Source organism: Microcoleus sp. AT3-D2 (assembly GCF_036705715.1).
Lineage (GTDB): Bacteria > Cyanobacteriota > Cyanobacteriia > Cyanobacteriales > Microcoleaceae > Microcoleus.
Window position 1 is genome coordinate 1 of the sequence record NZ_JAUBVE010000003.1, and the last position, 162,186, is coordinate 162,186.

Sequence of the window (162,186 nt, forward strand, 5' to 3'; positions counted from 1 at the left end):
TTTGGGTTCAGATTGCACTCACTTTTTTCGCTTCTGTGATTTATTGCGTAAGCGTTGCTTGCCGTAGGCGTCGCATCTCTCTTTAAAAACTGTCCGGAGTATTGATAAATCTCAAATGGTATGAGTTGGGGAGAAAGTGACTTCATCCCGATCACTAAGTAGATGAACTGCGAAAAATATAAGTAGTCAAAAGCGAGTGAAATGAAGCAATCCCAGAGGTTGTGATCCGTTTACATTTTGTTAGATTGTCAAGTTTTTGCGTGTCGCTCTACTTAATCGCCAATGACGAATTATTGAGGACTTACGCACTCCCAAACAAACCAACCGTTTCATTTAACTATTATGGATGGGTTCAAGGCCGTGTACGTTCCTCGAACAAACCAGGCGTCTGGAAACCCTTGTCTCCCGGAGCATTACTAATCACTAATAAACTGGGTTCAATAGGACGATTTCTTAACTGTCACACCTTATGAATCCATACCTAAACAACCTACCCCAAATCTCCACTACCTTGCATGATTGAGGTACAGCAAGTATTTGTGGGAAAAAACAGGTTTATCGCAACCCTTGGCCTGCACTTTTACTCATAACTAATGAACCGGGATTAATAGGACGCTCACTTAACTGTCACAGCTTATTCCTCCAGACCTAAAACACCTACCCACAATCAAAACAACATTCCACCAAGGCATCGCTATGTATTCTTTCGCAGGTTTTGGTGCCGCCACAGGCATATTTTTGCTGCTAGTTTTTGCCATTCTGCAATGGCTGCACGTGTCCGCCGGCAGTTTTATTGATTGGGTAATTGCCATTGCTATTTTTGAATGGCTGTTGCTGATAGTTACAGTTCCCTGGAATATCCATTTTGAAGCTAAAGAAGTTTTAGCGCAAGCCGCAGAATCGACTAAAAAAAACATTGCTGTCGATCAGGAACAAGTCAAATACGTTACTGTATTAGTTAGCCGATCGCTCTTTGTGGCGATCGCACTTCACCTGTTTAGCGCGATCGCACTTTACGGCCTAGCCGCCGCAGGAATTAGTGTTATTGGCTATCTCAGTTCCGGTGCTGCACTGCTGTTAACTGTACTGCGTCCAGCTATCCGAGGTTATCAGTATTTAGCCCAGCGGCTGACAAATATCCGCCGCCAATTTTTGCACCCCCGTGAAGATATTGTCGAACTCCGCAGCCGCTTTGCAAACTTAGAATCTACAGTTAGAGATTTGAGCAATCAATTAAGTTCAGACAATCCGAATTCGTGGGTGGCTGTCCAAAATCGGGAACGGGAAGCTATCAGAAGAGAATTAACTACGGTATCGGCATCTCTACAATCTTTGCAAGCGACAAATCAGGCAGAACACACTAAACTGAGAAGAGATGCAGAAAGTGCGATCGCCCAACTCACCGATGACGGACAATTTCTCAACCACGTCCGCGAAATCATCCGCTTCTTTAAAGAATCGTAAAGTCAGTTGATAGTTGACTGTTGACTGTTGACAGTTGTCTGTTGACTGTTGACTGTTGACTGTTGTCATTAGTTACCAATGCCCGATGCCCGATGCCCAATTCCCAATTCCCAATCTTTAGATAGATGCCAAATAGTCGCATATAGTTAATTTTTAAATAAAAACAGAATTTTCTCACTCTTCAGGAAGACTAAATAAAGGTATTTTCCCTCACAGCAATTTTTCGCAAACTATAACCAAAGATAGTTTGTGAATGAGCTAGCTTTGGCTTAATATTTAAACATAAGCCAAAGACCTTTTTGAAAAGATAACTCAGGAATAAATCATGACTAATCGCCAACCAATACCCCCCAAAAAAGAAGTTAGCAAATCAACACCCGCCGACGAACAAATCGAAGCCGATATGGAAGCCCCCCACTACGACAGGGGCATTACTCCTGCGGAGACAGCAGCGCGGCAAGAACGCGAAGGCGCTAACTTCATGCACACAACCACCGAAGGGAAGCAGAAAAGTGCAAAAACTGATGACCAAACCGATAACGAAAGCATTCACACCACAGATGGTTATACAGTAGACAAAGAAGGTCTGGTTAACAATTACGCGGTCGAACCGGAAATGTACATCAACGAACCCGGCGATTTGAGAGCAAAAGAAGAAGCCGAAGCCGCAGAACGCGCTCGAATTCTCGCAGAAGTCAAAGATAAAAAAGGCGAGGAAGGAAAACTGACAATGGATGCAGACACCCGCGGCAAAGGGCCGGGCATTATCTAGATTGTGTGGTTGGTAGTTGCATTTGGGCGCGGGAGGTTGCAACGGCAAAGCAAAGGGGCGGGTTTTTATAGTTCCGGCAGTTATCGCTCGATGTTTCCCGTACAACCCGCCCCTATTTTGCTTTGCACATCTGTTTTGTGAGTTGAGAGGTTACATGGTACACCTCTCAATTACCGTATCAATCGGCAAGTTTTCAGACCCAGCTCAAAAACGCCTTAAAATTCCTCAAGCTTTAACATTTTCCCTCAGCCAATTAAACTTAGCCTCAGCTAGCGCCAAATTTTCCAGGACGTTAGGATTGATATCCTCTCGTTCAAATTCTGGTTTATCTAATTCAATATTGCGACCGTATTCTATATGTCTGATCGTACCGCGCATCCTGTCTGCCAGACACAGTGAAATTCCATAATAAAACCGGGAAGCAAAGCCCATATCGTTTTGAAGTTTGATTACTAACTGCCGCCTAGGAATTGCCAGCAAGTGAGTTTCTTCGATCGCCTTTACCGTTGCCAAAGGAGGGCGAGCGTCAATGAAAGAGACTTCTCCCACCAGTTCTCCGCTGGCTATTTTAGCGAGTTCTCTAGTCCGCTCAGCCTCGATTAAAACACTCAAACTCCCATTCAAAACAATGTAGAGCGCATCTATCTGTCTCCCTTCATGGATCAAAATCCCGCCCGGATCTAGAACTTCCTTTTTGCCTTTTTGGACGATCCAGTTGATATCGTCATTATTTAACTGGCTCAAAATAAAAAGTGCTTTTTTTCTGCTGCTGTCGGCCATAAGTTTTAGCTCTCGATCGCTTCTTCTTTATATAAAATTTAGATGGCGCGCGATCGCAACTTCTTCCGAAGCAGTCCTCGCTCAATACAGTTTTTTTTACCCTGCCTAACTTCTTCGCACAACCCATATCGGGCAGGCTTTGCCAATAGCAGATGAATCACGCTGAATCATGATCTCTCAATACTAGCATTTGTTAAACAATCTTTTTTAACTCGATCGACCTCAAAAAACTCATGTAAAATTCGCGTCTCAAAAGCAATTGAGTTGACCCGGCCAGCTTTGGTGCGGGATGGGGCGCGGCAGACAATGCTCCGCGCCCAGTCTTGCTCACTAAATCGATCGCAAATCAGGATAGCCCGCCAACATATCGTCAGCAGTCAGAGTGTCCCCGTTCGCTTGAGGAGTCCACAGCACCTCAACCGCCAGCAACTGCTCGCTCGATACTCCCCCAATCTGGCGCAAAGCTTGGCGCAAATCTTCAGAGTTTTTCACTGCTGGCAATTGCAATTTGCCTTGAGTACCGACAATCACCGTCACCACAATAAATTCCCCAGGATCTGAATTCAAATCAGAAGCAACCAGCGCCCCATTTTCCTGCAAACCTGGCAGGATATTGCTGCTCCCTGCTTGCCGGAGCTGATTGTTATAATTCGAGAGCGTTTCTTCAGTAAATTTACTGCGTTCTGCCAAAGAAAGTTGATTAAACTTAGCTTCGGCTGCTTCCAAGCGAGTTTGCACAGATTCAGCGCCCGCGTAAACCCAGTATTCAGGATGCCGCAGCAGGGCCAGAGTAGATTCTTGCAGCACTTGAGCACGACCTGTCGCTGTATCAGTATCCGCTTTTTGCGCTAAGGAGTCGAGTTCGGCTTGCAAACCGCGGGCCTCTGCTAGCAAACCAACTTGCAAGCGGGCGACAGATACGGTGGTAGTGGCGGCGCTGTTGCCGAGTTCGTCAGTTCCGCCCCCGGCGCGGCGGAAGCTTTGGACGAGGAAATTAGCGATCGAAATAAAAATCAAAATCGAGAATAGGCCACCAAACCCGCCCCCAAAGCCAAAAAACGGCAGCAAGAACGGGAAACCAAAGCCACCTCCGAAGCCACCGCCCGGATAGTAGCCTCCTCCCGACGGTGCGTAAGTGCGACTAGGAGACGAGTAACTGCGCGCCGGAGATCTAAAAGATCCGCCCCCGATGCGTCCTCCGCTGCGGGCAGCCAGAGCTCCATCAGCGTTACCGAGGGCTAGCGTCAGTACCAGACCGATCGCAAATAGTGATTTCAAAAGCGGTTTCATCTTTGAAATTAGTTGCTTGTACATAAGACCGTTACTATTCGATACATTTATAATTTACAGTCTATCCTCGCTTCTGGGCAGCCTGGTTATAGGTATGAAGCCAGCGAGATATCCGTACCAACCGATCTAAAGCACCCAAGAGAGCTCAGTCTGCTTTCCCAGCATCAAAGCTTTTACAGAAGTTTACCTAGGTAGGGGGCGATCGGCAAACAATAAGCTCTAGACTTGTGACATACTCCCACACTCCCCGAAGAGTGAGTGAGGGCTTCTCAGGGACTCCTCTATGAGGACATTGACTGAGCTTTAAGACCGTGTGCCCCACGGTTCTTGATATTGATAGCCGCATTCCAATCTCTACACAAACTGACATGACATACCGGGCAATTGTGTATTCGTTGGGACAGTGGCTTTTTTACTTTGTGAGCACAACTGGAACACTCTTGACTGGTGCCATTTGGATTTACAGCTATTACTTTTAAACCAGCATTTTCGGCTTTGTTTGTCAGTATGTTTATAAACTGTCCCCAGCCAGCATCGTTTATACTTTTAGCCACTCGTGTTTTAGCTAGTCCTTTAATATTCAGTTTCTCAACAGCCACCACGTCATATTTATTTAGAAGTGTTTTTGCTGTTTTGAAGTGAAAGTCTTTGCGAGTATCAGCTACTTTTTTATGCTGATTTCCCAGTTGATTGATTGCCTTTTTTCGGCGATTAGAACCTTTTTTTGTACGGGAAACTTTGCGTTGTGCTGACTTTAGCTTGCGTTCAGCTTTGCGTAGGAACTTAGGTGCGCCAATCCTCTCATTATCTGACGTGACAATAAAATCAATCAACCCTAGGTCAATGCCTACAATATTGTTTGCCTCAAAATCAGGTTTGATTGTTGGAACTGTTTGGTCATCAAGACTCAGGGTTACATAGTAGCCGTCTGACTTTTTCGTAACAGAGACAGTCTTGATTTCAAACCCATCAGGTGTCTGACGATGAACAATTACCTTTACGATCCCAATTTTAGACAGCGTAATTTTATTTCCAACAAAGTGATGCTGCTTGAATTGTGGATATGTAAAAGTTTTGTATTGCCCTTTGGCTTTAAATCTAGGTCTACCTGATTTTTTACCCTGGGAGTCATCCTTTAACCATTTATCAAAAGCTAACTCGACCTTTTTAGGGACTTCTTGTAACACCTGAGAATGAATGCCTTTATACCAAGGTCTATCAACTTTTAGTTGAGTCAACGTTGCTTGCTGGCTCAACCTATTAGGCTTATTTTTCAACTCAGGAATATGACAAATAACAAGCGAACATCTGTCAATAGAGCAACGATTTTGCTCATACCAATCAAACCTTTGAGCAAGCTGATAATTGTATTGACCACGCAGCATATCTAATGTGTTGTCAATAATGCTTGATTGCTCTTTAGTCGGTTTTAGTCGGTATTGATAAGATGTTCTCACGCTGTTTTTTCAAGAGATTAAATTAGTGTTACTATTTTAGTATACACCTATTTAGCTAAAAGTGCCAAGGGGAAGAAGATCGCGTTCATCTACTCTTTCAAGATCATCCAGACGTGGAACTGAGTAAGCTGGTAAATAATCTGAAGTCAGTTTCTTCTAGAAAACTTCGCCAATAATTTGCGGAACACGAGCGAAAAGTTTTACTGGAAGGATGTATTCTGGAGTGGTTCTTATTTGGTCTCAAGCTGTGGGGGGGTAACGGTATCTACGCTTCGCAAATATATAGAAGCACAAGATTCTCCCACTGAAGCCACTGTATAATGGTGAGTTGACGACAACATCCGATTCCTCCGTGCTTCGCACATCAGGAACCGGATGGTCGTCAACTCACCCGAATTCATCACAACACTATCGCTGTCGCGGTAAGTGTGAGAGTTCTCCTGTTCTAGTTAAGACAAAGCCACCAGTCCCGATTACCGGACTTGACCTCACATTAAAAAAACATTATGTTTCCAACTCACCGCCCCCGCCGCCTCCGCAACCATCCCCAACTCCGCCGGATGGTACGCGAAAATATCTTGACAACCAGCGATTTAATTTATCCCCTATTTGCCGTACCGGGGGAAGCTTTTGCTAAAGAAGTCACATCGATGCCGGGAGTTTACCAGCTATCGGTAGACAAAATAGTAGAAGAAGCAAAAGAAGTCTACGACCTCGGCATTCCGGCTATTATTTTATTCGGCATTCCCGCAGATAAAGACACAGACGCAACAGGTGCTTGGCACGACTGCGGCATCGTCCAAAAAGCGACTGAAGCAGTTAAAAAAGCCGTACCAGATTTAATCGTCATGGTCGATACTTGTCTGTGCGAATATACTAATCACGGTCACTGTGGCTATTTGGAAGTCGGAGATTTAAGCGGCCGCGTCTTGAACGATCCGACACTAGAATTGCTCAAGAAAACCGCAGTGGCTCAAGCTAAAGCCGGTGCCGATATTATCGCACCTTCGGGAATGATGGACGGTTTTGTCGGAGCAATTCGCGAAGGATTGGACTCTGCTGGATTTGAAGATATTCCCATCATGTCTTACGCGGCAAAATACGCCTCAGCTTATTATGGCCCGTTCCGGGATGCGGCCGATTCTGCTCCGCAATTTGGCGATCGGCGCACCTATCAAATGGATCCGGGAAACGGCCGCGAAGCTCTTAAAGAAATTGCTCTCGACATTGCCGAAGGCGCAGATATGCTCATGGTTAAACCCGCTTTAGCTTACATGGACATCATCTGGCGCGTGAAGGAAGCAACTAACCTGCCAGTTGCTGCTTACAACGTTTCTGGAGAATATGCGATGGTGAAAGCCGCCGCCCTCAACGGTTGGATAGATGAAGAAAGAGTAGTGATGGAAACTTTGACAGGATTCAAGCGTGCTGGTACTGATTTGATTTTGACTTATCACGCCAAAGACGCCGCCCGCTGGCTGCAAAACTGATTCACTTGATTTGAGATTAGAGATTAAAGAATTGACTCCACAGCACAATCTTCGGGTATTTTCGTGGAGTCAATACCTCTCTGGATAGGTAATTTTTGAGCAATTAGGCAACACACAAGCTATCACTTACGCTTACCGATAAACGACACCTCGAAAACGGGTTTTTACAGTTTCGGTGGGCTGTAACGAAATAGACGTGAGAAAAAACCAGGTTTCTCTGTAGACAAACTCCAAACCCCTAAAAAATCAGTCATTCCCCATCTAAAATCTGAAATCTAAAGTCTCAAATGGTATGAGTTATAAGTTGGGAATTTTGAGTCAAAGACTTTTTGACAAAATTTACCCCAAAAAGTATTAATAATCACCGAAATTAGTTAAAAAATATGTATAACTAAAAATAGTTTTGTAAATGGGGAACTAAATCCTTGATTGTTCCCACGCAAAATTAACTATACCCGCTAAGACAGTAAAAGTAACACAGTTTAGATACAACTTGAAGGCAGATTGAGCATGACATCAACGACTAGGGATTCCAGTCACATTCAATTTTGTATAGGTCGCGATCGCGCAGACATCGCACAGATCCAAGAACTATTTAAAGCCGCCGCCTTTTGGGCGAGGGAACGCAAGATAGAAGATTGGGAAATTGCGATCGCCAACAGCGAACCAGTTGTTACAGTTTGGGACGGCTCACGGGCGATCGGCTTTGCCAGAGCCACCTCAGATGGCATCTATCGAGCTACCATCTGGGATGTCGCCATTCACCCGGATTACCAAGGTGCAGGACTCGGCCGCAAATTAGTGCAAACCGTCTTGAGTCACCCTCGGATGTGCCGAGTAGAGCGAGTTTACCTGATGACAACTTACAAACAAAGCTTCTACGAGCGCATCGGTTTTCAGCCAAACGCTAGCACCACAATGGTACTTGAAAATCAGCTTCTCGAAGAGAATCTCGAATTAGAAGTTAGCAACGGCGAATTGCTAACTGCTAATTGTTAAATAATCACAAGATGGGCATCAAAATCTATAATATGTAGGGTGCGTCAGGGCGCACCTTACTCCCTATAAATAATTTCCTTCTTTCATCTTCCCTTTTCCATCTTCCCGCCCTCAGTTAAATCAGTTAAATCCCTTGCCCTCTTCCCCACTGCGTTACATCCCGTACATTGCTCGTGGCCGAACTTTCTTCATCAGAAAGTTGCCAAAGGAATAGAACACTGAGTCCGGTTAAAATTGCACTCTTCGGACTCAGAAGGTACAGCCAGAACCTCCAACTTTCCGCTCATCAAACTTAAAAGAGTCTGATTCATCAATAACTTCATTCCAGAAGACACCTGAGAATTATCGCTACTCTTGGTAACATCACACTCCAAATCGTGCTTCAGCAAATCCCAAGACTCGCTCCAAGCACTCACTGAACGCTGATCGTCCACCCAAATGTGAACGTATCCAGATTCCGGCGAAGCATGGGCAGACACAGAAATACTCCCCTCTTCCATCTGAGCAACAGCAGTATCTACCAAATTGACTAAAACTTGCCTAAACCTCGGCAAATCTGCCAATACATAAATCCCCGGATCTGGCGGCAATATCTCCAAACGAATGCCGCGATTAGCAGCTTGCAAGTAAGTTAAATCATCAACCTCGTCAAAAACTTTAGCTAACTGAATCGGCTCAATATCCATCGTTTCAGTGCCGTGTTCAGTTTTAGCAACAGAGATAATTTCATCTATTAATTTCACCAGCTTGAGTGCCGCGACGTGAGCTTGCTCGACAAACTCTCGTTCCTCAGCAGGATCGTCGCACAAATCCGAGAGAATTAATTGCAGCGTACCAATCATAGTGCTCAGGGGCGATCGCAACTCGTGAGAAGTCCGAGCCAAAAAACCCGCCTTAAATTGGCTCATCTCCGAGGCCATCTGATAAGCCAATTGAGTTTGCTTAAGTTGGTCGGAAAGGGCATCAAACTTCTCTAAGTGAATTTCTTGCGGAGGTGGCGGCACTTTGGGTGCAGGTTCGGGCTGTTGCGAGCTTTTTTGCCGGCGGCGCCAAATCAAACTGCTTCCCAAACCCAGCCCCAGTCCCATACCTAAATATATAAATTCGCTCCAGCCGATCGGCGCCATATTGCTTTGCCTTGGAGTTTAGCTTTTAGCATTCTAACTCGATCGCGCCTTGTCGCAATATTTCCCAATGGCTGCCACTCCATTTAGCAACAGTGGAAGGCAAACTCGAAGCTGTTGCCGCTGTTGCTAATTCAGAAGGCACTAATGTCAAGACTTCGGGAAACACAGCCTCAATTTCTGCCACCGACTCCAGAGGCGGCTGACCGGATAAATTAGCGCTGGTAGTCGCCAAAGGGCCTGTCTGATCTAGAATTTTGAGCGCAAGGGGAAAGTTAGGCACTCGTACTCCGATTGTAGTCCGATCGATGGGATTGAGAGCCGCCGGAACTTTTGGCGAAGCCGGCAGCACTAAAGTTAACGCCCCCGGCCAATAGGATTCGGCTACTTGCTGCCACAATTTTAACTCTGCTGGACTTCCCTGCACGTAAGGCCACAAAGCCCTCGCCGATGCCGCCATCAAAATCAGCGGTTTGTCTTGACTGCGGCGTTTAGCTGCAAAAATCAACTCCGAGCGATCGGGACGCGCAGCCAAAGCGGGTACAGTATCTGTAGGAAAACTGACGATATGATTGCCAGAAATTGCCGCTTGAATCAAGGAGTCGATCGAAACTTGTGTCATGCCATTTTAGATTTTAGATTTTAGATTTGAGAAGTACGACATATTCTTGAAACCTAACGTCGATACGCTAAGGCAAACCGATCGATTCCTGCTAAATCAGCAAATATCTGAACTTCACGGTAACTCCCGTGACTTTGCAGCATATCAGCTACCGCCGTTTCTTGTCCCGACATCATCTCAACCAAGAAAACTCCCCCGGATTCTAAATAATCGGGAGCCGTTTCTACCAAATGCCGGATGCACTCTAACCCGTCAAAACCGCCGTCTAAGGCCAGATGAGGTTCGTGCTTCAAAACTTCCGGTTGCAGAGTCAGTACCGTGCTGCTGGGAATGTAAGGGGGGTTAGAGACCATGCCGCTAACGCGACCTTTAAGAAAGGTTAGCGGTTCCCACCACGAACCTTGATAAAAATTAATTCGCGATGCAAAACCCAAATTCTCAGCATTCAGTCGAGCCACTGCCAAAGCTTCCGAACTGCAATCTACTGCATAAACCCTAGTATTTGTCAACGCAGAAGCCAAGCCGATCGCGATCGCCCCGCTGCCCGTCCCCAAATCCACCCAATGCGATTTTGGATTGACACCATAGCTTTTAACAGCTTCTACAGCCAAATCGATCAGCAATTCCGTTTCTGGACGCGGAATTAGCACCGCCGGCGTTACTTTGAGCGAAAAATGCCGCCAATGTGCAACTCCGGTTAAATACTGCACCGGCACCCGTTCCTGCAAGCGCCGCTGCCACAATTGAGCCAGCTCAGATAAAGACAACTTTAATTTTATTTTTGGCAAATCTTTAAACGACTCCAAACGCAGAGCCAACCTATCCAAACCAGCCAGCTCTTGCAGCAGCCAGTCGATTTCTGCTAGAGGAATGTCAGAGGCGAGCGCCTCGGTTTTAGCTTGATTCATCCACTGCCAAACCTCTAAACCAGAAACAAACATAAGGCTTTATAATAATTGCTAATTGCTAATTGCTAATTCGTAAATAGTAGGTTGAGTCGAGAAACCCAACCTACTAATTAATGACTGATAACTGATGACTAATGACTGATGACTGCTGACTAACTATTAGCGAGCCGGTCGAGCTGGAGCCGGAGAGGCTGGAGCCGGCCGAGCTGGAGCCACCTGTGGATTTTGGCCCGCACCGGCAGGTTGGAGCGATCGCACAAATTCCAGCGACTCCCGCGACGGAATCAAAATCATTTGGGTCAAAAACGGGTCGTTCTCAGTACGCAAAGCTTCCAAAACGCTCTCCAAGTTCACCACCTCAATCTTAATTGTGGCTGTCACGTTCGGCTGCTGCTGCTTAAAACGATCGACCATACCCTGTAAATCCTCCTTGTTAAAAAACAAGGGAATCACCTCTTGCTGACCCCGCTGAATCGTCAAATAACCATTTTCGGCGCCGCCTCTTGCCAAAAACAGAGGTACACCGTTGAACTCATTAACTTGTTGACCAGTCTGCTGAAGTACAGTTTTAGCCGACTGCACCTGCTGTGGAGCCGGAACGAAAGCAAATTGCACTTCCTCCGGCTTGCCTTTATTTGCTTGAGTGAGCTGATAAATTTCGCCCAGGGATACTGGCATCACGCGCACCGTTGCCGCCAACTGAGGATTTCTGGTTTTCAGTTGATCGACAAAAGCTTGAGCGTCTTTCTGGCTGATGAAAATTCCCGCCACGGAAGCATTACCAGTTTGACCCTCACCCTGCTTGGGAACAGAAGCGATCAGGGGCGCACCCTGAGCGTCTGTAATCGTAAATACCGGCACCGAGCGCAATTTTTCCAAAATTTGCGGCTCCGGCAGTGCCAGTGCAGACATATTGCCAATTGGAGAGGAGCCCAGTAGAGTGCTGCCGACAATTCCCAATATTGCGCCCAAACGAACTAATGATTTCATGTTTTTTCCATCAGGAGCGATCCTGAAACACATTAACGCAAAGACTGGCGACTTAACACGATCGGCAAAAACTGCCTCAATTTGTTTTCATTTTGACGAAATGTAAACATCAGAGACAGTTATGCTTCAATCTATTATTTAACATTGTGCGATCGGGATGACAGGATTTGAACCTGCGACATCCTGCTCCCAAAGCAGGCGCGCTACCAAGCTGCGCTACATCCCGGTGCTATAGTTAGCTAACCTCTAACCATTAATACACAAAACCGCTGGCTTGTCAAGCTTTATTAAATATTTAGCTCTAGATGCAGCTCAGGCGAAGTTTTTTTCAGGTTGTGAGGTTTGACCCCACCCCAAAATGGATACAAGCCCCCGACTCCTATTGTGAGATTCTGACAATTTTAGACCCTAGTTCAAGCTCCCAGATTCATCTGTGGAATAAATCTCACATCTCAAATAGTTCGACTGAGCGCGACTCGACGGCGATACTGAGCGCTCGCCGATCGTCTGATCACTCGCCGAATGTCTCACCGCAGTGTCAAATCTCAAATCGGCTGACAATACTTGCACAGCTTCATAACGGCCCTGATGGCGAGATACATCCGCGCGTAACTGACCGCAGGGCACAGGTGCATTCGGTGTTGGCAGCGTCAATATTGTGTTGTATATCCTCAACAAATCAACGCCGACCTGCACCTCGCTAATCAGGATACCAAAACATACCTTTAATTCCCTCTGGATCGGACATAAAGCCCAAATTGCGGTAAAAATCCACCACTTGAGGGTCAGCAAATAAGGTAATGTTGCTGATATCTTCACTGCGGAGTTTTTTTATGATGTATTTCATCAGCGCCTTGCCCATGCCTTTGCCCTGGTAGTCGGGATGAACTACCACATCCCAAAGCGTGGCATTAAAAGCATGGTCTGAAGTCGCTCTGGCGAAACCCACCAGCCGTCGCTGGCTGCCCCGCATCTCCCACATAGAGACGACTAGGAAGCTGTGCTGAATAGCTTTTTTGACTTTACGCAGGGGACGGCGGGACCAACCCACTGCATTACAAAGTTCTTCGAGTTCGTAGAGGTCAATGTCCCGATCGCAACTGAAAAAGATGCGAGCGTTGCCGCTGGCGGGTTTGCGAAACGTTGGGGAAAGCGGATCGCCTAACCCAACAGCCACATCTTCCTCAAAATCCGCTGTTTGGGGTACAGAGGCAGACTCAGAACTACTAAATAAGTTTTTCCAAAAACCCATGCAGGCGCGGTTAAGGTAGTAGAAGTTGGACGACGAGAAAGAGAACCAGACAGATAAACCCACTCCGATCGGCGTAGGAGCAATTGCCGGTAGCCTCTTGAGGAACAGTTTACGGTACACTCATCTTACGCCGAAAACAGGGATTTGTCGTCCAACATTGAGTCTGCGCTTTTTTGATTCTGTCAAGTCTGGTAGAACTGTTCTGCTAGCCAGTGCCCGGACAACCCGCTTTTAAGGTAAAATTTGTTGCCGAACCAGGACAGAGGCATTTTGGGAAATGCTTCTTTTGAGTGCCGCCGATCGCGCCGGAACTTATAGCCTTGGTAGGAAATACCACTGGAATGGCGCAACGGTGACATTCTCGTGATAAGTTCTCAGACAGATTTGACTTTTGCTTTTAGTGAGGAGACGGGCACAATTTAAGTCGAATCGTCGAATCGAAAATCCCATTGCCATAAGGCATGGAAGAGTCAATACCAGTATATCTCCCGCACCTTCTCCTCAATTATGGCTTCGGGTTTAAAACCATCTACACTAGAACTTCTCAAGCGCTTTAACCGAGCGTTTCCGCAGTTTTATGAGCAATTTGTCAGCAGCGAAATCCAGTTGCAAAACCTCAAATTAGCTTACCAGCTTTACAAAACTCGGCAAGCAGTCATCGAAATCCGAGCCGAAGGTAACAAAAGTGCCCTGCATTTTGCTTACCGGAACCAGTCTTTTCTATTGAGCGATATTTTTGGAGTGCTCGCAGCCTATGGACTGACGATTCACAGTCTGAGTCTGTACGGTCAAATTTACCCGCCGATGCTGGTATTTATCAAATTGGTCGTATCTCGCGGTGGCAAGGTACTGGCAGATAAAACAGCAGAAAACGTCTGTAGAGCCGTTCGAGAGGCATTGGCGGGGCATTTTGAGGTTGAAGAGATGTTGGCGGTGGAATTTAATTTAGACGCGGGTTTGGAAGATGTGGCAACCGAATTCTACGTCGATCCAGTTTTCCACTTGCCAGCTTTGCTGATTGAAGCAGATAATCAACCTGGACTTTTTTACAAAGTTATGTATGCCATCTGGCAAGAGGATTTGTTGGTAGTAAATGCTAATTTGCTGGTTTGGCGGGGGCGAACTCGCCTGATTCTCTACTTGTTGGGGCCCAATGAAAGTTTAATTCCCGAGTATCTGGGGCAGAAAATCGCTGAGGGGGTGCGACAAAGATTGCTGGGCGAGCGGTTTTAGGGCAAGCTGCCGATGCTCCCTAAATAACTAGATTTCTATAAGTAGACATTAGTTTGCAGAAGTTTTCCAGTGAGATAGGATAAAAAGCTCGGCAACATTGTTCGTACAAACGAGTGTAGATAGCGGTTCTCATAAACATGGGACACGCCGAAACGATGTTGTCAAGCTTTTTAAGTTTTACAGCGCCTACTTACTTAAATAAGCTCGCGGGACTACAGGCAAAAGTCAAAAATATCCGAAAAAATTCGCTTATAAAATTACGTATCACCTCGCCCAAAACTAAGGATAGCTAACGCTAGCTATAGAATTAACAGATTCAATAATTGTTGAATGGTAACAATTTACTTTATTCAATCATTGAATGTAGGAGGTAGTAATGTAATTTGTAACTCGCCTACAAGAAAATCTAATTTGACACTGAAATACCCAGGGTTTATGACTCTCAACTCTGCTAAATATGGGGAAATTATTGGCGCAAAAAGCCCTTAAAAAATCGCGTTAATTTATGTTTCAATTGCGCTCATACAGCAGAGCGTCAATTTAAGACCGCGCGCTGCTGCAGGAAGTAAGCGGTAAATCGATAAAGTTGAGTCTTTTTGGCTTACTTATAGCGCTTCTTGGGTAGATGAGGTAAACAATTCAACTGAAAAAGCTTGATAACACAGGGTTTCGGCGTACTCCCTCTTTCTGAGAAAGGCTATACATAGGTTTACATAGGTCTTATGGAGCGGGTAGGATAAAAGTATGGCAACAATCGACATCCTAGGGGTTCGGCACGCTTACGATTTGACGGCTCCGACTGCAACTTCCCCGGTTCTGGTATTTGTCCACGGCTGGCTGTTAAGCCGCCACTACTGGCAACCTTTGACCGATCGCTTGGCATCAAACTATCAGTGCCTTACCTACGATTTGCGGGGGTTTGGCGATTCTCAATCGGACGCAGGCGACGATCGCCCATGTTCCGAACCGCTAAATTCATGCTATACTCCCGTCGCTTACGCTCGCGATTTGGAACTTTTACTCGAAAAACTCGATATATCTTCTGCTTGGCTGGTGGGACACTCTCTGGGCGGTACGATCGCTCTATGGGGAGCCAGCAAATTGTCCGATCGCGTTAAAGGCGTGATCTGCATCAATGCAGGGGGCGGCATCTATCTTAAGGAAGAATTCGAGCGGTTTCGATCGGTCGGCAAGCAGCTAGTGACAATGCGTCCCGGCTGGCTGCCTCGCTTGCCCTTAGCAGATTACGTGTTTGCCCGCGATTCTGTAGCCCGCTCGATCGGCAGATCGTGGGGAAGGCAGCGCTTAATAGATTTCGTGGGAGCTCATCCAGAGGCAGCTTTGGGGGCTTTGTTGGACTCCACCACAGAAGCGGAGATTCACCTCTTGCCACAAATTGTGTCCCAACTCAAGCAGCCTGTTTATTTTATTGCCGGTACTAAAGACAAAATTATGGAACCAAAATACGTGCTGCATTTGGCTAGCTTTCACTGGATGTTCCAAGGTTGTGGCGAGAATGTCCTTCAGCTTCCCGATTGTGGCCATTTGGCAATGGTGGAACAGCCGGATGCAGTGGCGAGTTACCTGCAAAATATTCTTAAAGAACACACTTAAAGGGCATTTGCTAAAGCGAAACCGAGGAATAGGGAATTGGGCAGATCTCCGGTTCGGGGAAGCGAAGCTTCCCAAATAGAAAGTTACACGTTAAAAGTTAAAACATTTTTCCCTGTTCATTGCCTCAACATCGAACCGTAAAATCACGTACACAATCCGTAAAATCTCGTACACAATCTGTTGCTGAACTCACCGAAGCCTAAATCTGTTATCTTAAATAGATAACTCTGCCCGATCGCCCTTAAGGACAGAGCTTCTGACTCGATAGTGGCAAATTGTCTGAATACTAATTCTGCTTAAATATCTGTGCGCGTTAACCTCACCGATCGGCAACAACACATCCTTTGGGCAACGGTTCGCCACTACATAGCTACAGCGGAACCCGTTGGCTCAAAAGCTTTGGCTGATGAATTCAACCTCAGCGTCAGCCCAGCTACAATTCGCAATGCGATGGGGACTCTTGAAAAAGCTGGACTGCTTTATCAGCCCCACACTTCGGCAGGACGAGTCCCCTCTGACTCCGGCTACCGAATTTACGTAGACCAGTTGATTCAGCCCTCTGATACGCTGGCCCGCAAGGTGGAACAGGTACTAGACCAGCTCAATTGGTCGGACGGCCGCATGGACGCGGCACTCCGTGGCGCTGCTCAAATCCTGGCAACTATCAGCGGTTACATAGCCATGATCACCATACCGCAAACCAATATGGCTTGCTTGCGCCACTTGCAACTGGTGCAGCTAGAGCCGGGAAAGGTGATGCTGATCGTGGTGACGGATGCTTACGAAACTCAGTCGGTTTTGGTGCAGTTGCCGAGGGACGCAGAAGGTAACACGCCTGATGTCGAAATCGTCGATCGCCAGTTGCAGATTTTGTCGAATTTTTTGAACAGCAAGCTGCGGGGACGATCGCTCTCGGAACTCTCGGCTGTAGACTGGAGCGAGTTAGACCGGGACTTTGAGCTGTACGCTGAGTGGATGGGAACCATGCTGACTGCTTTGAGCAGCCGCCAAAGCAATCCAACCTACACGCGGATTTTGATCGGCGGTTTGGCAGAAGCGCTGCGCTTGCCTGAGTTTTCGCAGTTACAGCAAGTTCAAACCCTGGTGCAATTGCTCGAACAAGAGCAGGAACTGCTTTGGCCTTTGATTTTTGAATCGCCGGAGTTGGAGACGCCAGGGAAGCGGGTAACGGTGCGTATTGGTTCGGAAAATTCCTTAGAACCAATTCGTGGCTGTACTCTGATTTCTTCGACTTACCGCCGGGGATCAGTGCCGGTGGGTAGTGTTGGGGTTTTGGGGCCGACGCGGATGGTTTACGAAAATGCGATCGCGGTTGTGGAAGCTGCAGCGGATTATTTGTCAGAAGCTATTGGCGGAAATCGAGTTAGTTTTCCTGATGGCGATCGAGGGCGATCAGATAATCCCTTGTTAGATGCACCCTAATTTGATAGCCCTAAGCTTAACTGGCTTGGGGTTTTATTGTCTGTGGATGTACTCACAACCTTTAAAAACAGGGTTTGGTGACAAAAAACCTAGGCTTTTATCCTACATTCCACACCCTGGGGTATTATAAGCATAATTACGCAGAAAACTATATCTCCAAAGTAACAAATTATGCCTTTAAAAAGTTATTTAACCGTCAATATACGGTAATATAGTATAATTTATAGTTTTATTGCTGGATCAAAATAAGTAAAAACCGATAGTGACAGTTGAGGGTGCGGAATGTGGGTTTGATACTCTTTTTGGGGTAAGAAACTAAAGCTTCGCGCTTGACAAGAAAGTTTCGTAAACAACCCTGTTTCTCCGTCCATGAGCGGCTCGGAAAGTGGTAGGGGTTAGGGGCGATCGACCTTCCAGGGATCGAGAGAAAGATATGGCGATGGCGAGCGATCGGGCATTGACAGAAAGTGGTCGCGGAGCGTTAGTCCAACGGCGGGTTTAGCAGCCCAACTGACGAGTTTTGTTGCCAACCGGGTGGGCGGCTAAACCCGCTCTAGGGATAGCGGCTACGACCAATGAATAGATGAGGCGCGTACCCTGGGATCGTCGATTCCCAAGGCAGCAGAATGTCAAAATATTAAGACATTTTAGAGAGTTCGTCAAAAACAACTAAAAAAGATTAGTGTGGATAGGAAAGCAATATTTCTTTTGGGAATAGCCCGGGTTAGACAATTGCAAATAACTTGCAGTGAATTTGGCTTGATTGCTACTCCATAAAAAATTTAACCGCTGAGTTAAGATCGAAACGGAATTTAGGGAATTTTCTTTTAGCATTCAATGAAATCGACTGATAAAACTAAGAATACCTTTGCGATAACAACGCCTCTGTATTATGTAAACGATTTACCTCACGTTGGCAGCGCTTATACGACTATGGCTGCGGATGCCCTAGCCCGATTTGAGAGGCTGCGGGGCAAATCTGTTTTGCTGGTTACGGGGACGGACGAACACGGGCAGAAAATTCAGCGGACAGCCGAGAGTTTGGGACGATCGCCCCAAGCTCACTGCGATTCAGTGGTTCCGGCGTTTGAGGCGCTGTGGGAGCAACTCGACATCCAGTACGATCGCTTCATCCGCACAACTTCGCGGCGTCACGAGTACATTGTCAAAGAATTTTTCCAGCGCGTCTGGAACTCCGGTGACATCTACTTGAACCAGCAACAAGGCTGGTACTGCGTCTCCTGTGAAGAATTTAAGGATGAACGGGAATTGTTGCCGGGAAATCGGTGTTCTGTCCACACCAGCAAGGAAGTTGAGTGGCGCGACGAGGAAAATTACTTTTTTCGCCTGTCGCGGTATCAAGACCAACTGCTGGCATTGTACGCAGAACGTCCCGACTTCATCGCGCCGGAAAGCCGACGCAACGAAGTGCTCAGTTTCGTCAACTCTGGACTGCAAGACTTTTCGATTTCTAGAGTGAATCTGGCATGGGGTCTGCCAATGCCAGTTGACCCCAGTCACAGCATCTACGTCTGGTTTGACGCTTTGCTGGGATACGTCACCGCCTTGCTAGATCCGGACAGCGACCCGATGTTGGAGAATGCTTTATCTAAATGGTGGCCGGTTGACTTGCACTTGATCGGCAAAGATATTCTTCGCTTCCACGCAGTTTACTGGCCGGCAATGCTGATGTCAGCGAATCTACTGGTGCCGGGTCGCGTTTTCGCACATGGGTTTTTGACCAAAGACGGCAAAAAAATGGGGAAAACGGAGGGTAATACTTTAAACCCTGTTGAATTGGTCAACAAATACGGCGCTGATGCAGTACGTTACTATTTCCTCAAAGAAATTGAGTTCGGAGAGGACGGCGATTTTAACGAAACTCGGTTTATCAATATATTGAATGCTGAGCTAGCAAATGATTTGGGAAATTTGCTGAATCGTACCCTAAACATGGCTCGCAAATATTGCGGTGGCTCCGTACCGAATGTGTTGGCAGAAAACATTGACGGCGACAACCTTCTCAAGGCTATGAGCCGGGATTTGGGCGAGCAAGTAGCGAGTTTTTACGAAGACTTGGCTTTTAGCAAGGCTTGCGAAGCCGTGCTTGCATTAGTTCGAGCCGGGAACAAGTTTATTGACGTGCAAGCGCCTTGGAGTTTGTACAAGCAGGGACAGATCGAAAGTGTTGAACAAGTGCTATATTCTGTTCTGGAATCTGTTAGACTAGCATCTTACCTTTTATCGCCGATTATTCCGAATATCAGCAATGCTATCTATCAGCAGCTAGGTTTTTCAATTGACTTTAACGATCGGGTTACAGTTAACAGTTTAGCGAATTTTGCAGCTCATGCTGCCTGGGGCGCTTTGCCGGCAAACCAAACTCTGGGGGAACCCCAACCTGTTTTTAAGCGGATCGAACTGCTGTAAACAGTACCTTCATAGTTGGCAGCCAGCGCTCTGGGTGTTATGACAGACTACGAATTAGCAGTTATTTCCTTACCAATCTTTCATAAAAATTGAGGCATAACAATCATGTTGAATAGAATAGAAAGCAATGACCTTTTTACGCCGGAACAGGTGCTAGAAAATCGGGGCCGAGTAGCAATTTTTATTGACGGGTCTAACCTTTTTTACGCGGCTTTGCAGTTAGGAATTGAGATTGATTACACTAAGCTGCTGTGCCGTTTAACTGCGGGCTCGCGGCTGCTGCGCTCTTTCTTCTACACGGGTGTCGATCGCACTAACGAGAAACAGCAGGGGTTTTTGTTGTGGATGCGCCGCAACGGCTACCGCGTGATTTCTAAGGATTTGGTACAGTTGCCAGATGGTTCTAAGAAGGCGAATTTGGATGTAGAAATCGCTGTGGATATGATGGCCTTAGTGGGGTCTTACGACACGGCGGTTTTGGTGAGCGGTGACGGCGATTTGGCTTATGCTGTAGACGCTGTGAGCTATCGCGGTGTGCGGGTTGAGGTGGTGAGTTTGCGATCGATGACGAGCGACAGTTTGATTAATGTAGCCGATCGCTATATCGATTTGGAGATGATTAAGGACGACATCCAAAAAACATCTCGCCCTAATTATGCTTACCGCCCTTTGTCGGGTCTGAGCTTGATGGAGGAACACGACGACAGATAGGGATTTGGTAATGGGTAATTGGTAACGGGGAATGGGTGATGGTTAATGGGTTGAATCATTGAGAATTAGAAGTTAAAAATTTAGACCAAGTATGACACATTTTTAATTTTTGATTAATTGTTTTTCAAGACCCAATTATCAATTACCCATTACCCATTACCCATTACCCATTACCAATTCCCAATAACCAATGATTAATCTAAAATCCCAAATTCCCAATTTTAAATCCCCAAAATTGATGGTGCTATTTTTAGCAGCACTGATTTTGGGGATTGGTGCTTGTGCGGTTCCGCAAGAGACTCAAAAGAACAAATTAGCTGAGGATCTCAAAACTGCTCAACAGTCAAACAGCACTTTAACTTTGAACAAAGTAACCCTAGAACAAGCAAACGAAAAGGGCGAGACGTTCTGGAAAGTAAACTCGCAAAATGCCGTTTACAGCAAAGACAAAAAGATAGTTAACGTTCAGAAACCCGTGGGCAAATTGTTTCAGGACGGCAAAGAAATTTACGACATTCAGGGAGAAACGGGGCAGGTATTTCAGGAAGGAAATCAGGTTTTTCTCAAAGGTAACATAGTCGCTACTGACCTGAAAAATGGAGTGGTCTTACGCGGAAATGAGTTGGAGTGGCGGCCCAAGGAAGATGTTTTAGTTGTCCGCAACAATTTGACGGGAGAGAACAAACAGGTGACGGCTTCAGCGAAGGAAGCGCGGGTTTTCAGCAGGGCTAAGAGGATGGAGTTATTCGGTTCGGTGGTGGCGAATGTTAAAGATCCGGCTTTGCAATTGCGAACCGAGCACTTAGTGTGGTTTGTGGAGCAACAAAAGGTAAACAGCGACCAACCGACTCAAATTGACAGATACAAAGATAAAATAGTAACAGACAGCGGTTTTGCCGACCAAGTAGATGTAGACTTAAAAACCAAGATTGCGACGCTGACAAAAAACGCTCAGTTGATGCCATCAGACCCGCCGCTGCAAATAGAAAGCAGTTTGATGAGTTGGAATTTTCCGGCGCAATCTGTGGTGTCGCCTGGGCCTGTGAAGGTTTTTCACCGCGTGGAAAAGGTGACGATGACTGGGGATACGGGTCGGGGAGATTTAGATAAAAAAGTTTTTTATTTGACTGGAAATGTGGTAGGAATTGGGGAAAAACGTCAAGCTCAATTAAATACCGATCGCGTAACGTGGTATTTAACTAATCAGACTTTTGATGCAGAAGGAAATGTGGTTTACAAGCAACTAAATCCGGTGTTTAATTTGACTGGCCCGAGGGCGGCGGGAGAGTTAAAAAATCAAACTGTGATTGTCAAAGGCGACGGTGGCGGGGGCCAAGTGGTTACGGAATTTGTACCGGACGAGTACAAAGGAACTTTGGGACAGCAATAATTGCGATCGCAGATGCGGGCAGATGAACACCCATAAACGCAAATCTAATTAAGATTAGATTGAGCAAGCAGGGGTTGGGATGACAACAAATTTACAAACAATTTTAGAAAGGCTTGATGAACCTATCTTAATTGACTGATTAAGTTGGAGAGAGTTTAATGCTGTTGAAAGGCATATCTCGCCTCCGGGGGGGTGCGGCTGTCGTTTTTAGATGGGGTGTGGGAGATTAGACTTATGCCTGGAAGAAAAAACGAAACTGCCAAACAGCGGATTTCAACGCTATCTCGCTCAGCCCCCTATGTTTCCGGCGATCGCCCGTGCAGCCAAATCTTTTTAAGCTTCGCATCTGATTCAACCTGAACTAATGGCACTGTTGAGTTTTGGGTTGATTTAGGCACTATGCACTCTACAGTATTAGGACTTACGCATATATCCCCCAAACGCCTTGACCAGGGGCTTTTAAGTAGCTCCCGGGAGCGGTTCCGCCTTTTTGAAGCGGTTTCTCCCGGGAGCTGTTCCCCCTTTTTAAAGGTTGCTCTGGGGTCAGGATGGTTGTGGATTTCAGACCGTATAATGTGTAAGTCCTGAATATAATTGTATGCTTAGATCACTTCATATTGAGGTCAAGACCTACAAGTAAAAGGAGGTGTACTCAATATAGAGGGAATCAAGAATTTCCCTAGAGCTGACTTTAAAGGATCAAGGGTGAGCGACTGTTGTTATTGATACAATCCAAATACTAAAATGACTCCGCCATGACACTAATCGCAAGTGAGGACGAAGTTGCAAAAAGCCCTCAAAAAATCCCGCTGCGCCTTGTCTTAGTCGTACCATTCGTCCTGCAAATCTTTGCCGCTGTGGGGCTGACAGGTTGGCTCTCGCTACGCAACGGTAAAACTGCCGTCAACAACGTTACTACCCAATTACGAACGGAGGTAGTCGCCCGCATCAATCAACAATTAAACACTTACTTGGAAACGCCCCATTTGGTCAATGCCATCAGCGTCGATGCCATTCGCCGCTTTGGATTATGGAATCCAGACAATATGAGTTCGATGAGAAGCTACTTCTACTGGCAGCTCAAGCAATTTTCCACTGTTAGTTACATCAGTTTTGGAGGGGAAAAAAAAGAATACGCCGGTGCTGGATATAAGGATGATGGCAGTGTGGTTATTGAAATAACCGATCGCTCTACTAATTTTCTCAATACTATCGTCAAGGTAGATAGAGAGGGCAACCCGACTCAGTTTAAGGAAACCCACCCAGACTACGATCCCCGCATTCGACCCTGGTATCAAGCTGCAAAAGTTGCAGGCAAACCCCAATGGAATAAAATTTATCAATATTATATTCAACCTAGCCTAGGAATCTCCGCTAGCCAACCTGTTTACGATAAAAATGGCATTTTTAGAGGAGTTGTAAGTACCGATCTATTTCTCTCAAAAATCAGCGACTTTCTCCAAAATTTAAAAATTGGTAGATCGGGGAGGACTTTCATCATCGAACGATCGGGCTTGCTAGTGGCTTCTTCCACTGCCGAGAAGCCATTTATCAAGAGCAACAATCGTCAAAAAACGCAACGATTAAAAGCGATTCAAAGCAGTGTACCGTTGATCAAGGGTACAGCGCAACATTTAATAGAACGCTTTGGTAACTTTACCGAAATTGACAGCAACCAGCAACTAGACTTCATGCTAGATGGTCAGCGGGAATTCGTGCAAGTATCATCATTCCAAGATGGTCGAGGTCTTGATTGGCTGATTGTTGTAGTCGTTCCAGAAGCCGACTTTATGGAGCAAATCAATGCCAATACGCGCAGCACTATCCTACTCTGCGTTTTAGCGTTAGTGCTAGCGACGTTGTTAGGAATCCTCGCCTCTCACTGGATTACCCATCCTATATTTGTTTTGAGTAAAGCGAGTAGAGCGATCGCTAGCGGTCAATTAAACCAAAAAGTAGACGTAAATGGGATAGATGAACTGGGAGTTCTCGCTCAATCTTTTAACCAAATGGCACAGCAATTGCGCGAGTCTTTTGCTGCTTTAGAAAAGACCAACTCAGATCTAGAAAATCGAGTAGAAGAACGAACAAGTGAGCTAAAAGAGGCAAAAATTGCCGCTGATACTGCTAACCATGCCAAGAGCGAATTCCTCGCCAACATGAGCCATGAACTCCGCACACCCCTGAACGGAATTCTAGGATACTCTCAAATTATGGAACGCGATAAAACTACCACTCCTAAACAAAAAGATTCTATCCACATTATTCACCAGTGTGGTTCGCACTTACTCACGCTGATTAACGATATTTTAGACATTTCTAAAATTGAAGCCCGTAAAATGGAACTTTACAGTTCAAATTTTAATTTTTCTTCTTTTTTGATCGGGGTTTTGGAAATGTGCCGCATCCGAGCTGAACAAAAAGAAATTACGTTTAATTATCAAGTCTTAAATCAACTTCCTAACGCTGTCAATGCTGATGAAAAACGACTGCGCCAAGTTTTGATTAACCTTTTGGGCAATGCTATTAAATTTACAGAAAAAGGTGGTGTTATTTTTAAGGTAGGCGTAATAGGTGAGGGGGAAGACTCCGACCAATCACAACTTACTAAAATTCGTTTCCATATCCAAGATACGGGGATTGGAATGACACCAGAACAGTTAGAAAAAATATTTTTACCGTTTGAACAAGTCGGAAATAGCCAGCAGAAGGCAGAAGGCACTGGGTTGGGATTAGCGATCGCACAGAAAATTGTTCAAATGATGGGAGGCGAAATAAAAGTCGAAAGTATACTCGGTCAAGGCAGCATTTTTTCCTTTGATTTAGAGTTGACTCAATCATCTGAATTTATTGAGCAACATTCGCTAAATAATTCAATTAATTTAACGGGTTTTAAAGGAAATAAAAATAAAATTTTATTAGTAGACGATCGATTTGAAAATCGAGGTTTTATTAGAAATTTTTTAGAACCACTAGGTTTTAAAATCATGGAAGCTTGTAATGGACAAGAGGGTTTAAATAAAGCCATTGATTTTAAACCAGATCTGATTATCACAGACTTAGTGATGCCAGTAATGGATGGATTTGAAATGTCACGGCGCTTCCGAAAGTCATCAGAGTTTAAGGATGTAATATTGATAGCATCCAGCGCCAGCGTGTTTAACTTCGATCGGCAAAATAGCCACGAAGCAGGTTGTAACGAGTTCCTGTCAAAGCCTATCGAAGTAGACGAATTGCTGGAAGTATTAAAGAATTACTTGCAACTCGAATGGATTTACGACCAACCTGCGGATGTGGCGAACTTACAGCCGGAAGGTTTCACTGATTTATTAAACGTTCAGAGTGGTGAGCTTGTGATACCGCCATCAGCAGAGCTGGTAGCGTTGTTTAATGCAGCTCGGATCGGCGATATTGAAGTGATTGAGCAGGAAGCCAATAGACTCAAGCAGATAGACGGCAACTATCTACCCTTTGCTAATAAAATCTTGCAATTTGCTAAAAATTTTGAAGAAAAAGAACTACTAGCTTTTGTAAAAAAACATTTGGGCTAATAAAATGGTTAACCAAAAAGACAATGTAATTTTAATTGTTGACGATAACCCGAATAACCTAAAACTTCTGTTCGATTTTTTGAGGGAGTCAGGCTTCAAGGTTTTAGTAGCTAAGGATGGGGAAAGTGCTATTGAGAAGTTACAAGAAGTTTCGCCAAATATCATATTGTTAGATGTGATGATGCCGGGGATAGATGGGTTTGAAACCTGCTACCGCTTAAAAGCATCGGTGGCAACGAAAGATATCCCTGTGATTTTTATGACAGCTCTTACCGATCGCGTGGATAAGGTTAAAGGTCTGTCAATGGGGGCAGTAGATTATATCACTAAACCCTTTCAGCAAGAGGAAGTCCTAGCCCGCGTGCAACTACACCTGAGACTGCGAAATTTGACCAAGACGTTGGAAGAGCAAAATGTGCTTCTCAAAGAGGAAATTGAAGCGCGAAAAGAGGCGGAAGTGGCCTTGCAGAAACTCACTTCTGAGTTAGAGGAACGGGTGGCTTCTCAAACGGCTGAACTTAGACAAGCCTGCAACGAGCTTCAACAGGCTCAAGTTCAGTTGTTGGAAAGAGAAGAAAAATTAGGACATGATGCTTTTCACGACGCGCTAACGGAGTTGCCTAACCGCGCTTGGTTTATGAATCGGCTGCAACAGGCGATCGACTTGTCGTACAAACGTGAAGATTATCTATATGCGGTGCTATTTATTGACCTAGATCGCTTTAAAGTAGTGAATGATAGCCTCGGGCATTTGGTTGGGGATCAATTACTAAAAAGCATTGCTCGTCAACTTCAAGTTTGTTTACGCCATACAGATGCAGTTGCGCGGTTTGGAGGAGATGAATTTGTGATATTGCTGGAAGATATTAAAGATATTGATGAACCAAACAGGGTGGCTGAACGCATCCAAAATCAATTAAGGCAGCCGTTTAATTTGAATGATTATGAAGTATTTACCGAGATCAGCATTGGCATTATTGTTAGCACAATGGGTTACGATCGCCCAGAAGACGTGCTCAGAGATGCGGATATAGCAATGTATTATGCTAAAGCTCAAGGCAGAGGGCGTTACGAAGTTTTCGATCCAGCGATGCAAACTGTGGCGATGACGCGCTTGCAGTTGGAGAACGACTTGAGAAGGGCGATCGCGCTACAAGAATTTTGCGTTCACTACCAGCCAATTGTCTCCCTTTCTACGGGGCAACTGAGTGGCTTTGAAGCTTTGGTACGCTGGCATCACGCATCTGGCACGATCTACCCGCCTGCCGAGTTTATCCCTGTGGCTGAAGAAACTGGTTTGATCAATGAACTGGGGTGGTGGGTTTTGCAGGAAGCTTGTCACCAGATCAGTATTTGGCAGCAACAGTTTCCCCAAACACCTCCCTTGGCGATTAATGTCAATCTTTCCCCCGTGCAGCTCAAGCAAGTAAACCTAGTCAATCGAATTGAGGAGATTTTGCAGCAGACTGGCTTTCCAAGTTACTGTTTAAAATTAGAGATTACTGAAAGTTGCATTTTAGAAACAGTATCCAGGGAAGAAAAGATGTTGAAGCAGCTAAAAGCTCTAGGCATTCTGTTGTGTATCGATGACTTTGGCACGGGCTATTCTTCTTTAAGCCGCTTACACGAGTTTCCCATTGATACCTTAAAGATTGACCGCTCTTTTGTGAGCCGCATAGGGTTAGACAACAGCGGCGTAGAAATTATCCAGACAATTGTGACGCTGGCTCGCAGCCGAGGTATGGATATTGTGGCAGAAGGCATAGAAACGCCAACACAGCTACAGAAACTGCGAGAGTTGGGGTGTGAGTTGGGGCAAGGATATTTATTTTCTAGGCCTGTAGACAGCGAAAAGGCAACCGAACTATTAGGCTTAAAAGTAGGGCTAGCAAGCTGGCCTGACATCTAGTTTGCCTCGATAAATTTTAGGAAACTCTTGTGGGATAGGCTCAAAAGCCTACTCTCATCATCATGCGAACTCAATTCTGCTGGGAATTAATAGTTAGTTTGGGTGGGATTTTTGGTATTTTATGAATTTATAAAATTTACGTCATGCCGGAACGTTAATTTTTAGGAATTCCTAGCGGGTTTATGCTCAGTAACACAGAATTTCCGATATTTTGATTCACTATTGTCTCGGACGATCGACTTTGAGTCGCACTCTTGCAGTGGATGCTGCCCCTTGGGGGGTGCGGAATCGGGGATTGCGAATTTGGTATCAAAAACTCTCTAACGCCACACTCGCCTTAAATTCAACACAAATCCTGGCAATACGTCTTCCCCGGATAACTCGGCAGGATTGATTAATATTTCTACTTCTACTTGTTGTCGATAAATCTCTACCTGCCGGTTTTGCGGGTCAATCAACCAGCCCAATCTTGCGCCGTTGTCGATGTATTCCCGCATCTTAGTTTGAAGGGTGGAGAGACTATCAGATGCCGAGCGCAATTCTACTACAAAGTCTGGACACAGGGGAACGAAGCCTTGGCGCTGTTTTGGAGTTAGTGCCTCCCAGCGAGTTCGACTCACCCAGGAAGCGTCGGGAGAACGGCGAGCACCATTGGGGAGGATGAATCCAGTAGAAGAGTCAAAACCTTCTCCTAAATCCTCGTGTGCTTCGCACCAGCGATCAACTTGCCCGCTGATGCTGAGATTGCGGCTGCCTGATTCTCCTCCTGTGGGTGGATTCACTATTAATTCTCCTGCGGCGGTTCTCTCTAATCTCAAGTCGGGATTTGCCAATGCTAGGGCCTCGAATTGCTCGCTACTGACAACAATCCCGATCGCGTTTGGCAATTCTATAGATATGGTTTCTGGTTCAGTAAATATTTGTACCATATTCAATTCCAGTTTTTTTTAGATTGAACTCGGCAACAAAAAAAAGTTAAAGGACTCTCGCACGGGGTGGGGCGGGTTTAGGAGATTGTGTGTTTTAGGCAATTATGATCGGTGAACCCGCCCCTACAATTTTTTGACAATCGTGCAATATGTTTGACGCTTTCTACAACTGTCCGAAACCTTTTTTAGGCTTATCTTTTTTCTTTTTCTTCTTCTGCTGGGCACCCATATAGCCACGGGAACCGGGCTGCATTCCGGGGCCGCCCATTCCTGGCATTCCGGGCATTCCGGGTAATCCTCCCATTCCTGTAAAGTTGCCTTGACTCATTTGCTGCATCATAGTACGCATTTTCTGAAAATCGCTAACCAGTTTAGTTACGTCGTTTTCAGCGTAGCCTGCGCCTTTGCCGATGCGGCGGCGGCGGGATGGAGAACTTGCTAAAAGTTCGGGATTGCGGCGTTCTTCAACTGTCATCGAATTAATCATGGCTTCGGTGCGTTTTAGCTGCACTTCTCCCTGCCGCATTTGTTCGTCTGAAAGTTTGTTCATCCCCGGAATCATTTTCATGATGCCGCCGAGGGAACCCATATTTTTTAACAGTCTGGTTTGTTTGAGAAAGTCGGTAAAGTCAAACTTTGCCGTGAGCATTTTCTCTTGCATTTTTTCGGCATCGGCGATGTCGAATTCTTCTTGCGCTTTTTCTACTAGCGTCAAGACATCGCCCATGCCGAGTATTCTCGATGCCATGCGATCGGGATAAAATGGTTGCAATGCTTCCACTTTTTCGCCGACGCCGACAAATTTAATCGGCGCGCCGGATATTTGCCGCACGGATAAGGCTGCACCGCCGCGGCTGTCACCGTCTAATTTGGTTAAGATTGCGCCGGTAATGCCGATTTGTTCGTGAAAGGTGCGGGTTAAATTGGCTGCTTCTTGGCCGGTCATGGCATCAACAACTAACAGCGTTTCGTGGGGTTGTACTGTTTGTTTGATGCGGCCCAATTCTGCCATCATGTCTTGGTCGATTTGCAGGCGGCCTGCTGTATCGACGATGATGGTATCGATGCCAATTTGTTTGCCGTGTTCGATGCCTTGGCGGGCTATTTCTACGGGGTCAATGTCTTTGCCTAATTCAAATACTGGTACGTCGATTTGTTTGCCGAGTGTCAGCAATTGGTCGATCGCGGCTGGTCGATAAATGTCGGTTGCGACTAGCAGTGCGGTACGATTTTGTTTGCGGAGGTGCAGCGCTAGTTTGGCGGTAGCTGTGGTTTTCCCGGTTCCTTGCAAACCTGCCATCAGGATCACTGTGGGCCCGGAGTCTGCGGTGGCGAGAGGTACGTTGGTTTCCCCCATGACGCGCACGAGTTCGTCGTGGACGATTTTAATGAATTGTTGATCGGGACGGACGCCTGAAACGACTTCTGCGCCTTGTGCTTTTGCCGCTACCTCTGAGATGAAGTTTTTGACGACTTGGAGGTTGACATCGGCTTCCAGGAGGGCGCGGCGGACTTCTTTGAGGGCGTCTTGAATGTTGGACTCGGAGATTTTATTCTGTCCGCGCAGTTTTTTCCAGGTGGATTCGAGTCGATCGGCAAGGGCTTCAAACATAGGGCATTGTTGGCTAGTCAGTCTTTTTAATTTTAAAGCTAAATGGGGCTGTTTGGATGCAAGTTTTGGGAAAAGTTGGATGTTTTTATTTTTTAACCGCTGATGAACACGGATTAACGCGCTATGAGTTGGGATCTTTTGTTATATACTTACTGTCTATTAGTGATAATAATGCCTGCAATGATTAACAACGTACTAAAGAGATGAACTAAGGCGATCGGTTCATTGAGAATAAGCCACGCAGCAAGACCGCTAAAGACTGGAATCATGTAGTAAATTAAAGCTGTGCGGGAAGGGCCAATTAGGGCGATCGCCTGATTCCATGCGAGATAGGCCACTACTGAAGAAAGCACTCCAACGTAGAGCAATGCCCTCACGATGGCTGGATTAAAGACAACAGGATGATAAATCCAACATTCAAGGGCATATAAGGGTACTAAGAATAATAGCCCTAAACTAAAAGTACATAAGCTAAAGGTTGTGATGTGCATGGCCGATGGCTTGCGTTTGACTAACATGGTGTAGCCAGCGAAGATTATGGCAGCCAATAGCATATAAATATCGCCAATGGCGAAAGAAATATTGAGTAATTTTTCTAAAGAACCTCCTGCGAGCAAAAGTATAACGCCGCTGACTGTGATCGCAATTCCCGCGAACCGCGTCAGAAATATAATTTCTCCATAAAAAATTCTAGACATTAGTACGATAAAAATAGGGGAAGAAGCAGCGATTAATGACAAGTTTGTGGCCTGTGTTGTGTGACCTGCAATATAGATTAATGTGTTAAAAGCAGTCACGCCTAAAAACCCCGATACAGCCAAGTATGGCAGATGTTTTTGTACCAATTTCCAGTCTGCGATTGTGGTTTTGATAGCGAATGGTGTCAGAGTTACAACAGCGATCGTCCATCGCCAAAAGGCTAGTCCTACGGGTAGAATATCTTGATTAAAAGCTCTGGCAACAATGAAGTTACCCGCCCATATTAAAGTAGCAACTACTGCTAAAAAATAACCCATTAGTATGAGATATTTAGGCTGTGATTTACCTAACTTCTCGCTACTTTTATAATTTTTATTATTCTTCATTATCATTTATGATATCGTTTGGAACTCGCTCGGTATTCGATCGACCTCCAGTATACCTAGCTCATCTGCCAGTGTTAAAACTTCGGCAATATCCATTTTAAGAATTCTGCAAAGTACGGTTGCCTATAGATAGATTGCCCGCTATCTGTAGGGACACGGCAGTACCGTGTCCTACGCAAAACTGCCGTGTCTCGTACCCGGAACTAACTCTATAGCCCGTCTAATTCCCTACAAATAACTAAGCCAAAAACTGGAATTGAGAACCGTTAACTGCCAAAGCAAACGGACTTGCTTGTTCAAATGCACCGATAAGTTCAAAGTTGTCCGTGTTTAAAACTATCCCCACAACTTGTCCGGTAATTATGTTTTCAATTACCATGTCGTTGATAATTCCGTCGTTATCGTAAGCAATCAAATTGTCGTCTTCAAAGAAAAGGTCTAACTCTGTTAAACCCTCCGTCAAACCGATACGATCGCCCTCGTCAAAGTTAAAATCGGTAACGACATCTGCTCCATTTATACCAAATGCTTCATCGTTGCTTCTGAGGACGAATATGTCACCACCGAGGCCTCCCGTAAGCACGTCAACTCCCCGATCGCCCACCAAGAAATCGTCGCCCTCATTGCCGTCTAAATCGTCGTCTCCTTGCCCTCCCCGCAGGATATCGTTCCCGAACCCTCCGAAGATAAGGTCATTTCCGGCGTCGCCCCTAACTACGTCGTTGCCATCATTTCCATCCAGGAGATCGTCTTCTTTACCGCCGTAAATTATGTCATTTCCGCCGCCACCACCGATAATATCATTGCCGTTATTTCCTAACAGCCGTTCGTTGGAATCCGACGAACCTCCTATAGTATCGTTGCCGTCGAGTCCCCAAACTCCCCAGGGAAAAGACGACAAATTTCCATTCCCTACGTTAATCTCATCGGGTGTAGCGAATGCCAAAAGACGTGGGCCGCCGCCAGCAAATACAGGAAATCCCGTCACATCGCCAATGAGATTGTTAACCGTTAAAGCCATAACTATGTCCTTTCAAAAATCCTGTTAGCTATATTATATATGTTAATTCTTGCATTGCCAAATAGCAAGTTATATTGGAATTTTGGTCGCAAATATCCTGGCTAAGTTAGTGACAAGCAACCTGCTTGCCAATTATTAATTACCAATTACCAATTACCAATTACCAGGGCTGTGATTCATTCAACCCAAACTTGCTATATATCTCGCCTCAGAGTCAAATAGCATTAGTTGCTGACACTATCCGCTACTGTTTACCGCTTATAATGGGTGTTACCCTCCAGGCGGTAAACACGTTAATATCACCTATAACGTCGAGACTGAGAGGTTGTTTGTGAATAAAAGTAAAAGTCCCTGGGCCCATCGTCCGAGAAAAAACCCAGTTTCCGATACCCATACACAAACTTTACAAACAGGATATAAGCTCTTTACAAAGCCATAATCGCCGATCGCTGACATTTTTTGGCAAAATCCACTGCTTTCAGGTGTTTTACTCATGTCTACTCCTAAATCGTCTTCCCATCAAAACAACAACTCCGTAAAATCACTGCCAGCGACAGATATCGTCCCAACAAAGCAAGACAGTAAGAATCTGCCCAGCGAACCAAGTATAGAACAGCTACTGGAAGCTTTGGCGGGCCAAGTACCCAGTCAATCTTCTGAAATTGAACCCTTGAAAACGTGGAAACAAGATTTACAGCGATTGTTTCAATTTCTCGGCGATCGCCGCGTTTTAATCGCAGTAATGCAACCGGGAACTTTTGCCCTGCGGTACGCTAACGCAGCATTTTGCCGCTTGGCCGGTTGGGAGGAAACGTCCTTGGCAACTCAATCTATCAACGGTTTGTTTGCAGAAACCGACATCACTCTGCTGGAACTGTTCGAGGATTGGGGCGGCAAAACAGCAGAACAATTGTACCGCCGCCATCTTTTGCACTGGGTATTTAAGCAATATTATCAAATTGACATCGACGGTTTGCGGGTGCTAGAAGAACCTGTCACTGCGAGTGTAAAAAACCCCAAACACCGAGAACCCAGATTTATAGAATTTTGGCTGGGTTCGGAACAGTTAAAAACTACTCGAATCGACTCAAAAATAGATGAATTCGCGGATATTTCTTTAAGATTAATGCCTGTTGCGGAACGGGAAGCTTGGCTGATGCAGCCGAATCAACTGGAAAATTTAGCCGATCGATTGCAGTTGGATAATTACCGCGTAGAAGGCTTGCTGTTGCTAGAAGGTTTTGATGTCACCGTGCAGGAGCAAATTCGCCGACTGACTCAGTTATTGATCGATCAAGATTCGATGCTGCGGCCAGACAAATTTGAGAAAATTGATCGGTGTTTGCGATCGCTTTTTAATGCTGACGGCACTTTGCTGCTGCGGCCCGACGGCGAACAGGTACAGCTATTAGTTGCAAAAGACGGCCAACATTTGCAGCCAATTCTTTATTCAATGAATTCTTTAGAAGCTTCTCACTTTTTGAAGGCCACAGCAGCAAATCAAGTTTGGAACGTGCCAGACTTGCGTAGGGAGTGCGAAACCGAGTGCGATCGAACTTTGCGGAGAATGGGAACTCGATCGATGCTGCTGGTGCCCCTGGTAGTCAAATCCGTCACCCGCGAGGGGTGCGGGCAGCGGATTTTGGGAGTTGTGGGGCTGTTGTGCGATCGGCCAAACCACTTCAACGGCATTGACACTCAACACGCCCAAGAACTCATTCCCGCCTTCATTGCAGCCCTGCGGCAAGCCATCCAAGAACGGTTTACCCACATTCACAACATCCACCCCGCAGTCGAATGGCGGTTCGCCCAAGAAGCAGAAAGGCGAAGTTGGGGACTACCTGCTGAAACAATCGTATTTGCTGATGTTCATCCGCTGTACGGAATTTCGGACATTCGCGGTTCTAGCGACGAAAGAAACCGAGCCATTCAAACTGATTTGCTCGAACAATTCCGCTTAGGTTTAGTCATAGCTGATGCTGTTTGCGAAACACAAATTACCCACCTCGGCGAGCAACTGCGGCTCGACTTGCTCGACTACATCCAGCATTTAAAACAAAAAGTAACAGTCGATATGGAGGTGCGAGCCGCCGAGTATTTAAACGAGCATTTAGAAGTATATTTTGACTATTTTGTGCAGTGCGGGCCCAAGGTTCAGGAAGCTGTTGAAGCTTACCAAGCAGCCTGTGAAAATGAACACAACTGCGTTTACAGCGATCGCAACCGCTACGACCAAATGCTAAATCTAATCAGCACCAAACTCCAAGAAACCTGGACCCGCTGGCAAGAACAAATGCAGCAAATTCTCCCCCACTACTGCGACATCGAATGCACCGACGGCATCGATCACATGATTTATGTAGGAAAATCGATCGACCCCAAATTTAGCGAGTTTCATCTGCACAGTTTGCGGTACGAACAACTGCGAGCAATTTGCGACTGCGGTCGCACAATTTTTCGCTTGCAATCCGAGTCTCAAATCAACATGGAACTCGCACATTTAGTATTAGTGCAGAATACAACGATCGACATTTTTCACAACGAAAATACCGAAAAAATGTTTGATGTCAAAGGCACTCGCGACATCCGCTATGAACTTGTCAAAAAGCGGATCGAAAAAGCCGTTGACAAAGACGCACAAGAGCGAATTACGCAGTCAGGGATGTTGACTGTCGTTTATTCCACGGAGGAAGAGTGGGAAGAATATCAGCAATACTTGCGCTACTTGTCTCGCGAAGGTTGGGTAGAGCCAAAAGTTCAGACTGGCATGGTAGAATCACAACAAGGAGTCAGCGGTTTAAAATTCGCCCGCGTGCGTATTTTGCCTGAACCGGAATCTATTTCTACTATCTGTGAAGTTACGGTAGTCAGCGATTGATAACCCGTTCAATTGCCTGTTTTAGGCCCAGTGCGATCGCTCCCATCTCCGGCTGTTTTAGGCCCAGTGCGATCGCTCCCATGCCTCTGAAAAACTGTGGAGCGAAAGCATTCGGGACTCACACAAGACCAATATTACATTTAAAATGTTGGTTGACACCAACGATCAAGCGCACATTTTCACTTAGTGTATATTCCGTGTGATTGGGAATCGCCCAATACACGATCGGAATCACACAAAATCTAGATTAAGTAGTGTTAATCTAATCCTAATTAGCTCCTGTAATTTATAACTTAAGTGATGTTAACCTTATCAGAATACCAAATAACTTCTACTCTGCACGAAGGCGTGGAAACAACAATCTATCGCGGACAAACATCGACAGACGCGCCCCCAGTAATTCTGAAAGTCCTCAAAGCTGAATATCCCACCCTCGAAGCCATTACAAGGCTCAAACACGAATATCAAATCCGCCAAAACTTAGACAGCCAACAAATCGTCAAAGCAATCAGTCTCGAAACATTTGACCACCGATTAGGAATCGTTTTAGAAGACTTTGGCGGCGAATCCCTCGCCAAACTGCTGGAAAGAGAAACCTTGAGCCTGCAAGCAAATTTAAACATCGCCATCCAAATAGTCAAAGCCTTACAATACCTGCATTTTCAGCACATTATTCACAAAGACATTAAACCCAGCAACATCATAATTAACTCGGAAACAAAACAAGTAAAACTCACAGACTTCGGCATTGCTACAAAACTCAACAAAGAAAACCCACAATTTAACAATCCCAACTCAGTCGAAGGCACATTAGCCTATATGTCACCCGAACAAACCGGGAGAATGAACCGCACCCTCGACTACCGCACAGACTTTTATTCCTTTGGTATCACATTATATGAAATGCTGACAGGCAAATTGCCTTTCCCCAGCAAAGACCCCTTAGAAATAGTTTATAGCCACATCGCAGTTCAAGCAATATATCCCCATCAAATCAACTCAGAAATACCTGTCGCCATCTCAGAGATAGTGATGAAATTGATGGCAAAAAATGCCGAAGATAGATATCAAAGTGCGGCCGGATTGTTAGCAGACTTAGAAATTTCTTTGCATCAGTTAGAAACTACCGGACAAATTGCCGACTTCATCCCCGGACGCTTAGATATTCTCAGCCAATTGTTAATCCCCCAAAAATTGTATGGTAGAGAACAACAAGTCAACGAACTATTAGCAGCATTTGAACGTGTAGGGGCGGGTTCACCCAAATCTTTGCAACCCAACCTAAATACAGAAAAACCCGCCCGCCCCAATGCAGAAACCCTTTCAGTCGCATCTTTTCCACCAAACCAAAACACAGAAAAATTCGCCCATTGCCAAAGCGAACTAATGCTAGTATCAGGCTACTCAGGCATCGGTAAATCAGCCGTAGTCAACGAAGTTAGCAAACCCATTACCCGGTCAAAAGGTTACTTCATCAGCGGCAAATTTGACCAACTAAAACGCAACATTCCTTATGCCTCATTAATCCAAGCATTTAACTCCTTGCTGCGACAATTGCTAACAGAAAGTGTACTTTCATTAGAAATATGGCGCACTAAAATTTTAACAGCAGTGGGAACAGACGGCCAAGTAATTGCCGACGTAATTCCAAAAGTTGAATTTATCATCGGCAAACAGCCAGAAGTCCCAGAACTCGCCCCTGTAGAATCCCAAAATCGCTTCAATCGGGTATTCAAAGAATTTATTCGCGTTTTCGCCCAAAAAGAACACCCCCTAGTTATCTTTTTAGACGATTTGCAGTGGGCAGATTCAGCAACATTAAAGTTAATGCAAATACTGATAACTGACCCTGACCAAGAATATTTGTTGCTAATCGGTGCCTATCGAGACAATGAAGTTAGTCCGACCCACCCCTTAATTCAGACTGTAGAAGAAATTGAAAAAACTGGTACAATAGTCAACAATATCGTGTTGCAACCGCTGGATTTAGCAAATGTGACGGAATTAGTCACTGAAACACTTAACAGTAGCACAGAAAAAGTAAGCAGCCTAGCAGACTTAATCTGGAATAAAACGGGCGGGAATCCTTTTTTCTTGACGCAATTACTCCAAGCACTTTATCAAGACTCTCTTTTAAGATTTGACTTTAATCCCATTCCAAATGAGGGAATTCAAAGTGGCTGGTATTGGAGTATAGATGAAATCCAAGCCATTGGAATCACCGATAAAAGTGTGGTGGAACTGGTAGCTTCTCGCATTGAAAAGCTGCCCGCACCCACGCAAGAAGTCTTGAAGCTAGCAGCTTGCGTGGGAGATAAATTTGCTCTAGATGTGCTGTCACTTGTTAGCGAAAAGTCAGCTAATACTACAGCAACTGAACTTTATTCAGCTTTGCAATCAGGGTTGATTCTGCCATTGAGCGATGCTTATCGCATTCCTTTAGTTTTCGATCGAGCCGAATCAATCAATCTCAAGTTAGACACTTCGCGGATTAGTTACAGATTTTTGCACGATCGCGTTCAGCAAGCCGCCTATTCGCTAATTCCCGCAGACCAAAAGCAATCTACCCATTTAAAAATCGGTCAATTACTGTTAAACAATACTCCAGCAGACAAGCTAGAAGAAAACATCTTTGATATCGTCAATCAATTGAATGTCGGAATTGACACGATTAGCCAACAGTCAGAAAAAACTCAGTTGGCACAATTAAATTTAACGGCTGGACGCAAGGCAAAAGCCGCGAGTGCTTATGAAGCTGCTGTTAGGTATTTGCGGGTGGCTATGGAATTATTGCCAGCGGATTGTTGGCAAAGTCAGTATGAATTAACATTAGCAATTTACGAGTCAACAGCAGAAGCTGAATACTTAAACATCAACTATGAAAATTCAAAAAAACTGGTCGATATCGTACTGCAAAACGCTAATAATTTACTGGAAAAAATGAATGTTTATGAACTTCAAATTCAGTCTTACAATGCTCAAATTAGACTTGTAGAAGCACTAAATACAGGACTGGAAGTGCTGAAACTGTTAGGCATTTCTTTTCCTCAAAACCCCAACGCGCTAAATATTGTGGCGGGACTGATGAAGACAAAACTGAGCTTGGGATTGAAACGAATTGAGGATTTAGCTAACTTGCCAGAAATGACAGATCCCAATCAACAAGCAGCCATGCGGATTTTATCAGGGATTATCAGCACTGCTGTTCAGGGAAAACCCCGCCTGGTACCACTGCTGGCATTTAGGATGGTCAAGCTGTGCATTAAATATGGCAATTCACCTTATGCAAGTATTGCCTACCTTTATTATGGCGTAGTTATGTGCCGGCTAGGGGACATTAGTTTGGCATACCAATGCGGTCAACTGGCCATTAGGATGTTAGACAAATCTCCATCCCGTTCAATGAAAAGTAGAGTTTATACACTCTTGGGTTGTTTTATTCTACACTGGAAAACCGAACTTTACTCAGGATTAAGCGTTCTCAAGGAAGGTTTTCAAACTGGGATGGAAACTGGAGAATTGGAATATGCGAGTTATTGTATAGGTCAATATTGCTTCAAAAAAATGTCGATAGGAGAGCCTCTAGATTTGGTGGAGCAGGAGACTGGTAAATATATGAAACTAATGCAGCAATCTCAACTAGAAATGGCTGTACAGTATCTAAGTATAGGCAGCCAGACAACCCTCAATTTGCGCGGTCAAGCTGTCGAACCCTGCCATTTAGTTGGTGAGAGCTTTAATGAAGTCAAAACGCTCCCCGTTTTAATAGAATCTAAAAACTTTTTTTTAGTGAGTTTGGTTTATCATGCCAAAACTCAGCTTGATTTTGTCTTCAGGAACTACGCGGAAGCCTTAGAGAATTCAAGGTTATTTGAGAAATATGAAGAAGCCGTAGCCGGATTTTATGTAGTTTCCCTGAATAATTTTTACTCTTCTATAAGTCTTCTCGCTTTGTATCCCCAAGCTGAGAAAGGGGAACAAAAGCAATATCTGAAAAAAGTGCTGCGAAACCAAAAGAAGATGAAAAAATGGGCAGTTGATGCTCCGATGAATTATCAACACAAATACGACTTGGTAGCAGCGGAAACAGCGCGAGTGTTGGGGCAAAATACCGAAGCAATGGAATTGTACGATCGCGCAATTGATGGAGCTGCCAAAAACGGTTACATTCAAGAGGAAGCATTAGCCTATGAATTAGCCGGAGAATTTTATCAAGCTTTGGGTAAAGAGATAGTTTCTCAAGCATATCTGACTAAAGCCTATTATGGATATATCCATTGGGGAGCCACAGCTAAAGTTAAGCACTTGGAATCAACACATCCTTTCTTAGCAGCACAGACGCGCACAATTCAAACCTCAACCCTCGATGTCACCCGCACGGCTACGGGAAATACTACCAGTAGTAGTTTAGGCGATTTCTTAGACTTAGCTACTTTTATTAAGTCGGCGCAAGCCATTAACGGTGAAATTGTTCTCGAAAAATTGTTGACCAAATTAATCAAAATTATTTTAGAAAATGCGGCAGCTCAAAAAGTAGTGCTGCTGCTGCTGAAAAACGATATCCTCTGCATAGAAGCTACTGGAACTCATGCGGAGGATACAGTCACACTTTTACCGTCTATTCCCGTAGAAAATCGTCAAGATGTACCCCTTTCTGTGATTAATTACGTACACCGCAGTCAAAAGCATCTGGTTTTAGACAATGCGACTATCGCCGAACCTTTTAAGGTAGATACCTACATTCAAAAATATCAACCAAAATCAATTCTCTGTTTGCCGATTATTTATCAATATCAGCGGCGCGGAATAATTTATTTAGAAAATGCTTTGACAGTAGGAGCTTTTACAGCAGAGAGAGTAGAAGTATTCAAAGTGTTAATTTCTCAAGTTGCTATTGCTGTAGAAAATGCTGGGTTGTACTCGCGGGAGAAAGAAAAATCTCAACAGTTAGAAAAATCTTTCAATGAATTGCAACAGGCGCAACTGCAACTCATTCAAAGCGAAAAAATGTCGGCTCTCGGTAACTTGATTGCAGGGGTTGCTCACGAAATTAACAATCCGCTGGGTTTTATTGCGGGGAATATTGATGCTGCTGCTGAAGCAAGCTTAGATTTGATCGATCACTTGCAACTTTACCAAGAAAAATTTCCTAATCCGGGAGATGAGTTAGAAGATAAAGCATCGGAGATTGATTTAGAATATTTGATGGAAGATTTGCCAAAAATGCTTTTATCTATGAAATCCGGTACAGAGCGCATTCGCAATATTAGCACGTCTTTGCGGACTTTTTCCCGCGCTGACAGTGCGAATAAAGTGTCAGCAAATATTCATGAGGGCATCGACAGCACTTTGATGATTTTACAGTATCGCCTAAAAGCTAAAGATACTCGCCCCGCGATTAAAATTATCAAAGAATACGGAGATATCCCGCCAGTTAAATGTTATTTTGGGCAACTGAATCAGGTATTTATGAATTTGCTGGCAAATGCGATCGAGTGTTTTGACGAATCCAATCAGGGCCGCACTTACGCTGAAATTAAAGCTTTACCGAATACGATCGCCATTATCACTCAAGTCTCCGAGGATAGCAACAGCGTGGTGATTACCATCAAAGATAACGGTCAAGGAATGTCATCTGAGGTCAAGTCGAAAATATTTGACCATTTATTTACTACCAAAGGAGTAGGAAAAGGTACTGGTTTGGGGTTGTCTATCAGCAGGCAAATTGTGGAAGAAACCCACGGCGGTAAACTAACTTGCGAATCGGTGCTGGGAGAAGGTTCGGAATTTGCGATCGCCCTTCCCGTGAATTAAGATTATGGAACTATGGGGTGTTTTAAAACCCGGAGATCCCCCCTAACCCCCCTTCATAAGTGGGGGACAAGAGTATGCTCAAAGTCAACCCCTACTCCCCTTTTTAAGGGGGATTTAGGGGGAGCGAGACTCGGATAAAAACACCACAACACATATATGAAAATTTGTCAATGCCTAATTATTTCTGAAAAAGTCTGCTGTTCACAGTCTACATTCGACAGTATGCAGTTACATTATTAGCTAAATGTAATAACTATATTTGATAGGAGTTTTTCGAGTGAACGCTGCCGAACAAGCCAAAAATATAGAAGTTGCCAGCAAAATTGCTGCGGTTGTTAATTTATTCAAGTCCGAATTCCCGGATGCAAAAGTCGATTTGAAACCTTGGATGAATGACCAGGATACCAGAGAACTTGTAGATCCAGATTCGATCGACATTGGCTTCCATTTTCCCGGTAGAAGTCGCTTGCTACAAAGCCGCAGTATTTTGATTCAAATCCGATTTTACCAAGATCCGGTGGAAGGATATCGGCGGGCGATCGGAGTTGAGGCCGCCGGTTACGATCATAGCGGTCAGCAGTGGCACTTTTCTACTGTGGAAAATTGGAATTTTCTCGGCCTAACGGAACCTGCAGTGGAGTCGGCGCAAAAACTCAAAGACTTTTGCCAGCAGATATTCGATTTGTTTAATCAGTCATTCAGCGATTGAAATCGCTTCTTGTCGAACGAAGTCCACTCCAAGCGGACTAAGAAATAAGCTGGATTTGGTATTAGTCCTGATTATCGCAATTGTCGATCGACTTACAGCCAACTGGATAAACAGATTTGTAAGTAGTCGATCGCTTGCCAAACAAAGTATAGCGGTTATCGCGGACTTGTTCGTAAACGCGATCGCCCATCCACTTCATCCCCGGCATTGCCCGGTAAGCAGCCACAAACACCTCGCCAGCAGGAAGTATCCGCCCGATTTCCTCCGCCGCATCGCTGCCCTGCCAGCGCCGTTCCGGGGTGTTATCATCTATCAAAATCATCCCCATTTCGCAGTCTTCAGACGTAATCCCAAAGCGATTTAATTGCTCTAAATCTTGCATGGAAATATACTCAAAATTCTGGCCTTTATCTAAATTTTCTAGTAACTGCACCAAGGTAACGCAGAGATTGCAATTGCCGTCGTAAATTACGTTATATTTCATTAGTTGACTGTTGACTGTTGACTGTTGACTGTTGGCTGTTGACTACTGACTACTGACTACTGACTATTCCCCACAGGAATCTCGATCGCAAATTCCGTGCCTTGACCCGGTGCGGAATGGCATTTAAGCTGCCCGCCGTGTTTTTCCACCACAATTTGATAGCTAATCGACAGCCCCAAACCAGTACCTTTACCAGGTTCTTTCGTAGTAAAAAACGGATCGAATAACCTTTCGTGAACATCTATCGGAATCCCCGGCCCGTTGTCAGCAATCCGAATCACAATATGAGAAGGATGCCGAATCGAATCATCAGAAACAGTAGAATCTGCTTGCATCAAAGCATCCTGTTCATATTTTACATCCGTACAAATCCGCAGCGTCGGGGAAGGACAATAAGGAATAGGCGCCTGTTCCCCCTCCGCCCACTGTCCAGTCTCCATCGCCTCTTCCAAAGCATCAATTGCATTGCCAATAATATTCATAAAAACCTGATTCAACTGTCCTGCATAACACTGTACGCGGGGCAAATTGCCGAACTCTTTAAGCAGCACAATTTTTGGATGTCCTGCCGTTTCTTTCAACCTGTGTTGCAAAATCAACAAAGTGCTTTCAATCCCTTCGTGAATATCCACCTGCTTTTGTTCGGCTTCATCTAATCGGGAAAAGTTCTTCAGTGACAGCACAATTTGGCGAATTCGCTCTGCTCCCATTTTCATCGAATTTAAGAGGTTCGGCAAATCTTTGAGCAGAAAATTCAAATCGATATCATCTATCTCTTGTTGAATAATCGGTGTTGGGTGCGGGTATTCTTGCTGGTAAAGTTGCAGCATTTTTAGCAAGTCTTTAAAGTAATCGTCAGCGTGCATGACGTTGCCGTAAATAAAGCTAACGGGATTGTTGATTTCGTGAGCAACTCCAGCGACTAATTGCCCCAAACTTACCATTTTTTCATTTTGAACCATCATGCTTTGAGTTTTATGCACGTCCCGCAGGGCTTTTGCCAATTCTTGATTTTTAGTCCTCAATTGACTTTCGGAAAGCTGCACCGCTTCTTCGGCGTGTTTGCGATTGGTAATATCTTTGCGAATTGCTACATATTGATGGGGTTCTCCGCTGGTATTTAAGCAAGGTACAATCGTAGTATCCAACCAGAATAATGTGCCGTCTTTAGCTTGATTTTTCATTTCTCCCCGCCAAACCTTTCCCTGGCGGATGGTTGACCAAAGCTGCTTGAAAAAATCTGCTGGGTGATAGCCAGAATTGACAAGTCTGTGGGTTTTGCCGATCAGTTCTTCTCGGGAATATTTAAATTGTTCGCAAAATTGATCGTTGACATAGGTAATGGCTCCGAATTCGTCGGTATTCGAGACAATTGCCGATTGATCCAAAGCAAATTTTTCAAATTCCAACTCTTTGAGAGTTTGGCGCAATTCTGCTTCTGCTTGTTTGCGATCGCTAATATCAGTAATCATCCGCAAAACCCCGGAAAATTGGCCCTCACCGTCGAACATTGGCGTCGCCGACACGATCGCCCACAAGTGAGATCCGTCTTTGCGAGTAAACTTAAAATCGTGGCGTTCACGAAGGCCTTGCCGCCTGCGCTGGACATAACTTTCAGCTATTTCCCTAGACTCGCAGTCGATAAACTCAAATAGCGATCGCCCCAGCATTTCCTCCACAGTATAACCCAGCATTTCGGCCATCCGAGAGTTAGCAAAAGTCGTGATGCTTTCGCTGTCAAACATCCAAACACCCTCCGAAGCCGTCTCGACAATGCAGCGGTAATAATTCTCCCTCTCCCTGAGTGTTTCCTCTGCTTGCTTGCGATCCGTAATATCAGTTTGCACCGCAATAAAACCTTCGAGTTCCCCATTTTCTTGATAAATGGGGGCGATCGAAAGCGCCACCCAATAACCCTTTCCATCCTTTTTGTAATTGTAAATTTCCTGATTAAACGGCACGCCTGCAGCCAAAGCCGATCGTAGTTGAGCAATAGTTAGCGGGTCTGTTTCAGGGCCTTGCAGTACATCACCCGGTTTTTTTCCCTGCATTTCTGCCAGCACATAACCACTAATCCGAGTAAATCCTTCATTCACCCATTCAATGCAGCCTTGAGCATCAGTAATAATCACACCATTTTGCGTTTTTTGAGCCACAATAGCCAACCGCGACAATTCGGTTTCATTTTTTTTGCTTTCCGTAATATCTTCAGCAATACCCAGAATGTACTTAGGCGCGCCCGAATCGTCAAACAAAGGAACTTTTTTCGTGTGCAAAATCCGCTTTCCCCGGTGCGGAAGTTCGATAGTTTGTTCGGGCAAATCGACGCCTTTTCTCGTTGCCAGCACTTCTAAATCTTGTGCTTGCAAGTAATTGGCATGATCTGACTCCAACAAGTCAGCAGCATTGTTGAAAATCACTTCATCCCTGGAATAGCCAAACAATTCTTCGCTAGCAGTATTCCAATAAATAAATTTTTGCTCAACAGCATCTTTAATAAAGACGCTAATCGGCAGATTTTGCAGTACCGCATTCAGAAAATCTTGAGTGTTTCGCAAGTTTTCCTCAGCTCGCTTTCGTTCCGTAATATCCAAAATTACTCCGTCGAGATAGACAACCCGACACAGAGAATTTGCGATCGGCGAAACCGGCGAAACCGGCGAAACCACAGCTGACAACAAGCCCTCAATTTGCCCTTGTCCCTCTTGTTTTCCTCTAGCCTCTTCCGCCTCGCAGCAAACAGCTTTGCCTTTTTCGTAAACCCAGCTAATTTCGCCATCAGCCCGGACAATCCGGTATTCAAGGATGTACGAAGTTCTGGTTGCTACACTTTTTTTGACAGTAGCATCCACATTTTTGCGGTCTTGAGGATGGATAATGCTGGAAAAAGAACGGACGCAATCGTTGATAAAATCAGAAGAGGGATAGCCTGATATTTCTTGAACAGCCTCGCTCAAAAACGCCATTGTCCGTGTTAATTCCTCGTCGTCCGTATACTCGCAGGTACAGCGGTAGACAGCACCGGGAATATTAGCTACTAAATTTTTATATCGTTCTTCGCTTTTTAACAAAGATGAGCCGTCTTCGTTATTGTGATCGCCGTTTTTAAATGTCGAAGAATTGGAAGAAATTTGCATGGTTTTTTTTCACTTGTGAGTGCGGGGGCAAGTGTTAGCGTAGATGACCCTATAAAAAGTGAATTTAATGTGCGAAATAATTCGTTATAAACTAATATAGTACAAAATTAGTTCTGCGAACATTCAGAAAATTTGAGGGCGGGTAATAGGTAAAGCTAATCAAGGCTATAGCAATTCTAAATGAGTCGTAAAATTTTTACCCCACCCCAACCCTCCCCGAACCCGCGGGGAGGGAGTAAGAAATTCACAAATGATGCCAGGATTGCTATAGAAATTAGAAAACAGTTCGGAAACGCATTATCTAACGAATTTAATGGATTTAACGGATTTAACGGATGGATGTTGAGGTTCGAGGGAAACAGAGAAGATTTTCCCACCCCACTCTCCCACTCCCACTCCCCCACTCTCCCCCTTCCCCACTCCCTCACTCTCGTTAGAATAAGATAAGTTTCCTTGCTACCGTGAGCCCCTCAAACAAAACACCATGACTCAACAACAACCCCGGATTTGCATTCTCGGCGGAGGCTTCGGCGGACTCTACACAGCCCTGCGCTTGAGTCAGTTACCCTTCTCCAAAACCGAAAAACCCGAAATAGTTCTCGTTGACCGTCGCGATCGATTTTTGTTCGTTCCCCTGCTGTACGAACTCCTGACCGGCGAACTCCAAACCTGGGAAATTGCCCCGCCGTTTGCCGAACTCTTGGAAAACACAGGCGTGCGCTTTTGTCAAGGTACTGTCTCCGGCATCGATGTGGAGGAAAAGCGAGTGCAGTTGCACGACGGGCCAGAAATTCCGTGCGATCGCCTGGTTTTAGCTTTAGGTGGCGAAACCCCCCTAGATATGGTTAAGGGTGCGGTTGAATATGCTTACTCGTTTCGCACTCTCGACGACGCCTACCGCTTAGAAGAAAGACTGCGGTTTTTAGAAGGCAGCAACACCGACAAAATTCGGGTGGCGATCGTCGGCGCCGGTTATTCAGGAGTAGAATTAGCTTGTAAATTAGCCGATCGACTCGGAGAAAAAGGTCGCGTGCGGTTAGTTGAGCAAAGCGACATGATTCTGCGGACATCACCGGAGTTTAACCGTGAAGCCGCCACCCAAGCTTTAGAAAAACGGAAAGTGTGGATCGACTTAGAAACAGAAGTAGAGGCGATCGAAGCGGACACAATATCCTTACTTTACAAAGGACAATTAGATGTTCTCCCCGTAGACATAGTGCTGTGGACAGTAGGAACTCAAGTTAGTCAAGCAGTGCGATCGCTACCCCTCAAACAAAACCGCCGCGGTCAATTAACAGTCAATCCGACAATGCAAGTTATCGACCATCCAGACATATTTGCCTTGGGAGACTTAGCTGAATGTCACGATGCAACTGGTCAAAAAGTCCCCGGAACAGCCCAAACAGCATTCCAGCAAGCTGACTACACCGCCTGGAACATTTGGGCCTCCCTCACCGACCGTCCATTACTTCCTTTCCGCTATCAGCCGCTAGGAGAAATGATGACATTAGGAATTGACAACGCCACCATGGCAGGTTTAGGAATTAAACTCGACGGACAACTAGCCCACATTGCTCGCCGCTTAGCTTATCTCTATCGGATGCCAACATTTGATCATCAACTAAAAGTTGGTTTTAATTGGATTAGTAAACCGATTCAGGATTTGCTTAAAAGTTAGTTGATTGTAGACTGTTAACTGTTGACAGTTGACGGTTTATTATTGATTGTAGGACTTATGAGGGCGGTTCCGAAACCGGGTTTTTCACGAAAATACTTCACTACTACGGGCATATTTGGTAAAAACCTGGTTTTTTCTGTCGGAGTGTAGATTCAGAGAATATTAGGCACGAGAAAAAATGCAAAATTCCACATTTCAACAGCAAAAAACAGAACTTCCACCATTGATAGAGCGGGAAATTCTGTTCGGAAACCCCGAAAAAACTAGCCCCAAACTTTCACCCGACGGCAAGTATATTGCCTACATTGCACCAGATGAACACAACGTCTTGCAAGTGCAATTGCGTACCGTCGATCAAGCAGACGATCGCCAACTGACAGCAGATAAAAAACGCGGCATCCGCATCTTTTTCTGGACTTACAGCGGCGAAGAACTCATTTATCAGCAAGATATTGATGGTGATGAAAACTGGCATTTATATTTAGTCAATATCCAGTCAAATCTGGTTCGCGACTTGACACCATTTCAAGGCGTTCGAGCTCATCCGATCGCCCTTGACCGCAACTTCCCTAATGAAATTTTAGTGGAAATGAACATCAGCGATCGCCGCAAACACGATGTTTACCGCATCAACCTCCAAAACGGTGCCGTTGAACTCGACACCGACAACCCAGGTAACATCATGGGTTGGACTTGGATTGCTGACGCCCAATTTCAAGTGCGGGCTGCCACAGCCACCCATGCCGACGGCAGTACAGAATTGCTATTTCGAGAAACTGCGGATAAGTCTTGGGAAAGCTTGCGACGCTGGGGCCCCGACGACGAAGGCGGTGCCGTCATGTTCTCAGAAAACGGCAAAATTCTTTACATCATCGGCAATCACGATGCTAACGCCAAACGTTCGATCGCACTCGACTTGGAAACCAAACAAGAAACTGATATCGCCTCTGATCCAGAATACGATGTCGGCGATATTTTGATACACCCGACCAAGCGAGAGATTCAAGCAGTTTCCTTCTACAAAGACAAGCAAGAGTGGCAAATTTTAGATCAAAGCATAGCAGAGGATTTTGAGGCGATCGGCAAATTCCGCCCCGGCGAATTCTCCATCACTAGCCGCAACCTCGCCGATACCACTTGGCTAGTCGCTTACATGACAGACGACGGCCCAGTTTACTACTATGTGTACGATCGCGCCTCCAAAACCTTCACCTTTCTGTTCAGCAACAAACCCAAACTCGAAGGGCTACCGCTATCATCAATGGAACCCATTTCTTACACCGCAAGAGATGGTTTAACCATTCACGGCTACCTGACAAAACCGATTGGTGTCTCAACACCCGTACCGACAGTCTTGCTAGTTCACGGCGGCCCCTGGGCACGCGATACCTGGGGTTACGATCCACAAGCCCAATGGTTGGCAAACCGAGGTTACGCCGTTTTGCAAATCAATTTTCGCGGTTCCACCGGCTACGGCAAAGCGTTTCTCAATGCCGGCAATCGCGAATGGGCGGCTAAAATGCACGACGACTTGCTAGATGGGGTTAATTGGCTGGTAGAAACAGGAATTTCCCAACCAGATAAAATTGCGATTATGGGCGGTTCTTACGGTGGTTATGCTGCCTTAGCGGGATTGACTTTTAGTCCCGATGTTTTTGCCTGCGCCGTCGATATTGTCGGGCCAAGCAATTTGATTACACTGCTGCAAACTATTCCCCCTTACTGGGAACCGAGAAAAGCAAGTCTGTATCACCGCGTCGGCAATTTGGAAACAGAACCAGAGTTTCTCAAATCGATCTCACCTTTATTTTTTGTCGATCGCATTCAGAAACCTTTACTCATCGCCCAAGGTGCTAACGACCCGCGAGTTAAAGTAGCAGAAAGCGAGCAAGTTGTCAATGCCATGAAACAAGCCGGCAAACCTGTAGAATACGTGCTTTATACAGACGAAGGACACGGATTTGCGCGGCCAGAAAATCGCCTGCACTTTTATGCGATCGCCGAAGAATTCCTAGCCAAATATTTAGGAGGCAGATTTGAACCTGCGGGCAACATTGCCAATCATTCTGGTATGGTGAATCCGCAAACAACAGTTGACAGTTGACAGTTGACAGTTGACAGTTGACAGTTGACAGTTGATAGTTGACAGTTGATAGTTGACAGTTGACTGACTAATAATTAATAACCATTAACCAATGACCAAAGTATTTTTTTTAGATGCCGCTGGCACACTATTTGACGTGCGCGGCAGCGTCGGCGAAGTGTACCAAAAATTAGCCAATAGTTTTGGAGTAACTGTTGACAGTGAACAATTAAATGCAGGATTTTTCCAAAGCTTCGTTGACTCAAATCCGATGGCATTTCCCGGAAGAGAATTAGCCAAAATTCCCCAGCTAGAATTTGAATGGTGGCAAGCAGTTTGCGCGAACGCTTTTCAAAGAGCAGGCGTTTTTAATCAATTTTCAGACTTTCCCAAATTCTTTGTGGAACTATACGCTCATTTTGCCACCGCCGAACCTTGGTTCGTCTATCCCGACGTATTCCCAGCATTAAATAAGTGGCAGCAACAAGGAATTGAATTAGCAGTAGTATCGAATTTCGATTCCCGAATTTATGCAGTATTAAAAGCACTAAACTTAGCGGAATATTTCACATCAGTGACAATTTCTACCGAAGTTGGTGCAGCAAAACCAGACTCTCAAATTTTTACCGCAGCATTGCAAAAGCACAACTGCACTGCCGAGAATGTTTTGCATATTGGCGACAGCTTCAAGGCTGATTATTGTGGTGCTAAAAATGCGGGACTAAACGCAATTTGGTTGAATCGTCAACAGGAAAAAATAGATTCACGAAAGTTGAATTTAACTGATTCTCAAAAAGTAGAAGAGTTTCCTAGTCTGGATTTTATATAAGTCAGGATTTATTCACTCGGACAAAGAAACTTGGTTTTTTACCTAATATGCGGGTTGCAAAGAAGTGTTTTTGTGAAAAGCTCCGGTTTCTGGGCCCCCATGCTAAGTCCTATAAATATGATTTTTATGAGGTCAAGGTTATGATTTTTATGAATTGACTTTGAGAGCTATTTATTGAATAATATGGATAATTTAACCAGAGAGAGCGCAGAGGGCGCAGAGGAAGAGAAGAGAGGGGTGATTTATATATCTAACTTTTAACTGGAAAGAACTTTATGGAACCTCGACTTACTCAAACTCAATTAGCACAGGTGATCGCTGAGATCGACAAGTTATCGCAGCAGCGCGAGTTAGAATTGGCCCCAGATCAGGTAAGAGAAATTTTACGAGAGTTGAATCTTCCTGATGAGCTTTTAGAAGATGCGATCGCCCAAATGCGCCGTCGCGAAGCCCTAGAAAAACAGCAGCGACGCAACCGTTGGATCGCGATCGCCTCGACAGTTGTTGTCATTTCTGCGATCGGTATAGGCGTGCTGTTCGGGCAAAATCAGCAGCAGCAAACTGCTCAAATTGTCGCAGGAGAAGACAGGATTGCACTATCGAAAAAAGGTGGTGACAGCCTCACTCAAGTCAACCGTCAAATCAACCCCCGCATCTACTACCAGGTGACGTTGAAAAATGCTCCGATCGGCAATCAGTTGTCTCTGCAATGCGATTGGATTAATCCTAGCGGTGACATTGTGCATCAGGGCAGGTATCAAACTCGCACGATCGATACTGCGGTTTGGAATACGCACTGCTTTTACGATCTCGGATCTGCTGCAGCCCCAGGCAAATGGGAAGTTCGGATGTCCCTGGATGGGCGCGTGATCAGCAGTGAACCTTTCACGGTGAAATAGATGGGTGCGATCGACAAACCTTCACATTTTATCGGCTATTGGGGACTGGACGATTCCCTACGGGATAGCTTCGCTTCACGCACAAAAACGCTCAGCCGTTTAGTCCCAGATTACTTCATCCGACAGGGCAAATTATCAGAATGGGCGATCGCCTCTGCATCTGTACTCACTGCTGACACAGTGACGTTGAATGCTTGCGGGCGATTTGGGCTAACCGATTTACCGGGAGATGCTTGGGCGGCGGTAGAAGCGAAAAAGCTAAGGCTGGGGCGCGATCCGTTTGGGCGAGTGCCGCTTTACTGGATGCAGTTGGGAGAAACGATTTGGTTTTCGACGCAAATGCAATTGCTGCTACCGCTGATTGCTTCCCCTCAAATTAGCCCGATCGCCCTACACAGTTATGCTTGTTTTTCCTACGTGCCCACGCCGTTAACGCCGATCGAGCAAATTGCATCCGTAGCAGCCGGAAGCGAGATGATTTGGGAAATCGCCGATGTTAACGATCTGCCGAAAGTACGCGCGGCGAAGCTATCCCGTAGGGAATCGCTGCCATCGGCTTGGCAAGAAGCACCCCAACTACTGCGGAGTGAGGATGAGGCGATCGCACAATTGCAAGCGCTGTTGCAACAGGCGATTGATCGACAAGTGGCCGATTTGCCGATCGACGAACCCGTGGGCGTTTTACTCTCCGGTGGCATCGATTCTTCCCTGGTGACGGCGCTGCTAGTGAAAGCAGGCTTGCAAGTGCGCGCCTATGCCCTCGATTTTGGTGTCGAAGCCTATTCCGAACTGCCCTACGCCCAACAGGTGGCGGACTTTTTCCAGATTCCGCTGATCCGAGTGGCGGCGACGGGCGATGCAGTGTTGCGCGCGATCGGGCCAACCGCCAAAGCCCTCGATTTACCCTATGGAGATGGCACAACAGCCCCGCTGTTTTTGCTCAAACAGGCGGCGGCGCAAGACGTGCGGGTGGTGTTCAACGGCGAGAATGGCGATCAGCTATTTGCCGGATGGACAAACAAGCCTTTGATTGCCAACGGAGTTTACAGTGCAGAACATCCTGCCGGAAAAGAAACCTTTGAACAGCAGTATTTGCGGACGTTTCAGCGATTTTATGGTTATGAAAAACAGATTTTTTCGCCAGAAATGCTTGATCGCATCCAGTCTCACGATTTGAGTGTTTACCTGCAAGACGCGATCGATCCCGAAACCTGTCCTTCACTGCTAGCGAGGCTGCGGCGCGCTTCGCTGATGCTCAAAGGTGCCCAAAATATTCAGCCGAGGGCAACCGCATTGGCGTTTGCTTGCGGTTTGTGGGTGCGATCGCCCTTTTGCGACCCCGACCTCACAGCATGGACGTTTCAACTCCCTGGCGAGCTGCTACTGCAAGGTGCGTGCGAAAAATACATCCTCAAAAAAGCCTCCGAACGCTGGCTGCCACCGGAAATTATCTGGCGGGAAAAGCGCGGGATGGGTGTGCCGTTGAAGGTTTGGTATTACCGCGAATTTTGGGCTGCGATCGGCGATCGCCTGAATCCGAATCTGTTGCGATCGCAAAATTGCTGGCAGCCCCATTTGGCCGACTCGATGTTATCGGGACAACTCGGAGTTGCAATGCGCGATCGCTATATTGGCAATAATCTCTGGCTGCTGCTGATGTGGCAGGCATGGCGAACCGAGGTTTTAGGCGAAATTCCGGTTAAGCGATCGCTCGATCATGTGTTTTGGTTGCCACCTGCGATCGGGCAGCGCATTTGGAAATATCGAAGGAGGTTGACTGTTGACTGTTGACTGTTATTCACTCAATTTTACAATCTTCCTTCTTTATTCTTCCTTTTTCCTTTTTCCTTCTTCCTTCTCCCTTCTCCCTTCTTCCTTCTTCCTTCTTCCTTCTTCCTTCTTTTATATGACTGAATCTTTGCTACAAAATGAAACCAAAACACATTCGCCGCCGTTCTCCGAAGCAATGGCGGAGAGACTTTTGTCAACTTATGGTTCGCCCTTATATGTGTATCAGGCCGATATCCTCAATCAGACCCTTGAGCATATTACGCGATCGATCGACTATCCGCACGTTCAGTTTCATTTTGCTAGCGTCACCAACGGCAATATTGCTCTGTTGCAATTGATTCAGCAAGCTGGTTGGGGGCTACACGCGAATACACCGGGGGATGTTTTTTTGGGGCTGAAAGCGGGTTTTACGGGCGATCGCATTGTCTACACGGGCAGTAACCTCAACCGGGCGGATATTCAGCAATTGATTGAATGGAAGATCGAGCGATTTAACTTCGATAGTCTGTCGCAACTCCAGGATTTTTGCGAATATTCCGGCAGTCAACCGCGATCAATCCGTGCCGAAATTGGACTGCGCCTCAACTCACCGGAATTGACAGGAGACAGTCGCATTGGAGTGCGTCCCGCCGAATTCGAGAAAGCAAACGAAATCGCGCAGCAGCAGGGGTTGAGGATTACCGGATTGCATTTTTATCGGGGGACAGGAACGAACGCCACGAGTGCTTTTACGCAGGCGATCGATCGCCTAATTGCGATCGCCCAACAGTTGCCAGATTGGCGAACCCTTGATTTTGGCGGTGGTTTTGGCTATCCCTATCGAGGCGGTGCGGTGTTTGACTGGCGGGAGTTTGGTGCGGCGATTACTGAACGATTGAGTGCGCTATCTCGCCCGATCGAGTTGGTGATTGAACCGGGACGATCGGCGATCGCAGGTTGTGGCGTTTTGCTTGCGAAAGTTGTGTCGGTGAAGTGGTTGGGCGTGAGGCAAATTGTCGGCGTGGATACGACTGTATCAAATCTATCGGTGCCTGCGGTGCACGGGGGCTATCGGGCGATCGCGACTTGGGAAACCGACGATGTATCGCGACACGAAACGGATATTTGCGGCAACACAACTTATTCGCGGGATTATTTGGGGCGCAACTGTTGGCTACCCAAACTCAAAATTGGAGATGCGATCGCGATTTTGGATAGCGGGGCTTACGGCTATGCGATGTCTTCGCATTTTCTGCACCGCCCCCGCCCTGCTGAGGTGTTGATTGATGCTACGGGCGATCGATTAATTCGACAGCGAGAAGACTATTCCATTTTGTTAAACGGGCAAATCTTTTAAACCGAACTATTCATCTCTCTCTTCTCTTCCTCTGTGCCCTCTGCGGCCTCTGCGGTAAAATCATTCCGAAACAACCGCCAACGATATAAATCCATTAAATTAATCAGGAGTAACCGAAATGGGAATGAAATGCGTCCAGTGTAACACCGACAACATTTTGAGAGATCGTACCAGGAACTCAGGTCGTTGCAAACAGTGCAACCATCTGTTTGTGTTTGAACCCACTACCGTCACCGATCAAAGATTCGCATTCACCGATCCGTTTTTTAAGAAGGCGATCGAAGATATTTCCAGCCAAAATATGTTATTCTTCACGCTCAAACAGTTTTTGTATTTTATTGACAAAAGGCTTAAATATCGTGCTTCAATTGGCAAATGGAGTTGGCTTGGTTTATACTTATTTTTCCCCGTTTTGGGAGCGATTTTCGTCTGGATTTTTATTAGTAATATGCTTCAAGATCCGCCGCAATTAGCAGTTTTTATTTTATTCATTTTTTACAATGTTTTGTGGATTGGGCAACTTTTTAAAAATAGCAACTCTTCTCAGCAAGGTATTCACAGCAGAAAAAATAATGCTAAAAATCTACAAATTTTAGGGATAATTATTTTAGTGATAGGTGTTCCCTTCAGTCTGATTATTAATTCTTTTACCGGGTATATCACAGTCTGTTTCCTAGGGCTATTTTCCTTGTGGCTCGGCACCTCACAAAAACGTCGTCAACAGGAAATTCGTGAAGTATTTCTCGTCAATGCAGCGCAGAGCGATGAATGGCTACAACGCTGGCAAAGGGTGAACGGAACGTTAGAAAAACTGCTGTCGGCTCCTCGTCAAAACGCTTTACCCGCCGCCATCGATCCCGAAATCACCGCCTACAGTTTCGATCGCGCAATTATCTGTGACAGTGACGAAATAGCTCAATTCCTCATTGCCAACAACGTCCATTTTGAAAACAACTGCGCGATTCTTAGTATTAGTGGCTATCCCCAAAGCATCTTCAGTACCGTGATTGAAATGCTGCGGCGTAATACCGATTTAAAAGTCTATGCACTGCACAATGCGAGCCCTGCTGGAGTTGGCTTGGTACATCAACTGCGAACCAGTCCAAACTGGTTTGGCAATCAAGCGGTGACGATTTTTGATTTGGGAATTTCTCCCCGTCAAATCTTAGCAACCCGCGATATGTTTGTGCAGCAATCTCAAACAGTCGCACAAACCGCCCGTCAATTACCCGACACAGTGAGGCAAGGTTTAACAGCCGAAGAACTAGCATGGCTGGATGCAGGGAATTTTGTGGAATTGGAATCGTTTACCCCACAGCGGTTGTTGCGCGTGGTGAATTATGGACTTGCTCAGAGTGGCGATCCGCAGACCAATGACGGCTTAATATTAGTGGATAATGCTGTCGGGTATGGTGGTGGCTATGTGTTTGTCTCCGATAGTTTCGGTTAGGGCGTGTTTTCAAGATTTTTTTAGACTTATTAATAATAACCTTAAAAAGTCTTGAAACTTAGTCTGAATAAGATTTTTAGCGCTCTTTAGTTAAAATCATAAAAAGCTTATCTGTGTAATGGCTTCAGCGATTTTAAAAGGAGGAGCAAAAAAGCTGAGATTAACTTGGTGAGTAAAGGTTTCAGATTTTTAAATTTCCCCCCACGGGGGGAAGTTTAGTTTAAATTGTGTGAAATTTGCCTTTAACCCGCTCTCGTCTGGTTTTGTTTGTGTAGGCGCGGTTTCTAACCACCCGGACTTGTAACGTAGTGAACTTTTTTAAGTCGTATACTCCGCATTAATCTTCACGTAGTCGTAACTCAAATCGCATCCCCAAGCTTTAGCAAAACCGCTGCCATTCCCGACACTAATCTGAATTAAAACCGTATCAGCCTTCAAATATTCTCCCTCCGCAGCCGCTTTCATATAATTACTTGCAGCAGCGCGATCGAACTCTTTAGGTTGTCCGTTTTCCATCATCAAAAAATCCCCCAATTGAATCCGCAAATTCTCTTGATCGAAAGGTACACCAGCGCGCCCAGCCGCCGCCGCAATTCTGCCCCAATTCGGATCGCGTCCGAAAATAGCAGCTTTCACCAAAGAAGAACCGACAATTGTTTTGGCAATTTTACTCGCAGAAACTTCATCCAGCGCGCCGCTAACTTGCACTTCTACCAAACAAGTTGCACCTTCGCCGTCACGGGCGATCGCCTTTGCTAAATGCACGCAAACTTCTGTCAGCATCGCCTCTAATTTTTCAGCATCTGCCCCCATTTCCGTAATTGCCGGTGTGCGGGATTGACCATTCGCCAAAGCAATTAGCGAATCGTTGGTGCTGGTATCGCCGTCAACAGTAATTTGATTGAAACTTCTGTTAGCCGCCCGACTCAGCATTTCTTGCCACAAATGCGATGACACTGCTGCATCGCAAGTTACAAATGCCAGCATTGTTGCCATATTTGGGTGAATCATTCCCGAACCTTTGCAAATGCCGCCGATGCGGACGGGTCGATCGCCAAACATGGTTTCCAGGGCGATCGTTTTCGGCACTAAATCAGTCGTACAAATAGCTTTAGCCGCCGCATCGGAACCAGTTTCCGATGCCTCAGCAACTAATCGGGGAATTCCCGCCCTCAGCGGTTCCATTTTTATCCGCTGTCCGATGACGCCAGTGGAGGCCAAAAGAATAGATTCTGGAGGAATATTCAGCGCTTCTCCCAACAAGTTGGCACTTTCGAGGGCATCTGCCAAACCTTGTTCGCCAGTAGCAGCATTAGCTTGTCCCGCATTGCACAAAATTGCTTTCGCGCTGGGTTTAGCTTGCAAACGCTGGCGGCAGTAGTCCACACAAGCGGCCCGGACTGTTGATGTCGTGAAGACTCCGGCGGCGATCGCGTCCACCTCTGACAAAATTAAACTTAAATCCGGCAAGCCTGAAGGCTTCAAACCCGCTGTAATTCCCGATGCTCTATACCCTCTGGGTGCTGTAACTCCGCCGTCAATTTCTTTCCAGTCCGACATCATGACCTCCCTAGTAGCCTTCAATCTGCTGAAAGGGGATTATACCATTTTAGATTTTAGATTTTAGATTTTAGATTTTAGACTTCGGCGTGAGCGATCGGTCAAACGATTTTAGATTTTAGATTTTAGATTTTAGATTCTTTTGAACCCAATTTCCCATTCCTAATTCCCAATTCCCAATTCCCAATTCCCCATAAAACTAATCGCGGCTTCCAATCTAGAGTTAGAACTCAAGAAGAAGTCGCGACGGTTTTGTAATTGACATTATTAATTTTTAGCTGGCAAACAACAAACTCGATTCAACTATCTCGCCGTTGAAAAAAGGAGTTATTTGCGATCGATACTCGCTGGAGAACCAGCATCTAAACCAACTTCAGCAGCCACACGGCTCAGCATGGATTCCTGACGGTTTTTAACGACGTGTTGATGGCGCATCATCAGGTTGCGGGCTTGTTCTTGAGTTGACATAACTGATTTCTCCAAATTATAGGTAATAACTTCGTAGGCAATTGTCGAAATTGAGCTTGCCCTAGCTCATAGTGGCGTTGCTGCGATCGTAACTGGCTTGAAAGCTGGGCTGCGGTTTGCCTTGAATGTGACCCCAGTAGTGCGTATCTTCCATCCCGACTTCGGTGGCGGTGCGGTTGAGCATGGATTGCTGGCGGTTCTTCACCAGTTGGTGGTGGCGCATCATCAGAGAGCGAGCTTGATTTTCGGTAGACATATGCGGTTCCTCCGTATTCTTTAAATTAATGTTGGGCTTGTTTTTTCTTCTCTTCTATCACTATAACAGACAATTCTGTATCTAAAGCTACCAAATCAAAATTGTCACAAAACTTTACAATTGGGCTATGGGGCGAGAATCTCGATCGAGGTTGCAGGGAGTGCGATCGGGCTTTGGCTAGTGGATTCAGGCCCAACATCAAGCAGCAGGTGGCAAAATTTGACCATATTCCTCTTCTAAGATCCACATTTTGGCGGCTACGTAATTGCCAAGGGCAAAAATAACTTTATAGTTGGGTTCAGAGTTATAGATGCAGAATTTTGCCTCTCAAGAAAGTCGAATTTGCCTTAGTTAACAGTAAATTTAATAAGTAGCTAATCACAATTAGATTTACAATGATTAAGCAGCTATGCTCAAGCATAGTCAAGTTTTTTGTAGTCAACTAGATAATAGATTTGGGCTAAGTGAATCGCCCTCGCCATCCTCAAAAAGCGAGCTTTCTTTGTTGATAAAAATAGATTAAGCCCCAGCAGCCTCGCCAAAAAAAAGAGCGATCGTCCTCCCTTAGAAAAACAATCGCCCATTCACCTATAATTTCAATTAACATCAAGTCCCGCCCTTCAGAAACTATCCTGTACCCACAATTCCAGATATCCCCCTAGCCTCTTTTTCAGGAGGATGCCAGGGGGAGCGAAAGGCTCTGACGTTAGTTTTTCAAGTTGTGTATACAGCGTAGCCCTTAAGAAAGGCGTGCCGGGGAATAAGCGGCCCTAATCGTCAAACAGTAGACTGCTACTACATAAAACGTTAAGTTGACACGATCGCTACTCGGCGACTTCAGCTTCCGCTTCCGCTTCAGGTGCATCGGGCACATCTTGCTTGATCGTCAAATAGCGAATCACTTCTTCGCTCAGACGCATCGCACGCTCCAGGGTAAAAATTGCAGCGCCCGGAGCTGTATAGTTCATTTGAACGTATACTCCGTCCCGGTGCTTGCCGATTTCGTAAGCCAAACGGCGCTTGCCGCGGTGCTGAGTTTCGATGTTTTCAGCACCTTGATCGCGCAAAATAGTTTGATATTTAGCGATCGCCTGGTCTGTCATTTCTTCACCCAAATCAGGGCGCAGAATGTACATAGTTTCGTAAATAAACGGTTTCATGGCAATAATCCCCTTATGGACAACAAGGCTTCTCACGAAGCAAGGACTTATCATCATATCCCAACAATGAACAATCTCAAAACTAAAAAATCAAATTCCCCAAACCACACTCCCTCGCGGTTGAGCACCCTGTGGACGTACAGCATCATGAGCGCGATCGCACTTTTAATGCTGTTTCCCCTGCTGTGGCTTCTGAGTACCTCCCTCAAATCCCCCACCGAAAACATCTTTCAATTTCCCCCGCAACTGTGGCCACAACAGCCAACCCTCGAAAACTTCATCAAAGTTTGGCAAACCAACCCCTTCGGCCGCTACCTGTTCAACAGCACCCTAATTGCCGGCCTCACAGTTAGCATCAACGTCCTCTTTTGCGCCCTCGCCGCTTACCCCTTAGCCCGACTCAAATTTCGCGGCCGCGAAGCCATTTTAATCACAATCATTTCCACAATCATGATTCCTTTCCAAATAGTCATGATTCCCCTATATATATTGACAGTACAACTCGGACTAAAAAATAGTTATTTAGGCGTAATCTTTCCCGGACTAGCCTCAGCCTTCGGCATATTTTTATTACGACAAGCATTTCTAGCAGTCCCCAAAGAACTAGAAGAAGCCGCCCGCATCGACGGCTGCAGCGAATTAGGCATTTGGTGGCACGTCATGATTCCGGCAATTAAGCCAGCTTTAGTCACCCTAGGAATTTTCGTATTTATCGGTTCTTGGAGCGACTTTCTGTGGCCACTGCTAGTTTTAGACAGACCGGAATATTACACTTTACCTTTAGGGGTAGCCAATTTAGCCGGGACATTTTCTTTAGATTGGCGTTTAGTTGCGGCGGGTTCGATTATTTCTATTGTTCCAGTTTTAGGACTCTTTTTGGTCTTGCAAAAATACATTGTGCCAACAGAAACTGCTGCTGGAGTCAAGGGATAGAATCAAGATAAACAATCGGCATTTATCCGCGTTCATCTGCGGTTAAAAATTAAAATCTTTTGAACTCACAACTCACAAAATTTATTTGTGATGTAGGAACGGCCAGAAATCCGCTGGATTGTTGACCGCGCTACGGTTGTAGATACTATCATCGCTTTTGCAAATGCGATCGATGCCGAAGACTGGCAAAAATTGCGATCGCACCTAGCTGGCGAAAGAGATATCGACTCTTCGGAATTTTGAGGAATCAAACAACCTGTGTTAATTGTCAGCGACAATCCTGAATTGCATGGCACGTTGCGGGGCAAATCGCAATTAAATCTCATTCACAACTGAAATGCGAACAGATTTTTCATAACTAAAAATTTCCGCCTACCTGGGAGTGAAAACTGCACTAGGGTAAGCAATCCGCTTGTGATTGAACTGTTCCCAAACTCGCACAAAAATCTCCGCAATTAGAGACATATCCTCCCGCGTTAAATCCGAATCAATCAACTGATTATCCTGCCAGCGAGCCCTCAAAATCTTATTAACCATACTCAAAGCCTCTTCATGAGTAGCATCCTTGAGCGATCGCAAAGCAGCCTCGCAAGAATCCGCCAGCATCAAAATCCCGGTTTCCCGCGATTGCGGAATCGGCCCATCGTAGCGAAAATCTTCCTCCCTCACTTGGCGACTTGCGATTGTTAACTTTGAATTATCCGCCTCTGACAAAACCAGCTTTAAATCTTCTATTTCTTTTGCAGCAATTTGCTGCGCTTGGTGGTAGAAGTAAGCAATTAACATTGTACCTTGGTGTTCGGGAATAAACGCCTGAATTGCCTTCGGCAATCGATGCTTTCGCGCCATCACCAAACCCTCGGTAACGTGCTTTTTAATAATCTCCGCGCTCGCCCAAGGGTCATTAATTTCATCGTGTTTGTTAGCCCCGCCCATTTGATTTTCACAAAATCCGAGCGGGTCGTGCATTTTTCCAATATCGTGGTATAATGTCCCAGTTCTGACCAGCTCAACATTGCAGCCGAGTTCCCGGGCCGCAGCCTCCGCCAAACTCGCCACAAACAGCGTGTGCTGAAAAGTCCCCGGAGCCTCGGCAGCCAGCCTCTTCAACAGCGGGCGGTTGGGATTGGCAAGTTCCGCCAGCCGGATAGGCGTAATCAAGTCAAAAACGTGTTCCAAATAAGGGCTGATGCCGAGCGCCACAACGCTCCAAGCCAAACCGGCCAAACTTTGCGCGCCCACGGTACCGAGCACGACGTACCAAATCGCACCGACAGCCGCGCTGGCAATCAAAGTCCCCACCAGATAAACCGTGCCCTGAGTCAAGCCGACAGCCACGCCCAAAAGAGCCAATTCCTCGCGCGATCGCAGCCTCCCGGCCATAAAACCGCCCAGCAATCCGCCCGCCCCGCTAGCCACCAAATGAATCAAGTCCACATTTAAGCCAACGGGTAGCAGCGCCGACAGCAGCCCCACCACACTCACTCCCACTGCCGAACCGTAGAAGCCGCCCGCTAAAATCCCGATCGCCGGCAAACTGGTCCAAGGCAGCCCCAAACTCACTAGCACCGGCGCGCTCAAAGTCAGCAGCAGCAATAGCAAATGATCTCTGCGGCGCAAGCGGTAGTGCCTTTCCACCAGCAGTACGATCGCAATTGCCCCCGCGACCAAACAAACAAAACCCGTCAGCCCCAGCCAATTCACCCCCCGCCGGCTTAAACCAAAATAGTCCAGCAACACGAAATCTTGCTGCGAGATCTCTTGTCCTTGTGCAACAATTATCTCGCTCTGATCTACTGCGATCATCACCGGTTTCACCTTTTGCGCCGCTAATTCAGCTAGCTGTTTGGTTTCCTCGCGATCTCTCACCAGATTTGGCTGCAAAATCGCTGTTAAACCCTCCACGGCCAAACCTTGGGACTCTAACGGCACTTCATCAGCCACTTGCAGGTTCACGGCTTCTTTCAAAATCTCTTTGGGCAACCCCTGCGGGATACCTTGAGCCACCATCCTTTTTGCCGCCCGACTCATACCGGTTTGGGTTTTCTGCCAAGCTGCATCCGACCAATCAAACAGCGAAGTATCGTAAATCTGGGGCAGCCCCAAAACCGACGGTTTTCCCAGCGCCTCCACAGCATTGAGATAGCGCTGGCGAGCAGAGGAAATACTGTCTGTCAGGCTTTGAAAGTCTGCTGCCCGGACCGATCGGCTGTAAGCTTGCAGTTGAGCGATAGCATCTTGCTGAGACTTGTTATCTGTTGCCGCAGCAATTGCGGGGGAATCCAAACTCAATCGCTCGGAAGTTGCACTTTTGTCCCCCGCTTGCGCCAAAATCCAGCGCCACTCCCACTCAGGACAGCTCCGCAAGTAAACCTGAACAGCAAGTGAGAGCGCCGAGGACTTCGCAAACGGAAACGGGCCTACCGCATCCCGTAGATCGCTCCCATGCTGCAAAAATTGTTGCAATTCTTGATAAATTTGTCGATTGACCGCAGGATCTAGCATTAATATCGCTACAGCCCCGATCCGCGCTGCTTTCCGCTGTTCTTCAGTAGTTTTGTAATCCGGGACGCTAGCAGTAGCAGGAGCCTTAATCGTCTGAGGAGCTTTCGTCCCCACATCCAGTTTCGGCTGGTTGTAGAAGCGGTGGCCCAGAGTGCTGCTTAGGGAAACTACCGCTACCAGCGCCAACATAGGGGAACGAGCTTGATTTTTGAGGCTTGATTTGGAGGTTTTACTTGTAAATTTAGTAGTAAAAGTCTCGGGAAGAAGCCATTTCTGGCGCGACAAACGGCTCAGGAGAGGCCCGCCAGCGCGTGAGGTATCTGCTTTGCTGCTGCCATTTTGCACTTTAGCAATGTGTTGGCGCCGTGAGCGCGCAGCCCCTAGCTGCTCAATCTGCCGCATCAATGAGGAGAGCGTATTCATTTGTGTCGAAGATATATCACTGTTATCCAGCAGCTTTGTCAGAATTTCTGACTAGGCATCTTGATTGATTTTATCTGAACTACCCTGGCTGAATATTCAACCCCCCAGACTGCTTTGCCTGACTATGACCAGAAGTTGGCTTTCCTGACGGTGGCCAACCACGCAAGCAGCTTCTTTCATTCCCTTGTCCATCTTGAACAGAACTGGCGCGCGAGGGTTAAAAACCCCGTTTCTCCGTAGATTCTTCGTTTCCCAACCCCATCTTCTCGTTGAAAGCCGGTTTTTTGTGGCAGGCGCGTCCGATTTAATTTTTCACTTTTTAATCTTTAATTGTCGCTCTCCTTCCACTTTGGCTTTTGACTTGTTAATTGCTAATTTCTGGTTTCCCCTTACCGTTAAAAGCTCCCACCTTTATATTTTACGAGGTCTAATGACATAAGGTGCAGCCACCGATCGGGCTAGCGCTGCGGAATCCAGTCCGGCATCGGGTCTGTAAACTCCTGCCCAAACAGCAAACAGGTTATTTGCTAACTCTACAATTTTTGCATCGCTGCCCGTTCCCCAGAGCGAGGGTTCTCGGCCCTCGGCTAGCTGCTGCGAATTAACCTCAGCCGAAGATACCTGTCGCCATTCTACAGGAATCCCACCAACGCCGTTATAGGCTCCAGACAAAGCTCCCGTCAAAGCGCAGGTTATTTGTCCGGCTATGCCACAGCGGGCGGCCCGCACCACTGACAAGCGCAAGTCTTCTGGGGTGTTCAAAAAGCAGTAGAAAGCTAAGGCAATAGGAATGAAATTTCCTGGGTTGACAATTGACTCCCTTTGTAATTTTTTCTCACCTTTGCTCTGTCTTTCTCGCAAAGCTGTGGCGCTTTTGCACAGATGAGTGGCGGCTGTTTCTAAATCGGCTCCCTTTTCTAGTAGTATTTGCACTTGCAGCAGCTGCTCTGTTAAGGCATTATCGGTTTTTAGGTAGGCAAGTGTTTGCTCGATCGCTGTCGCTGGGTCAAGTTTTTCTTTAAGAGATCGGGCGATCGTATATGCTACTGCTAAAATTGCTGTTTCCCATTCTGGCTGGTTTTCGTTGTGCCAAACCTCTATCGCCAGCATGATTTTTTCTCGCAGCTTGGCTTTATTTTCGTGAAAAAACATCGCCGATGGCAGCGCAGCAACGGCAGCTTCACCAGGGTTAAGCAGGGTTTGAAACTCACTGTTGCGGGGATGGTAGATTTCCGACTTGGCAAATGCTTGCCAAGTATCGCGCCAATCTTTTAAATCTAAACCCCTACACCGAATTAAACTTTGAGCACACGCTACCGCAAGTCTCCCGCATTCGGATGAGTCTTTGCCACTTGGGATTTTACTGTTGACAGAATTCAACGCCAATGTTGCCCCTCTTAGGGTCAATTGTTGGTGTTTCGTCAGTTGTAAAATCGGCTGCAACTCTTCTGTTTCGGGGGGAATACCCACGAGTTGCCTCTGGTATTGCAGGCCTATAGAGTCTCCTAAAACTGCCCCCAAGATGGTTCCTTGAAACTTGCTCAACAGGGAATGCCGCATTTGAATTTAACTCAAGTTGTTAGTAATTGGTAATTTAGAATTTTTCCTGGTTTGCTTCTTTGCCTAACTCTTGTGATTAATTTGAATTCCACCCAAACATATAAGGGCTGGTTTTCCATCTAAAACCTGCCCTCATCCGATCGCTACAATCGGTAATTTTTTAATTTTTAATCAGGTAACTAACTAGAGCTTGCAGCCCCAGCCGATAACTTTCTGAGCCAAAACCGCTGATTTGCCCGATCGCCACCGCTGCTATAAACGAGTGGTGCCGAAAAGCTTCCCGCCGGTAAATATTGCTCAGATGAACTTCTACCGCAGGAATACTCACCGCGGCGATCGCGTCTCTAATTGCCACACTCGTATGAGTATAAGCTCCAGCATTAATCAATAAGCCTTGGTGCTGGCCTAACATCGAGTGAATTGCATCCACCAACACCCCTTCATGATTCGACTGCTGAATAGAGACTTGCACCTGGAGGGCTTGCGCTTCTTGTTCTAGCAACTTGTTGATATCATTTAAAGTCGCAGAACCATAAACTCCAGGTTCTCGCTGACCCAATAGGTTCAGATTAGGGCCGTGAAGTACCAGGATATTTAACAATTTTTAAAATTCCAGCGCAACAAAAATTATGAGAATTTTGACTTGGAATTTAGAACCAGTCTTCAACCTCAAAGCTCAAAGCTCAAACTTCCAATCCAGTCCCGACTATCGGCGATTTCTCGGTTGGTTGACAGGAATACGAATCGGTTCGAGTTCCGGTTGAGCTTCAGGATTCAGCAATCCTTCTATCAGCTTGCGAACCCATTCTTTAATTTGTTCCAGCACCTTTTCAATGTTTTCCATTGAACGGATAGCTCCTTTTTTTATAGTCTAGATTGCTAAACCGACGGCTAAATATCTGAAAATAAGCAAGCACGACTTTGAAACCAAAGGTCAAACTTGCTTTCTCGCTTGCTAGTTGTTTTGAGCAAAGGAGAGAGTCAGTATATTGGCCAATCAGTCCTATCTTATTATCATAACGAATCTTTACAGATAATCAAGAGGTAAAAGGAAAATTGCCGAATTATATCGGAGTATAGAGTGTTAAATAAAGCTTAAGCTTGCGCCTGACTATTGACAATTGACAAATCGTAGGATTTTTTTCTACGCTTTTGCCAACAATAATTTACGCCGGAGTTGATCGAGCGCCGTACAGCTACTCAGATTCCGAATCCAATCGCGGCCTCTGGCATCACCAAAGCGGTATTCAAAACTTTCTACGTCGCCATTGGGGCCCGCTAAACCGACATAAACCAGTCCGACAGGTTTAGCATCTGTGCCGCCTCCGGGCCCGGCGATGCCTGTAAGGCTCAATCCCCAATTTGTATTGAGGCTGGAGCGAACTCCCGCAGCCATTTGTTTTGCCACTTGGTGGCTGACAGCCCCAAACTCGGCTAAATCTTGCGGATTAACACCTAATAATCCTTCCTTAACCCGATTGTCGTAAGAAATAATCCCGCCTAAAAAGTAGCTCGAACTGCCGGGAATACCAGTCAGCATCGCCCCCAATCCACCTCCGGTGCAGGATTCAGCCACGCTAAGAGTTTGCCCCGCATCGAGCAACAATTGGCCCACAGTCGAAGCGAGGGTATCGCTATCAGCACCGTAACAGTCTAAGCCGGCAATTTGCCGCAATTGTTGTTCGATCGGCTCAATCAAATTTTTAGCAGCCACGGACGACTCCGCGCGGGCCGAAATCCGCAGTTTGACTTCGCCGTGATTGGCGTAGGGAGCCACAGTAGGATTAGTTAAATTCAGAAAACTATCTACTTTTTCGGCTAATGCCGACTCAGCAATTCCCCAAAATTTCAATGTGCGGCTGTAAATAGTGGCGCTGCACCAGCCGCCATTTTTCAGGTAAGGAACGGCGGTTTCTTGCCACATCAAGTGCAATTCCGCCGGTACGCCGGGAAATGTCATTACTGTCACGTTAGAAACTGGCTGCCATATAATGCCCGGTGCCGAACCGCTGCGGTTCGGCAGAATGTCCGCAGTTTCTGGAATTAAAGCTTGTTTGCGGTTGCTGGGACTCATGGTGCGTCCCCGCTGAGCATATTTGTATTCGATATCTGCAATAATTTCCGGCTTTTCGATGAGGGGAACCCCAAAAAAATCGGCGATCGTTTCGACTGTCAGATCGTCTGGTGTGGGGCCCAAGCCTCCGGTGAAGAGCAAAAGCTGCGATCGACTGACGGCGATTTCTAACACTTGTTTGATACGTTCTGGATTGTCCCCCACCACTGTTTGATAGTAGTGAGGGATTCCCAGACTCGCTAATTCTTTGGCTAAGAACTGGGCATTGCTATTAAGAATATCGCCTAACAGCAATTCAGTGCCAACACAAATAATTTCAGCAACCATTCCATTTTAGATTTTAGATTTTGGATTTTAGATTTGGTAATTGGGAATTGGGCATTGGGCATTGGGAATTGGGCATTGGGCATTAGTTATTAGAACAAACAACAAACAATTAACCATTGACTAATGACTAATGACTAATGACTATCGAGCGTGTCTCCAAACTTTCCAGCTAGCATATCCCAGCAAACTTGTTGCACCCATAGCGTAAATTACGCCGCTGGGAAGCGAAAAAGCTAGGGCTAAACTTCCCACCCACAGTGTCAGTGAGTAAATAAATAAAACCGCAAATCGATGGGATAGTCCGGCTTCTAGAAGTCGGTGGTGGAGATGGCGCTTGTCAGCAATAAACGGTGACTTGCCGTTGCGAAGTCGATCAAGAATCACCGCCGACATATCTAAAATCGGTACAGCTAAAATTAAATATGGCAGCAACACAGAAGTAACAGCCGTAGTTTTAACTAACCCAATTACTCCCACTCCAGCGAGAGTAAACCCGATAAAATAAGCCCCGCCATCTCCCATAAAGATTTGAGCCGGATTGAAGTTGTAGCGCAGAAATCCCAAGGCCCCGCCAGCTAAAGCCGCTGCAATCAGGGCCGCCGCCGGTTGCTGCATCGCCAGACTGACAATCAGCATCACAACTGCTGCAATCCCTGAAACTCCGGCAGCTAAACCGTCCAAACCGTCAATCCAGTTGATGGCGTTAGCCATGCCGACGAGCCAAATCACGGTAATTGGCAAGCTCAGCCAGCCAATATTAGTAAGTCCCAAGGAGGGAACTGTCAGAAACTCAATTTGTACGCCTGCCATCCAAACGATGCTGGATACGCCAATTTGCATGAGCAAGCGTTTTAAGGCCGAGAGTGAAAATAGGTCGTCTGCTAAACCGATGAGGAAGAATCCGATGCCGCCGAGGGTGACTCCCCAAATTTCGTATTCGTCTTTGGGATTGAGAACTTGTCCGTTAGCATCGATGAAGCCTCCTGAGAGCCAGACAAATAAGAGGGCAGTGATAGTGCCGAGAAAGATGGACACTCCTCCCAGGCGCACCATAGGGCGCTTGTGGACTTTTCGCTCGCCTGGTCGATCGACTCGCCCGCTTTTGAGACCAATTTTTTTGACTATTGGCGTACTCCAGAGGACGACGATCGCAGAAACCAGAAAAGCGAGTATGTGGTACAGATACTGGTACGGCATCTGAAATCAATTTTAAATAGTGCGGGGCAATTAGGCTGTCAGGCAGAGTCTACTACATTTCAGATGGCTTATAACAAGGAAACATCTTGAAGAGCGACTGGGGGTTTGGGAGTCGGAGATTTGCCGCAATGGCAGTTGCCCTGGGGCGAATTGTCAGGTTTTTCATTTCTAACTCTCGAATTAACGATTTGAAATATCGACTCTTTCGCGAGCTAAAAAGTCGATATTTGGCGAGCGGGCCCAGCCCTAGCGGTATCTTTCGCAACCTACAAATACCGTTAGTCAAACCAGCCCCGCCCGACAAATATCTTTAGTAAAAACCGTATTGGCGATCGATATTTTTGGTGAAAACTGCTTGTCAATATCGCTACCGGCAACTCTCAATCTTTTCCTGCTCTTTTACCCTTTTACCCGTACACTTCCAACTACCAATTCCCCATTGCCGATCAGGAAAATTAAGCTAATGCCGGCACTTTCAAGTACAAGTGAGGATATAAGGGGAAGCGATCGCATAGTGCTGCTACTCGACGCAGGCAGTCGGCTGCGACGCTTTCATCATCGGGATTTAGCAGGCGATCGGCAATAATATTGCCAATCTCGGTAAATTCTGCTGTTCCCATTCCCCTGGTGGTCATTGCCGGCGAACCGAGTCTCAAACCGCTGGTGACAAAGGGCGATGCCGGATCGAAAGGCACGGTATTTTTATTAGCAGTAATATTCACACCGCTGACTAATTGGTCCGCTTGCTTCCCTGTCATGTTTACCGATCGCAAATCAACTAGCATTAAGTGATTGTCCGTGCCGCCGGAAACGAGTTTTAAACCCCGCTGCTGCAACTGTGTCGCTAAAGCGCGTGCATTTTCAATTACTTGACCGGAATAAGTTTTAAATTCAGGCTTTAATGCTTCGCCGAAAGCTACTGCTTTGCCCGCAATGACGTGTTCTAAGGGGCCACCTTGAGTGCCGGGGAAAACTGCTTTGTCAAACTTTTTACCTAATTCCGGGTCATTAGTCATAATCAAGCCACCACGGGGGCCGCGCAGGGTTTTGTGAGTGGTGGTGGTGACTGCGTGACAGTGAGGGAGGGGGTTGGGGTGGTGCCCTGTGGCGACTAACCCGGCGATGTGGGCGATGTCGGCGAGCAGGTAGGCTCCGATTTCGTCGGCGATCGCTCTAAACTTCTCAAAGTCAATAATTCGCGAATATGCTGAATAGCCACAAATTAGCAATTTCGGTCGGTTTTCTTTGGCACTGGCCAAAATTTCGTCGTAGTCGAGCTGTTCTGTTTCTTGGCTGACGCCGTAGTGAAAAGCTTTGAACCATTTGCCGGATACGTTGACCGGCGAACCGTGGGTCAAGTGTCCGCCGTGGGACAAATCCATGCCCATAATTCCGTCTCCGGGTTCCAGCAAGCTCAAAAATACTGCAAAGTTGGCTTGAGCGCCGGAGTGGGGCTGGACGTTGGCGTGAGCTGCTCCAAATAGCTGTTTGGCGCGGTCGATCGCGATTTGCTCGATGCCGTCAATAAATTCGCAGCCGCCGTAGTACCGTTTCGCTGGCAGTCCTTCGGCGTATTTATTGGTCAGCACTGAGCCTTGAGCTGCCATTACCGCTGCGGAGGTAAAGTTTTCGCTGGCGATGAGTTCTAGGTGGTCTCGCTGCCGCTGCAGCTCTTGCCCGATTAAATCGGCAATGAGCGGATCGGTTTTGGAAAGGAATTCTAAGTTAGTGTCCGTCACAATAATCAACCTCTTGACAATTTTGGGATTGGGAATTGGGGATCTTATACCGTACTACGGATTTCGCACGATTGACATAAATATTACGTTGTGTTCAGGTTAAGCCGTTTGTCCCCAACTCCTGACATACAATGAAATTACTGGTGTGAAACCTGTCGGAGGTATCAAATGTTAGTCATTTTAATGGAAAATCAGATGCTTGCCCCTCAGTGTGTTTGCCAAAGTTGTTTGCTGGCAGATCGCACGGGCCAACCGCGCTGGAGCGGTGGAGAGCTTCGCTGTGGCCATCCAGTTGCTAAACCTACGGAAAATTTGCCCGATCGGTACGAGTGTCAAATGGGCTTCGTCATTGCCAATATTAAATAAGAAAGCCTGCCGTTGGTAGTTGAGGCTGCTCCCCGCTGAGTGAAAAGCAAGTTCCGGCAGAGTCGAAACACAAACCCTGCTGCTGCGTTATCCTGAGTTTAATGGAATTAATAGTTAATCGATCGACTCAGGAGAGTTCATTATGACTTGGCGCGGATCTACAACTGTTCCAGACCGGATTTTTGCTTCTTTGCCTTATTTGCTCCCGCTGATTGACGGGCTGTGGTTTGGCAGGTTTCTGTTTACACAGTTTCCTGTCCTGCAACTGTTGTTGATACCGCTAGCTCCCTTGATGCAAATTTATAGTTTGCCATTAGCTAGCCTGATTATCTTCTTTGCCCTGTATTTAGGAGTAGTTAGAAACGAAAACATCAGTCACTTCATTCGTTTTAATGCGATGCAGGCAATTCTTTTAGACATTGTTTTGATGCTGTGCCGTCTGGTTTTGCCGATTTTTGATGGTCCCCAAGTCGCATTTATTGCGGAAACTCTGTATAACATGGTGTTTTTGGGCGCTTTTGCTGCATTTGTCTATGCAGTCGTGCAGTCGCTCTTGGGACGCTATGCAGAGATTCCTCCGCTTTCGGATGCTGTTTATATGCAGGTTCGTTAGTCAATTGGCAGTTGACAGTTGACAGTTGTCAGTTGACAGTTGGCAGTTGGCAGTTGTTAGTTGGTTATTATGTGTTGGTTCTAATGCCCAATGCCCAATGCCCAATGCCCAATGCCCAATGCCCAAAAACTAATAACCAATAACTACTGTATTTTCAAGACTGCCGATGCCTTCAATTTCAATGCGGACTCGATCGCCTATTTGTAGCGGCCCTACTCCTTGCGGCGTTCCAGTCAGTATCACATCGCCGGGAATTAGGGTCATTATTTGACTGATGTAGGAGACGAGAAAGTCTGGCGAAAATACCATGCGATCGATCTGGGATGACTGTACCGGTCGCTCGCTCTCATTGACAAAAGTCTGCAACTGTGCAGCAGGACTCAGTTCGCGGACAATCCAAGGCCCCAAGGGACAAAATGTATCGAACCCTTTGGCCCTGGCCCACTGGTTGTCCCGCTTTTGCAAATCTCTGGCTGTTACGTCATTGGCGATCGTATAGCCCCAAATTTTGCTGTGTGCTTGTTCGGGAGTGCAGTTGGTACAATGTTCGCCAATTACCAAGGCTAATTCTCCCTCGTAGTCTACCCTTTCCGACTGCTGCGGATAGCGAATCGCTGCACCTGCGGGGATGACAGCACTCGGAGGCTTGAAAAACAGCAGGGGTTCTTCCGGTACTGGGGTGCCCATCTCGGCGGCGTGATCGACATAATTTTTGCCTACGGCTACAATTTTTGAGGGAGAGCACGGGGCGAGAATTTGGTAAGTATCTGGTGAAAGTTCCAAATCGGTTGGTTGTCCTTTTAACCAGGGAGGTGCATCAAATACTTGAACGCTGTGGCTGAGTTGCAGTAAACCGTAATGGATGTGTCCTTGTGTTGTTTTTACTCGAACGTAGCGCTGGGCCATACTATTTTAGATTTTAGATTTTAGATTTTAGATTCTAGATTCTAGATTAAGAGGATATAGGCATAATTGCGGAAAATTAATTTGTTTATGCCCGTTTAAGATTTTCGCTGTGCACTTTTGCAACCGCTTTCTGTACAAATGCCGTGCAGCGGTAGATCCCAGGAGTCAAATGGTAGTTGGGCGAGCAAGGAAAATTCAAAGATAATGCCGATCGCAATTTTTGATTCCCACTCAGCTAAACTGAGCATTCTGTCGTAATAGCCGCCGCCGTAGCCCAAGCGATAGCCGCGAACATCGCAGCCTACTGCGGGTACGAGCATTAAATCTACTTCTGAGTGGTCTATTTTAGGAGCATCGGGCAGGGGTTCGAGTATGCCATAAGCTCCAGTATGTAAAGCATCTCCGGGCTGCCAGATGTGCCAGGATAGCTCTTTGCCGACACAGCGGGGAAATCCCCATTTTTTAGGGGTGGGAATGGTATTTGTGGGACAGGCGTCTTGCCTGTCTCCAGAATTGAGCAGGCAAGATGCCTCCTCCACACAAGATGTAAATAGGGGACTTAAATCTGGTTCTTGGCGACTACTGAAGTAGGCGAGGATTGTTTTTGCTTGGGTGAATAGGGGTGAGTTTTGCAGGCGGTTGCAGAGTCTCGCGCTCTTTTGTCTCCATTCTTGTGCTGATAGGGATTTGCGAGTGTTGAGGAGCGATTTTCTTAATTCTGTTTTAGTTAATGAAGGTTCAGCAGTATTCATATCTCATATTAAATCATCGCTGCGGGTAGGGACAGGGCATTGCCGTCTCCCTAGAGATAGCGGGGCTAATTAACTGGATTTGATATTAAATATTGTCTCACCACAGGACAAACGCTGAATAGCGTTTCATTCTCCTGTTCTTCTATTTCAACTAACGATCGCCTCCCCAAAGATTGCAGCCCGTTGAATAAGTCGGAGGGCGATAAATCGGCATCTTGTAGCAATTGCTCTATTGAAACTGAATTTGCTTCGCGGCTGAGGCGGCAGATGAGGTTTTGCTCTAATTCTGACAAACGATTTATCTGCGGGTGCAATGTTGCTGCCAATTCTTCCCCTAAAAACAGCATATCATATTTCAAAAATTCTGCAACCCTACCTCGGAATATTTCTTGAATAGTGGTGGCGACTATTTTCAACCACAATGGATTACCTCGGTAGGTGTTAATTAGGTTTTCCCATTTTTCGGGATTGAGTAAACTTTTTTGTCTGAAAATTTCGGCTGCTGCTGCACCTATGCCTTTGAGCTGTAAGCTGCGAACTGGTAATTTTTCTCCTTTTAACGCGGTAATTTCTCTGGGTGGTTCCCAACTGTTGAGGATTAAACAACTGTTGTGGGTTGTTTCTCCGATTAGTCTGAAGAGGATGCTGTAATTTTCGCATTCTGGGCGGTAATTTCCTGCTAAGTGTCCGCTGCTGAGAATGGTTTGCACCTCGTCGAGGATAATAAGACAGCGGTTTTTTCGCAGAAATTCCATTAACAGGGAAAGTCGATCGGGGATGCTGCTAGGGAGTTCGATTTCTGGTTTATTTAAGAGAAATTCTAGGAGATTTTTTAGGGTAGTTTCTAAGGGTGGGGAGTGGCGGAGACTTCGCCAGATGACGTATTCAAAGTTATGCTGATTTTTTTGGATGAGGTGGAGGGAAAGTGCGGTTTTGCCAATACCGCTAATTCCTAATATTGCTGCGAGGGTGCACTTTTCTTGGACGATCCATTTTTCCAGGGTGGCGAGTTCGGATGTGCGATCGCACAATAATGAAATATGAGGTGCGTCTGCTAAGTCTAGTCGGGTTTGGGGTTTGGATGTGTCTGATGTGGGGGTTGAGGGCGATCGGGTTTTGGGCATTTCTGAAGCTTGGGTATCTGTACAAACATTGACGTTACCAATGTGTAGAAAATCATTCCCAAAATTTGATGATACGATGAATAATTGCCGTCTCTCAAGTGCCGCTCGTAAATTCGATGGAGTAACTTCTTCACCTAAGACAGTTGATAAACGCTTCCATAATTTTGAAGCTACATTCCTGACGTGACCTTCGCTACAATGCGATGCTTCTGCGATTTGAGAGTATTTTTGACCTTCCCATACACCTCCCAGGATAGCTTCTTGCAGATCCTCCAAATGTTCTCCCGTGTTAGCGAAAACCAGGTCATCGGCAAATCTCAAGACTTCTTTAACGTCCATCGGTGAGTTAAGTTTAGGGGTTTGGCCTATTATACCTGCTATTTTCTGACATTTTCTGACACGGATGACAACATTTGACTTTTTTTGACAGTTAGCGTCAGGTACAACTACTTACATTTTCTGACGTTTTCTGACTGGACATCACTATAAATATAATGATATTATCCAAAGATAAGCGAGAACTTTCCGCTAATAAAATATAGCAAAACATTGGAGTGTTAAGCTCATGGCTAACGAACCCAAAAAAGAACCAAAGCTGAAATGTCCCCTGTCGCAAGAACAAAAGGAGACAGTCAAAGAGGTTGCTGATGTCATTGATAAGCATAGAAGAATTGTGAGAAAAATTACGGGTTAAAGCTAATAAATAGTTGTTTTTTTGGCTTCGTATCGATATGAGAAATGATTTGAGTGGGTTGGAAATAATCCGACTATTTTTTGAACTGCTTTTTCAGCTAGTTGACTCAGAGTATTGATTTATCGTAGGTATTTGACCCTAAAAGGAAATAAGCATGGATGCACTCGTAGCAGCAATCACACAAATTTTAGATTACATTCACACCCAAGGCCCAGACGCGATCGCGCAGCTAACGGGACTACTCGAAGCTCTCAATGTCGGAGCTGTTTCTGTTGCGGCTCTGTTTGGCTTGGTTACTAGCGTACCCGCTGTTGTTGAAATTATTAGCCAGTTGATAGCTTTAATCAGTTCAGGTGCGGGTGTTACTGAAATAGCGACGGCGATCGGCTCCTTGGCAGGCTCACTGGGATTATCTATTGAGGCTGTCATCCATATCTTACAAATGATCGGCGCTTTCTTGCTGGCCTTTTAAATATATCAAAAGCGATCGCCCTTCCTTAACTGAGGTGCGATCGCCCCTTCTCCCTCCCTTCAAATCGAATAACGATCGCTCTCATTATTTTCTCACTTCTTGATATAAACCTTCAGAAGATTCTGCTATTTTAGGCAGATTGCCATCCTTAATAGCTTTCACCAAATCTTGGCGGAGTGCTTCTAAAAAACCGCAATCATTGCCGATATCTGATTCTTCATCCTCATCCAACTCTTCATCATTCAGACGTTCTTTGTATGCCTCGATCCGAAACTCAATAGCTTCAATAATAAACTGTAGATCCTTAAAAGATAAAATCATCTCAACCTCCTTTTTAACTTTTCTAATCTATTCAAAATATGCTAACCCAGCCACCTTCCAAGCTGCCCATGTTTGAAAACGTTAACTCACTTTGTTAAAAGATGCACCTGTCAGTCGAAGAGCCTCTTTGTATTGCTCTATCGGCATTGTGTAACTCGGTTTCCACAGCCAATGATCGTTGTGGTCATTAACTAAATCGAGTTCGCCTAGAATGTAAGTCCCCCCATCTAACTTCCACCAGTTTTTTCCGCTTCTTTGAGTGGCAAATGTCGAAATCCCACCTCCTAAAGTAGCATCCACCCAAACTTGACCATTTTCTTCATAGGTAGCAACATCTTTGTTTGGCCGGACATTATCCATTCTAGCTGAATTAGCGTTGCCCTGTCGATATAGATTGAGCGGTGTTTTTGCCATGCTTTGAGCGAAAATTTTCAGCTATGTATAATTGACCGCAATTTGCGATCGCCATCACTCTTTTCCCTAAATTAAAGTGCGATCGCCCTCATTTTATTGACTCAAACTATTTCCGAGGCTAAAAGCCTACCATCAACTCGCTCATATTCATCTTCCACTAGCCACGAGTGAGCCTCATCGTAACTTGAACTTAAAAACAGCGGTTTATAATTCGCCGAGGGCTCGTAAATACCACACTTACTATTTTTGCCACCCACTAACATCAGAATCCGAGGCGGGAAAACAATCGGATCTACCCACAACTCGATAAATTCCCAATCATTGATATGTTCGACGAGGTTTTGTGCGGGGGATAATATGGTAATTATCGGTTCCTTTGATGATTTTAATTTCTGCGTAATACAGCGGAATGCGACTGCCGTCGGCTCTGATTTGATAACCTATAAGATAATCAAAGTATAACCCGTAGCGATCGTAGTCATCGATTTCATCCTCAATCCCTGTAAGCTCTCCTCTATCTATAATAGCTTGTATCGCTAAATCCATTGTGGCTCTGTCATTAAATACATGAGCTTTTCCTTCTTTTCTCAGCAGTCTTTCTACCTGTGGCGTTTCTGGAAGATGTTTGTCAAATAAACTGGTTCTTGGGTCTGGTGTTAGTTCGCGGTTAATGCCACTCATTAACTAATCATATAGGATACTTGCAATTCAGTTTACCATCACCTTACATCAAGAGCGATCGCCCTGACTTGAATTGAGGAGCGATCGCCCTACAGTCAAAAAAGGGCGATCGCTCTCATTTTGTCGTTGCTTAATCAGGGTATGAAAAAAATAAGTTGAAAATCCCCAAGCTTTGTCAATACTGGTTTCTATGACTGGCATATTTAGCTTTTCATACCCTAAACAGCAACCCCTCTTATTCCTACTGACTACTGACAACTGACTAATGACTTCATTTACTGTACTTGAGAGCCGTGGGCGCGGGGGTCGGAGCTACTTGTTTTCACAGGCCCTGTGGGGGGAGTAAAATTAGAAACTTGACCGCCAGCTTGGGCGTGTGGCAGAGGTTTTCCTGCAATTAAAGCTTCTAAGTTAGCTTCCATAATACTGCGCGGCATTTCGCCCATCGTTTCCGCAACGGCGCTGCCTTTATCGTTCAAATAGACAAAGTGCGGAATGCCATCTACTCGATATTTGGTGATTTCTGGCAGCCATTTGTCATTGTCTACATTCAGCATCACAAAATTCATCGGTTCGGCGTATTTCTGTTTTATTTCGCTCAGATCTTTAGCCATTGCCTGACAGCTACCGCACCAATTAGCATAAAATTCCATGAGTGTCGGTTTGCCATTTACCAAAGCTGTTTCTAATGGCGTTGAAGCTTTTGCCATGTCGGTGAGACTGCTTGACGGCGTTTGGGTTTGCAGCCCGAAGAAGATCGATATTGAAAGGGCGATCGCGGTTAACACGATCAATAAGTTTCTGAGGCGCGTGGCGACTTTTGTTTCGGGATTTTTGGCGGCGGGGGCAACAGTTGACTTGGGGGAATTCTGGGTCATAAAATATATTGCAGTTTTATTTCGATGTTTGTATTTTAAATAATAAATTCAGATTATACCACATTTTGAGATAATCAGACCAATCTCATAAAAATTTTTGAAGAGGCCAGAATTAGGCCAAGTGCGCTAAAACATAAGATAACAAAGATTGTTTATAAATTACCGAGGACTTGCAGGGTGAAAAAACGGGTAACACTGACGTTTCCCCAACGATCAATCCAAATGCCTGTCACCTATCGACTGGCAAAGGATTTTAATGTTGCCGCCAACATTATCCGTGCTCAGGTGGCTCCCAATCAAGTGGGCAAGCTGGTGCTAGAGTTATCAGGGGACATCGACCAACTAGAAGCGGCGATCGACTGGATGCGATCGCAAAACATCGGCGTTTCCCTAGCCAGTCGGGAAATACTCATAGACGAAGATATCTGCGTTCACTGCGGTTTATGTACGGGGGTTTGCCCGACAGAAGCCTTGACCCTTGACCCAGAAAGCTTTAAACTAAGTTTTGCTCGATCGCGGTGTATCGTTTGCGAGCAGTGCATCCCTACCTGTCCGGTGCAAGCTATTTCTACTAACCTCTAGCCCCTGTAAAAACTCCTCTGGATCATGATCTTTTTTTTGCAGGATTCTCCTAATTGTGCCATTGGATGAAAAAAAACTCTTGGGTTTCCCTAACTCTACTTTTTGTTACTTATTTCACTTTTGGCTGGAAATTATCTGAGTTTGATGTTCCCCCGCACCTGACTTGGTTTCTAGCCATAGCTTCAATTTTAGTGTTGGCTGCCGCCTTGTCGTTCCCGTTGAGCAACACAAAATCCTTAATTATGGGGTTATTTTCGAGTGATCTGGGTGCTTTTATTTCTATTATTGTAGGAGCTTTTGTGGCAGTAGTAGTTATTGCTTGGATGCACCTTTTTGCTACTTGTTTAGTCTTGATTTCAGCCGGAGCTTTGGCAAGACTCGATATTCAAATGTCGGGTTGGAAAAATTGGCGGGCTTTTGCGGTATTAGCTACCATTTCTTTAACTGGTGTGGGGTTGGGCGGAGCGATCGAGTTTTGGTCAAGGACAGGCAGGCTCGTATTCTCTTAATGAGGAACGGGAAATTCATCCAACCAAATTCTATAACTCGCAACGGATATTTAGCCGAAAACTATCAGATCGCCCATCAATAAATACAGCTTATTTTTTTTCAATCCTCCACCCCCGGATTAATTCCCCGTTCCGTACCTTAATCATAGCAGTTTTCAAGCCGGGTGAGGTACAGCATCTCAATTGCCGATTCCCCGTTGCGCGTTACTAATTCCCAATTACTAATTACCCATTACCACTTACCGACAAACCTGGAGTATAACTGAAAACCCCTAGGGCAGTATTGAACTGTAGCGACTGTTTCTCAAAATGTTATTGCCAAGAGGCCGCAAGTCCCGCAGCCAAAAACTTATCGCAATAAAAAAGCAGCTTGAGAGAGCTGCTCGTCAGAATGCATGAGGTATTGTTTTTAGAATAGAGCAGGTTGAATTTGATCGGTGCTGGGTTACATTTTTTGATACCGGAAAATTGATGAGTGAATGGACGATCGTAAAATCGTCACATAGGAGGGTAGCATTGATGCTAAATTTCCCGACAATCAAGTTAGCGTTTAACTGTCCTTGCGCCCTACAGCCCTTCAGCGGTGGGGCCATTTTATTTTTAGGGAGAACTCAATAGCCGACTTTAACGCATCAGATGAGTCTGCCATTAGTTCTTGTATAAAATCTCCGCATTGCCACATCCTCATAATTAGAAAAGTTACGCCTCACATCCAGTCAAACCCGGTGGATTGCAAAATATTCGGTGGTTAAACGGACACACTTAGACAAAAACCAGTATTTTCACCGAAGTCATACCATTTTAGATTTTAGATTTTAGATTTTAGATTGGGGGAATGACTGATGAAGCTGGTGGTTTGGAGCTTGCGTAGGGTTGCATTATTTTTGGGAACTAATACCAAAAGTCCTCAGAAACCTGTTATTTTATGACAAACCCGGTTTCTGAGTGTATTAATTGAGATCGGGCCCGGTTTCTGGTTTAATAACTTTTTGGATTTCCTCGATCGCCCTAGTCGCCACTGCTTCAGGTCTTTCACCCACACCAGCAGAGACTCGGACATCTGCTTGAGTGTAGAAACGCTCTCGCTCTTTCAAAAGACTTTGCAGCTTAGATTTGATCTCGCCCTCCTGCAGTAAGGGTCGAGCTGTGTCCGAACGCAGTCGATCGTACAATTGATCTACAGGCACATCCAGCCAAACCACTACACCGTAGTGCAAGTAACCCCAATTCATCGATCGCGTCACAATACCGCCGCCCGTAGCCACGACCGAATTTTGATACGCAGACAACTCCCCAAGCACTTTACTTTCTAGTTCCCGAAAAGCCTCTTCCCCTTCTCGATCGAAAATCTCAGCAATTGACTGATTAGCAACTCGAACAATTAGTTCATCAGTATCAAAAAAACGGTATTTTAATTTTCTTGCCAAAATCCGCCCCACCGTTGTTTTTCCCGCACCCATCATCCCGACAAGATAGATATTTACTCCCCTCAACCCATCCACTGCCAAATCCTCCGATATTTTTCTATTTTTTCAGGTTAATCGATCCGCTACTGGGGCTATCCTCGTCATCAAACTCATCACCCTCATCCAATCCCCAATCATCCTCTGCTTCTGCCATAGGATTTATTGGTGGTTCATCAGCGGGTTTAGGAATTTCCCCTCCCGGAGGAACCAGCACTCGATACTCCGCATCGTATACAGACTCAGTTTGCCCCACCCCAGACTGGCTCGGATCTCGATAGCCGTAAGAGTATACTGAGCCCGCCCAAGACTTGCTTTTCGGTTCCTGCTGAGCTTCGTAAGCCCTCGGATTTGCCGGTGGAACATCATTTACCTGCGGTTGATCGGGAAAATCGCGATCGTCCCCCCAATCGTCATCACCCCCTTGAGAGCCGGATTTTGAGCCATCTGAGACCCAATCATCCTCATCGTCTGCCGCTTGATAAGTCCCTGATGGAGCGTAATTCTTCCCCCCATCAGGGTTCGGAGTTTCTTGCAGGAAAGTCCGGGTACTGTAATCCGCCGACGTGCCGCCCTCAGTTCGGTAGGAAGCAGCAGCCTGAGTTTGGCTATTTTCCCTATTTAGATCGGGGTCAATTTCCAGCTTTCTAGGAGGGGGAGGCGGCGTGTAAGGCGTTCTCATGTCCTCTGGGAAAGTATCGGGACTGCTGCGACTGTCGCGGCCGGTGCGGTCTCGCCTTGGAGATAGATAATTTGAAAAAGCGAGCAAACCAGAAATCAATAAAGATGTGATAGCTCCCACCGCCATGCTCAGCAGAATCCAGATAGATAAAGGCAAAGCGGGCGATCGAACTCCCAAAAACACCAGCGATAATGCCGGCTCCACATTTTGCAGGGCAAAAATAGTTAGCCCTACCACAATCACAAGCAAAAAAACAGGACGCATATCAAAATTTAATTTGTAATTTGTAAATCATTAATAACTAATAACTAATGACTAATGACTAATGACTAATTATTACTCTTCTTCCTTCCAGCGTTTTAGAGGAACGCAATCAATCCCCAACTGGTCTAAAGCGCGAGCCACCACAAAGTCTACCAAATCTTCAATAGTTTGCGGATTGTGATACCAAGCAGGAATCGCTGGTACAATTCTAGCTCCAGCTTCCGCCAAGGTAGTCAAATTCCGCAGGTGAATCAAGCTAAAAGGCGTTTCGCGAGGCACGAGTACCAATTTCCGCCCTTCCTTGAGCTGAACGTCGGCCGCTCTTTCGAGCAAATCCGAACTCAAGCCAGCCGCCAACTTGCCTAGTGTACTCATGCTACAGGGAATAATCATCATCCCTTGGGTACGAAAGGAGCCACTAGCAATATTAGCACCGACATCTTGCCAGGGATGGCATCGGAGTTTACCCATGGTGGTTACTCCTGCTTGTTCCCGCCAGAATTCCTCTTGTAGCGTCGGTTCTGCGGGCATTCGAGTGTTCTGTTCGCTTTGCCAAACCATGTAAGTAGATTTCGATGCTACCAGTTCGATCGCGCGATCGGCTTCCAACAAATATTTCAATGTTCGCACCGCATAAATCAGTCCCGATGCTCCAGTAACTCCTACGATTAGGGGGTAGTTATTCGTCATTAGTTATTTGTTAGTTGTGGGTTGACTGTTGACTGTTGACTGTTGTTAGTAATTAGTTGTTATATCAAATTTGTTAGCATCAGAATTCTTCCTATATCTCTTTTCGACCTCTGCGTGAATCAGCGTCAATCCATTGTTATCTGCGGTTAATACATTCTCTTTTTTTCACCGCAGATATAGGCAAATTAACACAGATTCACGCAGATAAGTTATATGAATTCTGGTTGCACCGTCCGTGATTGTTGACTGTTGGCTGGATTTGACGCCCGACGATGCTATCGGATTTGATATTAGTCCTTAATTATTAATTGATGATTGCTGAGTATAGTTTCCCGCCCACTTCTTAATACTTAGTTGCCAGACAATGACAACTAAGTATTGAGAAAAGCCAACTGTCAACCGTCAACTGTCAACTGTCAACTGTCAACAAATTATTCATCATCATCAAAAGCTTGGCTGCCGCCACCAACTGCAACTAAATCAATTTGCTGGCGGTAGTAGTCAACACTTTTGACTTGAACTTCTACCCGATCGCCCAAACGGTACTGATTGCGGTTTTTGCGGCCCACCAGAGTTTGCTGGCGCGATCGATATTCGTACCAGTCATCCTTGAGCGAAGAAACGTGTACCAATCCCTCAACTCGCAGGATGTCGCTCTCCGGCGGCCGCACCTCTATTTCCACAAAGAAACCGTAAGACTGCACACCTGTAATCAAACCCTGGAAAGTTTGCCCGGTGCGTTCTTTCATCAATCCGGTTTTCTTCAATCCCTGCAAATCGCTTTCGGCATCCTCAGCAACTCTTTCGCGTTCGGTTAGGTGTACTACTACCGATGCAAACTCAGTCTCAAATTCGTGGTGCAAATCTGGGGGGAGAACATTCCAAGTAATTTGACCGTGACAGGAAGAATGGTGCAAGTCAACTTTTTCCTTAGCCCGTGTTGTGCGGCTGCTGCGGCCTTGCTCGAACACCGCTTGCAACACCCGCAGCACCAGCAAATCGGCGTAGCGGGAAAGCGGCGAAGTGCAGCGCGTGTAACCCTCTGACAGCCCCAAACCGAAGTGTGGCTTGGGAGTGGTGCTGTAAACAGCGGGCTTCATGGTGTCTTCAAGCAGGTAGGTGAGAACTCTTTCCGACTTCAGGCCGGCAAACTGCTGGGTAAATCGCTGAAAGTCCAAGGGCAAAACTTCTTCTTCGGTTTCGAGATACAGTTCGCCTCCGAGGTTGTTGGAGAGTTTGATGAACTCTTGAATGTCTGCCGGGTCTGGCATCGGTTGGACGCGGTAAATTGCTGGGACTCCCAAGGCTTGCAGGTGGGTGGCGACAGCTTGGTTGGCGAGTACGACTAACTCGGAGACAGCCGACTGAGCGGGGGGAGCCGTTGCAAAAGCTCCTAATTCGCCTTCGTCGTCGAAGTGAGAGTTAGCGTCGGGCAAATTTAGTTCAAAAGCTCCTCGCTTGAGCCTTGTCTGTCTGGCAGCCTGTGAGGCGGCACCGAGTTGATCTAGGAAAGGACGGAGGGCGGAGGATAAAGGGTGCTCTTCGGCATCGCCTGGTTCGAGAATTGCTTGAGCTTGCTCGTAGGTGAGGTGGTAGTCAATTTGAATGACGCTGGCTTGAATCTCGTATTCTAGGAGTTCTCCTGATTCATCTAGGGTGAGCAGTATGCTGAAGGTCAGCCGTTCGCTGTCAGGCAGCAGGGAGCAGCGCTCGTTGAGGGTTTCTGGCAGTACGGCGATGATTTTTTCTCCCAGATGGGCGGCGGTGCCTCGCTTGCGGGCTTCGCGGTCGATCGGGGTTTCTGGCTGCACGTACTCGGCGGCGTCGCTGATGTGGATTCCTATTTGCCAGCGGCCGGGCTTCAGGGTTTCGATCGACAAAGCGCGTTCCACTGGCGGATCGGAGAGGAAGGATGTCGGGTCAAACTCGTTTTCGCCTCCTCCTTCGGAGAGATTTTCCTCCGGGGCTTGAGGAGCATTGTTTTCGCTGTTGCTTGTTCCCGGTTCGTTTTTGCTGAAGCTAACAGTCAGAATGTTACGCAAATCTAGGCGTTTTTTGATGTCGGTTTTTTTGACTTTGCTCGGCAAATTTTCGGCTGCTTTGATGACGGCGGCGGGGAACGATCGCGGCAAGTCGTGTTTGCAGCATACGATGTCGAGGTCGTCAGCGGCTTCGGCGTCGGAACCGAGTACCTGTACTACTTTGCCGACTGGGCGATGGGTGCCGAGGGGGTAGCGTTTGACTTCGACGTGTACTAGGTGGTCGATCGCCTCTTGGAGATTTGTGCCATTTGCGAGCAAGTCTAGTTCAAACAACAGGCGATCGTCCAGGGGGATTGCTCTGTAGCTGACGCGGCCGGTAGGGGTGGCGGTTTGCTTGACTCGCGCTAGTACCGAGGGGTTGGCGCGTTCGAGGATGAGCATGACTTCGCCTTCGGGCGATCGGCGGCGGCTACCTTCTTTGATGATTTTGACTAAGACTCGATCGCCATTCCAAGCTGTCGAGAGGTGACTTTCCCGCACATAAACGTCTTCTGAACCTTCGGCGTCTTGAATTGCAAAGCAAAATCCTTTGCTCGAACAGCGCAGTTTTGCTTCTACTACGTCGTCTTCAGCTACTCGGCGATAGCGGCCTTTGTCTTTGACTAATATGCCAATTTTCTCTAGAGCTTCTAATGCGATTTGAAGTTTGAGTTGACTGGTGGCGTCGTTGCAGTCGAGTTTTTTCTCCAATGCTTTAGGAGCCACTAATTTGTCTTCTGTAAAATTTGCCAGCAGTGCAGCGATAGAAAATTCCATGTAGCGATCGATCCTCTTGTTTCCAGCAATTAGTCTAAATTTTGGCGAAATCAGCCGCACCCCCTCGGGCCCTCGTAGTGCCTGCTTCCCAACAAATGCGCGGATTAATAGGTGGAGACGCGAGCACAGCCACCTTGTTTCATCGCGAGGTTTTTTTGAGATTCTCTCCCGACACCGGCTTGGTGCTAATTGTCTGCTGTCTGTCTTGAACTGACTGCTGACGGTGCAGACAACTGTCCCGCACGCTATTCCCCAATACAATTTTTTAGCGTTGGTTTGTTTGCTTTTAGGTCAGCAGCGCCGAGCACTTCGCGAATTAGAAAGCCCCTGTCGGTTCTTAAAAGATGGCTCGATACTGAAAGCGACGGCTTGAGTCGAGGATGAGCCGATGGACGGAGGGAGAGGGATAAAATTTGCATTTCTTCCTTCTGCCTTATTCCTTCTGCCTTGTTCCTTCTTCCTTTTGAAGTGCCTCTTGCTTCTTGCTTTAGCAAAGAATTTACCGGATCTTTAAGGCACAATTGCTAGTAGCTCGCTGCTGCGATGCCCCTGTTTTTTTGCACGCGATCGGCCCTTGCGGACAGAGGTGCAACGAGCGGGTCGGGAGCAATCTGTGCTGTAGAAAGTGCAAGGTACACAAAACCGGAGACTTTTACTACTTTTGCTTAGTTGCTGTGCCATCTCCTATAGGTAGAAATGACGCCCGGTGCTTGTTAGCTTAAACTGCCGGATGTGGGAGGGGGTTTAGTGGCGTGAAAGGTTGCGCGGATGACTCACCTTTAATTTATTGTATGTTGAATATGTGCTTTCAGAAAATTGTTTTCTCAGGGCTGTACTACACTTAAGTCATAAGCCCCTTCTGGTTTCGGGGTCAAAAAATTATGTTTGCTGAATTTCGCGCCCTTTATCCCGCTGGACAGTTAATTTGTGAGTTGCTGACTGTTCATCACGGTAAGTTTGTTGTTCGCTGTCTGGTTCAGGTTGACGGCAAAACTCTTGCTACGGCTATGTCGGCTGCTGAGTCTGTTGAGGATGCTGAAGACCGCGCCCGGTTGCGAGCGATCGCTGTCCTTGGATCTGCTGCGCCCGATCGTGCGATCGCGACTGTTGATCCGGCTCCGGTTGCTCCGGTTGCTCCGGTTGCTTCGGTTGCTGCTGTTCCCCCTCCTCCTGCCGTTTCCCCGGCTGCTGCTGTTCCCCCTCCCCCTCCTCCTGCGGTTCCGGTTCCTGTTGGGCCGACAAGTGTTCCTCTTCCGGTTCTAGAAATGCCTGTTGCTGACAAATTGCCGGAAACAGATCAAAGCAATTTTGTCAAGACTGAAGCGAAATTAAATGAAGAGCCGATCGCACCTGTACCGGAACCGTTGCCGCCAACGGTCGATCGGACGGAGGCTACTGGGTTTGTACCAAAGCAGTTAGACTCGGACGCTTGGCTTTCTTCTAGCTACGGCGAACCGATCACGGAACTGGAGATGCCGACTTCTAGCCAAAGTGAACTGCTACAGGGTGCGGCTGAAGTCAGGGAATTGCAACCGATCGCAGTGGGAATCCCCAGCGATGCGATCGAGGATAATTCTGATACGATCGCCCAAATAGACGCCATCCTCAAACGCCTGCAATGGAAGAAAAAACAGGAAAGCGACTGTCTCGAACAAAATTACGGCAAGTCGTCTCAGAGAGAGCTTTCTACGGAAGAGTTGGTAGATTTCCTCGAATATCTGGAAATCTACAGCAGAACCACTGAGGAAATCAAGCGGTTGGGCTGGACAGCCAACCAAGGAAAAGATTATCTCAAACAAGGTTATGGCAAAGAAGCGCGCCATTTCTTAAATCAAGTAGAATTGCTCGACTTCCTGCAATATCTCGAATCTTTGCCCTAGTAATTATGTAGGTTTCTAGGTGTGATGTTTTTGGAGAAAAAGCTACATATAGCAGTTTTCAATTGTATAAAATACAGTAAGGACTTAACTATGACGCCGTATCAGGCGCCCCACGATCTGTAATTCACTCCACTGAAAACTGCTATATGACTGTTAAAAATTAAAAATCAAAAATGAAGAATATTTCCTCATTTTTGATTTTTAATTTTTCATTTAGACGACAGCGGCGATCGGGCGGCTGGCGGAAGGACGGCGATCGATCACTTGATCTACTAATCCGTAGTCCTTTGCTTCTTCAGCGGACATGAAGAAATCCCGTTCGGTATCTTCTTCAATGCGAGAAAGCGGCTGACCGGTATGGTTGGCAAGATGTTCGTTCAGGCGGCGTTTGTGGTACAAAATCTCTTTGGCCTGAATTTCAATATCGGTTGCTTGTCCTTGAGCTCCGCCTAGAGGTTGGTGGATCATAATCCGGGAGTGAGGCAAACTCATCCGCTTGCCTTTAGCGCCGGCACTCAACAGAAAAGCGCCCATGCTGGCTGCCAAACCGAGACAAATAGTGCAAATGTCGGGGCGGATGTGGTTCATCGTGTCAAAAATGCCCATACCTGCTGTTACCGAACCCCCTGGGGAGTTGATATAGAGGTAAATATCTTTCTCCGGGTCTTCGGCGTCTAAAAATAGCAATTGGGCAACGATCAGGTTAGCCAAGTCTGAGTCAACCTGTTGGCCCAAGAAGACGATGCGATCGCGCAGGAGTCGCGAGTAAATGTCAAAGGCGCGTTCGCCGCGACCGGATTGTTCTATAACTGTTGGGATCATTGACGCCTGCCTGCCTATTACGTATCTTTTTTTAATTTTAGCGATTAGGGCTCAGTTATAGTTAGCGATCGGTGGCGGGCGATCGAGAAATCGGCAAAATCCTTTAGCTGGGCGGGGTTGGGGCGTTAATTTGTGGAAATTGTGGCGGGGGTGCGATCGGATTTCCGATCCCGCAGGCGATCGATGTTGAGGAAGCGGACATCAATAAACGTTAAATGTTGTTATGTGGCGATCGTATCATTGCCAGAACTCAAATCGCTCGATCGCGGCTGACACTAGGAAAATGGTCTAGAAACTCCGCAGGGCGAATCACGAACTTCGAGACAATCAAGCACAGTCTTCATCGGGACGCGAGTGCCGATTAACACAAGATTTCCCCCTAAAATATCGGGGTCGCTATGAAAGATAGTAGCTGCGTATTGCAAAGAAAAGATTGTGACATCAAGACAATCTTCTTCACTCCAGGTATCACTTTGCTCGAACGATATGTTAGTTTCCATCGCTAAATCCCCACTGGAATTCCATCGCATGAATTTTTTCTATCAAAGCTGAAACTTTAATCGGTGAATTATCAGGTATGGCAGTATTCAGGACTGATATCGTTTCCGGTTGTATCGGAATGATTTAACCGCAGAGGGCGCAGAGAACGCAGAGGGAGAGAATACAGAGATGAATACAGGACGATGCTACCGGATTTGATATGACGTACTCCGACTAAAGAAACCTGGTTTTTTACCGAATTTGTGGGCTGTAATGCGTCTTCTCGTAAAAAGCCCGGTTTCTGGCCCCCTACCTCAGTCCTGCTTCTCAAATTTTAATCAGCAAACCACGGCGATACATTCCATACAAAATTAACCACCAAAATAATACCGCTGTCACGGCAAATGCTAGAGAACCATTCAGCGGTCCCGCCCAAGGCACAAACCAGTTTTCATAAATCCAAGTGTAGGTTGTTGGAGCATTTGCACCAGTACCGATATGAGTTTTCAAAAGGATTCTGGCGACTATACCGGAAGCCACAAATAGGAAAATAGCATTCAATCCCATGATTTCAAACGGTCTCCCCCATTTCCAATTTCGCACTTCAATTGTTTCGTAGCAAGCTGCTAGCAATAGCAAGGCCCAACCAGCAGTAAAAACTACATAAGAACTTGTCCAAAGTTGTTTGTTGATCGGAAATAAAAATCCCCACAAGTGTCCGATTACCACGCAACTGAGGCCGCAGATTGCTAAGTTGATACTGGTGCGGGTTTTGATTTGCTGTACTCGCAGCCATTCTCCGGTAAAGTAGCCTGTGAGGACTGTGACAACTGCGGGTAAGGTACTCAACAATCCTTCTGGATCGAAGGGGCCGCCTTTGTACAGGTGTTGGCTACCGAGAATTAGCCGATCGACATATCCTCCTAGATTCCCTTCTGGCGTGAGTTCGCCGGCAGTGTACCCCCCTACAGCAAATACGGTTAGTGCGCCCCAATAGCCCAAAAGTACGGCAACAGCGAGCAGTTTTTGATTGCGGGGGGAAAGGTTGAGAATGGCGATCGCACTGATAAAGTAAGCTAAGCCGATGCGCTGCAATACTCCCATGATGCGGATTTTACCGAAGTTTTCCACTGGGGCGTTGTTGAGAAGTACGTCAAGGGCGATCGAAGATGTATTTAGCAGCAATCCTAATATAAATAGAATCGCGGCGCGGCGCGCAATTCGCCAGTAAATATTTGAAGAAGGAAGAAGGAAGAAGGAAGAAGGAAGAGGGTTTTTGCCGGATTCAGATTTTTCCTTTGTTTGTGTGATTTTTGAGGTTTCTATTCCGGTTTTTGGATAATTTTGAAGATATTTAGACAGCGAGAAAGACATCGCGCAGCCAACGATGAACAGGAAAAAGGGAAATACTAAGTCTGTCGGCGTACAGCCGTGCCATTCTGCGTGTTCTAGTGGCGGATACACCTGTTCCCAACTGCCGGGGTTGTTGACTAAAATCATGGAGGCGATCGCAATTCCGCGAAAAACATCAAGAGATTTGAAGCGCATAAATTAAGTTATTTGTTCACTGTTCACTGTTCACTGTTCACTATCTTAGGTGATGCCCATTTCCTAATTCTTTTCGGCCCAATGCCCAATGCCCAATGCCCAATGCCCAATGCCCCATGCCCCATGCCCCATGCCCTATTCCCTATATCTCTATTCCTTCCAGAGTCATAATGACTGCATTTTTCATCAACATATCGCAGCGTTCTGCATAAAAAGATGCTGCCTTATCATACTTGTTGATTTGCAAAACGCGCAGAAACATTTGCCTTGCTTGCGCGAATTGCTGCTGGTAGTGAAAAAAAATTCCCTGTTCAAAATAAGTTTGAGTTTGTGCTTTTAGTTCGATCATTGTAGGGGAGTCGCCATCGTAAATTTCAAATACAGCAACAGGTGTTTGTTTTCCTTTTACTTGAACGCGATCGAGAAACCGACACTTGTAATGTTGAGGATCGTCTATCCGGCAAAGGGTTTGGACGCTAGCTACAATAGCAACTCCATAAAGCTTTGTCAATCCTTCCACGCGGGAAGCTAAATTAACCGCATCAGAAATCACCGTACTTTCCATTCGTTCCGCTTCGCCAATCGTACCTAACATTAAAGTCCCCGTATGCAAACCAATCCCTATCGAAATAGGTTGATAGCCACTGTTTTGCCTGTGTCTGTTATAAATTTTCACTTGATGCTGCATCTCAATTGCTGCTTGCACAGCATCTTCAGCCCTGTTAGGAAACAAAGCCATAATCCCGTCACCAATATATTTATCTATAAAACCGTTGTACTCGCGGATAACTGGGCCAACTCGGCTTAAGTAAGAGTTAAGAAATTCAAAGTTTTCTCGGGGAGACATACTTTCTGACAGACTTGTAAATGAGCGAATGTCGGCAAACATAATCGTCATTTCTGCTTGTACAGAGTCTCCTAGTCTGGCATCAACGATGCTTTCTCTTTTGAGAAACTTTAAAAATTCACGGGGTACAAAACGGGCTGATGCGGCTGCAATTTTTTCGAGTTCGCTTTTGCTGGACTCGATTTGATTGAGCGATCTAAATGCTCTCAGTGCTGTGACAACTGTGGTAAATAATTTTTTGTTAGTAAGTTCTGTTTTGGTTTTATAATCATTGATATCGTAGCTGACAATTACTACATCTTCTGGTACTTGTCCGGGCTGTCCAGTGCGTAAAATAATTCGCACAATTTGATTATTTAAAATATCGCGGATGTATTTAACTACTTCCAAGCCTGCTTCTTCTGTTTCCATAACTACATCGAGTAAAATCAATGCTATGTCGTAGTTATTTTGAATTATTTCTTTAGCTTCTTTTCCTGAGTAAGCGCTGATAAATGTTATACTCTTACCTTCAAATTTAAAATCGTTTAAGGCTAGTTTAGTAATATTATGAATTTCTATTTCATCATCTACAATTAAGATTTTCCAACTTTCTTCTAGCGGTTTTTCTTCCGCCTCCTCTTCCTCGGCAAATATTAATTCATCGTCCCCCGCCACGATTAATTCGTCATCGCCTGCAGCCAACAGGTTTTTACTAGCTTCTGACATATATCGTTCTCCTATATAAAACTTATATCCATGTTGGCGGTCTAATAACTAACTGCTCATTTTAGCGGGAAATTCAATCATAAATCTTGTTCCTTTATTTACTTGACTTGTGCAGCTAATTGTGCCTTTTAGTTTTTGAGTAACAAGGTTATAAATAATGTGCAGTCCCAATCCCGTGCCTCCCTGACCTCTTTTGGTGGTAAAAAACGGTTCAAAAATTTTACTGAGATTTTCTGGATCAATTCCTTTGCCGTTATCGGCATATTCAAATATTAGCCGATCGCCCTCTAGTTTGAAATCAAAAGCCAGAACTCCTGCGTCTTCTCCATCGTAGGCGTGAATTAGGGAATTCAACACTAGATTTGTCACAATTTGACACACTACGCCGGGGTAACTGTCCACGACTATATTTTCATCACACTTAATCTCTATTTTGTGCTTAGTTCTTTTTAGTTTGGCGGTTAAGGATGTCAAAATTTCCTCTAGATAGTTTTCAACATTAAACGTGCGTTTTAACTCGCTCGACTGATCTACAGCTACTTCTTTAAAACTGTGAATCAAGTCGGCTGCCCGCGTGAGGTTAGATAAGATCATATTACTGCTTTGCACGGCGGTATCCAGAAACTTTTCTAACTCAGAACGTTTTATTTGGCCGTTACTGTAAACCTCAAAAAACTTTGTGGCTTTTTCAGCAAGCAAGGAGGCGGCGGTGATGCCGATGCCGATGGGAGTATTGATTTCGTGGGCAACACCTGCAACCAACCCTCCGAGGGCAGCCATTTTTTCCGATTCTACCAGTTTATTTTGAGCCGATTTTAAGTCTTCTAAAGTTTGGGAGAGCTCGGAGGTACGCTGCTGTACTAAATTTTCGAGATTCTGATTGAATTGGTGCAAGTTGGCGTAAAGTTGGGCATTTTTGATGGAGATAGAAATTTGAGAAGACAGCAGTTTTAATATTTCTAACCTGTCTTGTGTAAAAGCGCCTGTAGTCAGATTGTTTTCTAAATATAGAATGCCAGTGAGTTGGCCTTGATTAATTAACGGAGTGCAAAGAATTGATTTAGGTTGAACTGCCATTATATAGGGTGTGCGAGTAAATTGTCCTTCGCGGCTGGCATCGTTTAAAACTATACTTTCCTGGGTGCGGGCGACGTAATTCACAACTGCAACTGCCAGCAAAGTTACTTCTCGATCTTCGGCTACAAAATCTATCGGAATTGATTGCATGACAGCAACGCGATCGACATCTACAGATCCTGATGCTTCAATCACCCATTTACCCTCTTTTTCTAGTATTAAAAAGCCTCTTTGCCCCCCGGCATTTTCAATAACAATTTTCATCATTTTTGCCAGCAGTTTGTCTAGAACTATTTCCCCGGCTAAGGTTTGCGATGCTTTAACTGCTGTGGTCAAGTCTAGCACGCCTGCACTGTCCTTCGTAGTGGAAGCGCTGCTGGTAGATTTGTGAGTTTCAATATTAGTTGAAATCGAGCTTGAAGTTAGCAAATGCGAGTATTTCGATTCTAAATGCGCTGCTTTGGCTGTTGCTCCCCAGCGCTGATAGCAATAACGCGCTTCTGTCAAGTAAGTTTTAGAATTTTTTTCTCGTCCTATCGATAGATAAAATGCTCCCGCCAATTCTGCTGCTATTGCTTGTACTTGTATGTATCCGTTTTCTTGGGCTCCTTCAATTGCGCGATCGTAATATTCCATTGCTCTCACCACATTGCCCAAAACACGCGCTTTTTCTGCCGTAAGTAAGTCGCATTTGTGCTGAAGATTCATAGGCGCAAAAAACGCTTTTTGTTGCAATTTTTTCCGGTTACTGACAGCGTAAAAAATATGCTCTTCTTGTTCCTCATTTATGGCAGATGGATAGGCTGCTAGGCGGGCTAGAGAATCGTAAAACTGGTAGTCGGAAACATTAATAAAGCCTGCAACTCCGTCTAAATATACTTCGGCTTGCGCTGCATTTTCTAGCGCTGTAGCGGTATCTCCAAATAAATACGCTAGTATTAATTTTTGCAAATAAAAGTGCTGTAATCCCACCCGATCGTTAGCTTTCAACAGCAGCGACAACAATTTTTCTTCGCTGTATGCTTCACCTAATACAAGGTGTGGACTTTCCAATTTTCCCATCAGTTGCAAAATAGTTTGCCGATATATTTGATTCCAAGTCAATACAGTTTCTTGTTTGAGTTGAAACAGCAAATGGTTGTAACTTACCATTCTCCGTTCCAGTTGTGGCAATTCTTGACCGATGAAATACAAAGACTGACAAATATTTACCGCTGCATATCCAACACATTCTAAATCCCCATTTTCTAGCGCGCTTTGATAAGCCTCCTCTAATAGTGGCAAAGATTCTTTAACGTGATGCTTGCCGTTCATCAAAATAAATGCTACTAAATTAAGCGTTTTGCTTTTGAATTCTAACGCATTTAATTTATCGCTCAAAGTTAAAGCTAATTTACCGAAGAGATCGCCCGATTCAATATCTCTAACTATTCCTTTTAAAATTGCTCCGTAATTAGCATAACCAAAGGCAGAAAAAGTAGAGTTTCCGTAATTAATAGATAAATTCACTTGCTCGCACACAATCAGCGGCAACAGCACAGGTTCAACTATAAATGTAGCTGACAACATACTGGAAAGCACGCGCATAGTTGCTAATTTGTGCGGATTTGTCATAATCGGCAAGTTAATTAAATCTTCTATTTGTTTGTCGGTTAAATAAGCTGCTGTTTTAACCAGTGCTTGCTGAATGTGGAGGGGAATCGGCGATTCTGGAAAGTTGATTCCTAACATTTTTAGTGCTTCCAGACCAATTTTTACCGATTCTTGGAGTTTTGTTTGCATCGCACAAGCTATGATTTTGATTTCAAACACTTTGATTTTATCTAGTTCATTTTTTGCGTGTTGCAGGACAATTGTCGCCCATTTTTCCATTGGTTCAAAGTCGGTATTGAGGTAAGCAGCTTCTGCTGCTGACTCGTAGAGTGCAAGAGTCAAGTCGTAGTCAGTTTGCCAACTTTCGGGGGGCAGCAGTTCAATACCTGCGGTTAAATATTTCAGGGCAAGTTCGTAAGCCGCACTTGCTTTTGCTTTGCGGCCTGCAATTAAATTTAATTGGCATAATTGAAATTGTTCTAATTGGCTGCTGAGGATTTTTTTTGCTGAATTTAGTTGGTTTACTGTATCGAAAATATGCTCTTCTAATTGCTCTGGCGGTGCATTTTGTAGTAAAAAATTGCCTATTTTTAGATGAATTTCTTGTTTTTGATTATCGGATATTAAAGCATAAGCTGCTTGCTGAACTCGCTCATGCAAAAATTTGTAAGTTGCGCTCAAAACATCAGCCACTGGTAGGGAAAATTCATCGGTAAAGTCTCTAGATATTGTGTCGGTTACTTCTGTGCTTGCTGCTAGTGCGATCGGAATTTTGTAGGCGTTATTCACGAGCAAAATCAGACCGGACTGAAGTGCCTCACTGAGGTCTGTTGCTGCGGACGCCAGAGGTTTTTCGGCGAGTGTTGAGAGAATTTTTAAATCAAATTTGTTCCCGATACAAGCGGCTAATTTAAGCAGTTCTTGAGTATTCTCTGAAAGTTTCTGAATATTATCTATCATTAATTCTACAACATTGTCAGTTATTCCCATTTCTTGTATTTGTTCGATATCCCACTGCCACTCGCCTGTGACATGGCATTTTTTCACAATTGGCTCTGAGATTGGTTGCGCTAAGCCCGACAGGTTAGGTTTAGCTAGCTCGACCACATTATTCGAGGGTGAAAGTTTAAATTGAATCAAACTTTTTGAGTAAAGAAATTTTATTAATTGTGTTAAAAAGAATGGATTTCCAGCGGTTTTTCGCAACAGCAATTCTGCTAAACTTAGGGATTTTTCGGGGGCGCAGTTCAAAGTATCGGCAACGAATTGGTTGACGCTGCTTATATCTAAAGGCGAAAGGGCGATCGCCCTTACAGTGCCACCTGCTTTTTTAATGGCTTCGGCGGTCAGCATTAGGGGATGATTTGCATCTACTTCCTGCTCTCTATAAGCTCCAATTATTAATAAATATTGAGTTTCCAGGTCAGTTGCTAGCAGTTCTATTAACTTGAGAGATGCTGAATCGACCCACTGCAAGTCGTCCAGGAAAATTACTAGTGGGTGTTCTTTTTGAGCAAAGACGCGGATGAAGTTTTGAAATACTAAATTCAAGCGATTTTGAGATTCATTTGCTCCTAAATCTGGGACGGGGGGCTGCGGCCCGACAATTAGTTCTACTTCGGGAATAGCTTCAATAATTACTTGGCAGTTGCCGCCGAGTGCTTTTAAAATTTTTTCTTTCCAAACATGAATTTCTGCAGCATTTTCTGTGAAAATTTGCCGCAACAAATCTTGAAAAGCTTGGAGCAAAAAAGCGTAGGGAATATCGCGCTTAAATTGCTCAAATTTGCTGTCAATAAAATACCCGTTTTCCCGCCGACTCGGCTTGTAAACTTCATATACTAACGACGATTTGCCCACACCTGCATAACCAGAAATCAGTACGATTTCTGTATTGCCCCGCCTCATCCGCTGGAAGATACTGAGAAGCATATTAACTTCTACTTCTCGCCCGTAAAATTTTTGGGAAATTTGCAGGTGACTTGACTGATCTTGCTCGCCGAGGCTTATGTGGGAAATTGCGCCTGTAGTTTGCAGTTGATCGAGACAATTTTCCAAGTCATACAAAAGTCCGAAAGCACTTTGATACCTGTCTTCTGCTGTTTTTGCTAAGAGTTTTATGACGATGTCGGAAACGACTTGAGGAATCTCCTTGGTTCCTACTTGATTGATTCTGCCTTCGATGCTTCTGCTTTCTACTTTTTGCTTTCTGTTTTCCCAAGGAGAAACGGGCGTTTTGGCAATATGGCAGTGTACTAATTCCATGGGATCGATCGCCTGAAAAGGCAATTCGCCACAAAGCATCTCATAAAAGGTGACGCCTAAAGAATAAAAATCGGTGCGGTAGTCGATCGCCCGATTCATGCGTCCCGTTTGTTCAGGAGACATATAGGCGAGAGTGCCTTCGAGTAAATGGGGATGGCTGGGGGCGGGGTTTTCGCCCGGTAGCAGGGAGGCGATCGCAAAATCAGCAATCTTGACATCTCCTGTCTCGATATTGACAATAATATTGCTGGGTTTAATATCCTTATGGATGATGTGGTGTTCGTGGAGTTGCCCAAGAGTTTCTGCTAGTTTGATGCCAATATGCAGAAATTGTTGTAACTCTAGCTGGTTGTTGCTGAGAAAGTCTTTTAGGGAAATCCCACCAAAATCTTCTAAAACTAAAACCGGAAAGTGATTGTATGTTTCTATTTTGTAAAGCTTGACTATTCCGGGGATATTCAAATTTTTAAGAATTTCGGATTCGTGCAGCAGTTGGGATATTTGCGCTGGGCTAGGGTATGGCGGCGTGAGAGTTTTGAGGATAACGGGTTTTTGTTCCTCAAGCTGCAGACCTCGATAAATAACTGTGTGAGGGTTTGTATAAAGTTCTCCGTCAATGCGGTATCCCGGAATAGAAATCATGATAGTTAGGGGTAATTTCAAAGATGCGGCTATACAATTTTAGATTTTAGATTTTAGATTTTAGATTGGGAATGATTGATGATATGAGGGTTTGGATCGCGGGCTTAGAGTTGCATTCTTTTTGGTCACAAGTATTATTAAGTAAGTGAAAATACACATCGTCGGTCGAGTGCGGTTTTTACGGCAGTAAACTGGCTACTATTATATAGCTTAGCTAAATCCATCCCTAAAGAGTCCTCCTAGATACTTTTTTTGTCGCTTATTTAGTTATCTATATTTTAGTCTTCAAAAAATCAGAAGTCGCACTTTGCTATCCCGCCAGTGCCAAAATAAACGGGTGCGTGCAAATCAACAGCTAAAATCTAAAAAAATCATGCAGAATATAACTGCCTCAAATCCAGCTAATGCGACCGATCGCGCTTTTGGCACCGCAGACATTCAATTGCTGGTAGTGGATATAGACGGCACGATCGCAGGTTTGTCAAATACCATCCGAGAACCAGTCAAGCAGGCAATTTTGGCTGCCGAGTCACGGGGAGTGAAAGTAGCCGTCGCTACGGGCAGGATGTACCGCTCAGCTTTGCGTTTTCACCGCGACATCGGCTCAACATTGCCACTGATTTGCTACCAGGGTGCATGGATTCAAGATCACGCTACTCAAAAACGGCTGCGACACTTGCCGCTGTCGAAAAAAACTGCTCTGCAACTGTTAGATTATTTTGAAGAAGCGCATTTGCGATCGCTCCTTTCGATCCATTTCTACATTGACGACCAACTTTACGTGCCGGAAATTACCGCAGCTACCCGAATTTATGCCGAACGATCGGGCATTGAACCAATTGTGATTAAAGATTTGCGGCGAGATATTCCGGGGGAACCGACGAAAGTTTTGGCTTTGTGCGAGAATCCAGGGGTACTCGACGGCTTGCTCAGCAGTATGCGGCAGCGCTACACGCCTGCGGAGCTTTATTTGACTCAATCGGTTGCTACTTTTTTTGAAGCTACGCATCCTTCGGCGAATAAGGGAGATGCCGTGCAGTATTTAGCGGAGGAACTTTTGGGTTTGCAGGCGGCGAATGTGATGGCGATCGGCGACAATTTTAATGATGTAGAAATGATTGCCTACGCGGGCGTAGGGGTGGCGATGGGCAATGCTCCTGATGGGGTGAAGGCTGCTGCTGATTGGGTGGCGCCGGATGTGGAGGAAGATGGGGTGGCGGCTGCGATCGAACAATTTGTTTTGGGCGATCGTTGATATTTGTAGCAATAATAATTTTCCCAATATTATAGGGACAGGCAATTCCCATTGGTGTCAACTTAAGCCTGAAACCCCTGAGAAATCTGGGTTTTAGGCAAAGTCTAGATCCCCCTAAATCCCCCTTAAGAAGGGGGACTTTGAGAAGACTCCTGTCCCCCCCTTCTTAAGGGGGGCTAGGGGGGATCTGGCCTTAATCGTCAAACAGTAGTCTCTGAAGGGGTTTGGCGTTAAGTTGACACCAATAATGGGCAATGCCGTGTCCCTACAATAGTTTAAAAATGCCTTTCAACAGAAAAAGCACCGACGACTGGCCGTGTTTCGTCTCGGTGCTTCTTCTGGTTCGCTCCTCACACGTCCATCAATATAGCTGACTCAGTAAATTGTGTCAATACTTTTTCCAAAAATTGTTTTTTGAGTCGGCGGCTGCCGGGGGGGCGGCGCGGTGGAGCGAGACAAAACTCTTGCAATGCAAGGGTTTGACTTGATCGCCCAAGGGTGGCCTTGAGCAGAAAAATTTTACTTCACTTCCACCAGCCAGTCCAAAATCAGAGCGTTGACTTCACTCGGCCGCTCGTCGTGGGGACAGTGGCCTGTGTTGGGAATTGAAACAAATTTCACTGGTTTATCGTTGGCGGCCAATTGTTGATAGATCTGGCTGCCGGCGATCGGCGTCCAAGGGTCGTCTGCGCCCCAAAGTACCAATAACGGACGATCGACTTTGGGCAGCAATTCTGACGGTTGAGGGCCTGGAGGGGCTGTCAGAATCGAGGCGAACACTTGTTGAGCTCCGGGCTCGCAGGAGGGGGCGTGCAGGAGTTCTACGAGTTCGTCCGTGATCGCTTCGCGGTTCCCGTAGACTTGGCGCAGGGTGTTGCGGATGCGGTGTTTTTGGCGGATGTTGTTGAACATAAAGGGGCCGATCAGGGGCGATCGAACTAATTTAGTAAAAGTCCCCATCACTACTCGCAGCGGGAAATTCAGTTCGTCGGGCCGGTGGTTGAGCCCGCCAGCACAGTTGATTAAGACACCGCCGGCTGATATTTCTGGATGGTTGGCGACTACCATCAAACTCAGCAAAGCGCCGATCGAATTCCCGACAAATACCGCCGGTTCTAGTACCATATCCGCCCAGAAATCAGTCAGCAATTCTTCCCACAATTCCAGAGTGTAATCTAGGGCTGGTTTGGCGGAAGCACCGAATCCCAGCAAGTCCAGAGCAAATACGCGATAGCCGCCGGCCGCGAGTACGGGGATATTTTGCCGCCAATGTCCGATCGAAGCCCCAAATCCGTGAATCAAGATCAGAGGGCGGCCGGTTCCTTGGACGGTATATTGGATTTTGTGACCTTTCCAAGTCCAAATTAGCTTTTCAAAACTCGTTGCAGATACTAATTGTTGTGCAGTCACGGCTATTATGTAAAGTTTCGTTAACTACTTTCATCATAGCAGAAGTCAGTAGTCAGTAGTCAGTAGTCAGTAGTCAGTAGTCATGAATTATTGGTTATTGGTTATGTGTTATTTGTTATGTGTTATTGGTTATTGGTTATTTGTTATTTGTTGTAATTCCCCATGCCCAATTCCCCATGCCCAATTCCCAATTCCCAATTCCCAATTCCCAATTCCCATTTTTACTTTTTTTGTAGCAACCAATAAGTCATCATATGCCCCTTACCTTTTACCGGAATCACGCCTCGCCTCTCAAACAAATACTTATCTTTCAAAAGCTCATAAGTAACATCAGTAACTTGAATGCTGCCTGCAAAACCCGTAGCTTCCATCCTCGCCGCTACATTCACCGTATCTCCCCATAAATCATAAGTGAACTTGCTAACACCAATTACTCCCGCAACCACCGGCCCGGAATTGATGCCAACGCGAATTGCCAGTTTTTCCCCTGTCTCGGCGCACAACTTTGCTATTTTTGCCTGCATTCCCAGGGCCATTTGGGCGATCGCCTCGGCGTGATCCTGTCTCGGCGTAGGCAATCCCCCGACTACCATGTAAGCATCGCCAATAGTCTTAATTTTCTCCACACCGTACTTTTCAGCTAACTGGTCGAAGTGCGAAAAAATCACGTTCAAGCGCTTTACCAACTCGGTGGGAGACATTCTAGCAGACAACTCAGTAAAGCCAACAATATCAGCAAATAAAACACTTACTTGGGCAAAACTGTCGGCGATCGTGCTTTGCTCTGCCTTCAAGCGTTCTGCGATTGGTTTGGGTAAAATATTTAACAGCAACTTCTCGCTTTGTTCTTGTTGAACTTTTAGCGCTTCTTGCGCTAATTTGCGCTCTGTAATGTCAGAAACAGTACCCTCATAGTAGAGCAGCTCACCTTTTGAATCTCGAACAGCCCGAACATTTTCTGACACCCAAATCCGGCGCCCGTCTTTGCGACATACCATAGATTCAAACCCCGAAACGGCATTTTCAGCATCCATAGCAGCCACAAATTCGAGGCGGCGTTCCGGGTCAACATACAGTTGCTGAGCAATATTGTTAATCTGGGACATCAGTTCTTCTGGCGAGTCGTAACCGTACAATTTTGCCAAAGCTGGATTAGCGCTGAGATAGCCTCCTGAAGGCGTGCTTTGAAAAATGCCTTCCATCGCATTTTCTACAATGCTGTGATATTTTTCTTGAGCAATACGCAGCAATTCTTCTGCTTGTTTGCGCTGAATCAAAGAACCTAATTGAGTGCCGACAGCATTAAAAACGTCTATAAATCGTGCGTCTTTCCCAGCAGACGAAATTTTAAAGAAAACTAGCACTGCCAATACTTCATTGCCTACCAAAATCGGCACGCCAAAACCAGCTTTGAATCCGAGTTCTAGTGCTATTTTACTTCTGAGAAAATGCGGGTAGCCCCTGGAAATATCTTCTACCCATTCCGGTTGCTTGGATGCCCAAACTCGTCCCGGCAGCCCTATATTCATGGCAAATGTCAGTTGTTCGCTTTGCCTGCGGAACGCATCCATCCTGGCGTTACTCGCATACCAGCCCCGGGCAGATTGCAGCACAGTTCCTTCTGCATCGGGAATCCAAGCTTCTCCTACATCCCATCCGATTGTTTCGCCAACATGGTGCAGAATTACTTCTAAAGCTGAGTGAAAGTCTACAGCTTCGCCGATCGCCCGCGTCGTTTCCAGCAAAAACCGGATTGATTCTTCAGCCCGCTGCCGTTCTGCGATTTCTTCCTGCAATCTCGAATTGCGATCGTGCAGTTCCCTAGCTTGCAGTTGCAGTTTGGATTGCAGCGAACGAAGGGAAAGTTGGTTTTGAACCCGGGCTAAGACTTCCTCTACTTGAAACGGTTTAGTAATATAATCCACTCCTCCTACTTGAAAAGCTTTAACTTTTTCCAGCACGTCATCTAGCGCACTAATAAAAATTACCGGAATATCTTTTGTTTTTTCGCTTAACTTTAACTGCTCACAAACTGCATACCCGTTCATTTGTGGCATATTAATATCTAGTAAAATTAGATCGGGAGGAGATATTTGTGCCCCTTGCAAAGCCAAGTGTCCGTTAATAGCCTTCCTGACATGATACCCGTGAGATGTCAGCATAGTGGATAAAAGTCGCAAATTATCCGGCATATCGTCAACGATCAGAATGTCTTTAGGAGTTGCTGGTAATGGATGGTCGTTCATCATAATATAATTGAGTTAAATCGATAATGATATCTATCCGAAAATTATCGACTAAATCTGTTAAAGCGTTAGCGAGATTTGCCTCAGTTTCGGGAATTTGCTTGATCAGTTCGAGGATGCGGTTGTCGTCAACACAAAGTGCTGCTCGGTGCAACTCGACCACCCATTCTGTGGGCATTACACTCAAATCCTCGGTGGTCAAACTTTTAAGCAGCGTCGGTGTTGAAAAAGAACTAGATAAGTTTTCTTTCTCATAAATATAACGCAGGTTGAGATGATGCGCTATCTTTTCAAAGAGTACCTCTTCCCGAAACGGTTTACATATCAAATCGTTACAACCCGCAGACAAAATTATTTGCCGCTGCTCGTCAAAAGCACTGGCCGTCAGGGCAATAATTATTGTTTCTTTACCTTCGAGAGTTTTCTTAATCTGTCTTGTCGCTTCATACCCATCCATCACGGGCATCAGCATATCCATTAATATCAAGTGCGGCTTCCAAGTTGAATGCAAAGCAATTGCTTCTTGACCGTTAGTTGCTTCCCGGACTTCAAATCCCAGGGGTACCAGCAGCTTAAGCAGCAGTTGGCGATTTTCCGTTACATCTTCAACTATTAATATCCGATAAATGTCTTGTCCGGCTTCTAAACCAATAACTTGTTTAATCGGTGATTTTTCTTGTTCATCACTTTCTGTTACTAAGTTAACCCAGATATTAAAGCTGAAAGTTGTGCCTTGACCGACTTGACTTTTCACAGCAATATCACCTCCCATAATCCGGACAAACTGTTGGCTGATCGGCAACCCCAGACCAGTTCCCTGCATGGATTTTCGACCAGTTTCGGTTTGTACAAAGGGCTTAAATAATGTGGAAAGTTCCAAGGGAGAAATGCCTGGACCCGTGTCGGCAATTTCAAAATACAATTGGGATTTGTTTTCTTCTATGGCGTCTTTTTGAGCTTGGCTCCTGACGCGCAAAGTAACGGTTCCCTGTTGAGTAAATTTAATCGCATTGCCGACCAGGTTAATTAAAACTTGCCGCAATTTAGCTTCGTCTGTTTGAATGTACTGCGGCAAATCATCGGCATTTTCAAAGATTAAGTGCAAACCTTTTGAGTTGGCTTTTAGTCGCAGCATTTCTTTGAGACTGTTGAGAAGGTTGTAGAGATTGAAACGGCTGGGATTGATGGTAATTTGACCTGCTTCTATTTTGGACATTGACAAAACATCATTAATGAGTTCTAGCAAATGTTCGCCGCTGCGGTTAATAATTTCTATGTATTCTTTTTGTTCTTCCGTGATAGAACTGTTGCGGGCCATGACTTGGGAAAAACCGAGAATGGCGTTGAGAGGTGTGCGGAGTTCGTGGCTCATGGAAGCTAGAAATTGGCTTTTGGCGCGGTTGGCAACTTCGGCGTTTTCTTTGGATTTAATCAGTTCCATGGACTGCCTTTGAGTGCGGGCGAGCAATTCCGCTTGCTGTAATGCTACTCCTAGCTGAGTACCGACATCAACTGCAACGTTGATTTCTGCTTCAGTCCACTGGCGGGGAGCAGAATTTTGATAGGATGCTAGTAATCCCCAGAGCTTTTTGCCAGAAAAAATTGGTACAATAATGTAGGATTTAGCTTGAAATTTTTCTAGCAAGTGGATGTAACAATTATCGAAACCTTGCTTGTAAATATCTGGGACACAAAGATAAGTTTTACCTCGGCTGTAGGCTCCGCCTTGGGTTTGTTGCAAATAGGTATCGTGGACTTCTGGTGAGATACTATCTAATTTTTGGACAAGGCAAAGTTCGCTGTCTAAAGCGCCTTCAGTAAGGTTAGAATCGGTCTCCTGTGCTTGGATGAAAGAAACCCACTTGCGATCAAGGGATTCGGCTACAAATTCGCCACTCCAGTCTGGATTGAAACGGTAAATAGCGACTCGATCGCACTTCATGGTTTGGCGCAATTCTCGGGTTGTGGCGTGAAAAATTTCTCGGATATCTAAAGTTTGCCGCATTCTTTCAATGATGCGGGCGATCGCTCTTTGTCGTAAAGCACTTTCTTGCAGTTCGGTTTCTGCTTGCTTGCGTTCGGTAATATCTACAGCCATTAAAGCAATGCCGATTGCTGTACCGTTATCGTCAATTAGCTGAGTATTGTACCACTCGCAGATGATAATTCTGCCGTCTTTAGTCAGATTTTCGGTAGTGCCGCTGGATTTGGCATTCAAGTCGTGATTGAAAATCTCAGATAATTGCGGGTGGTAGCTTTCAGGTACGATCAAATCGGAGGCGACACGACCAATCGCTTCTTGCTCACTGTAGCCAAAAATAGCAACGGCCGCGGGATTCCAAGTGATAATTTCTAAATTGAGGTTTAACTCGATAACTGCGATCGGCGTTTGCTGCAATAAAAATGAGATTCTTTGCTGCGATGCTAGCAGTTTTTCTTCGGCTAATTTACGGTCTGTGATGTCATTAGCAGTGCCGAGAATTTGTTTGGGTTTACCATCGGCTGTTCTGAGAAATACTGTATCCCAACTGTGCATCCACCGCCATTCACCGTTTTTGTGTTTCATGCGGTATTGACATTCAATGACATCGCCGTCTTTGGCTCGCTCCACTTTTTGGACGCTTTCAAAAACTTCTGGCAAATCGTCGGGGTTGAGCAGCGTTGGCATCATTGCTGTACCCATATCTTGTATTTCTTGGGCGCTGTATCCGAGCATCGTCGCAATTTGGCGGTTGCTGTAAACATTCCGCTGTTCAATTAAATCGTAAACGTACAATAGGTTGGGATTGGAATCGGCGATCGCCTGAATGAAGTGCTGGCTTTCTCGGAGTGCAGATTCTGTTTGTTTGCGAACGCTAATATCTCGCGCTACGATAATCACTGATTCTGCAGAAAGCGGAGAAACTTTAGCGTCGAGGCAAACTTCGCGATCTCCGATTGTAAAGCTATATTCCACATTGATGCTTTGCTTCGTTTTTAAAGCTTGTTGAATGGCATTTAATACCAAATCTGCCACAGGTTCGGGCAAGACTTCGTGGACGGTTTTGTCAATCATTTCGCTTGGAGGCTTCACCAAATTCTTTGATGCTGTCGGAGCGATTTTGAGGCAGCGCCCTTCTGCATTTCTCACTAAAACTGTGTCAGTCATGGCGGCAAAAATAGCCCGCAATTCTGCTTCCGATTCTTGCAGAGCTTGCTCAGCGCAGATGCGGGTGCGAATTTCTGCTTGCAGCACTTTATTTTGCCGATCGAGCTGCTGAATTCGGTTTTTTTCTCGATCGATCAGTGTAGCTTGAGCGATAGCGAGCCCTACTTGAGCCGCCACAGCTTCTAATAGGTCGATTTCCTCGGAAGTCCATTCCCGATAACGATCGCACTGGTGCAAACCGATAGCGCCGTTTGCCCTGCCTTGGTAGGAAGTGCGAATTGCCAGCATCGATTTTAACCCAAGCTTCTGGCAAATAGGTTGAACAGCTTGCAACAGAGGGTCTGAATAAACATTGTTGGAGGCGATCGGCCGATCTTGTATCATCATTTGTATGACGTGAGGATTGCCCCAAATTGGAACAGGTACGTTCCGAATAGATTCGCACTCCGGTTCGACATACTCCGCCGCCAGAGGAATATCGACTTGGGGAGTAGTAACGTAAGTATGAATCAAACAGCGATTGACGCAGAATGTCAGACCGATTTGAGTTGCAGCTATTTGAAATATTTTTTCTGGCTGCAAGCTTGAGCGAATTTCTTGAGTTATTTTTGCAATCAGCAATTCTCGCTGAACTTGCCGTTCTAAAGCAGCTTTAGCTCCTGCCATTTCTATTTCTGCGTGCTTGCGATCGGTGATATCAAAAAGTACGCCATACCAAACAATATCGCCATTATCGCGCATTTCTGGCCGAGAATTAGATTGCAGCCATTTGAGTTTATCCGACGGTGTAATAATCCGCCATTCACAGGCAAAAGGTTCTAAAGTTTGGGCGCTAGTAGCAATTTGTTTTACCAGATATTCGTGGTCATCTGGATGATTTTGATCGAAGCAAAAGTCGGGATTTTTTAATATTTCCTCACTTTCTAATTCGTAAATCTCCCGACAAGCATAACTAATATATTCAAACTTAAAACTTCCATCGGGCTTCTTGATAAATTGATAAAGAACTCCCGGTATATTGACCGCCAATTTCTGCAACCGCGCTTTGCTTTCCCGGAGTGATTGTTCTGTTCGCTTGCGAAATTCTACCTCTTGTTGCAGTTGGGCATTCTGCTGTTTTAATTGTTTTGATAACTGTTGTATAGTCAATTGACTCTCGATCCGCACTAAAACTTCTTCCACTTGAAAAGGCTTAGTAATGTAGTCAACACCGCCGACTTCAAAAGCTTTGACTTTGTGAAAAGTTTCCTCAAAAACACTCAAAAAAATAACCGGAACTTCCCTCATTTTCTCGTTAGATTTCAGTCTAGCACATACTTCATATCCGTTCATTTTGGGCATGGCAATATCTAGCAAAATTAAGTCTGGGAGAACGGTTAAATTAGCATTAACCGCCATTTCTCCCGAAATCGCCCGCTGAACTTTATACCCTTCTTTCGTCAATATATTTGATATAAACCGCAGGTTTTGGGGCTGATCATCAATAATTAAAATGTGAATACTTTCTTTGTCAAATATCATTTTTTGTCGGGTCATTGTGATGTTTTTAGTGCTAGAAGCAGATTGATGATTTAATAAATTTAGCGATTGCTTTCGATCATCATTATTTATTAAATATTTTCAAACTCAGCAAATAGAGGATTAACTTTAGATATTAGCCATCAACTAACGCACCTTCTTTTTTTTAAACTTATTGGTTGCTTGTCTTAAGTTTTCACTCAAATTAACCCTACTTAACCACAGTTTATTGTCAAAACAAATCACCTTTTTTGCGGTACAAATTAAGTGTGCCGAAAAACAATCATCGCTTGGGCACTCCAGACCAAAGCAAGCGGGTTTTTTAACTTTGTTCAAAAGCTAGGACAAAGTATTTTCGTTCAACCCGGTTGATGCGCGCAGGACAGTTTTTTGCTTGACTTTAGCATTAAAAGTCCCAGGAGGATAACGCAAGTTTCTGGACATTATGCTGCCACATTCAAAGGGTTTTAGCAGAGATAAACACCTGGACATACCGCGAGGGGAAGAAACTGTTTTTTTTACTCTTTTCGCTGCAACAAAGTATGGCTGTGAAAAACCTCGGTTTTGACCCACCCGCCCATCAGTCTTAAGATATTTATAGGTAACTAAGAGCACATAGCAATCCACCCCGCAGCCAAAGCCTACCATATAAACTATTTTCTCTGTCTTTTCTATGCCAGCAATTCCTTAAGTTTAGCAATATTTTCACTGCTAAAGTAAATTTTAATTTCTAGTTCTTGGTCAGATTCCCATAGCAGCAGCAGATTATCTTCGCCCAAGGCGATTTCGGGATTGTTTAATTCAAGTGTTTGATATTTAACTTCGGGAATTCCTACGCGAATTACCAGTTCCGCCTCCAACTGAGGATAGATGTACAATTGCTGTTGCAAGTTGTCAAGTTCTAGTTTGTCAACAGTGTTGTTACGTTGGACAGGAGAATCAGGTTTGTACCAATAGAGAGTTTCCTCCCGAATTTCGGGATTGACTATCACAAATGTTTCGTCAAAACGCTGGGGGTGCCAGTGAATTTCGCTCAGACCTCCGATTTGCGGAATCAATCGCTCTACCCAGCTAATTTCTTTGCCGTTCAGGTTTCCCCACCACTGACTGATATTATCGAGATTGTCAGCATTTTCGGGGTCGGTGCTGCCGGACTGCCAGACTGTTTTTAGTTGTTGCATATACAGGTTCTCCAGCGAGTTTTAATTTGAGATTGCAGGCGTTCAATTGGAGATTCATTCGTTATACAATAATTTTAATGGACTTACCAATTATTTACCACGAAGATTACGTTGCACCTTTGCCACCGGCTCACCGCTTCCCGATGGCCAAGTTTCGGATGCTTTACCAGATGCTGCTCGCGGACGGGGTAGCAGATAAATCGCAATTTCACGCTCCCGAACTTCCCCCTCAAGAATGGATTGAATTAGTCCACGACCACTCCTATGTTCAAGCTTACTGCAACGGGACGCTCGATAACAAAGCAACTCGGCGAATTGGTCTGCCTTGGAGTCGGGCCCTGGCTAACCGCACTTGCACTGCGGTTGCAGGAACTGTACTAACTGCAAAACTCGCTTTAGACTACGGTTTGGCTTGCAATACTGCGGGCGGAACTCATCACGCCTTCCCTGCTTTTGGGTCTGGTTTTTGTATTTTTAATGATTTGGCGATCGCCTCTCGCGTTTTGCAAAAAAATGGTTTAGTTCGCAAAGTTTTAATTGTCGATTTAGATGTCCACCAAGGAGACGGAACCGCCGTAATTTTCCAAGATGACAGCAGCGTTTTTACTTTCTCGATGCACTGCGAAGTCAATTTTCCCGGCACTAAACAAAAGGGCGATTTAGATGTACCTTTGCCTGTCGGTATGGAGGACGACGAATATTTACAAACATTGGATAAATTCTTACCAGATTTGCTTTCAAATGTCAAGCCAGATTTAGTTTTGTACGATGCTGGAGTAGACCCTCATCACGGTGACAAACTGGGAAAATTAGCTTTAACTGATACGGGCTTATTTCGCCGGGAAATGCAAGTTTTGACGGCGTGTTTGGCTGGCGGCTATCCCGTTGCCTGCGTGATTGGCGGGGGCTATTCCGATGACGCTAAGGGGTTAGTTTACCGCCATTCGCTGCTGCACCGAGCCGCCAGTCAAGCCTACAGGCTGTATCGACTTTGATCCAGAGCGGCGAGATTTAAAATTCACTTCAGTATTGTTTGGCGATATTGCGTGTTTAAGGTATAATTTTTACTAAAATCTGGCTAAAGTGGCATTACAAGAGACTGTTGGCGAATCAGTAAAGGGCTTCACCCCTCACCCATAAAAATAGTGAGTCTAGAGTAAATGTCTAATTGACTATATAGCTATTAACTACCAATAGCGAACGAAAATGCTGCGTTCCAGGGGTGAGGGGTAACACCCCCTGCGAATTCGCCAACAGTCTTTTACAATAGATATATGGCGTTCAATCGTAGTGTATTTTATGGAATCAAACTCGTTAAGTATCAGAGAAGATGGGGCTAAAGAACCGACTTTGATGCCCATAGACAAGCGCTACCTGCTCGTCATCAACATCAAATCCTTCTACGATTCCAAAGGCAGCAGGTATATCGATTTAATGTGGGCTAAAGACCTAACCCAACACTTCAAGTATTTGAAAAACTTCACGCTAGCATCTCCGGGCGTGCGAGAAACCCCCCCCGAAAATACAATAGAGGTGGATTCGGAAACATCATTTGCTGATGCTAAATTTATTGACCTTCCCTCCGCAGATAGCTTGGCAAAAGCAATATTGCTGCTGCCGGCAACGGTTGTCCAGCTTTGGGGCGCGATCGCATCTTCAGATATCGTACATAGTGCCGTAGCAGGCTGGCCGATTCCGATGGCATGGTTAGTGACGCCAATAGTCCTGATACAGCGGAAACCATACCTGCTCATAGTCGAGTCCGCACCGTGGCGGCTGCTACCGGGCACCCCTGCCAGCATTAAAGCCAAAATTAAAGCTTACATATACGAAACATTGAGTCGCTGGTGCATCAACAACGCCGACTTGACAATTTTTACACAGGCAGAATACCGGCAAAGTTTATTAACCAAACGACACAAACAAAGTCAGATAATTCATGCTTCGTGGATAGATGAAGAAAATATTATTTCGGAAGCAGACGCGACAAAAATATGGCACGAAAAACTGTCTGCCTCGCCCAAACAACTAAAAATTCTATTTGCGGGCAGATTGATTGCAGAGAAAGGCCTGTTAGTTCTCCTAGAAGCAATGAAAATCTTGGACGAGGAAAACATTGCCGTCAAGCTGGACATACTAGGTGAAGGCGAACTGTTAAGCAACTGCCAAGCAGCCAGCAAGGCGATGCACAAATCGGTACAGATCGAACTTTTGGGAACTATTCCTTACGGCAGAGAATTCTTCAGCCGGCTGCAACAATATCATGCTGTTGTGGTTCCCAGCACCTCAGACGAACAGCCCAGAATAGTATACGATGCTTATTCCCAGGCTGTATCGGTACTGGCAAACAACACAGCCGGACTCCGCGACTGCATCGAAAACGGCATCACAGGCTTGATCGGTAATTGCAATGACCCCGTTGCTTTAGCAAACTTGCTCAAACACTCGGGAGAAAACTTGAGCCTACTTCAAAATATGGGCATGGCAGGTCTGAAATATTCTCGCAGCCTGACTCACGAAGAAATGCACCGGCAGCGGTGGCAGCTTTTGTTAATGATGTTGGAGCAATCAACAAAGTAAGTAGGTAGGCGCAAATAAACCTGGCTGTGTAACCGAGTGTAAAGCTGCCATAACCTTTGGGATTGCTTCGTTTCACGGAGTGACCCTCGCTTTTGACTACTTGTGTATTTTCCCACTCATCTACTTAGGCAATACCTGCAGGAGGGCGATCGCTCCAGCTTGCCAGATGGGTACAACTTGAGCTAAAAAGTTGTTAAACAAACAACGGTACTTATGTCGAAGGCCAGCGAGTCCAATCACCCCTATCCACTGCTGGTTGTCATTGTTAACTACCGAACCTCTAGTTTGACAATTGACTGCTTGCGCTCTCTAGTTAGCGAAGTTCAATCGCTGCCTGGTATGCGAGTTGTAGTTGGCGACAATGCTTCAGGCGATCGCTCCATCGAAGAAATTAGTAGTGCGATCGCCTCAGAAGGCTGGAATGAATGGGCATCCTTCGTTCCTCTAGACCGCAACGGCGGATTTGCCTTCGGCAACAACGCCCTGATCCGTCCCGCCCTCCAATCCACCAATCCCCCCCCTTACTTCCTGCTGCTCAACCCAGACACCATAGTTCGCCCCGGTGCCTTAAAAGCCCTTGTCGATTTCATGGACACTCATCCCGAAGCCGGCATCGCCGGCAGCCGCTTGGAAGACCCAGACGGCACGCCCCAGGAGTCAGCTTTTCGGTTTCACAACCTCTTTACCGAACTCGATTTTGGTTGGCGGACAGGCTTTATATCGAAGTTATTAGCCAACTGGGCCGCAGCGCCTCCCATTTCCCAAGAAACCTGTCAAACTGATTGGGTAGCGGGAGCCAGCATGATCGTCCGTCGCGAAGTATTTGAAAAGATTGGCTTGATGGATGAAGCTTATTTCATGTACTGCGAAGAAATGGACTTTTGTCTGCAAGCGAACAAAGCTGGCTGGAGTTGCTGGTACGTACCCGAAAGTCGCGTTGTGCACTTAGTCGGCCAAAGCTCAGGCGTCACTGACACCAAAAAGCCCGCCAAGCGGCTGCCCACCTATTGGTTTGATTCCCGACGTAGGTACTTTATCAAAAACTACGGCTTGGTTTACACAGCATTAACTGATGTATCCTGGGCTTCGGGTTTTGCAGCCTGGAGGGTGCGCCGCGTACTTCAAGGCAAACCAGATGGCGATCCACCACAATTACTGAGGGATTTTGTATTAAATAGTGTATTTTTTAAGGGGGGTAAGATTGAAAAATCCAAAAACTTTTAAAGGGAGTTGGTAAATCGGTCAAAGCCAACTAAACGAGGTTAACCTAGGCAAGCAAAATATTTTATGATGCAGCCGAGAAATTAGTATTCTCGATCAATAAAACCGGATTGCTCCTTCCTTAAAAACCTGATAGACCCATTAATATCGTCGGCATCTAGCAATAGAGTAAACAATAAATAATGTGAATTAGAGCTTATGGTAACTGAGCAAAACTTAATCACCAGTGAAAATCAAGTAGAAGACCCCGGCCTGGGACTGTGGCAGCAAATTAAAGAAGACTGGATTGCTCATGGTCGAGATTGGACAAAACCGGGATTTCGCGCCGTAGCAGTGCAGCGTTTTGGCGTCTGGAGAATGCAGGTAGAACCGAAATTACTGCGAGCTCCTTTGAGCATTATTTATCGATCACTCTACCGAAAAGTCCGCAATAGTTACGGGATAGACTTGCCTTACACTGTGAAGCTCGGTCGTCGCGTGGTGATTGAACATCAAAACGCTATTATTATTCACGGATATTGTACGATCGGCGACGACTGCATTATCCGCCAAGGTGTAACGTTGGGAAACCGCTATTTGGACAAACCGCTAGAATCCCCTCAATTGGGCGATCGGGTTAACGTCGGCGCTGGTGCAAAAATCCTCGGCAAGGTCAACCTAGGAGACGACGTAAATATCGGTGCCAATGCTGTAGTTTTATCAGACATTCCAGCCGGTCAAACTGCCGTTGGTATCCCAGCCAAAATTATCAAATCCCGCCCTGCTGAAAACAATACTTAAATCATTGTCTTCCTTGTGCCTTTTTCTTCCTCCTATAACTCTGCGGAGATTCAATCAATCTATCTACTCAAGTTAGAGATGCCTGTTAAGCTAAACTTCACAAATAGGCACAATTGTCAACATTATCAAAATATTCCACAAACAATGGTTGAGTCAATCACTAAGCCAATCGTTTCTGCTACAGAAGCAGACTGGAGCCGCGAAAAATCTAGCAAGTGGTGGGAACCCAGTCGCCAACTGCTCAAATCTATCCGCAACTATCAAAAGTGGCAGCAGCAGGGTGGGGTTTTAGGCTATTTTTTATGCCGTTTGAACATCATCGAGTATCGATTCTGGAGCGTTGTAACTGCAACAGACATCCCTTTAAATTGCCAAATACAAGGAGGACTGCTGCTGCCTCATCCTAATGGCATTGTCATTCATCCCAGTGCTTCCATTGGCCCTAACTGTCTGATTCTTCAACAGGTGACAATTGTTGCTGATGTCAAAATCGGCGGTCACGTCGATATCGGTGCAGGAGCGAAAATTATTCGCTCCGTAACGATCGGCGATCATGCTTTGATTGGTGCCAATGCTGTGGTGATTTGTGACGTGCCACCAGGTGCAACCGCAGTGGGAATTCCCGCAAAAATTATCGAAAAAAAGACCCCTAAAGTCTGATAAAAATTATAGAAGTCGCAGAAAAAACAGCAAATTAGCTCGATTTTTATTAAATTACAAGAACTACTCAGTAGTTGAATTCAAGAAGTAAAAATTGAAAAAAATTGGATTGGTTGCCAACAGCTAGGATTTGGGATTTAAAAATTAACAAAAACCCGCTGCTTTCAGTCGCGCGAGATCCAAAACCTCAAATTTTTTCTCTCACTTTTCAACCTGGTTTCAATCTTTCGAGTACCAACTCAGCGCGCCTCCGTGCAACTTTTTCCCACGTAAATTCCTGTGCCCGCTCGAGGGCAGAGTCACTCATCCGAAGCCGCAACTCGGCACAACCTGCTAACTGTTGCAAGCCCGTCACTAGCGCTTCCTCATCATAGGGCGAAACAATTATGCCATCTTTGCCATCTCGGGCAATGCTGCCCGCTCCCATAGGGGACGTTAGAACTGGCAAACCGTTAGCCATCGCTTCATAAGTAACCAGCGGACTACCTTCTTCGAGACTGGGAAAGGCAAAAAAGTCAGCTTCGCGATAAGCAAGGGCAATATCGCTGGTGTAATCCCTATGAATTACATCTGAGCGTGCTAAAATGCTGCTGCAAGTTTCAGCAATTGCTGGCTCCATACTTCCGCAAAGCAGTAGTCTGCCTTTAATTCCCGCTTTTTCCCAAGCCCGCAACAGCAAATGAGCTCCTTTTCTGACGCAAACACTGCCCACAAAGATAACAGTAATCGTGTCTGACAGTGCCTTGTCGAGCGAAAAATTCGGGAAGCGCTTGGGAGACCACCCGTAACTGGTAAGGATCAGTTTATGTTCGGGAACTCCCGCTCCCATAAAAGATTTTTTGACATCGGGGCTCGGACAAAAAATGAAATCAGCCAAACTAATTTCTTCCTCCTCTTGCTGAATCATATCAGCAGTAATTTTGTGTTGGGGAGCGATTCCCAAGCGGCTGGAAGCATCATCAATAATAAATTTTGCCTGCTTTGTATAGCAGTTGATGCGCTCCAAAAAAATGGGTTTTCTCTGTTGCTTCACTTTCCTAAAGGTTTCGATCGAAGTGTTAGGCCACAAGTAAATTGCATCAAAATTATTGAGATCTCTGAGGAAAAACTTTTCTGTACAATCTCTAGGTCCGTCAGCGTTGCGGTAATATAGCCATTTGAGGTATCTGGGTACAGATTCTACAAGATTCGATCTGCGACATGACGGCTCGCAATTCGGAACAACCATGCGGACTTTAAAGTCAGGGTAATTCCACTGTTCGCAGAGTGAAAAAAATGTATGGCTGACTTCCCGATCGTTACAGTAAATTGTGAACAAAGAACTTAAATTCAGCATTTTTGACCAAGCTTGACTTAAAATGATTGGTGTGGCTTAATACAGAATAAGCTAGACGCAGTTTAACACCGAAAACCGCAGCTCCATAGAAGTTACAATATAAAGATATTGTGAACTTATTTTAAGTGTCGCTAAAGAATTAAAATAACAGCTCAGTAGTCGAATTTAAGAGGTAAGAGTTGAAACAAGTTGGATTAGTAGCGATCGGACGAAATGAAGGGCAGCGCCTCCGCCAATGCCTAGTCTCGGCCACAGACAAAGTTGCCCGCGTCGTCTACGTCGATTCCGGCTCAACAGACGGTAGCCTAGAGTTAGCCCGATCGATCGGAGCCGATACAGTAGAATTAGACTTATCTATACCGTTTACCGCAGCACGCGCCAGAAACGAAGGCTTTGCCCGCTTGCTGGAACTAGCGCCAGACATCGAATTTGTCCAATTTGTGGACGGTGACTGCGAAGTAGTTGATGGATGGCTCGATCGGGCCTACAGCGAACTCGCAGCCAAACCAGACGTAGCAGCAGTATGCGGGCGCAGGCGCGAACGATACCCCGAAGCCAGCATCTACAACCAATTGTGCGACATCGAGTGGGATACCCCCATCGGCGAAACCAAAGCCTGCGGTGGCGATTCCATGATGCGCGCCACCGCATTTCAGCAAGTCGATGGTTTCAATCCCGCACTAATAGCCGGCGAAGAACCCGAACTGTGCTTGCGACTTCGCCAAGAAGGTTGGAAAATTCTTCGCTTAGACGCAGAAATGACCCTGCACGACGCGCAAATGACCAGTTTCGCTCAGTGGTGGAAGCGATCTCAAAGAGCGGGTCACGCCTATGCAGAAGGTTCCTGGATGCACGGAAGCGAACCAGAGCGACATTGGGTCAAAGAAACGCGCAGCACCTGGTTTTGGGGCTTAGTCTTGCCAGCCCTAGCCTTGACAATGACATTGCCGACAAAAGGCTGGAGCTTGTTACTATTGAGTGGCTACCCCTTAGCAACCTATCGCACCTATAACTATTATATAAAGTATCGGGAGCTCACAACTAAAGACGCAGCCATCTACGCTTTGTCATGTGTATTAGCCAAATTTCCCCAGCTACAAGGTCAAATCCAGTTTCACCAGCGCCGATTGCTGGGGCAGCAGAGCAAGCTAATCGAATACAAAACCACCAACTCTATTAATTCAGCCAGCTAGAATGACAGCTAACGTCCCATAAATTCCACCCCCGAGTAGCAAACAAATGAGTAATAAAAAATTAAAAGTTTTACTAATTGTAGAACAGTGCAATCCTGACTGGGCATCAGTACCTTTGGTTGGGTACAATTTTTTTCAAGAAATAAACAATTTAGTTGATACGACACTCGTTACCCATATAAGAAATAAACCAGCTCTTGAAAAACACCCAGAGTATGAAAAAATTATCTACCTCGAAGAAGGAAAGTTAGCCAAGCAATATTATAAAGTAGTCGAAAAGCTTACCGCAAGCGGGCGAGTAAATTGGCCAATTTATCATGCCTTGAATTACCCAATTTATGAGCAATTCAATCAACAAGTATATCAAAAATTCAGAGGAAAAATCCTCAAGGGAGATTATGACATAGTTCATGCAATTACCCCCATGATGCCGCGCTATCCGTTTAAGGTAGTAAGTGTATGCCAGCAGACTCCTTTTATTATCGGGCCGGTGAATGGGGGCATTCCCTTTCCCCCAGGTTTTCAAGAAACGGCAAGACAAGAATTTGCTCAATTTAACTTTTTGAGAGCAGTTGGTAGAGCATTAATTCCAGGTTATGTAAAAACTTACCAAAAAGCCGACAAAGTTTTAGCGGGTTCAAAATACACTTTAAATATGCTAAAAGATTTGTTTGCCATTCCAGATCAAAGAATTGATTTGTTCTACGAAAATGGGATTTCCGAGGAATTTTTAAATCAGATAAATATCCTTGATAAAAAAGATGTTACCAAGATCAAGCTGCTTTTTGTGGGTCGCTTAGTTCCTTACAAGTGCGCCGATATTGTAATTGAGTTTATTGGGAAATTAGACCAGGAAATTCAAAGTAAAATCCGCTTAAGCATAGTAGGAGACGGCTCAGAAAGAAAAAACTTGGAAAACCGAGTGAAGGAGCTTAATTTAGGCGAAATAGTCAGCTTTTCGGGGTGTAAATCAACAAGAAACTCTGGATTATTACAGAAAAGCCGATATTTTTTGTTTCCCTTCGATCCGAGAGTTTGGCGGCGCAGTGGTAATGGAAGCTATGGCTTGCGGACTCCCCTGCATAGTGGCTAATAACGGCGGTATTGGTGAATACGTGAATGAAGAAACTGGTTTTAAGATCGAGCCGATTTCTAGAGAGTATCTCACCCAGGAATTGACAAGTAAAATTAAGCTGTTAGTCGAAGATGATCTGCTGCGGGAAAGTATGTCAACTAAGGCGATCGAAAAAGCCAGAGAATTTGCGTGAGAAAACAAAGCCATAAAAATCGTCGATATTTACGAAAAAACACTCGGTGAAAAAAGTGTTAGTGCATCGACATAGTAGAGCGATATTGTTGAGTTAAAATTAGAAAGCAGGTCCGAAATGAAGGCAAAAATTGGATACTTTATTCCACAATTTCCAGGACAAACACACATTTTTTTCTGGCGGGAGCGACAATTTCTTGCAAAACTTGGAATTGAAACAGATTTAGTATCAACTCAACCGCCCCCCAGAGCGACCGCTTCTCACGTATGGGCAGAAGAAGCTCAAAAAAATACTGTTTATCTATTTCCCTTTGCTGGGAAAGATTTTATTAACTCAGTCGTAGAGGTTCTCAAAGCTGGTCCCGCTGCATGGTGGCAGTGCCTCGCAGTTATTGCCAAAGCAAGTGACACATCCTTATCTCAAAAGGTTCGACTCTTGGCATTGGTTTTTGTTGCTGGCAAACTAGCAGGATTAGCAAGAACAAAAGGTTGGTCGCACATCCACGTTCATTCCTGTGCCAATGCCGCCAGTATAGCGATGTTCGCCTCATTACTCTCAAAAGTATCGTATAGCCTGACGCTGCACGGCCCCCTAACTGACTACGGCCCTAACCAAGAACAGAAATGGCACTTTTCTGCTTTTGCAATAGTCATTACTAAAAAGCTTTATGACGAAGTGAACAAATGCCTTGCGGGTCATCTTCCTCAAAAGGTTGAAATAGCTCCTATGGGGGTTGACCTCTCGCGTTTCCACAGAAAAATACCATACTCCGCATGGAATGGAAGTGATGCTTGCCACATTTTTAGTTGCGGACGTCTCAACAGATGTAAAGGTCATGCGGATTTGATTGCTGCGATAGATATACTCCGAAAACGAGGATTTAATGTTGAGCTGCAAATTGCTGGAGAAGACGAACAGGGTGGCAGTGGCTACCGCCTGGAGTTAGAAAAGCTGATCGAACAGCTTGGCTTGAAAAGTTGTGTTAGCCTCCTCGGTGCGGTGTCTGAAGATACCGTCAATGAGTCCCTAGAAAAAGCACAGGTATTTGTCCTTGCTAGTTGGCACGAACCTCTAGGTGTCGCCATCATGGAAGCGATGGCAATGGAGATGCCTGTAGTAGTTACAGGGTCAGGAGGAGTAAAGGAGCTTATAGATGACGGGATTGATGGGCTACTTGTAGAACCTGAAGCCCCCGAGCAATTAGCACACGCGATCGCCAATCTCCTCCAAAATCCAGAACTTGCTTTGAGCCTCAGTCAGGAAGCTCGGAAAAAAATCATGGCCAAATTTAGCCACGGCCGTAGTGCAGAAACTTTAGCTCAGTGCTTGGAAAAACTAGGAATAACTAACCCGTCTTAGTTATTCCAAAGAAGAAATTTAATCTCAGAGTACATCCATCCAGTTGAGTCCCAAACAAGTTATGCGAATTTTAATTGTTGCTCAGAATGCCTCAACTAAATTCGGCGGCGAGTCATTGCTGCCGCTCAACTACTTCCGGATACTTCGATCGCGCCACATAGAGACATGGTTGGTGACGCACGCGCGCACCCAGGCAGAACTCACAGCGTTGTTTCCAGAAGATGGCGATCGAATGCACTTTGTACCCGACACTTGGCTGCACCGGCTGCTTAACAATTGCGGGCAACTTATCCCTGTAAGAGTGAATGACTTTACTTTTGGGCTGCTCTCTCACCTGTACACTCAAGTGCTACAGCGTCGTATTGTCCGACGGCTGGTGAGCGAACACGAGATGGATATTGTACACGAACCGACACCTGTCTCGGCAACAATTCCTTCGTTGATGTTCGGATTGGGGGTGCCGGTAGTTATCGGGCCGATGAACACGTCGGTTAAATTTCCTCTGGCTTTTCGATCGCGCCAAAATCCTACCATTGATATTTTAATCGATCTCGGTCACCAGTGCGTCGATTTTTTCAATCGTCTTTTTCCCGGTAAAATCAAAGCCGAGACGCTGTTAGTGGCAAACGATCGTACGAAGCAGGCACTTGCATCTGGGGTGCAGGGTAAAATTATTAAACTTGTGGAAAACGGCGTGGATTTCTCGGTCTGGCGATCGGACTCTAGCTTATCAAGAGCAGCGACCGGGCAAGTTCATTTTATTTTTTTAGGTCGGCTGATTGACTGGAAAGCTGTAGATTTGCTGCTGGAAGCCTTCGCGCCCGTCGTCGCTCAAACTGATGCAGTCTTGGAAATCATCGGTGATGGGGACATCCGAGGGGAACTCGAAGCTCAAACAGCTCGTTTAGGCATCGACAGCAGCGTTGTATTTAGTGGCTGGCTGTCTCAGGAGGAGTGCGCTCTCAAAATGCAACAAGCTGATGCAATGGTTTTCCCCAGTTTGCGGGAGCCTGGGGGGGCTGTGGTGATGGAGGCAATGGCAGTGGGCTTGCCAGTCATAGCAACGAACTGGGGCGGCCCCGCAGATTATCTGAATTCCACTTGCGGTATTTTAGTAGAACCGACTTCTAGAGAAGTATTTGTCAAGGGACTGACAGATGCGATGCTCAAGCTCGCTCATTCACCAGAATTGCGGCAGAGTATGGGTTCTGCGGGACGGGAACGAGTCCGGCAGCATTTTGATTGGGAACGCAAAGTCGATCGAATACTTGAAATTTATCAACAAACGATCGACGATTGCCCGAAGCATTAGGTAGCCGACCATGCATTAGGTAGCCGACCATTAAAGCATAAAGCAGCAGCTTTCACGTGGAGAGCTGCTGCTTGGGGGTGCTAAAAAGTATGTGGTGGCCCAAAGACCGCGCTCTACATCCTAGCTAGCTAAAAACGGGTTAACCCGTTAGTTTGGTTAACCCGCGAACTTGGAAACATGCAGATCAATTAGTTTTGCACTACCAGCTTAACGTTGGCATTTTGCAAACCGCGCTGCTTGACTGCTGCCAAGGTCTTGTTGACTGCGTACTTCTGGTTGATGGAGTTGATTAACTCAGTTTGATTGTGCTTTTTGGCGACGCCCCAGAGGTCGGCAATCAGGTCAAAAGAACCATCGCTATTGCGAGACCAACCCAGGTCATATTCGCCTTCGAGAATCGCCACGATGTCGGAGCGAACGCGCTGACCATTATAGCCACGAACATCAGCTTCTGACTTGACTGAAATGCCCAAGTCGCGCAGGGAAGCTTTCAGGATTTCGGCATCGGTGATTTTGGTACGCAGTGTGCTAAAGTGAGACATTGGATTTCCTCCTAATACAACTGAGAGAGAAACAACAACGGTCTGGATTTAACGGTGCCGCTTGGCGGCTCTTGAATCGAACTGCTAGCTGTTGCTAGCCTTTGCTCCTGTTTGGACCAGGAGAAAGCTTTTAGAATTCCATTCGCTGGTATTCAGCGACGGAAGACGCAGCGGGCCGTGCACGCTGTCTAGCCCAATCTCGCAGGGCGGTGACCTGTTCGGTCATTGTTTTAGACAGTGGCATTGTGGATTTAATGGCCGCGATGATGTCTAGCTGCGTAAACTCTCGATCTTGAGCGAAGGCTTCGTACATTGCGGCTACTAGCGCTTGCTCAATCTCTGCACCTGAAAAGCCCTCGGAAACAGTGGAAAGTTGCTCTAAATCGAAGCGAGTAATTTCCCGACGGCGCTTTGACAGGTGAATCTTAAATATATCTTGGCGTTCTTCCTTGGTAGGCAGATCAACAAAGAAGAGTTCGTCGAATCGCCCCTTCCTCAAGAATTCTCCCGGCAACCGCTCGATTCTGTTGGCTGTTGCCATTACGAAGACTGGGGAAGTCTTTTCTTGCATCCAAGTGAGGAAGGAACCGAAAATCCGGCTGGAGGTGCCTCCGTCTGAGTCTGCCGAACCAGTGCCTCCTGCAAAGGCTTTGTCTAGTTCGTCGATGAAGAGGAGGGCTGGAGAGATGGATTCTGCGGTTTTGAGGGCATTGCGGAGGTTGGCTTCCGAGCGACCCACCATTGAGCCGTCGTAGACTCTACCCATATCTAGCCTCAGCAGGGGCAGTCCCCAGAGGCGGGAGGTGGTCTTAGCAATCAGCGATTTTCCGCATCCCGGTACGCCGAGAATTAACATCCCTTTTGGTTGGGGCAGACCGTATTCTCTCGCCCTTTCTGTAAAGGCGTTGGAACGCTGTCTCAGCCACCGCTTCAGCTCTTCTAAGCCACCGACTGCATCCAGGGTTTCGTCTTCTTCAATAAACTCTAGAATGCCGTTGCGCCGAATTAATTGCTTTTTCTCCGAAAGAACTATGTCTACTTCTTCTTCTGTGAGGCGCCCAGTCGAAACTTGGGCTTTGCGATAAACTTTTTCAGCTTCGTCCTTAGTCAATCCCAAGGCTGCTTTTAAAAGTTTTTCTCGCGCTTCTGTGGTAATGCGTCGCGATTTAGTTTGCTCCAACTGACCAGACAATACTTGGTTTAGTTCCTTCATGTCGGGCAAGGCGAAGTCTAATACCACTACTTCCTTTTCTAGCTCGATCGGAATTTGCTGCAAAGGAGACATCAGTATAATTGTCTTTTGCGTTCCTTTGAAGTTGGCGATCGCATCGCGCAACCACCTCGTTACCGGAGGAGAATCTATAAAAGGATGCAGATCTTTGAAAATGTAGATGCTAGCGTTACTGTTGGGTTCTCGCTGCCTGATCACCCATTCAATTGCTGCCTCTGGGGAGACGGTGTTGTGTTGGGTGGTGGTGCGGGGTTGACCATACTCCACAATGCCGTGAGTTACAGTCCAGATAAATACTCGTCGCTGTGGTTTCGCTTGAGCTATTGTCGAAATTGCTTGCTCACACCGCTCTTCCTCGGATGTCACGAGGTAGATCAGAGGATATTGAGCTTGGATTAGAATACTGATCTCTTCTTGCATAGTCCTCGACCCACTAGAGACGGTGCTATCTTTGCTGAATCTCAATGCTGCCCTTCGCTCTCTTACTGAAAATTTCAGTTTTAGCTTTTTGGGGAAGCAAGGCATTCTTAGCAGGGAACCAATTCTTCCTCTCCCGGTTTTGCCGTGCTGGCACTGACGCCCGACACCTGCTTTACTGGAAGATCCTGTTCAGCCAATACGCTCGGCTGACTTGTTACGGATGCCAGTTCTCCATCTCGCATTACTACTGAACCCGTGCATTCTGGACAGTTGTATACCCGATGGGTTTGTCCGTAGGAGGCTTCTACTTCGTCAACCAGTTCGGGATTTCCTAGGTAGAAGACAATTGCCCTTTCTGCAATTGATGACATCGGTTCAGTTTCGACTGCGGCTCGGATTTTGAGCTGGCGATGCAGTTCTGGTGGAAGATACAATGTAACTTTTTGCTTTTCTTGCATATGACAGTGAATTGACTTACCCGGGTATGTATATCAGATTAGCCGCTTAATTCTTTGCTGTCAAGCCTCTATGCTGCTTTAGCGTCATCTTGTAATATTTCGTTACATTTGAGGTGCCTCTGGGGCAGTTAACAACGCAAAAGTTGGGATTGTAGCTGATGAGGCCGAAGTGCATCGGCAGGTATGGGTAGCGTCAAGGACGATCGACCAACTATAAATATGAACAATAGATATATAGGAGTAGGGCCAACAAATCCTTTGAGTCGCCATCTGGGGTAAGGTGCGCCATCAGCACCCAGCCCGCTCATGAGGTTACTAACTTTGGGCGTTTTTATTTTGAAACCAAACTCCCCCAAACAGTTTTTATAGCTTTAAGTGTGAAAAATCCGAACGTGAAATAACCGTTTTCGGCTTTTGATCGGGCTCAGATTTAACACACCTTGACAGGGCTAGCGCTCAGCACCCTATGGTTAGACTTTTTGGATGACCTTGTGTAAGGTATTACGCACTTACTTTTTTTGCCAAAATGCTCGCGACAAGGACTCTAGGCTGCAAAATCTTAAATTTAGATGGGTGTCAGCTTATCTTTAATAGGACAGTGCTGGGTAATATATACTTGGATGCGGACCTGCTAACCTGAAATTTTTAATTTTAGATATCAAAGAACTGACTGATGGATTTAGACCAACAGATTCAAGCATTGATCGAAAAAGCTCCGCCCGACGGTTCGACGCCAGAAATCTTAAAGGCGATCGCCCCGGCCCTGGTGTTAATTGCCCAACAGCTACAGCACCTCGAATACTCGATCCTGCAAGCGGTAGACCAAAGTTGGGCGATCGTGGTTTTGAGCAATCTCAAGCAACCGGGACGGGAGAAGAGGGTGATTTATGCTTGGAACAGTATTAAAGATGCGTCGCAGGCTGCGGCTGCTGGGGGCGATCGCCTCAGACCGGTGCTTTTGCCTGTCACTCACATTTTATTTCAGATGATAGCTCTGGAAGGTCTTGACAGCATTGTTTTTTTTGAAAGTCCCGGAAATCAGGAAGTCGGGACGGAAATCCCTCGCGAGCAAGTACAGAGTTTAATTAACGTTTACTTGCAACAGTATCGATCTGCTCCACCGCCGGATATTGCCTAAACAACTCAATTTTCTATTAATTGGTAACAGGGCTTTAGGCATTGGGAATTCCCCATTACCAATTCCCCATTACCAATAAAGTGTAACTTTTTAACCTCTAATAAAGTCTACTCAAAACGTATTCAGCCAAATCAATCAAAGCTTGACGGGACTCTGAATGGGGCAGGGCAGCTAAGTATTCGACGGCTTTCTGTGCGTGATTTGTGGCTAGTTCTCGCGATCGCTCTATGCCTCTAGAACCTTCTACCAGTGCCAGGGCCTGCTCTATATCTCCTTCTTGGGCAAATTCGCGTTCTATGAGAACTTCCAAGTAAGGTTTTTCTTCTAGGGCAAATAGTGCGGGTGCTGTCAGATTACCGCTTCTGAGATCCGAGCCTGCTGGTTTCCCCAAAGTTTCCGTTGAAGCGGTGAAATCTAATATATCATCTACTATTTGGAATGCCAAACCAATGTTGCGACCGTAGTTGTACAAATCGTCTGCTATTTCCGCTGAAACCTCGCTCAAACAGCCTGCTGCTTTGGAACTGTTGGCAATTAAAGACGCTGTTTTGTAATAACTTTTTTCGAGGTACGCTTCGATCGACAAGCTGGTGTCAAATCCATTGAGTCCCTGTTGAATTTCCCCCTCAGCTAAATCCATAATCACTTCTGAAAGCAGTTTGACTACTGGCAGGTTGTCGAGATTTGCCAAATGCCAGGAAGATTGAGCAAACAGAAAGTCTCCCGCCAATACTGCCACTCGGTTATTAAACCGACTGTGAACCGTCGGCACTCCCCGCCGCAGATCCGACTCGTCCACCACGTCGTCGTGCACGAGACTAGCTGTGTGGATCATTTCTGTGATTTCAGCGAGGCGGCGGTGTTTTTCTGTGATTTCCCGATCGGGCATAGTCGCCTTGGCCATCAACAGAACGATCGCGGGTCTCACTCGTTTTCCCTTTGTGCCGAATAAGTATTCTGCAGCCGCGTACAAGATGGGATGACGGGCACCCACTAACTGTTTTAAGTTTTCTGTCAACAGTCGCAGGTCTTCTTCAACCGAGGAAAATAGGAGAGTGCTAGAGATCATGGATACGCCGACTCAAGCCGTAAAGTAACAAAATTTTACATATCATATCTTTATTTTAAGGTAATTCTCTGCAATAGAAAAGAAAAATCTAGGCGATCGGCAGTTATTTGTCATCTACCACCCGATGGGAGTCACCCGCCTGCCAGAGGCGAGTAGCCAGCTGCCAGAGGGGTTGCCCCTATTGTATCGAATTGTTAAGGACACTGCCAAAAAATCTCTAAATCCCAGAAACCCTGTGTTATTATGGGTATTAAGGATTTAAACAATTCTATACATTAAGTACAGCCAGACGGGCAGGTAGCTGTTAGGTGCCTGTAAAAGTTTCGTAGAGCCAGCCTTGTTAGTCGATCGCAGCCAAAATTTCTGGGACAGATTTTTAGTTCCTCGCGGCTAAAAGTTTTCAGAAGTTAAGAGTAGCGCATCTTATGTGCACGGTAGCTCACAGCAGCTAAAGTGGATGGTTTTAGGCTGTTTAAGCATCTGTAAAGCAGTAAATCATTATTGATGACCGGGAACGCCTAAATGTTCCCGCAGGCTTCTTGATATGGAAAAACAGCCTTCAGAACCAAGGCATGGTCTTGGGTGCTGACTTAATGTAGTAGGTCTTGAACTTGTCCTCCTCCTCTTCGTCCTTGACTTTTGGTTCTAATTATGATTTATCGCGATATTCCTCTAATTATTCCCATTCTGGCCGCCGGCTATGTAATGACTATTTATGTACTGCTGATGTTGGCCCAACGCAGTGCTAAAATCACTCGATTGGGCGAGTAGTGTACTGCTGGGCAGCCGAAGTCGGCAGCAGCGTCCTCGCTTCACCCTTGAGAATTCGGAATACTCAATAATAACCCTGCCTTGAATGCTTGCGCGCAAAGGCAGGGTTATTATTTACAATTGCGGGCATCGTGATTTTCTGGGCTGCTAGTTACTGCAACACGTAGCTACAGTTATCGATGTTCAATCCCAAGAGCCTCTAAGGCAGGATATTATATTTAGTACCAGCTTGTATCGGTCACAGTAAGTTTCATGCCAGGGAAACTCTGCCAATATTCCGAGAAAGCTATTAAATTATTGTCAAAAATGCTGAGTTTGAAGTTGTCTGCTATGGTGTCAAAAATCGCAATATTCCTATTTTTTATGGCAATAAATTACAGAAATAAAACGCGAAATTTCTGAATTGATTAACCTGCTTGCTCAACATAAGGAATCCATAAACTTGCACTGCAATCATATATTTCATCAAAGGGTGCTTAAATGGCTGATTCAGGCAGATAGTTTCTGTCATTTATTCACAGATTTTCAAGAAAAAATTTGCTAGAGAGAGCCACAAAACTAATTTTTAAGTTAAAAAATATTCTCGATATAACTGTATGTTAGAAAAGTAATTGCCAATATTACTGACCTATTAAAACTCTATTAACTTTTGATTGAAAAAACTAAAAGACAGAGTAGAAGTTGTCAGAAATTATCCAGCTCCACTGCCTAAATTGTTGTCTGAGGCAGACGAACTAAAACAAGTTTCCATAAATCTGATGCACAATGCTTTACAAGCGATAGAGAATTGCCGAGTTTTAAAAGTAGAGGTGAGAGCAGAAAATCAGAGCCTGCTCGTCAGTGGCCACTGAATGACCCGGGAATTTGGCCACGAATATGTGATCCGTTCTTTACCACAAAACCAGCCCACGAAGGCAGCGGGTGGGACGGGAGATTGTGAAAAAAAGTGTGGAAAAACATTCGGGTAAAATAGAAGTAACATCAGTTATCGGTCAAAGGACGTGTATGGTGTTAATTCCGATCGCCGTTGAGCGCGATCGCACTAAAAATCCTACCAATGCGCGACTAAAAATCCAACTCTAGACCGATGTCAAACCAGGATTGCGGTTAGTGTGCTGCGACTGTAAAATCGGAAATCTAAAATGGTATTAAGTGCCGGTACTGCCTGCATCTATCCCCCTTGATTTGCCCATGTCAACAACAGTTTCTGATACCCAAAGCTTGCTAGAACAGGCGATCGACCCCAAACCGCCGGTGCTGCCTCCAGACACACCCTTGAAAGTCGCAATTGCTGCCATGACTAAGGCGAGTGCCAGTTGCATTTTAATCGCGTTTGAGCAGCAATTGCTCGGAATTTTTACAGAACGCGATGTTGTGAAAATAACTGCTAGCGAAATACCGCTAGCAGGGGTGGCAATTTCTGAGGTGATGACTGAAAACCCGATCGCCATTTCCCTCGATAAAGCGGGGAATATCTTCAAGGTATTGAGCATATTGCGATCAAAAACAATGCGTCATTTACCCCTCACAGACGAAGATGGCAAGTTGCTAGGCGCTATCACCTGCGAAAGCATCCGTCAAATCCTCAAGCCGGCCGACTTGCTAAAAATGTGGCGCGCCGAAGAAACTATGACTGCACAAGTAATAGTTACCTCAAGCAGCGCCTCAGTTTTAGAAGTCGTAAAACAGATGAGAACCCAGCGGAAAAGCTGCATAGTCATTTGCACGGAAAGCGACAAGAAAAATCAGAAACCTGTAGGAATAATTACAGAACGCGACATTGTTAAATTCCAAGCTTCTGGACTCGATTTCGCAGGTACTCCCGTCACCGCCGCGATGAGTTTTCCGCTGATACTGTTGCAGGTAAAAGCCACCTTGTGGCAGGCTCACCAGTTAATGCAGCAGCACGGCATCCGGCGCTTGGTGGTGGTGGACGAGGAAGGATATTTAGCCGGAATTGTGACTGAAATTAGCCTGCTGCAGGCCTTAGATCCGGTAGAAATGCACGCAAATGTCGAGCTTTTGCAGGAAACAGTTGCCGACAAAATTCAGGAGTTAAACAAAATGAACGAAGAATTGCGAAAAGAATCGTTACGGAGAACTGAAGTCGAGGAAAAACTGCGAGTTTTAAATGATAATTTGGAAGAACAAATCAAACAGCGAACTTTAGAATTAATTAATGCCAACAGTCAGTTAAAAAAGGAAATACAAGACCGCACCACCGCTGAAGCTGAGGTTCGCCGCCTCAACACCGAACTCGAACAGCGAGTTCTAGACCGCACGGTTCAACTAGCAGCCAGTAACGAAGAATTGCAGCAACAAATTAGCGGTCGAAAATTGCTCGAAGAAAAATTGCACTTTTCTGAAAAGAAAGTGCGCGCCGTTTTTGAAGCGATGACCGACATCGTTCTCGTGCTAGACAGTCAGCGGAACATAGAAGTTTTGCCAACAAATGTGGCAGCGGATTCTGAGCCTGATTGTGATATAGTCAGCTTGACCATAGAACATTTTTTTGACGACGACAACCCGGATGATTGGTGGGTGTTAGTTCAGCAAGTGTTAGAAACAAAACAAACTCTCAATTTTGACTACAGCTTAACAGTTTATGACCGCAAAATTTGGTTTTCTGCCTGCATTTCTCTGTTCTCAAAAAATGCAGTCATTTGGGTTGCCCGCAACATCAACGCCCGCAAAATAGCAGAGTCAGCGCTGTGCCAAAAAAATGCAGAATTATCTCATACCTTAGAAGAATTGAAACGGACTCAAAAAGAACTCATTCAATCAGAAAAAATGGCAGCCCTCGGACAGTTAATTGCCGGAGTTGCTCATGAAATCAATTCTCCTTTAGGGGCGATTCGCTCTTCTGTGCAGAACATCGCCGATTTCTGGGCCGAACAATTGCAGCAGTTGCCGATATTTTTTCAACAACTATCCCCGGAACGGCGGCAGGATTTCTTTGCTTTGCTACACAAGTCGAGCCAAGAAACAGATACATTATCTAGTAAAGAAAAACGTCAGCTAAAAAAAATTCTGCAGGGGCAATTAGAATCAGAAAATATTGACGACGCCGCTAGTCTTGCCTGTACTTTATTAGATATCGGCATCGGCAATAATGTAGAACATTTTTTACCTTTCTTGAAAGACAGCCAAAGTCGAAACATTGTACAAACTGCATACCAATTTGCTACGGTACAAAAAAGCACTAAAAATATTGTTACGGCTACGGATAGGGCAGCCAAAATCGTTTTTGCTTTGAAAAGCTACTCTCGTTACGACCAGTCGGGTTCCAAAGTAATCGCTAATATTACCGACGGTATTGATACTGTTTTAACGCTTTACCACTACCAAATCAAACACGGTGTGGAAGTAGTCAGAAACTATGGTACTAATTTGCCCTCTGTGCTATGCTATCCTGATGAACTCAATCAAGTTTGGACAAATTTGGTTCACAATGCTTTACAAGCGATGGGCAACAAAGGAGTATTAAAAATTGATGTCAAACACCAAGCGAATGCAATATTAGTCAGTATTACCGACAGTGGTCCAGGCATTCCCCCAGAGATTATGCCGAGAATTTTTGAGCCGTTTTTCACAACTAAACCTCCAGGGGAAGGCAGTGGTTTGGGATTAGATATAGTTCAAAAAATTCTGGAAAAACACCAAGGTGAACTGCAAGTAGAAAGCGTGCCTGGTCAAACAAAATTTACTATATCCTTGCCCATTGGAATCCCTTTATAGCAATTAAAAAAAGAGGAAAATGCTCCTAATTTTAAAAGTTAATAGAAGTAAAGTTTTATGCCTAAACCAGTAATTTTGTGCGTTGACGATGAAGTTGTAGTCTTAAATAGTTTAAAAATTCAACTTAAAAAAGAATTTGGGGATGCTTACCTCTATGAAGTAGCAGAAAATGCAGATGAAGCTCTGGAAATTATCGAGGAAATTCAAAAAGAAGATGAAAGTGATATTTTGGTCATAGTATCTGACTGGTTAATGCCAGGTATTAAAGGAGATGATTTTTTGATTATGGTTCACCAAAAATATCCCAAAATTGTGAAAGTCATGCTGACCGGGCAAGCCGACGAAGTAGCAATAGCACGGGTTAAAGAGCAAGCAAACTTGCACCGTTGTTTGTACAAGCCGTGGGAGCGCAAAGAATTAGTAGAAACTATAAAATCGGGTTTGACAAAAATATGAACAATAAACCTGTGATTATTTGCGTGGATGACGAACCGATAATTCTTGAAAGTTTGAAAATTGAGTTAAAAAAAACCCTGGGGGAAGAACACTTATTAGAAACCGCTGAAGGCGGCGAAGATGCTTTAGAGTTAATCGAGGAATTACTGGCTGAGGGCTGCGAAATCGTAGCAGTGATTTCCGATTATCTGATGCCGAATATCAAAGGGGACGAATTACTGAAGCAGATTCACAGAATTTTGCCAAAAACTATCAAAATTATGCTGACGGGGCAAGCAGACATAGAAGCAGTTGCGAATACTATTAAATATGCTAAATTGTACCGATACATATCGAAACCTTGGCAGTCAGAAGATTTGAAGTTGACGGTAAAAGAAGCGATTAACAGCTATTTTATGGAGAAGCAATTAGCGGAACAAAATACTCAACTCCAAAAGCTGAATCAAGAATTGGAAACTTTAGTCGAGGAGCGGACTGCACAACTGCGCTTGTCTGAGGAAAAGTTTGCTAAAGCTTTTCGTTCTTCTCCCAACCCGATTACTATTACCAGACTTAATGACGGTCATTATTTAGAAATTAATGAGGCTTTTTGCCAGACAATCGGTTATTCGACCGCAGAAATTCTCGATCGCACGGCGCTTGATTTGAATCTTTGGGAAAATATACAAGCCCACGCCGAGTTGTTTAAAATGTTAGATGAAAAACAAATTATTCTCAACTACGAATTTGATTTTCGCACTAAAACAGGGGAACTCAGAACCGGGCTGCTGTCAGCAGAAATCATTGACATTCATGGCGAAACCTGCCTAATTTCTGTGATTCAAGATATTAGCGATCGCAAATTAGCCGAAGAAAAACTCCGAGCTGTAGCGGCTTCTTTAGCAGCAGCGCAAAGAATCGCCCGTGTCGGTAATTGGGAATGCGATTTATCGGCGAACACAACTACTTGGTCGGAAGAGTTATCTCGGATTTTTGGACTCGATTCAACCCAGCCTGCGCCAACACTGACTGAGTTTTCGCAATACGTGCATCCGGACGATCGACAAAAGTGGCAAACAACGATCGACACTGCTATTGCTAGCGGGCAATCTTACACTTTGGAATATCGAATTCTGCGGCCGGAACGGAAAATTGCTGCGGATAATTGCCCGTCACAAATAAGTGAAGCCGGCTTCATCCGCTACATCGAAGCCAGAGGAGAAGTAGTTATCAATCAACAAGGGCAAGTGACAAAACTATTCACAACTTTGATGGACATTACTCCACGCAAGCTAGCAGAAATAGCCCTTGCAGAGAGCGAAGAAAAATACCGTCATTTAGTTGAAACTTCCCAAGATATTATCTGGTCTTGCAATGCTCAAGGACACATTACTTTTGTCAACCAAGCAGTTAAACAAATATACGGTTACGAGCCTGAAGAAATGCTCGGCTGTTCTTTTAGCGATTTTTTGGCTCCAGGAGAAATAGACTGGAAGTGGGAACTTCAGCAGCGTTTGCTGACGGGAAAAACTGTGTTTCAGTACGAAAATATAGTATTAGGAAAAGACGGCCGAAAGATTGATGTAAATACCAAGGCGATCGCGCGCATGGACGCTGAAGGAAACATCATCGGCACAACAGGCACTGCTAGCGATATTACCGAACGCAAACAAGCTGAAATAGCCCTGCAAAAAGCCAAAGAAGAAGCCGACAGAGCGAACCGGGCAAAAAGCGAATTTCTCTCGAATATGAGCCACGAATTGCGAACTCCCCTCAACGCAATTCTCGGTTTCAGCCAACTGCTAGCCCGCGACCCAGACCTCGGTGCCGACCAACAGCAATACTTAGGAATTATTACCCAGAGCGGGGAACATTTGCTCGTTCTGATCAACAATATTCTGCAAATGTCAAAAATTGAAGTCGGGCTGGTGACACTTAATAATAGCACCTTCGACTTGCACAAAATGCTAAAAAATACTGAAAATATGCTGAAGCTGCAAGCCGAAAAAAAAGGGTTGCAGTTAATTTTTGATTGCCCACCAGATCTACCTCGATATATAGAAACTGACGAAAGCAAGTTGCGACAAGTATTGATTAATGTAGTAGGAAATGCTATTAAGTTTACGGCAGAAGGTGGTGTTAATTTGAGAATCAAACATGAGTTGTTGAAACCTAAAACTCATGGAGAGATTACGCCAAGTGACAGTTGCTTTTTGCTATTTGAAGTGCAAGACACTGGTTCAGGAATTTCTGCGGAAGAAATGGAGAATTTGTTTAAACCTTTCGCGCAAACAGAAAGCGGGAAAAAAGCTCAAGAAGGAACCGGTTTAGGCTTGCCAATCAGCAAACAATTCGTTCAGTTAATGGGTGGCAAGATGACGGTAACAAGCACCCTCGGTCGCGGCAGCATTTTTAGATTTGATGTTAAAGTTTCGCTCCCTAATGCAGTGGAAATTCAGGTGGCTCAAACAGCTCGCAGAGTTGTGGGTATTGAACCAGGACAGCCAGAATACCGGATTTTAGCTGTTGACGATCGCCTGGAAAGCCGCTTGCTGTTGGTCAGAATGCTGACATCGCTTGGCTTTGCGGTGCAGGACGCTGAAAATGGCCTTCAAGCTGTGGAAATGTGGTCGAGTTGGGAACCTCATTTGATTTGGATGGATATGCGGATGCCGGTGATGGACGGTTACGAAGCTACTAAACAGATTAAAGCGCATTTGAAAGGTCAAGCAACGGTGATTATTGCTCTGACTGCAAGTGCTTTTGATGAGGAGCGATCGCTGATTTTGTCTGCTGGTTGCGATGATTTTGTAGCGAAGCCTTTTCGGGAACAAGTGATTCTGGAAAAGATGGCTAAGTATCTGGGAGTCCGCTATGTTTATGATCGAGAAGCTTCGCTAAGTTCTGATGCTGCGGTGTCCGCCGAGGTTTCCACGGCAACTGAAACGGCTGATTTGGCTTTTACGCTCAATACTTCATTTTTGGAAGCTATGCCTGCTGAATGGATTGATGAATTGTATTCTGCGGCGGATGCGGTTGATAACGAGGAGATTTTTCGGCTGTTGTTGTCGATTCCTGCTATTAATGCTAGTTTCCGCAGCGCGATCGCCGATTTGGCCAATAACTTCCGGTGCGATCGGATTATCGATTTGATTGAGGAGTTTAGAAATTGTTGAAGGATGAAAGAAGAAGGGATAGGGGCAAGTTCAAGATTATTGATGATTTAGGTGTTCCCCTATTTGTCAACTCGCCCGCAGGCGATCGGGTAATTTACTTGTAGCCAAGCTCCACACCCTGGTAATCATCAGTCATTCCCAATTCTTTAATCTCAAATCTCAACTCTCAACTACGATAAGTTCTGTAAATATAAAAGGAGTTGATTGAGGAGGGAGTGCTATAATGAGTATTTAACCAGTTTTCCTAATTTCAATAATTCTTAAATTAACAAAAAATAGCGAGCGATGACCAACAATCAAATAGAAGAAAATAAAGGCAACATATTAATTGTTGACGATACTCCAGAAAATTTGCAAGTTTTATCAGCAACGCTGTCCGATCGGGGCTACAAAGTCCGCGGCGTAATTAACGGCAAAATGGCAATCAGGGCGGCGCGCTCTGGTTGTCCCGATTTGATTTTGCTCGACATCAAAATGCCGGAAATGGACGGATACGAAGTCTGCACACAGCTCAAGGAAGATCCGAAGACCTCCGAAATTCCCGTTATTTTTATCAGCGCTTTAGATGAAGTATTGGACAAACTAACCGCATTTCAAGTTGGAGGGGTAGATTATGTCACCAAACCGTTTCATGTAGCAGAAGTTTTAGCGCGAATCGAACACCAACTGACTATCCAGAGACTGAAAAAACAATTGCTCGATCGCAATAAAGAACTGCAAGAAGAAATAATAGAACGTAAAAAAGCCGAAGAAGCAGCGGCCGCTGCATCCATCGCAAAAAGTCAATTCGTTGCCAACATGAGCCACGAATTGCGGACTCCCCTGAACGCCATCCTGGGTTTTACCCAAGTCATGAGTCGCGACTCTTTGCTCAGCCACGAAAATCTCGAAAATCTCCGAATTATTAACCGCAGCGGTCAACATTTGCTGGAACTAATTAACGATGTTTTAGACTTGTCGAAAATAGAAGCAGGGATAATTGGCTTAGATCAACGCAGCTTTGACCTTTATCAACTCCTCGACACTCTCGAAGAAATGTTTCAAATCAAAGCTGAAACAAAAAAAATGCAACTGAGATTTTCCGTGCAGGCAAATGTTCCCCAATATATAAAAACTGACGAAAAAAAGCTGCGCGTTTGCTTAATTAACCTGCTAGCAAATGCCATGAAATTCACTCAGGACGGCGGCCGTATTTGGCTGCGGGTGAGCGTGGAAAGCAACCAGCCACCGCCCGTTGAATCGGAAATTCATCCTAACTCTACCTCGGTCGAACCCTTGTTAATTTTGTTTGAAGTTGAAGACACGGGGATTGGCATAGCCACAGCAGAAATTGATACTTTATTTGATGCTTTCGTGCAAACACAAGCGGGGAGAAAAGCTGCTGATGGTACGGGATTGGGTTTGACAATTACTAAAAAATACGTGCAGATAATGGGTGGGGATATTTGGGTAAAAAGTGTTTTAGGTGAGGGAAGCAGTTTTAAATTTAATATCCGAGTATTTGGGGCTATTTCGTCTGAAATAACAGTGGCGAGATTGCAGCGGGTGATCGCACTAGAAGCAGATCAACCAATTTATCGGATTTTAGCAGTTGACGACAATCAAGAAAATCGGCTGCTGCTGGTTAAAATGTTGCAACCAATTGGTTTTGAAGTCCGAGAAGCGGAAAATGGCTACCAAGCTGTTGAACTTTGGGACAGTTGGCAGCCTCATTTAATTTGGCTGGATACGCGAATGCCAGTAATGGATGGTTTTGAAGCTGTCCAACAAATTAGAGCGAAAGAGAAACACACTCAGTGGCGAACGGTAATTATTGCTCTGACTGCTAGCACTTTTGAGGAAAAAAAAGGCGAAATTATCGCCGCAGGTTGCGACGATTTTGTGCGAAAACCTTTTCAAGAACAAATCCTTTTTGATAAGATGGCTTGCTACTTGGGAGTGCGCTATCTTTATCAAGAGTTGCCCCGGCTCCCAGTCGGGGCTTTACGGCATTATTGTGTGAACGAAAAACCCGATTCATTTTTCGGAGGGCTGCTGGCTCAAATGCCTCAAAGCTGGGTGAAGGAACTCCATGACGCAGCTAATGATGTTAATGAAGAGCTGGCGATTCAACTTGTCGATCGCATCTGGGAAAGTCATCCAACTTTAGCTGAGGCTTTAAAAGATTTGCTTGCCGATTACCGACTAGACAAGATAATGGATTTAACTCAATCGAGTTTAAAATAAATGGATAATAGCGAAATTAAAGTATTGGTGGTTGATGACCAACCAAGCAATCTGCGGTTCTTATCCAAACTGCTAACATCCCAGGGGTATCAAGTTTACCGAGCTATTTGCGGTCAACTGGCGTTGAATGTTGCGATCGCCCATTGCCCGGATTTAATTTTGCTCGACATTAGAATGCCGGAAATGAACGGTTATGAAGTTTGTCGGAGACTGAAAGCGACACCAGAAACTGAACAAATTCCGGTGATATTTTTAAGTGTATTAGATGAAATGAACGATAAATTACAAGCTTTTAGAGTAGGAGGGGCCGACTATATTACTAAACCATTTCAAGTAGAAGAAGTTTTAGCGCGCATCGACAAGCAAGTCCGCTTGCAAAAACTGCAACAGCAATTAAAAGAACAAAATTATCAACTACAAGAGTCACAGTCGCTGCTTGCTAGCATATTAAATAGTTCATTAGACTGTGTGGTGGCTTATTCTGCTGTCCGCAACAATGAGGGAAATATTGTAGATTTCCAGTGGCTCTTGATCAACCCGGCCGCTGAAAAATTTTATGGGCTGCTATTAAATGAGATAGTTGGCAAGAATTTGTTAGCCAAAGTTTCCCAAGTTAGCAATAAAAGGTTATTTGATTTGTATATTTCTGTAGTAGAAACAGGAGAAACTGTAGACCAAGAATTTTATTATGAACAGGAGAAAGATACAATTGTTTGGTTGCACATTGTGGCGGTCAAATTAAACGATGGTCTGGCAGTAACATTTCGTAACATTACCGAGCGCAAACGAGCAGAAATTGCCCTACGAGACAGCGAAGAACGCTTCCGCGCGATATTCGAGCAAGCTGCGGTCGGCATCGCTAAAACCGCGCTTTGTGGTAAATTTATGCGGGTCAATCCCGGCTTTTGTCAAATTGTCCGCTATGCACAATCTGAATTGTTACAGCAAAATTGGGAGGCAATTACTCACCCAGATGATAGAGAAGCGGACAGAGAATACTTGCGCTCGCTGTTATCTGGGAAGATTCAAACTTTTTCTGTGGAAAAGCGTTTGCTATGCAAAGATGAGGCAGTGCGCTGGGCAAATGTTACTGTTTCGGCAATGCGCGATGTCAAGGGGACGCTGCAGTATTTGATTTGTGCGATCGAGGATATTTCCGAACGCAAGCTGGTACAAGAATTGCTGCAAGAGAGTTTAGACACTCAAACCCGCTACGCTCAAGAATTAACTCGTTCTAATGCCGAACTAGAACAGTTTGCTTATGTGGCTTCTCACGATTTGCAAGCGCCTTTGAGCACAATTGCTGGCTACGCTCAACTATTAGAAAAACGCTTTCCCAACCAACTTGATGCCCAAGGAAATAAATTTATCCGCAATATTGTTCATTCTTGCGAGCGGATGCAGGGGCTGATTGATGACTTGCTGGAGTATTCGCGGGTCGGTCGCAGTCAGAAACCTTTTGAAATGATAGATTGCAATCGGGTTTTTGAGGATGCTTGTGCTAATTTTCATTTGGCTATCCGCGAGAATCAAGCTTCAGTTACTAGGGGAAATTTGCCAAGGGTAAAAGGTGACAGTTTTCAACTGCTGCAACTGTTTCAAAATTTAATTGGTAACGCTATTAAGTACCGCAGCAGTGAGGCGCCGGTGGTGCAAGTGGACGCTTCGCGTCAGGGGGATAGCTGGGTGTTTTCAGTGCAGGATAATGGTATTGGGATTGCCTCACGGTACCATCCGCGAATTTTTCAGATTTTTCAGCGCTTGCACACCCAAAAACAGTATTCGGGAACTGGTATCGGTTTAGCGATTTGTCAAAGAATTGTCGATCGGCATGGTGGCAGCCTGTGGGTAGAATCAGAACCCAATCGAGGCTCGACTTTTTATTTTTCTATTCCTATACCAAAGTGAAGTCAGCAGTCCGCCTCCAGCAGTCAATCGATTTTAGATTTTAGATTTTAGATTTTAGAATTGAAGAAAGCGACCCCACTGATAAATCCGGGGGCTTGTGATGAGGATTCGCAGCTTTTTTCTCGTTCCACGGATGAATCCGGGGGCTTTTCACCAAATTGCTTGATTGTCACCCGTCCTTTACTTAAGCTTTAAATAGCTTTATCTTTTCTTTACAAAAATGCTTATAAAGTGTAGCATATTCACTGATGACATCGGGCTAAAAATCTATCAATATAAATCTATTAGCTCTATCCTTATACAACTTATAAATCAGCGGTGCGCGCAAGACTTGTTAATTTTTTTCAACTGTATCCAGAGCATCTTGCTTTGGGATGCAATAGTTTCCTTAGTAGTTCGTGGACAAGAATTGGTGATGTGTTTGCAGTTTGCCGGTTCTCGGACAGACTGCCAAGTGAAACAAGCGTAATTCGCAAACCTTTGCAAATGGAGAAAAACGGTAAATTGCTGCAACACAATTTCAGTGTTCTCAGCCAGATTTACCGGATGATGGCAAGAGATGCTTTGCAGGTACTCAGACACGGCTCAAAGTCCCGCAACCTCACAAAAGACTTTTGTAGTGAGACAAAGCCGTGAATTATCAAAAGAAAACATTTACTCTTTTAATAGCCAACGATGACGAGGATACGCGTTTTTTGGTGAAGGAAGCATTGAGAGAAGTTCGATTAGAAATTACGAGCGAATTTGTAGAAAATGGAGAACAAGTGCTAGACTACTTGTACCGTCGTGGTCAATATGTTGGTAGCAGCACTTGGCATCAGCCAGACTTGATACTTTTGGATCTGAATATGCCGAGGCTGGACGGACGAGAAACACTAACTTCGATCAGATCTGACCCCCATTTGCAACAAATTCCAGTTGTAATGCTCACAACTTCCCACCGCAGAGGAGATATCTTGCTTTGCTACCGCTTGGGAGCCAATTCTTTCATATCCAAACCAGTCACTTTTGAAGGCTTGCTTGAAGTAATGAAGACTTTATGTGAGTATTGGTTTGAAATCGTTTCACTCCCGCCGGATATGTAAGCATTAATGGAGCGCTAAATGCCTAGTTTGAGTGTATAGTGAATTTAATAAGCCGAAATATTGGCCTATCGCAAGTATCGCTCTCAAAAGAAAAAAGTTGCCTTCGACCCGCTCCGAACGCTATAGTTGTGTTAACACGTCACCAATGTCTGAAAATTTTGTTGGTTGAGGATGACCTCGGAGCTCCGACAATGATCGAAGACCTTCTAGGGTCATTCAGCGAGTCTCTATTTCTCCTCCAAACTGTTACGTCTCTGGAGAGAGGAGTCGGGTGTCTGGAAGTAGAAAAGTTTGACGCCGTACTATTAGATTTGTCAGTGTCAGACAGCTTGAGGGGAAGCGAGGCGATCGCAGTTTTGAAAGGGCGATGGCCCACATTGCCAATTGTGGTGATCACAGATATCAGCGATGAAAATATTGCCCGGTCGGTATTGCGCTGGGGCGCTCAAGATTGTTTGGTAAAGGGAAGATTTCACAGAACTCTGCTGGTGCGGGCAATCCATTATGCGATCGAACGCCAGCAAATCGAAGAACAATTGCGGCAGCAGGCTCTCCGACAGCGGCTGTTGGGCAAAATGATCGAACATATTCGATCGTCAATAGATCCGGCAAGCATTCTCCAAAGTACCGTTGCAGAAGTGCGCCAATTTCTCCAAACAGACCGCGTTTTAATTTATCGCTGTCAGGATTGGGTGTCTCAAGTGGACGGGGAAGAGCAAAAAGGTGCGATCGTCGCCGGTGACGGTTTGCCAGAAGGTTATATTGAAAACCAAAATATTAGTGCTGCTTTGGCGGTGTCCTGCTTTATTTTAGTCGAATCCCAGTCGGTACAAGCAATAGCAGATGTCAGCACTGCCCCCTTGGCTGGGAGTTGCAAAGAATTGTTGACAGATTGTGAAATTGCAGCAGTTATCAGCGTACCAATTTGGCAATCAGGGGACTGGGAAACGGCAAAAGAAACACAAGAAGCCACTGTTTGGGAAGTCGAGAAAAATCAAGATGCAGCGGAAAATTATATCTGGAACCAGGCGAGTGGCCAACCGCAGGCGCAGGGTAAAAATTTGCCGGATTCGATCGCAGAAAATCGCAATAGTTTGTGGGGAATGTTGACAGCATACAATTGCTGCGGTGTCAGGGAATGGCAACAGTGGGAAATAGATTTTTTACAGCACTTGGCAAATCAAGTGGCGATCGCGATCGAACAATCTCAACTTTACCGCAAGCTAGCAATAGCCAATCAAAAATTGCAGCAACTGGCAACTACTGACGGACTGACTGGCATTGCCAATCGCCGCCAGTTCGATCGCGTTTTGAGCTTAGAGTGGCGCAGATTGGCAAGAGAGCAACTGTCGCTGTCTTTAATTATGTTGGACATCGACTTTTTTAAACTTTACAACGATTTTTATGGGCACCTGGGCGGGGACGATTGTTTGCGCCAAGTTGCGGGGGCGATCGCCATTGCCACCAACCGGGCTGGGGATTTGACTGCGCGCTACGGTGGCGAAGAATTTGCCCTAGTGCTTCCCAACACTAGCGCCGAAGGGGCAAACGCTGTCGCCCGGAGAATTTGCGACGGCATCGCCAGCTTGAAACTGCCCCACGCGCGATCGTCGATCGGCTCCTACGTTACCCTCAGTTGCGGCATTGCGACAGCGATTCCTTCTGCCCAGGAATCTCCTAACACCCTAATTCGCAGCGCTGACAGCGCCCTTTATCAAGCCAAAACAGAAGGCAAAAATCGCATTTGTCACGCCAGCAGTAACTCGGAATCTTCTCCGATTTTTATGTAAAAGTTGAAGGTAATTGGTAATTAGTAAGATCGTGTTTAATTTTTCACTCACAACTCACAACTCACAACTCATATTGTTGACCTTTGCATCGTAATAATAATTTTCTGACTGCACTGCCAGCGGAATGCGATCGAGTGACCCGGAGCAAGGATAATGCTCGCTGGCAGCGTATAATTCCGATGTTACGGTATTTGATATTACCCATTTCCACTTCCCAATTTCCAATCACCAATAGCTAATTTATTGTCCCAAATTTGAATCCCTACCTGTTAAATTCGATCGCACTGGAATTTCAATCAAAAACTCCGCTCCCTCTCCCGGTGTCGAAATACAACTCAATCTGCCGCCGTGGCGATCGACGATAATCGAGTGAGAAATCGACAATCCCAAACCCGTGCCCTTGCCCACAGGTTTAGTCGTGAAAAACGGGTCAAACAGCCTCGATCGCACTGACTCCGGCATCCCCCGCCCGTTATCCGCAATAGATACCGCTACGAAGTCGGCAGCCGCCTGATAGCTGCGAATAGCGATCGTGCTGGGATGTCGATCGCACTCCTCGATCGAACGCTGCTTGTCCCGTTCTTCCAAAGCATCGATCGCATTAATTAAAATATTCATAAATACCTGATTCAACTCGCCCGGAAAACATTCAATTGGCGGCAATAGTTGGTAATCTTTAACAATCTGAATTTCCCGATGACTGCTGTTAGCTTTTAACCGATTTTGCAAAATCATCAAAGTGCTATCAATTCCCTCGTGAATGTTAACCGACTTCCCAGCGGACTCGTCCAATCGGGAAAAATTACGCAACGATTTCACAATCTCGACAATTCGCTCGGTTCCTACTTGCATCGAATTAAACAATTTTGGGAAATCCTCAGCAATATAATCCAAGTCTATTTCATCAATTTTCTCCAAGACTTGGGCTGGAGGATTAGGACAGTAATCCTGGTAAACTTTAATCAATTCCAGCAAATCTAAAGTGTAATTGCGAGCCGGATTGAGATTGCCGTGAATAAAGCTAACGGGGTTATTAATTTCGTGAGCAACACCAGCAACTAACTGGCCCAAGCTCACCATTTTTTCATTTTGAACGAGCTGAGCTTGAGTCGTTCTGAGTTTGTTAATAGCTGCTTCTAACTCTAGCGCTTTTGAACGTTCTCGCGCTTCAGATTCCTGCAAAGCTGACTCGGCTTGTTTGCGATCGGCAATTTCACTTTGTGCTTGCTCAAACAGCATTGATTGCTGGATCGCGATCGCCAACTGCACGCTAATTTGTTTGAGACACTCGACCTCAATTTCCAGCCAGTGGCGGGGGCCCGCGCACTCGTGGGCAATCAATAGCCCCCACAACTTCTCGCCTTGCAAAATCGGCACTACCAAATTAGCTCGCACCTGAAATTGACTTAATAAATTAATGTAACACTCGGAAAAGCCTGCTTTGTAAATATCATCTACAGCTAAAGTGCGACCATGTTCGTAAGCAGAAGCATAGCTGTCTTCAAAGCAGGAATCTTTAATTGTTATTCCCTGAATCGACTGCCAATTTTGAGCTACCGACTCGACAGTTATAAAACCGCTCCAATCGGGATTAAAGCGATAAATAACTGTCCGGTCTGTTTGCAAAAATTGCCGTACTTCAGCAACAGTTTTTGTCAAAATTTCTTCTAAATTGAGAGAAGAGCGAATGCGTTCCAGCATTCCTACCACCAGGCGTTCTCGCTTTAATTGCTGGCGTAAGATAGCCTCGGCAAGTTTGCGAGCGCTAATATCTTCAATCACAGCAATTACATAGCTAGGTTCCCCAAAGCCATCCCGCACTAAAGATACAGTCATATTAGTCCAAACAAATGAACCGTCTTTGCGAATAAAGCGTTTCTCAAGGGAATAATTAAAAATTTCCCCAGCTAACAGTCTGTCGCGCGACTCGACATCTGCTGCTACATCTGCTGGGTGAGAAATCTCCCCAACATTTCGCGATTTTAGCTCTAATTCTGAGTAGCCGACAATATTGCAAAACCCTTGATTTGCATTCAAAAATTGACCGTCGCGCCACACTTTGACAATGCCAATCGCTGCTTGTTCAAATACAGCTCGAAATCGCTGTTCGCTTTCTTGCAAAGCAGTTTCGGCTTTTTTGCGCTCAGTAATGTCCATTGCCGTGCCAAACAGCCGCACCACCTGACCCAACTCATTTTTAACAGCTTGTCCTTTAGCGTTAACGTGCCTGATTTCTCCTGATGGAAAACAGATGCGGTGGTCGATGTCGTAAGCTGTCCCTTCAGTCACGACCTTTTCTACAACTTGTGTAAACCTTTCTTTGTCATCGGCATGAATTTGCTCGAAAAGTTCTTCCATTGTCGGTGGCAGATTCAATTCTCGACCGTAAACTCGAAACAGTTCTTCCGACCAAGTAAGAACTCCTGCCTCCCTATCGAATTCCCAATTGCCGATGCGGGCTATTTTTTGCGCTGCTTGCAACTGTTCGGCAAGTTGTTGCAGAGATGCGATCAACTGAGTTTTTTCGGCTTCTGCTGCAACGCGGGCACTGATATCTTTGTGAGTGCCTGTTATCCGCAACGGCGCACCCCATTCGTCGTACTCGACTACCTTGCCCATCGCCAGAATCCACTGCCAATTTCCCGCTTTGTTGAGCATCCGAAATTCAAATTCATAGATATTAGTCTCACCTTCCAAATATGAATTCAAAGATTTCATTACCTTCACTCGATCATCGGGATGCAGCAATTTTTCCCAACCTTTGAGGTTGTTTTCTATTTCTATTTCTGCGTAACCAAGCATTGATTTCCAATGAAAGTCGAAATAAGTTTCGCCAGTAGCTATATTCCAATCCCACAGCCCCAAAGAACTGCCTGAAACCGCCAACTGCAATCGCTCTTGACTTAGTTTTAATGCCGATTCGGTGCGTTTTATTTCTGTGAGATCGGCAATTATGGCTATCATTCCTATCGGTTGAATAGCGCTATCTTTAATGCAGTTAGCTCGTAAGAAAGTTTCTATAATATCGCCATTTTTACTCTTGATTTCAATTTCACTTTCCCAGGAAAAACCTTTCCGCAGCACCCTAAATAACTTTCTCAAATCTTGAGAGCTGGGATACATTACTGCTGGGCCGCCAGCATTATTTAGTTCCTCAACTGTATAGCCGTAGCGCTGAATAAATGCTTGATTATGATAAACGGAATAACCGTCCAAATCTGCGATCGCGATCGCATCACTAGCGCTGTCTACAGCTTGAGTTACCAGGCACAGAGTCAGGTCGGCTTGTTTGCGATCGGTAATGTCAAAAATCGCTCCGTCGAGCCACAAAACCAACCCTTCTAGATTGTAAGTCGGCCTACCTCTTTCCGACATCCACCGCACCGCGCCGTCAGCGCGAACAATCCGGTATTCTAGATTGTACGGCTGTTTCGACTCTACTGCTGCGCTGATTTGTCGATCGACCATTTCCTTGTCTGCCTCGTGGACAATGCTGGCAAAAGTCAAGCCGTTGTTGCGAATAAAATCCCCAGCAGGATACCCACTAATTACCTCAATTTCATCGCTAATAAATACCATCGTCCACTCAGTATCGTACAAGCTGCGGCAGATAGCGCCGGGGATATTCTCAACGAGCGATCGAAATCTGGCTTCGCTCTCCCGCAAAGCGGCTTCTGCCTGTTTTAAATCAGTAATGTCCAGCACCATGCCTTCCCAAACTATATCCCCTTCCTGTCCTATTTCCGTCGGACGATCAACTCGTTCCGGTCTCGAAACCCCTTGCATCCACTTAAGTTTACCCGACGGTACAATCGCGCGCCATTCCTGCTGCCATGGCTGCATATCTGCGGCAGAAACAGCAATAGATTCTTCAAATTTTTGACGATCATCGGGATGAATAAAATCAAAAAGTAGTTGAGGATTCTGCTGAATATTTTCTGGGTCTACTTCAAATAAATAGCGGCTGCCCGAAGAAATATAAGGGAAACTTTTTTGGCCGTCGGTTGAGAGACGAAATTGATAAATTATTCCCGGTAAATTGGCAGCAAGTTGCCGAAGTCTAGCTTCGCTTTCTTGCTGCGCTAATTGTTTGCGCCTATCCTCAGTGATATCTCGAATTATCCCGACGAGAATTTTACTACCGTCGGTATTTTCAAAGACAGTTTTTTTAGTAGACAGAATGTGCTTTGCATCGTTGGCGTCCGTAAATATTTCCTCACTCTCGTTTTCTTTCCCCGTCCTAAACACTTGTTGGTCAGTATGCCAAAAAATCTCAGCTTCTTGTTTTGAGAAAAAGTCATAATCCGATTTGCCCAGCAATTCCTCGCGCTGCTTCCCGATCAGCTTGCAAAAAGCATCATTTAACAGTATCCAGCGGTGCTGTTCATCCTTGACAAAAAGTGGGTCTGCAACTGCATCGATTGTATAGTTCAAGAATTTTTTACTAGCTTCGAGTTCGGAAAGTGCTAAAATTTTATCTGTAACATCATTGATAGTTCCTGTTGTCCCCTGCGCCTCGCCGTTCCAGCCAAACATAAAAAATTCTTGCACTTCCACCCACCGAATATCGCCATTTTTGGTAATATATCGACTTTGATAACAACAGGATGTTTTTTGATTTGATCTCTGACCTCTAAACGAATTTAAATATTGGTATTGATCCTCAGAATGAATGTAACTCAAACAGGAAGTTCCTAAGCTTTCATCAACGGTAAATCCGGTAATTTCCGTCCAAGCCGGATTGAGAAAAGTCCAATTGCCAGCAGTATTTGTTTCAAAAACGACTTCTTTGATATTGCCAACAACCTGCTGGTATTTTTCTTGACTTTTTTGCCATTCTGCTTGCCGTTTCTGGCGGGCGATCGCGCACCTGAGCGTCCGCACCAGCAGCCGGCTGTCTACTTGCCTTTTCACCAGATAATCTTGGGCGCCGGCGGCAATTAGCTCGACAGCCAGTTCTTCGTCATCGGCGGCTGTCAGAATGACGATCGGAGTATTTATAGCGCAATCTTGAAGTCGGAAAAAAGTATTAAATTTTGGGCTGTCAGGAAGTGAAAGATCTAATAAAATTACATCAAAAATTTTGTCCCTTAAAATTTCTATCGCTTCCCGGAGGCGAACTACATTGGTCACATGAATTGATTGTCCTAGTTGGCGCTCAGACAGCAGTTCTTGAATAAGTTCTGCATCTTCGGCACAATCTTCTACTAAAAGAATTTTTAAACAAGCAGGCGTTAAAGTTGACTCAAAAACAGATGTCATACCATTTTATATTTTAGATTTGAAATTGGAGATTTGGAATGACTGATGACTATCGCGGTTTGGTTCTGGCGTACAGTGGCATTTTTTGTACTGGTATCCTTTTGCTATTTTTTAGTAATTATTAAATCTCAGTAGCGGATGCAGCTACCTAGCTGATGATTGGGGAACTTGAACCGCAGCCTTTAGAGTGCGCTGTGTGCTTGCAGACCGCGCAGATTTATTTGTAGAATTGAGTTGTTCACTGCAAGTTTTCCGCCTCGCCCCAAACCTAGTGGCCCAAAAATATCCTACTCTTACCCATATTGCAACTTAACTATATTTTAATTTACAACCTTTGGCAGGGGAATAGCAAGGGGAAAGGCAAAAGAGCGCAGAGGAATCAGGATTTGCATTGCTGATAGCCTTTGAAACTTTAGATTATAAATTGCCGTTTAAAGCTTGCCTAAAGTGGCATTATTTTTTCAAACGGGTATTACTACTAAGCTACGAGAATTACCGTTGACTTACAAGATATGCTCTGAGATTGTGTGCGGTTAATTGCCAGCAATTAGCGCCTGTTCGTATTGAGCAATGCAAGTCCTCTCTTGAGCGAGGAAGAACCAAAACTTGCATTCCTTGCTACAAACCTAATTACCAACTTAATTACCGTTGTCTAACCGGACACAATTTAAATCTGTCGAGTCGCTCAATTTTTCTGCGGTTTGGGCAGCACAACTGTAAACACGCTGCCTTGACCGACGTTGCTGCTAATAGCAATTTCACCGTTAAAAGGTTTTAAAAGTTCAATACAAGTATAAAGTCCTAGACCCGTTCCTGTCGGTTCGCCTTCGGTTTTTTCCTCGCCTTTAGGTGGTTTTGATGTGTAAAACGGGTCAAAAAGTTTTGACAAATCTTCAGAGGATATTCCGCATCCCGTATCTGCAATATCCATATATATGTTCGAGTCGTCTTGCCGAGTCACGATAGTTATTTCTCTGCTTTTCTTTTCCCACATAGCATCCATTGCATTATTGATTAAATTATAAAATACTTGAGAAAGATAGGAATAAATTAATGGAATGCTAGCAATTTCTTCGTCATAAAAGTATTTTTTTCTAATCTTATTTTTAAAATACAGGTTGCCTTCCAATAGCTGAATTTCTCGCTGCACTAAATCGTTGATATTCACCGGGTGCAAATCTTGCTTTTGCTCATTTCGGCTTTTCATCATCAGAGTATCCATGATCTGATTGATTTTTGTGACTGCTTGAAAAATATATTTAGTATAGTTAAACAGAGAGTCTTCTTGAATTTGTGTGGCTTTTGTTTCAATCAAATCGACGCTAGTCTGGATCACTTGCAGCGGACTTTTGAGATTGTGAACCATTCCCTGGGTCAAACGTCCGATGATGGCCGTTTTTTCCTGATTTATTAATTGCTTGGTTTTTTGTTCAACAAGTCTTTCCAGGTTTTGGTTGAGGTGGGCAAGTTCGAGGTTTTTTTCTTCGAGTTTTTTTTGCAAGCTGCGGATTGTCAAGTGGGTTTGAATCCGGCTCAAAACTTCTTCGTGCTGGAAAGGCTTAGTGATGTAGTCAACGGCTCCTGTCTGAAAGCCTTTTACTTTATCAGGCGTATCGGAAAGGGCGCTCATAAATATGATGGGAATATCTCGCGTTGACGGGTCTGCTTTCAAACGTCGGCAAGTTTCAAAACCGTCAATTCCTGGCATCATGATATCCAGAAGAATCAAGTCTGGATGGATGTAGTCAATTTGCTCGATCGCACTTTCGCCGTCTAGAGCCACTAATACTTTAAACCCGTAATTCCTTAACAACTCGAAAAGCACGTCAAGATTTGTTTGGTTGTCATCGACAATTAGTATGATGCTTCTTTCGGAATTCTTATCGTTCATATTCAAGGGAAACATTCAAATTTTTGATTTTTGAGTTGTGGGTTGTGACGTTAAATCGGATTCAATGAATTTTTGGCGGCTCTAGAAACCCGGTTGCTTCCTAGATGCTTCTATCAGCAATAACCCTTTGAGGAGCCGACTGCGAGTCCGGGGCGCCCAAGCAAATTAAGTTGTCGCTTCGCGGGAGGCCAGAACACCTAATTGAGAATGGTACTCTGGACGCGAGATTTAACTGATTTTGAGTTGTCTGTTAGCTACCGTCAATTTTAGGACAAATGTTGCTTCAAAAAATCTCGAATTTGCTTGAGCTGAAATCCTTTAGCAAGTTGGCGCAGGTGATGAACGAAAGGCACTAATGTCGGGTCAGAATGTTCGAGTTTAGCAATTTCTTCCAGAATAGCTTCAATATCGCCCATTGCAGCCAATTTTAACAACGCCAAGACTGACTCTGAGGCAGGAGACACCATCGTTGAGTCAGCAGCAGCAATCTCAGAAGATACTTTTGCAGTTTGATCTGTCCGCTTTTTGGTTTGTGATCTTTCTTCGTAAACCCATTCTAGTCTCAAATGCAGGCGCAATAATTCTAAAAGCTCATTAGTTTGAATCGGCTTGGTGAGAAAATTATCGCAACCTGCAAGTATGCTCTCTTGCTTGGTAGTCTCGTAAACGTTAGCGGACAAAGCAAGGATAACCGTATCTTTTAATTCCGGCAAATGTCGCAGCCGCCTGGTAGCTTCCCAACCGTTCATTACGGGCATCAGCAAATCCATTAAAATTATATCCGGTAGAAATTCCTGTGCTTTGTGCAAGCAGTCTTGGCCGTCTGTGGCTTGTGCAATTTCAAAGCCTAAATGAAAAAGCAGCCTGTGCAACATGGCGCGATTTACTTCGTGATCGTCCACGATTAGCACTTTCCGCTGGGGGCCAGTAAAACCTACAAGCGGCCTTTTTTCTGTCCGGGAGGGGAGTTCCGAACACGGGGCAACTGCGGGCAAGTCTAGATCCAACCAAAATATGCTGCCTTTGCCGGAGTTACTTTGGACGCGAATTTGGCTGCCCATCATTTTGACTAATTTTTGGCTGATGGAAAGTCCCAGTCCAGTACCTTCCACGAAATTGTTATGATCGCCCACTTGATGAAAAGGCAAAAATATTTCTTCTAATTTATTCTGCCCGATGCCAATGCCGGTATCTTCGATTTGAAAGCGAATTTTAGAGGTAGGGGTACGGCCGGTATTGTCTGCTATTATCCCCTCGGGCGCTTCTGTTGTTCCTAGCGGCGGGTTAGACAGTTGCTGCGCGTCTAAATTCGCGGTCAAATTGATTATTTGAGGGGCAATTTTTGCTGTCAAACTAGAATTTTCGTAGTTGGTTTGAGGATAATTATCGGGGAAATTTTCTGCATAACCGACTTTGAATGTAACGCTGCCGCTGTTCGTAAACTTAACGGCATTACTGAGCAAATTAATCAAAACTTGACGCAACCTTTTTTCGTCTGCCAAAATGCCGTCTGGCAGCGCTGAAACCTGCTCGTAATTAAAGGCAATTCCTTTTTGAGCCGAGCGCATCTGGAACAAATCAATAATACTTTTCACAAAACTGGAAAAATGCACGTTGGTCCGTGACAGCTCCATTTTACTAGCTTCGATTTTTGAAAGGTCTAAAACATCATTAATCAGCATCAGCAGGTGGTTGCCGCACTGGTGAATGTTGTCAAGACTTTCCTGTTGATCGGCGGTAAAATTTTTATCGACTTTGAGCAGTTGAATGTATCCCAAAATCCCGTTCAAAGGCGTCCGCAATTCGTGGCTCATGTTTGCGAGAAAGTCGCTTTTAGCGCGGTTGGCGGATTCGGCGGCTTCTTTAGCTAATTGCAGGGCGGCTTCTGCAAGTTTGCGATCGGCAATTTCGGTTTGTGCTTGTTCAAATAGCATCGATTGCTGAATGGCGATCGCCAACTGCACCCCCAATTGTTTTAGGCACTCTCCCTCCAATTGCTGCCAGGGACGCGGGCCCGTGCAGTGGTGAGCAATTAACAGCCCCCACAAGTTTTCGCCTTGCAAAATCGGCACTACCAGATTCGCTCTCACATCGAGCCGAGTCAACAAAGCCAAGTGGCAGTCGGCGAGGCCGGCATTGTGAACATCTTCTATGGCTCTAATTCTGCCGTCTTGGTAAAGAGGAGCGTAGGCTGCCCCAAAACAGGGGTCATAAATTTCTATTCCTACAATTGGTCGGAAATTTTCGGCAACCGACTCGACAGCGATAAATCCGCTCCAATCCGGATTGAATTGGTAAATAACAGTGCGGTCTACTTGCAAAAAATGCCGGACTTCTTCGACACTTTTGGTAAGAATTTCTTCGAGATTTAGAGAAGATCTAATGCGTTCGAGCATGGCTACTGCCAACTGTTCACGCTTTAATTTCTGTCGCAAAATCAGCTCTGATTCTTTGCGTTTTGTGATGTCGGTAATGACTCCAATTAAGCCGATGTAATTTCCATTAACGTCTTGAATGCTGTCGGCTCGAACGAGAGCAGTTACTGCTTCGTCGCTCTTAGTTTCCAGCGCAACTTCGCCACACCAAGAGCGACCTTGGCGAAGGCTTTTATAGATTTGTTTGTAATTTTTATGCCGGACATAAAGTGCGGTCATATCGTCAATATCATTGAGTTCTTCCACCGTGTAGCCGTAGCGCTGAATGAAGGCTTGATTGTGGTAAATAGACCGCCCTTTCAAGTCGGCGATCACGATCGCGTCGCTGGTACTTTCGACGGCTTGAGTGACCCGCAGTAAAGCTAATTCTGCTGCTTTGCGATGGCTAATATCCGTCATCGAACCCACCATCCGCAGAGGGTTTCCGGCTGCGTCCCACACTGCTTGAGCGCGGGCGAGTACCCACTTATAGCTACCGTCTTTGCACTGCAAGCGGTATTCGGTGGCGTAATTGGGGGTTTGGCGATCGAGATAACCTTGGATCGCTGCTTGGACTCGTGAGCGATCGTCTGGATGGATGCGATCGATCCATGCGGTGTTGGTGTTTTCGATTTCGCCGTCTGTGTAACCGATAATTTCTTGCCAGCGGGCCGATCGAAAAGCTTCATTTGTTTGAAGATTCAGATCCCAAATTCCATCTTGATTGCCTTTGAGAACTAACTGCCAGCGTTCTTCACTTTTACGCAATTCTTCTTCGGCTTGTTTGCGCTGAATATGATCGCCCAACTGAGTCGCTACAGCCTTGACCAACTCTACTATACGCGGTTCCATAATCGAGCGCTCGCGCTTGCAGAATACTAAAACTGCCAGCACCTTTGAGCTAGCGTGAATTGGCACTCCGAAACAAGCTTTCAATCCGACTAATTTCGCCATTTGCGATCGGGCAAAAAGATGATTTTTGGCTAGAGAAATATCTTCAATCCATTCTACATTTCTGGTTGACCAAATCCGTCCAGGTACTGCCACTCCGGCGGCGAATCTAATTTTTTTACTTTCGCGGCCGAACCTATCTAAATCGCGATCGCTAGCGTACCAAGTTTCGCTGTGTTCCAAAAAAGTACCGTTAGCAGTCGGTATCCAAGCTTCCGCAAAATTCCAGCCGATCGCATTGCACAGCAACCGCAGAATCTCTGGGAGGGCGCTGTGAAAATCTGCTGACTGACTAATGGCTTGAGTTGCTGCCAGCAACAGCTTTATTTCATCTTCTGCTTGCTTGCTTTCTGTAATATCAGTTGCCGTGCCGAGAATTTGTTTTAACTTACCGTCTGTTGTTTTCGCAAATACAGTATCTCGGCTAACCATCCAGCGCCAAGAACCATCCTTGTGCCTAATTCTGTATTCAATTTCAAAGATATCCCCTTCGCTGCCTGTTTCGACTTGCTGTAAATAATCAGGCATTTTGATTGAATTTTCGGGGTGGATTAAAGTTGACATCATCCACGGCCCCATTGCCTGAATCTCCTCTACTGTATAGCCAAGAATGTGGTAGATAGAAGCGTTACCATAGATATTTTTTTTTTCAATTAAGTCACACACATACAAAATATTAGGAATTGCCCCAGCAATTTGCTGAGCGAACCGCTGGCTTTCCCGCAGTGCTGCTTCTGCTTGTTTTCTTTGGGAAATATCGCGAACAACGCAAATAATTTCTCCGTCGGGCAGCATTGTCAGCGAGACATCTATAGGGACTTCCGAGCGGTCGCGACGGCATCCTACTGCTTCGGTGCTGTAAGAACCTTTCTTAACTAAAGTCGGCAGGACTTCTTGCTCGAACCTTTGCAGTTCTGCACCTTGGTAGAACATTTTCCAACTTTTATCTAAGATTTCTTCTAGAGAGTCGTAACCGTAGATTTTTAGTCGTGCTGCGTTGCAATAAATCACCTCATGGTCGGCACTGAATATGGCGATACCTTCGGAAGCTTGGGCCATTGCTGCTGCTTGCCTGTGGAGGACTGACTCGGATCGTTTGCGTTGAGTGATGTCGCGGACGATCGCGATAATTTCGTCCTCCGTACAGAAGACAATTCTCGCTTCAAAATCGTACAGTTCACCATTAACTGGCATTTGATATTCTACGACTTGAATCTCGCCAGTGTCGATCGCTTGTTGATTGCCCGACAAGATTTTTTCAGCAAAAGCAGTCGGTAATATGTCTTGTGCTTTTTTGCCGATTAATGCTTTTTGTGATAGGATATTCTCGAAATCTTTTGCCGATTTGAAGTCTACAAAAGTGCCGTCTGCCCGACAGCGAAATATCATGTCTGGTATCGCATTTAAAAGAGCGCGGTTGGTGGCTTCGCTCTTACGCAATTCAGCTTCAGCTTGCTTGCTAAATGTAACATCGCGGGCCACTGCATAAATCAAGCCTTCTTCTGCAAACGGCGATGCTGTCCACGATAGCCATTTATAAGTACCATCTTGGCAAAGATAGCGGTTTTCTAAGCTAATAATGGGGTGGCTTTTTTTAAGTTTTTCTAATTCCGCTACAGTAATTTCTCGGTCTTCGGGATGGAGGAATTCTATCAAAGGTTTGGCTAAGATTTCATCACTGCTATAACCTAATACATTTGACCAAGCGGGGTTTAAGCGTTTGAAATATCCATCAAAACCTGCAATGCAAAGTAAATCCAGCGAGAGATTAAAAAATCGATCGCGGTCTTGCTGGGTTTGTTTCAATTCCGTAACATCCATCACCAAACCGTCCCAAACTATATCGCCGTTGGCTTGCTTTTCTGGCTTCGACGCGCCTTGCAGCCATTTCACTCGATCTCCCATAACTTGCCGCCACTGGTGTTGCCAAGCTTGCTGAGTCGCCGCTGAAGTTGCCATCGATCGCTGCAAGCCAGAGATGTCATCTGGGTGAACTGTTGCAAAAGCCAAAGTGGCATTTTCTTCTATTTGTTCTGGTTTTAAATTGTATATCTGCCAACTGCCAGAAGAAACGTAACTAAAAGATGTTTTACCATCTACATCAAGCCGATATTGATAAATCATTCCCGGCACGTTGTCGGTCATTATTTGAAATCGAGCTTCGCTTTCCTGCAACGCAATTTGCTGGCGCTTGTAGTCAGTCACATCTCGCATTGTTCCGACCAACATTTTACGACCATCGGCGTTGTTAAATACTGTTTTTTTAGTAGATATAATGCGTTCTTTGCCGCCGCTATCGGTAAAATTCTCTTCTGTTTCCTGAGAAAGACTTCTTTGCAATACTTGCTCGTCTTGTTGCCAAAAAAAAGCCGCTTGTGCTGGGGGCAAAAAATCGTATCCTGACTTGCCAATCAGTTCCGATCGCCTTTTTCCTATCAAATTGCAAAAAGCATCGTTTAAAACGATCCATTTGTGCTGCTCATCTTTAACAAAAATTGGGTCAGGAGTAGAATTAATCGTGTGATTTAAAAACTCTTCTGATGCTTTTAATTTAGCTTCGTAACGATAGCGATCACTCACGTCTAAGACTACTTTAATCAGGCGGTCGATAGAGCCGTCTCGGGCGCGAATACAGCGCAGGGAAACTCTAGTATAAACTGTTTTTCCGTCTTTTCTGCGCCACCTTTTGTCTAAAACATAGCCTTCACTCTCCCCAGCCAAAATTTTATTTAACTGCTCTAAACTCGCCTGCAAGTCTTCAGGAAAACCCCACCTCTCCCAATTCTCATGCAAAAAATCTTGGCGATCGTATCCCAGCAAATCGCACAAAGCATCGTTCACTTCCAACCACTCGCATTTTTCTGGTGCTGAGGGGGAGATCGGAGGAGCAAGAATGGCAATTCCGACGAGAGAATTCTCGACTACCGAGCGATATTTTTCTTCGCTTTTTCGCAAAGCTTCTTGGTTGTGCTGTCGCTCGACTGCGTAGCGAAGCGATCTAATCAACACTTCGCTGTCAATTTTTCGCTTGACTAGATAATCTTGAGCTCCCGCTTGGATTGACTGCACGGCAAGCTCTTCATCGTTGCGGCCCGTCAGTACGACAATCGGAGTATTTAGGCTGTATTCTTGTATTTTGACAATTGTACTTAAGTCTTGGCTGTCGGGCAGCGAAAGATCTAGTAAAATCACATCAAAATGTTCGCCGACCAAAAGTTGCTGCGCTTTGCTGAGACGGTCTGTACAACTTACTGATAACCTTTGGGGTTCGGCTCTACTGACATTTGTTTCTAATAATAATTCTTCGATCAGATCGGCTTCTGCTTGATTGTCTTCGACCAGAAGAACTTTAAAGCCGTTTCGCTTTGCGGGTGGGCTCAAAACTGATATCATATACCTTTTTTTTTGTCATAAGGCAGTCTAGCAAACTATTATAGCATATAAAGAATTGTATAGCCACAAATCCCGCCGTTCCCAGTTAAAAACTCTTTGGTTCAACAATTACAATGCACTTGATCTCAGATGTTGAACGGTTCTCAAGAACGGGCTTTCCGGTCGATTTCACAAATAGTAAATTTTCTTGGGAGGGTTTCTTCTAACCAGCCCTTAAAAAACTTATTGAAAATGGTACAATATCTGATATCTATGCGATTGTGTTTTTCCTCTAAGTAGGCTAACGCAATTAGGGGGAAATTTTTTAAGGTTTTTAGAAGCCAAGCCGGGTTTCAGGAGGAAAGTAAGCTGCTTAGTATTTTTTTGGGCGATCGCCTCTGTGACACGATTTTAGATTTTAGATTCAGTCCAGAGATGAATTGAGGATGTGGAACTAGAATCTCCAATTTTGGGCCGATCACGACTCCTATCGGAAAGTAAGTATCGGTTTTTTGGCGGGTTCAGCCGATCGCGCGATCGAACGCCACTCTTTGTTTTCCTTCAATTCCCCTAGCAACACCATCCAAGGCATATCCCCACACCAATGAGCACTCAACCAAAAAAAAGCGGTGCGAACTATCTTCACTATTCATATTTTTACCACTTCTTTTATAATACCTTACATAAACTCATTACTGCGATTTCTTTACTTTTTGCAATCAAATAAAAAATCTCCACAGGCCTTGCTATTTAGCCAAAAAGTGATAATCTTGAAATAGAGGCAATCGAAAACTCGGTTGATACAGCCTAGTAAAAAATCCGAGAATTTTGGTAACAAAATTACAATTCCGAATAAACTGTCTTTTGTTTACTGTCCTTTGACCGAACTGAGATGAAGTTGAGAGGAAAAAAGCAATGATCGAAAATTTAGCAACTGAACAAAAACTCGGTGTAATTCCCAAAGATAAAGCCTTAGTATTGTTGTTTGATGAAGTCGGCATCGCCGACATCCCATTAGTAGGCGGTAAAAATGCTTCTTTGGGCGAAATGATTCAACAGTTAACCGCCCAAGGAGTCAGAGTTCCCAACGGATTTGCCACTACAGCACACGCTTACCGATACTTCATCCAGTCAGCGGGTTTAGAAGCTAAATTACGCGAAATTTTTGCCGATTTAGACGTAGAAGATCTGCAGAACCTGCGACAAAAAGGCAAGCAAGCGCGGGCACTGATTCTCGACACACCATTTCCGCGAGAACTCCAAGCGGCGATCGCGGATGCTTACGAAAAATTGTGCGATCGCTACGGCGACAGTACAGACGTAGCAGTGCGTTCCTCCGCCACCGCCGAAGACTTACCAGACGCCAGTTTCGCAGGACAGCAAGAAACCTACCTCAACGTCCAAGCTTGCGCTGGCGTCCTCGAATGCTGTCACAAATGCTTTGCTTCCATATTCACCGATCGCGCGATTTCCTACCGCCAACAACGGGGATTCGACCACTTTGAAGTCGCCCTATCAGTCGGCGTCCAAAAAATGGTGCGATCGGACTTAGCATCCTCCGGCGTCATGTTCAGCATCGACACCGAAACCGGATTCAAAAACGCCGTATTAGTCACCGCCGCCTACGGATTAGGCGAAAACGTCGTCCAAGGAACCGTCAACCCCGACGAATACTTCGTCTTTAAACCAACCTTAAAACAAGGTTTTCTCCCGATTTTAGACAAACGACTCGGCAGCAAAACGCTCAAAATGGTGTACGATATCGGCGGTTCTAAATACACCAAAAACGTCTCCGTTATAGCTGCAGAAAAAAATAAATTTGCTATACAAGATGACGAAATTCTGCAACTAGCAAAATGGGCAGTAGTCATCGAAGAACACTACTCTAAAGTGCGCGGGACTTATACCCCGATGGACATAGAGTGGGCAAAAGACGGCAATACGGGCGAATTGTTTATTGTCCAAGCGCGACCCGAAACAGTACAATCTCAAAAGTCTGCTAAAGTTTTGCGAAACTACAAATTGCAAGGCAGCAGTGCCGTTTTAGCAAAAGGACGCGCCGTTGGCGAATCAATCGGGCAAGGCAAAGCCCGCGTGATTTTAGATGTGCACAGAATCGCTGAATTTCAATCAGGGGAAGTCTTAGTTACGAACAAAACAGACCCGGATTGGGAACCGATTATGAAAAAAGCAAGTGCGATTGTCACCAATTCCGGCGGCCGCACTTGTCACGCCGCCATCATCGCCAGAGAAATGGGAATTCCCGCCATTGTCGGCACCGGCGAGGCAACCCAAATCTTGAAAAACGGGCAAGAAATCACTGTTTCTTGTTCCGAAGGAGACGAAGGCAAAGTTTATTCCGGTTTGCTTCCTTTTGAAATTCAAGAAACTGCGATCGAGAATTTGCCCCGCACCCGTACTCAAATTTTAATGAATGTCGGGAACCCAGAAGAAGCCTTTGGTTTATCAGCAATTCCTTGCGACGGCGTAGGCTTAGCGCGGCTAGAATTCATCATAGCCAATCACATTAAAGCACACCCGCTGGCACTGATTCACTTTGACGAATTGGTGGATGAATCAGTCAAAGAAGAAATTGCAGAACTCACAGCACTTTACCCACACAAACCCGATTTCTTCACCGACAAACTCGCCCACGGAATTGCCACAATTGCCGCCGCATTTTATCCTAATCCAGTTATCGTGCGGATGAGCGATTTCAAGAGCAACGAATATGCTAATCTTTTAGGAGGGCGGCAGTTTGAACCCAAGGAAGAAAACCCGATGATCGGGTGGCGCGGCGCCTCTCGCTATTACGACCCGAATTACCGCGAAGCTTATGCTTTGGAATGCAAAGCATTGAAGCGAGTTCGCGACGAAATGGGCTTGACAAATGTGATTCCGATGATTCCATTTTGTCGCACCCCGGATGAAGGGCGAAAAGTGTTAGCCGAGATGGCAAAACACGGTTTAGTTAAGGGCGAGAACGGCTTGCAAGTGTATGTGATGTGCGAATTGCCAAGCAATGTTATATTTGCTGACGAATTCGCCCAAGTTTTTGACGGATTCTCGATCGGCTCTAACGATTTAACTCAGCTAACATTAGGATTAGACCGGGATTCTGCTTTAGTCGCACACATTTTTGACGAACGGAATGAAGCTGTCAAGCGAATGGTAGCAATTGCCATTAAAGCCGCCAAGAAGTACGATCGCAAGATTGGGATTTGCGGTCAAGCGCCCAGCGATTATCCTGAGTTTGCTCGTTTCTTGGTTGAGTTGGGAATTGATTCGATTAGTTTGAATCCCGATTCGGTTTTGAAGACTTTGTTAGATGTTGCTAAGGTGGAAGGCGCGGGTTCGTTGATGGATTTAGCGGGGGATATTGCTAAGGTTTAACAGTTTTGGTTTTTCAGAGCAACCGGGTTTCTCAAACAATAGCTGGCTCATGTTCTGACTTGCTTGTTTTTGAACCGATTCGGTTTCTCATATTTAGTCCTGTAAAATAACCGATTTCGCGTTTGTAGTGATGAATCCAAGTCCTCTGATTTTTATCAGGACTGGCATTCGTCACTACAAACCTATTTGATTGCTGGTAATTGACTTGACATAATATCACATCCTATCTGCACTTCTGGCTTTGTTGGGCTCCTGACGCTGCGCTTTACCAAGAAAGTGTCGCCAACAGCGATCGCCCTCCTCACGCGCCAGCTAACGGTTAACACAGGGGCGGTCTAGTTTGAGACTTGAGCGGGAACTTTTCTTATTTAAAACCGTCTTTTTGAGGAGGATTTTTTGTTGCCGATCGCCTAAATTAAAACAAATATTCTCCACATAAGCTCTGAAAAAGTGCTAACTGCTCTCCTGATTATTTTCATAGGTTTAGCTCCGTCGCTGCTGTCTTTGTGGGTGATGCGCTCTGCCCAGAGCCAAGCCCGCGACAGAATTGCAGCGGCCAGACTTGCGGTAGCGAATAGACCCATGCGAACTCAACTACCAACTGCCGATCGCACTTACATACAAAGCCTCGGTTATTCGATCGGCGATATCACTTGCGAGTATAACGCCCGCTCTAATTACATTCGCTGTGCTGTCAATCCTTCTGGGCCCTGTCAAGATTGTCGGTACTACCAAGCCAGAACTCTTGACGCTCGCGGTGAAAAGATATAGCTTATATTGGTGCTTGTATCTACGTCTATTTGCGGATGTAGTAATCAATGAGTTAAGATGTACTTACGTGTAATGATTATTGTTGAAGCTTGTTTTGGACGACCCACGCCCAAACTCAGCAATTAAACCCTAATCGAGCATTATGGCTTGGTTACAGTTGCCATAACTGGCGGATTGCGATCGGTTTTTCTAGTTGACAACTTACGATCAGGAACCAGGTTTAGATGATAAATTTTGGTTGGGCGGCGAGAAATCTAGGTCTAAATAGGGTTTCTAGTCTCCTGGGCGTAACTCCTGCAGTTAAGAAAATTAGCTAACAAAAATCGTAACTAGCTGAGGGGCAAATCTCCAAATCAGTTTCTCCAAAACATCATGAAAAATTCTGCACGAAACATTGTCCCGAGCATTTATCTTAACCAGAAACAAGCTCGAAGACTCTAAGTGGACAGTTTGAGAAGTTAGTTGTGGGCTGCACGAATCTGTTTTTGCGATCGTAGCGAAACAGTCTCAAACCTAGATTGCTATCTCCAGACTCCAAGTCATGAATTTTTAAGACGCCTCGTCGATACAGGGTATGCCGATTTCAATTGAATCTCATATGTTGCACCATTCTCAAGAATAGGCTTTCTGGCCTGTTCCACAACAAGTGAATTTTCTTATGGGCTGGGCAGGAGACCCCCCCATAGAAGGCTTATTGAGAATGGTAAAAGATCTCAGTTGAATGACACTTCGGGCACGGTCGGCATAATTATGTGACGGCTATCACTCCCTAATTAATGTCTAGTTGCTATTGTGAACAGGGTTTGCGCGCCAAAACAAAAGAAACCGAGTTTTTACCGGGAGCTAAGGCTGCAACCAAGTCTTTTCGTCCATCCAACCTGTTTATGCGTCCAGAAATAGTGAAAATTCTCTGCAAATAAAGTGCCTTAGACGATCTACAGAAAACCTCATCAAGTAAATTTTTGAGAACTCGTGTTATTGTCTACTGCGCGATTTAAGAGACAGGCGTGTAACAGATACACTCGCTAACAGAAAAGAAAAAAGCCGAAGGCAAAATATCACCCGATAGAGAGATTATGGGGATTTAAACCCCAAATCCTCAGCTTTTCTGCCGACGATATTTGCAATGCTATCAAACAGGAATATAGCACTGCTTTGTGCTGAGTAAAATTCACTTTTTGCTCTGGCTCCCCGTCAAGCTGCAGAGTCTCTTACTGTGCAATTAAACCTTGTCCACAGGTGATAATTATCATCTGGAAATGGGTACATCATCTACAATCCGTGAGCCAACTTGACCATGCAAAGCATCTGCAACAAACCAATTTCCATCACCCCAAAAACTTGTGACTCCACCGCAATGATTGCGGGCGCAAACTCCCGAAAAACAGCAACTTATTATCAGAAAAAAGCCATAAAACAAGTAAACACAGAGGAGTATTTCCTGTCCCAGAAACTGCGTGGTGGCACAAGAATTGGGCATCCCCCCAGAGAATTTTTACGAGCAACTGTAGGGGCAAACCCCCCGTGGTTGCCCCCTCGGACTATAAAAAATGTACTGTTCCTCGATGCCAGAGTAGAGAACTTCGACAGCTTGGCAAGAGGAGCAACAGCCGATACAGAGGTATTTGTATTGGACTCGACGCGGGATGGAGTCGAGCAAATTACTAGAATTCTGGTTAATTGCAGCGATTTAGACAGCCTTCAGATAGTTTCTCACGGTCGGGAAGCGGGGGTGCAGCTAGGGTCGATCGAACTCTGCAGCGACAATTTAGAAACCTACAGCCATTTGTTACAGCAGTGGGGAAAAGCCCTCAGCGAGAGAGGAAATATCTTGTTATTCGGGTGCAGCGTCGCAGCGGGGGAAAGCGGCGAGGCCTTCGTGCGGCGGCTGAGCTTGATGGTCGGTGCAGATATTGCAGCTTCCGACAACTTGACGGGGAGTACGGCACTCGGTGGCGACTGGGAATTAAAATTTGCGATCGGGGGAATAAAGAGGAGTATCGCCATTGAAAAAGAAGTCCTCGAAGCCTACCCTTACGCCCTCGGCACATTAGTTAACGAAACCTTCAAAAACTCCACAGTTAGGGGGCCTTGGATTTACGGGGGAAACAACGGGGCACTGTTCAATCCCACCAGCGGGGTGACCGCAGCCAATCAACGTATCCCCGGCATTACCGGAGGCACAGTATCCGGCGTACTTCCGGCTTTGGGCGGTTCGACTCCCGGCGATGGCGCTCTGCAATTAACTCCAGCAGCAGGTGATAGGGAAGCCTTTGTCATCTACAACAACCCCATTCCTTCAACCGACGGTCTCAGAGTCCAGTTTGATTTTTATTCTTACGGTTCAAGCCAGCAATTTAATGCTCCGCAACCATTTATTAGCCCTCAGCCAGGGGACGGGCTGGGTTTCTTCTTGATTGACGGCACTGCCAGCCCAACCAGGACTGGGGGTTATGGCGGTTCTCTGGCTTACGCTCCACGAACGGGTATACCCGGTATTGAAGGAGGTTATTTAGGCATTGGGCTTGACGAGTTTGGCAATTTTTCAACATCCACAGAAGGGCGCTCTGGCCCTGATCCATCTCCGATTCCCGGCTCCTCTATTGGTTCTTTCAGACCTGATTCAGTAACTGTTAGAGGAAATCAAGCCGACGGTTATCAGCTTTTAACAAATGCGATCGTTCCCTTCGGCATCGATAACATTCCTACGAGCATTGACTTTAGCGGCCCTGTTGCCGGCAACAATTTTAATTTCAGCAATACGTTCACGAGCGATCGCAATTTAGCCAAAAGATCCGTTCAAATTACCCTGAATCCATCTAACGATCCGGTGAATCCCTCTCGTCTCACCGTTGCTTTCGATGAAAATTTCGACGACATCTACGAAACTACATTGATCGACATCTCCAACTTGGCCACCGGAAACGACCCAGTACCGCCCCTTCTCAAATTTGGTTTTGGTAGTTCCACAGGAGGCGCAAACAACATTCACGAACTTCAAAACCTGGTAGTTGAAACTATCAATCCTCCCAGTATCGCCGCAGAGGTTTCCACGATTAAGACCGGCCCGCAGTTCGTCAAGCCCGGAAGCAGCATTACCTACACGATTACTACTGTAAACAGAGGGCCAGCGCCCGCTACAAATGTCCTGATTCAAGACGAAATACCTTTTGAACTGCTGCGTCCGGGGGGATTGCCGCCGGTTCTCACTGCCTCCAACAACGGCACTTACGTGAACCAAACGAAGGCTGTCACCTGGCCGTTAATTCCGGTTCTCAATGCGGGTGAGACTCTGACTTACACCCTGACTATTGATTTGCCGCTCGGTTTAACCAGCGGTAGCAGTTTTGCCAACGTTGCATTCAGCAATAGTTCGACTTTCGACCCCGACCTCAGCAACAACAGCGGTGTACTCGCGCCAGGGCAAATCGAGGGGCCGGGTGTAGTCTTTACCACAGTTGTCGATACAGTCGCGGATTTAGTTACTACCAAAAGTGGCCCTGTGACTACTTCGGCCGGGTCAAGCGTGGCCTACACATTGACTACTACTAACATGGGGCCAGACCCCGCTGCCGATGTGACCATCACGGACAGCATTATTCCAGGTTTAACAGGAGTCAGCCTATCGGACGGGGGGAGTTACGACCCAGTTTCGGGCATTGTCACTTTCCCAGCACTGAGGGTGCTGGCAAATGCGGATACTGCGACCCACACCGTCAGTTTCATTGCCCCAGCCACCCGTACCGACATCAGCAACACGGCCCGGAGTAGCGCCGCGACTTTCGATCCGATCGCCACTAACAACAACGGTTCGACAACCAACAAAGACGGCACTCCCACTAACTCTACGGTTACGACAAGTATTGCGCCCAACGCGGATCTTGTTACCACGAAAACGGGCTCTACGAGTGCTACGGCCGGTAGCTCGGTCAGCTATACGATCGCCACAGTTAACTTAGGCCCGAGTCCTGCCGAAGCTGTAACCATTACTGACAGCATAGTCCCCGGATTAACCGGAGTCACGGCATCTAACGGCGGCGTTTACGATCCAGCGACTGGCATTGTCACCTTCACGCCCGTGGCAATAGCCAACGCGGAGACAGTCACCCGGACGATCGGCTTCACAGTACCGCCCACCCTAACTTCCATCAGCAACACGGCAAGAAGTACCTCCATCACTCCCGACTCCACTCCGGCCAACAACAACGGTACAAACCCCAACGCCACCGTCACTACCTCGATCGAGGCTGTGGCCGATGTTGTCACCCAAAAAACTGCTCTGCCCAGCATTAAGGTGGGCGACACCCTCCTTTATACAATCACTACTACCAACAACGGGCCGAGTCCCGCGACCAACGTAGTCATCACCGACAGCCTGATTCCCGGCTTAACTAATGTCAGCGTGTTCGATGGCGGAACCTACAATGCTGCCACAGGAGTGATCGAGTTCCCAGCGATCGCGACTTTAGCCAGTGGCAGCAGCGTCACCCGCCGCCTGATTTTTGTACCGCCGCCTACCCTGACGAGCATCACCAACATTGTATTGAGTCGATCGGACACTTTTGACCCGGACTTGACGAATAACAACGGCTCGACAGTCGCATTGCCCGGTCAGGCGGGGGGGCAAGTTATTACCTCGATCGATCCTGTGGCCGACCTGGTTACGTCCAAAAGCGGCCTCACATCTGCTCCTGCTGGTAGTTCCGTGACTTATACTATAACTACCGCCAACAATGGGCCAAATGCTGCTGAAAACCTAGTGATTACAGACAGCATCATTCCCGGTTTAACGGGAGTCAGCGCCTCCGATAACGGCACTTACGACCCAGTGACAGGGGTTGTCACCTTCCCAACAATTCCCAGTTTGACGAGCGGCAGCAACATCAACCGCGAGGTAACAATAGTCGTTCCAGCGACCGGCACCATTAGCAATACTTCCCAGAGTCGATCGACCACTTTTGACCCAGAACCCAGCAATAACAACGGTTCCGAGTCCAGAGCCACTGTCACCACCGCCATCAGCCCGCAGCCAACACCCAACAAACTTCCATCAGCCAACAGCAGCAACGCTGCGCTAGCGCCCAACAGCGTTGTCCAAATTAGCGGGCTCGGAGGCACAGACTCAGACGGCACAGTGGTTACATTCACCATCAGCACCCTGCCGCCGACAAATCAAGGCGTCCTGTTCTTGGGCGACCCGGCAATGGGGGGAGTCGCCGTCACGGCAGGTCAAACCCTGACAGCCGAACAAATGACGCAGTTATTCTTCCAGTCCGCAGGCAATTTCACAGCAGCTAATTTTACCTACAACAGCAGGGACAATCTCGGTGGCAGCAGTCCTGCCGGCACAGTTTCTCTGGTGTCCCTGGCGTTCAACTACCCGCCGGTACCCACAAACATCAGCAAGACACTGGCGCCAAACAGCACCGTCAACCTCACAGGGTTCACGGCCAAAGACCCCGACGACTCGATCGAATTCTTCACTATCAACACCCTGCCGGCAGCAAACCAAGGCGTCCTGTTCTTGGGCGACCCCAGCCAGGGAATCCGGGTCACAGCAGGCCAAAAACTTAGCACAAGTCAAATCAGCCAGTTATTTTTCCAAGCAACCAGCGAATTCGCAGCCGCCAACTTTACCTACAGCGCCACAGACCGCCGCGGCGCCATCAGTCCAGCCCCCGCTACAGCCTCCCTGCTAGCACTATTACCTCCCACCGACCAGCCACCCGTCGCCAACAACTCCAGCGTCGCTTTGTTGGTGGAAACAACCGTGAACATCCCCGGACTCGGAGGAACCGACCCAGACGGGACGGTAGTTTCCTTTACCGTAAACACCTTGCCACCAGCCAATGAAGGCACGCTGTTCTTGGGCGACCCCAGCCAGGGAGTGCGGGTCACGGCAGGTCAAACCCTGACAGCCGAGCAAATTACCCAGTTGTTCTTCCAGGCGTCCGGCAATTTCACAGGAGCAAACTTCACCTACAGCGCTATAGACAACCTCGGCGCCACCAGTGCCGCAGTCGCCACTGTCTCTCTCATTCCCCTGAAGGAATCGATACCCGTGCCGGCACCCGCGCCAATACCAACGCCAATACCAACGCCCGCGCCGATACCCGTGCCGGCACCCGCCCCGATACCCACGCCGGAACCGATACCGACGCCGACACCCGCCCCGATACCCACGCCGGAACCGATACCGACGCCGACACCCGCCCCGATACCCACGCCGGAACCGATACCG

The 162,186-nt window shown here is 45.6% G+C and carries 112 protein-coding genes and 1 tRNA gene; 56 read left to right on the forward strand and 57 right to left on the reverse strand.

Features of this window, described 5'->3' with window-relative positions; all coding sequences use genetic code 11:
• Positions 1–696: 696 nt before the first annotated feature.
• Together QUB44_RS02235 and QUB44_RS02240 are read left to right on the forward strand one after the other, a co-directional pair.
• Positions 697–1,464 carry a hypothetical protein gene (locus QUB44_RS02235; RefSeq protein ID WP_333362575.1) on the forward strand — a complete coding sequence of 256 codons (768 nt, stop codon included), beginning with the start codon at positions 697–699 and terminating at the stop codon, positions 1,462–1,464.
• A 325-nt stretch (positions 1,465–1,789) separates the two neighbouring features.
• The gene (locus QUB44_RS02240) at positions 1,790–2,236 is read left to right on the forward strand and encodes a hypothetical protein (protein WP_333362578.1); all 447 of its coding nucleotides are present in this window, start codon (positions 1,790–1,792) and stop codon (positions 2,234–2,236) included.
• A 225-nt stretch (positions 2,237–2,461) separates the two neighbouring features.
• Here the strand turns inward: QUB44_RS02240 and QUB44_RS02245 are convergent, their stop codons facing one another.
• From QUB44_RS02245 to QUB44_RS02255, 3 genes are all read right to left on the reverse strand, one after another.
• On the reverse strand, positions 2,462–3,016 hold the full coding sequence (locus QUB44_RS02245; protein WP_333362582.1) for a cyclic nucleotide-binding domain-containing protein: 555 nt from the start codon (positions 3,014–3,016) through the stop codon (positions 2,462–2,464).
• A 330-nt stretch (positions 3,017–3,346) separates the two neighbouring features.
• Entirely contained in the window at positions 3,347–4,330 is a 984-nt protein-coding gene (locus QUB44_RS02250) for a DUF1517 domain-containing protein (RefSeq protein ID WP_333362584.1), read from the reverse strand.
• A 257-nt stretch (positions 4,331–4,587) separates the two neighbouring features.
• Positions 4,588–5,763 carry a transposase gene (locus QUB44_RS02255; protein ID WP_333362587.1) on the reverse strand — a complete coding sequence of 392 codons (1,176 nt, stop codon included), beginning with the start codon at positions 5,761–5,763 and terminating at the stop codon, positions 4,588–4,590.
• Positions 5,764–5,876: 113 nt separating this feature from the next.
• Here QUB44_RS02255 and QUB44_RS31060 point away from each other — a divergent pair, with 113 nt between their 5' ends.
• The 4 genes from QUB44_RS31060 to QUB44_RS02270 all read left to right on the forward strand — a co-directional run bounded on the left by QUB44_RS31060 (position 5,877) and on the right by QUB44_RS02270 (position 8,252).
• On the forward strand, positions 5,877–5,939 hold the full coding sequence (locus QUB44_RS31060) for a hypothetical protein (protein WP_445299860.1): 63 nt from the start codon (positions 5,877–5,879) through the stop codon (positions 5,937–5,939).
• Between the two features lies 1 nt (position 5,940).
• The gene (locus QUB44_RS31065) at positions 5,941–6,084 is read left to right on the forward strand and encodes a transposase (RefSeq protein WP_445299859.1); all 144 of its coding nucleotides are present in this window, start codon (positions 5,941–5,943) and stop codon (positions 6,082–6,084) included.
• A gap of 185 nt (positions 6,085–6,269) precedes the next feature.
• Positions 6,270–7,253: a porphobilinogen synthase gene (hemB, locus tag QUB44_RS02265; protein ID WP_333362590.1), complete on the forward strand. Its 984-nt coding sequence runs from the start codon at positions 6,270–6,272 to the stop codon at positions 7,251–7,253.
• Positions 7,254–7,763: 510 nt separating this feature from the next.
• Complete coding sequence (locus tag QUB44_RS02270) at positions 7,764–8,252, forward strand: GNAT family N-acetyltransferase (RefSeq protein ID WP_333362592.1); 489 nt, start codon at positions 7,764–7,766, stop codon at positions 8,250–8,252.
• A gap of 191 nt (positions 8,253–8,443) precedes the next feature.
• Here the strand turns inward: QUB44_RS02270 and QUB44_RS02275 are convergent, their stop codons facing one another.
• From QUB44_RS02275 to QUB44_RS02300, 6 genes are all read right to left on the reverse strand, one after another.
• Positions 8,444–9,379: a HAMP domain-containing sensor histidine kinase gene (locus QUB44_RS02275; protein WP_333362595.1), complete on the reverse strand. Its 936-nt coding sequence runs from the start codon at positions 9,377–9,379 to the stop codon at positions 8,444–8,446.
• A 25-nt stretch (positions 9,380–9,404) separates the two neighbouring features.
• On the reverse strand, positions 9,405–9,998 hold the full coding sequence (locus QUB44_RS02280) for an L-threonylcarbamoyladenylate synthase (RefSeq protein ID WP_333362598.1): 594 nt from the start codon (positions 9,996–9,998) through the stop codon (positions 9,405–9,407).
• A 53-nt stretch (positions 9,999–10,051) separates the two neighbouring features.
• On the reverse strand, positions 10,052–10,939 hold the full coding sequence (gene prmC / locus QUB44_RS02285; RefSeq protein ID WP_333362600.1) for a peptide chain release factor N(5)-glutamine methyltransferase: 888 nt from the start codon (positions 10,937–10,939) through the stop codon (positions 10,052–10,054).
• Between the two features lie 126 nt (positions 10,940–11,065).
• Positions 11,066–11,896: a Tic22 family protein gene (locus tag QUB44_RS02290; RefSeq protein WP_333362603.1), complete on the reverse strand. Its 831-nt coding sequence runs from the start codon at positions 11,894–11,896 to the stop codon at positions 11,066–11,068.
• A gap of 152 nt (positions 11,897–12,048) precedes the next feature.
• Positions 12,049–12,122, reverse strand: a tRNA-Pro gene (locus tag QUB44_RS02295).
• A 474-nt stretch (positions 12,123–12,596) separates the two neighbouring features.
• Positions 12,597–13,148 (reverse strand): GNAT family N-acetyltransferase, encoded by a 552-nt coding sequence (locus QUB44_RS02300; RefSeq protein ID WP_172187348.1) that lies wholly within the window; start codon positions 13,146–13,148, stop codon positions 12,597–12,599.
• A 507-nt stretch (positions 13,149–13,655) separates the two neighbouring features.
• Between QUB44_RS02300 and QUB44_RS02305 the strand changes: the two genes are divergently transcribed.
• The 8 genes from QUB44_RS02305 to QUB44_RS02340 all read left to right on the forward strand — a co-directional run bounded on the left by QUB44_RS02305 (position 13,656) and on the right by QUB44_RS02340 (position 27,429).
• Positions 13,656–14,381 carry a hypothetical protein gene (locus QUB44_RS02305; protein ID WP_006631881.1) on the forward strand — a complete coding sequence of 242 codons (726 nt, stop codon included), beginning with the start codon at positions 13,656–13,658 and terminating at the stop codon, positions 14,379–14,381.
• A gap of 744 nt (positions 14,382–15,125) precedes the next feature.
• A complete protein-coding gene (locus tag QUB44_RS02310) occupies positions 15,126–15,995 on the forward strand; it encodes an alpha/beta hydrolase (RefSeq protein ID WP_333362606.1) in 870 nt (289 codons plus the stop codon).
• Positions 15,996–16,295: 300 nt separating this feature from the next.
• Positions 16,296–17,438, forward strand: a complete 1,143-nt coding sequence (gene hrcA, locus QUB44_RS02315) for a heat-inducible transcriptional repressor HrcA (protein ID WP_445251234.1) — start codon at positions 16,296–16,298, stop codon at positions 17,436–17,438.
• Between the two features lie 837 nt (positions 17,439–18,275).
• The gene (gene metG, locus QUB44_RS02320; RefSeq protein WP_333362610.1) at positions 18,276–19,868 is read left to right on the forward strand and encodes a methionine--tRNA ligase; all 1,593 of its coding nucleotides are present in this window, start codon (positions 18,276–18,278) and stop codon (positions 19,866–19,868) included.
• 105 nt (positions 19,869–19,973) lie between these two features.
• Complete coding sequence (locus QUB44_RS02325) at positions 19,974–20,579, forward strand: LabA-like NYN domain-containing protein (protein WP_006631885.1); 606 nt, start codon at positions 19,974–19,976, stop codon at positions 20,577–20,579.
• A gap of 190 nt (positions 20,580–20,769) precedes the next feature.
• The gene (lptC, locus tag QUB44_RS02330) at positions 20,770–21,969 is read left to right on the forward strand and encodes an LPS export ABC transporter periplasmic protein LptC (protein WP_333362613.1); all 1,200 of its coding nucleotides are present in this window, start codon (positions 20,770–20,772) and stop codon (positions 21,967–21,969) included.
• A gap of 755 nt (positions 21,970–22,724) precedes the next feature.
• Positions 22,725–25,520: an ATP-binding protein gene (locus QUB44_RS02335; protein WP_333362616.1), complete on the forward strand. Its 2,796-nt coding sequence runs from the start codon at positions 22,725–22,727 to the stop codon at positions 25,518–25,520.
• 4 nt (positions 25,521–25,524) lie between these two features.
• Positions 25,525–27,429 (forward strand): EAL domain-containing protein, encoded by a 1,905-nt coding sequence (locus tag QUB44_RS02340; RefSeq protein ID WP_333362619.1) that lies wholly within the window; start codon positions 25,525–25,527, stop codon positions 27,427–27,429.
• A gap of 320 nt (positions 27,430–27,749) precedes the next feature.
• Here QUB44_RS02340 and QUB44_RS02345 read toward each other — a convergent pair whose 3' ends face one another.
• The 4 genes from QUB44_RS02345 to QUB44_RS02360 form a co-directional block, all read right to left on the reverse strand.
• Positions 27,750–28,358 carry a Uma2 family endonuclease gene (locus tag QUB44_RS02345; protein ID WP_333166677.1) on the reverse strand — a complete coding sequence of 203 codons (609 nt, stop codon included), beginning with the start codon at positions 28,356–28,358 and terminating at the stop codon, positions 27,750–27,752.
• A gap of 163 nt (positions 28,359–28,521) precedes the next feature.
• Positions 28,522–29,970 (reverse strand): signal recognition particle protein, encoded by a 1,449-nt coding sequence (gene ffh / locus QUB44_RS02350; RefSeq protein WP_333166674.1) that lies wholly within the window; start codon positions 29,968–29,970, stop codon positions 28,522–28,524.
• 149 nt (positions 29,971–30,119) lie between these two features.
• Positions 30,120–31,055: a DMT family transporter gene (locus QUB44_RS02355; protein WP_333362622.1), complete on the reverse strand. Its 936-nt coding sequence runs from the start codon at positions 31,053–31,055 to the stop codon at positions 30,120–30,122.
• Positions 31,056–31,293: 238 nt separating this feature from the next.
• On the reverse strand, positions 31,294–32,076 hold the full coding sequence (locus tag QUB44_RS02360) for a calcium-binding protein (RefSeq protein WP_333362626.1): 783 nt from the start codon (positions 32,074–32,076) through the stop codon (positions 31,294–31,296).
• Positions 32,077–32,569: 493 nt separating this feature from the next.
• Between QUB44_RS02360 and QUB44_RS02365 the strand changes: the two genes are divergently transcribed.
• The 3 genes from QUB44_RS02365 to QUB44_RS02375 all read left to right on the forward strand — a co-directional run bounded on the left by QUB44_RS02365 (position 32,570) and on the right by QUB44_RS02375 (position 41,477).
• On the forward strand, positions 32,570–34,954 hold the full coding sequence (locus QUB44_RS02365; protein WP_333362630.1) for a GAF domain-containing protein: 2,385 nt from the start codon (positions 32,570–32,572) through the stop codon (positions 34,952–34,954).
• A gap of 300 nt (positions 34,955–35,254) precedes the next feature.
• Positions 35,255–40,768, forward strand: a complete 5,514-nt coding sequence (locus tag QUB44_RS02370; protein WP_333362633.1) for a protein kinase domain-containing protein — start codon at positions 35,255–35,257, stop codon at positions 40,766–40,768.
• A 277-nt stretch (positions 40,769–41,045) separates the two neighbouring features.
• Entirely contained in the window at positions 41,046–41,477 is a 432-nt protein-coding gene (locus tag QUB44_RS02375) for a hypothetical protein (RefSeq protein ID WP_333362635.1), read from the forward strand.
• Positions 41,478–41,538: 61 nt separating this feature from the next.
• Here the strand turns inward: QUB44_RS02375 and QUB44_RS02380 are convergent, their stop codons facing one another.
• On the reverse strand, positions 41,539–41,961 hold the full coding sequence (locus QUB44_RS02380) for a DCC1-like thiol-disulfide oxidoreductase family protein (RefSeq protein WP_333362638.1): 423 nt from the start codon (positions 41,959–41,961) through the stop codon (positions 41,539–41,541).
• 56 nt (positions 41,962–42,017) lie between these two features.
• Positions 42,018–45,098, reverse strand: a complete 3,081-nt coding sequence (locus tag QUB44_RS02385) for a PAS domain S-box protein (RefSeq protein ID WP_333362642.1) — start codon at positions 45,096–45,098, stop codon at positions 42,018–42,020.
• Between the two features lie 484 nt (positions 45,099–45,582).
• Here QUB44_RS02385 and QUB44_RS02390 point away from each other — a divergent pair, with 484 nt between their 5' ends.
• The 7 genes from QUB44_RS02390 to QUB44_RS02420 all read left to right on the forward strand — a co-directional run bounded on the left by QUB44_RS02390 (position 45,583) and on the right by QUB44_RS02420 (position 55,164).
• The gene (locus tag QUB44_RS02390; protein ID WP_333362645.1) at positions 45,583–46,776 is read left to right on the forward strand and encodes an NAD(P)/FAD-dependent oxidoreductase; all 1,194 of its coding nucleotides are present in this window, start codon (positions 45,583–45,585) and stop codon (positions 46,774–46,776) included.
• A 178-nt stretch (positions 46,777–46,954) separates the two neighbouring features.
• A complete protein-coding gene (locus QUB44_RS02395) occupies positions 46,955–48,880 on the forward strand; it encodes a S9 family peptidase (protein WP_333362648.1) in 1,926 nt (641 codons plus the stop codon).
• A 91-nt stretch (positions 48,881–48,971) separates the two neighbouring features.
• Positions 48,972–49,688 (forward strand): HAD-IA family hydrolase, encoded by a 717-nt coding sequence (locus QUB44_RS02400; protein WP_333362650.1) that lies wholly within the window; start codon positions 48,972–48,974, stop codon positions 49,686–49,688.
• 275 nt (positions 49,689–49,963) lie between these two features.
• On the forward strand, positions 49,964–50,587 hold the full coding sequence (locus QUB44_RS02405; RefSeq protein ID WP_333362652.1) for a DUF3859 domain-containing protein: 624 nt from the start codon (positions 49,964–49,966) through the stop codon (positions 50,585–50,587).
• Positions 50,588–52,378, forward strand: a complete 1,791-nt coding sequence (locus tag QUB44_RS02410) for an asparagine synthetase B family protein (RefSeq protein WP_333362655.1) — start codon at positions 50,588–50,590, stop codon at positions 52,376–52,378. It begins immediately after the preceding gene.
• 115 nt (positions 52,379–52,493) lie between these two features.
• On the forward strand, positions 52,494–53,714 hold the full coding sequence (locus tag QUB44_RS02415) for a decarboxylase (RefSeq protein WP_333362657.1): 1,221 nt from the start codon (positions 52,494–52,496) through the stop codon (positions 53,712–53,714).
• A gap of 211 nt (positions 53,715–53,925) precedes the next feature.
• A complete protein-coding gene (locus tag QUB44_RS02420) occupies positions 53,926–55,164 on the forward strand; it encodes a hypothetical protein (RefSeq protein ID WP_333362659.1) in 1,239 nt (412 codons plus the stop codon).
• A gap of 318 nt (positions 55,165–55,482) precedes the next feature.
• Here the strand turns inward: QUB44_RS02420 and argJ are convergent, their stop codons facing one another.
• From argJ to rpsF, 4 genes are all read right to left on the reverse strand, one after another.
• Complete coding sequence (gene argJ / locus QUB44_RS02425) at positions 55,483–56,724, reverse strand: bifunctional ornithine acetyltransferase/N-acetylglutamate synthase (protein ID WP_333362834.1); 1,242 nt, start codon at positions 56,722–56,724, stop codon at positions 55,483–55,485.
• Positions 56,725–57,051: 327 nt separating this feature from the next.
• The gene (locus QUB44_RS02430; protein ID WP_015176121.1) at positions 57,052–57,192 is read right to left on the reverse strand and encodes a hypothetical protein; all 141 of its coding nucleotides are present in this window, start codon (positions 57,190–57,192) and stop codon (positions 57,052–57,054) included.
• Positions 57,193–57,253: 61 nt separating this feature from the next.
• On the reverse strand, positions 57,254–57,448 hold the full coding sequence (locus tag QUB44_RS02435; protein WP_006631905.1) for a hypothetical protein: 195 nt from the start codon (positions 57,446–57,448) through the stop codon (positions 57,254–57,256).
• Positions 57,449–58,272: 824 nt separating this feature from the next.
• Complete coding sequence (gene rpsF / locus QUB44_RS02440) at positions 58,273–58,608, reverse strand: 30S ribosomal protein S6 (RefSeq protein WP_015176119.1); 336 nt, start codon at positions 58,606–58,608, stop codon at positions 58,273–58,275.
• A 15-nt stretch (positions 58,609–58,623) separates the two neighbouring features.
• Between rpsF and QUB44_RS02445 the strand changes: the two genes are divergently transcribed.
• Positions 58,624–59,541, forward strand: a complete 918-nt coding sequence (locus QUB44_RS02445; RefSeq protein WP_333362662.1) for a carbohydrate ABC transporter permease — start codon at positions 58,624–58,626, stop codon at positions 59,539–59,541.
• A 65-nt stretch (positions 59,542–59,606) separates the two neighbouring features.
• Here the strand turns inward: QUB44_RS02445 and QUB44_RS02450 are convergent, their stop codons facing one another.
• The 8 genes from QUB44_RS02450 to glyA all read right to left on the reverse strand — a co-directional run bounded on the left by QUB44_RS02450 (position 59,607) and on the right by glyA (position 69,366).
• The gene (locus tag QUB44_RS02450) at positions 59,607–59,867 is read right to left on the reverse strand and encodes a hypothetical protein (protein ID WP_333362665.1); all 261 of its coding nucleotides are present in this window, start codon (positions 59,865–59,867) and stop codon (positions 59,607–59,609) included.
• A 46-nt stretch (positions 59,868–59,913) separates the two neighbouring features.
• On the reverse strand, positions 59,914–62,469 hold the full coding sequence (locus QUB44_RS02455) for an HDIG domain-containing metalloprotein (RefSeq protein ID WP_333362668.1): 2,556 nt from the start codon (positions 62,467–62,469) through the stop codon (positions 59,914–59,916).
• 411 nt (positions 62,470–62,880) lie between these two features.
• A complete protein-coding gene (locus QUB44_RS02460; protein ID WP_333362671.1) occupies positions 62,881–64,029 on the reverse strand; it encodes an ADP-ribosylglycohydrolase family protein in 1,149 nt (382 codons plus the stop codon).
• A 160-nt stretch (positions 64,030–64,189) separates the two neighbouring features.
• Entirely contained in the window at positions 64,190–64,630 is a 441-nt protein-coding gene (gene aroQ / locus QUB44_RS02465) for a type II 3-dehydroquinate dehydratase (protein ID WP_333362674.1), read from the reverse strand.
• A gap of 105 nt (positions 64,631–64,735) precedes the next feature.
• Positions 64,736–64,873 (reverse strand): hypothetical protein, encoded by a 138-nt coding sequence (locus QUB44_RS02470; RefSeq protein ID WP_333167394.1) that lies wholly within the window; start codon positions 64,871–64,873, stop codon positions 64,736–64,738.
• Positions 64,874–65,173: 300 nt separating this feature from the next.
• Complete coding sequence (locus QUB44_RS02475; protein WP_333362677.1) at positions 65,174–66,430, reverse strand: competence/damage-inducible protein A; 1,257 nt, start codon at positions 66,428–66,430, stop codon at positions 65,174–65,176.
• 141 nt (positions 66,431–66,571) lie between these two features.
• Positions 66,572–67,627, reverse strand: coding sequence for an MraY family glycosyltransferase (locus tag QUB44_RS02480; protein ID WP_333362679.1), 1,056 nt, complete (start codon positions 67,625–67,627; stop codon positions 66,572–66,574).
• Positions 67,628–68,082: 455 nt separating this feature from the next.
• Positions 68,083–69,366 carry a serine hydroxymethyltransferase gene (gene glyA, locus QUB44_RS02485; RefSeq protein ID WP_333362683.1) on the reverse strand — a complete coding sequence of 428 codons (1,284 nt, stop codon included), beginning with the start codon at positions 69,364–69,366 and terminating at the stop codon, positions 68,083–68,085.
• Positions 69,367–69,534: 168 nt separating this feature from the next.
• Between glyA and QUB44_RS02490 the strand changes: the two genes are divergently transcribed.
• A complete protein-coding gene (locus QUB44_RS02490; protein WP_006631916.1) occupies positions 69,535–69,732 on the forward strand; it encodes a hypothetical protein in 198 nt (65 codons plus the stop codon).
• A 142-nt stretch (positions 69,733–69,874) separates the two neighbouring features.
• Positions 69,875–70,345: a Tic20 family protein gene (locus tag QUB44_RS02495; RefSeq protein ID WP_333167387.1), complete on the forward strand. Its 471-nt coding sequence runs from the start codon at positions 69,875–69,877 to the stop codon at positions 70,343–70,345.
• A gap of 129 nt (positions 70,346–70,474) precedes the next feature.
• Here the strand turns inward: QUB44_RS02495 and QUB44_RS02500 are convergent, their stop codons facing one another.
• The 3 genes from QUB44_RS02500 to QUB44_RS02510 all read right to left on the reverse strand — a co-directional run bounded on the left by QUB44_RS02500 (position 70,475) and on the right by QUB44_RS02510 (position 73,466).
• Entirely contained in the window at positions 70,475–71,251 is a 777-nt protein-coding gene (locus tag QUB44_RS02500) for a fumarylacetoacetate hydrolase family protein (protein WP_333362687.1), read from the reverse strand.
• Positions 71,252–71,346: 95 nt separating this feature from the next.
• Positions 71,347–72,003: a 5-formyltetrahydrofolate cyclo-ligase gene (locus QUB44_RS02505; protein WP_333362690.1), complete on the reverse strand. Its 657-nt coding sequence runs from the start codon at positions 72,001–72,003 to the stop codon at positions 71,347–71,349.
• 65 nt (positions 72,004–72,068) lie between these two features.
• Positions 72,069–73,466, reverse strand: coding sequence for an NB-ARC domain-containing protein (locus QUB44_RS02510; RefSeq protein ID WP_333362693.1), 1,398 nt, complete (start codon positions 73,464–73,466; stop codon positions 72,069–72,071).
• Between the two features lie 509 nt (positions 73,467–73,975).
• Here QUB44_RS02510 and QUB44_RS02515 point away from each other — a divergent pair.
• Complete coding sequence (locus QUB44_RS02515) at positions 73,976–74,293, forward strand: hypothetical protein (RefSeq protein WP_333362696.1); 318 nt, start codon at positions 73,976–73,978, stop codon at positions 74,291–74,293.
• Between the two features lie 84 nt (positions 74,294–74,377).
• Here QUB44_RS02515 and QUB44_RS02520 read toward each other — a convergent pair whose 3' ends face one another.
• The 5 genes from QUB44_RS02520 to QUB44_RS02540 all read right to left on the reverse strand — a co-directional run bounded on the left by QUB44_RS02520 (position 74,378) and on the right by QUB44_RS02540 (position 76,587).
• The gene (locus QUB44_RS02520; protein ID WP_333362699.1) at positions 74,378–74,614 is read right to left on the reverse strand and encodes a hypothetical protein; all 237 of its coding nucleotides are present in this window, start codon (positions 74,612–74,614) and stop codon (positions 74,378–74,380) included.
• A gap of 81 nt (positions 74,615–74,695) precedes the next feature.
• On the reverse strand, positions 74,696–75,028 hold the full coding sequence (locus tag QUB44_RS02525) for a Tse2 family ADP-ribosyltransferase toxin (protein ID WP_333362701.1): 333 nt from the start codon (positions 75,026–75,028) through the stop codon (positions 74,696–74,698).
• 318 nt (positions 75,029–75,346) lie between these two features.
• Positions 75,347–75,709, reverse strand: a complete 363-nt coding sequence (locus QUB44_RS02530) for a DUF6972 family protein (protein ID WP_333362704.1) — start codon at positions 75,707–75,709, stop codon at positions 75,347–75,349.
• Between the two features lie 48 nt (positions 75,710–75,757).
• Positions 75,758–75,910: a hypothetical protein gene (locus QUB44_RS02535; RefSeq protein WP_333362706.1), complete on the reverse strand. Its 153-nt coding sequence runs from the start codon at positions 75,908–75,910 to the stop codon at positions 75,758–75,760.
• Between the two features lie 74 nt (positions 75,911–75,984).
• Positions 75,985–76,587 carry a thioredoxin family protein gene (locus tag QUB44_RS02540; RefSeq protein WP_333167378.1) on the reverse strand — a complete coding sequence of 201 codons (603 nt, stop codon included), beginning with the start codon at positions 76,585–76,587 and terminating at the stop codon, positions 75,985–75,987.
• 177 nt (positions 76,588–76,764) lie between these two features.
• Between QUB44_RS02540 and QUB44_RS02545 the strand changes: the two genes are divergently transcribed.
• Together QUB44_RS02545 and QUB44_RS02550 are read left to right on the forward strand one after the other, a co-directional pair.
• Complete coding sequence (locus tag QUB44_RS02545) at positions 76,765–77,169, forward strand: NIL domain-containing protein (protein ID WP_006635751.1); 405 nt, start codon at positions 76,765–76,767, stop codon at positions 77,167–77,169.
• 65 nt (positions 77,170–77,234) lie between these two features.
• Positions 77,235–77,678: a hypothetical protein gene (locus QUB44_RS02550; protein ID WP_333362708.1), complete on the forward strand. Its 444-nt coding sequence runs from the start codon at positions 77,235–77,237 to the stop codon at positions 77,676–77,678.
• 950 nt (positions 77,679–78,628) lie between these two features.
• Here QUB44_RS02550 and QUB44_RS02555 read toward each other — a convergent pair.
• From QUB44_RS02555 to QUB44_RS02570, 4 genes are all read right to left on the reverse strand, one after another.
• Positions 78,629–79,180, reverse strand: coding sequence for a shikimate kinase (locus tag QUB44_RS02555; protein WP_333362712.1), 552 nt, complete (start codon positions 79,178–79,180; stop codon positions 78,629–78,631).
• Between the two features lie 22 nt (positions 79,181–79,202).
• Positions 79,203–80,087 carry a LapA family protein gene (locus QUB44_RS02560; RefSeq protein ID WP_333362715.1) on the reverse strand — a complete coding sequence of 295 codons (885 nt, stop codon included), beginning with the start codon at positions 80,085–80,087 and terminating at the stop codon, positions 79,203–79,205.
• A gap of 72 nt (positions 80,088–80,159) precedes the next feature.
• Complete coding sequence (locus tag QUB44_RS02565; RefSeq protein ID WP_333362718.1) at positions 80,160–80,777, reverse strand: flavin prenyltransferase UbiX; 618 nt, start codon at positions 80,775–80,777, stop codon at positions 80,160–80,162.
• A gap of 431 nt (positions 80,778–81,208) precedes the next feature.
• Positions 81,209–83,575, reverse strand: a complete 2,367-nt coding sequence (locus tag QUB44_RS02570; protein ID WP_333362721.1) for a ribonuclease R family protein — start codon at positions 83,573–83,575, stop codon at positions 81,209–81,211.
• 881 nt (positions 83,576–84,456) lie between these two features.
• On the opposite strand from QUB44_RS02570, the gene QUB44_RS02575 reads away from it, so the two are divergent.
• Positions 84,457–85,455, forward strand: a complete 999-nt coding sequence (locus QUB44_RS02575; protein ID WP_333362724.1) for a hypothetical protein — start codon at positions 84,457–84,459, stop codon at positions 85,453–85,455.
• A gap of 213 nt (positions 85,456–85,668) precedes the next feature.
• Here QUB44_RS02575 and clpP read toward each other — a convergent pair whose 3' ends face one another.
• Complete coding sequence (gene clpP, locus QUB44_RS02580) at positions 85,669–86,277, reverse strand: ATP-dependent Clp endopeptidase proteolytic subunit ClpP (protein WP_006635758.1); 609 nt, start codon at positions 86,275–86,277, stop codon at positions 85,669–85,671.
• A gap of 132 nt (positions 86,278–86,409) precedes the next feature.
• Here clpP and QUB44_RS02585 point away from each other — a divergent pair, with 132 nt between their 5' ends.
• The gene (locus tag QUB44_RS02585; protein ID WP_333362727.1) at positions 86,410–86,550 is read left to right on the forward strand and encodes a hypothetical protein; all 141 of its coding nucleotides are present in this window, start codon (positions 86,410–86,412) and stop codon (positions 86,548–86,550) included.
• Positions 86,551–86,552: 2 nt separating this feature from the next.
• On the opposite strand, the gene QUB44_RS02590 is transcribed toward QUB44_RS02585, so the two are convergent.
• From QUB44_RS02590 to QUB44_RS02605, 4 genes are all read right to left on the reverse strand, one after another.
• Positions 86,553–86,777 carry a DUF433 domain-containing protein gene (locus QUB44_RS02590; protein WP_333362730.1) on the reverse strand — a complete coding sequence of 75 codons (225 nt, stop codon included), beginning with the start codon at positions 86,775–86,777 and terminating at the stop codon, positions 86,553–86,555.
• A 307-nt stretch (positions 86,778–87,084) separates the two neighbouring features.
• Positions 87,085–88,305, reverse strand: a complete 1,221-nt coding sequence (locus tag QUB44_RS02595) for a heparan-alpha-glucosaminide N-acetyltransferase domain-containing protein (RefSeq protein ID WP_333362733.1) — start codon at positions 88,303–88,305, stop codon at positions 87,085–87,087.
• 142 nt (positions 88,306–88,447) lie between these two features.
• Positions 88,448–89,860, reverse strand: coding sequence for an adenylate/guanylate cyclase domain-containing protein (locus QUB44_RS02600; RefSeq protein ID WP_333362737.1), 1,413 nt, complete (start codon positions 89,858–89,860; stop codon positions 88,448–88,450).
• Between the two features lie 48 nt (positions 89,861–89,908).
• Positions 89,909–95,437 carry an ATP-binding sensor histidine kinase gene (locus tag QUB44_RS02605; RefSeq protein ID WP_333362740.1) on the reverse strand — a complete coding sequence of 1,843 codons (5,529 nt, stop codon included), beginning with the start codon at positions 95,435–95,437 and terminating at the stop codon, positions 89,909–89,911.
• A gap of 373 nt (positions 95,438–95,810) precedes the next feature.
• Here QUB44_RS02605 and QUB44_RS02610 point away from each other — a divergent pair, with 373 nt between their 5' ends.
• Complete coding sequence (locus QUB44_RS02610) at positions 95,811–96,692, forward strand: Cof-type HAD-IIB family hydrolase (RefSeq protein WP_333362743.1); 882 nt, start codon at positions 95,811–95,813, stop codon at positions 96,690–96,692.
• A gap of 519 nt (positions 96,693–97,211) precedes the next feature.
• Here QUB44_RS02610 and QUB44_RS02615 read toward each other — a convergent pair.
• The 4 genes from QUB44_RS02615 to QUB44_RS02630 form a co-directional block, all read right to left on the reverse strand.
• Positions 97,212–98,102: an alpha/beta fold hydrolase gene (locus QUB44_RS02615; protein ID WP_333362746.1), complete on the reverse strand. Its 891-nt coding sequence runs from the start codon at positions 98,100–98,102 to the stop codon at positions 97,212–97,214.
• Positions 98,103–98,323: 221 nt separating this feature from the next.
• Positions 98,324–100,351: an adenylate/guanylate cyclase domain-containing protein gene (locus QUB44_RS02620; protein ID WP_333362749.1), complete on the reverse strand. Its 2,028-nt coding sequence runs from the start codon at positions 100,349–100,351 to the stop codon at positions 98,324–98,326.
• Positions 100,317–105,032 (reverse strand): response regulator, encoded by a 4,716-nt coding sequence (locus QUB44_RS02625; RefSeq protein WP_333362752.1) that lies wholly within the window; start codon positions 105,030–105,032, stop codon positions 100,317–100,319. Before QUB44_RS02625 ends, QUB44_RS02620 begins: the two co-directional genes overlap by 35 nt.
• A 653-nt stretch (positions 105,033–105,685) precedes the next feature.
• A complete protein-coding gene (locus tag QUB44_RS02630) occupies positions 105,686–106,195 on the reverse strand; it encodes a hypothetical protein (protein ID WP_333362755.1) in 510 nt (169 codons plus the stop codon).
• A 77-nt stretch (positions 106,196–106,272) separates the two neighbouring features.
• Between QUB44_RS02630 and QUB44_RS02635 the strand changes: the two genes are divergently transcribed.
• The 5 genes from QUB44_RS02635 (at position 106,273) to QUB44_RS02655 (ending at position 111,436) form a co-directional block, all read left to right on the forward strand.
• A complete protein-coding gene (locus tag QUB44_RS02635) occupies positions 106,273–107,190 on the forward strand; it encodes a histone deacetylase (RefSeq protein ID WP_333362758.1) in 918 nt (305 codons plus the stop codon).
• Between the two features lie 304 nt (positions 107,191–107,494).
• On the forward strand, positions 107,495–108,775 hold the full coding sequence (locus QUB44_RS02640; protein ID WP_333362761.1) for a glycosyltransferase: 1,281 nt from the start codon (positions 107,495–107,497) through the stop codon (positions 108,773–108,775).
• Positions 108,776–108,988: 213 nt separating this feature from the next.
• Positions 108,989–109,999, forward strand: a complete 1,011-nt coding sequence (locus tag QUB44_RS02645) for a glycosyltransferase family 2 protein (RefSeq protein WP_333362764.1) — start codon at positions 108,989–108,991, stop codon at positions 109,997–109,999.
• A 195-nt stretch (positions 110,000–110,194) separates the two neighbouring features.
• Complete coding sequence (locus QUB44_RS02650) at positions 110,195–110,776, forward strand: serine acetyltransferase (RefSeq protein ID WP_333362768.1); 582 nt, start codon at positions 110,195–110,197, stop codon at positions 110,774–110,776.
• Positions 110,777–110,920: 144 nt separating this feature from the next.
• Positions 110,921–111,436, forward strand: coding sequence for a serine acetyltransferase (locus QUB44_RS02655; RefSeq protein ID WP_333362771.1), 516 nt, complete (start codon positions 110,921–110,923; stop codon positions 111,434–111,436).
• 208 nt (positions 111,437–111,644) lie between these two features.
• Here QUB44_RS02655 and QUB44_RS02660 read toward each other — a convergent pair whose 3' ends face one another.
• The gene (locus QUB44_RS02660) at positions 111,645–112,772 is read right to left on the reverse strand and encodes a glycosyltransferase family 4 protein (RefSeq protein ID WP_333362774.1); all 1,128 of its coding nucleotides are present in this window, start codon (positions 112,770–112,772) and stop codon (positions 111,645–111,647) included.
• A 179-nt stretch (positions 112,773–112,951) separates the two neighbouring features.
• Between QUB44_RS02660 and QUB44_RS02665 the strand changes: the two genes are divergently transcribed.
• The 5 genes from QUB44_RS02665 to QUB44_RS02685 all read left to right on the forward strand — a co-directional run bounded on the left by QUB44_RS02665 (position 112,952) and on the right by QUB44_RS02685 (position 117,904).
• A complete protein-coding gene (locus QUB44_RS02665) occupies positions 112,952–113,965 on the forward strand; it encodes a glycosyltransferase (RefSeq protein ID WP_333362777.1) in 1,014 nt (337 codons plus the stop codon).
• A 46-nt stretch (positions 113,966–114,011) separates the two neighbouring features.
• Positions 114,012–115,058, forward strand: coding sequence for a glycosyltransferase (locus QUB44_RS02670; RefSeq protein WP_333362781.1), 1,047 nt, complete (start codon positions 114,012–114,014; stop codon positions 115,056–115,058).
• Entirely contained in the window at positions 114,991–115,233 is a 243-nt protein-coding gene (locus QUB44_RS02675; RefSeq protein WP_333362837.1) for a glycosyltransferase, read from the forward strand. The genes QUB44_RS02670 and QUB44_RS02675 overlap by 68 nt, the downstream gene beginning before the upstream one ends.
• A 117-nt stretch (positions 115,234–115,350) precedes the next feature.
• Positions 115,351–116,592, forward strand: coding sequence for an exopolysaccharide biosynthesis GT4 family glycosyltransferase EpsE (gene epsE / locus QUB44_RS02680; protein ID WP_333362784.1), 1,242 nt, complete (start codon positions 115,351–115,353; stop codon positions 116,590–116,592).
• A 61-nt stretch (positions 116,593–116,653) separates the two neighbouring features.
• Positions 116,654–117,904: a glycosyltransferase family 4 protein gene (locus QUB44_RS02685; protein WP_333362787.1), complete on the forward strand. Its 1,251-nt coding sequence runs from the start codon at positions 116,654–116,656 to the stop codon at positions 117,902–117,904.
• A 188-nt stretch (positions 117,905–118,092) separates the two neighbouring features.
• On the opposite strand, the gene QUB44_RS02690 is transcribed toward QUB44_RS02685, so the two are convergent.
• From QUB44_RS02690 to QUB44_RS02700, 3 genes are all read right to left on the reverse strand, one after another.
• Entirely contained in the window at positions 118,093–118,446 is a 354-nt protein-coding gene (locus QUB44_RS02690) for a DUF1257 domain-containing protein (RefSeq protein WP_006635781.1), read from the reverse strand.
• Between the two features lie 130 nt (positions 118,447–118,576).
• Positions 118,577–120,097 carry a stress-responsive protein Ycf46 gene (ycf46, locus tag QUB44_RS02695; RefSeq protein ID WP_333154480.1) on the reverse strand — a complete coding sequence of 507 codons (1,521 nt, stop codon included), beginning with the start codon at positions 120,095–120,097 and terminating at the stop codon, positions 118,577–118,579.
• A 107-nt stretch (positions 120,098–120,204) separates the two neighbouring features.
• Positions 120,205–120,555, reverse strand: a complete 351-nt coding sequence (locus QUB44_RS02700) for a hypothetical protein (protein ID WP_006635783.1) — start codon at positions 120,553–120,555, stop codon at positions 120,205–120,207.
• 673 nt (positions 120,556–121,228) lie between these two features.
• Here QUB44_RS02700 and QUB44_RS02705 point away from each other — a divergent pair.
• Positions 121,229–121,693 carry a hypothetical protein gene (locus QUB44_RS02705; protein WP_333164662.1) on the forward strand — a complete coding sequence of 155 codons (465 nt, stop codon included), beginning with the start codon at positions 121,229–121,231 and terminating at the stop codon, positions 121,691–121,693.
• A 97-nt stretch (positions 121,694–121,790) separates the two neighbouring features.
• Here QUB44_RS02705 and sds read toward each other — a convergent pair whose 3' ends face one another.
• A complete protein-coding gene (sds, locus tag QUB44_RS02710) occupies positions 121,791–122,762 on the reverse strand; it encodes a solanesyl diphosphate synthase (RefSeq protein WP_333362790.1) in 972 nt (323 codons plus the stop codon).
• Positions 122,763–124,469: 1,707 nt separating this feature from the next.
• Between sds and QUB44_RS02715 the strand changes: the two genes are divergently transcribed.
• The 9 genes from QUB44_RS02715 to QUB44_RS02755 all read left to right on the forward strand — a co-directional run bounded on the left by QUB44_RS02715 (position 124,470) and on the right by QUB44_RS02755 (position 137,891).
• Positions 124,470–124,616, forward strand: a complete 147-nt coding sequence (locus QUB44_RS02715; RefSeq protein WP_333362793.1) for a hypothetical protein — start codon at positions 124,470–124,472, stop codon at positions 124,614–124,616.
• Positions 124,617–124,724: 108 nt separating this feature from the next.
• Positions 124,725–127,271, forward strand: coding sequence for a CBS domain-containing protein (locus QUB44_RS02720; protein ID WP_333362796.1), 2,547 nt, complete (start codon positions 124,725–124,727; stop codon positions 127,269–127,271).
• A 57-nt stretch (positions 127,272–127,328) separates the two neighbouring features.
• On the forward strand, positions 127,329–127,727 hold the full coding sequence (locus QUB44_RS02725; RefSeq protein ID WP_333348644.1) for a response regulator: 399 nt from the start codon (positions 127,329–127,331) through the stop codon (positions 127,725–127,727).
• Positions 127,724–130,882 (forward strand): PAS domain S-box protein, encoded by a 3,159-nt coding sequence (locus QUB44_RS02730; RefSeq protein ID WP_333362800.1) that lies wholly within the window; start codon positions 127,724–127,726, stop codon positions 130,880–130,882. The genes QUB44_RS02725 and QUB44_RS02730 overlap by 4 nt, the downstream gene beginning before the upstream one ends.
• 285 nt (positions 130,883–131,167) lie before the next feature.
• Positions 131,168–133,108 (forward strand): response regulator, encoded by a 1,941-nt coding sequence (locus tag QUB44_RS02735; protein ID WP_333362803.1) that lies wholly within the window; start codon positions 131,168–131,170, stop codon positions 133,106–133,108.
• A complete protein-coding gene (locus QUB44_RS02740; RefSeq protein WP_333362806.1) occupies positions 133,109–135,016 on the forward strand; it encodes a PAS domain S-box protein in 1,908 nt (635 codons plus the stop codon).
• A 417-nt stretch (positions 135,017–135,433) separates the two neighbouring features.
• The gene (locus QUB44_RS02745; protein WP_333362809.1) at positions 135,434–135,652 is read left to right on the forward strand and encodes a hypothetical protein; all 219 of its coding nucleotides are present in this window, start codon (positions 135,434–135,436) and stop codon (positions 135,650–135,652) included.
• Positions 135,649–136,101 carry a response regulator gene (locus QUB44_RS02750; protein ID WP_333362812.1) on the forward strand — a complete coding sequence of 151 codons (453 nt, stop codon included), beginning with the start codon at positions 135,649–135,651 and terminating at the stop codon, positions 136,099–136,101. Before QUB44_RS02745 ends, QUB44_RS02750 begins: the two co-directional genes overlap by 4 nt.
• A 128-nt stretch (positions 136,102–136,229) precedes the next feature.
• A complete protein-coding gene (locus tag QUB44_RS02755) occupies positions 136,230–137,891 on the forward strand; it encodes a diguanylate cyclase domain-containing protein (protein WP_333362815.1) in 1,662 nt (553 codons plus the stop codon).
• Between the two features lie 240 nt (positions 137,892–138,131).
• Here the strand turns inward: QUB44_RS02755 and QUB44_RS02760 are convergent, their stop codons facing one another.
• From QUB44_RS02760 to QUB44_RS02775, 4 genes are all read right to left on the reverse strand, one after another.
• The gene (locus tag QUB44_RS02760) at positions 138,132–143,153 is read right to left on the reverse strand and encodes a PAS domain S-box protein (protein ID WP_333362818.1); all 5,022 of its coding nucleotides are present in this window, start codon (positions 143,151–143,153) and stop codon (positions 138,132–138,134) included.
• 685 nt (positions 143,154–143,838) lie between these two features.
• Positions 143,839–145,059 (reverse strand): hybrid sensor histidine kinase/response regulator, encoded by a 1,221-nt coding sequence (locus QUB44_RS02765; RefSeq protein ID WP_333362821.1) that lies wholly within the window; start codon positions 145,057–145,059, stop codon positions 143,839–143,841.
• A gap of 251 nt (positions 145,060–145,310) precedes the next feature.
• Positions 145,311–151,802, reverse strand: a complete 6,492-nt coding sequence (locus QUB44_RS02770) for a PAS domain S-box protein (RefSeq protein ID WP_333362825.1) — start codon at positions 151,800–151,802, stop codon at positions 145,311–145,313.
• Between the two features lie 500 nt (positions 151,803–152,302).
• The gene (locus tag QUB44_RS02775) at positions 152,303–152,434 is read right to left on the reverse strand and encodes a hypothetical protein (RefSeq protein WP_333164624.1); all 132 of its coding nucleotides are present in this window, start codon (positions 152,432–152,434) and stop codon (positions 152,303–152,305) included.
• Between the two features lie 262 nt (positions 152,435–152,696).
• Here QUB44_RS02775 and ppsA point away from each other — a divergent pair, with 262 nt between their 5' ends.
• From ppsA to QUB44_RS02790, 3 genes are all read left to right on the forward strand, one after another.
• Positions 152,697–155,174 carry a phosphoenolpyruvate synthase gene (gene ppsA, locus QUB44_RS02780; RefSeq protein WP_333362828.1) on the forward strand — a complete coding sequence of 826 codons (2,478 nt, stop codon included), beginning with the start codon at positions 152,697–152,699 and terminating at the stop codon, positions 155,172–155,174.
• A 450-nt stretch (positions 155,175–155,624) separates the two neighbouring features.
• Positions 155,625–155,945 (forward strand): DUF6464 family protein, encoded by a 321-nt coding sequence (locus QUB44_RS02785; protein ID WP_333100037.1) that lies wholly within the window; start codon positions 155,625–155,627, stop codon positions 155,943–155,945.
• Between the two features lie 1,297 nt (positions 155,946–157,242).
• A partial coding sequence (locus tag QUB44_RS02790) for a DUF4347 domain-containing protein (protein ID WP_333362831.1) occupies positions 157,243–162,186 on the forward strand: 4,944 nt, incomplete at its 3' end.

Bases quoted from the DNA above. Each gene is read 5' to 3' on its own strand.
- QUB44_RS02450 (WP_333362665.1), bottom strand. From the start codon at position 59,867: ATGAGATTTAATTGCGATTTGCCCCGCAACGTGCCATGCAATTCAGGA.
- QUB44_RS02530 (WP_333362704.1), bottom strand. From the start codon at position 75,709: ATGAGTGGCATTAACCGCGAACTAACACCAGACCCAAGAACCAGTTTA.
- ffh (WP_333166674.1), bottom strand. From the start codon at position 29,970: ATGTTTGAAGCCCTTGCCGATCGACTCGAATCCACCTGGAAAAAACTG.
- QUB44_RS02565 (WP_333362718.1), bottom strand. From the start codon at position 80,777: ATGACGAATAACTACCCCCTAATCGTAGGAGTTACTGGAGCATCGGGA.
- QUB44_RS02355 (WP_333362622.1), bottom strand. From the start codon at position 31,055: ATGAAGAATAATAAAAATTATAAAAGTAGCGAGAAGTTAGGTAAATCA.
- QUB44_RS02685 (WP_333362787.1), top strand. From the start codon at position 116,654: ATGCGAATTTTAATTGTTGCTCAGAATGCCTCAACTAAATTCGGCGGC.
- QUB44_RS02670 (WP_333362781.1), top strand. From the start codon at position 114,012: ATGAGTAATAAAAAATTAAAAGTTTTACTAATTGTAGAACAGTGCAAT.
- QUB44_RS02590 (WP_333362730.1), bottom strand. From the start codon at position 86,777: ATGGAAACTAACATATCGTTCGAGCAAAGTGATACCTGGAGTGAAGAA.
- QUB44_RS02430 (WP_015176121.1), bottom strand. From the start codon at position 57,192: ATGTCAACTCAAGAACAAGCCCGCAACCTGATGATGCGCCATCAACAC.
- QUB44_RS02435 (WP_006631905.1), bottom strand. From the start codon at position 57,448: ATGTCTACCGAAAATCAAGCTCGCTCTCTGATGATGCGCCACCACCAA.
- QUB44_RS02700 (WP_006635783.1), bottom strand. From the start codon at position 120,555: ATGCAAGAAAAGCAAAAAGTTACATTGTATCTTCCACCAGAACTGCAT.
- QUB44_RS02515 (WP_333362696.1), top strand. From the start codon at position 73,976: ATGGATGCACTCGTAGCAGCAATCACACAAATTTTAGATTACATTCAC.
- QUB44_RS02520 (WP_333362699.1), bottom strand. From the start codon at position 74,614: ATGATTTTATCTTTTAAGGATCTACAGTTTATTATTGAAGCTATTGAG.
- QUB44_RS02575 (WP_333362724.1), top strand. From the start codon at position 84,457: ATGTTTGCTGAATTTCGCGCCCTTTATCCCGCTGGACAGTTAATTTGT.
- QUB44_RS02395 (WP_333362648.1), top strand. From the start codon at position 46,955: ATGCAAAATTCCACATTTCAACAGCAAAAAACAGAACTTCCACCATTG.
- QUB44_RS02610 (WP_333362743.1), top strand. From the start codon at position 95,811: ATGCAGAATATAACTGCCTCAAATCCAGCTAATGCGACCGATCGCGCT.
- QUB44_RS02720 (WP_333362796.1), top strand. From the start codon at position 124,725: ATGTCAACAACAGTTTCTGATACCCAAAGCTTGCTAGAACAGGCGATC.
- clpP (WP_006635758.1), bottom strand. From the start codon at position 86,277: ATGATCCCAACAGTTATAGAACAATCCGGTCGCGGCGAACGCGCCTTT.
- QUB44_RS02535 (WP_333362706.1), bottom strand. From the start codon at position 75,910: ATGCCAGTCATAGAAACCAGTATTGACAAAGCTTGGGGATTTTCAACT.
- lptC (WP_333362613.1), top strand. From the start codon at position 20,770: ATGATTAATCTAAAATCCCAAATTCCCAATTTTAAATCCCCAAAATTG.
- QUB44_RS02250 (WP_333362584.1), bottom strand. From the start codon at position 4,330: ATGTACAAGCAACTAATTTCAAAGATGAAACCGCTTTTGAAATCACTA.
- QUB44_RS02275 (WP_333362595.1), bottom strand. From the start codon at position 9,379: ATGGCGCCGATCGGCTGGAGCGAATTTATATATTTAGGTATGGGACTG.
- QUB44_RS02770 (WP_333362825.1), bottom strand. From the start codon at position 151,802: ATGATATCAGTTTTGAGCCCACCCGCAAAGCGAAACGGCTTTAAAGTT.
- QUB44_RS02595 (WP_333362733.1), bottom strand. From the start codon at position 88,305: ATGCGCTTCAAATCTCTTGATGTTTTTCGCGGAATTGCGATCGCCTCC.
- QUB44_RS02655 (WP_333362771.1), top strand. From the start codon at position 110,921: ATGGTTGAGTCAATCACTAAGCCAATCGTTTCTGCTACAGAAGCAGAC.
- QUB44_RS02740 (WP_333362806.1), top strand. From the start codon at position 133,109: ATGGATAATAGCGAAATTAAAGTATTGGTGGTTGATGACCAACCAAGC.
- metG (WP_333362610.1), top strand. From the start codon at position 18,276: ATGAAATCGACTGATAAAACTAAGAATACCTTTGCGATAACAACGCCT.
- QUB44_RS02325 (WP_006631885.1), top strand. From the start codon at position 19,974: ATGTTGAATAGAATAGAAAGCAATGACCTTTTTACGCCGGAACAGGTG.
- QUB44_RS02570 (WP_333362721.1), bottom strand. From the start codon at position 83,575: ATGGAATTTTCTATCGCTGCACTGCTGGCAAATTTTACAGAAGACAAA.
- QUB44_RS02360 (WP_333362626.1), bottom strand. From the start codon at position 32,076: ATGGCTTTAACGGTTAACAATCTCATTGGCGATGTGACGGGATTTCCT.
- QUB44_RS02560 (WP_333362715.1), bottom strand. From the start codon at position 80,087: ATGCGTCCTGTTTTTTTGCTTGTGATTGTGGTAGGGCTAACTATTTTT.
- QUB44_RS02405 (WP_333362652.1), top strand. From the start codon at position 49,964: ATGGAACCTCGACTTACTCAAACTCAATTAGCACAGGTGATCGCTGAG.
- QUB44_RS02235 (WP_333362575.1), top strand. From the start codon at position 697: ATGTATTCTTTCGCAGGTTTTGGTGCCGCCACAGGCATATTTTTGCTG.
- QUB44_RS02495 (WP_333167387.1), top strand. From the start codon at position 69,875: ATGACTTGGCGCGGATCTACAACTGTTCCAGACCGGATTTTTGCTTCT.
- QUB44_RS02340 (WP_333362619.1), top strand. From the start codon at position 25,525: ATGGTTAACCAAAAAGACAATGTAATTTTAATTGTTGACGATAACCCG.
- QUB44_RS02245 (WP_333362582.1), bottom strand. From the start codon at position 3,016: ATGGCCGACAGCAGCAGAAAAAAAGCACTTTTTATTTTGAGCCAGTTA.
- QUB44_RS02640 (WP_333362761.1), top strand. From the start codon at position 107,495: ATGGAATCAAACTCGTTAAGTATCAGAGAAGATGGGGCTAAAGAACCG.
- QUB44_RS02510 (WP_333362693.1), bottom strand. From the start codon at position 73,466: ATGGACGTTAAAGAAGTCTTGAGATTTGCCGATGACCTGGTTTTCGCT.
- QUB44_RS02445 (WP_333362662.1), top strand. From the start codon at position 58,624: ATGGACAACAAGGCTTCTCACGAAGCAAGGACTTATCATCATATCCCA.
- QUB44_RS02650 (WP_333362768.1), top strand. From the start codon at position 110,195: ATGGTAACTGAGCAAAACTTAATCACCAGTGAAAATCAAGTAGAAGAC.
- prmC (WP_333362600.1), bottom strand. From the start codon at position 10,939: ATGTTTGTTTCTGGTTTAGAGGTTTGGCAGTGGATGAATCAAGCTAAA.
- QUB44_RS02645 (WP_333362764.1), top strand. From the start codon at position 108,989: ATGTCGAAGGCCAGCGAGTCCAATCACCCCTATCCACTGCTGGTTGTC.
- QUB44_RS02335 (WP_333362616.1), top strand. From the start codon at position 22,725: ATGACACTAATCGCAAGTGAGGACGAAGTTGCAAAAAGCCCTCAAAAA.
- QUB44_RS02635 (WP_333362758.1), top strand. From the start codon at position 106,273: ATGGACTTACCAATTATTTACCACGAAGATTACGTTGCACCTTTGCCA.
- QUB44_RS02455 (WP_333362668.1), bottom strand. From the start codon at position 62,469: ATGAATACGCTCTCCTCATTGATGCGGCAGATTGAGCAGCTAGGGGCT.
- QUB44_RS02460 (WP_333362671.1), bottom strand. From the start codon at position 64,029: ATGCGGCATTCCCTGTTGAGCAAGTTTCAAGGAACCATCTTGGGGGCA.
- ppsA (WP_333362828.1), top strand. From the start codon at position 152,697: ATGATCGAAAATTTAGCAACTGAACAAAAACTCGGTGTAATTCCCAAA.
- QUB44_RS02525 (WP_333362701.1), bottom strand. From the start codon at position 75,028: ATGGCAAAAACACCGCTCAATCTATATCGACAGGGCAACGCTAATTCA.
- QUB44_RS02370 (WP_333362633.1), top strand. From the start codon at position 35,255: ATGTTAACCTTATCAGAATACCAAATAACTTCTACTCTGCACGAAGGC.
- QUB44_RS02725 (WP_333348644.1), top strand. From the start codon at position 127,329: ATGCCTAAACCAGTAATTTTGTGCGTTGACGATGAAGTTGTAGTCTTA.
- QUB44_RS02705 (WP_333164662.1), top strand. From the start codon at position 121,229: ATGGATTTAGACCAACAGATTCAAGCATTGATCGAAAAAGCTCCGCCC.
- QUB44_RS02365 (WP_333362630.1), top strand. From the start codon at position 32,570: ATGTCTACTCCTAAATCGTCTTCCCATCAAAACAACAACTCCGTAAAA.
- QUB44_RS02415 (WP_333362657.1), top strand. From the start codon at position 52,494: ATGACTGAATCTTTGCTACAAAATGAAACCAAAACACATTCGCCGCCG.
- QUB44_RS02305 (WP_006631881.1), top strand. From the start codon at position 13,656: ATGGCTTCGGGTTTAAAACCATCTACACTAGAACTTCTCAAGCGCTTT.
- sds (WP_333362790.1), bottom strand. From the start codon at position 122,762: ATGATCTCTAGCACTCTCCTATTTTCCTCGGTTGAAGAAGACCTGCGA.
- QUB44_RS02400 (WP_333362650.1), top strand. From the start codon at position 48,972: ATGACCAAAGTATTTTTTTTAGATGCCGCTGGCACACTATTTGACGTG.
- QUB44_RS02290 (WP_333362603.1), bottom strand. From the start codon at position 11,896: ATGAAATCATTAGTTCGTTTGGGCGCAATATTGGGAATTGTCGGCAGC.
- QUB44_RS02500 (WP_333362687.1), bottom strand. From the start codon at position 71,251: ATGGCCCAGCGCTACGTTCGAGTAAAAACAACACAAGGACACATCCAT.
- QUB44_RS02410 (WP_333362655.1), top strand. From the start codon at position 50,588: ATGGGTGCGATCGACAAACCTTCACATTTTATCGGCTATTGGGGACTG.
- rpsF (WP_015176119.1), bottom strand. From the start codon at position 58,608: ATGAAACCGTTTATTTACGAAACTATGTACATTCTGCGCCCTGATTTG.
- QUB44_RS02310 (WP_333362606.1), top strand. From the start codon at position 15,126: ATGGCAACAATCGACATCCTAGGGGTTCGGCACGCTTACGATTTGACG.
- QUB44_RS02765 (WP_333362821.1), bottom strand. From the start codon at position 145,059: ATGTTTCCCTTGAATATGAACGATAAGAATTCCGAAAGAAGCATCATA.
- argJ (WP_333362834.1), bottom strand. From the start codon at position 56,724: ATGTCGGACTGGAAAGAAATTGACGGCGGAGTTACAGCACCCAGAGGG.
- QUB44_RS02470 (WP_333167394.1), bottom strand. From the start codon at position 64,873: ATGGAAAACATTGAAAAGGTGCTGGAACAAATTAAAGAATGGGTTCGC.
- QUB44_RS02480 (WP_333362679.1), bottom strand. From the start codon at position 67,627: ATGCCGTACCAGTATCTGTACCACATACTCGCTTTTCTGGTTTCTGCG.
- QUB44_RS02730 (WP_333362800.1), top strand. From the start codon at position 127,724: ATGAACAATAAACCTGTGATTATTTGCGTGGATGACGAACCGATAATT.
- QUB44_RS02270 (WP_333362592.1), top strand. From the start codon at position 7,764: ATGACATCAACGACTAGGGATTCCAGTCACATTCAATTTTGTATAGGT.
- QUB44_RS02630 (WP_333362755.1), bottom strand. From the start codon at position 106,195: ATGCAACAACTAAAAACAGTCTGGCAGTCCGGCAGCACCGACCCCGAA.
- QUB44_RS02240 (WP_333362578.1), top strand. From the start codon at position 1,790: ATGACTAATCGCCAACCAATACCCCCCAAAAAAGAAGTTAGCAAATCA.
- QUB44_RS02550 (WP_333362708.1), top strand. From the start codon at position 77,235: ATGAAAAAAAACTCTTGGGTTTCCCTAACTCTACTTTTTGTTACTTAT.
- QUB44_RS02390 (WP_333362645.1), top strand. From the start codon at position 45,583: ATGACTCAACAACAACCCCGGATTTGCATTCTCGGCGGAGGCTTCGGC.
- QUB44_RS02475 (WP_333362677.1), bottom strand. From the start codon at position 66,430: ATGGTTGCTGAAATTATTTGTGTTGGCACTGAATTGCTGTTAGGCGAT.
- QUB44_RS02775 (WP_333164624.1), bottom strand. From the start codon at position 152,434: ATGAATAGTGAAGATAGTTCGCACCGCTTTTTTTTGGTTGAGTGCTCA.
- QUB44_RS02280 (WP_333362598.1), bottom strand. From the start codon at position 9,998: ATGACACAAGTTTCGATCGACTCCTTGATTCAAGCGGCAATTTCTGGC.
- hemB (WP_333362590.1), top strand. From the start codon at position 6,270: ATGTTTCCAACTCACCGCCCCCGCCGCCTCCGCAACCATCCCCAACTC.
- QUB44_RS02660 (WP_333362774.1), bottom strand. From the start codon at position 112,772: ATGCTGAATTTAAGTTCTTTGTTCACAATTTACTGTAACGATCGGGAA.
- QUB44_RS02600 (WP_333362737.1), bottom strand. From the start codon at position 89,860: ATGTCAGAAGCTAGTAAAAACCTGTTGGCTGCAGGCGATGACGAATTA.
- QUB44_RS02690 (WP_006635781.1), bottom strand. From the start codon at position 118,446: ATGTCTCACTTTAGCACACTGCGTACCAAAATCACCGATGCCGAAATC.
- epsE (WP_333362784.1), top strand. From the start codon at position 115,351: ATGAAGGCAAAAATTGGATACTTTATTCCACAATTTCCAGGACAAACA.
- QUB44_RS02385 (WP_333362642.1), bottom strand. From the start codon at position 45,098: ATGCAAATTTCTTCCAATTCTTCGACATTTAAAAACGGCGATCACAAT.
- ycf46 (WP_333154480.1), bottom strand. From the start codon at position 120,097: ATGCAAGAAGAGATCAGTATTCTAATCCAAGCTCAATATCCTCTGATC.
- QUB44_RS02625 (WP_333362752.1), bottom strand. From the start codon at position 105,032: ATGACCCGACAAAAAATGATATTTGACAAAGAAAGTATTCACATTTTA.
- QUB44_RS02540 (WP_333167378.1), bottom strand. From the start codon at position 76,587: ATGACCCAGAATTCCCCCAAGTCAACTGTTGCCCCCGCCGCCAAAAAT.
- QUB44_RS02300 (WP_172187348.1), bottom strand. From the start codon at position 13,148: ATGGGTTTTTGGAAAAACTTATTTAGTAGTTCTGAGTCTGCCTCTGTA.
- QUB44_RS02345 (WP_333166677.1), bottom strand. From the start codon at position 28,358: ATGGTACAAATATTTACTGAACCAGAAACCATATCTATAGAATTGCCA.
- QUB44_RS02605 (WP_333362740.1), bottom strand. From the start codon at position 95,437: ATGATTTCTATTCCGGGATACCGCATTGACGGAGAACTTTATACAAAC.
- QUB44_RS02620 (WP_333362749.1), bottom strand. From the start codon at position 100,351: ATGATGAACGACCATCCATTACCAGCAACTCCTAAAGACATTCTGATC.
- QUB44_RS02380 (WP_333362638.1), bottom strand. From the start codon at position 41,961: ATGAAATATAACGTAATTTACGACGGCAATTGCAATCTCTGCGTTACC.
- QUB44_RS02760 (WP_333362818.1), bottom strand. From the start codon at position 143,153: ATGACATCTGTTTTTGAGTCAACTTTAACGCCTGCTTGTTTAAAAATT.
- QUB44_RS02505 (WP_333362690.1), bottom strand. From the start codon at position 72,003: ATGAATACTGCTGAACCTTCATTAACTAAAACAGAATTAAGAAAATCG.
- QUB44_RS02490 (WP_006631916.1), top strand. From the start codon at position 69,535: ATGTTAGTCATTTTAATGGAAAATCAGATGCTTGCCCCTCAGTGTGTT.
- QUB44_RS02735 (WP_333362803.1), top strand. From the start codon at position 131,168: ATGACCAACAATCAAATAGAAGAAAATAAAGGCAACATATTAATTGTT.